Origin of the sequence: Pedobacter sp. Leaf170, assembly GCF_920984665.1 — a bacterium.
Classification (GTDB): domain Bacteria; phylum Bacteroidota; class Bacteroidia; order Sphingobacteriales; family Sphingobacteriaceae; genus Pedobacter.
The window spans coordinates 115,344-316,951 of sequence record NZ_CAKLBP010000003.1 but is presented as its reverse complement, the minus strand read 5'-3'; the positions used below and the strand labels follow the sequence as shown (position 1 = coordinate 316,951).

General features: G+C 34.5%; 179 protein-coding genes, 5 tRNA genes, 1 other RNA gene and 1 pseudogene (1 of these 186 only partly in view). 89 read left to right on the top strand and 97 right to left on the bottom strand.

What is annotated here, in order from left to right:
- Positions 1-780 precede the first annotated feature (780 nt).
- From LUA90_RS10140 to LUA90_RS10130, 3 genes are read left to right on the top strand one after another with little or no spacing between them, the layout of a single operon-like run.
- Positions 781-1,326: a hypothetical protein gene (locus LUA90_RS10140; protein ID WP_231490867.1), complete on the top strand. Its 546-nt coding sequence runs from the start codon at positions 781-783 to the stop codon at positions 1,324-1,326.
- Between the two features lie 2 nt (positions 1,327-1,328).
- Positions 1,329-1,448: a hypothetical protein gene (locus tag LUA90_RS10135; protein ID WP_231490866.1), complete on the top strand. Its 120-nt coding sequence runs from the start codon at positions 1,329-1,331 to the stop codon at positions 1,446-1,448.
- A gap of 4 nt (positions 1,449-1,452) precedes the next feature.
- Positions 1,453-2,550: a hypothetical protein gene (locus tag LUA90_RS10130; RefSeq protein ID WP_231490865.1), complete on the top strand. Its 1,098-nt coding sequence runs from the start codon at positions 1,453-1,455 to the stop codon at positions 2,548-2,550.
- Positions 2,551-3,299: 749 nt separating this feature from the next.
- Here LUA90_RS10130 and LUA90_RS10125 read toward each other — a convergent pair.
- From LUA90_RS10125 to LUA90_RS10115, 3 genes and pseudogenes are all read right to left on the bottom strand, one after another.
- Positions 3,300-3,782 (bottom strand): annotated as a pseudogene (locus tag LUA90_RS10125) (IS3 family transposase); the annotation flags it as partial.
- Positions 3,783-3,794: 12 nt separating this feature from the next.
- On the bottom strand, positions 3,795-4,130 hold the full coding sequence (locus LUA90_RS10120) for an IS3 family transposase (RefSeq protein ID WP_231490864.1): 336 nt from the start codon (positions 4,128-4,130) through the stop codon (positions 3,795-3,797).
- Positions 4,131-4,159: 29 nt separating this feature from the next.
- Positions 4,160-4,450 carry a transposase gene (locus tag LUA90_RS10115; RefSeq protein WP_231490863.1) on the bottom strand — a complete coding sequence of 97 codons (291 nt, stop codon included), beginning with the start codon at positions 4,448-4,450 and terminating at the stop codon, positions 4,160-4,162.
- Positions 4,451-4,666: 216 nt separating this feature from the next.
- On the opposite strand from LUA90_RS10115, the gene LUA90_RS10110 reads away from it, so the two are divergent.
- Positions 4,667-6,331: an alpha-L-fucosidase gene (locus tag LUA90_RS10110; protein ID WP_231490862.1), complete on the top strand. Its 1,665-nt coding sequence runs from the start codon at positions 4,667-4,669 to the stop codon at positions 6,329-6,331.
- Positions 6,332-6,420: 89 nt separating this feature from the next.
- Positions 6,421-7,527, top strand: a complete 1,107-nt coding sequence (locus LUA90_RS10105; RefSeq protein ID WP_231490861.1) for a Gfo/Idh/MocA family protein — start codon at positions 6,421-6,423, stop codon at positions 7,525-7,527.
- Positions 7,528-7,614: 87 nt separating this feature from the next.
- Here LUA90_RS10105 and LUA90_RS10100 read toward each other — a convergent pair whose 3' ends face one another.
- Positions 7,615-8,649 carry a basic secretory family protein gene (locus tag LUA90_RS10100; protein ID WP_231490860.1) on the bottom strand — a complete coding sequence of 345 codons (1,035 nt, stop codon included), beginning with the start codon at positions 8,647-8,649 and terminating at the stop codon, positions 7,615-7,617.
- Positions 8,650-8,738: 89 nt separating this feature from the next.
- On the bottom strand, positions 8,739-10,715 hold the full coding sequence (locus tag LUA90_RS10095) for a PAS domain-containing sensor histidine kinase (RefSeq protein WP_231490859.1): 1,977 nt from the start codon (positions 10,713-10,715) through the stop codon (positions 8,739-8,741).
- A gap of 192 nt (positions 10,716-10,907) precedes the next feature.
- Here LUA90_RS10095 and LUA90_RS10090 point away from each other — a divergent pair, with 192 nt between their 5' ends.
- Positions 10,908-11,108, top strand: coding sequence for a hypothetical protein (locus tag LUA90_RS10090; protein WP_231490858.1), 201 nt, complete (start codon positions 10,908-10,910; stop codon positions 11,106-11,108).
- 126 nt (positions 11,109-11,234) lie between these two features.
- Here the strand turns inward: LUA90_RS10090 and LUA90_RS10085 are convergent, their stop codons facing one another.
- Positions 11,235-11,438, bottom strand: coding sequence for a hypothetical protein (locus LUA90_RS10085; RefSeq protein WP_231459283.1), 204 nt, complete (start codon positions 11,436-11,438; stop codon positions 11,235-11,237).
- 249 nt (positions 11,439-11,687) lie between these two features.
- On the opposite strand from LUA90_RS10085, the gene LUA90_RS10080 reads away from it, so the two are divergent.
- Entirely contained in the window at positions 11,688-11,984 is a 297-nt protein-coding gene (locus LUA90_RS10080) for a hypothetical protein (protein WP_231490857.1), read from the top strand.
- A 61-nt stretch (positions 11,985-12,045) separates the two neighbouring features.
- On the opposite strand, the gene LUA90_RS10075 is transcribed toward LUA90_RS10080, so the two are convergent.
- Positions 12,046-12,246 carry a hypothetical protein gene (locus LUA90_RS10075; protein WP_231459285.1) on the bottom strand — a complete coding sequence of 67 codons (201 nt, stop codon included), beginning with the start codon at positions 12,244-12,246 and terminating at the stop codon, positions 12,046-12,048.
- 246 nt (positions 12,247-12,492) lie between these two features.
- Here LUA90_RS10075 and LUA90_RS10070 point away from each other — a divergent pair.
- Together LUA90_RS10070 and msrA are read left to right on the top strand one after the other, a co-directional pair.
- Positions 12,493-12,577 (top strand) — tRNA-Ser (locus LUA90_RS10070).
- Between the two features lie 167 nt (positions 12,578-12,744).
- Positions 12,745-13,236: a peptide-methionine (S)-S-oxide reductase MsrA gene (msrA, locus tag LUA90_RS10065; protein WP_231459286.1), complete on the top strand. Its 492-nt coding sequence runs from the start codon at positions 12,745-12,747 to the stop codon at positions 13,234-13,236.
- 209 nt (positions 13,237-13,445) lie between these two features.
- Here the strand turns inward: msrA and LUA90_RS10060 are convergent, their stop codons facing one another.
- Genes LUA90_RS10060 through LUA90_RS10045 form a run of 4 tightly spaced genes read right to left on the bottom strand, consistent with a single transcriptional unit; the run spans position 13,446 to position 15,965 of the window.
- Entirely contained in the window at positions 13,446-14,345 is a 900-nt protein-coding gene (locus LUA90_RS10060; protein ID WP_231490856.1) for an AraC family transcriptional regulator, read from the bottom strand.
- 2 nt (positions 14,346-14,347) lie between these two features.
- Positions 14,348-14,710, bottom strand: a complete 363-nt coding sequence (locus LUA90_RS10055) for a hypothetical protein (protein WP_231490855.1) — start codon at positions 14,708-14,710, stop codon at positions 14,348-14,350.
- 26 nt (positions 14,711-14,736) lie between these two features.
- A complete protein-coding gene (locus LUA90_RS10050; protein WP_231490854.1) occupies positions 14,737-15,174 on the bottom strand; it encodes a DUF2147 domain-containing protein in 438 nt (145 codons plus the stop codon).
- Positions 15,175-15,176: 2 nt separating this feature from the next.
- On the bottom strand, positions 15,177-15,965 hold the full coding sequence (locus LUA90_RS10045) for an SDR family oxidoreductase (protein WP_231490853.1): 789 nt from the start codon (positions 15,963-15,965) through the stop codon (positions 15,177-15,179).
- A gap of 128 nt (positions 15,966-16,093) precedes the next feature.
- On the opposite strand from LUA90_RS10045, the gene xth reads away from it, so the two are divergent.
- Complete coding sequence (gene xth, locus LUA90_RS10040) at positions 16,094-16,861, top strand: exodeoxyribonuclease III (protein ID WP_231490852.1); 768 nt, start codon at positions 16,094-16,096, stop codon at positions 16,859-16,861.
- A 123-nt stretch (positions 16,862-16,984) separates the two neighbouring features.
- Positions 16,985-17,260 carry a hypothetical protein gene (locus tag LUA90_RS10035; RefSeq protein WP_231459292.1) on the top strand — a complete coding sequence of 92 codons (276 nt, stop codon included), beginning with the start codon at positions 16,985-16,987 and terminating at the stop codon, positions 17,258-17,260.
- Positions 17,261-17,510: 250 nt separating this feature from the next.
- Here LUA90_RS10035 and LUA90_RS10030 read toward each other — a convergent pair whose 3' ends face one another.
- The gene (locus LUA90_RS10030) at positions 17,511-17,810 is read right to left on the bottom strand and encodes an RNA-binding protein (RefSeq protein ID WP_231490851.1); all 300 of its coding nucleotides are present in this window, start codon (positions 17,808-17,810) and stop codon (positions 17,511-17,513) included.
- 295 nt (positions 17,811-18,105) lie between these two features.
- Between LUA90_RS10030 and LUA90_RS10025 the strand changes: the two genes are divergently transcribed.
- From LUA90_RS10025 to LUA90_RS10005, 5 genes are all read left to right on the top strand, one after another.
- Positions 18,106-18,984: an OmpA family protein gene (locus tag LUA90_RS10025; protein WP_231490850.1), complete on the top strand. Its 879-nt coding sequence runs from the start codon at positions 18,106-18,108 to the stop codon at positions 18,982-18,984.
- A 466-nt stretch (positions 18,985-19,450) separates the two neighbouring features.
- A complete protein-coding gene (locus LUA90_RS10020) occupies positions 19,451-20,017 on the top strand; it encodes a UbiX family flavin prenyltransferase (protein ID WP_231490849.1) in 567 nt (188 codons plus the stop codon).
- Between the two features lie 92 nt (positions 20,018-20,109).
- Entirely contained in the window at positions 20,110-21,432 is a 1,323-nt protein-coding gene (gene mtaB / locus LUA90_RS10015) for a tRNA (N(6)-L-threonylcarbamoyladenosine(37)-C(2))-methylthiotransferase MtaB (protein WP_231490848.1), read from the top strand.
- A gap of 424 nt (positions 21,433-21,856) precedes the next feature.
- The gene (locus tag LUA90_RS10010) at positions 21,857-23,008 is read left to right on the top strand and encodes a prolipoprotein diacylglyceryl transferase (RefSeq protein WP_231490847.1); all 1,152 of its coding nucleotides are present in this window, start codon (positions 21,857-21,859) and stop codon (positions 23,006-23,008) included.
- Positions 23,009-23,062: 54 nt separating this feature from the next.
- Positions 23,063-23,854, top strand: a complete 792-nt coding sequence (locus LUA90_RS10005; protein WP_231490846.1) for an inositol monophosphatase family protein — start codon at positions 23,063-23,065, stop codon at positions 23,852-23,854.
- Positions 23,855-24,002: 148 nt separating this feature from the next.
- Here the strand turns inward: LUA90_RS10005 and LUA90_RS10000 are convergent, their stop codons facing one another.
- From LUA90_RS10000 to LUA90_RS09980, 5 genes are all read right to left on the bottom strand, one after another.
- Positions 24,003-24,554 carry a NifU family protein gene (locus LUA90_RS10000; protein ID WP_231490845.1) on the bottom strand — a complete coding sequence of 184 codons (552 nt, stop codon included), beginning with the start codon at positions 24,552-24,554 and terminating at the stop codon, positions 24,003-24,005.
- 83 nt (positions 24,555-24,637) lie between these two features.
- Positions 24,638-25,984, bottom strand: coding sequence for an adenylosuccinate lyase (gene purB / locus LUA90_RS09995; RefSeq protein WP_231490844.1), 1,347 nt, complete (start codon positions 25,982-25,984; stop codon positions 24,638-24,640).
- Positions 25,985-26,118: 134 nt separating this feature from the next.
- Positions 26,119-26,334 carry a hypothetical protein gene (locus LUA90_RS09990; protein ID WP_231459300.1) on the bottom strand — a complete coding sequence of 72 codons (216 nt, stop codon included), beginning with the start codon at positions 26,332-26,334 and terminating at the stop codon, positions 26,119-26,121.
- A gap of 112 nt (positions 26,335-26,446) precedes the next feature.
- Entirely contained in the window at positions 26,447-26,644 is a 198-nt protein-coding gene (locus tag LUA90_RS09985; RefSeq protein WP_231490843.1) for a hypothetical protein, read from the bottom strand.
- A gap of 97 nt (positions 26,645-26,741) precedes the next feature.
- Positions 26,742-26,957, bottom strand: a complete 216-nt coding sequence (locus LUA90_RS09980; RefSeq protein WP_231459300.1) for a hypothetical protein — start codon at positions 26,955-26,957, stop codon at positions 26,742-26,744.
- 203 nt (positions 26,958-27,160) lie between these two features.
- Here LUA90_RS09980 and LUA90_RS09975 point away from each other — a divergent pair, with 203 nt between their 5' ends.
- The 4 genes from LUA90_RS09975 to LUA90_RS09960 all read left to right on the top strand — a co-directional run bounded on the left by LUA90_RS09975 (position 27,161) and on the right by LUA90_RS09960 (position 30,010).
- On the top strand, positions 27,161-27,727 hold the full coding sequence (locus LUA90_RS09975; protein WP_231459302.1) for an RNA polymerase sigma factor: 567 nt from the start codon (positions 27,161-27,163) through the stop codon (positions 27,725-27,727).
- A gap of 8 nt (positions 27,728-27,735) precedes the next feature.
- Entirely contained in the window at positions 27,736-28,833 is a 1,098-nt protein-coding gene (locus tag LUA90_RS09970) for a trypsin-like peptidase domain-containing protein (RefSeq protein WP_231490842.1), read from the top strand.
- Positions 28,834-28,988: 155 nt separating this feature from the next.
- On the top strand, positions 28,989-29,624 hold the full coding sequence (locus LUA90_RS09965) for a peroxiredoxin (RefSeq protein ID WP_231490841.1): 636 nt from the start codon (positions 28,989-28,991) through the stop codon (positions 29,622-29,624).
- A gap of 188 nt (positions 29,625-29,812) precedes the next feature.
- Positions 29,813-30,010 (top strand): cold-shock protein, encoded by a 198-nt coding sequence (locus tag LUA90_RS09960; RefSeq protein ID WP_231459305.1) that lies wholly within the window; start codon positions 29,813-29,815, stop codon positions 30,008-30,010.
- 62 nt (positions 30,011-30,072) lie between these two features.
- On the opposite strand, the gene LUA90_RS09955 is transcribed toward LUA90_RS09960, so the two are convergent.
- Genes LUA90_RS09955 through LUA90_RS09940 form a run of 4 tightly spaced genes read right to left on the bottom strand, consistent with a single transcriptional unit; the run spans position 30,073 to position 33,704 of the window.
- The gene (locus LUA90_RS09955; RefSeq protein ID WP_231490840.1) at positions 30,073-31,257 is read right to left on the bottom strand and encodes a class I SAM-dependent methyltransferase; all 1,185 of its coding nucleotides are present in this window, start codon (positions 31,255-31,257) and stop codon (positions 30,073-30,075) included.
- 3 nt (positions 31,258-31,260) lie between these two features.
- Entirely contained in the window at positions 31,261-32,529 is a 1,269-nt protein-coding gene (locus tag LUA90_RS09950; RefSeq protein ID WP_231490839.1) for an aspartate kinase, read from the bottom strand.
- A gap of 3 nt (positions 32,530-32,532) precedes the next feature.
- Positions 32,533-33,000 (bottom strand): GNAT family N-acetyltransferase, encoded by a 468-nt coding sequence (locus tag LUA90_RS09945; RefSeq protein WP_231459308.1) that lies wholly within the window; start codon positions 32,998-33,000, stop codon positions 32,533-32,535.
- Between the two features lie 2 nt (positions 33,001-33,002).
- Positions 33,003-33,704 carry a YggS family pyridoxal phosphate-dependent enzyme gene (locus tag LUA90_RS09940; protein ID WP_231490838.1) on the bottom strand — a complete coding sequence of 234 codons (702 nt, stop codon included), beginning with the start codon at positions 33,702-33,704 and terminating at the stop codon, positions 33,003-33,005.
- Between the two features lie 69 nt (positions 33,705-33,773).
- Here LUA90_RS09940 and LUA90_RS09935 point away from each other — a divergent pair, with 69 nt between their 5' ends.
- The 4 genes from LUA90_RS09935 to LUA90_RS09920 all read left to right on the top strand — a co-directional run bounded on the left by LUA90_RS09935 (position 33,774) and on the right by LUA90_RS09920 (position 38,251).
- Entirely contained in the window at positions 33,774-34,154 is a 381-nt protein-coding gene (locus LUA90_RS09935) for a DUF4296 domain-containing protein (RefSeq protein ID WP_231490837.1), read from the top strand.
- 2 nt (positions 34,155-34,156) lie between these two features.
- Positions 34,157-36,535: an endonuclease MutS2 gene (locus LUA90_RS09930; protein ID WP_231490836.1), complete on the top strand. Its 2,379-nt coding sequence runs from the start codon at positions 34,157-34,159 to the stop codon at positions 36,533-36,535.
- Positions 36,536-36,836: 301 nt separating this feature from the next.
- Complete coding sequence (locus LUA90_RS09925) at positions 36,837-37,535, top strand: CoA transferase subunit A (protein ID WP_231490835.1); 699 nt, start codon at positions 36,837-36,839, stop codon at positions 37,533-37,535.
- A gap of 53 nt (positions 37,536-37,588) precedes the next feature.
- Positions 37,589-38,251 (top strand): CoA transferase subunit B, encoded by a 663-nt coding sequence (locus LUA90_RS09920; protein WP_231490834.1) that lies wholly within the window; start codon positions 37,589-37,591, stop codon positions 38,249-38,251.
- Positions 38,252-38,405: 154 nt separating this feature from the next.
- Here LUA90_RS09920 and LUA90_RS09915 read toward each other — a convergent pair whose 3' ends face one another.
- Positions 38,406-39,047: a uridine kinase gene (locus LUA90_RS09915; RefSeq protein ID WP_231459942.1), complete on the bottom strand. Its 642-nt coding sequence runs from the start codon at positions 39,045-39,047 to the stop codon at positions 38,406-38,408.
- On the bottom strand, positions 39,040-40,584 hold the full coding sequence (locus tag LUA90_RS09910) for a LysM peptidoglycan-binding domain-containing protein (RefSeq protein WP_231490833.1): 1,545 nt from the start codon (positions 40,582-40,584) through the stop codon (positions 39,040-39,042). Before LUA90_RS09910 ends, LUA90_RS09915 begins: the two co-directional genes overlap by 8 nt.
- Positions 40,585-40,853: 269 nt before the next feature.
- On the opposite strand from LUA90_RS09910, the gene LUA90_RS09905 reads away from it, so the two are divergent.
- The 3 genes from LUA90_RS09905 (at position 40,854) to LUA90_RS09895 (ending at position 45,716) form a co-directional block, all read left to right on the top strand.
- A complete protein-coding gene (locus LUA90_RS09905) occupies positions 40,854-41,333 on the top strand; it encodes a Dps family protein (RefSeq protein ID WP_231459315.1) in 480 nt (159 codons plus the stop codon).
- A 90-nt stretch (positions 41,334-41,423) separates the two neighbouring features.
- Positions 41,424-43,256, top strand: coding sequence for a UbiD family decarboxylase (locus LUA90_RS09900; protein WP_231459316.1), 1,833 nt, complete (start codon positions 41,424-41,426; stop codon positions 43,254-43,256).
- A 51-nt stretch (positions 43,257-43,307) separates the two neighbouring features.
- Positions 43,308-45,716 carry a hypothetical protein gene (locus LUA90_RS09895; RefSeq protein ID WP_231490832.1) on the top strand — a complete coding sequence of 803 codons (2,409 nt, stop codon included), beginning with the start codon at positions 43,308-43,310 and terminating at the stop codon, positions 45,714-45,716.
- Positions 45,717-45,761: 45 nt separating this feature from the next.
- Here LUA90_RS09895 and LUA90_RS09890 read toward each other — a convergent pair whose 3' ends face one another.
- Positions 45,762-47,279 (bottom strand): OmpP1/FadL family transporter, encoded by a 1,518-nt coding sequence (locus LUA90_RS09890; protein ID WP_231490831.1) that lies wholly within the window; start codon positions 47,277-47,279, stop codon positions 45,762-45,764.
- A gap of 27 nt (positions 47,280-47,306) precedes the next feature.
- The gene (locus LUA90_RS09885; RefSeq protein WP_231490830.1) at positions 47,307-48,335 is read right to left on the bottom strand and encodes a hypothetical protein; all 1,029 of its coding nucleotides are present in this window, start codon (positions 48,333-48,335) and stop codon (positions 47,307-47,309) included.
- A gap of 184 nt (positions 48,336-48,519) precedes the next feature.
- Between LUA90_RS09885 and proS the strand changes: the two genes are divergently transcribed.
- The 5 genes from proS to LUA90_RS09860 all read left to right on the top strand — a co-directional run bounded on the left by proS (position 48,520) and on the right by LUA90_RS09860 (position 53,771).
- Entirely contained in the window at positions 48,520-49,992 is a 1,473-nt protein-coding gene (gene proS, locus LUA90_RS09880) for a proline--tRNA ligase (protein WP_231490829.1), read from the top strand.
- Between the two features lie 85 nt (positions 49,993-50,077).
- On the top strand, positions 50,078-51,217 hold the full coding sequence (locus tag LUA90_RS09875) for a cystathionine gamma-synthase (protein ID WP_231490828.1): 1,140 nt from the start codon (positions 50,078-50,080) through the stop codon (positions 51,215-51,217).
- A gap of 72 nt (positions 51,218-51,289) precedes the next feature.
- On the top strand, positions 51,290-52,141 hold the full coding sequence (locus tag LUA90_RS09870) for a TIGR02757 family protein (protein ID WP_231490827.1): 852 nt from the start codon (positions 51,290-51,292) through the stop codon (positions 52,139-52,141).
- A gap of 114 nt (positions 52,142-52,255) precedes the next feature.
- Entirely contained in the window at positions 52,256-52,870 is a 615-nt protein-coding gene (locus LUA90_RS09865) for a Crp/Fnr family transcriptional regulator (RefSeq protein ID WP_231490826.1), read from the top strand.
- 253 nt (positions 52,871-53,123) lie between these two features.
- Positions 53,124-53,771 carry a response regulator transcription factor gene (locus tag LUA90_RS09860; protein WP_231459324.1) on the top strand — a complete coding sequence of 216 codons (648 nt, stop codon included), beginning with the start codon at positions 53,124-53,126 and terminating at the stop codon, positions 53,769-53,771.
- Between the two features lie 50 nt (positions 53,772-53,821).
- On the opposite strand, the gene LUA90_RS09855 is transcribed toward LUA90_RS09860, so the two are convergent.
- Positions 53,822-53,998 carry a hypothetical protein gene (locus LUA90_RS09855; RefSeq protein ID WP_231459325.1) on the bottom strand — a complete coding sequence of 59 codons (177 nt, stop codon included), beginning with the start codon at positions 53,996-53,998 and terminating at the stop codon, positions 53,822-53,824.
- Between the two features lie 161 nt (positions 53,999-54,159).
- Here LUA90_RS09855 and dinB point away from each other — a divergent pair, with 161 nt between their 5' ends.
- From dinB to LUA90_RS09840, 3 genes are all read left to right on the top strand, one after another.
- Positions 54,160-55,452, top strand: coding sequence for a DNA polymerase IV (gene dinB, locus LUA90_RS09850; RefSeq protein ID WP_370635321.1), 1,293 nt, complete (start codon positions 54,160-54,162; stop codon positions 55,450-55,452).
- Between the two features lies 1 nt (position 55,453).
- The gene (gene dnaE / locus LUA90_RS09845; RefSeq protein ID WP_231490825.1) at positions 55,454-58,465 is read left to right on the top strand and encodes a DNA polymerase III subunit alpha; all 3,012 of its coding nucleotides are present in this window, start codon (positions 55,454-55,456) and stop codon (positions 58,463-58,465) included.
- Between the two features lie 85 nt (positions 58,466-58,550).
- Positions 58,551-59,060, top strand: a complete 510-nt coding sequence (locus LUA90_RS09840) for a YdeI/OmpD-associated family protein (protein ID WP_231490824.1) — start codon at positions 58,551-58,553, stop codon at positions 59,058-59,060.
- Here the strand turns inward: LUA90_RS09840 and LUA90_RS09835 are convergent, their stop codons facing one another.
- The 8 genes from LUA90_RS09835 to LUA90_RS09800 form a co-directional block, all read right to left on the bottom strand.
- On the bottom strand, positions 59,061-59,789 hold the full coding sequence (locus LUA90_RS09835) for a polyprenol monophosphomannose synthase (protein WP_231459328.1): 729 nt from the start codon (positions 59,787-59,789) through the stop codon (positions 59,061-59,063). It lies immediately after the preceding gene.
- 127 nt (positions 59,790-59,916) lie between these two features.
- Complete coding sequence (locus LUA90_RS09830; RefSeq protein ID WP_231459329.1) at positions 59,917-61,419, bottom strand: peptide MFS transporter; 1,503 nt, start codon at positions 61,417-61,419, stop codon at positions 59,917-59,919.
- A 1-nt stretch (position 61,420) separates the two neighbouring features.
- Positions 61,421-62,980, bottom strand: coding sequence for a peptide MFS transporter (locus LUA90_RS09825; RefSeq protein ID WP_231459330.1), 1,560 nt, complete (start codon positions 62,978-62,980; stop codon positions 61,421-61,423).
- A gap of 147 nt (positions 62,981-63,127) precedes the next feature.
- The gene (locus LUA90_RS09820; RefSeq protein ID WP_231490823.1) at positions 63,128-64,021 is read right to left on the bottom strand and encodes a hypothetical protein; all 894 of its coding nucleotides are present in this window, start codon (positions 64,019-64,021) and stop codon (positions 63,128-63,130) included.
- Between the two features lie 9 nt (positions 64,022-64,030).
- Positions 64,031-65,206 carry an acetyl-CoA C-acyltransferase gene (locus LUA90_RS09815; protein WP_231490822.1) on the bottom strand — a complete coding sequence of 392 codons (1,176 nt, stop codon included), beginning with the start codon at positions 65,204-65,206 and terminating at the stop codon, positions 64,031-64,033.
- 179 nt (positions 65,207-65,385) lie between these two features.
- Positions 65,386-65,553 carry an Arc family DNA binding domain-containing protein gene (locus LUA90_RS09810; RefSeq protein WP_231490821.1) on the bottom strand — a complete coding sequence of 56 codons (168 nt, stop codon included), beginning with the start codon at positions 65,551-65,553 and terminating at the stop codon, positions 65,386-65,388.
- A 4-nt stretch (positions 65,554-65,557) separates the two neighbouring features.
- Entirely contained in the window at positions 65,558-66,079 is a 522-nt protein-coding gene (locus LUA90_RS09805; RefSeq protein ID WP_231490820.1) for a hypothetical protein, read from the bottom strand.
- A gap of 6 nt (positions 66,080-66,085) precedes the next feature.
- The gene (locus LUA90_RS09800) at positions 66,086-66,943 is read right to left on the bottom strand and encodes an SPFH domain-containing protein (protein WP_231490819.1); all 858 of its coding nucleotides are present in this window, start codon (positions 66,941-66,943) and stop codon (positions 66,086-66,088) included.
- Between the two features lie 118 nt (positions 66,944-67,061).
- Here LUA90_RS09800 and LUA90_RS09795 point away from each other — a divergent pair, with 118 nt between their 5' ends.
- The 17 genes from LUA90_RS09795 to LUA90_RS09715 all read left to right on the top strand — a co-directional run bounded on the left by LUA90_RS09795 (position 67,062) and on the right by LUA90_RS09715 (position 84,765).
- Positions 67,062-69,140, top strand: coding sequence for an HD family phosphohydrolase (locus tag LUA90_RS09795; protein WP_370635319.1), 2,079 nt, complete (start codon positions 67,062-67,064; stop codon positions 69,138-69,140).
- Positions 69,141-69,219: 79 nt separating this feature from the next.
- A tRNA-Ser gene (locus tag LUA90_RS09790) sits at positions 69,220-69,306 on the top strand.
- Between the two features lie 87 nt (positions 69,307-69,393).
- Positions 69,394-69,467: transfer RNA gene (locus LUA90_RS09785), tRNA-Pro, on the top strand.
- Between the two features lie 56 nt (positions 69,468-69,523).
- A tRNA-Pro gene (locus LUA90_RS09780) sits at positions 69,524-69,597 on the top strand.
- Positions 69,598-70,196: 599 nt separating this feature from the next.
- A complete protein-coding gene (locus LUA90_RS09775) occupies positions 70,197-70,592 on the top strand; it encodes a PleD family two-component system response regulator (RefSeq protein ID WP_231490818.1) in 396 nt (131 codons plus the stop codon).
- 20 nt (positions 70,593-70,612) lie between these two features.
- A complete protein-coding gene (locus LUA90_RS09770; RefSeq protein ID WP_231490817.1) occupies positions 70,613-71,689 on the top strand; it encodes a sugar transferase in 1,077 nt (358 codons plus the stop codon).
- 74 nt (positions 71,690-71,763) lie between these two features.
- Positions 71,764-72,444: a TolC family protein gene (locus tag LUA90_RS09765; protein ID WP_231490816.1), complete on the top strand. Its 681-nt coding sequence runs from the start codon at positions 71,764-71,766 to the stop codon at positions 72,442-72,444.
- A gap of 15 nt (positions 72,445-72,459) precedes the next feature.
- A complete protein-coding gene (locus LUA90_RS09760; protein ID WP_231490815.1) occupies positions 72,460-74,595 on the top strand; it encodes a lipopolysaccharide biosynthesis protein in 2,136 nt (711 codons plus the stop codon).
- Positions 74,596-74,619: 24 nt separating this feature from the next.
- Positions 74,620-75,885, top strand: coding sequence for an O-antigen ligase family protein (locus LUA90_RS09755; RefSeq protein ID WP_231490814.1), 1,266 nt, complete (start codon positions 74,620-74,622; stop codon positions 75,883-75,885).
- A 112-nt stretch (positions 75,886-75,997) separates the two neighbouring features.
- Positions 75,998-76,612, top strand: coding sequence for a DapH/DapD/GlmU-related protein (locus LUA90_RS09750; protein WP_231490813.1), 615 nt, complete (start codon positions 75,998-76,000; stop codon positions 76,610-76,612).
- Between the two features lie 23 nt (positions 76,613-76,635).
- A complete protein-coding gene (locus tag LUA90_RS09745; protein WP_231490812.1) occupies positions 76,636-77,865 on the top strand; it encodes a glycosyltransferase in 1,230 nt (409 codons plus the stop codon).
- A gap of 2 nt (positions 77,866-77,867) precedes the next feature.
- Positions 77,868-79,052 (top strand): glycosyltransferase, encoded by a 1,185-nt coding sequence (locus LUA90_RS09740; RefSeq protein WP_231490811.1) that lies wholly within the window; start codon positions 77,868-77,870, stop codon positions 79,050-79,052.
- 6 nt (positions 79,053-79,058) lie between these two features.
- Positions 79,059-80,195: a glycosyltransferase family 1 protein gene (locus LUA90_RS09735; RefSeq protein WP_231490810.1), complete on the top strand. Its 1,137-nt coding sequence runs from the start codon at positions 79,059-79,061 to the stop codon at positions 80,193-80,195.
- 2 nt (positions 80,196-80,197) lie between these two features.
- Entirely contained in the window at positions 80,198-80,995 is a 798-nt protein-coding gene (locus LUA90_RS09730) for a glycosyltransferase family 2 protein (RefSeq protein ID WP_231490809.1), read from the top strand.
- A gap of 127 nt (positions 80,996-81,122) precedes the next feature.
- On the top strand, positions 81,123-81,698 hold the full coding sequence (locus tag LUA90_RS09725; protein ID WP_231490808.1) for a gluconate 2-dehydrogenase subunit 3 family protein: 576 nt from the start codon (positions 81,123-81,125) through the stop codon (positions 81,696-81,698).
- 2 nt (positions 81,699-81,700) lie between these two features.
- On the top strand, positions 81,701-83,383 hold the full coding sequence (locus tag LUA90_RS09720; protein ID WP_231490807.1) for a GMC oxidoreductase: 1,683 nt from the start codon (positions 81,701-81,703) through the stop codon (positions 83,381-83,383).
- Positions 83,384-83,412: 29 nt separating this feature from the next.
- Complete coding sequence (locus tag LUA90_RS09715; RefSeq protein WP_231490806.1) at positions 83,413-84,765, top strand: lipopolysaccharide biosynthesis protein; 1,353 nt, start codon at positions 83,413-83,415, stop codon at positions 84,763-84,765.
- Between the two features lie 508 nt (positions 84,766-85,273).
- Here the strand turns inward: LUA90_RS09715 and LUA90_RS09710 are convergent.
- The gene (locus LUA90_RS09710) at positions 85,274-86,584 is read right to left on the bottom strand and encodes a hypothetical protein (RefSeq protein WP_231490805.1); all 1,311 of its coding nucleotides are present in this window, start codon (positions 86,582-86,584) and stop codon (positions 85,274-85,276) included.
- Positions 86,585-87,181: 597 nt separating this feature from the next.
- Between LUA90_RS09710 and LUA90_RS09705 the strand changes: the two genes are divergently transcribed.
- The gene (locus LUA90_RS09705; RefSeq protein WP_231490804.1) at positions 87,182-88,150 is read left to right on the top strand and encodes a hypothetical protein; all 969 of its coding nucleotides are present in this window, start codon (positions 87,182-87,184) and stop codon (positions 88,148-88,150) included.
- Between the two features lie 8 nt (positions 88,151-88,158).
- On the opposite strand, the gene LUA90_RS09700 is transcribed toward LUA90_RS09705, so the two are convergent.
- The 4 genes from LUA90_RS09700 to LUA90_RS09685 are packed head-to-tail and all read right to left on the bottom strand — an operon-like array spanning position 88,159 to position 91,730.
- Complete coding sequence (locus LUA90_RS09700) at positions 88,159-88,575, bottom strand: hypothetical protein (protein WP_231490803.1); 417 nt, start codon at positions 88,573-88,575, stop codon at positions 88,159-88,161.
- 1 nt (position 88,576) lies between these two features.
- Positions 88,577-90,013 carry a GMC oxidoreductase gene (locus LUA90_RS09695; RefSeq protein ID WP_231490802.1) on the bottom strand — a complete coding sequence of 479 codons (1,437 nt, stop codon included), beginning with the start codon at positions 90,011-90,013 and terminating at the stop codon, positions 88,577-88,579.
- Positions 90,014-90,018: 5 nt separating this feature from the next.
- Positions 90,019-91,074, bottom strand: coding sequence for a UbiA prenyltransferase family protein (locus LUA90_RS09690; protein ID WP_231490801.1), 1,056 nt, complete (start codon positions 91,072-91,074; stop codon positions 90,019-90,021).
- 2 nt (positions 91,075-91,076) lie between these two features.
- Entirely contained in the window at positions 91,077-91,730 is a 654-nt protein-coding gene (locus tag LUA90_RS09685) for an HAD family hydrolase (protein ID WP_231459356.1), read from the bottom strand.
- A 95-nt stretch (positions 91,731-91,825) separates the two neighbouring features.
- On the opposite strand from LUA90_RS09685, the gene LUA90_RS09680 reads away from it, so the two are divergent.
- On the top strand, positions 91,826-93,451 hold the full coding sequence (locus tag LUA90_RS09680; protein ID WP_231490800.1) for a glycosyltransferase family 39 protein: 1,626 nt from the start codon (positions 91,826-91,828) through the stop codon (positions 93,449-93,451).
- 24 nt (positions 93,452-93,475) lie between these two features.
- The gene (locus tag LUA90_RS09675; RefSeq protein WP_231490799.1) at positions 93,476-94,324 is read left to right on the top strand and encodes a beta-1,6-N-acetylglucosaminyltransferase; all 849 of its coding nucleotides are present in this window, start codon (positions 93,476-93,478) and stop codon (positions 94,322-94,324) included.
- 51 nt (positions 94,325-94,375) lie between these two features.
- Here the strand turns inward: LUA90_RS09675 and LUA90_RS09670 are convergent, their stop codons facing one another.
- From LUA90_RS09670 to LUA90_RS09630, 9 genes are read right to left on the bottom strand one after another with little or no spacing between them, the layout of a single operon-like run.
- Positions 94,376-95,368: a glycosyltransferase family 2 protein gene (locus tag LUA90_RS09670; RefSeq protein ID WP_231490798.1), complete on the bottom strand. Its 993-nt coding sequence runs from the start codon at positions 95,366-95,368 to the stop codon at positions 94,376-94,378.
- A 49-nt stretch (positions 95,369-95,417) separates the two neighbouring features.
- Entirely contained in the window at positions 95,418-96,428 is a 1,011-nt protein-coding gene (locus LUA90_RS09665; RefSeq protein WP_231459360.1) for a UbiA family prenyltransferase, read from the bottom strand.
- Positions 96,428-97,621: a glycosyltransferase gene (locus LUA90_RS09660; protein WP_231490797.1), complete on the bottom strand. Its 1,194-nt coding sequence runs from the start codon at positions 97,619-97,621 to the stop codon at positions 96,428-96,430. The genes LUA90_RS09665 and LUA90_RS09660 overlap by 1 nt, the downstream gene beginning before the upstream one ends.
- 14 nt (positions 97,622-97,635) lie before the next feature.
- Positions 97,636-98,541 (bottom strand): class I SAM-dependent methyltransferase, encoded by a 906-nt coding sequence (locus tag LUA90_RS09655; RefSeq protein ID WP_231490796.1) that lies wholly within the window; start codon positions 98,539-98,541, stop codon positions 97,636-97,638.
- Positions 98,542-98,551: 10 nt separating this feature from the next.
- Positions 98,552-100,366: an ABC transporter ATP-binding protein gene (locus tag LUA90_RS09650; protein ID WP_231459363.1), complete on the bottom strand. Its 1,815-nt coding sequence runs from the start codon at positions 100,364-100,366 to the stop codon at positions 98,552-98,554.
- A gap of 45 nt (positions 100,367-100,411) precedes the next feature.
- Positions 100,412-101,230: a methyltransferase, TIGR04325 family gene (locus LUA90_RS09645; protein ID WP_231459364.1), complete on the bottom strand. Its 819-nt coding sequence runs from the start codon at positions 101,228-101,230 to the stop codon at positions 100,412-100,414.
- A gap of 9 nt (positions 101,231-101,239) precedes the next feature.
- The gene (locus LUA90_RS09640; protein ID WP_231490795.1) at positions 101,240-102,337 is read right to left on the bottom strand and encodes a DegT/DnrJ/EryC1/StrS aminotransferase family protein; all 1,098 of its coding nucleotides are present in this window, start codon (positions 102,335-102,337) and stop codon (positions 101,240-101,242) included.
- On the bottom strand, positions 102,312-102,686 hold the full coding sequence (locus LUA90_RS09635) for an FdtA/QdtA family cupin domain-containing protein (RefSeq protein WP_231459366.1): 375 nt from the start codon (positions 102,684-102,686) through the stop codon (positions 102,312-102,314). The genes LUA90_RS09640 and LUA90_RS09635 overlap by 26 nt, the downstream gene beginning before the upstream one ends.
- Complete coding sequence (locus tag LUA90_RS09630) at positions 102,674-103,546, bottom strand: beta-1,6-N-acetylglucosaminyltransferase (RefSeq protein ID WP_255717644.1); 873 nt, start codon at positions 103,544-103,546, stop codon at positions 102,674-102,676. The genes LUA90_RS09635 and LUA90_RS09630 overlap by 13 nt, the downstream gene beginning before the upstream one ends.
- Positions 103,547-103,807: 261 nt before the next feature.
- Between LUA90_RS09630 and LUA90_RS09625 the strand changes: the two genes are divergently transcribed.
- Together LUA90_RS09625 and LUA90_RS09620 are read left to right on the top strand one after the other, a co-directional pair.
- Positions 103,808-104,722 carry a glycosyltransferase family 2 protein gene (locus LUA90_RS09625; RefSeq protein WP_231490793.1) on the top strand — a complete coding sequence of 305 codons (915 nt, stop codon included), beginning with the start codon at positions 103,808-103,810 and terminating at the stop codon, positions 104,720-104,722.
- A gap of 8 nt (positions 104,723-104,730) precedes the next feature.
- Positions 104,731-105,897: a glycosyltransferase family 2 protein gene (locus LUA90_RS09620; RefSeq protein ID WP_231490792.1), complete on the top strand. Its 1,167-nt coding sequence runs from the start codon at positions 104,731-104,733 to the stop codon at positions 105,895-105,897.
- Here the strand turns inward: LUA90_RS09620 and LUA90_RS09615 are convergent, their stop codons facing one another.
- The 5 genes from LUA90_RS09615 to LUA90_RS09595 form a co-directional block, all read right to left on the bottom strand.
- On the bottom strand, positions 105,898-106,584 hold the full coding sequence (locus tag LUA90_RS09615) for a 4'-phosphopantetheinyl transferase superfamily protein (protein ID WP_231490791.1): 687 nt from the start codon (positions 106,582-106,584) through the stop codon (positions 105,898-105,900).
- A gap of 7 nt (positions 106,585-106,591) precedes the next feature.
- Positions 106,592-111,802: a non-ribosomal peptide synthetase gene (locus LUA90_RS09610; RefSeq protein WP_231490790.1), complete on the bottom strand. Its 5,211-nt coding sequence runs from the start codon at positions 111,800-111,802 to the stop codon at positions 106,592-106,594.
- A gap of 17 nt (positions 111,803-111,819) precedes the next feature.
- Positions 111,820-118,419: a polyketide synthase gene (locus LUA90_RS09605; RefSeq protein WP_231490789.1), complete on the bottom strand. Its 6,600-nt coding sequence runs from the start codon at positions 118,417-118,419 to the stop codon at positions 111,820-111,822.
- Positions 118,420-119,075: 656 nt separating this feature from the next.
- Positions 119,076-119,912, bottom strand: a complete 837-nt coding sequence (locus tag LUA90_RS09600; RefSeq protein ID WP_231490788.1) for an MBL fold metallo-hydrolase — start codon at positions 119,910-119,912, stop codon at positions 119,076-119,078.
- Positions 119,913-119,972: 60 nt separating this feature from the next.
- Positions 119,973-120,995, bottom strand: coding sequence for a LacI family DNA-binding transcriptional regulator (locus tag LUA90_RS09595; protein ID WP_231490787.1), 1,023 nt, complete (start codon positions 120,993-120,995; stop codon positions 119,973-119,975).
- Positions 120,996-121,359: 364 nt separating this feature from the next.
- Between LUA90_RS09595 and LUA90_RS09590 the strand changes: the two genes are divergently transcribed.
- From LUA90_RS09590 to LUA90_RS09575, 4 genes are all read left to right on the top strand, one after another.
- Entirely contained in the window at positions 121,360-123,189 is a 1,830-nt protein-coding gene (locus LUA90_RS09590) for a glycoside hydrolase family 2 protein (protein ID WP_231490786.1), read from the top strand.
- 32 nt (positions 123,190-123,221) lie between these two features.
- Positions 123,222-124,043, top strand: coding sequence for an SDR family oxidoreductase (locus LUA90_RS09585; RefSeq protein WP_231490785.1), 822 nt, complete (start codon positions 123,222-123,224; stop codon positions 124,041-124,043).
- A 3-nt stretch (positions 124,044-124,046) separates the two neighbouring features.
- Complete coding sequence (gene uxuA, locus LUA90_RS09580) at positions 124,047-125,222, top strand: mannonate dehydratase (RefSeq protein ID WP_231490784.1); 1,176 nt, start codon at positions 124,047-124,049, stop codon at positions 125,220-125,222.
- A gap of 128 nt (positions 125,223-125,350) precedes the next feature.
- Positions 125,351-125,584, top strand: coding sequence for a hypothetical protein (locus LUA90_RS09575; protein WP_231490783.1), 234 nt, complete (start codon positions 125,351-125,353; stop codon positions 125,582-125,584).
- On the opposite strand, the gene LUA90_RS09570 is transcribed toward LUA90_RS09575, so the two are convergent.
- A complete protein-coding gene (locus tag LUA90_RS09570; protein ID WP_231490782.1) occupies positions 125,581-126,243 on the bottom strand; it encodes a response regulator transcription factor in 663 nt (220 codons plus the stop codon). The genes LUA90_RS09575 and LUA90_RS09570 overlap by 4 nt on opposite strands.
- 120 nt (positions 126,244-126,363) lie before the next feature.
- Between LUA90_RS09570 and LUA90_RS09565 the strand changes: the two genes are divergently transcribed.
- Positions 126,364-127,140 carry a sensor histidine kinase gene (locus tag LUA90_RS09565; protein WP_231490781.1) on the top strand — a complete coding sequence of 259 codons (777 nt, stop codon included), beginning with the start codon at positions 126,364-126,366 and terminating at the stop codon, positions 127,138-127,140.
- 37 nt (positions 127,141-127,177) lie between these two features.
- Here the strand turns inward: LUA90_RS09565 and LUA90_RS09560 are convergent.
- Positions 127,178-127,251 (bottom strand) — tRNA-Arg (locus LUA90_RS09560).
- Between the two features lie 265 nt (positions 127,252-127,516).
- Here LUA90_RS09560 and LUA90_RS09555 point away from each other — a divergent pair.
- The 3 genes from LUA90_RS09555 to LUA90_RS09545 all read left to right on the top strand — a co-directional run bounded on the left by LUA90_RS09555 (position 127,517) and on the right by LUA90_RS09545 (position 130,907).
- Positions 127,517-129,976: a TonB-dependent receptor domain-containing protein gene (locus LUA90_RS09555; RefSeq protein WP_231490780.1), complete on the top strand. Its 2,460-nt coding sequence runs from the start codon at positions 127,517-127,519 to the stop codon at positions 129,974-129,976.
- 147 nt (positions 129,977-130,123) lie between these two features.
- Positions 130,124-130,564, top strand: a complete 441-nt coding sequence (locus LUA90_RS09550) for a PaaI family thioesterase (protein ID WP_231490779.1) — start codon at positions 130,124-130,126, stop codon at positions 130,562-130,564.
- A gap of 163 nt (positions 130,565-130,727) precedes the next feature.
- Positions 130,728-130,907: a hypothetical protein gene (locus tag LUA90_RS09545; RefSeq protein WP_231459385.1), complete on the top strand. Its 180-nt coding sequence runs from the start codon at positions 130,728-130,730 to the stop codon at positions 130,905-130,907.
- Between the two features lie 71 nt (positions 130,908-130,978).
- Here LUA90_RS09545 and LUA90_RS09540 read toward each other — a convergent pair whose 3' ends face one another.
- The 12 genes from LUA90_RS09540 to trpS all read right to left on the bottom strand — a co-directional run bounded on the left by LUA90_RS09540 (position 130,979) and on the right by trpS (position 144,833).
- On the bottom strand, positions 130,979-132,250 hold the full coding sequence (locus LUA90_RS09540) for a nucleoside recognition domain-containing protein (RefSeq protein WP_231490778.1): 1,272 nt from the start codon (positions 132,248-132,250) through the stop codon (positions 130,979-130,981).
- 234 nt (positions 132,251-132,484) lie between these two features.
- A complete protein-coding gene (locus LUA90_RS09535) occupies positions 132,485-135,343 on the bottom strand; it encodes a prolyl oligopeptidase family serine peptidase (RefSeq protein WP_231490777.1) in 2,859 nt (952 codons plus the stop codon).
- A gap of 165 nt (positions 135,344-135,508) precedes the next feature.
- A complete protein-coding gene (gene yidC / locus LUA90_RS09530; protein WP_231490776.1) occupies positions 135,509-137,314 on the bottom strand; it encodes a membrane protein insertase YidC in 1,806 nt (601 codons plus the stop codon).
- Positions 137,315-137,334: 20 nt separating this feature from the next.
- Positions 137,335-138,951: a CTP synthase gene (locus LUA90_RS09525; RefSeq protein ID WP_255717640.1), complete on the bottom strand. Its 1,617-nt coding sequence runs from the start codon at positions 138,949-138,951 to the stop codon at positions 137,335-137,337.
- 163 nt (positions 138,952-139,114) lie between these two features.
- A complete protein-coding gene (locus LUA90_RS09520) occupies positions 139,115-139,663 on the bottom strand; it encodes a hypothetical protein (RefSeq protein WP_231490775.1) in 549 nt (182 codons plus the stop codon).
- A 153-nt stretch (positions 139,664-139,816) separates the two neighbouring features.
- Positions 139,817-140,257, bottom strand: a complete 441-nt coding sequence (locus LUA90_RS09515) for a hypothetical protein (RefSeq protein WP_231490774.1) — start codon at positions 140,255-140,257, stop codon at positions 139,817-139,819.
- 166 nt (positions 140,258-140,423) lie between these two features.
- Positions 140,424-140,873: a hypothetical protein gene (locus LUA90_RS09510; RefSeq protein ID WP_231490773.1), complete on the bottom strand. Its 450-nt coding sequence runs from the start codon at positions 140,871-140,873 to the stop codon at positions 140,424-140,426.
- Between the two features lie 148 nt (positions 140,874-141,021).
- Positions 141,022-141,486 carry a hypothetical protein gene (locus tag LUA90_RS09505; RefSeq protein WP_231490772.1) on the bottom strand — a complete coding sequence of 155 codons (465 nt, stop codon included), beginning with the start codon at positions 141,484-141,486 and terminating at the stop codon, positions 141,022-141,024.
- Between the two features lie 10 nt (positions 141,487-141,496).
- Positions 141,497-142,030: a hypothetical protein gene (locus tag LUA90_RS09500; protein ID WP_231490771.1), complete on the bottom strand. Its 534-nt coding sequence runs from the start codon at positions 142,028-142,030 to the stop codon at positions 141,497-141,499.
- Between the two features lie 196 nt (positions 142,031-142,226).
- Positions 142,227-143,006, bottom strand: coding sequence for a 3-deoxy-manno-octulosonate cytidylyltransferase (kdsB, locus tag LUA90_RS09495; RefSeq protein WP_231490770.1), 780 nt, complete (start codon positions 143,004-143,006; stop codon positions 142,227-142,229).
- Between the two features lie 144 nt (positions 143,007-143,150).
- Complete coding sequence (locus tag LUA90_RS09490) at positions 143,151-143,765, bottom strand: deoxynucleoside kinase (RefSeq protein ID WP_025144984.1); 615 nt, start codon at positions 143,763-143,765, stop codon at positions 143,151-143,153.
- A 69-nt stretch (positions 143,766-143,834) separates the two neighbouring features.
- The gene (gene trpS / locus LUA90_RS09485) at positions 143,835-144,833 is read right to left on the bottom strand and encodes a tryptophan--tRNA ligase (protein ID WP_231459397.1); all 999 of its coding nucleotides are present in this window, start codon (positions 144,831-144,833) and stop codon (positions 143,835-143,837) included.
- A gap of 441 nt (positions 144,834-145,274) precedes the next feature.
- Here trpS and LUA90_RS09480 point away from each other — a divergent pair, with 441 nt between their 5' ends.
- From LUA90_RS09480 to LUA90_RS09455, 6 genes are all read left to right on the top strand, one after another.
- Positions 145,275-145,865 carry a lysophospholipid acyltransferase family protein gene (locus tag LUA90_RS09480; protein WP_370635315.1) on the top strand — a complete coding sequence of 197 codons (591 nt, stop codon included), beginning with the start codon at positions 145,275-145,277 and terminating at the stop codon, positions 145,863-145,865.
- Position 145,866: 1 nt separating this feature from the next.
- Entirely contained in the window at positions 145,867-146,157 is a 291-nt protein-coding gene (gatC, locus tag LUA90_RS09475) for an Asp-tRNA(Asn)/Glu-tRNA(Gln) amidotransferase subunit GatC (protein ID WP_231490768.1), read from the top strand.
- A 65-nt stretch (positions 146,158-146,222) separates the two neighbouring features.
- Entirely contained in the window at positions 146,223-146,981 is a 759-nt protein-coding gene (locus LUA90_RS09470) for an ABC transporter ATP-binding protein (protein ID WP_231490767.1), read from the top strand.
- An 81-nt stretch (positions 146,982-147,062) separates the two neighbouring features.
- Positions 147,063-147,611 (top strand): cob(I)yrinic acid a,c-diamide adenosyltransferase, encoded by a 549-nt coding sequence (locus tag LUA90_RS09465; protein WP_231490766.1) that lies wholly within the window; start codon positions 147,063-147,065, stop codon positions 147,609-147,611.
- 84 nt (positions 147,612-147,695) lie between these two features.
- A complete protein-coding gene (locus LUA90_RS09460) occupies positions 147,696-147,917 on the top strand; it encodes a DUF2795 domain-containing protein (protein ID WP_010603503.1) in 222 nt (73 codons plus the stop codon).
- Positions 147,918-148,061: 144 nt separating this feature from the next.
- Positions 148,062-148,220: a lmo0937 family membrane protein gene (locus LUA90_RS09455; protein ID WP_231459404.1), complete on the top strand. Its 159-nt coding sequence runs from the start codon at positions 148,062-148,064 to the stop codon at positions 148,218-148,220.
- 27 nt (positions 148,221-148,247) lie between these two features.
- Here the strand turns inward: LUA90_RS09455 and LUA90_RS09450 are convergent, their stop codons facing one another.
- Together LUA90_RS09450 and queA are read right to left on the bottom strand one after the other, a co-directional pair.
- Positions 148,248-148,922 (bottom strand): 2-C-methyl-D-erythritol 4-phosphate cytidylyltransferase, encoded by a 675-nt coding sequence (locus LUA90_RS09450; protein ID WP_231490765.1) that lies wholly within the window; start codon positions 148,920-148,922, stop codon positions 148,248-148,250.
- 76 nt (positions 148,923-148,998) lie between these two features.
- Positions 148,999-150,048, bottom strand: coding sequence for a tRNA preQ1(34) S-adenosylmethionine ribosyltransferase-isomerase QueA (gene queA / locus LUA90_RS09445; RefSeq protein WP_231459406.1), 1,050 nt, complete (start codon positions 150,046-150,048; stop codon positions 148,999-149,001).
- A gap of 210 nt (positions 150,049-150,258) precedes the next feature.
- On the opposite strand from queA, the gene LUA90_RS09440 reads away from it, so the two are divergent.
- Positions 150,259-151,503 carry an ABC transporter permease gene (locus LUA90_RS09440; protein WP_231459407.1) on the top strand — a complete coding sequence of 415 codons (1,245 nt, stop codon included), beginning with the start codon at positions 150,259-150,261 and terminating at the stop codon, positions 151,501-151,503.
- A 64-nt stretch (positions 151,504-151,567) separates the two neighbouring features.
- On the opposite strand, the gene LUA90_RS09435 is transcribed toward LUA90_RS09440, so the two are convergent.
- Positions 151,568-152,764 (bottom strand): pyridoxal phosphate-dependent aminotransferase, encoded by a 1,197-nt coding sequence (locus tag LUA90_RS09435; RefSeq protein WP_231459408.1) that lies wholly within the window; start codon positions 152,762-152,764, stop codon positions 151,568-151,570.
- A gap of 112 nt (positions 152,765-152,876) precedes the next feature.
- Between LUA90_RS09435 and LUA90_RS09430 the strand changes: the two genes are divergently transcribed.
- Both LUA90_RS09430 and LUA90_RS09425 read left to right on the top strand, forming a co-directional pair.
- Positions 152,877-153,863, top strand: coding sequence for a cation diffusion facilitator family transporter (locus tag LUA90_RS09430; protein WP_231459409.1), 987 nt, complete (start codon positions 152,877-152,879; stop codon positions 153,861-153,863).
- Positions 153,850-154,296 carry an NUDIX domain-containing protein gene (locus LUA90_RS09425; protein ID WP_231459410.1) on the top strand — a complete coding sequence of 149 codons (447 nt, stop codon included), beginning with the start codon at positions 153,850-153,852 and terminating at the stop codon, positions 154,294-154,296. Before LUA90_RS09430 ends, LUA90_RS09425 begins: the two co-directional genes overlap by 14 nt.
- Before the next feature lie 41 nt (positions 154,297-154,337).
- Here LUA90_RS09425 and LUA90_RS09420 read toward each other — a convergent pair whose 3' ends face one another.
- From LUA90_RS09420 to LUA90_RS09400, 5 genes are all read right to left on the bottom strand, one after another.
- Entirely contained in the window at positions 154,338-154,772 is a 435-nt protein-coding gene (locus LUA90_RS09420) for an SRPBCC domain-containing protein (protein WP_231459411.1), read from the bottom strand.
- 70 nt (positions 154,773-154,842) lie between these two features.
- A complete protein-coding gene (locus LUA90_RS09415; protein WP_231459412.1) occupies positions 154,843-155,259 on the bottom strand; it encodes a VOC family protein in 417 nt (138 codons plus the stop codon).
- A gap of 97 nt (positions 155,260-155,356) precedes the next feature.
- The gene (locus tag LUA90_RS09410; protein WP_231459413.1) at positions 155,357-156,730 is read right to left on the bottom strand and encodes an exonuclease domain-containing protein; all 1,374 of its coding nucleotides are present in this window, start codon (positions 156,728-156,730) and stop codon (positions 155,357-155,359) included.
- Between the two features lie 146 nt (positions 156,731-156,876).
- Positions 156,877-157,506 carry a hypothetical protein gene (locus LUA90_RS09405; RefSeq protein ID WP_231459414.1) on the bottom strand — a complete coding sequence of 210 codons (630 nt, stop codon included), beginning with the start codon at positions 157,504-157,506 and terminating at the stop codon, positions 156,877-156,879.
- 5 nt (positions 157,507-157,511) lie between these two features.
- Positions 157,512-157,874, bottom strand: coding sequence for a two-component system response regulator (locus LUA90_RS09400; RefSeq protein WP_231459415.1), 363 nt, complete (start codon positions 157,872-157,874; stop codon positions 157,512-157,514).
- Between the two features lie 132 nt (positions 157,875-158,006).
- On the opposite strand from LUA90_RS09400, the gene LUA90_RS09395 reads away from it, so the two are divergent.
- The 3 genes from LUA90_RS09395 (at position 158,007) to LUA90_RS09385 (ending at position 160,700) form a co-directional block, all read left to right on the top strand.
- Positions 158,007-158,693 carry a DUF421 domain-containing protein gene (locus LUA90_RS09395; RefSeq protein WP_231459416.1) on the top strand — a complete coding sequence of 229 codons (687 nt, stop codon included), beginning with the start codon at positions 158,007-158,009 and terminating at the stop codon, positions 158,691-158,693.
- A gap of 107 nt (positions 158,694-158,800) precedes the next feature.
- Positions 158,801-160,018, top strand: coding sequence for a sterol desaturase family protein (locus tag LUA90_RS09390; RefSeq protein ID WP_231459417.1), 1,218 nt, complete (start codon positions 158,801-158,803; stop codon positions 160,016-160,018).
- Positions 160,008-160,700: a lysoplasmalogenase gene (locus LUA90_RS09385; protein WP_231459418.1), complete on the top strand. Its 693-nt coding sequence runs from the start codon at positions 160,008-160,010 to the stop codon at positions 160,698-160,700. The genes LUA90_RS09390 and LUA90_RS09385 overlap by 11 nt, the downstream gene beginning before the upstream one ends.
- A gap of 296 nt (positions 160,701-160,996) precedes the next feature.
- Here LUA90_RS09385 and pbpC read toward each other — a convergent pair whose 3' ends face one another.
- Positions 160,997-163,375, bottom strand: coding sequence for a penicillin-binding protein 1C (gene pbpC, locus LUA90_RS09380; protein WP_231459419.1), 2,379 nt, complete (start codon positions 163,373-163,375; stop codon positions 160,997-160,999).
- A gap of 225 nt (positions 163,376-163,600) precedes the next feature.
- Entirely contained in the window at positions 163,601-169,192 is a 5,592-nt protein-coding gene (locus LUA90_RS09375) for an alpha-2-macroglobulin (protein ID WP_231490764.1), read from the bottom strand.
- A gap of 269 nt (positions 169,193-169,461) precedes the next feature.
- Here LUA90_RS09375 and LUA90_RS09370 point away from each other — a divergent pair, with 269 nt between their 5' ends.
- On the top strand, positions 169,462-169,881 hold the full coding sequence (locus tag LUA90_RS09370) for a nuclear transport factor 2 family protein (protein ID WP_231459421.1): 420 nt from the start codon (positions 169,462-169,464) through the stop codon (positions 169,879-169,881).
- Positions 169,882-170,018: 137 nt separating this feature from the next.
- Here LUA90_RS09370 and LUA90_RS09365 read toward each other — a convergent pair whose 3' ends face one another.
- Both LUA90_RS09365 and topA read right to left on the bottom strand, forming a co-directional pair.
- A complete protein-coding gene (locus LUA90_RS09365) occupies positions 170,019-170,423 on the bottom strand; it encodes a hypothetical protein (RefSeq protein WP_231459422.1) in 405 nt (134 codons plus the stop codon).
- Between the two features lie 198 nt (positions 170,424-170,621).
- The gene (gene topA / locus LUA90_RS09360) at positions 170,622-173,186 is read right to left on the bottom strand and encodes a type I DNA topoisomerase (protein WP_231459423.1); all 2,565 of its coding nucleotides are present in this window, start codon (positions 173,184-173,186) and stop codon (positions 170,622-170,624) included.
- A gap of 251 nt (positions 173,187-173,437) precedes the next feature.
- Between topA and LUA90_RS09355 the strand changes: the two genes are divergently transcribed.
- Positions 173,438-174,160: an RluA family pseudouridine synthase gene (locus LUA90_RS09355; protein ID WP_231459424.1), complete on the top strand. Its 723-nt coding sequence runs from the start codon at positions 173,438-173,440 to the stop codon at positions 174,158-174,160.
- 77 nt (positions 174,161-174,237) lie between these two features.
- On the top strand, positions 174,238-176,028 hold the full coding sequence (locus LUA90_RS09350; RefSeq protein WP_231459425.1) for a chloride channel protein: 1,791 nt from the start codon (positions 174,238-174,240) through the stop codon (positions 176,026-176,028).
- Positions 176,029-176,170: 142 nt separating this feature from the next.
- Here the strand turns inward: LUA90_RS09350 and LUA90_RS09345 are convergent, their stop codons facing one another.
- The 12 genes from LUA90_RS09345 to LUA90_RS09290 form a co-directional block, all read right to left on the bottom strand.
- Entirely contained in the window at positions 176,171-177,577 is a 1,407-nt protein-coding gene (locus tag LUA90_RS09345) for a sigma-54 dependent transcriptional regulator (protein WP_231490763.1), read from the bottom strand.
- A 701-nt stretch (positions 177,578-178,278) separates the two neighbouring features.
- Positions 178,279-178,655: RNase P RNA component class A (gene rnpB / locus LUA90_RS09340), an RNA gene on the bottom strand.
- A gap of 59 nt (positions 178,656-178,714) precedes the next feature.
- Positions 178,715-179,137 (bottom strand): cytochrome c, encoded by a 423-nt coding sequence (locus LUA90_RS09335; RefSeq protein WP_231459427.1) that lies wholly within the window; start codon positions 179,135-179,137, stop codon positions 178,715-178,717.
- Positions 179,138-179,241: 104 nt separating this feature from the next.
- A complete protein-coding gene (locus tag LUA90_RS09330; RefSeq protein ID WP_231490762.1) occupies positions 179,242-179,892 on the bottom strand; it encodes an SCO family protein in 651 nt (216 codons plus the stop codon).
- Between the two features lie 443 nt (positions 179,893-180,335).
- Positions 180,336-180,791, bottom strand: coding sequence for a hypothetical protein (locus tag LUA90_RS09325; protein WP_231459429.1), 456 nt, complete (start codon positions 180,789-180,791; stop codon positions 180,336-180,338).
- Between the two features lie 4 nt (positions 180,792-180,795).
- Entirely contained in the window at positions 180,796-181,773 is a 978-nt protein-coding gene (locus LUA90_RS09320) for a transporter (protein ID WP_231459430.1), read from the bottom strand.
- Positions 181,736-182,773 carry a cytochrome-c peroxidase gene (locus LUA90_RS09315; protein ID WP_231490761.1) on the bottom strand — a complete coding sequence of 346 codons (1,038 nt, stop codon included), beginning with the start codon at positions 182,771-182,773 and terminating at the stop codon, positions 181,736-181,738. Before LUA90_RS09315 ends, LUA90_RS09320 begins: the two co-directional genes overlap by 38 nt.
- 1 nt (position 182,774) lies before the next feature.
- On the bottom strand, positions 182,775-183,545 hold the full coding sequence (locus LUA90_RS09310) for an MbnP family protein (protein WP_231459432.1): 771 nt from the start codon (positions 183,543-183,545) through the stop codon (positions 182,775-182,777).
- Between the two features lie 346 nt (positions 183,546-183,891).
- The gene (locus tag LUA90_RS09305; protein ID WP_231490760.1) at positions 183,892-184,206 is read right to left on the bottom strand and encodes a hypothetical protein; all 315 of its coding nucleotides are present in this window, start codon (positions 184,204-184,206) and stop codon (positions 183,892-183,894) included.
- A 290-nt stretch (positions 184,207-184,496) separates the two neighbouring features.
- Positions 184,497-184,865 (bottom strand): type II toxin-antitoxin system VapC family toxin, encoded by a 369-nt coding sequence (locus LUA90_RS09300; protein ID WP_231459434.1) that lies wholly within the window; start codon positions 184,863-184,865, stop codon positions 184,497-184,499.
- Positions 184,862-185,074 (bottom strand): hypothetical protein, encoded by a 213-nt coding sequence (locus LUA90_RS09295; protein ID WP_231459435.1) that lies wholly within the window; start codon positions 185,072-185,074, stop codon positions 184,862-184,864. Before LUA90_RS09295 ends, LUA90_RS09300 begins: the two co-directional genes overlap by 4 nt.
- A 123-nt stretch (positions 185,075-185,197) precedes the next feature.
- Positions 185,198-186,934 carry a phospho-sugar mutase gene (locus tag LUA90_RS09290; RefSeq protein WP_231459436.1) on the bottom strand — a complete coding sequence of 579 codons (1,737 nt, stop codon included), beginning with the start codon at positions 186,932-186,934 and terminating at the stop codon, positions 185,198-185,200.
- Positions 186,935-187,193: 259 nt separating this feature from the next.
- Here LUA90_RS09290 and LUA90_RS09285 point away from each other — a divergent pair, with 259 nt between their 5' ends.
- Complete coding sequence (locus tag LUA90_RS09285) at positions 187,194-188,507, top strand: aspartate kinase (protein WP_231459437.1); 1,314 nt, start codon at positions 187,194-187,196, stop codon at positions 188,505-188,507.
- Positions 188,508-188,825: 318 nt separating this feature from the next.
- Positions 188,826-189,998 carry a diaminopimelate decarboxylase gene (gene lysA, locus LUA90_RS09280; RefSeq protein WP_231459438.1) on the top strand — a complete coding sequence of 391 codons (1,173 nt, stop codon included), beginning with the start codon at positions 188,826-188,828 and terminating at the stop codon, positions 189,996-189,998.
- A 67-nt stretch (positions 189,999-190,065) separates the two neighbouring features.
- On the opposite strand, the gene LUA90_RS09275 is transcribed toward lysA, so the two are convergent.
- The 3 genes from LUA90_RS09275 to LUA90_RS09265 are packed head-to-tail and all read right to left on the bottom strand — an operon-like array spanning position 190,066 to position 191,944.
- A complete protein-coding gene (locus LUA90_RS09275) occupies positions 190,066-190,278 on the bottom strand; it encodes a hypothetical protein (RefSeq protein ID WP_231459439.1) in 213 nt (70 codons plus the stop codon).
- A gap of 49 nt (positions 190,279-190,327) precedes the next feature.
- Positions 190,328-190,708: an SRPBCC domain-containing protein gene (locus LUA90_RS09270; protein ID WP_231459440.1), complete on the bottom strand. Its 381-nt coding sequence runs from the start codon at positions 190,706-190,708 to the stop codon at positions 190,328-190,330.
- Positions 190,709-190,753: 45 nt separating this feature from the next.
- Complete coding sequence (locus tag LUA90_RS09265; RefSeq protein WP_231459441.1) at positions 190,754-191,944, bottom strand: acyl-CoA dehydrogenase family protein; 1,191 nt, start codon at positions 191,942-191,944, stop codon at positions 190,754-190,756.
- A gap of 111 nt (positions 191,945-192,055) precedes the next feature.
- On the opposite strand from LUA90_RS09265, the gene folB reads away from it, so the two are divergent.
- Together folB and LUA90_RS09255 are read left to right on the top strand one after the other, a co-directional pair.
- Positions 192,056-192,424 (top strand): dihydroneopterin aldolase, encoded by a 369-nt coding sequence (gene folB / locus LUA90_RS09260; protein ID WP_231459442.1) that lies wholly within the window; start codon positions 192,056-192,058, stop codon positions 192,422-192,424.
- 2 nt (positions 192,425-192,426) lie between these two features.
- The gene (locus tag LUA90_RS09255; protein ID WP_231459443.1) at positions 192,427-193,836 is read left to right on the top strand and encodes an FAD-binding oxidoreductase; all 1,410 of its coding nucleotides are present in this window, start codon (positions 192,427-192,429) and stop codon (positions 193,834-193,836) included.
- 332 nt (positions 193,837-194,168) lie between these two features.
- On the opposite strand, the gene LUA90_RS09250 is transcribed toward LUA90_RS09255, so the two are convergent.
- The gene (locus tag LUA90_RS09250) at positions 194,169-194,654 is read right to left on the bottom strand and encodes a thioesterase family protein (RefSeq protein WP_231459444.1); all 486 of its coding nucleotides are present in this window, start codon (positions 194,652-194,654) and stop codon (positions 194,169-194,171) included.
- Between the two features lie 67 nt (positions 194,655-194,721).
- On the opposite strand from LUA90_RS09250, the gene LUA90_RS09245 reads away from it, so the two are divergent.
- Together LUA90_RS09245 and LUA90_RS09240 are read left to right on the top strand one after the other, a co-directional pair.
- Positions 194,722-195,156, top strand: a complete 435-nt coding sequence (locus LUA90_RS09245) for an Hsp20/alpha crystallin family protein (protein ID WP_231490759.1) — start codon at positions 194,722-194,724, stop codon at positions 195,154-195,156.
- 196 nt (positions 195,157-195,352) lie between these two features.
- On the top strand, positions 195,353-196,669 hold the full coding sequence (locus LUA90_RS09240) for a nicotinamide mononucleotide adenylyltransferase (protein ID WP_231490758.1): 1,317 nt from the start codon (positions 195,353-195,355) through the stop codon (positions 196,667-196,669).
- 58 nt (positions 196,670-196,727) lie between these two features.
- On the opposite strand, the gene LUA90_RS09235 is transcribed toward LUA90_RS09240, so the two are convergent.
- Positions 196,728-197,753 carry an LD-carboxypeptidase gene (locus LUA90_RS09235; RefSeq protein WP_231490757.1) on the bottom strand — a complete coding sequence of 342 codons (1,026 nt, stop codon included), beginning with the start codon at positions 197,751-197,753 and terminating at the stop codon, positions 196,728-196,730.
- Between the two features lie 739 nt (positions 197,754-198,492).
- Between LUA90_RS09235 and LUA90_RS09230 the strand changes: the two genes are divergently transcribed.
- Entirely contained in the window at positions 198,493-199,794 is a 1,302-nt protein-coding gene (locus tag LUA90_RS09230) for a DEAD/DEAH box helicase (protein ID WP_231490756.1), read from the top strand.
- Between the two features lie 62 nt (positions 199,795-199,856).
- The gene (locus tag LUA90_RS09225) at positions 199,857-200,204 is read left to right on the top strand and encodes a Dabb family protein (protein WP_231459449.1); all 348 of its coding nucleotides are present in this window, start codon (positions 199,857-199,859) and stop codon (positions 200,202-200,204) included.
- A 24-nt stretch (positions 200,205-200,228) separates the two neighbouring features.
- Here LUA90_RS09225 and LUA90_RS09220 read toward each other — a convergent pair whose 3' ends face one another.
- Complete coding sequence (locus LUA90_RS09220; protein ID WP_231459450.1) at positions 200,229-201,239, bottom strand: LacI family DNA-binding transcriptional regulator; 1,011 nt, start codon at positions 201,237-201,239, stop codon at positions 200,229-200,231.
- 262 nt (positions 201,240-201,501) lie between these two features.
- Between LUA90_RS09220 and LUA90_RS09215 the strand changes: the two genes are divergently transcribed.
- Positions 201,502-201,608, top strand: partial view of an MBL fold metallo-hydrolase gene (locus LUA90_RS09215; protein ID WP_231490755.1) — the 5' end (the start) only. The gene runs 976 nt beyond the window's last position; 107 of the gene's 1,083 nt are visible here — the first part of the coding sequence; it begins with the start codon at positions 201,502-201,504; the stop codon falls past the right edge of the window.

Below are 201,608 nucleotides of genomic sequence, written 5' to 3'. Positions count from 1 at the left end.
ATTAATTGAACTATCGAAATTTTAATGGCGATGATATGAGGCCTTCTCTACACAATCCCTTCGCAGGCTACATATCCTCTTGTTCACCTAAAATTGCATGTTACTGCGCAAATTTCAATGCTCAATTCTAAGAATATCTGCTATGCCGGATCGCAGGCTGCACAGCCCCTCGGTTTTATAAAATGAGCGGAGTGAATGGAGTGTGTGTGCTAATGTTTAATCAACTGTCATGCTGATTTCTATGGCAGTCGCTATCCCCCTTTGAAGGGGGTTGGGGGATGATTTACTATACCTAAATGGGCAATCTCTTTTTTAATGATTTAGTCAACTTTGAGAGGCAAACTCCATCCTTATTTTTAAGGAGGGGTGGTTGGGTAAGAGTATCTATTTTTTAATTTTTACTTTGCCTCATCGGCGGTGGCCTTTTCTTTTGTCTTGATACAAAAGAAACAAAACATCAAGGCTTGCATCTATTCGTTAATTGAACTATCGAAATTTTAATGGCGATGATATGAGGCCTTCTCTACACAATCCCTTCGCAGGCTACATATCCTCTTGTTCACCTAAAATTGCATGTTACTGCGCAAATTTCAATGCTCAATTCTACGAATATCTGCTATGCCGGAGAGCAGGGTGCAGAGCCCCTCGGTTTTCTAAAATGAGCGGAGTGATTGGAGTGTGCTAATGTTTAATCAACCTCACCCCCCGCCCTCTCCTTGAAGAGAGGGAGCTGCATAGTTGGTGAAAAAGGGTTTCCTCTTGCTCAATGGATAGAATTTAATGGCAAAATCAAAATTAAACGCTCAGGCCGAAGAGGCATTTTATTTTAACAAATTTAAGGAGGGGCATGAAAAGGGCCTGGAGTATTTTTACAGGTTCTGGTATCCGAAGCTGTATTACAAAGGTTTGAAATACATTAAAGATGATGTAAATGCGGATGGTATTGTGAATGAAGCCTTTTTGAGGCTCTGGCTACTGCGGCCTAGCATTACGGCTGTTGAGCAAATTGAGCAGTTTATCAAAAAGCTAACTTCAGATGCTTATAAGGCTTATTATAAAACAGCCGGTAACAAGTTTCAGCGTAATATGCTGAGTCTGGATGCGCTGGAGGATTACGGGCAATTTATTGGCGAAATACATACGGAAGATGAACAATTAGAAACAGCCTGTTGCCAGGCTGAAGCAGATGAGGTGACACAAACACAATGGGCGCAGGTAAGGGCTGTACTTCCAAACCTAAAAGTACCAAAAAGCTCAATGAGGTGGGATTGGTTAAACGCTACATCTTTGAAGGTGAGGTATGTGCAGAGCAGCAGCGCATTTTGAATATGCGTTACGAATTGAAATACAGTTTTGAGGAAATTTCAAATGCGCTGGGCTTAAGTCAGCCTTATGTACAACGCACATTTGTACAGGCCATTAAGCAGGTAAAGAAAGTTAAAATTTAAGTTTATGGAAAGCCAGACGGTAATTGTTACCCGTAAAATTCAGTTATTGATTGATTCTGAAGACAAAGCCTTTGTTAAAGCGACAAAGGATAAGCTGTACCATTGGCAGCGCATTTGCTTCAGGGCCGCGAATATGATTATGAGCCACCATTTTATACAGCAACAGGTAAGGGATTTTTTTTACTTTACAGAAAATGTTAAACTCAAAATAGCCGACCATAAAAAGGAGGAGAACGGTATGCTCCAATCTTCCAGACAAAATACAACATACCGTTTGCTCTCCAATCATTTTAAGGGGCAGATACCAACCAATATCCTCAATTACCTGAACAATAATTTGCTTGCTACATTTAATAAGGAAAAAGAGGATTACTGGAATGGAGTGAAATCGCTACGGAACTATAAACAAAATATACCAATGCCTTTTGGTGCGGAGGTGCTGTTTAGTTTAGGCCATACGCCTGATGGCCGGAATTTCAGTTTCAAATTGTTTCAGATTCCTTTCAGGACGTATTTAGGTAAAGATAAATCGGATAAGAAAAACATTCTGGAGCGAATAAGGAATGGAAGTCTGAAACTTCGGGCAAGTCAGTTACAATTGGAAAACGGTAAAGTATTTCTGCTGGCGGCCATTGCAATCGATAAGGAGGAACATGTATTGGAACCAGCTGTTATCGCTGAAGCATCTTTGTCAATAGAACATCCGGTTGTGGTTAAAATAGGAAACCAGGAATGTGTAATTGGCACGAAAGAAGAATTTCTGCACCGCAGGCTGGCGATAAAATCGGCTATACATCGGGTGAAGCAATCGGTTGATTTTAATAGTGGTGGTCATGGAAAAAAGAAAAAGCAGAAAAGCATGGAAGATTATCAGCTGATGGAAAAACGCTATGTTGATTATAAATTGCATGTGTATAGCAGAATGCTGATAAACTTTTGTATAAAACACCAGGCAGCAACTTTGTTACTGGTTAATCAACAGGAGAAAGAGGAGATTGCAAAAGCAGATCCATTTTTATTACAAAACTGGAGTTATTATAACTTAAAAGAAAAGATAAGTTACAAAGCTATAAAGGCGGGGATACAAGTGATTGTAGAATAAAATTATTTGAGGCGATTTGCAAAGCCATAGGGTGGGCACAGTGTTGGCTCATTGAGTCGCGATTGAGGTGACATGCAAAGCTGGTTTATGTCTTGAAGTAGATTTTGTGTTGAAGGGATGGCGTTTGGGGATGATGGAAGTCCTTCGACAGGCTCAGGATGACGGGGGGGGGTGGGGTTTAAGGTGTAGGGTTTAAGGTTGAGGGTTTAAGGTTTGGCGTGTGGCGTTTAGGATGCACATGCACCGCTTTAGGATTCACAATTATCTTTTATAGGTCCTTCGACAAGCTCAGGATGACAGGGGGGAAGGTTTAAGGGTTTAGGGTTTGGCGTTTGGGATGATGGAAGCTCTTCGACAGGCTCAGGATGACAAGGGGGGTAAGGTTTGGGGTTGAGGGTTTGGCGTTTGGGGATGATGGAAGTCCTTCGACAAGCTCAGGATGACAAGGGGAGGTGAAGGGTTTAGGGTTGAGGGTGTAGGGTTTGGCGTTGAGGGTTTAATATGGAAGCCCTTCGACAGGCTCAGGATGACAAGGGGGGGTGAGGGTGTAGGGTTGAAGGTTTAGGGTTTGGGGTTTGGCGTTGAGGGTTTGGCGTTTAGGGTTTAAGATGGAAGTCCTTCGACAGGCTCAGGATGACAGGGTTTAGTACTTAGGTTGAGGGTTTGGAATTGCAATATTATACTAGAGATTTTTTTTCGTCAGATATTTTTTTTGAGAAGCATTCATTTAGATTCCTTTTGGATGCAAATTATGCGGCTCTTTTTCTGTTCATTATCGTTTTTTCAACCTCTAAGGGGGTCAAATAACCTAATGAGGAATGGATTCTTTTCCTGTTGTACCAAACCTCTATGTATTCAAATATTGCCAGGTATGCCTGTTGCTTAGTTTTGAAAGTTTTTTGATAAACCATCTCAGTTTTCATTGTTTTAAAGAAACTCTCCGCAACTGCATTATCCCAACAGTTTCCTTTCCTACTCATACTCTGAATTATTGGTAATCCCATCAACTGCTGTCTAAACTCCCAGCAAGCATACTGAACTCCCTGATCAGAGTGGAATATTAGTTTATCCCCAATTCCCCGGTTTGCTTTTGCCATCCGGAATGCGCTAACCGTTGTGTTTTTGGCTTCCATATTATCACTTAGTGACCAGCCAATTACTTTTCTATCCGCAAGGTCGATAACCGTTGTCAGGTAAACCCATCCAGCGCCTGTGCGTATATAAGTAAGGTCCGAAACCCATTTTTATCCTGGTCTTATAGCAGAAAAATCTCTGTTGAGAACGTTTTCGGCCACAGGATGCGCATGATCTGAGTCCGTTGTTTTAACCCATTTCTTGCGTATAATACTTTGAATCCCTGCTTTGCGCATAATTCTGGCTACTCTTGGTCTGGATGCTCGGATTCCTTTTTTGGCAAGCTTGGCAGCAATCCTCGGGCTTCCGTAAACCTTTTTGCTCTCACTATATATATCACTGATTTCTTTTAATAACGAGATACTTTCAACATGACGTTTTCCCTTGGGATGGTTCAACCAATAATAAAAACCGCTGTTACTTACCCGAAACACTCTACACATCATTTCAACAGAAAATATTCTTCGGTGCTCTCTTATAAATCCGAATATCTCCCGTCTCCCTTGGAAAAGATGCCGACCGCCTTTTTTAGGATATCTCGTTCCATTTGAGCATCTTTTAGCTCTTTTTGCAGCTTTTTAATTAGCTTCTGATCCTCGGTCAATTCAGTCATTCCCTGACCGGACTCTAGTCCACGTTGTCTCCATTTACTTAAAAGAGTCTGGCTGATGCCTAACTCATCAGCTACTTCTTTTACAGATCCTCTGGAGTAAGAAAGCTCTATAGCCATCTTTCTGAAGGATTCATCAAACACTCGTCTGCTCATATATTCAAATTTAAAAGTTTCTTTCTAAATCTGACGACTAAATACCTCTAGTCAAATGTAGCAACTCCAGTTGAAGGTTTCGGGTTTAGGGTTTGGTACTTGGTCCTTTCGGCATGAAGCCATACGTAACATTCCCATTAAAAGCCTTTAACTTAGATAGATTTTAGCGTAGATAATATACATTTGCGAAGACCATAATTATCCTGAACCAATTATATGAACCGCAGAAAATTATTGAAGAGCTTGGCAATAGGCTTACCTACCTTATTGTTTACAGATCGTTTATCAGCACTTACTTTACAAAATAAACATGCTGAAGATTTTGTAGCAAAAGTTTTTGAAGGTCCATTTTCTCCCACATGGGAATCTTTGGCTAATTATAAAACACCTGAGTGGTTTAGGGATGCGAAGTTTGGTATGTGGGCACATTGGGGGCCTCAATGCCAGCCCGAAGCAGGCGATTGGTATGCCCGGGAAATGTATATGGAGGGCAATAGAAAATACAAATACCACGTCGAAAAGTATGGTCACCCTTCACAATTTGGTTTTAAAGATGTAATTAATACCTGGAAAGCGGAACAATGGAATCCTGAGGCGCTGGTTTCATTATATAAAAAAGTTGGTGCCAAATATTTTATGGCGCTGGCCAATCATCATGATAATTTAGATTTGTATGATAGCAAATATCAAAAAAACTGGAATTCGCTTAAGGTAGGGCCTAAAAAAGATATTATAAAAGGTTGGGCTGAGGCAGCGAAGAAAAATAATTTACCATTTGCGGTGAGTGTGCATGCAGCACATACCTGGAGTTGGATGGAAACGGCTCAACGCTCCGATAAACAAGGTGCTTTTGCAGGCATCCCATACGATGGTAAGTTAACCAGGCAAGATGGAAAAGGTAAATGGTGGGATGGGTTAGACCCTCAGGAGCTTTATGAGCAAAACCATGCACTAAGTAATAATAGTGAGAACAACGGAGCAATTCATAGCCAGTGGAATTGGGGAAATGGTGTAACGCCCCCTACGCAGGCATATATCGAAAAGTTTTTTAACCGGACAATCGATTTGATTGACAAGTATAAACCGGATATGATTTACTTTGATGATTCACAGTTTCCTTTATGGCCGGTAAGTGATGCCGGATTAAAGATAGCTTCACATTTTTATAATAAAAGTATTAAGGATAATGGTAAACTGAAAGCCGTTATTACCGGTAAAATATTGAATGAGCAAGAACGCAAAGCGATGGTTTGGGATATTGAAAGGGGGCAGAGTAATGATATTGAACCACTTCCGTGGCAAACCGATACCTGCATTGGCGATTGGCATTACGACCGAAGTATTTACGAGCGAAAAGGCTACAAAACGCCTAAAATGATAATCCATACACTGGTGGATGTAGTGAGCAAAAACGGAAACCTGATGCTCAATATTCCGCTAAGAGGAGATGGCTCTATGGATGAATTGGAGCGTGAAATTGTGGAGCAAATTGGCGTTTGGATAAATGCAAATGGCGAGAGTGTTTTTGGTACAAGGCCATGGAAGATTTTTGGCGAAGGTCCGGCGCAACAACAGGCTGCAGCCCTAACCGCTCAGGGTTTTAATGAGGGTAAGGGTAAAGCTTTCACCAGCGAAGATGTACGTTTTTGTACTAAGGGTGATGTACTGTTTGCAACTGTAATGGCGTGGCCGGCAAATGGTTCGAGCCTGATAAAAAGTTTGGGAACCAATAGCGAACATTACCAAAAGAAAGTGCGTAGTGTTAAGCTGGTGGCTACCGGAGCTGAGCTAAAGTTTGAACAAAAGGCTGATGGTTTAGAAGTTTTCTTTCCGGCGCAAGCGCCTGAAGCTTCTTATGCCAACGCCTTAAAGATAGTTTAGCATATTGTGATTATTATAATGCTTAGCTACAGATTCGCCTTAAAATTAATTTTCTACCTTGATGTTTTTCAAAATATAAATCATTTAAAATGAGCCATAAATTTACGCTGAAAATAGCATGTGTGCTGCTGTTTTCCTTCATCAGCATTTCTACCTTACAAGCACAGCAGCCAAAGTTAAATGTTGCTGTTGCCGGACTGAATCATGATCACATTTATTTGATTATGAACAGTTTTCAAAAGGGTGAAGTGAACATTATCGGCATTGCAGAAAATAATCCGGATTTAATACAAAGGTTTAAAAAGCGCTACCAATTAGCAGATAGTTTGTTCTTTAGCGATTTACCTGCCTTATTAAAAAAACGCAAACCTGATGCAGTATTAGCTTATAATGCAATAAGTGATCATTTAGCCGTTGTAGAAGCAGCAGCGCCTCTGGGTATCTCTGTAATGGTAGAGAAACCCCTGGCTACAACAGTTAAGGATGCCGAAAAAATGGCTCAGCTGGCGCTGAAGTATAATATTCATTTGTTAACCAATTACGAAACCACCTGGTATCCGAGTAACCAGGAAGCTTACCTGAATATCAAACAACAAAAAATGATAGGAGCGGTGCGTAAGATGATTGTTCATGATGGGCATGAAGGACCAAAAGAAATTGGCGTAAGTAAGGAGTTTTTGAGCTGGTTAACCGACCCTAAAAAAAATGGTGCCGGTGCATTAAATGATTTTGGTTGTTATGGTGCAAACCTTATGACCTGGTTAATGGATGGTAAGCCTCCGATTTCGGTATCGGCAATTACACATCAAATCAAACCAGATGTTTACCCAAATGTAGATGATGATGCGACTATCCTTTTGGAGTATCCTGATGCAACAGGCATTATCGAAGCGTCATGGAATTGGCCTTTCAGCATTAAGGATATGGAGGTATTTGGTAAAACTGGTTATATACAGGCGGTAAACGAGCATCAACTTCGTTTAAAAGAAAATGGCAAAGCCGATTATAAAGTGTATAAAGCCAAAGCTTTAGCACCCGCTTACGCAAACAGTTTAGCTTACCTTGCTGCGGTTTTGAGAAATGAAATCCAACCTGAGCATGATTTATCTTCTTTAGAAAATAACCTGATTGTAGTTAAGATTTTAGAAGCGGCTAAAACTTCTGCTAAAACCGGTAAAAAGGTGCTAATCAAATAATTTCAAGGTAACCAGGATATACAAGAATATAAATAACAAAGGCCGATTTTGTTAATTACCGGCCTTTGTTTATAATACAATTTTTTGCTAAGCCCTTTCTTTACCGCTATATTTTAAGGTTAATTCAGGGTTTTTAGCATATTCTGCCCAAAGCTCATCTATCGTTTTTCCTGTAAGTTTTACCCATGTATTTTGCGTATAGGTTTTGTTTCGCAGTTCTTTATCTATATCGATAATTACACCGGGCTTAATTTTTTGGTCTATCCATTCAAAAAAACGAGCGGTAATTCTGTAGCTGTTTTCATATTTTTTCTCGTTATGTTTTTCTGTTAAATCCGGCAATTTCCATTTCGAACCGATATTATCTACACCGTATCTGTAACGGATAAAATCTGCGATACCTTCGGTTAGCCAAACTGGACCAGAGCCATAACCATAACCCTGAACAAGGTGCATACCTTCATGCGTTACTATGTCGATATCGGTAGGGTGGGCATTCATGTAATTTGTGCTAAACAGAATACGATTTCCGCTGGCTTCTGCAACACCTTTGTAAGCGGTATCGGTTACAAAAATTACCTGGTGCGTGGTTTTATCATTAAAAGTGCTCACTAAGGTAGGGAACACTTTAAAATAGGTTTCAATTAATTCTTTCTGTATTACCGGATTAAAAGCAGAATTTTTGTTGATGAAAACCAACTGATAATCGTCCTTTTTTATGGTATCTACCGATGACCAGTTTTTGTGAAGTGCCTCCTGTAAACTTGCTTGAAAATTATCAAAATTCTTTTTCTTTTTAATCCATTTGCTGTTCACTATAATCTCGCCGGGTACTGCTTTTAAAGTAAATTTGCCGGCCGTATCTATAACCCGCATGTTTACCTCACGTTTGGTTCGGTAGCCATCTGCGATTGCAAAAGCAGGGTAAGCTGCCCTAAAGGCTGCATTTACTTTTGCAGTATCCAGACTAACTTTAGTCTTATTATCAATGGTAATGGCATAAGGTCGCGGTGCGTTGCGGCGTTGTGGTTGCTGAGCTGCAGCAGGCGTAGGTGAGATTTGCGCTATTGCTGCTGTGGAAAATAAGGCAAACAGTGCAATGCTGGATATTTTATTAATCATAGGATATTTTTTTGCTAAAAATAAGCCATGTGAAAAAGATATCCTGTAAAAATGAGGCTACATATTATCGTTATAAATAACCTGGCGGATTATTTTACTAAAGATAGCTGGAAATAAAATGTTGTTCCATTGTTCCATTCGCTGTTTAGCCAAATGTTGCCGCCGTGTCTTTCTATAATCTCTTTGCATAAGTACAAGCCAATTCCAAAACCTGCAATAGAGCCCATTTGCTGGTTTTTTACGCGATAATATCTTTCGAAAATGTGCTCCTGATCTTCTTCGGCAATGCCCATTCCCTTATCCTCAACAGAGAAAACCACCTTATCATCTTTTACTGCATAGCCAATTGTAATGGTCGAACTCATAGGCGAGTATTTTACGGCATTGCCTACTAAATTTTGAACCACCTGGGCGATTTTATCTCTATCTGCATTAAGGTATACATCATCAGCCGTTATAAATTCAAGATGGTGTGTATGAATAGTGGCCGAAAGTTCGGATTCTAATTCATCAAAAAGTCCCTTTACATCAAATGTTGTAGCATCAATAGACATTTTACCAGATTCTAATCTCGAAACGTTCAGAAAACCATTAATCATAGAAGTCATGCTTCTTATTTGCTTCAATGCTTTCTGTAAAACACCTTCCAGGTCTTTATCTTTCTGCTTAATTGCTGTTCGTTGCAAAAGCTGAATATATGCATTCAGGGATGTTAAAGGTGTTTTTAGTTCGTGGCTAACCATGCTAATAAAATCATCCTTACGCTGTTCATCTTTCTTTTGTTCGGTAATGTCTCGTACGGTTCCATTTAAACTTAAAGCCTTGCCATTCGTATCAAAAGTTGTTCTGCCAATGGCCTGAACGGTTCTGAATTCAGCATCGGGATTAGCCCTGATTCGGTAATCAATCGCATAGCGGCCACCAGATTCCTGCATCAATGCTTCGCTGATGGATTTGCTCACCAATTCTCTGTCTTCTTCGTGGATGGCGGAAAGTGCAATGCCTAAATCCAGTTTGTCATCTGATGAGAGTCCGAACCAGCTTTTTAATAAATCATTGCCAGAGAAGAGATTATTTTCGGGTTCATAAAAAAAGGTTCCAAGTTCACCGGCATCAATAGCCATTGCAAGCATTAGCTGGTTTTTTTCATGCGCTCTGGATGCAAGTATTTGATTGGTAATTTCTTCCAGTATCACTAATATGCCGGTTATCTGGCCAGAAGATGATTTTATTGGTTGATAGATAGAATTTACAAATGCCTCTCTCAAACCATTTTCCTGATAAAGCATCACCCTGAAAACGTTATTAACCTTTGCTATTCCGGTTTCATAAACGTCTCTAAGCCATTTGTTAACAGGCTGGCCCTTTAGTTCCGGACGAGCAAGTTCATGTGGTTTTCCAATAACCTCACTTTCTTTTCTTCCCCAGATGTTTAAGATGACTTTGTTGGCAATGTCGATAACCAAATCATCACCTTCTAAAACACAAATACCAACAGGAGCCTGTTCTATAATTGTTCTGATGTGCTCCCTGCTATCGGCGAGCAACACCATCGATTTATTTAACTCCTCGTTCGTAGATAATAATTCTTCAACCGTAGCAGCCATTTCTTCATTGATTGCCTGCTCTTCTTCCTCCTTTTCGCCTATTAAAATTAATGATGCTCTTCTTTGAGATACATCCCGGCTGGTGTGGATAATACAGTAAGTTTTCTGATTTTCATCCAGCATTGCCCGGTATTCAAAATCGAAATAGAAGGTTTGTCGTTCGCCGTTTACAATAAGCTCTGCAGCAGTATCTGATGCATAATAACTTACCCCGGTTCTCCAAACGTTTTTTAGGATATTTATAAAAGGCTGACCAACAATTTCTGGTAAAGCATCTTCTAGATTTTTACCTACAATAGTTCGTTCTTTACCCCATATATTGAGCATTGCATTGTTTGCAAAGCGGATAAAGAGGTTTTCATTTGTATATATTGCTGTAGCTTCCTGAGTGTTTTGAAGAACTTCGAGAAGCGTTTCATCGCTAAATGTCGTAGTAGAACTATTTGTAAAGTCTGTCATAAACTAATACAAATATAACGAATGAATATATAATTGCTACTATACAGCCAGATTTAGGCGATGCTTATTTATACTCAATCCAGGCTAATCTTTTGTTAATCAATACTTGTATTTCTTGCAGGAGTGGAGATTTAATATTAAATTAATCTATTACTTTAATATTAAATGTACATTTGCGTATAGTTAAACCCGATGAAAGCTACAGCCATAGAAATAGAATCAAAGATTACTCCAGGTTTTAAAGCTAAACTTTCAAACAGTGTGTTCTTTACCGATGCAAAAATGGATAACAGCACTCAGATAAAAAACGATTTGGGCAGTGTAGATTATCTTTTGAAATGCAAAAACAACTTAAAAAATGCGCTGTCGCTCGCATCAGCATTGGTAGTTTAATCTTTTAAGCAACAAAATTTATTTCTTTAAATGCTAGTTGCCTAAATCATGTTTATTGTTGTATCGAATATTCGTTGTAAAAATGAATTACAATAACATTTTTCCATTTGTTTTTAGCTGTTGATTTTAAGAATTATGTGCATCTCCAATTTGGGTTTCAATATCATCAATAAATTTTCTTTTACCCGAATGCCAGGTTCTTGGTGAAGAAAAAGCATCCACTATTTTATTTAGCTTAATCTCCGAAACGTTTGCAAATTTTTTATACTCTTGCGCCAGTGCATAAGAATTCATATCGCCATAGCCCTGAAGCAGTTGTATTTTCTTCAAAAACGATTTTAATTTATTAATTTTTATCAGCGACTCCATATACACAAAGGTAGCATAATGTAGTTTTAATTCTAACGTAATAATACCCGATTATCGATTATTTAGATTTATAATTTTGTTACCATCAGGATTTATAAATTTTATTCATTTAGGTGATGATAAAAGTCAAAAGCTATTTGTCCATTTCTCTTCGCTAAATCTGTTTTACTATCTGGTGATGTTATATTTGCTGATAATCCTGTTAAAGCCATGCTCAGATTGATAGAAAGACATAATACCCATGCATTTATCGATAAAATAAAATTGGAATGGCCGGGTTTTATTGATGTAGTTCGCTTTATGAATAACAGTTTGGTTTTTATCCAATTGCTACAGAATGTTGATGAGCATGCTTTTACGTCTAGCCTAATGCCTAAACTTGGTGCGCTGGTAGATTTTTCCCATCCGCTGGAATTATTTATTTTGAATCATGACGGTGAATTTTTAGATCAATTGCAATTTAATTGTGCAGAGCGGAGCACAGCGCTTTCAGTTAGCGCCATGTAATTGATGATTACTCCATTTGCAATTGGCAATCATCATTTCTAAAATTCAGGAAGTTTTACCGCTATGCCTTTTTTCTTGATTTTTTATTTTCGGCCGCTTCCCCTACGAGTAAGGTAGCAATAAGCTCAAATTTATCGGGTTGTGCGTTATATTCATCAGCCATGCTTTCCCATTTTTTTAATTCTAACTGCGCATTTTCTACTTCAATTTTTAATAACTCTATTTTGTTCTGCAATAATTTGCTGATGTTTTGATTTGCCATAGTGCAAAATTAAAGGCTTTTAGCTTTTTATTTATTGCTGATTTGTTAAGAAATTGTAACTGCTTAAGCTACAGCGTAAAAAAATATTGGTGTGTTTAGTTTCTTATTTTCATAGAAGTAAATTCTGATGACAGAGGGAGTTTGAAAATCAAAATATTTTGCTTGATAATCATAGTCTTATAAAAATTCTATGGTTAATCTGTTTTTTTATTGTGCAGATATCAATTAGATGATTACTTTTGCAGCGGAAAGCTGGCAGAGTGGTCGAATGCGGCAGTCTTGAAAACTGTTGACTGTCATAGGTCCGGGGGTTCGAATCCCTCGCTTTCCGCATCAGCAAAAAAGGAGATTTTTTAATCTCCTTTTTTGTTTTGTTCCAATCTTGAAATCTCTTTCAAATCGCGTATTTCATCTCAAAATTGTCTTTATCATGTAAATAGGCTATATCTATTTGTTTAAAGTTTTGGCACTGCGTACCTTCATCATAAATATAATATTATGGATACTGAGAAAGCAATATTAGCCGGTGGCTGTTTTTGGGGCGTTGAAGAACTTATCAGGCATTTGCCTGGTGTAAAATCTACAGTGGTTGGTTACACTGGTGGTGATGTGCCAAACGCAACTTACAGAAATCACGGAACGCATGCAGAAGCGATTGAGATTGAATTTGATCCATCCATATTATCTTACAGAAAACTTCTGGAGTATTTTTTTCAGATACATGACCCGAGTACCAAGAATAGGCAAGGTAATGATGTTGGAACTTCTTACCGTTCGGCTATTTTCTATTTATCACCAGAACAAGAAAGCATTGCAAAAGAATTAATTTCGGAAATGGATGCTTCGGGTATTTGGCCAGGCAAAGTGGTAACAGAAGTTGTGCCCGCTACTGATTTTTGGATTGCGGAAGAAGATCATCAGGATTATCTGCAAAAAATTCCTTACGGTTATACCTGCCATTTTGAAAGGCCAGATTGGAAACTCGCTTAGCAGATCTTCAAAAGATTTTACTGCTTCAATAGCTGGCATAATCATTTATGGTTATGCTATTTTGTAAGCTGTATTATCGTAATTATCAATAAAATACAAGTAATTGCTTTTAATAATAATAGGGGTTTAATTTTCATTATAATTGTTTTTGAATAAAACGTTCGAATTTGAAATTACGCTACAGCTGATTACTTGTTTTGGTGTATTATTTAGTTAAAGCTATCGCGAAATTGCAAGGGGCTGTTATTGGTTTTGCTTTTAAATAATTTGCTGAAACTTTGAGAATGTTCAAATCCTAGTTGGTAGGCAATTTCGCTAACAGATAAATTGGTTGTCGATAGTTTTTCTTTTGCTTTTTCAATCAATTTATCGTGTATATGTTGCTGTGTTGTCTGGCCAGTTAGCTGTTTTAATAAGCTGCTTAAATATTTGCCCGACATGTTTAAATTTTCGGCTATATATTGTACGCTTGGTAAACCTTTCAAAATTAAGTTCTCATCTTTCAAATGCTTGTCTAACAAGGCTTCCAGCCGGTCTAATACCTGATGATTGGTTATTTTTCGGGTGATAAATTGCCTTTGATAGAATCTTTCGGCATAATTTAACAAAGTTTCCAAATGAGAAACAATAATATCCTGACTAAATTTATCGATGTTAGATTCGTACTCATTTCTAATATTTTCCAAAACACCACTAATTATAAGCTCTTCTTTAGGCGATAGAAATAAAGCTTCATTTACTGAATATTCAAAATATTCGTATTTTTTTATCGTTTTAGCGAGTTGCGTGTTCCTTAAGAAATCGGGGTGAATAAAAAGCATCCAACCTTCTAAATTTGGCGGTAGTCCACCTTCTTCTCCACGTAAAACTTGTCCGGGCGACATAAAAGCCATTAAGCCATTATCAGAATCATACTTCTGTTGTCCATACAATAAATTGTTACAGCCACGTTTTACAGATATTGCATACACATCAAAAACTACAGCATTAACCTCGCTCTCGTTGCTGAATTTTGATACATCAACAATGCTAATTAATGGATGGTTAGGTTTTGCTAAGCCTGCTAGCTGATGGATTTGGGTTATAGATTTTATGCGAACTGGTATCATGCTTAAATCGAATTTTTTAGAAATGGATATTTTAACCAAATCATTATCAATGGCAATATTAAGAATGGAATTTCCATCAGTACCATTTTAAAATTTCCTGCTTTTACAGCCAGCGCCATTATTATTACAATTGATATTGCGTTTAGCAGGTTACCCAAAAAAAACGTCTTTGGAATCAGCAAAAGTATGCCGATTAGAATGGTTAATACACCAAATATGGGAATCATTCCTTCAGAAATTCCCAGTTCATTCATCATTTTTAATGATTCGGGATGTTTTTTGTAATTCAGCGTGTCCCATCCGTGTTTGAATGAAAGCCCTGCCGAAACCAATAGTAGCAGCAGAGAAATTATACTTTTAATCATTTGTTGGTTTTAATTTGTATATCAATTTACAGAATTCTTTTAAACTTCAACGTTTTGCCTAAAATAGAAATGCCTAAATAACCGCGGAAATGAAGTTCTTTGTCATTTTTCAACTTTGCATTCAGGCTGTAAGTATTGCCATCACCAGGATTGTAAAGTTTGCCGCCACTGTATTCGCCATTTTCAAATTTTAGATTAGTAATATTTACAATGCCTTTTCTCGAACGGTTTATTAGAGATTTATCGGGGTTATTATCATCTTTCTTAGGCGTTTTTCCATCAGCTTCATACATGTTTGATGCCCACAGAAGTTTTCCGGAATACTTACCATTTTCTTTAAAAATATCGAATTTCAATTTTACATCACCATCTATACTTTCCCATTGTCCGATAATTTTATCAGCTGGCTGCTGCGCAAAACCAGTTAAAGTGCCAAGCATTATTAAGCCTGCAAAAAGCATCATTTTCATATCTGTTTTTCAATTTTGATTTTCTTAATCTCTTTAAATTCCCGATGTCCAAATTTTAATAAAGCATTGGGCATTAGTCTGTTTGCAAATTTAATAATGCGAATCATGAAGGGTTTCAGTTCTTTTTTATCTTTAATAAGTCCATCAATAGCTACTTCAACCATTTTTTCTGCAGTCATCATCATGCTTTGATTCGGTTGTTTCTCCCAATCGTTTTGTAAGTTGGTTTTTACTCCCGGCGGAATCATTTCAAAAACCTTAACATTGGTGTCTTCGAGTTGCAAACGTAATGCCTGTGTATAGGCCCTAACACCAGCTTTTGCAGCACTGTAAATCGGCGCAGCCGAATAACTCAATAAAGCTATGCCTGAAGAAACATTTACGATTGCCGAAGATTGCTGTTTTAGTAAATGTGGCAGAAACTGATGGACCATTTGGATGGTGCCGGTTAGATTGGTAGAAATTTCCTGGTTAATGTTTTCTAAATCTATAGATGTGTCTTGCAAATCAATTAAGCGCATTAATCCTGCGTTATTGATGATGATGTTTAAGTTTGGAAAAAGCGTGGTAACCATCTCAAACAAATCTTTTATGTCATTTGGCTTACTCACATCGCTTTGAAATGTATGTACGTTAGGGAATTGCGCTTTTGTTTCGTTTAGGGCATCAAGCTTGCGGCCTGTTAGCAAAATTGTTGCACCTAGTTCAGTCAATTGTTTTACTAACTCCAAACCAATACCGCTTGTTCCGCCGGTAATTAACACTGTACTATTTCTTAAATCCATATTTCGAATATTTTGATACTCAAAGTTCGGTTTTAAGCAATTGCGGGTTGTAGCCAAAAGTCGTTTTGTTGTAGCTAAAATTTATTGATTTAAATCCCAGATAAGATTATAATCTATAAATTAGTGAAATGAAAATTGCTACCTATAATGTTAATGGTATAAATGGCCGTTTGCCGGTTTTGTTGCGCTGGCTGGCAGAAACCCAGCCAGATGTTGCCTGCCTGCAGGAGCTTAAAGCGCCCGATGAGAAATTTCCTTTAGAGGCTATCAATAATGCGGGTTATCATGCCATCTGGCACGGACAAAAAAGCTGGAATGGTGTTGCGATTCTTGCTAAAAACGAAATTAAAGAACTGCGTAAAGGTTTACCTGGTGATGAAGAGGATTTGCAAAGCAGATATATCGAAGCAATGGTTGATGATGTGGTTATTGGCTGTTTGTACCTCCCAAACGGAAACCCGGCTCCGGGTGCTAAGTTAGATTATAAAATGGCATGGATGGAGCGATTATCCAAGCATACTCAAAAACTTTTAAGCTTTGATTTGCCAACAGTAATTTGTGGCGACTTTAACGTTATCCCAACAGATTTTGATGTTTACAAACCAGAAAGATGGGTTGATGATGCGTTGTTTCGCACAGAAGTTAAAGATGCGTTTCATAATTTAATTGCGCAAGGCTGGACAGATGCTTTAAGAAAGCTGTATCCGGAAGATAAAATTTATACTTTTTGGGATTATTTTAGAAATGCTTACGGGAGAGATGCCGGTTTAAGAATTGACCATTTCTTATTAAATGATCAACTTTTGGAAAGGTTAAAATCTGGCGGTGTAGACAGGCAGGTTAGAGGTTGGGAGAAAACCAGCGACCATGGTCCGGTTTGGATAGAGCTTTCATAATTATCTGCTAGTGATGAATTTATGTGACGATTTTTTTACTCTGTAATTTTTATAACGAGCATCGCTTTAAAATATTTTTTAGGTTAAATATTGATTAATTTAAGGTTGTTAAAACCTTAAGCTATGGATGTGCTAAAAAATCAAAAGAAAATTTCGGCTTTCTTAAATAAAATAAAAGCTGAATGGCCGGGTCTTGTAGAACGTTTTGAATTTAAAACGGCCACGGTAATTTACGTACACCTTAAAGAAGGAATTTCGAGTATGGATTTTTTGGGGAAGCTTTCGAAAAAAATTGAACGTTTGGTTGATTTTTCTGAACCTATCATATTATATCACATAGAAAGTGATGGAATGAATCTTCGCTCGCATCCAATCAATTGGTATTCATCAATTAAATAAAATAGCTTAAAGCCATTTTAATAAACCAACTGTCCTTTTAATTTAATTGAGAAAAAAAATATTTTCAAAAAAAAATGGAGGACATTAATATCCTCCATTTAACAAACAATTAATCAGTGCTTATCAAAACAATAATTAATGATATGTAAGGATAAGTATTTTTTCTAATACATGCAAAGTATTTTTAATTCTATTTTAGAGTAAAAAATAAAAACGCCCTCGGCGGCCATATTTGTTAAGAGAATTGTAACTATTTAATCGGCCTTCTGGCGATAAATTTCTTTACAACCTTAGGTGATTTTGCTGGTTCATCTTCAGAAATCTTTATATTTAAAATGTTTCCTTTGTACGATTCGCCATTTAAGATGGAGATAACTTTTTGTGCATCATCAATTTTTAACATCTCTACAAATGCATAACCTTTACATTTATTTGTAGCTCTATCCCTAACAACTTTTATGGTTTCTATATTTCCATAAAGACCAATAAGCATGGCCAAATCCATTTCACTAATATCAGGTCGTAACCCGCCTACAAAGAGCTTTGTCATAGATAATCAGTCTTGTTTTCTTTTTATGGATGCAAGATAATTTTTTTAGGTTGAACAATCAAACAATAATCATCATCTAAATCAATTGAACCACATATTTAACATAAATAACATATTTTATGCGAATATGTTAGAAGTTTTAATTCAGAATAATAATAAATGACAAAAAGCACAACAATTGGTAAGGGAATAAAGGCCTGATTAAAAGTTAATAATGCTTAAAATTCAAGAGAAAACTTTAAAAGGGAACGGTTGTTGTAATTGATTATAAAATTTATAATTTAAAACAAGAGTTATGAAACTTTACAAATCAATCCCATTATTGGCGCTTTCCATTATCCTCGTTTCCGGATGTGTTAGTAATAAGAAATACGCCGAATTGCAAACCACTTTCGATAAATTAAGAGAAAGAAATCAGGAGCTAAGTAATAAATATCAGGATAGTCAGCGAGAGCTTACGGGCGCTACAAGCCGGGTTAAAAGTTTAGAAGAACAAATTGCTTCAGAAAAAAAGAACACGGCAGCTTTACAAGATGCATTAACGAAATGTTTAAATTCGAGCAACCAGGGAAATGTTAACATTTCGAAATTAGTAGATGAAATTAACAGTTCGAACAAGTACATCAAACAATTAATAAACGCAAAAAACAAAAGCGATTCGCTTAATATGGTGCTTACAAACAATTTAACACGTTCATTAAGCAGAGAAGAGTTGGGCGATGTTGATGTTCAGGTTTTGAAAGGAGTAGTTTATATTTCACTAGCGGATAATATGTTGTATAAATCTGGTAGTTACGAAATTTCAGATAAGGCTGCTGAAACCCTTAGTAAGATTGCTAAAATCATAAAAGATTATGATAGCTATGATGTATTAATTGAAGGTAATACTGATAATGTGCCAATTGCACAAACCAACATTAGAAACAACTGGGATTTAAGTGCTTTAAGGGCATCATCAGTTGTGCAAACATTACAGACTAAATTCGGTGTTGATCCTAAACGCTTAACCGCAGGCGGTAGAGGTGAATATAATCCTATTGCAGATAACAACACGCCTGCAGGTAAAATGAAAAACAGAAGAACTCAGATTATCATCACACCAAAATTAGATCAGTTTATGGAACTGATAGGCAAAGCGCCCGAGCAACCAGCTGCAACAGCGCCTAAGCAATAATTATTAAATAAAAAAACCTCCTGAGCCATCAGGAGGTTTTTTTGTTTATTGCCTAAAATGAATTTTATTAAATTCATTTTTTCATATAAAAAGACTAACAACCATTGCTTCAAAATCAAACATTAATTTCTAAATGTCTCGTACTACGTATTATTTGTTAGTGTTTGCGTAATAATACGGTGTACAATTTTGACTTACTTAGTGTAGAATGCACACTTTTTTTAGTGAATTGTTTTTATTATTATCAAAAATAATTAACTGAAAATCAGTAACTTGAATTGTTGTTTGAGAAATAATTGTGTTTTTTATTCATTTTAACGCCTTGCCATTATCTTTTTTTAAAATAATATATATATTTGTTCTTACCCTTTCGAGGGTATGTTTTTCATAGGTAGATGTAGGGTCAGAACTTTGTTCTGGCCCTTTTTTGTTAGGTCTGTTTAATAAATCTTATTTTTGCGTGGAGATGAATAAAAAGAAAGTAATAGTAGCCGTAACCGGAGCAAGTGGTTCTGTATATACAAAAGTGCTATTTGATAAATTGGTAGAACTCCAAAGTCAGATTGAAGCTGTAGGTGTAGTGATGAGTGACAATGCAAAAGAAGTTTGGCAGTTTGAACTTGGAAATAAGGATTACGAAAATTATGATTTCAATTTCTATCACAAAAATGATTTTAATGCCCCATTTGCATCTGGCTCGGCTAAATATGATACTATGTTAATCGTACCTTGTTCGATGGGAACACTTGGCAGGATTGCGCATGGAATCTCTAACGATTTAATTTCCAGAGCTGCCGATGTTGTTTTAAAAGAACGCCGCAAATTAATTGCTGTAGTAAGAGATACACCTTTTAGTTTGATACACATCAACAATATGAAAACCGTAACCGAGGCTGGAGGAATCATTTGCCCGGCAAACCCTTCTTATTACAGTTTACCAAAAACCATTGAAGAAGTTGCCGGAACAGTTGTGAGCAGGGTTTTGGACTTAGCCGGATTTGAGCAAAAAAGCTACAGATGGAATGAGGACTAAGTTACTTGTCGATATTATTTTACCCTAAGCTTACGCAAAGCTAAAATCGCGGCTTACCTTTCTTAAATCAAAATTGTATCTTTGCAGGCTAAATGAAAAAGGTCGCATTTTATACATTAGGTTGTAAACTAAATTTCTCTGAAACTTCTACAATTGGTCGTTTATTTACCGATGCAGGTTATGCTGTTGTCGAATTTCAGGATGCGGCTGATGTTTATGTAATTAATACCTGTTCGGTTACCGAAAATGCCGACAAAAAATGCCGTAAAGTAGTTAAGGAAGCTTTAAAGCATTCTCCAAATGCTTACGTAACTATTGTTGGTTGTTACGCACAATTAAAACCTCAGGAAATTGCCGAAATTGAAGGCGTTGACATGGTTTTAGGTGCTGCCGAAAAATTTAGAATTGTAGAATTTATTTCTGATTTAACCAAACAGCCGAAGGCTGTTGTTCATCAGCAAAGTATAGAAAAAGTTAACCATAATTTTATCGCTTCGTATTCTATAGGCGATAGAACCCGGACATTTTTAAAAGTTCAGGATGGTTGCGATTACCCTTGTACTTACTGTACCATTCCCTTGGCTCGTGGCGCCAGTCGTAGCGATACCATTGAAAATGTGGTAAACCGAGCTAAAATAATTGCAGAAAGTGGTGTTAAAGAAATTGTACTTACAGGTGTTAATCTGGGCGATTTTGGCATTCGCAATGGCGAGCGAGAAGATAAGTTTTTTGATTTGGTAAAAGCCCTGGATGAAGTTGAGGGGATTGAACGGATACGTATTTCTTCAATTGAACCTAATCTTTTAAGCAATGAAATTATCGAATTTGTAGCCACTTCAAAAAGATTTGTTCCGCATTTTCATATTCCTTTGCAATCAGGTTCTGATAAAATTCTGGGCTTAATGCGTCGTCGTTACCGTAGAGATTTGTATGTAGAACGTGTAGCTAAAATAAAAGAAGTTATGCCAGATTGCTGCATCGGTGTTGATGTTATTGTTGGTTTTCCTGGCGAAACGAAGGCAGACTTTTTAGATACTTATCAGTTTTTAAATGAGCTTGATGTGTCTTACCTTCACGTTTTTACATACTCTGAACGCGAATTAACCGTTGCCGCAGAAATGAAGGGCGTTGTTTCGGGCAGCGAACGTAACGAGCGTAGCAAAATGCTTCATATTTTATCAGATAAAAAACGCCGTGCTTTTTACCAATCGCAAATTGGTACAGCAGGAGAGGTGCTATTTGAGGCCGACCAGAAAATGGGTTACATGCATGGTTTTACCAAAAACTATGTAAAGGTTAGGGCTAAATACGATCCGGTTATGGTTAATGAGCTTAAGGCGGTTAAGCTTTTGGAAATTACCGCCGATGGCGATGTTGATGTTGCAGAGCTGGATACGGTTTACGCACATCATTAAAATCTAAATATTTAATAGAAAATCAATTTACAAGTATTTTTAAGGTTAGCCGGGCTATTCGCTTAATCTTTTTGGCTTGAAAAAGCTACAAAGATTAACGGAACGCTGGGTTTTAAACTTCCTAAGTTTGGTTGTAGCCAAAATGGATATCGCTGCTATCCCGTTTATTTAACGCTGGTTTATGCCAATCACTTCGGCCTGCTCCATGCAATTTGCCATAGAAAACTGCAGAAGTAAATTAAACCTGATCGAAGCAGAAATCCTTTTTTATTTTTCATAAAAAAGATTGGAGCGTAGCGCAGGACTATCGTAACCCATGATAACAGAAACCTGCTTTTCAAATTAAAATTTTAGCATTTACAGCTTTAATGTTTCAGCTTTAGTCTTTCATCTTTCTTTCCTATCTTCGCAACAAATTATTTGTATGTTTCCTACCGTTTCACACTTTTTAGAATATCTTTTAGGCATAAATCTGCCGTTACCGTTTAATACTTTTGGTGTTTTTGTGGCGCTGGCTTTTGTTGCAGGTTATTGGGCTTTTACGCAGGAATTAAAGCGCAAAGAAGCGTTAGGGATTTTACATCCGATAAGAAAAACGATTATAATTGGTGAGCCGGCAACAACCACAGATTTAATAATGAATGGCTTGTTCGGTTTCATTATTGGCTATAAATTATTGTACGCTTTACTTAATTACAGCCTGTTTGTAAGCGATGCGCAATCTATCTTAATGTCGATCAAAGGAAATATTTTCGGAGGCTTGTTTTTAGGCGTTTTGTTTGCCTATTGGGATTATAAAGAAAAAGAAAAGCATAAACTTGCTAATCCGAAAGAAACGGTTGTAACGATTCGTCCGTATCAGTTAATGAGCAATTTAATTGTTTGGGCTGCTGTTTGGGGATTTTTAGGTGCAAAGTTCTTTGATAATTTAGAATATTGGGATGATTTTGTGAAAAATCCAATCGAAAGGTTATTATCCTTTAGCGGTTTAACTTTTTACGGTGGATTAATTTGCGGTGGCGCTGCAGTTTTGTACATCGCCAAAAAGAATGGTATAAAACCTTTGCACATGCTTGATGTTGGCGGACCGGGTATGATGTTGGCTTATGCTGTAGGCAGGATTGGTTGTCATTTATCTGGCGATGGGGATTGGGGTATTGTTAATCCAGATCCAAAGCCATTTTCATGGTTGCCAGATTGGTTATGGTCCTATAAATATCCTAACAATGTTGTAGGCGAAGGTATACCGATACCTGGCTGTGGACCGGGTAAATTTTGTAATGAGCTTGCTCAGGGTGTTTACCCAACACCAATTTACGAGGTTATTATATGTTTAATTTTGTTTGCTTTTTTATGGAGCATTAGGGATAAAATAAAAGCGCCGGGTTTAATGTTTGGTATTTACATGATTTTAAACGGTGTTGAGCGTTTTATGATAGAGTTAATCCGCGTTAACTCTAAATATAATGTATTTGGTTTGCGCTTTACACAAGCCGAAATGATTTCTACTTTCTTAGTTGTTGGCGGAATCGCTTTATGTATTTATTCATTAAGAAATAAAAACAAGCTTGCCTAAAATGCTTTATTTCATTTAAAACCAACAACATTTAAAATTGCTTGTTAAATCATTATGAATTACGAATTACTATGCAATAAAGTGATATCAATTGCTAGGCTTACGGGAAATTTTATCCGTAAAGAAGCCATGCAATTTGATTCGCAAATGATTGAATATAAGGGTTTAAACGACATGGTTTCTTATGTTGATAAAGCCGCTGAACAGAAGCTTGTTCAAAATCTGGAAAAACTTATACCAGATGCGGGCTTTTTAACAGAAGAAAAAACCATTAATAGGGAAGGAAAAACTTATAAATGGATTATCGATCCGCTTGATGGTACAACAAACTTTATTCATGGTTTGCCAACTTATGCGGTTAGTGTTGCTTTGTATGAGGATGATAAGGCCGTTTTAGGTGTTGTATATGAATTGAACCGTGGTGAAATGTTTTACTCCTATAAAAATGCAGCCGCATTTATGAATAAGAAGGAGATAAAAGTGTCATCAAATCCCGATTTAAAATCCAGCTTATTGGCAACCGGTTTTCCTTATTATCAGTTTGATAAGCAGCCGCAATATTTAAAGTTATTAGAAGAGATGATGCAGAAAACGCATGGCTTAAGGCGTATGGGTTCTGCCGCTACAGATTTAATTTACGTAGCCTGTGGTCGCTTTGATGCTTTTTTTGAATATAATTTACAACCCTGGGATTTTGCTGCAGGCTGCTTTATTGTTCAGCAGGCCGGTGGTGAGGTTTTTGATTTTGCCGGCGGCGATGATTTTTTCGGTAAAAGAGAAATTTTGGCTACAAATGGAAAAATAACAAATGAGATGTTAGTGGCGATTAAAAAATATTTCGGGTAGATTTTAATACTTAATAATAATTTATTTTTAAAAGATTGCTTCGTGCCTCGCAATGACGAATCTATATTTATTAAGCCCCAAAAAATGAGCACAAACAAAAAAAGCTTATCGGTTGATAAGCTTTTTTTTGTGGATATGATAGAAATCTCTATAGTGCTTCTGAAACTACATCAGTAACTTCCGGAACCATTCTTTGTAGTAAATTCTGGATACCAGATTTTAATGTAATTGTTGAAGAAGGGCAACCACTGCAAGAACCGCGAAGTTCTACCGTTACAACACCTTCATCAAAAGATTTATAAGTAATTGCGCCACCATCTTGTTCTACCGCAGGGCGAACGTAATCGTGCAAAATCTGTTGAATTTTAATTTCAGTTTCAGAACCTTCAAAATTAGGTGCTTCATCAGCCGTAGCTTCTTTTATTTTTAATTCAGATTCTACTGCACCTTTTACAAACTCTTTTAAAATAGCTTCAATATCTGCCCATTCAGCATCGTCAGCCTTTGTTATGGTAACGAAATTACTTGCGAAAAATACACCTGATACAAAGTTGAATTTGAATAACTCTTTTGCAAAAGGAGAATTTTCTGCACTTTCTTTTGTCGCAAAATCTTCACTTCCGTTAATTAACAGCTTATTCACCATGAATTTCATGGTTGCCGGGTTAGGAGTTTGTTCTGTATATACGTTAATGGTCATGTCTAATCAATTTGATACACAAAATTAGCAATAAAGATTAATAAAGCTTTTTTCTGCTGTCTGTTTAGCGTCAATTTAATCGCCTAAAAAACGCCTGTATAATTAAATGGTGTAATGGTTCTTAAAGTTGCTTTAACATCATCAGAAACTGATAATCCTTCAATAAACTGTGCAATGCTTTCTGCATTTATTTTTGAATTTGTTCTGGTTAATTCTTTTAAAGCTTCGTATGGATTTGGATAGTTTTCCCTTCTTAAAACCGTTTGAATGGCTTCGGCAACAACCGCCCAGTTATCTTCCAGGTCGGCGTTTAAGGCAGCTTCATTTAGTAATATCTTATTTAACCCTCTAAGCGTAGCGTTTATAGCAATTAAAGTGTGCCCAAACGGAACGCCTACATTTCTTAGAACGGTAGAGTCTGTTAAATCTCTTTGTAAGCGAGAGATTGGAAGTTTAGCTGCAAAGAATTCAAATAAAGCGTTTGCAATTCCAGCATTTCCTTCTGCATTTTCAAAATCAATCGGGTTAACTTTATGCGGCATAGCCGATGAACCAATTTCACCTGCTTTAATCCTTTGCTTAAAGTAGTTTTTGGAGATGTAAGTCCAGATGTCTCTATCTAAATCGATGATGATGTTGTTTATTCTTTTTAAAGCATCACATTGTGCGGCAAATTGGTCGTAATGCTCAATTTGGGTTGTGTGTTGTGCTCTAGTTAAACCCAAAGTATCGTTAACAAATTTATTCGAAAAATCTACCCATTTTACCTGTGGATAAGCAATATGGTGTGCATTGAAATTTCCGGTTGCACCACCAAATTTTGCGCTATTTGGAATTGCTTTTAGTGCTCCAAGCTGGATGTTTAATCGCTCTGCAAAAACTAAAAATTCTTTACCCAGTTTAGTTGGAGATGCGGGCTGTCCGTGTGTATGTGCAAGCATCGGGATGTCTTTCCATTCAGAAGAAAGTTCTTCTATTTTTTGAATCAGGGATTTTATAGCCGGATAATAGCTATCGTTTAAGGCTAACTTGATGGAGAATGGGATTGCTGTGTTGTTTATATCCTGAGAGGTTAAGCCAAAATGTATAAACTCTTTGTAGTCTTGTAATGATAAATTGTCGAATTTACTTTTGATAAAATACTCAACAGCTTTAACATCATGATTGGTAACTTTTTCTGTTTCTTTAATTTCTAAAGCATCAGCCTCTGAAAAATTTTCGTGGATTTTTCTAAGTTGGGGATAAAGGGACTTTTCAAATTTTTCTAAACCGGGAAGGTTTATTTCGCATAATGCAATGAAATATTCAATTTCTACGAAAACACGGTATTTAATGAGCGCTTCTTCTGAAAAATAAGCGGCTAAATTTTCTGTAGTTTTTCTATAACGACCATCAACTGGTGAGATTGCTTGTAGCGAGGTTAAATTCATTATGCGGAATATATTTAAGCCGCAAATTTACTACAATTGATGGATTTTGAGGAGTTTTGTTTACTAAGAATATTGCTATAAAAACAAAAAAGGCCTTGAAATTAATCAAAGCCTTTAAATATTGTAAATATTGACTAGTGAGCTTTAGCAGCAGAGTCAACTTTAGCAGCAGCAGAATCAACTTTAGCAGCAGCAGAATCGATAGTTGCAGCAGCAGAATCAGCAGTTGCAGAAACTGAAGTATCAGCAGCAGTTGAATCAGCACCTTCAGCTTTTTTCTCTGAGTTACAAGCTACAACTGATAAAGATAAAGCTAAAGCTAAAAAGCCTAATTTGAATGCATTTTTCATTTTTGGATTTGTTTTAAGGTTTATATAAACGTTTTAATTACCAGTTAATACCTGAATATTTAAAAGGTAACCCAAAAAATTTATTTTTTTTTAAAATATTTTTCTTCTGGCGCTACAATGGCTTTTTGGTAGAGTCTATAGCAACAGTATCAACAGTATTTGTATCAACTGATGTTGTTACAGGTGGCGCAATTGTAGAAGAATCAACCAATGTTGTATCAATTTCATCAGATTTCTTTTCTGAGCCACAAGCAACAACCGTTAAAGAAATAACTAAAGCTAAAAAGCCAAATTTATATGTGTTTTTCATTTTAGGATAAAATTTTGGTTAAAATAAAAAGGGGTTGAATGAAAAAAGGCTTTCGAGAAAACTCAAAAGCCTTTTATTCTTGTCTTTTAAATATTGACTAGTGAGCTTTAGCAGCAGAATCAACTTTAGCAGCAGCTGAATCAACTTTAGCAGCAGCAGAATCGATAGTTGCAGCAGCAGAATCAGCAGTTGCAGAAACTGAAGTATCAGCAGCAGTTGAATCAGCACCTTCAGCTTTTTTCTCTGAGTTACAAGCTACAACTGATAAAGATAAAGCTAAAGCTAAAAAGCCTAATTTGAATGCATTTTTCATTTTGAAATTTTTTTAAGTATTAATTAATTTACTGTTAATGCCGCAAAGGTAAAAAGGTAACCCGATTATTTTAAAAAAAGTGAAATTATTTTTTTTGGTGTGGGTTACCGTTCAATTGTGGATAGTATTAATAACTATAGGTAGCGATAGATATTTTTTTTATCTAATATTGGGTTACTATTTATAGAAAAAAGTATTAACTAGTGAATAACGGTTTAAAGAGTTCAGTTCCAACAGATAGAGAGGTTATTTTAGGTATTCTAAATAACTCAGAAGATGCCCTTAACAAGTTATATAAAGCATATTATGCAATGGTTTTGCAGTTTATACTTAATAACAATGGGGATGAAGATGATGCGAAAGATGTTTATCAGGAAGCCATAATTGTTTTATACAATAAGATAAAACAAGGAGATTTTGAGCTAAGCAGTAAACTTAAAACATATATTTATTCGGTATGCCGGCGTATTTGGCTTAAGAAATTAGCGCAAAATAGCAAGAAGGCAGGTAATATAACCGATTATGAGGATGTGTTTGCGGTAGAGGAGGATGTAGAGCAACATGAAGAGAAGGATGCTGCTTTTGTTAAAATGCAATCTGCTTTGGGCCATTTAGGCGAACCTTGTAAAACCATTATTCAGGATTTTTACATCCACAATTTATCCATGCAGGATATTTGCGAAAAGTTTGGTTATACCAATACAGACAATGCAAAAACACAGAAATATAAGTGCTTGCAAAGGTTAAAGAAAATATTTTTTCAACATTAGTAACAGAGATGAGAAACGATTTAGAGTTAGATGCAATTATTGAAGATTATCTATTAGGTAAACTTAGTGCACAGGAGGTTGAAGCTTTTGAGCAACTGCGCCGCAATGATGCAAGTGTTGATCATAAAGTGGTTTCGCATAAAGTATTCTTACATACTATGGAAGAATATGCGCAACAATTGTTGTTAAAAGAGCAGTTAGATAAAATTCATGCAGAAATTGATGTGGAAACTCTTGCCGCATCAGTTAGGCCTCATCCATCTCGCGTAATTCAATTGTGGCGTAAACACAGATCTGCAATTGCTGTTGCGGCTTCTTTCCTAGTATTATCATTTGTTTCGATATATTCTATTCAACATAATAGCCAACAGGCTGATAAATATGTTCAGTTAAGCAAACAAGTTACTAACGCGGTAAAAACGCAAAATAACTTAATCCGCAAAATTAGCAGCACTGCTGTTACGGCTAGTAAATTGCCTGCTAATCCTGGAAACTTCGGCGGAACAGGTTTTGCGGTTTCTACCAATGGTTATATCGCTACTAATTTGCATGTGATTACAGGTGCTGATTCGGTTTACATTCAAAATAACCAGGGAGAATCTTTTAAAGTGAAGGTTATCCTTAAAGACCCAGAATATGATATCGCAATTTTGAAAATCGATGATAAGAATTTCAAAAACTTATCTGCTTTGCCTTATACTATTAAAAGAAACAGCACGGGTGTTGGAGAAAATGTTTATACCTGGGGTTATCCAAAAGACGATGCCGTGCTTGGCGAAGGTTACGTAAGTTCTAAAAGCGGTTTTGTTGGCGATACAACTCAATATCAGGTGGCTATTCCTTTAAACCCGGGCAACAGTGGTGGTCCTTTGCTTGATAATAATGGTAACCTTGTTGGTATTATCAGTGGTAAAGAAACTTCGGCTGAAGGTGCATCATTTGCAATTAAATCAAAATATATTTTAGATGCCATGCGGGCGATTCCTCAAGATTCTTTAGGTAAGAAAATTTCTGCTAACCGTAAAAATGCATTATCAGGATTAAAACGTGCCAAGCAGATAGAAAAACTGCAAGATTATGTTTTCATGATTAAAGTTTATAATTAATTTACCCAAACAAATTAATATGCTTAAAACCTTGTCGGCTAAAACCTTCAAGGTTTTTTTGTTTAACCGCATATTGCTTTTTAATTATATAAAATCTATGTATTTACTATTCTATTGATTAGATTTGTTTATCAACTTTAAAAAAACAGATAATTATGAGCATAAGATTAGGCGATGTCGCACCAAATTTTCAGGCAGAAACATCGATAGGTAAAATAGATTTTTACGAGTATTTAGGTGATGGGTGGGGTGTATTATTTTCGCATCCGGCAGATTATACACCGGTTTGTACTACAGAACTTGGACGTACGGCAGCTTTAAAAGGTGAATTTGAAAAACGTAATGTAAAGGTTTTAGCCATAAGCGTTGATACTACAGAATCACATAAAGGGTGGATTAGCGACATAAATGAAACACAAAATACTTCAGTTGACTTTCCTATTATTGCCGATCCGGATAAAGTTGTAGCGAATTTATACGATATGATTCACCCTAATGCCTCCGAAACATTAACCGTTCGCTCTTTATTCGTGATTGGGTCTGATAAAAAGGTAAAACTTATCATCACTTATCCGGCTTCGACAGGTAGAAACTTCAATGAGGTTTTAAGAGTGATAGATTCTTTGCAGTTAACAGCCAATTACAGTGTGGCAACACCGGCAGACTGGCAAGATGGTGACGATGTTATTGTTGTAAATAGTATCAAAACTGAGGATATACCAGAAAAATTCCCGAAAGGACATAAAATTATCAAACCTTATTTAAGAACTACACCTCAGCCGAACAAATAAGCTATCATTTTTAGGTGTTTAGTAATAATTAATTGCCTTTTTGCGGCTGATTAATTATATTTGATAGTTTTATTTCGGTATTAGCGCATATTCTGATTGTTTTAAGTGATTTTCTTTTCAATTGGTGGTGTAAAAATTAGAAACAAAGCAATAAGGGTTTAATTTCTATATTATTTTTTATTTTTTTTATGGCAACCGGAAAAGTTAAATGGTTTAATACGCAGAAAGGTTTTGGTTTTATTGTTCAAGAAGACAATAAAGATTTATTTGTACATTTTAAGGATGTTTTGGGTGGAATTGAGAGTTTGCAAGAAAACGATCAGGTTGAATTTGAAGTAGCAGAAGGTAGAAAAGGTTTGCAAGCAGTAAACGTTAAAAAGGTTTAACAACATATACTTTTAACATCCCTGTAAAAGTCTTTCATAACAGTGGAAGACTTTTTTTATGGTTAATAATATTGAATTATCTGTGCTGATATTACGATTAATTCATTTCGAACGTTCCTGGTGAAAATTAAAAATCCATTTTTTTCACTCTTTATTTTAAATTTCTTAACCAAGTCTTCTGCTTTCGCAGGATAATTTCTAACGATGACATTACCGCATAAATTTTTAATTTTCTTCAATTCATTACCTTTTATTATTGAAATGATTTTAAAAATTCTACCCGGAAAGGTTGATTCAATCTTTGAAGAAACATATAGTTGAGTTTGTTGGTGCAGTTTTTTTAAACCGTATGTTGAGCCAATAAGGTTAAATGCACCAGATTTTAAAAGCGCTACATCGGGCTCATACAAGTATTCGCCACCATTTATGTGCTCAGCATAAAGTGCCTCAACATTCATTTCTGCTAAAGAAAAATTGAATTTCTTTTCAGTATCGTTTAAGGTAACTGCAATAATTTTTGCTGCTCCTGAAACAGCTTTATCTATAACCCACACCAATTCTTTGCATTCATTTTTTACGCTTACAATATGGATTTCAGACACGTATCTTAATTCAGCTAAGCCAGCAGCTATATCTAATAAGGGAGCAGTTTTTATTAATAGTGTATTTGTTTTGGTTAAGATTTTATCAAGGTTACTAACTACATCAGGCGTACAATCTTTTAATAAAAATACCTTTCCTTTTTCTGCTCTTCTCGCCGGATCGATGTAAGCAGTATCGAATATATTTTTTGAATTCTCGAGGTATTCCAGTCCGTCTACAGCTTTGAAAATGATATTCTTTGTTTTTAGCTGCACTGCATTATGTTTTGCAATAGAAGATAAATCTTCGTTGATTTCGCAATGTGTTATCTCAGAAACATATTTTGAGAAATAATAAGCATCTACACCAAAACCGGCGGTAAGGTCGATAAGTCTTTTGCCTTTAGCCAACCTAGATTTGTATTTTGCAGTAATTTCTGATGAAGTTTGCTCGATAGATAGGGAAGAAGGGTAATAAATTTTTTCGGTGTGGTACCAGGAAGGTAATTTCCTCTCTGCTTTTTTTTTGGCTACAATCTGATTGGCAAGTTCTGCAGCAGAAATGTTTTTAAAAGGAGATTTAGATAATGCAATTTTATTTACATCATTGTTTAAGTTTAAATTGATATACTCTTGTACAGCATTATCTAAAATCTCAATATTCATTCTTTACAAAGCCTTATTTTTCATCACCATTTGGCAAGTATGTCTGCTTTTTACCTCTAACAAAATATCTTTATTTATGGTTACTCTTTCAATGGTTTGCTGGTTATAGTATCTAATGGTTACCAGTTCTAGCTCTTTGTTGTATTTTACATTAAATTGCGTTGATAACTCTTTAATCAGCTTAGTGATTTTCTCTTCATTATCATCTACACTAACCGAAAAACTAATTGCAGAATTTAGCATGGTGTTAATCTTCACTCTGTGTTTATGAAATAAATCGAATATATTACTAAGGTTTTCTTCGATGATAAATGAATAGTCTTTCGGGAAGATAGAAATCAGTGCCTGATTTACTTTAAATATAAATGAAGGAACAGGTAATGGATTATTATCTTTTGTGATTGCCGTTCCATTGCCTTCTGGTGTAATAAACGAGCGTACAAAAAGCGGAATTCCCTTATTTTGTAGTGGTTTTATGGTTTTAGGATGAATTACTGTTGCTCCGTAATACGTAAGTTCAATCGCATCGTGGTAAGATAGCTGGTCGATTTTTTCCGTTTCATCAAACCATTTTGGGTCTGCATTTAAAACTCCTGGCACATCTTTCCAAATGGTAAGTGCCGCGGCATTTAGGCAAGAAGCAAAAATTGCAGCCGAATAATCAGAACCTTCTCTACCCAGCGTTGTGGTGTAATTTTCACTTGTACCACCAATAAAACCTTGTGTTACAATGATATTATTGGCAATTAGAGGCTTTAAATCTTTATCGATTATTGAATTTGTTTTAGCCCAATCTACCCTTCCTTCTCGGTATGTGTTATCGGTTTTAATGTAATTTCTGGCGTCAGTCCAAAGTGCCTTATTTCCGGTTTCGTTTAACCAGGCTGCAACAATTTTTGTTGAAACCACCTCGCCGATTGATACGATTTGATCGTAAATATAATCCGGATCGTTATCGGGTTCATCTTCTAATAACCAATCAATTTCTACAAAAGTATTTGCTACATCATCATAAACCGGATTGTGTTTTCCTTCGAATAAAGCTTCAATAATCTCAAAATGGAAATGTTTAACCTCATCAAAAATTGAATGAGCGTTTTCACTCTGATTCAAATATGCTGTATTAAGTTCTTCTAATTTGTTAGTGATTTTGCCCATTGCAGAAACTACAATCAATAATTCACCCTTTTTATAATCGCGAACAATACCTGCTAAATTCTTAACACCTTCTGCATCTTTTACAGATGCACCACCGAATTTAAAAATATCCATGGATTATAAATTTTTAAGCTGGTCTTCAGATAGGGCTACGTTTAACCAGCCAGCTTCGTAATTTGCAGCGTACTTATTGTAAAAATTAATGGCGGGTTCGTTCCAATCTAATACTTGCCAAACCATACCGCTATAATTACCATTTTTAGCCTGGTTAATAACGGCCTCAAAGAGGATTTTTCCAATTCCTTTACCTCTAAAGCTTTCTGTTACAATAAAATCTTCTAAATATAATCTGCAACCTTTCCAGGTAGAATAACGGGTGTAATACAGCGCAAAACCTACAATAATGCCATCAACTTCGGCAACAAAGGCTTTCCAAACCGGGTTTTTACCAAAACCTGCATCTATAAAATGATCCAATTTTACGGTTACCTCTTCAGGCGCCTTTTCATAAACAGCAAGCTCGTTTATTAACTCAAGGAGCCTAATACAATCATCTGCAACTGCAACTCTAATGTTTACTTCCATATTTAATTTTCTGATGGATTGGCTTTAAAATGTTTTATAATTCTTTTGCCAAAAATGCCGCTTCCTATTCTTACCATGGTACTGCCTTCTTCGATGGCTATTTTATAATCGGCACTCATTCCTGTCGATATTTCTTTAAAGTAAGCATCATCTTTAAAAAAGCTGTGTTTAATGCCATCAAAAAGCACTTTTAGCTCATTAAATTCGATGGTAATTTGTTTTTCGTTCTTTGTATTGGTTGCTATAGCCATTAATCCGGTAATGCGTACGTTTTCTAATTTAGAAAATTCCTCCGAACGAAGAATTTCAATAATTTCATCGTAAGCTAAACCAAATTTGGTGTCTTCATCTGCTATGTAAACCTGCAATAAACAATCGATTACCCTTTTGTTTTTCTTTGCTTGTTTATCAATTTCCTGAAGTAATTTTAAACTGTCTACTCCGTGTATGAGTGAAATAAATGGTGCAATATATTTAACCTTATTACTTTGCAAATGCCCAATCATGTGCCATTCGATGTCTTTTGGTAATTCTGCTTCCTTATCTTCAAGCTCCTGAACGTGGTTTTCGCCAAAAATTCTTTGGCCGGCATTATAAGCTTCTAAAATAGCTTCATTAGATTGTGTTTTTGAAACGGCAATCAGCTTCACGTTATCTGTTTCTACCTCTGTTTTATATTTTTTAAGATTATCAGCTATGCTCATTTATACCTATTTTTGTGTAAAATTAACAACCTTGTCGCAATTTTGGCAAAAAATAACAATTAATTAAGCGTGAGAAATTTAATCTACTTTGTATTGGCATCAGCATTTTTATTGGCCTGCAAAGAAAAGAGACCAGAAAATATAACTCCTCCAGAAAAACTGCAGCGTATTTTGTATGATATTCATGTTGTAGATGGCTACATTTCAACAATAGCGAATTCGGATTCATCAAAGAAAGTTGCTTCAGCTTATTACAAGGGTATTTTTAAAAGGTACGGAACTGATTCTGCAAAACATGCTCAGAGTATGGCTTATTATTATGCACACCCAACAGAGTTGGCTGAGGTTTATAAAGTAATCTCCAATAAATTGGAGCGACAAAAGAAAGTAATGGAAAAGGCCGATTCTACCAAAAAAGCAAAATTGGGTATAGGATTGGAAGTGAAATAAGTATGTTATATCCCGAAAATTGTTTAGAGCGCTTAGGCTTTTTAGAAGTTAAGCAATTAATTAGCAGGCATTGCTTGAGTATCATGGGGCAAACTATGGTATCGAAAATGCAGGTTATGAATCGTTTTGACCAGATTGATAAATTTTTGCGTCAAACGAATGAGTTTAAAAGTATTATCCAAAACCAGGAGCCACTTCAAATTAATACCTTTTTTGATATCAAATCTTTAATTGAAAAAATTAGAGTTGAAGGTACTTATCTTTTAGAAGAGGAGTGGTTTCAGATTTATACCTCGTTGCAAACTGTTTTTTCTGTTTTAAGGTTTTTTGAAGAAAGAGCAGAAGTTTATCCAACACTCGAAGCCTTGTTTGAACACCTGCCAATTGAGAAAAATATACTTCGTAAAATTGAGCAGGTGATTGATGCGAAAGGAAAAATCAAGCCAAATGCTTCAAAAGAATTGCAGGATATTACTGCATCCATCGCCAAAGCAGAGCAAGATGTAAGAAAAAGAATGGATTCCATTTACAAGCAGGCAATTGCAAACAATTGGGTTGCAGATGGAAGTTTAACCATTAGAGATGGGCGGATGTGTATCCCTGTTCTTGCAGAAAATAAGCGCAAGCTGAAAGGTTTTGTGCACGATGAATCGGCCACCGGGCAAACCGTTTACATAGAGCCTGAAGAAGTTTTTGCTTTAAATAATAAGTTAAGAGATTTAGAATTTGATAAGCGTAGAGAAATAATCAAAATTTTAGTTGCCTTAACGGATGAATTGCGTCCGTATTCTCCTTTGCTATTATCGTATCACGGGTTTTTAACGAAGTTAGACTTTGTTAGAGCAAAAGCATTATTCGCCATAGAAATTGAGGCAGAAATGCCGGGTTTATTAAAAGAGCCAAAGGCGAAGCTTATCAATGCCAGACATCCTTTATTGCTTTTATCCTTTGCAGTTGATAAAAAAACGGTAACACCATTAAATATTCATATTGATACTGAAACCCGAATTGTGTTGGTTTCAGGACCGAATGCTGGTGGTAAATCTGTGTGTATGAAAACGGTGGGTTTGCTGCAGATTATGTTGCAAAGCGGTTTGTTAATCCCAGTGGATGCAAATAGCGAGGTTGGTATTTTCGATAATATTTTTGCAGATATTGGTGATGATCAATCTATTGAAAGTGACTTAAGTACATACAGCGCCCATTTAACCAAGATGCGTTATTTTGTAGAACACGCATCGCCAAAAACGATGGTTTTAATTGATGAGTTTGGAACCGGAACCGACCCGCAATTTGGCGGGCCGATGGCAGAAGCCGTTTTAGAAGTTTTAAATAACAAAAAAGTTAGAGGTGTTATTACCACGCACTACTCAAATTTGAAGCTATTTGCAGGCAATACAAATGGTTTAGAAAATGCTTCAATGCTTTTCGATAACTCAAAAATGAAGCCTTTGTATATTCTTGAAATGGGTAAACCGGGAAGTTCTTATGCTTTTGAGATTGCTCAAAATATTGGCTTACCGAAAGATGTAATCCAACTGGCGAGAGAAAAAACAGGCTCTAACCAAAACCGGATTGATACGATGCTGGTTGATTTGGAACGTGAAAAGAAAACCATTTACGATGCAAAAGTTAGTCTGGCTAATCAACAAAATAAAGCCAAAAATCTTGTCGCAGAAAACGAAAAGCTAAAGGCTTTTTTAGATGAAAACCGAAGAGTTTTGATTAAAGAAGCCAAGCAAGAGGCGCAAAACATCATCAAAAATGCAAATAAACTTGTTGAAAATACCATTGCTGAAATAAAAGAAAAGCAGGCAGATAAAGTTGCAACCAAAGAATTAAGGCAGAATTTGCAAAAGGAATTGGTAAAAAATGAAGTTAAAGTTGAAAAACCTAAACCTCAGCCTGTGGTGCTAGGCGGCGAGATCGAAATAGGAGATTACGTAAAATTTAATGATAGCGAAACCACCGGCCTTGTTTTAGAGATTAACAGAAACGATTTGGTTTTGGCTATAGGCGATTTACGATCCAATGTTAAAAAGAGCAGGGTTCAGAAAATTAGCAACCGCGAAGCTAAAAAAGCAGTTCAAAGTTCAGGTAATTCTTTTGCCGGCAGAATGAACGATGCCGTTTCTGGTTTTAGAGCAGAATTAGATTTAAGAGGTAAGCGAACTGAAGATGCCCTATTTGAAGTTGAAAAATATTTAGATAAAGCATTAATGCTTGGTTTCCCATCTATTAAACTTATTCATGGAAAAGGTGATGGGATTTTAAGGAAAATGATTCGTGAATATTTACGTAAATATAGCCAGGTTGATAGGATGGAAGATGAACACGCAGATAGAGGTGGAGATGGAATAACCTATGTGTATTTAAATTAAGAATATTAAAGCTTTATTTTTTCTTGTTGCCTGGGCACTTTTTACAGCGTTTGCCTTTCTTAAATTTTTCGCAGCACTTTTTATGGTCTGCCATGCAGCTAAAAATAAAGCCAATGCCCTTTTGAATTTCAGGATCTGTTGGAATAAATGTGATGTCTTCTCGCTCGTAAATCATTGCGCTACAAAAATAGTTCTTATTTAGATTAATTCCAATTGATTATTCCATTAGGGTGTCTTTATGTCAAAATGTAGATTTAAATTTATGTTTTGTAATTTAGCGACCTAACCAAAAATTCATAAAATGATAAACAAAGTTGTATCAGGCGCTGAAGAAGCAATCCGGGATATATCTGACGGTTCTACAATAATGCTTGGCGGATTTGGCCTTTGTGGTATTCCGGAGAATTGTATTAATGCATTAGTTAGCAAAAAAGTTAGTGATTTAACCTGTATTTCTAATAACGCTGGGGTAGATGATTTCGGAATTGGCTTGATGTTAAAGCAGCGTCAGGTAAAAAAAATGATTTCTTCATACGTTGGTGAAAATGCTGAATTTGAAAGACAACTTTTAAGCGGTGAACTTGAAGTAGAACTCATCCCTCAAGGAACGCTTGCAACACGTTGTTTAGCGGCTGGTTATGGTATGCCTGCCATTTTTACACCTGCAGGTGTGGGTACTGAAGTAGCTGAAGGTAAGGAAATCAGAAATTTTAATGGAAAAGATTATTTAATGGAATTTGCTTTTGATGCAGATTTCGCAATTGTAAAAGCCTGGAAAGGAGACACCGCAGGAAATTTAATTTTCCGTTCTACAAGTAGAAATTTTAATCCGGTTATGGCAATGGCAGGTAAAATTACCATTGCCGAAGTAGAGGAATTGGTTGAAGCCGGAACTTTAGACCCAGATTATATTCATACACCGGGCATTTACGTTCACAGAATTTTTCAGGGAAAAAATTATGAAAAGAGAATTGAACAGAGAACAGTGAGGAAGAGGTAATTTGAATCTTCATTGAATCATACTTTAATTCAAAATTCAATTATTCGAAAATTATGTCATTATCAAAAGAACAAATTGCACAGCGCATAGCTAAAGAAATAAAAGACGGATATTATGTTAATCTTGGTATTGGCATACCTACGTTGGTGGCAAACTACATTCCCGATAACATAAATATTGTACTTCAATCTGAAAATGGATTGTTAGGTATGGGTCCGTTTCCGTTTGAAGGCGAAGAAGATGCTGATTTAATTAATGCAGGTAAACAAACCATAACCACATTGCCTGGTTCATCAATATTTGATTCGGCTATGAGTTTTGGAATGATTAGAGCACAAAAAGTTGATTTAACCATTTTAGGTGCGATGGAAGTTTCTGAAAACGGCGATATCGCCAATTGGAAAATCCCTGGCAAAATGGTTAAAGGTATGGGCGGTGCTATGGATTTGGTTGCCTCGGCAAAAAATATAATTGTGGCCATGCAGCATATCAATAAAGCGGGTGAAAGTAAATTGTTACCAGCTTGTACATTACCTTTAACAGGTGTTAAGTGTATAAAAAAGGTTGTTACCGAATTAGCCGTTTTAGATATTTTACCAGAAGGTGGTTTTAAACTTTTAGAGATTGCTCCTGGTGTGAGTGTAGATTTCATCAGGCAATCTACCTTGGGCAAACTTATTGTAGAAGGGGAAATTCCTGAAATGAAATTAGATTAGGTATTAAGCAAAAGGCTTTAAACTAAATTGTTATCCTACCATTTCCTTGTCAGGCTGAGCTTCCCGAAGTGTCGGAAAAAGTCGTTGAAACGCCGTAAATAAAATTACGGTAAGTCCTTCGACAAGCTCAGGATGACAGGTCTTGATATCTCCCTTAATTATCAATTAATATTCTATTCCTTAAATCGACAGATATTTCTTCTGTAATCGAAATAATTTCATCGGGTTCATCGCTATTGTTAAATACGATTTTATTACAGTTATCCTTATAAGGCAACAAATATTCTTTGTAGGCTGGTAGAACATGGTTGTGCCATTTATACAGAACGTCATCTTCAGGGTATCCTCTTTCCAAACCATCGCGTTTAATGCGTCTATCTAAAGCAACTTGTTCATCAGCATCAATAAAAATCATGTGGTCTAATAATGCTGCAATTTCTTTAAAATGTAAGATGAATAATCCCTCAACGATAATAATAGGGGCAGATTTTATTTCAAGTATTTTAACAACCGCTAATGGATTATTAAAATTATATTCCTTTTTATAAACAACTTCACCATTCATCAATTGTTTAATGTCTCGTAAAAATTGTTCACTATCAATGGTAGAAGGTAAATCAAAATTGTAAAGCTTGTTTTCTTCCTGGGTCATTTCTCCTGCCGGGATGTAATAATCATCCTGAGAAACCAATGTTACTTCATCTTGTTTAAAATGATGGAGAAAACAGTTTAAAAAGAAAGTTTTTCCGGAACCGCTTCCTCCGGCAATACCAATTATAAAGGGTTTTTTATTCAAGCTCATGCACACCGTACGTTAAATTGCAGTAAAATCTTTTATCTAATGCGCCTAAAGAATCTGCTACTGCTTTAGTCATTACAATGATAACATCTTTTGTCGATTCGTTCTCGGTAAATTTACCAACAACCTTGGCTAAGGCTGTACGGTTTGTCATAGGGTTAGTTAATTTTATTATCGTGCCAATTGGCGCTGTACGATGTAGAACCAACATTTTACTTGCGTCTAAATCCGGGTCAGAAATTGAAACAGCAGCTCCTTTTTCATCAATTTGGCTTAAGCCATATTTACTTGGTGCTCCGCGAAGTTTTGGGTCTTTAAATGAAGTGCTATCCGGGTTACTATCCTGATCTTCTTTTGCTAACTCTGCAACTGATTTAGGCTCTGGTGCTTTTGGAATTAGTAATTTTTGGCCAACAGTAACCGTATTATCATTCAACTTGTTTGCAGTTCTGATTTGATAAGCCGTAAGGTTGAATTTTTTTGCAATAGAAAAAATCGTTTCGCCAGCACTTACGTTGTAAATAAAGCTTTCTTCTTTTGGTGTTTCTTTAACGATTGGCGGTGCAGTTGTTTCTTTAACAGGAGGAATATCTGTAACAATATCAGATGGAATTTTTAAAACCTGACCTGTTGACAAATTATTATCCTCGAGATTATTATTTCTCCTGATTTGATAAGCTGTTAAGCCATATTGTTTTGCAATGCTGAAAATATTTTCGCCTTGTTTAACGGTGTGTGTGCCAACCGCATCTTTAATAACTGGTGTAGCTTTAGTTATTGGCGTTTCAACTTTAGCTACAGGAACTTCTGCTGTTGTAACTACCTTATTTTCGTCGATATTTTTGGTGGCAGGTATTTTTAACTTCTGGCCAATGCGTAAATTTATGCTACTTAAATTATTTACTCTTTTTATTTCATCAACGGTGGTGCCATATTTTTCCGCAATTTTGCCTAAAAATTCTTTCGGTTTAACCTCGTGCTCAATTAATGTTTCGCTGTTATTGTTTAAAGGTTCTACAGCAGCAGTTGCGGTTTCTTTTTTAACAGCAGGAACATCTGTTTTTTGAGCTGGCGTTGCTCCGTTTTTAACCGGAATTTTTAAAACCTGTCCAATTCTTAAATTTGTACTGGAAAGGTTATTCAGTGATTTTAATTCATTTATAGTTGTACCGTATTTTTCGGCCAGCATATTTAAATTATCCTTTGCCACTACAATATGTTCGCCATTATTGTTTGGCGTTGTTTGTGCATGGGTTGAAGGGTTAGTGTTTGTAAAAGGAACATTGGTTGGCACCTTAATAATTACACCTATCTGAAGATATTTATTATCGTTAAAGGCCATTATCTCTTTTGGAGCAACATTATAACGCCTGCCTATTGAGTAATATGTATCTTTTGCTGCAGCTTGATGAACAATTAACTTTTTTCCGTTGTTATTTTCTACGCCTATTGAATCGATAACGATATGATTTGCCTTTGCTTTAGATGCATTTAGAGCAAGAAAAAGCAGTGCTGATAAACCTATTTTATACATTTATTTTTATCTAAATTTTTATAAAGGGTAGCAATTATACGAATAATATTAAAACCAACTGAACTTAGAATAGGTTTTTTGCGGTTTGAAATACGATTAAGTAATGCTTTTCCCAGATTTTTTATGAATTATATTTATGTAACAATGTGCTGTTTTTAGCAGCCATGATTATTAAACGAACATATAATTACGGTATTGTTTAAATTAAACTTTACGCGAAACTTTTAGTTTATTTGTTTGTTAGAGAGACATTAAATATAAATATAAAAATGGACGCTAAAGAGATAAGTTTAAATGAAAAAGAAGTAAAACCTGTGGTTGATCTTCTGAATGATTATTTGGCAAATTATCATATCCACTACCAAAAATTAAGAGGTTGCCACTGGAATGTTAAAGGTCAGAATTTTTTTACCTTACATGTAAAGTTTGAGGAGTTGTATACAAATGCGCAATTAACTATCGATGAAATTGCAGAACGTGTTTTAACCTTAGGCAAGCCACCTCATAGTCGTTTTGCCGATTACATCAAAGAATCGCAAATTAAAGAGGTAAACACCATTGGCATGAAAGACATGGATATGGTTGATGAAATTTTACAAGATATGGCAACTTTAATAGATATTGAGCGCCAATTATTGGATGAAACTGATAAAGCAGGGGATGATGGTTCAAACGATATGGTAAACCGCTTTATGCAATTTAAAGAAAAAAATACCTGGATGCTTCGCTCGTTTGCAGGTAAAAAATAAGATAATAGTATTTCATGCCACAGATTTGTAGATTTCGTTTTAAATCTGCTAATCTGTGGCTTTTTTGTTCTTCAGCATTTATCTTTGTGCATGGCGTATAAAAGTTTAGCAGAATGCATTACCGATTTAGAAAAGCATGGTCATTTACTTAGGATAAAAGAGGAAGTCGACCCATATTTAGAAATGGCTGCAATCCATTTACGCATTTATGAAAATAATGGTCCGGCTATATTCTTCGAAAAAGTTAAGGGAAGTCCTTTCCCGGCAGTTTCTAATTTATTCGGCACTTTAGAACGCTCCAAATTTATCTTTCGAGATACTTTACCGAAAGTTCAACAGTTGGTTGGGTTGCGTTCAGATCCAATGAAAGCGCTTAAAAAGCCTTTCAAATACGCTGGTTCGGCCCTTACAGCACTATCTGCTTTGCCAATGAAAACGCCTTCGGCAAAACGTAATTTCCTGAAAACAGATATCAGCAAATTACCTCAAATTGTAAATTGGCCAATGGATGGTGGTCCGTTTGTTACTATGCCTCAAGTTTACACCGAAGATGTTGATAAACCTGGTGTTTTAAATGCTAATCTTGGCATGTATCGCATTCAACTTGGTGGAAACGATTACATTCAAGACAAAGAAATAGGCTTGCATTATCAAATTCATCGTGGTATCGGTGTTCATCAATCTAAAGCTAACGCATTAGGGATTCCACTTAAAGTAAGCATTTTTGTAGGTGGGCCACCTTCGCATCCGCTTGCGGCTGTTATGCCATTGCCAGAGGGTTTATCTGAAATGACATTTGCAGGTGCACTGGGTGGAAGAAGATTCAGATACTTTTATGATGATGAAGGTTTTTGTATTTCAGCTGATGCAGACTTCATCATCACCGGAACAGTTTATCCAAATGAGAATAAGCCCGAAGGGCCTTTTGGCGACCATTTAGGTTATTATAGCTTAACGCATCCTTTTCCTTTAATGAAAGTACATAACGTTTACCATAAAAAGGATGCGATTTGGTCGTTTACCGTAGTTGGTAGACCGCCTCAGGAAGATACAAGTTTCGGTGCCTTAATTCATGAAATTACTGGTTCTGCCATTCCTCAGGAAATTCATGGATTGAAAGAAGTTCATGCGGTAGATGCCGCAGGTGTACATCCATTACTTTTTGCTATCGGTAGCGAAAGGTATACTCCATATCTGAAGGAGCGAAAACCTCAAGAAATTTTAACGATTGCGAATCATATTTTAGGTAAAAACCAGTTAAGCTTAGCTAAATATCTCTTTATTGCGGCGAAGGAAGATAATGAGGCGTTAAGCACACATCATATTGAAGAATTTATTCAGCATGTTTTAGAACGAATAGATTTAAAAACAGATTTGCACTTTTATACCAATACTACGATAGATACTTTAGATTATAGCGGCGCCGGATTAAATAGTGGTTCAAAAGTTGTTATCGCGGCAGCCGGGAATAAAAAACGAGCACTTTGGAATGAACTTCCTGACTTAGTTCTCGCTGAAGGATTTTCTAAGCCTAAAATTGCAATGCCTGGTGTTTTAGTTTTACAGGCTGATAAATATCAAAACGCTGAAAAAACTGCAGCAGAGATTGCCAAATTAAATATCTCTTTAATTGATAAAGATTTATCAGGCTTGCCGTTAATTGTAATTGCCGATGATTCTGAATTTACAGCTGCAACAACAAATAATTTGGTTTGGGTAGCATTTACAAGAAGTAATCCGGCAGCAGATATTTATGGTATTAATGATTTTACAATCGATAAGCACTGGGGTTGTAAGGGTTCGATGATTATTGATGCCCGCAAAAAACCACACCATGCGCCAGAATTGATTAAAGATGCAACTGTAGAAGCTAAAATTAATCGCATGGCAGAGCAGGGCGGCATTTTACAAGGACTTATTTAGTTTCCATTTATAAAATAATATGAGCATTTTTAAGCAACATCCAATTATTATATGCTTAAGAAATTACCTGTTTTTTTTATCATTTTACTATTTTCAGCAAAAATAAATGCTCAGGTAAATAAGGCCGATAGTATTGCAAATGTTTTAGATAGGTATTCCTCAAAAAACATTTCATCAACTCTTTTTGTCCACTTTGATAAAAATGTATACACCAATAATGATCAGGTTTGGTTTACGGGTTATCTGCTAAAAACTGCGACCGATTTAAGCAACTACCACACTTTATATTTATCGCTGCTTAGCGATGCAGATAGTTCGATAGTGTTACAAAAGAAGTTTTTAATTGAAAAGGGCTTCGTTTTGGGTAATTTGAGGTTGCCAGATTCTATCCTCAACGGAAATTTTAAGTTTATTGCACACACTAATATAAAACTTAATGGCAAGCCAGATGTAGAGTTTGTACAATCCATTGCTGTAAAATCTAATAAAGTAAATCCCTTAACCGCTAACTTGTCTGTTTTTAAAACTAAAGACGAAAAAACCGGCAATGGATCTGTTTTGCTGAAGATACTAAGCGGTGATAATCGTTTTATTCCAAATGCAGAGGTAAGTTATGTAATTGGAAAGCAGCATAAGATTTTGCTTAGCGGAAAATCGAAAACCAGCATAATTGGTGAGGTTATGATTGATTTTCCCGCTGATAAAATTACTGCTGAAAATAATATCATCTCAGTTACTGTTAAAAAGGACAAACACATCCGGTATGCAAAAATTGAACTTCCATTTAATCAGTCGGTTCAATACAAGGTAAACTTTTATCCGGAAGGTGGATACATGGTTACCGGAATTCCAGGCAAGGTAGGGTGGGAGATAACTGATATTGAAGGTTCTGCCATCAGCGCAAAAGGTGTTTTGTTTGCCAATGATAAAGTTCTGGATACGATTGTAACTAAATCATCAGGTATGGGTTGGTTTTATTTATCGCCCGAAAAAAATGTAAAGTATATTGTTAAACTTATAAAAGATAAAACTCTGATTGGGAATTTTGAACTACCGCAAAGCTTAAATTCTGGTGCGATTGTGAAATTTCCTGCCGCAGTTGGAAATGATGAGCTTAAGTTTTTTATCGAAAGTAATGTAAAAACCGAAGCGCATGTAGTTATCCATAATTATGAGCATCTATATTCGTTAGCCAATATAAATTTAAGCCCTACAAAGCCATCTAAAATTACTATAAAACTCGATTCTGTTCCTAAAGGCATTAATGTACTCACCTTATTAGATAGCCTGTATCGTCCAATTGCTGAACGGATTTTCTTTGCTCATTATGATAAAATAGAAAAGCTGGATATCGATGGGGCTAAAGAACAGTATTTAACAAGGGATAGTGTTAAGCTTAATTTGAAACTAAATCCAACGGATAAAAGTCGTAATAAAGGATTAGTTTCTATTGCTATTGTACAATCAAACAGGGTTAATCTCGCAAACAAGAAAAATATTGTTGATTATAATTATTTAGAAAATAATTTGGGTTTATTGCCTGAAAATGTTTCAGGCATAAAGCTTAATGACTTAAATTATCTGGAAGATGTTTTATTAATTAAAGGCTGGCGTAAATATAAATGGCCTAATGAAAAAGATATCGAAATAATGGCAAAAAACGATGTTTCTTCGTTAGATTATTCGGGAATTATTTCTAAAGGCAAAAATTTCATAAAATCTCCTTTGCAACTTACCACAATTGCCGGAAGTAATATAAATCAAGTTTTTACCGATAGTTTAGGCTATTTTAAACTGCCTTACAATAGCTTGATTACTGAATCTGCACAGAAAATTTGGTTAAGCTACGGAGGTAAAAATCCCGCTTTGTACAATGTTAAAATCAGCGAACCTTTTGATGAGATTAAAACCTTTTTAAAGCAATTTAAATTTGAAAATAGCTTCAATAAGATGGATGTTTTAGCATCGGCAGAAAATATATCTTCTTTTGATGGAATTAAATTAAATGAAGTAACCATTAAAAAATCTAACGATAATTCGATTGGTTTTCAAAATATAACAGGTGTAAATGAATGTGGCGATTATGTATGCCAATACGGAATTTTAAATTGCAATAATCATTCTTTTGGTACATTACCCATAAAAGGAAAAACTTATCCATCTAATGGCAGAACGGTTATTTATGCCGGGTGTTTGCAGAAAGAAACAAGTTCAAATTTTTTAGTGTTAAATGGCATAGAATTACCGAAAGAATTTTATGTTTCGGATATCACCAATAAAAATGAACCCATAAATTTTGCCACAATTTACTGGAGCTATCAAACTGTAATAGATAATAAAGCCGAAACACCATTAATTTTCACCACTGGTGATTTAACAGGCGATTTTAAAATCATTATTCAGGGTGTAACAGAAAATGGACCAGTATATAGCGAAAAGCTAATTTCTGTTAAAAAATAAAAGTCCTGATTTTCACCAGGACTTTTAAACTCAAATTTTATTCTTTTAAAATCTTACGCCGAAAGTTAAGAAAACATTATCTGCAGTGTTTTTCAAGTTTGCGGTCGGTCCGGCTCCTGTAAAACTATAATCAGGATAATCTGCTGAAATCGTGTATGGAGAATTTGTAGAATCCCATTTAGTATGTCTGTAAGTTACATCTAAATAATAGTTATCGAAACGATATCCTAAACCACCGCTATAGGCTTGCGTTGTAAAATCTAAATTTTTGTATGGGCTACCTGAATAAGAATATCCACCTCTAATCATAAACTGATTAACCAATTTAAATTCTAAACCTGCTCTGTAGTTAAAATTGCCTTTATATAGAGCTTGAATATCACGATTTGTATTTATCGTTTCATTACTAAAATTAGAAGAAAAATAAATACTGCTGTAATCAACATATTCAGCATCTGCTGTAATTAAACCACTATTACCCAATATATAGGCTATACCACCATTAACACGGTAAGGTGTTCTAAGCGTGTATTCAGAATTATAGTTAGATAATGGATTTGTGTATTCAGGTACATTGGTTCCATCAGCTCTCTTGAACCTGGTATTTAAGTTTTCTGAAAAATTATCAGTTAAGCTATACCACGTTGGTGTAATCAAACTTAAACCTAATCTTAATTCGTTTACTGGTTTGTAAATCACACCAAGTTTCGCGTTTATACCATTACCTCTGGTTTGTTGGATAGAATTATAATTTAAACTGTAAGTTCCATTTACAAAAACAGGATCTTGACCGGCAAATGTTAAATTATTACCATTTTCAGAGAAAGCAATATCAGAATTGTAATTAACGTTTGTTAAACCTAATGATAAACCCAGATAAAGTTTATTGCCATAATTACCAGCCATACCAATATTTACTTCAGATTGAGAACCTGAGCGGGTAATGATATTTTGTTGATTATTATTTAAAGCAGTTGTTGGGAAATAGCCGGCAGGGTCATATTCAATTAAGAAATTATCATAAGCCATTTTTTCTAATGAGCCAGATGCTAAACTTGCCTCTGGTGTAGTGCCTGCAATGTTTGCGAAGTAATCAGCCATTGAGCTTTTTGTATTCCTACCACCATAGGTGATGTTTTGATTGAAATTATTGGTTTTGTTATAAGCAACACCAAAATTTACGCTAACCCATCCATCGTTCAAATTAGAACCTTTTGATTTATTTTTTGGAGAATAAAATACTAAACCAACCTGGTTAATTCCAGCTTTGCTTTTCTTATCAGATAAATTATTGCCTAAATATTCAGAACCGGTTTTAAAATTGTTAAATTCTGGAGTAAAGGTAAATTCAGATTTAGTGAAAAAACCTAAACCTGCAGGATTTCCTGATAATGAACTAACATCGCCACCAAGAGCAGTTTGTGCACCACCTAAGCCTTTAAATCTTGAAGTTGTACCAAGTTCTGGTTGCGAAAAGCGTAGCACATCACTTGTGTATTGGGCATATAAAGAATTGCTGGCAAGAACTATTCCTGCCACAATAAAAATTGATCTAAGTTTCATCTTATAAATTGTGTGAATGTGTTAATATTATCTGCCGCCACCTCTTGTTGGTCTGCCGCCGCCACCGCCGCCGCCGCCACTAGAACTACCGCCGCCACTGCTTCCTGATGATGATGGTGGAGGACTGTAACTTCCACGGTCTGGTCTGCTTTGTGGTTGTGGTTGAGATTGTTGAATTTGCGGTCTGCTGAAACCTTCATCACGAGATGGTCTTGAACTTGTACGTCCGCTTTGACCATTATTTATAGTATTGCCATTGTTTCCGTTAGACCATCTTTCCGGGCGACCTGAGTTATTTGTGGAAACTGCTGGTCTGCCGTAATTGCCACCACTGATAGGCGTTCTTGAACCTGTACTTCCGTAAGAGCCACGGTTATCACCATCTCTATTTGGTCTTGGTCTGCCATTGCTAGAGTAACTTCCGCCACCGTAATAGCCGCCTCCAACACCAAACCAACCGGCACCACCGTACCAGCCACCGCCGCCCCAACCGAAGCGATCATAATAAGAGTTCATACCCCAGCCCCAACCAGAATTCCATCCCCAGTAAGGGTTGTAACCAAAGTTGCCGAAGTTATAAGGATTGTTCCAGATGCTGCCATAGCCCCATCCGTTTCCATACCAACCACCGCCCCAGCCAAGGCCATAACCGTTATTCCAACCCATGTTACCATAACCTAAATAATTGGTTATTCCATAACTACTGCCATACCCGAAGTTGTTTCCGTAAGCAAAGTTATCATAGTAAGGGTCATAGTATCCTCTAAAAGTAGAGCCATTATAAAAGCGATTTATTCTTGAAGAATAATCCATATCATAATAAGGATTACTTGTTCCATAATATTCATCGTAATCCTGATCGCCTTGAGCATACTGCTGTTGTTGCTGCTGCTGCGGTGGTGCAGGTGCACGGTATTCAACTTCCCGAGCTTTCGCTACGGTGTTGTAAACATCATCATCAGCTGAAGAATTTTGAGCCAATTTTGGTGTAGAGCATGATGCAACCAACCCAGCGGCTGCAATCATTACAATGGGTAAAAATTTAATTGGTTTCATTGTGTTTATATTTAGTTGTGTGTGTGCTATAATTAATAAACGATATTTTCGATAAAAGGTTAGTCACTTAATTAACATTATAATTAATGCTTCATCTCAACAATCGTTTTGTAGGCATAAATTTATAAATTTGTAGCTTAATTTCACATTATTTAACACACAATTTACGTTCCAAATACATAACATGAGCAAAGAAATTACAAGCAGAGAAGCAGATTACTCACAATGGTACAATGATATCGTTATAAAGGCAGATTTGGCAGAGCATTCTGCTGTACGCGGTTGTATGGTAATCAAGCCAAATGGCTACGCAATCTGGGAGAAAATGCAGGCCGTTTTAGATAAAATGTTTAAAGATACGGGTCATCAGAATGCCTATTTCCCTTTGTTCATTCCAAAGTCATTTTTTTCCAAGGAAGCCTCTCACGTTGAGGGCTTTGCAACAGAATGTGCTGTAGTAACACACTATCGTTTAAAAAATGATGGTAATGGAAATATTGTTGTTGATGAGAGTGCCAAACTCGAGGAAGAATTAATCGTTCGCCCAACTTCCGAAACCATTATTTGGAACACCTATAAAGGCTGGATTCAATCTTACAGAGATTTACCCATTTTAATAAATCAATGGGCAAATGTGGTGCGTTGGGAAATGCGTACTAGATTGTTTTTACGTACAGCAGAATTTCTATGGCAAGAGGGGCATACGGCGCATGCAACATCAGAAGAAGCTATCGAAGAAACGGAACGTATGCTTCATATTTATGCTGATTTTGTTGAAAACTGGTTGGCGGTACCTGTTGTTAGAGGAAGAAAATCGCCGAACGAAAGATTTGCCGGTGCCTTAGACACCTATTGTATTGAAGCTTTAATGCAAGATGGCAAAGCTTTGCAAGCAGGAACTTCACACTTTTTGGGTCAGAATTTTGCTAAAGCTTTTGATGTTAAATTTACGGGTAAAGATGGTAAACTGGATCATGTTTGGGCTACTTCATGGGGCGTATCAACACGCCTGATGGGTGCATTAATTATGGCACATAGTGATGATTCTGGATTAGTAATTCCTCCTAAATTGGCGCCAATTCAAGTGGTAATCGTTCCCATTTATAAAAACGATGAAGACTTAGCTAAAATAACAGCTTATGTTAATGAGCTAAGTATGCGTTTGAAAGGCTTTGGTATTTCTGTTAAATATGATGATAGAGATACGCAGCGTCCAGGTTTTAAATTTGCAGATTACGAAATGAAAGGTGTGCCGGTTCGTATTGCAATTGGTGGTAGAGATATTGAAAACAAAACGGTAGAAATTGCCCGCCGCGATACAAAGACCAAACAAACTGTTCCGCAGGAAGGTTTAGATATCTATATTGCTAAATTATTGGAAGAAATTCAACAGGCAATGTTTGATAAGGCTTTAGCTTACCGCGATGCGCATATTACTGAAGCAAATAGTTACGATGAATTTAAAACGCTTCTTGATGATAAAGCCGGTTTTATCTCGGCACATTGGGATGGAACTCCAGAAACAGAACAAAAAATAAAAGAAGAAACTAAGGCTACAATTCGTTGTATTCCTTTAGATAATAAGTTAGAAGATGGAATCTGCATTTATTCTGGTAAGCCATCTACGCAACGCGTATTATTTGCAAGAGCCTATTAACAGATTTTAGACTATAGATTTACGATTGTTTGATTAAAACGTTAGTCTTAATACTTTATAATTATATCTTGATACTACTACAATAATGAAATTCGGAACAAAAGCTATACATGCAGGTCAAGAGCCTGACCCAACCACAGGTGCCGTAATGACACCAATTTACCAAACCTCTACTTATTGGCAAAAATCGCCTGGAGACAATAAAGGTTATGAGTATTCGAGAGGTACAAATCCAACACGTAAAGCCTTAGAAGATTGTCTTGCTGCATTAGAAAATGCGAAATACGGTTTAGCCTTTTCAAGTGGAATGGGTGCAACAGACGCGGTTTTAAAATTATTGCAACCTGGCGATGAAGTGATTACGGGTAATGACCTATATGGTGGTTCTTATCGGATTTTCACTAAAATTTTTACTAAATATGGTATAAAATTTCATTTCCTGGATTTATCTAAGCCAGAAAATATGCTGCCATACATCAATGATAAAACCAGGTTGGTTTGGATTGAAACACCTACAAACCCAACTATGCAAATTATCGATATTGAGGGTGTAGCGAAGATTACTAAAGAGAAAAATCTTATTCTAACGGTAGATAATACTTTTGCATCTCCATACTTACAAAATCCTATCGATTTAGGTGCAGATATTGTAATGCATTCGGTTACAAAATATATTGGCGGCCACTCTGATGTGGTTATGGGTGCTTTGGTAACCAACGATGAGCAATTGTACAAAGACCTTTGGTTTATTTATAATGCTTGTGGCGCAACTCCAGGTCCACAAGATTCGTTTTTGGTTTTAAGAGGTATAAAAACACTTCACCTTCGTATGAAAGCACATTGCGAAAACGGTGAAAAAATTGCATATTATCTAAAAAATCATCCAAAAGTGGATAAAATTTACTGGCCTGGTTTTGAAGATCATCCAAATCATGATGTTGCTAAAAAACAAATGCGTGGTTTTGGAGGCATGATTTCCATCACTTTAAAAGACGCAGATTTGCAGGAAACTTTCAGAATTTCTTCCAATTTTCAGGTGTTTACTTTGGCCGAATCTTTAGGTGGCGTAGAATCTTTAATTAACCATCCGGCTACGATGACACATGGTTCTATTCCTAAAGAAGAGCGTGAAAAAGTTGGTGTAACCGATAATTTATTACGTTTGAGCGTTGGTGTGGAAGATATTGATGATTTACTGGAAGATTTAGAAAATGCACTAAAATAACCAGCATATAATTTTAAGAATCCGGTGATTGAGGCTAAGCCTTGGCCACCGGATTTTTTTTAATCAAAAGAAATGGATTTTTTAGATCTCAAAAATTTTCTTGATGCAAAAGTTGAACAGTACAATCGACCAGATTTTATAGAATTTGATCCAATTTGTATCCCTCACTTATTTGCTAAAAAGCAAGATATAGAGATTGCAGGTTTTTTTGCTGCAATTTTAGCATGGGGACAAAGAAAAACTATAATAAATAAATGTAAAGAGCTTTTAGTTAGAATGGACTATGCACCACATGATTTTGTTTTAAATCATAAGGATAGCGATTTGAAGCGCCTGTTAAACTTTAAGCACAGAACATTTAACGATACCGATTTACTATATTTTATAGCATTTTTTAAATCTCATTACCAAAACTATGCAAGCCTCGAAATGGCTTTCGTACCTAAGCAAAATGAATTTCTTAACGAGTTTTCATTAATAAATACCTCGTTAAATAGCATCGCTCCAGATTCTGAAAATTGCTTGTTGCCAAATTTGAATTTCACCATCGAACAAGGGTTAAATCACTTTAGAAACTATTTTTTTTCGCTTGAGGATTTTCCGCATCGGACTAAGAAACATATTTCTTCACCTCAGCAAAAATCTACCTGCAAAAGATTAAACATGTTTTTAAGATGGATGGTTCGGAAAGATAACAATGGCGTTGATTTTGGCATTTGGGAGATTTTAAAAGCCGAAGATTTAATTTGCCCCTGCGATGTACATGTAGATAGGGTAGGAAGGCATTTGAATTTAATTCAACGCAAACAAACAGATTGGCTTACCGCTTTGGAGCTGACCAAAAATTTGAAATTATTTGACACAGCAGATCCGGTTAAATATGACTTTGCGCTATTTGGTTTAGGTGTTGAGAAAATCTTATAATTAGATTTATTCTGCTAAATTTTATATTTAAACTTCTTTTTTAAATTCAAACTTATTATACTTACAGTATAATCTTCCTACAAACTAAATTTTAATTATCCTCTATTTTAATTTATGATTTTTGCTGATTTATCTGAAAAAGATAGATGGAGAAAATATAATGATGTTTCTCCGGTTATTAATGTTTTTAAAAATTTCAATTCTTTAAATAACGATATTGAAGAGCAGATTAATCAGCATACATTTCCGGTGCATTTTAAAAAAGGTAAATTTTTAATTTCTCCTTTAGATAGAAATGAATACCTTTTTTTAATTATAAAAGGTGTGGTTAGAGGCTTTATTAAAGATGGTAAGGCCGAAATAACTACTTGGATTGCAAAAGAAAATGAGGTTGTGGGCACCATCAGGAACCTTTGGGTAGATGGAGATTCGGAAGAATATTTGCAAGCGCTGGAAGATGTAGAATTGATAGCTATACCACATTCACTTTCAGAATATTTGTATGAAAATCATATCGAGGCTAATATTATTGGAAGAAAAATGATGGAATTGTATTATCGGGCTGCCGAAGAAAGGGCATACTTATGTCGTATATCATCAGCAGAGAAAAGATATAAGAGGTTTCTTGTTTCATTCCCCGATTTAATAAATAGGGTTTCGTTAAAATATATAGCTTCGTTTCTTGCTATTAGGTTAGAAACTTTGAGTAGAATCAGAACGAAAATTTGAAAATCATACTTAACAGCAACATGTTTTTTTGAATATGTGATAAACTTTGCTTGTGACAACTAACTTTCTTGATATAAGTCAATTCTATTTGTCTAATACTTTAGCTGATTTGTGTAATATTTTTTTTCATAATTAATTAAATACGTACATTTACATATACAAATAGAATAAATTAAAAAGTCTGTTTTTAAAATTAAATTCTATATTCCTATTGCGAAAAAAAAGTAAGTATATCATCCCAACATACCAAGCAATGAAAACTAAAAATACTGTAAGTACCCTTTCGGTACTTATTGCTGATGATCACGAAATTATTCGTCGTGGTTTGAAGAACCTTATCGTAGATTATTGGACGGGAGTTCAAATTCTGAATGCTTCCACTTTGGAGCAAGCCCTTGTAGAGATTGAAAAATCTCCAAGTTTGATTATTATTGATGTGAATTTACCAGGCGGAAATAACCTGAAGGTAATTGACCAAATCAAAACAATACAGCCCAACGCTAAAATTCTAGTATTTTCTTCATTAAATGAAAATATTTATGCTGTTCCATATTTAAAAGCTGGTGCATCTGGGTATTTAACAAAGAATGCAGAAGAATCTGAAATTATTACCGCCATAACTACCATTTTAGCAGGAAGCCGTTACTCGAGCAGAAATGTTAAAGAGAATATGTTTAACAGTATTTTGGGTAATGATGCTGATAACCCTTTTACAAAACTATCCGGAAGAGAACTGGAAGTTGCCGAATTACTAACTAAAGGTGTGGGTGTTTTAGAGATCTCTAATCAGCTAAGTTTGCAAATGGGTACGGTTAGTACATATAAATTAAGGTTATTTCAAAAGTTAAAAATTAAAAGTATTATAGAATTAGCCGAAAAGATGAGTATTTACGAAAAATAATACATCTTCATCAATACTATTTAAAGGAGCTGCCTGTGGTAGCTCCTTTTTTATTTGTGCTTGTGTTTATCTGTAGTACCAAGACCACCTTCTTCAGCTTCGTTTGGTGTAGAGCCTGCTTGTCCGTATTTTTCTGAAGCCCCTTTTCCATTCTGATCAAAGCTTGCTTTTTCTTTCGATGTTCCAGATGTTTTCTCTTTATCGGATGTTTTTTTATCGTCTTTCATAGCTTAATTATTTAAGGTTACATCTATTCAACATTAATAAATACTAAAGGTTTTAGAATTATAAAAACTAATAATGTTAGTAAAATGTTAGTAATAATCCATCTTGTAAAGTTAAAATGCTAATAATTTTAGTTTAAATTTGTTTTGTAAGTGATAAGATTATGGAAGGAAAAAGTATTATTCACATGGATCAGGATGCATTTTTTGTTTCGGTAGAGATACGTAAAAATCCTGAATTGCTTGGAAAACCTGTTATTGTTGGCGGTGGTTCTGATAGGGGAGTGGTTACTTCTTGCAGCTACGAAGCCCGAAAATTTGGAGTTCATGCGGCAATGCCTGGCAGATCGGCCAGATTATTATGTCCGCAAGCCATTTTTGTAAGAGGCAACATGGATGATTATTCAAAGGCATCTCATGAAATTACAGAAATTATAGCGCAACGTGTTCCGCTCTTTGAAAAGGCAAGCATTGATGAGCATTATATTGATATGACCGGGATGGATAAATTTTTTGGCTGCATGAAATTTGCTTCAGAGCTGCGTCAAACTATTATTAAGGAAATGCGTTTGCCAATTTCTTTCGGCTTATCGGTTAATAAAACAGTTGCTAAAGTAGTTACAAACGAATGTAAACCCAACGGAGAACTCGAAATTCCTTTTCCTAAAGTTCGTCCGTTTTTAAATCCCTTATCTGTACATAAAATACCTGGTATTGGCCAGGCAACCTATAAAAAGCTTAGTGAAATGGGTGTGAGAAAGATAGAAACGCTTGCTCAAATCCCTCAGGAATTAATGTATAAAATATTGGGAGAACATGGTACCAGCTTGTGGCAAAAGGCCAATGGAATTGATTTATCGCCTGTAGTTCCTTACCGTGAGCGGAAATCAATTGGTACACAAACCACCTTCGAAAATGACAGTATGGATATTCATAAAATGAAATCAATACTTACCGGAATGGTAACCAATTTAACTTTCGAATTGCGTAGCCAACAGAAATTAACAGCTTGTATCACCGTAACTATTCGTTATTCTAATTTTGAAACCGTAACACAACAAGCCCGTATACCATACACTGCTTTAGATTCTTTCCTTATTGCAAAGGCACATGATTTATTTAAGAAACTTTACAGTAAACGAATGATGCTGCGTTTAATCGGCGTAAAGTTATCTCATTTAGTTAGTGGTTTTGAACAAATTGGTCTTTATCATACATCAGAAGAAGAATATGATTTATATCAGGCAATGGATAAAGTTAGGCAAAGCTATGGTGTAGAATCGGTTGTAAAAGCATGTATTGTAAAACAGCCCGAAAAAGATGCAAATGGCAAGGTTGTAAAGTATAACCCCCGGTTAAAGAAAACTTCAGATAAAGAAGAGGAAAAGAAAAAATCACGAATCAGGACTTTTATTAATTCTGATGTTTCACAGACCAATAAATTAAGCGATAACTAAAATGTTTCTGAATGTTCACTCTTCATATAGCTTAAAATATGGTGTAATGGATATTGATGCCATAGTTGCCCAGGCCAGAATTTTAAATATCCACCAATTGGTATTAACTGATATTAATAATTCTACAGGTGCAATTGAATTTATCAGAACCTGCATAAATCAGCGTTTTTATAAAAAAGCCGATGATGTGCAAAAGGGTAACATCCCTTACGAGTTAAAGCCAATTACAGGTATTGAATTTAGGAAGGATAACAGCTTACTTTATTTTGGAATTGGCAGAAACAAGGAAGGCATGAGGGAATTAAATGAATTTTTAAGTTATTATAACATCAATAATGTTCCACTGCCAAACAAGGCTCCGAAATTTAAAAATGTATTTATTATTTATCCATTTGAAAGGGAATTTACACATGCTTTGGCAGAAAATGAATTTGTTGGTATTCGTTATACACAGTTAAATTACCTCTACAAGCATCCTTTGTTAAAGCAAAAAAATAAACTGGTGGTTTGGCATCCGGTAACGGTTGCAGATAAAATTTCGCACCGTTTGCATGAATACATGCGGGCAATAGATTTAAATACGCTATTAACTAAAGTGCCAGAAGAATTAAAGTGTTTAAAAGATGAAACTTTAATTTCAGAAGAGAAGTTAAAAACATACTTTGAAAACTATCCCTTCATCATTCAAAATACCCAAAAATTACTAGATAATTGCGATTTATCTGAATATTACGAAGCAAAGGCAAAGTCTAAAAACAAGTTCTACTATACCAAAGGTGGAGAGGAAATGGATATTAGGTTATTGCGGCGGATAGCATTAAAAGGGTTGGAATACCGATATGGAAAAGATAATCCTGTTGCTTTAGAAAGGCTGGAGAAGGAGTTAAGGATCATTGCTTTTAAAAAGTATTCGGCTTATTTTCTTATTACTTTCGATATTGTGCGTTACGCGATGGGTAAATGTAAGTTCTATCACGTTGGGCGTGGTTCTGGTGCGAATAGTATTGTAGCTTATTGTTTAAGGATTACAGATGTTGACCCGATTGAATTAGATTTGTATTTTGAACGTTTTTTGCATGAAAAAAGAACCAGTCCGCCTGATTTTGATATCGATTTTTCTTGGGATGAAAGGGAAACGATTCAGAAATACATCTTTAATAAATACCCCAAAGGGCACGTAGCTTTTTTAGGTACCATGAGTACTTTTAAAGATAGAGCGGTTATTCGGGAAATAGGGAAGGTATTAGGTTTGGCGAAAGAAGAAATAGATAGTTTTAGCGACCAGACCAAAGAATGGCTGAATTCAAAAAATCCTAGCTATCAAAAAATAAGACTTGTTTATCAGCTGATGCAGAAAATGCCTAATCAGCGCTCTATTCATGCAGGTGGTATTTTAATATCTGAAGAACCAATTACCTATTACACCGCACTAGATATGCCGCCTAAAGGTTTTCCAACCGTACAATGGGATATGTATGAGGCTGAACTTATCGGTTACGAAAAATTCGATATTTTAAGTCAGCGGGGCATTGGCCACATCCGAGAGGCCGTTCGTCTTATTGAAAAAAACAAAGGCGACTTTGTGGATATACACGATTTCAAAAATTTTAAGGATGATAAAAAACTTAATCAGATATTAAAAGAAGGGCAGCCAATTGGCTGTTTTTATATCGAATCGCCGGCAATGCGACAATTGCTGAAAAAGCTTAAATGCGAAAATTACCTAACCTTGGTTGCAGCCAGTTCTATTATACGGCCCGGTGTTGCCAGTTCAGGAATGATGAAAGCTTTTATCGAGCGTTACCATGCACCCGAGAAAGTTGAATATTTGTGTGAAGAAATGAAAGAGCAACTCAAAGAAACTTATGGTGTAATGGTTTACCAGGAAGATGTAATTAAAGTATGCCATTATTTTGCCGGTCTTAATTTAGCCGATTCGGATGTGTTGCGCAAGGCGATGAGTGGTAAATACCGTTCAAAACTTGCCTTTGATGAATTGGTAAATAAGTTTTTTGTTTCTGCCAGGGCACAAGGACATGCTGAAGAATTGATTAAAGAAGTTTGGCGGCAAATTTCATCTTTTGCCGGATATAGCTTCTCAAAAGCACATTCGGCCTCTTTTGCTGTAGAAAGTTACCAAAGCCTATATCTAAAAACCTATTATCCTAAAGAATTTATGGTGGCCGTACTCAACAATTATGGCGGCTTTTACACACGTTGGGTTTATGTTCACGAGCTTCAAAAAACGGGTGCGAAAGTGCATTTACCTTGTGTAAACCACAGCGATGCTATTGTAAATATAAGGGGTAACGATGCTTACTTAGGCTTTGTTGGGGTGCAAGGGTTAGAGCATAAGTTTATCGAACTTATTCCAGAAGAGCGGCAAAAGAATGGACTCTACCTTAACCTGGAGCAATTTGTAAAAAGAACACAGATAACTTTAGAACAGGCGATTTTGTTAATACGCTTAGGGGCATTGAGGTTTACCGGAAAGGATAAAAAAACGCTGCTTTGGGATATTTACACCTACCTCGGGCACAATCAGAAAAAGTTAAACCACGCCGAATTATTCAGTATTCAGCAGAAAGCATACCATTTACCATCTTTAGAAAATTCGAAAATTGAAGATGCTTATGTAGAACTCGAATTGCTCGGTTATCCTTTAAATTTTAATATGTTCGATTTTTTAAAAACGAGTTATCGTGGAGATATTATGGCTGCTGATTTGCACAAGCATGTAGGCCAAACGATAAAAATGGTTGGTAACTATGTTTGCGAAAAAACCGTTCACACGGTTAAAAAGACGAAAATGTGGTTTGGTACTTTTTTAGATAATAACGGAGATTTTTTTGATACCATACATTTTCCTAATTCAACACCAATGTATCCATTTAAAGGAAAGGGATGCTATTTGATTTTAGGTAAAGTAGTAGAAGATTTTGGCTTTCAAAGTATTGAGGTTTTAAATTTTGCCAAGCTGGATATACACATGAATCCGGTGGCGGTTGATTAATATGATAAATGAAAATTTTATTTCTTAACCCATAAATATATTGTTTGTTAATTGAACATTTTGCCTGTTTATTTTATATTTAATTATGATTTACTTTAAAGCTGAAATAGAACGTTTTGAAAAAATGGGTGACAAAACCGGATGGAGTTATGTTTTTATTTCAAACGCTATCGCTGATAAAATAAAGCCAGGTTGTAAAGTTTCTTTTAGAGTGAAAGGGAGAATTGATGAAGTTTTAATCAATGGAATGGCTACAACACCAATGGGTGGAGGCGATTTTATAATTGCCCTTAAAAGTGAACTCCGTAAACAATTAAAAAAGGAAGCTGGTTCTGCGGTTGAACTTTATCTTGAGGAAGACAAAGATTTTAAAATTGATATGCCCGAAGATTTAGAAATTTGCTTATCAGAAGAGGAGCACCTCATTAGTAATTTTTTGAAACTGGCAAAATCACACCAAAATTATTTTATTAAATGGATAAATGAAGCTAAAACAGAAACAACAAGAACAAAACGTTTAGTAATGACGGTTAGTGCAATGGATAATCAGCAGGATTTTGGAACAATGATTAGGGCAGAAAAATCGAACAGATAATTATCGCTTGTAATTTCTGAACCAACTCCAAACTTTCATTTGTATCACCCCAATAAAAGCCTCCCTAAATATTCTGGTGCTCATTTTAGAAGTTCCTTCTGTTCTATCTGTAAATATAATCGGAACTTCTACAACATTAAATCCATATTTAATGGCCGTAAACTTCATCTCAATTTGAAAGGCATAACCAACAAATTTTATTTTATCTAACGGAATAGTTTCAAGAACAATTCTGCGGTAACATTTAAAACCCGCAGTAGCATCTTGGATATTAATTCTAGTTATTAACCTAACATACATTGAGGCAAAGTAAGACATCAATACCCTGCCCATTGGCCAATTTACCACATTTACACCCTTAACATATCTTGAACCAACCGCAACATCGGCATCATTAACACAGGCTTCTCTTAAGCGTATTAAATCATCCGGGTTGTGAGAAAAGTCTGCATCCATCTCAAAAATATAGCTGTAATCTTTTTGTAAAGCCCAATTAAAGCCATATATATAGGCGGTACCCAGGCCTAATTTGCCCGAGCGTTCTTCTATATGCAAACGCCCTTGAAACTCATTTTGTAAAGATTTTACAATAGCAGCAGTGCCATCCGGAGAACCGTCATCAACAATTAGTATATGAAAAGGATGAGTTAATGAAAAAACCTTCCGGATAATTTTTTCAATATTTTCCTTTTCGTTATAAGTTGGTATGATAACTAAACTGTCTGACACGTATATTTTATTTATGGTAAACCTCGAAGTTTGCACTTAAACTTTCAAGCAGCGAAAGTAAATATTTTAATGATAAAAACCCGTATCAAGCTTGTTGATACGGGTTAAAATAAGTTAAAAATGCATTTTATCTAACTTCCTGCATTAATTTTTTTATCAGTTGTGAAAATGCGATTAAGAATATTCCGGCAATTAAAGAATATAACGCCAGGGATTTATAACCTTCGGTATAAGAGGTTAGTTTAGTCATTAATGAAGCATTTTCTATGCTCGACATTTCTGCACCCAATTTACCTGCGGCTAATTGTCCGAATGCGCTAAACAAAAACCACATCCCCATCATCATTCCAAACATCCTTTTAGGTGATAATTTGGTTATGATTGACATCCCGATAGGACCAATACAAAGCTCACCCAGCGTTAATAATAAATAACCGAGTGTAAAAATATTCAAAGAACTTATGCCTTGCTCATTCGCAAAGAATCTTGTTGCATAAAAAACATAAAAACTCAACGCTAAGAAAATAAAGCCTAAGCCAAATTTAATAACTGTATTTGGCTCGATTTTGCGCTTGTGCATACCAATCCATAGTAAACCAACCAAAGGACTAAAAACGATAACAAAAAATGAGTTTACGCTGTTATTTACAACATTAGGATCTATTGAGAAAAACAGAAAATTATGGTTAAGATTATCTTTAGCAAATAAGGAAAGAGAACCGCCGCTTTGCTCAGAAATCGCCATAAAAATGAAATAGCAAAGTATAAATATAAATGCTGCTAAAAGCTTGTACCTGGATTTAATTTCCTTTATGGCAAACATTTCGTAAAAGAAATAAATTAAGGCAACAATGCCAATCGTGTACATGAAGTAATCCGTGTATGCCGTGTTTCTAACCATTATAAAAATTAATGGAATGCATAACAAAGAGCCGGCATAAGTGGCTATTTCATACGTTTTTTGCTTGGTTTTTTCGAGGTGTAAAAGTGGTGAATTGCCAATTGGGCCTAAATATTTTTTTGTAAAAATAAATGTACCTAAGCCTATCATCATTACCAATGCTGCAGAAAGAAAACACAAATGCCACGATACATACTTGCCTAAATAGATACACATTGCGCCACCCAATAAGCCACCAACATTTATGCCGGCGTAAAACAACCCATATCCGGCATCTCTTCTATTATCTTTTTCATGGTAAAGTTCGCCAACCATAGATGAAATATTTGGCTTGAAAAATCCAGTGCCGATAATTGATAGGGTTATTCCAACGTAAAATAAATCTTGTGGAGAGAAAGCTAACACCAGGTTTCCAATAATCATTAAAGAACCACCCCAAAAAAGAGATTTCCGAAAGCCCAAAATTTTATCGGCAAAAATGCCGCCAATAAAAGTGAAGGCATAAACAAAAGCTTGTATTGCTCCGTATTGTAAATTAGATTTCTGATCAGTTAAGCCTAATTGGTCAACCATAAAGAAAGCTAAAACACCACGCATACCATAAAAACAGAAGCGTTCCCACATTTCTACTAATGATAAATGCCAAAGTTGTTTTGGATATTTACCGTCAAAATTTTGTATTGCTTCTAATGTTTCTATAGAAGGCGTTTTTTCTGTAGCTATTTCCATTTTATTTTACGCCATGCATTAATTTTTTAACAACAGGATGTAGGGCTGCAATTAGTATTCCTGCAGAAATTGGGACAATGGTAAAGATTAAAAAGAACGTTGTTAAGCTATATTTTTGGGTAATTTCTTCAATCATACTTCCTGATACACCTGCCAATTTATTACCCATTGCTAAAAACAGATAGTAAACGCCAAACATAAAACCAATCCATTTTGCAGGTACAAGCTTGCTTACATAAGATAAACCTACCGGAGAAATACAAAGCTCGCCAAGCGTGTGGAATAAATAGGCAAATACAAGCCATGCCATGCTTACTTTAATTTCTGGAGAGGTGATTGCTGTTGAGCCATAAGCCAAAAAGCCAAAACCAATACCAAGTAAAGTTAAGCCTAAGCCAAACTTTAATGAGCCTGGAAGGTTGTATTTACTTTCCCACCATTTAGAGAAAACGGGCGCAAAGCAAATAATAAATAATGAGTTAAGTATGTTAAACCATGAAGCTGCTATTTCTGTAGTTTGTGCAGAAAATTCGCGTTCTACTTTCCATAATACTATAGCCCAAATAATGATGAAACTTGATGCTAAAATTAAATTACCAAGTTTGTATTTAGATATGGTTTGAGAGAATAGTTTTACCAACACGTATGATATAATTCCCAGTGGTACAATCGTTAAAAGGGCATCAACTATTTTAAAAGTTAAGCCCGCACTTCCTGTTAAAATACGGGTTGTATTTTCTTTTGCAAAGATGGTCATACTACCACCGGCTTGTTCAAATGCTGCCCAAAAGAAAACCGTAAAAATTGAGAAAATAAATACAACTATTAGTCTATCTCTTGTAATGTTTGCTGGAACTTTTTCTTCTACGATTTCGGATTTAGCATCACTTTGTGCTTGTTGTAATCTCTTTTCTTCTTTTGGTAATAAACCAATGCTACCGAAAATATTTTTGGTGAAATAAAATTGTAACATTCCCAAAAACATAAATATTCCGGCTAAACCAAAACCCCAGCTCCACGAAATTTTTTCACCAATATAGCCGCAAATCATAATGCCTAAAAAGGCTCCGGCATTAACACCCATATAAAATATCGAGTAAGCGCCATCTTTCTTTTCTGGATGATCTTTATAAATTTTAGAAACTATTGAAGTCATATTTGGTTTAAATAAACCATTTCCAATCATTAAACAGCCTAAACCAATATATAAAAAGATTGGTGTTTCTATGGCCATACTGGCGTGGCCGATAGTCATAATTAAAGCGCCTAAAATTACTGCCCAACGATAACCTAATAATCTATCGGCAATTAAACCACCTAAAACAGGCGTAAGATAAACGCCCATTGTGTAAGTGCCATATAAAGAGAGGGCATCTGCTTTTGACCATTCCCAACCACCTGCAGCGATGGTTGATGTTAGAAATAAAACAAGTAGGGCACGCATACCGTAGTACGAAAATCTTTCCCACATTTCCGTAAAAAAAAGCACAAAAAGTCCGGCCGGATGACCTAATACCTTATTGCTAAAGAAATCGTCTTTGGTTTCAATGGATGTTTGCATAAAACATTTGTTCGTTTTAGTTTATGAATTCAGAATTTGTGTGTTCTAAAGTTAGTTTTACAAAGCGCAATATAGCGAGCAGAGGTGATTCTAACAAATTTTTAACTTATGTGTAAAGTAATGAATACGTTAGGGAAAGATAATGCATTAAAATTTTCTGATGGGCTTTATATTTTTAGCCGGATCGGCATATAATGCATCATTTGCATTGGCGTCATTATTAATAACAACATTTTCTTGAAGCTTAAGTCGGCCACCAATAACCTTAAATGCATCGGTATTACCATCAGAACCATAAAATTGAAATTTGCCAACCATTTCAGGATCGAAAGGAGCGAGGTGATCGAAAACAATTAAGCCGGCTTTTTTATCTGTTTTTAAAACCATTGCATTCTGCTTATTATATTCAAAAATAACACGGTTTTTACCTTTTAACTCTTTGCCGTCAAAAACAGGCATTCCAAAATTCACATTGTCTCTATCAAATGATAATATTTCGATTACTTTTTTAGTTGATTCAGCAGTATTTCCTTTCCAACCTAATAAAACATAATATGGTTGTTTACCAGAGGATATTATTGGAATAACTTCATAATAACGGGCACCATACCATTTTTGGTTATTGGTAATCATATTTGCATCGCTAATATTCTCTGTTTGGTCTATCAAAGGATATAATTTTAAACCGCCTCTATTATTCATTTGTATAGTTCCGAAATATCTGTAGGTTCCATTTTCGAAAGGAAGATACCAGGAAATAATTCTAAATACCTGATCACTTGATTTTACTACAGAAACATTTTTTAATGAATCGAAATTATAATTATAAGAATTAGTTTGCTTTAAAGCTTCGACTAAAGTTTTTATAAATTTTCCATTTGAAGCAGTTTTAACCTCATCATTCGGCGTGCTGTAAATTGCCTTTGTAATATTGATAAGGCTATCTTGAAAAACATCAAGTTTATCGAAATTTTGCTGAGCAGCTACAACAAAGGTTTGCAGGCAAAGTAAAATGATTAAATAATGCTTGATGTTTTTCATTTACTCAATTTATAATTTCTCTAAAACTAATGCACTTGCCCCGCCGCCACCATTGCAAATACCAGCTACGCCGATTTTGCCATTCGTTTGTGCCAATACAGATAATAATGTAACCACAATACGTGCACCCGATGCGCCTAGTGGGTGACCTAAAGAAACTGCACCACCGTTAATATTCACTTTATGTTCATCGAGATTTAAAATCTGATTATTTGCAATCGAAACAACAGAGAAAGCTTCATTGATTTCAAAAACATCTACATCCTTAACCTCAAGATTTGCTTTTTTCAATGCCAAAGGGATTGCTTTTGATGGTGCGGTAGTAAACCATTCTGATGCCTGTTGCGCATCGGCATAACTAATTATTTTTGCCAATGGCTTAATATTTAATTCTTTTGCTTTATCAGCACTCATTAATATTAGGGCAGCTGCGCCATCATTTAATGTAGATGCATTTGCAGCAGTAACTGTTCCGTCTTTTTTGAAAACTGGTTTTAAAGCTGGGATTTTATCAAATTTTACAGCTGTGGGTTCATCATCAGTATCAACAAATGTTACTTCACCTTTTCTATCTTTTACTTCAATGCTTACAATCTCTCCTTTAAACTTGCCGGCAGTTTGTGCTGCTTGCGCTCTATTGTATGATTCTATTGCAAAATTATCCTGATCTTGTCTGCTGATGTTACAATCTGTGGCACATAATTCGGCTGCAGAGCCCATGTGATAGTCGTTGTAAACATCCCAAAGCCCATCTTTAACCAAGCCGTCAGTAATTTGTCCGTGCCCCAATCTGTAGCCATTTCTAGCCTTATCTAAATAGTACGGAACATTGCTCATGCTTTCCATACCGCCGGCAACAATAATATCGTTATCGCCATTGGCAATGCTTTGGGCTGCTAACATTATAGCTTTTGTACCGGATGCACAAACCTTATTTATAGTTGTAGCAGGTAAATCTGGTAAACCGGCTAATTTTGCCGCCTGGGTTGCTGGTGCCTGTCCAAGATTTGCAGAAAGCACGTTTCCCATGTAAACCTCCTGGATTTGCGACAACTCTAATCCGGCTCTTTCGATGGCTGCTTTAATTGCAAAACCGCCAAGTTGCGGTGCCGAAAATTGAGCTAATGTGCCACCGAAACTTCCAATCGGGGTTCTTACTGCCGAAACAATTACAACTTCTCTCATGTAAACTATTTTTTATGAATTTTTGGTTAGGCCGCTAAGTTATATATTTTTTAATATTAGATAAACGATATATTGTATTTTCAATTGCGTTAGAATAGACCCGTGAATTTTAACCCTGTATTTTTTGAAGGAATTAATGGTATACGATGATGAATCAAATACTAAACATAATCACATAATTACTCCTCTTTACTTTTTCCTTTTTTTCTTGATTTTAAGGCTTGCGTTAGTAAAAATTCTATTTGGCCATTTGTGCTTCTAAACTCTTCACTTGCCCATGCTTCAATATCTTTCAACAAAGCCGGGTTAATTCTCAAAACAAAAGCTTTTTTATCTTTTTCTATCATTTCGCTATCTTATTGCTTTAATATTATGCCTTGTTTTAAGGTTAATTAGAAATAACTCTAATTCATCAACTTTGTTGGAGCTAAACAATAATTTCCTGCCATTTTTTAAAACGAATTGTAGCCCTCTTGATTTATCGTTCATTAAATATGCCTTATCCTTAAATTTAAACCAAAGCCTCATTTTTACACCATACCCGCCATATTCAGAAAATGCATCATATTTTCTTATATATGCTTCCTCTATATCATCCCATAAATGAGTAACAAGTTTTTGCTGGAAAGGGAAATACCGATAGGAAAAGCCTTTGCTATTAATTGTTAAGGTAAGTTGGTTTTTCTGGATGATGAAGATAATAAGAAAGGGAAGTAGAAGCAGGGCAACAGGAACAAAATACATCGCTTTCAATTCCTGATTGCTTGATCCACCCTCATAAAAAAATAGTATAGCAGCTGTTGGAAATATGGTTAAGCCTGTAATCAAGTACAGCCACCAAATTTTCAATTCCTGCTTTTCAATAAATTCCATTGTAGTTTAGTTATAAAGCGTGCCGGTGTTTACAACAGGCTGTACATTTCTATCTCCACAAAGTACAACGAGTAAATTGCTAACCATTGCAGCTTTACGTTCTTCATCTAAGTTTACAATGTCTTTTTCTGATAATTTCTCTAGAGCCATTTCTACCATGCCTACAGCGCCTTCTACAATTAATTTTCTAGCAGAAATAACTGCTGTAGCTTGCTGACGTTGTAACATTGCACTTGCAATTTCTGGTGCATAAGCTAAGTGAGAAATACGAGCTTCTAAAACTTCTATGCCTGCTCTTGATAAGCGCTCATTAAGCTCATTCTCTAAAAGTTCACTTACTTTTTCAGCGCCATCTTTTAAAGTAATGCTATCTTCCTCACCCTCAGCATGGTCATAAGGAAAAATATTGGCCAGATGCCTTACTGCGGCTTCACTTTGTATGGTAACATATTGCATGTAATTTTCAACTGAAAAAATTGCCTTTGCCGTTTCGTTTACTTTCCAAACTACAACAGCGGCAATCTCAATTGGGTTACCTAATTTATCGTTTACTTTTAGTTGTTGCCCATTTAGGTTGTTTGCTCTTAAAGAAACTTTACGCTTGCTTGTAAGTGGATTAACCCAAAAGAAACCATCAGTTTTAACGGTTCCAACATATTTTCCAAAAAGTGTTAATACTTTCGATTCATTGGGGTTGTTAATTATTAACCCAGGTAAAACCAGAAAAAAATTGAAAGACAAAACGCTGCCTCCCCAAATAAAATGTTTGGTTACAAAACAGAAGACAGCGGCACCTAAAAGTGCTAAAAATAATGCGAATGTTAAATAACCCGATGGTGGATTAATGATTTTTTCTTGATACATAATTGATATTAATTTGATATCATAAATTAAAATATAAATATTGGTAATTGCAAACAAAATCAGTAAAATGTATATTAGATAAAAATGTTATTTTTGAAAACATCATAAAGGGAGCGTTTTGGCTAAAATCAAGAAAAATTCACATAAAATTCTGTACCGTAAGTATTCATCGAGCTTTAAATATTTAATGATGATGGTTACGGTTTTCATTATAACCTTATTTTTACCTAAGCAACCACGCTTTCGTTATGAGTTTGAAAAGGGAAAAGTTTGGATGAATAAGGATTTGATATCTCCTTTTCCTTTCGCAATTCTTAAAACCAATCCGCAAATTAATTCAGATAAAAAGGATGCTTTAAGAGATATTCTGCCAGTTTATCAGTTTGATAACGACATTAAAAAGGATGCTTTAGAAGCCTATTTAAATGAGTTCGATATAAAATGGCGTTCAACCGGGCTAGATGATAAAGAGAAATTGACTTACAGAACTAATTCTTATAAGTTATTAGATTTTCTTTACACCAAGGGGATAATCGGTTTAAATGTAAAACACCAAACTGCCGGAAAGAATTATGATTTTTCTCTTTTGGAGAATAATATTTCAAAACTTCAAAACACACAAGATGTTTATACAGCAGAAAGCGCTTTGCTTTATTTTAAGCAGAATTTTAAGGTTACGAATCAAGTTATAAAAGATTTAATAGATAACCTGGCGGAAGATCACATTACGCCAAATTTAATATTTAATGAAAGGTTAACTGAAATTATAAGAAACAATACTGTTAAAAATGTTTCTACCACTAAAGGAATGGTGCAAAAGGGCGAACTTATTGTAGCCAAAAGCGATATCATCGACGAAGAAATTTATCAAAAACTTGAGTCGTACAAAGCTACATACGATGCTCAGACCAAAACGATTGGCAGCCGAACGCTTGTATATTTAGGTCAGGTTGTTTTAGTTAGTTTTGTGCTAGCAATATTAATGTCGTTCCTCTTTTTATTTAGGAAGGATATTTTTTCTGATAACAGACAGCTATCCCTTATTTTAATTGTTACAACGGGTATGTTGCTCTCCCTTACCTGGGCGTTAAAAATGAATATCGCCAGTTTGTATTACATACCGTTCTGCGTTGTACCCATAATTATCCGGATTTTATTTGATACCAGGCTAGCGCTTTATTTACATATGCTCGTTATTTTAATTGCAGGCTTTTTTGTTGCAAATAGTTTCGAATTTGTTTTTTATCAGGTTACAGCTGGTATGGTTGCAATATTTAGCATAAAAAACTTTGTAAAAAGGGAGCGGTTTTTGGTTTCAGCTTTATTTATTCTTTCTGCCTACTTTGTTGCATTTGTAGGTATAGCGCTATTACGGGAGGGTACATTTAATGAGATTGAATGGATTAATTTTGTTCCATTTATATTCAGTGTATTACTTTCTTTATTGGCTTATCCATTAATTTACATTTTTGAGCGTGTTTTTGGTATCACTTCGGATGTAGCTTTGATAGAATTAACCAATACCAATAATAAATTACTTCGAGAGCTTGCTTTTAAAGCACCAGGAACTTTTCAGCACTCGCTTCAGGTGGCTAATCTTGCCGAAGCTGCTATATTTAAAATTGGTGGTAATTCTGTTTTGGTAAGGGCAGGGGCTTTATATCACGATATTGGCAAAGTAGATAACCCGCAATATTTTATAGAAAATCAAAATACTGCAATTAGTCCTCATGATAAACTACCCTATGAACAAAGCGCTCAGATTATTATTCAGCATGTGCATAAGGGGATAGAGATTTTAAGGAGAAATCAAATGCCAGAAGCTATCATCGATTTTATCAGAACGCATCATGGCAATACCAGAGTTGATTATTTTTATCAATCATTTCTGAAAAATTCTCCTGAAAAATTTGTTGATGAGAATATCTTCCGTTACCCAGGACCAATTCCTTTTAGTAAAGAAACTGGTGTATTAATGTTAGCCGATTCGGTAGAAGCAGCCTCAAGATCGCTTAAAATTCCGGATGCTCAGAACATAAATGACCTGGTTGAACGGATAATTAACTACAAATTGGAGCAAAATCAATTAGATAATTGCGATTTAACATTAAAAGATATAGAAACTATCAAATTGATTTTCAAGACGATGCTGATGAGTATCTATCATGTGCGTATAGATTATCAACAAGTTTTATAATTTTTTTTTGTGGAATAACTTGTTTTACTATATTTGCAGACCTCAAAACAAGGTCGGTATGACAAGTTGAAAGGAAAAAGGAGAGGTGCCTGAGAGGCCGAAAGGAACAGTTTGCTAAACTGTCGTACTGGTAACGGTACCGCGGGTTCGAATCCCGCCCTCTCCGCAAAATTAAATTGGCAAATAAATGGAATTATCATTTTAAAACCGTTACTTTGCCACCCCTTGTAAAAAGGGAAACAGATACCAAGTTCGGGGTGTAGCGTAGCCCGGTATCGCGCCTGCTTTGGGAGCAGGAGGTCGTAGGTTCGAATCCTGCCACCCCGACAAAAATTTGCAGATGCACTTGCGAATGTTTTACAAAAAAAGATCGATGCCATTTTCGGGGTGTAGCGTAGCCCGGTATCGCGCCTGCTTTGGGAGCAGGAGGTCGTAGGTTCGAATCCTGCCACCCCGACATAACATTATTGATGTTTAAAAGAACCCTTTAAATAATAAATTTAAAGGGTTTTCTTTTGCTTTTAATTCTTTATATCTACATCTCATTTGTGTCTGCCTTAAAATTTGATTTCTACTTTGTAAATCAATGATGATTTTTTAAAAAGAGAATACTTTTAAATAATAATTTTCAGTTCTATTTCAGAAATTCTAATGAATCATATTCAGAATTTATTAAAATATATCAAAAACATTTTTTACTGCGTAATGCATGTTGCTTTATTAAGATTATACCTTCACTACATTATATGTGTAGAATTAATCAATAATCATTAGGTATGTAGTTTTAAGATTACTAAGTTATCTGTCTTATAATACCATTACATAATGGTTATTTATCTAGTATTTAGTAGTTTAAATAATAATTAAACGTTTAATTATAGCCCTATCGGGCTATTGATTGCGCTTACGGTAAACTTCAATTTTATATTATGAGTTATGTAAGCGTGAATTGGAAAAAAACAAGACATTTTTATTTGTATTTAGCATCCTAAAAAGCAGTCATTTTTAAGTTATTCTCCTTATTAGCTCTTATCACGCCTTTTTTATTTGAAGAACATGGAGAGAAAAAATACTATTGCTAAACGAATTAGGAAAAAAATTTTAATCGTTGATAATGAGATAAATATATTAAAACTTTTAGGATATATTCTAGCGCCAGATTATGATTTAGCTATTAAAACAAATGCAATTGCGGCATTCCACTGGCTTGCAGATGGTAATGATCCAGATTTAATTATCTCTAGTTTGCGCATGCCATATTTAGATGGCTCTTGTTTTATTAAGAATCTAAAAATTAGTGGTTATTACAGAAATACACCTGTTATAATTATTTCTGGTGATGAAAACCTGGAAAGTATTGTCAAATCCTTTTCTTTTAAGGTTGAGTCCTATATGGGAAAACCATTTAATCCGATTACCCTTAAATACAATATTGAACATTTGACAGCTTAGTAGGCCATAAATTCTGCTCTATGGTAATTTCTACAATTAATCCCTCGCAAATAAACACAAAGGTTGTTTATTTTGGACATCTATTAAAAAGTTTAATTAAAGATGAACTCAATCAATATCTAAACAATATCATCTATGTTGAAAATTTTAAACATTACTTTGATAATGAGCCATTACTCAGCTTACCAGATGTAATCATTATTGAAGCTGATGAAAATGATGATTGTTTTGATCAAATTGATTATATCCGTAATCACCCATTTCTACGTGGTTTAATTATAATACTGCTTGGCATTAGAGATGATAAGGCAATGAGAAAAGCAGCTATGGAACTTCATGTTGATGACTATTACTATTATCCTTTTCAAACTGCTCATTTAATAGAGCGAATTAATTTTTTGGTTAAATTTAAATTGATTAGACCTACGCTTGTAGATTTAACTGACAGATTTGACCAAAGATATAAAATACCCATTCAAAAAAGGATTTTTGATGTAGTGGTTTCTGGCTTATCTCTTTTTGTGCTCTCACCATTATTTTTGCTTATCGGCTTAATAATAAAATTAGAATCAAAAGGCACTGTTCTTTACAAAAGCCAGCGCGTAGGCGCTGGTTACAAAATATTTGATTTTTATAAATTTAGGTCAATGTGTAATGATGCCGATAAATTGATAGATACCATATCTGACTTAAATCAATATCAAACAACCCCAGGTTGTAAACAATTTAAAAGTACTTTTGTTAAGTTCAAGAACGACCCACGTATAACAAAGTTTGGATCGTTTTTGAGAAAGACCAGTATTGATGAGTTGCCGCAATTATTTAATATTCTTATCGGAGATATGTCTTTAGTAGGAAATAGACCACTGCCACTCTATGAAGCAGAAAATTTAACCACGAATGAATGGTCTACAAGGTTTTTAGGGCCGGCCGGATTAACAGGTTTATGGCAAATTAGTAGACGTGGAAAGGAAGAAATGTCTGAATTGGAGCGTAAAGAATTAGATAATTTTTACTCAAAAAACTACAGTATTTTTCTTGATATTGAAATAATTGTGAAAACTTTCACTGCACTAATTCAAAAGGAAGAAGTTTAATTGTATATTTATGCGTTTTTTGTTTCATTCCAAATTTATCAAAATAAAAAAAAATTAAAACAACCCTATTATTGATGAAAACTCTAAAAAAAATTACGCTTGGTCTCTTGGTATTTTTCAGTGTGAACGCTGCAGCACAAGAAACAATCATTCCGGAAATTAAATATTCTGATTTAGAAAAATATATTGAATTGGCTAAGCAAAACTTTCCAAGGAAAAAAATCTATGACGAGCAAAGAGAATCTGCTAAAACTGCCGTACCTGTTGCAGCCCTATCTTTTTTAGACCCATTTAGTGGATCTTATTTTTATAGACCACAAGGTAGAGCTGTTTTAGATCCGCTTAATCCTTATAACGTAAATGGCTTTCAATTTGGTGTTAATGTTAATGTGGGTACATTTTTACAAAAACCTTTTATCTTAAAAAAGGCAAAGGCTGATGCTAAAATTGCTGATTTACAAGCGCAAGAATATAATTTAGCCATCGGGGTTGAGGTTAAAAAGCGTTATTACGATTACATTCAAGCAATGACACTTGTAAAACTTACTACGCAAATGGCACAAGAAAATAAGGGTGTTGCAGAAAGTTTGAGAAATAGATTTGAAAAAAGTGAGATTACCATTGATGCATATAATCAATCACGCATTAATCAGTTTAATTCTGCACAAGGAAAAATCCAGGCCGAATCTACTTTTTTAAAGGCAAAAGATTCATTGGAAGAAATAATTGGAGTTAAACTTACTGACGTAAAATAGACTATTACAAATTAAATGGATATCAAATCTTTCCTAAGAGTAGTTAAAAAATACAAATGGCTGCTAATTTTAGTTCCAATAACTGTTGTAGTTATCACCTATTTTTTAGTACAAAATTTACCAAAAGAATACAGTTCAAGAGTTCAAATCTCAACAGGGCTGCTTGATCCTTCAAAAAAGGTGATTACTAATGAAAACACTGACTTATTTCAGGTAAGTCAACAATTTAACAATATCATCGAAAAATTTAAAATGAAAAGAAACATTAATTTGCTTTCTTATAATTTGATTTTACATGATCTTCAAAATTCAAATAAAAGTTTTCGAAAGTATAGTGATAAAATTGACTCTTTGAATGCAAGTCAAAGAACTGAAGTAATCAAACTTTTTCAGGAAAAATTAGCAACTAAATCTATATTAACTTTAGCTGATAATAAGGGTAAGTATAAACTACATGATTTAGTTGAATCGATGGGTTATGGCGAAGAAGCTCTGAGGAAAAATATTGATATCTCACATCTAGAGAATAGTGATTATATTAATATAGAATATGTTTCAGAAAATCCAGAATTATCTGCTTATGTTGTAAATAATTTTGCGGCTGATTTTATAACGAATTACAGTGGTGAAGTTTCTGTAAATCAAAATAATTCTATGGGTTTATTGGATTCCGTTTTAAAACAGAAGGAATCTATCATGAACACAAAGAATAATTCACTGGCATCTTTTAAAAGAAACAAAGGTGTTTTGAATCTTGATGAGCAATCGGCAACTGTATATGCTCAAATAAATACCTATGAAGCTCAACGGACCGAATTGCTCCGTTCTATACAATCTACTCAAAGTGCTTTATCAGTAATTAATAGTAAACTTAGGGGTAATGATCCATTAACGGCTGGAAGTTCGAGAGCAGATAACAGGGAAATTGTGAGGTTAAAAAAGGAGCGTGAAAATGCGACAAGTGTATGGGTCAGTAACGGTTTTAAGTCAAGCGACCAATCAAAGGTAGATTCGTTAACACGCATTATTCAAGATAAGAGTAATAGTAATTATGATGAAAACGTTTATGACCCAAGAGCATCTAAACAGGCTTTAGGTACTCAAAAAACAGCACTAGAGCTTCAGTTAGCACAAGCTCAAGCAGGTGTAAGTACTATAGATAGACAGTTATCAGTTTTAAGAGCTAGATATAATAGTATGGTTCCCTATGATGCGGATATTCAAAATTACCAGCGAGAGGCAGATTTGGCTACTAAAGAATACATGACTGCTTTGGATCAGTATCATCAAAATGAAGCAGGAAAAATATCAGGTTTGCAACTTAAAATTGAACAATTAGGTTTACCAGGTAACGCTGAGCCATCAAAAAAGATAATTTATTTAGCAGGTTCTGGATTTGGTAGTTTTTTTCTATGCCTTGCTTTTGTAGGATTGGTATTTTTTCTGGATAATAAGATTGTATCATCAAGACAACTTGCAAGTGCTACCAATTCGAAATCACTTGGTGTACTTAATAGGATAGAGGGTAATGAAAGAAGCATCCGCGAAATCTGGAATGATAAATCTGATAATCTAAATTACGACCTTTATAGAGATATGCTTCGGTCACTTCGATTCGAAGTGGACCGCTTAATGTCGGCCGATGATAGTAAAATTTTAGGTATCACAAGTTTAGTATCTGGAGAAGGAAAAACTTTTGTAGCCTATAGTTTAGCCTACGGCTTTGCTATGACTGGTAAAAAGATTTTACTAATTGCAGATGATGCCCCGGTTGTTAAATCTGATAGCAAAGCATTAGCTGTAAGTCAGAATTTTCAAACGTTTTTAATTAAGAAAGAGATTCAAACGGAAGATTTAATCACCATAATGAATAAAAATACATCTGGTAATTCTTTGTTAGAAATGCAGAGTATTAAAAATCTGCATGCAGGTTTCGACGTACTGCGTAACCAGTTTGACATGATAATTATTGATGTAAATAGTTTAAGAGATATTAATATTGCTAAAGAGTGGTTACTATTTACCGAAAAAAACATAGCTGTTTTTGAATATGGTAAAGAATTAAGTGATAATGATAAAGAACTTGTAGATTATATTAAAAAAACACCTGGATTTTTAGGATGGGTTTTAAATAAGATGCAGGTAATTTAGTTTTCTTACTTCGATTAAGCTAATATGCGTACTGCACTTTTATATATATTAATTGCTTTTTGTTTTACTTTTGGAATCTTATCGCGTGAAATAGGAGGGTTGCCTTACGGCATATTTATTGAGATTTTGCTTTTGCTTACCTGGATTGTTGTAATGGCTACAACACCCAAGCAAGATTGGCAAGGGGCTAATAAAGATGTTGTTTATTTGTTGATGTTTTGGTTTATATATAGCATCATACAGGTCATCAACCCGGGCGCATCGCCACGAGGATGGTTACAAGAAATAAGATCAACAGCATTATATCCATTCTTAATAGTTCCATTAGGGTTTTTAATATTTAAAGAAAATAAACATCTTGATACTTTTTTAATTTTAATAATAGTATTTTCTACATTAGCCTCAATAAATGGTGTTAAGCAATTATATATTGGACCATCCAGAGGTGAACAATATTTTTTAGATTCAGGAGGTAATGTAACGCATGTTCTTTGGGGTAGATTAAGAGTATTTTCTTTTTATAGTGATGCTGGTCAGTTTGGTGCCTCTCAGGCTCACATCGGGTTATTGACCTTAGTACTGGCATTAATGGACATCAAACTTTGGAAGAAACTTTTACTTTTCGGATGTTCTGGGTTGATGATTTATGGTATGCTTATTTCTGGTACTAGAGGTGCTCTTTTTGCAATAATTGTTGGAGGTTTTGTCGCTGTTTTATTAAGTAAAAAATTTAAGGTTTTGGTATTTGGCGGTATTATTGCACTGAGTTTTTTATTTGTATTAAAATTTACCTACATCGGAAATGGAAATTATCAAATATACCGCTTAAGGTCCGCACTCGACCCTAATGATCCATCATTGAGCGTAAGACTAATGAATCAAAGAAATTTGAGAGCGTATATGAGTTCGCATCCTTTTGGTGGTGGTTTAGGTGTAATTGGTGCTAATGGTACCAAATACAATCAAGATAGGTATTTATCAACCGTACAGCCCGATAGTTATTTTGTTAAAGTTTGGGCGATGTATGGTATTATAGGTTTAACCATTTGGTTAGGCATTATGATGTTTATAATGGGTAAATCTATGGGTATAATATGGAAGCTTGAAGACGGTAACTTGAAGATAAAAATGATTGCCCTGGCTTCAGGTTATGCAGGTGTTTTGTTTTGTAGCTATGGTAATGAAGTAATTAATACCATGCCATCATCAATAGTGGTTTATTTATCTTGGGTATTCATATTCAATAGCTATAAATTACAATCGTTACCTAAAAGCAATTTGTTAAATTAAACTAGAATATATGCCTTTTGAAATTTTAGCGCTTCCAGTACTTATATGCTTTATTCTTGGTTTTGTAAAGGGATTGAAGATTATAAGTCCAAATCAGAAATAATTTTTCCAAATGTCTATAATTGATAAAATAAAATCTAACCCAAAATTGAAGACTTTAGCATTAAAAATGCTAATTCCCAGCAACGACAATCGTCCTCGCCTATGGGTTAGATTATTGTTAAATCCTTTTAAGCATAAAAAAGGTAAAAACTCAATTGTTAGATTTAGTTCTCGGTTAGATGTATTTCCCTTTAATAAATTTAGTTTAGGAATTAGTTCTGTTATTGAGGATTTTGCAACTATAAATAATGGTGTTGGAGATGTTCTTATTGGTGATAGAACAATAATTGGTATGGGATGTGTGATCATTGGCCCGGTTATTATAGGAAATGACATTATGCTTGCTCAAAACATAGTAATTTCTGGTTTAAATCATGGCTATGAGGATATTAATATTTCACCATCAGTGCAAAAAGTTTCTTGTAAAGAGATAAATATTGCTGATGATGTTTGGATAGGAGCAAATAGTGTAATTACTGCTGGTGTATCTTTAGGGAAACACTGTATAATTGGTGCTGGCAGCGTAGTAACAAAAGATGTGCCTGCGTTTTCTATAGCTGTGGGTAACCCAGCAAAAGTAATAAAGAGGTATAATGGAACCTCAATGATTTGGGAAAAAGTTTAAGCTGTAACTTCAAGTAGCGATAGATGGATAGTAAATTTGGTGATATTAAAGAGCTTAAAAATAGAGATATAATCATTGTAGGGCAACAGCCATGGGATACGGAAATTGGTAGTAATTGTAAAAATATTGCCTTAGAATTTAGTAAGAATAATAGGGTATTATATGTTAATTCTCCTTTAGATAGGATTACGCTCTACAGAAGCAAGAATAATGAAAAAATAAAAAAAAGGCTAAACATTATTCAAGGTAAAGAAAGCGGTTTAATAAAAATTCAAGATAATCTTTGGAATCTATATCCTGATTGCATGGTCGAATCTATAAATTGGATAGGCAGTACGAAAGTGTTTAGTATTTTAAATAAAATAAATAACCGAAAGCTGGCTAAATCAATACAAAAAACATTAAAGGTTATAAGATTTAAAGATTTCATACTCTTTAATGATAATGAGATTTTTAAAGGATTTTATTTAAACGATTTTTTAAAACCAAGTTTGAGTATTTATTATTCAAGAGATTATATGGTAGCGGTAGATTATTGGAAAAAACATGGTGAGAAGTTAGAACCGCAATTAATTGCTAAAAATGATTTATGTGTAGCTAATTCATCTTTCTTAGCAGATTATTGCAGAAAATATAATCCCAATTCATTCTACGTAGGTCAGGGCTGCGATTTGGATATTTTTTATCAGCAAGAAGATAAGAAAGATATGCCTGAAATTTTAAATGTTAAAAAACCAATTATAGGTTATGTTGGAGCATTGCAAAGTATAAGGTTAGACATTGAGCTATTAGTTTACTTAGCGAAAGCAAGGCCAAAGTGGAGTGTAGTTTTGGTTGGACCAGAAGATGAAGAATTTAAAAATAGCGAATTGCATTTATTGGAAAATGTATTTTTTACCGGAATAAAACCCATAGATAGTCTACCCGATTTTATAAACATATTTGACGTATGCATAAATCCACAACTAATTAATTTGGTTACCATTGGAAATTACCCTAGAAAAATTGATGAGTATCTTGCCATAGGAAAGCCAGTTGTAGCAACAGCAACAAAAGCCATGGAAACTTTTAAAGATTTTGTTTATCTCGCGAAAAATAAAGAAGATTATGTTCTACTTATCGAAAAGGCGTTAAATGAAGATCCCCAAAGTTTAAAAGTGGAAAGAAGAGCCTTTGCTCTTAAGCATACTTGGGAGAATAGTGTTCTCGAAATCTACAGCGCAATTAATGAGGTAAGTAATAAATCAAAATAATTATGCAAATACTCATTATACTTTTCTTCATTATACAGACAATTATTGCAAGCTTTTTAGTTGTACCGTTTTTGATGTTCATTGTAGATATATTTAATGGTCGAGAAAATTTAACATCTAGTTCAAATAGCGACAAGGATTACGCAATAATTGTAACTGCATATCAGCAAACAACACTATTAAATAACGTTGTTAACTCCATATTAAATCTGAATTATAGCAATTATATTGTCTACGTAGTTGCAGATAATTGCGATATATCCAATTTACACTTTAATAGTGATAAAGTTATTTTACTAAGACCGGAGGAAACATTAGCTGGAAATACAAAATCACACTTTTATGCTATAAATAAATTTGTAAGACCGCATGAAATTTTGACCATAATTGATAGTGACAATTTAGTTGATGGAGAATATTTAAATGAACTCAATGTCTATTTCAATAAGGGATTTCAAGCAGTTCAGGGTGTAAGGGCTGCAAAAAATCTTAACACAGCTTATGCATGTTTAGATGCAGCAAGCGATATTTTCTATAGATTTATTGACCGTAAATTACTATATTCTGTCGGCTCGTCTGCAGCTTTATCTGGTTCTGGAATGGCTTTTACTACAACTTTATATAGGGAGTGTTTAGAACATTTGGTTATAGACGGAGCTGGTTTTGATAAAGTACTTCAACTAGAGATTCAAAACCGGGATTTGAGGGTTGCCTTCGCCGAAAAAGCTATTGTATATGATGAAAAGACATCTAAATCAGATCAATTAGTAAAACAACGCTCCAGATGGATGTTCACTTGGTTTAAATATGCTAGTGGTGGTTTAAGCCTAATATCAATGGGTATAAAAAATCTGAGCTGGAATCAATTTATTTATGGAGTATTTTTTGTTAGGCCTCCTCTTTTTTTACTAGGTATACTATCAATATTATTTTTTATCACTGATATTATTTTATTCCCATTAACTTCTTGGTTTTGGATTGGAAGCTTTGTTATTTTTATATTTACATTTTTATTGTCGCTTGTATATTTTAAAGCGCCTAAAGAAATATATAAATCTTTAATAAGCATACCTTTATTCATCTTCTTCCAAATTATATCCCTTTTCAAATCAAAGAATGCTAACAAGATATCTGTAGCAACCGAACATTATCAAATTATTGACAACCAAAGCGTTAAAAAATCTTAGAGTATTATGAAAAAACCTTTAAGGATTGGTATAGAAGTACAGCGTTTATTCAGAGTTAAAAAACATGGAATGGAGGTTGTTGCATTAGAAATACTTCGAGAACTTCAACAGCTGGATACTATAAATCATTATTTTATTTTTGTTAAAGACGACAAGGATTCGGAATGTTTACAAGAAACCGAAAACTTTAAAATAGTAAAATTACACGGTAAAACATATTTTGATTGGGAACAGGTTTCATTACCAAAGGCTGTCAAATCATACAAACTTGATTTTCTACATTCAACCTGTAATACATCTGCCTTAAATATTTCAGTACCACTTATTTTAACACTTCACGATATTATTTATTTAGAGAAGCTTGATTTTAAAGGAACTGCCTACCAAAATTTTGGAAACATTTATCGTAAATTGGTTGTTCCTAAGGTTGTGAAAAAAGCCAGATTAGTTATAACAGTTTCAAAATTTGAAGCTGGGGTTATATCTAAACGGTTACCTATTGCTACCAATAAGTTAGAAGTAGTTTATAATGGAGTAAGTAAAAAATTTAACTCAAATTTTACTTCAGAGCAAATAAGTAATTTTAAAAGCCATTATGGTCTTCCTGATGATTTTATTCTTTTTTTAGGTAACACTGCGCCAAAAAAAAATACACCTAATTTAGTTAAAGCTTACGCTATATATTGTGAAACGGCAAAGGTTGTAACACCACTTGTTATTTTAGATTACAGTCGAGAGCTTGTTTTAGATATTTTACGAAAAATTAATAAAGTTTCTGCAATTGAAAACATAAAATTTCCAGGCTTTGTTCCTTCCGGCGAAATGCCCAAAATGTACAATGCAGCAATGTTATTTATATATCCATCATTGAGAGAAAGTTTCGGCTTGCCAATACTTGAAGCGATGAGTTGTAATACACCGGTTATAACTTCTAATACTTCTTGCATGCCAGAAATCGCATCAAATGCTGCAATTTTGATAAACCCAGCAGAGCCTGCAGATATTGCAGAAAAAATATTATCTGTAATAAGCAATGCTGATTTAAGGCAAACTTTATCTAAATTGGGCTTAAAGAGAGTTGAGCAATTCTCATGGAAAAAGGCAGCAGAAGAGTCGTTGGCTATTTATTCAAACATTTTATAGATATGCGACCTTTATTAGTTCCTAAGTATATTCTGGCTCATCAAAAATCGGCGAAATTGATCTTAGAAAACATTAGCGATGTCCGGCAAAAGATACAGGCGTTAAAAAAGGATAAAATCGATGTTTCTGTAATTATACCTGCATTTAATGAAGAGGAAAGTATCCTTAGCACCATATCCTCAATATCAAATACAATAAGCAATTTTAGTGTAGAAATAATTGTAGTCGATAATAATTCTTCTGATTTAACAAAAGATTACATAATTAAATCTGGTGCAACTTACGTTCACGAAAAAAAGCCAGGCGTAGATAATGCACGAACAGCTGGCTTAAGCCATGCAAGTGGTATATATATAATAAGCGCCGATGCTGATACGATATATTCGCCAAAATGGATAGACGAACTAATTTTACCACTTCAAAAAAATGATAAAGTTGCAATTTCCTACGGTAAATTTGCATTTACTCCACAGCACTACAGCCGATTAACCCTTTATATTTACGAACTTATTAGCGATCTTTATAAGAGATTAAATGTAATAAATAAAGATAAAGCGATGTACGTTTATGGTTGTTCATCGGCCTACCGCAGAGAACATGTTATTGCAGTAAACGGATATGAACACCCAATTGGCTTAAATGAAGATGGTTATTTGGCGGTTAAATTGAGAGACAAGTTTGGCTTAATGCACAAAGTAAGCAGAAAAAAATCCTATGCATGGACATCTAGCAGGAAATTTTTAGAAGACGGCTCATTAATACAAAGATTGATGAAAAAATTGAAAAGTTTTTTCAGCTAAACTTGTCTACTATTTCGATAAATTGAAATAAATTAGAGTATTTTTGAGTAAAAATATCAATTCTAAATTCTGATTTCATAGCATCATCGTCAATAAATCGTATTTTTAGAAATACCTTACAAATAAAATGAATAGAAGAGTCTCAATTAAGTATGCTTTGGGTTTAGGCTTGATGGGGATCTTTTCGTTTTCCACTTTTGAATGGCGTAGGCTACATAAGACTATCGATTTAAAATCTCTGCAAAAAAGCAAAACATTGATTAGTGAGCTGGCAGAAACTATAATTCCAGAAACCGATACGCCCGGAGCTGCCAGAGCAGGAGTTTCTACATACATTATCAATATTTTGTCGAACTGTTCTAGTGTTGTAGAACAAAATCGATTCTTAAATGGCTTGCAAGAAGTTGAAAGTTATGCCCTCACGGCTTATGATAATTCATTTATTGATTGTTCTGCTAATGAAAGAATTGAGATATTAAATTTTTTCAAGTCGAAAGATGAGTATATCATTCCATTTATGAATCGTGTACATAAGAAAGTATTTGGCCCACCGTTTTTTACTAGCCTAAAAAGAATGACAGTTGAGGGTTACTGTATGTCAGAATTGGGTGCTACACAAGGTTTGGCCTTTAATTTTGTACCAGGAAGGTACAATGGATGTACAGTATTACAACGAAACCAAAAAGCTTGGGCAACAAAATAATTATGCAAAATTCTGAAAACACTTCAAATTTCTATGATGCTATTGTTATAGGATCTGGCATCAGTGGCGGCTGGGCTGCTATGGAGTTATGTAAGAAAGGTTTAAAAACCTTATTATTGGAGAGAGGGAGAGATGTTAAACATATTATTGATTATCCAACAGCAAACCTTAAACCTTGGGAATTTAAAAATGGTTTAAATAATACACTTCAAGATCAACTAGAAGATCCGGTTCAGAGTATAGCCTACAATCCGGCAATAAAGCATTTTTATGCAAGTGATAAGGCTCAACCTTACATTCAGGAGAAACCCTTCAATTGGTTTAGGGGATATCAGGTTGGCGGTAAGTCTTTAACATGGGGTAGGCAATGTTATCGCTTAAGTGACTTAGATTTTGAAGCAAATAAAAATGATGGTTATGGTGTAGATTGGCCAATACGATATAGGGATTTAGAATTTTGGTATGATTATGTTGAATCATTTGTTGGTGTAAGCGGAGAAAGAAAAAATCTTTCGCACTTGCCAGATGGTAATTTTCTTCCAGCAATGGAATTAAATTGTGTTGAAAAGCACTTAGGAAGTTCAATAAAAAAGGAAGGAAAGACACTTACTATTGCAAGAGTAGCAAATTTAACCAAGGGATGGGATAATCGGGGTCCGTGTTTATACAGGAATTTGTGTAACAGAGGTTGTCCATACGGAGGTTATTTTAGCAGCAACAGTTCTACCATACCGGTTGCAGAGGCAACAGGGAATTTAACATTACGACCTTTTTCTGTAGTGGCCGAGATATTGTATAATGATAAAACAGAAAAAGCTTCGGGGGTTAGGGTTATTGACGCCCAAACCAATGAAAATTTTATATTCGAATCAAAAATTATATTCGTTAACGCATCCACGATTTCTACTACTTCAATTTTGCTGAATTCGAAATCAAAAAGATTTCCCAATGGTTTGGGCAACGATTGTGGCGAGTTGGGTCATAATCTTATGGATCACCATTCATCAGCCGGTGCGTTTGGAACCTTTAATGGTTTTAAAGACAAATATTACGAAGGTAGAAGACCATGTGGTTTTTTAATTCCAAGATATAGAAATTTAAAAGCTCAAAGTGAATTCGATTTTATTCGTGGATATAATATTCAGGGCGACGGCGAACGTCAAGAGTGGGAAGATAAAAAAAATAACGAAGGTTTTGGAGTTGATTTTAAATCGAACCTTGTAACACCCGGGCCTTGGACAGTCTGGATGGCAGGTTGGGGGGAATGCCTTCCTTATCATGATAATAAAATATCACTGGATGAGCATGCAAAAGATCAATGGGGATTACCACAAGTAAGGATAGACTTTTCATTTAGAGAAAACGAAGAGAGAATGATGAAAGATATTCAAGATACTTGTAAAGAAATGCTAATAAATGCTGGTTTCGAGGAGGTAAATTCTTTCAACTATCAAAAGCCAGGAGGATCAACAATACATGAAATGGGTACGGCACGTATGGGGAATGATCCTAATACATCAATTTTAAATAAACATAACCAAATTCATTCAGTTAAAAACGTATTTGTAACTGATGGCAGCTGCATGAGTTCGTCTGCATGTCAAAACCCATCTTTAACTTATATGGCCCTAACAGCAAGAGCATGTGATTTCGCTGTTCAGCAATTAAAAGACGGAAACTTATAGTATATTATATAATTTAACAACCAATTTTGATGGTTAAATCTTTAAAGAAGTTATTTTCTATTTTTTCAAATATCCATTTACAATCTCTAATTGCAAATGGATTAATGTCGGTTTTTGGTGTAGTTACATTATCAATTTTATATCGTACCTTATCAGCAATCGATTTAGGAATTTACATCTTTTTCTTAAGTATTATTGGGTTAATAGATAATTTACGGGCGGGTTTCTTAACCATAACTATCGTAAAATTTTTTTCAGGTACAACAGTTGAAAGAGGAAAAGAAATAACGGGGTCTGCATGGCTATTATCTGTGATTATAGCAGTTCTATTTTTAGTGATTAATATTCCCACTTATTTTATCGCTGATTATGTATCTGATCAGGGCATGGTTTTAATTTTAAGATTTTTCTCCGTCATTTCAATTGCCACTTTACCATGTTTTATGGCTGATTGTATTGTGCAAGCAGAGAAACGTTTTGATAGAATGTTGTGGCTAAGGATTTTAAATCAGGGTTCTTTCACTTTGATGGTCTTTGTATTAGCTTTTTTAGAACAATTAACGCTGAAATCGCTAATGTATTCATACGTAGCATCGAACCTTTTTGCGAGTGTAATGGTATTGGTTTTAAGATGGACAATGATATCTACTATTTACAATGCTAAAAAAGAAACTGTTATTGAGCTTTTTCACTTCGGTAAATACAGCATGGGGACTAATATTAGTTCAAATTTATTTAGTGTTACGAATACTTTTATAATTAATTTTCTAATGGGTCCTGCAGCGTTGGCCATGTATAATTTAGGTGGTAAACTTATTCAAATTGTTCAAGTCCCTTTGATAAGTGTGGTAACTAGTGGTATGCCAATAATATCAGCAAATTATAATAAAGGGGAAAAGGCCGAAATGATTTACACGCTTAAAAAATTTATAGGAATGCTTACCCTAGGTTTAATACCCTTGGTTATCCTGGCCTTGATTTTTGCAAATCCTATAATTCACTTATTAGGTGGTAAAAATTATGTTGCTAATGAAGCTCCAAATTTATTTAGAATATTTATGATTATTGCCTTGCTGTACCCAGCTGATAGTTTTTTTGCAATTGGAGTGGATGTAATTCATCAACCTAAAATTAATTTTTACAAGATTATAATCATGTCCATTATGAATTTATTGGCTGTTTTTTTAGGAGTGTGGATTTATAAGTCAATATATTCTATAGCTATTGCATCAGTAGTGCCGGTTATTGTAGCAATTCTGATTACCTACAAACCCTTAAATAAATTCTATAAGTTTAATTTTTTCGACATTTATAAAGTTGGCTTTAAAGAGTTAATGTTATTATATCATACTCAAAAGAAGAAAATCTTTAAAATTGGTTAGTTAGGCATAATAACTTTACACATTACAAATAATGCAAAAACTAATAATAGCATCATGATTTTTTTTAGAAATTAATCTTGTTTGGAATTTCAGTTTAGATGGATAATCATTTTGTTAGAATAGAAAATAAAATAAGTTTGTTGTAATAAATGGGATAGCAAATTACTAATGATGTACTAACAGTTCTTAAAATCAATTGGAATAATCTAACATCAGGATTGTAGAAGTTTATTATTTGAAAGGAGCATAGTTAAGTTGAGGATAATTTGTAAACCCCATCCAAAAACATTTTTCTGTGTAAGTGAAACGTTTCGATAAAGGCATTAGTTTAATAACTACGTTAGTATTTGGTAGATTATTGCACGGCATTCTTTTTTAAGTAAAATGAATCAATTTTGAGAATTGTGCTGGGATATTAATGCTTTTAGATAAGTTACTTAATGCACTTTAAGATAAATCGGATGTAAAAATAAAGGCCCTTAAAATTTTAAAGGCCTTTATTTTACTATTACAATGAAGCGCCTAAGCCGGCGAATAAGGTGTTAAAATTTACCAAGTCAGTTATAACCCCAGAATAGTTTGCAGAATATTTATTGTTTTCTTCTTTCACTATTTTAACATCGCTCATGTTATTTATCATCCTGGTAATAGGTCCATTGTCGTTAACTAAATCAAAACCAATGTTGCTGTAAAATTCCAGCGTACCACCATAATTATATAAATCTAAGATTTGACCTTGCCAATCTCTGTTGGTATTCATTTTTCCAACGGTGTTATTATATACCTTAGCATTTACGTAAGTAGTTTTACCTGAAACGATCTGTCTAGAAAACTCTTGTATCTCAAATGCGCCATATTTACGCGTATTGTAGCAGATATTATTATAAATCTCAACAGTGGCAGGAGTTGATCCCCGAGAGTAAACCCACATTCTGATTGCATTTCCTTGATAATTAGTTAGCTTATTATCGTGAAATTTACCATTTCCTTGCATATAAAAAATTCCGTTGTGGTTGTTATTACTAGTATTAACATTATCAACTATGTTATGGTGTACATTGTAATCTTGTACATTACTGAAATTGATAGCGCTACCTATGTCAGGGGAATTTTTAAATGTATTATAAGCAATTTCAACATCCTTGAAAAAACCTGTATCCTCACCAGCACCATTTAAAGAACCACCAAAAACTATAGAACCAGTATTTTCAAAGATGCAGTTTAAAATTTTGAAGTTTTCGGTTCTTGTAGATGAAGTTCCGTTATAGGCAAGTGATCTTCCATTATCGCTTTCGCCTGCTATACAATAATCGCCAATATTTGTAAAACGCAGGCTTTGTAGAGTAACACCCGACATTTTTCCATACATTTTTATTGCTCTGAATGGATTATTTTTAAATGCAATTCCATACTTAGGACTTTCATTATAATCTCCAACTAGTGAGACGTTTGTGATATTATTGGTTATCAAACCATTGGTAATTGTTACCTGTCCATCGTTTACGATGTAAATTGGCTGAGATGCAGTACCGTTAATATTTTGAATGTTTACCGATAGATAATTTCCACCTTTAATTTTGATTAATTTAATAGTTGATAAATCAAGAGTTTTACCATCAATTGTTAAATCACCACTTCCGGTACCTACTTGGTATGATGGAGTAACTGATACAGGAGTTGTTGGTGTGGGTGCTACTGTAGGTGGGATTATTGGTGTTTCAGCTACAGGTTCAGTAACTAAACCATTCTTTTTACAAGCAGTTGCAAAAACGAGAAAAACCAGCGCAAATAAAATTTGCATTTTTTTAAACTTTTTCATTTCCTTAATGTTTAAAGATAAACTAATAATTGTTTGTTGACCTTAAAACGGGATAACGCTGGATTATTGTGCAATTAAATTCTTGCTTTGTTTTAGTTTTTGGCAAGCTTTTATTCATTTTAGTTGTTAGTTTATGGTTGAACACAGTATTTTGTTTATAATGATTGCTATGTTTTTGTTTTAGTACGTTGCTTTTATGACACTAATATTACAAAGCAAAAAGCATTTTGTAAATGCTTTCTAATTGCATTTCAACCCTATTTTTATGTTTTGTAGTTGTATCTTAAATGTCTACGTATTAAAAATAATACACGAAAGCTAATATTGGTATGTTTTTAGTGGTTTGCTTAGTATATTGCAATATATGTTATTTTATGTGATTAATCATGTAATAATCATTAAGTTTTTATAATCTTATTAAAGATTTCATCTTTTGCATAAATAGCAACCAATTACATAGTTACTATTTCTCGTTTTCCTTGGCACGAAAGTGTAGGTGTTTGGCAGATTATCATTTTTTTACCGAAAAATTGATATAATCTGAAATAGTTTTTATTATTTTATTGAAAATTTATCCCTCTATATATAATTGAATTCATGAATAAAAACCTGGTGCTGTTGTCTTACGGCGGCGAAACCGAATATAAAAGAGCCCTATTTTGTATTCATAGCTTTTTTGCATGGAATTTTGACTCTGAGAATATAAGAATTATCGTTTATACAGATTCACCATCTTTCTTTGTTGAGTATATTGATAATCCCGCTGTAGAATATATATTGTTAACTCCCGAACTTTCTATAGAACTACAAAGAAATACAGACTATATACATTTAAAAAAGGTTGGAGTTATTGAAATGACTTTTCAGAAATATCCAAATGATGATCTATGTTTTATTGACACCGATACTTTCTTTATCCAAAATCCTGCTCATATTTTTAATAATTTTGATAGTAGAAAATCTTTTTTGCATAAAAAAGAATATCAATTATGTGATGCGGTAGAGCAATTTTCTTCTTTTGGACAGGGTCATTTCCCTCAATCTTTTATGAATTTTATATCATGCAAAAAATTTATTGTTGGGGGTGAAGAAGTTATTTTTGATGGTACTTATTTTAGCTGGAATACGGGCGTTTTGGCCTTGAATAAAGATTTTGCAAATTTGATGGATGATGTTACAGATTTGACCATCCAATTTCACGAAAACTCCAGATGGTTTGTTAGTGAACAGTTGGCATTCTCTTTAGTTCTGCAAAAAGTTACAGAAATCCGTTCGGCTGAAAATATTGTTTGCCATTATTGGGGCAAGAGGCAAAAAGTAATGATGGATATATTTTTAACTAAATTATTTCGTGATAAATCTGAGCTCGCACAATATTTTATAAATTTTACCGAGAATAGTAAAAAACTTTTGATACGTATCGAAAATGATTTATCACTAGAACAGATAAAAATTGCTAAAGTCCAAAATAATTATTTTTATGCATTTAAGCAGATTTTAAAGCTCTTTTTGAGAAGGCCTTTTCAGAAAGATATCTATAAGCAAATCTATCAGGAAATTGTTTAAAGGCTAAATTAGCTATTCTGCAAAAATAAATAGGAGTATGGATTTGCTACAGGACTTTTGTAAGGGTCAAACAATCCTATATATTTTACAGGTTTGGTAGTGTCCATTCTATTTAAAAAGAAATCTGTTGAAAGTAAATAATATTTTAAAAGATCATTAATATTATTAGAATCAAACGAATTATATCTACCGAAGTATAGCGCTTTCCACTTTAAATTTGCAACAACATTATTTGCAGAACTTCCAAAGTAATCATTAATATAATTGTTTATTCCTTTTTTATCCAGTTTCATATATCCCAACTCTTTTTCAATAAGCTTTTCAGCATATTTTTTAATATTTGGTGATACAAAATATAAAGAAGGAGGTATAGCTACCATACCAACAGCGACACCTGTTATCAATAAAAATTTTCTTCTTTGCATATCAAAACATTTTATCAGCAGCGTGTAGAGAAAGGGCAGATAATGTTAAACTTGGATTGGATGCGCTGTATGTTGTAAATGCACCAGCACCCAATACAAAAACGTTTCTATATTTATGATGAACTAAATGTTTATCAACTACACCAGATTCGGCATCTTTTGACATTCTGGTTCCACCAATTATATGACCCTCATTTGGAAAAGGATCTAAATATTTGAATTTTTCAACTGGTAAGCATGATAATAAGTCTGGTAATTTTTCTTTTGCATTTGCTAATGCCTTTTCAACGTATTCAGATCTACCTTTAAAATGAACCTGCGGTTTTAATTTGTTATCAGATGTGGTAATGTAATTATTATCAGCAGGAATATCCTCAAAAATAAGTCTGAAACTCGCGATATTCAACCACTTCTTATCTTCAAATCTTAAAAATGGAGCATTATTAACTTCAATTAAGCATGCAGCGTGGTCTTTTCTATGCGGTCCATCGTAAAGCATGTATCCATTTGCATTAACCCAAGTACTACCGCCAGCGTTACTTAAATCATCTAAATAAATTAAAACCTGTACACCTAGTTGTTCGCCAAAACCCTTACCTGTTAAGGGGTTTTTGTCACCCGAATTAAGTAAAATATTTGAGTTAAAAAATGGATTTGCACCTAAGGCTATAACCTCTCCCTCTATTTTATATTCTTTATTTGATTTAACATAACATACATTTCTTGCTACGTTATTAACGATTTCTAATTTATAAACCTCAGCGCCGTAAACTATTTCCACCCTTGAATCCTGATAGATAGTCATACCAGAATTTTCTATACTAAATTTAGCATCTACCGGGCATGTGCCACAAGTACTTGATGCCATACACGCATTACGATATTTTGTTGCCATGCTCGCTCTTGCTGTGGGTTGGCTTATGTATTGATTACCGTATTTTTTATGCAATATATCATCAACCTTACTAAATTTATGCGCTGGCAGTGGATACTTACCATTTTTTGGAAATGGGGTTTCATCAGGTCCTGAAATTTGCATAATCTGCTCAGCCTCCTCATAATATGATTCTATATCATTATAAGAAATTGGCCAATCCTGAGCAACACCATATAGCGATTTCATTTTAAAATCAGAAGGCATAAAACGCGGTGTGCAGCCCCACCAACAGTTAGAACTCCCACCAAAACCAGTTGTGAAATGCCAATCTTTTTTAGGATTAAAGTTTTCTACCAGGTCATCCCATTTTGGTTCGTATTTTGAATTGGGTAAAGTTTCGCCTCGCCTAACTTTTAACTTCTCTGCATGACTATATAAATAACCTCGTTCCAACACGAGAATTTTTTTTGTTGAATCATTTTTGGATAGATATTTTTGCAGAAAAAATGATGAGGCGAATCCTGTTCCAACTATAATCAAATCATATTTATCGTATTTCATCTAATCTATCTACTGTATTTATAATTATTTGCGTTACTTAAAAGCCAGTGTAGCCAAGGTATATCGATAAACATTAATACACACAATAAAATGGTAAATAATACCAGGTACAACATAAACCATTTTCTTGTGTACAATTTCTCCGAACCTTGCACCGGCGAATCATCGAGTAAACCAATTTTAAGGTACCATGCAAAAAGTAATGCAAAAAATGGAAAACTTATTAATAATTCAATCCTATCTTTTATCAGGAAAATCCCCATAAAAAACGCACAGGTTATAGCATAGAAAAACATTGAAACCAGCAAACTGTTTTCACTGTAGAATTTAAATGATTTTCTATACAAACTAGCAACTTTAGGATCGCCAATTAAGCGGTATTCTGCAAATCTTTTTGTGGCCATTAAAAATGCACCGCCCATCCAATAGGCAATAATTATACTTGCAGGCGGAAATGTGTTGATCCAATCTAAATCCCATTTACTGCTTGGAATGCCTAATGCCGGACTAAAAATGAACCATCCGGCAGCAAAGCGAATAGGATTGTTTACCGATTCGGTCAATACGTCCAGAAATACTCTATCCTTGCTTCTAAATGGTTTAACGTTATAAATAATCCCCATTATTAAGAGGAATATCGCGACTGACATAAATTTGATAGAAACGAAAAAAGAAATGGTAATGCCTATTAATGCTAATAATGCATATTCGGTGTATACAATGGAAGGTTTAACAATTGTAACTACAGACGATCGCTTATTTTTTAGTGGATGGTACTTATCAAAGCTAGCATCTAAATATTCATTAATTACATAATTTGCCGATGCAATAAGACAAATACTCGTTAAACCGAAAAAAATCTTTAAAAAAATAGAGCCATTTAAAGTGGTGTTAAATATAGATAGGGCAAAAAGCATTCCGGGTATCATAAATAGGTTCTTCACCCAATTGTCTGGTCTGGCTATTGCTATATATTCTTTTAAGCCTGCTGGACGAAGTTCGGTTTCCTCGAAATTAATATCAGATGTGGAGTTTCCGGGGATGGTAATTTTATCGATCATGTTTAGGGATTGAGCAATTTCTTAGCAAGGTGCTTATATAATGAGGTAGATGCAGCTTCTTTTTCAACAAGAAAGAATGGCACATTCGCATTTTCGGCGCATTTTCCATCCAATTCTTTTCTATCCCCAAAAAACAAGCACCTGCTAGTGTCATTTATATTAAATTTCGATTTGATAAAATTTAAACCAGCAGAATTTGGTTTCATGGCATTGATATTTGAGTCAGTTGAGCTTACTAATAAATCTGCTTTCAAGTCCATTGCTTTAAGTTTGTTCAATGAATCGTAATCAGAATAAATTGCAATTTGAATGTTTTTTTGAGCTAAGGTTTCGAAAAATAAATTAATACCAGGATAGCTACACTCTTTTAAAAAACGATTGGGAAAGTTAAATATCCATTTATCTACAACTCTTTTAATGTGATCAATCGGTTTATTAACCTTTTCCTTACACCACAGATATTGCTGCTCGGCTAGCTCTGGTGCGCTTAAGCCCTGCTTCTTTTCTCGTTCTTTTCTAAAATGATAGAGTATTTGAAGCTCATTAATCTTCCATGGGTGAAGCAAAAAATATGAAACTAAAGCAAAAAGCATTTTTTTTCTGAGTTGGCTTTGGTTATATAAAGTGCCATCAACATCAAAAATTACTAATTCCAAATTATTAAGGGATACATTTTTCACCTAGGGGGAGATTAATTAGTGTAAAATTATTAAAAATTCCGATATTGCAGAATTCCCGATGGCTTATTCTCATGTTGCTCTTAAAAAAAGAATTAAATAACTATAAATTAGTCGATTGGCTAATTGTTTTGGTCGTTTTTCTAGGCACTTCCTTAAGACTTTTTCATTATATAGCTGATAGATCACTATGGTTAGATGAAGATTACCTCGTTTCTAGCTTATTGCGGTTTGATTATAAGCAACTTATTGGTAAACCTTTAGATTATCAGCAGAAAGCACCTATTGGATTTCTTTTAGTTGTTAAATTTTTTTTAAAGTTGCTAGGAAACAGTCAGTATAGCTTGAGGATTTTACCTCTATTAACAGGTATTCTATCAATTTTTGTATTTATTCCGGTTGCAAAATTTTTCCTTAAAAAATGGGGACTGTTTATTTCCATTGCCATTATATGTCTATCTCCAGCATTTATTTACCATTCAGTAGAAATAAAACAATACTCAACAGAATTACTATGCTCAATTTTGGCTTTTTATGTTATTCTACGATTTAAAAATTTAGAAAATATATCTGATTCTATCATATTAAGTTTTTCCGGGGCCATTTTATTATGGTTTTCTTACTCATCAGTATTTATTTTAGGTGGAATTGGTATTGGTTTATCGCTTTATTACATGATAACTAAACAATGGCGGCTTTTATTTAAAAGCTTTATTCCCTTTTTTACCTGGTTAATTAGCTTCATTACTTTATTTTTTTTATTTATAAATAAAACTCCTGATGCGGAGTGGGTTGTTACATGGTTTAGGTTTTACGATAATTTCATGCCTCTGCCACCAAAATCATTATCTGAATTAAAATGGTTTTTTACAAGTTTTTATCGCATGCTTGACTATCCGCTTGGGTTATTATGGAATTTTGCAAGCGATGGTGGCGATGGACATTTATTAAATATTATCGTTAAAATGCCATGGATACCACTTACACTAATCTTAGGTGGAATTTATTGTTGTTTTAAATCATCTAAAGAATATTTTTTTTTATTAATTACGCCTTTGCTACTGGTATTTTTAGCCTCTGGTTTAGAATATTATCCATTAACAGAACGCTTCTGGTTATTTATAGCGCCAATATTTATAATTTTTGTGGGTATTTGCATTGATAACATTAATTCTGGTAAAAAAACTAAACTTTTAAAGATAACATTGGTTGTACTATTATTAATTTCCCCTTGCATACAATCATTTAAATCAGTTGAAGATGAGAGTACCTTTTACGTTCATAAAAAATCATATCAAAAGGAAATATTTAATATGGTAAATTCTGAATATAAGGATGGTGATGCTGTTTATGTATATTGGAATGAACTTTCAGGATACAACGTATTTGAAAAACTGAATAAATATAAATTTTACGCAATAAAGGGGAGGGATTTTCGGGGAATTTCTAAAAATCTTGCTGATTATAATGTAAATTTAACCCAGGATTTTAATAAATTTAAGAAGAAAAAAAGAGTATGGGTTATATTTAATAATCGATATCTTTCAAACGTTGGCGATCCCATTAATATACCGAAATGGTATTATAACAATAAAAGCGTTCCAGCAGAAAATCTTCGAAGTCAATTATCAAAAACCGGAAAAATTATTAAGTCAGTGGAAACACTGGATATTAGCGTTTATTTATTTAAGATAGAATAGACGCCAATTTTAAATTGTCCCTAAATGCGTATTGCACATATTTTAATGGTTCATAAGAATCCACGGCAAGTTTTGCGACTAGTAGAACGCTTGAACCATCCATTTTTTGATATTTATATACACGTAGATAATAAGGTGGATATATTAGAATATGAATTCTTACTAAAGATACCAAGAGTTAAGTTTATAAAATCCAGAATTACCTGCAACTGGGGTGGCTGGAGTTTTACCAATGCAATAATTCAATCTTTAAAGGAGGTTGTAGATTACAATCAAAACTATGATTTTGTTAACCTAATAAGTGGACAAGATTATCCGATTCATTCTTCTGAATATATTTATGAGTATTTTTCAAAAAGATTGGGCAAAAATTTCCTACACATAGAAGAAAAAGATTCGGTTTGGTTTAGTGAAGCTTTAGACAGATACGAAAAGTTTCATTTTACAGATGCCAAATTTAAAGGCAAATATTTTCTGCAAAACATACTTAATCTGGTTAGTAAAAAGCGTAAGTTTCCTGATGGCATGGAGTTTCACGGAGGGAGTAAATCGTCTTGGTGGACGATTAGTTACGATTGTGCAGTATATTTAACATCGAAATTACATAACAATAAAGAGCTCAAAAAATTTTTTAAATATAGCTGGGGCTCTGATGAGTTTGTAATTGCTAGTATAATCATGAATTCTGAACACGGCAAGAATACAACAAATGATAATTTGCGATATATTGAATGGCCGGAAGATAGTGCTCATCCAAGAATACTAAGTATAGGCGATTTAAATGCAATAACTAATTCAGAGATGATTTTCGCAAGAAAGTTTGATATTGCGGTAGATGCTGAAATTTTAGATAAACTTGACAAAATGCCTTAAGATTAGCCTCCTTTTATAATATAAAGACCTTCTTAGATTAAAGTTGAAATTTTATAAAATCTTTTTTTGAGCTTTATCTTTTTTCATTTTACGATTAATTTCTCGCTCAATTGCCTCAATATAAATTTTTGGAATCGTTTTTAATGTGTAGGGAACGCTTACACTAAAAGATTTTTTTAGGAGTTTTATTGAATTCGAGATGTTGTGATTTCGCAAGAGATGATGTTTAGATAGCTCTACCAAACTTTCCATATACCTTTTTTGCATTATCAACAGTTCTTTTTTTGTTAAAAGATGATTGAATTTATCCATCTTTAAACTTAAGTCGGCAATGTATAGATGTTCTAAAACCTCATGCCAATGTCTGCCATCAAAAATATTAATATCATCAATACGTTTTCGCCATAACCTTTCTAAAGAATATGCAGCCTTTGGCTGTTTATTTAAAATCATCTCTAAATATAAATACCAATCATCTCCAATATTTATATTTTCTGCCCAGCCAGAAACTATTGAAGATTTTCTTAATACAACAGATGATGATGGAGAAGGACAAGCTTGAATGTAAAGTTCTCTCAGATCTGCATAGTCTAAATTTACCCAATCACCTTTTCTGTTATCTTTATATTTTTTTAAATAAGGGTCGTTAACTAAAAAATCCCAGCTATCTCCAACCTTTTTATCCTGGTCCCAATTAGCAAAAACGAAATCTAAGTTATCTGTAGTTAGCTTATCTATACACTTTTGAAGGAATTCAGGATACCAAATATCATCAGAATCAAGGGACGCAATCATTTCGCCATTCGATTTACTTAAGCCCAAATTTCTGGCAGAAGCCTGGCCACCATTCTCTTTGTAAAAGTATTCTACCGTTGGGTATTTATTTTTGACTAATTCTGCAGTATTGTCTTTAGAACCATCATCTATTACAATAATTTGTTTATTTGGATAGGTTTGATTTATAGCACTTTCGATAGCGTCACCAATTTTGGATTCTCTGTTGTAAGTAGGTATTATGATGGTAACAAGAGTAGGGATGTTCATTTTGGTATGCTTTTCAAGGTATTCAAAAGTAAGTATAATATGTGTGCTTCTATGCTTTAAGTTTATTATTAATAATCTGTTTTGTTATTAGTTTAAAGTCTTTAATAACTATCCAAATATTTTTCGGAAACAATATGATATGTAAGATTAACATTAACCAACCGAATTTGTTATGTAGAGATAAACTTAATAATACGGCAAGTGGCATAAAAACTAAATACAAATCATTTAATAATAATTGAGACGGCTTATTTGTAGGGATAATTATTAAACCAGTTTGGTATTTTAATATAGAATATCTGCCAAGGGTTAACAATATATACGCAAAAACTGCTAGCGCTATGTATAGATTTAAAATATTATATAATATTAAAATTGTACCAATCATCTCAATTCCTAAAATAAAATATTCTGTTTTACGGAAGTTGAGCGGATTTACCGAGGTTGCATAGGTTGTTGTTTTACTAATCAGGTCGTTTTCTCTATCATGAAATTGATGCACCAAAATTCCTCTAATGCCATAAAATAATGCCCATAAAGCAATAGAAATCATCCAAAATATATTTTGTTTATGTCCAATTGCAAAGGGGATGTGAGCACTCATTAATAAAGATGGAAATAGGTGAGCGCCGCTTGCATCACATAAAACACCGATAAAACCAGATTTTTTAAATCTAAATGGAGGAAGAGAATAGGCCGAAAATACCACATAGGATAGCGTGAAGAATATCAATGAAAGCGTATCTGGCCAGATATTGTAACCGAAGAATATACCAATTATCAAACTCAATAAAACTACAAGGGTTCTACCTAATTTTGACATGGTTGCCATTCTGTTTTTTTTGCCAGCAATTTGATCTTCTTTTATATCAGCCAAATCATTAATTATACTAACATAAACTGCCCCAAAAATTACAGCCAGTAAAACTTTCAGAATAAATAGTATTGTCTCTTCAACTTCCAAATTATAGAATAATGTTGTACTGTAGCCTACACTTAATATTGGAATTAATTTATATTCCCACCATTCGTTGTATCTGGTAAATTTTAGCAGTTTCATTAATCCGTTTTCAAACTCTTTAACACTAGGTCTGCAAAAATCTTTTCTGGGTTTGGAGGCAAAACCTGTTTAATATATTCTGCAGCTTTTCTACCAATATCTTCCCATTCAGATGATCGTTGCCATGCCTTTTCCATTGCTAAATCAAATGAATATTCATCACCCTCTCCAATAAATCCAGTTATACCATCTTGAATAATTTCAGCATTTCCACCAGCATTTGATGCTATTGTTGGTCTGCCGAAAGACATCGCTTCGATGATGGTTAATGGAAGCCCCTCACTTCGGGAAGGTAAAATCAAGGCATGATGTTCCTTCCAAATTTCCCGAATGTCATCTGTATAACCCTTAAAATAAATATTGCGTAAACCGAATAATTCGGCCATGTCTTTAAGCCCCTGTTCATCCGGACCTTTTCCTAAAAACGTTATGGATAAATTCCTTTCCCGCCATTTAGGCGAGTTTAAAATCCTCAATAAAATATCCTGACCCTTATCAATTACAAAAAGCCTACCAACGCAGGCTAACTTTATAATTTCATTATTTGTTGGATAAGGTAGCGGGTTAACTTCTGTTTTTACCGGATTTAAAATAATTTCGCTATTGGGTAATCTAACCCCAAATTGCTCTTCGGTTATTTTTAAATTATGTTTTGAAACGAATAAACATTTTTTTGCCTTTAGCAATGTTTGCTTCATATAATTTCTGTCACCTTGGCTAGGCCAATAAAACTCAACTGCCTTGTGCGCAACAATAATATATGGTATGTTTTGCTTTAAACATTCGTAGGCAAAGCTCAAACCATCAAAATTTATACCTTGAGAAATAATGGCAAAATCGGGACTGTCTTTTGCTAAAAAATTAGATATATTCTTCGCAGATTTATTCCAGCTAAATTCCGCAATACCCAATTTATCAGCAATTCTACCAATTACATGACCTACCTTCGCAGTTATTGATTTGAGCCTTTTTAATTTCCCATCAAACTCCCTAATTTGTAAACCTTCTTTAATGAGATTTTTAAATTGTGGATGCTGTTTGTTAACACGGTTTTTATAAAGAATAACATTATCAACTCCATTAGATTTAAAATGAGGAATACTTTTTGCCCAGAGCTCTTCACTTCCTCCCCAATCATCAAGACAGGCCGTGATAATTACTAATTTTTTAATTCTATTGTTGCTGTTAACCACTCTTATTAGGTTGATTAGTATTTATATTTAATTCTGTTTTTTAATCCTCGAAGAAAAATTCCTGATTTTATTCTATACAAGAATTCTTTAAGCAAATTTTTGTTTGTAATTCCGGCTAACGGACTCACAAATTGCATATTTGGGTCTACTACTGCAGGTTCTGGTATTTCTTGCCATACAACTTTTCCAAGATTTGTAAAATCTGCAATCTTTCTTTTTGATTTTGCAAGTATCGCTTTTCTTGATACCCAACCTTGCATATAAGGAGGATACCTTATGATTTCTATCTCATCATAATATGGTTGAAACAACTTGATAAAATGTTCGATATGCGGCGATACTAAATGTTCGTGAAATATTCCTGTACCAGCCTCTAACCATGACCATGTTACACTAGTTAAATCTAATTTTCCGCCAAATACATCGATTTGCATTTCATAAGGAATCGTAACATTTGGCCTAACATCCTCCAAATCAACAATTGGTAAAAATACATTTCCACCTTCACTATTCCATGATATTATATTGCTTACAACACTTTCTACTTCCTTAACACAATTTACGTAGCAATAAGCGCCCCACATACAACTTATTAACGACCATTTATTATGCCATTCTGGTACATCAACTCTAAAATCACCTTCTTTAAAAAATTCAGCATCAGGATTTGCGACCTTAGCAATCTCAAGCATTTTCGGTGAAATATCTAATCCAGCTCTTTTTATTTGTGGAAATAAACTTAAAAAATAACCAGTTCCACAACCTAAATCTAGCCAAGCGGTTTGTTTATTAATAAGTTTTTTAAAAACATTAACCTCCGTATCCGAACTAACTTTCGAGAAAGGATTTAGTAAGTATCTTTCATTGTAATCGCTAGCATAACCATTATCGTATATCTGCCAAAGGTCTTCTTTTTTCATTTCTCGTTAGTTAGTTTTTCTTTTGATTTTTAGTATCAATATCTTTTTTAAACAATAGGGCATAATCTCCTTCTTCATTTATCAATTTATTGTGAGAACCTTCTTGTTTTATCTCGCCTTCAGAAATAACATATATGTAATCTGCATGTTCTACTGCAGAAACCCTGTGGCTAATTATTAAAGCTGCCCGGTCACCTATTCTAGTTCGTAAAGACTGGAAAAATTCTCGTTCTGAAAAAGCATCTAAAGCACTTGTTGCCTCGTCTAATATTAAAAGGCGAGCAGGGCTGTACAAAGCACGGGCAATTGCTAATTTCTGCCATTGGCCAATACTCACTTCATGTCCATCATCAAATAATCTTCCCATCATAGTTTGATAACCATCAGGAAAATTATTTATGTATAAATCTGCTCCGGAGTTTTTTGCAGCTTCAATAATTTTAATTTTATCATGTTCTGCATCTATGTTCCCAAACTTAATGTTATCCTCGGCAGAAAAATTATACCTTCCAAAATCCTGGTAAACAACGCTTACCTCTTTGTGATAATCATTTAAGCTAAAGTTTTTGATATTGATATTATTTATATCGATTGAACCTTGAGTTGGGTCATAAAGTCGTGATAAAAGTTTTATAAGAGTTGTTTTTCCTGCACCATTCAGGCCAACAATAGCAATTATTTTGCCACTTGGAATATTGATGTTAATATTCTTTAAAACTGGCTTTTTTCCATGAGGGTAGGTAAAAGAAACATTGTTAACCAAAATATTTGTTGCCTCTTTTGGAATAGCTATTGTATTAGCCTTATCAGTTATAACGGGCTTTAAATCAAATAAATCAAAGATGCTGGTAACAAATATATTATTTTGATATAGTTTTGATATACAGGCTGCTAAAGCTTGCAAGTGATTAAAAGATTGAGGAAAAACTACTAGAAATAATGTAATATCACCGACACTTGTTTTGCCTGTTATAACTCCGTTAGCAATATAACCTACACATGCAAAAAAACCTGTTGTGGCTAAAATCGTGGTTACAATTTCATTTAACATACTCTTTTTGCTTATTGTCAGTTTTTCTGATAACAGCATTAATCGAATGTTTAAATATAGTTTTCTAAGGTAATCTCCAATACGTAAGCTTCGAACATCTTTGGCCGAAGTATCTGAGGTTATTAAGCCACTCAAATAAACAGATTTCCGCTCCAAAGATGTTTGCTTCATTCTCCAACTATGTAATTTTTCTGCAAATTTGATTCGAACTAACATTGTAGGGAGCACAAAAAGAACAAGTAAGGGGAATAGAAACCAATCGATAGATAATATCACAGAACCTAATGCCAAAAGCATCATTAAATTTTTTAGGGTTTCTATTAAATTGGTTACTACAGCATTTGGGCGTTCTGGGCCGGCTTCTTTAGCTCTTTTAAGAATATCAAAATACGCCGGACTTTCATAAAATGATAGATCTAATTTGATTGCACTTTCATGAATTTTATCATCGATAAATTCTGATACTTTAGCTGCTTGAATTTCTGTGGTATATGCTGAAATTGACTTGGAAACAGCATAAAGAACAGCAGAAATGGCGGCTAATAAAACATAAATGAAAATATCTTTACCATTTTGAACATCTACTTTAGCAAGCTTATCAATTAAAATTTTTAAAAAGTAAAGGGAGCAGAAAAATAAAGCACTCTCAACAATAACCATAGAAATAGATATTACTGTCGATTTTGGTGCTACTGACCAAACAAGTCCTAATGTGCGCTTAATATTAAGATTGGTTTTTAGCTTTTTAAACTTTTGGGCAAAAGAATCTATCATTAATTATTGGATGTTTTAGGATGATTTGGATTTATTTGGAATGATTTAGGATGATTTTAATTTCCATAATGAACCTTCATATCTGAAAGGTTTAAGATTGATATAATATTTTTGAGGCTCAGAAATAAATTCAAATTCCTTACTATAATTTGTATTTAATTGCGCTTCTAACTTATGCTTACTAAAAAATGTACAAGGGTATGAAGCTTCAATGCCATAAAAAACCGGAGGTACATTCTGAATTGTTATTCTATCCACTTCATCAGGATTGTAGCCAACCAAATCTAACATCAAATATGGTACATTAAATGATTGAATATGTTGTAAAAGATTATATGGATTTTTGATGTACTGTAATGAACTTGATAGTAATAATAGATCAGGATTAGAATTTGATGCAAGACATTCTTCCAGTGTATAATAGAATTTTACATGCTCGTTTTCGAATTGCTCTTTCCCAATTTTAACATAATTTTCTTGCTCTATAATACACCAATTTAGTTCTGTTAAATGATTTAAATAGTTTATATTTTGATAATAGGATGTTCCAAGGGAACCGCCAAAATCAATCAAAGTAAGTTTGTTGTTATTTCTTGATGCAATTAGCAAAAGTGTGCTTAAAAGATGGTGATTAACAGAAATTTCATCATAAATTAAACCATCTCTTTCATAAACAGCTTCATTATCTCTAACCTTTTGAGTTGTTTCAATTATTCTGTTTAGAATATGATTTTCATCATAACCTTTACATTTCTTCTGCGCCTCATCAAATGAGCTATAATTGCCTTTCCATCCGTATTTAAAGCTATACCAGCGTAAAGTATTTATGATGGGCGGGGCAAACTCTTTAAGAAGATAATGCATAGTAAATTTTTAATTAAATTCGTTTAAAATTTCAATTACTTTCAAAATGTCTTCTTCAGTATGGGCAAAAGAGCAAGGTAAGCTTAATGTTGTTGCATGTATTTTTTCAGAAATCGGGTAAGATAAACTGTTAAAATTTATTAACGCTTTCTGTTTATTCGGAGCAACCGGATAATGGATTTCAGTATCAACATCGTGCTCAAATAGATATTTCTTTAATCTGTCTCGCTCTGGATGCCTAATGTTATAAATGTGATAAACGTTATGAAAATTTTTGTCAATTATTGGTTTAACGAATTTTTGTGTTAAATTGTTTTGATATAATTCTGCAAGTTTTCTTTTATGATTATTGATGCCATCTAAGTGAGGAAGTTTAACTCTTAAAAATGATGCCTGAACTTCATCTAATCTAGAGTTATAACCGATTATTCCGTTATGATATTTTTTCTCTGAACCGTAATTTCTTAACTGTTTGAGTTTAATGTAATCATCTTCTGATTTGCAAATGATAGCACCTGCATCACCCAGTGCACCCAAGTTTTTGGTTGGATAAAAGCTGAAACAACCAAATTGACCAAAGGTACCAGCCAATTGATTTTGATATTTGGCGCCATGTGCCTGAGCACAATCTTCAATAATTTTTAAATTATGATTATCAGCAATTTGTTGTATTGGTAACATCTCACAGCATTGCCCGTATAGGTGAACCACCATAATAGCAATGGTTTTACTGGTTATAGCTTCTTTAATTTTTTCTGGGTCAATGTTATAAGTATCAATTCTTGGCTCAACAAATACGGGAATTAAATCGCATTGTAAAATGGAAAGAATACTAGCGATATAGGTATTCGATGGAACAATTACTTCATCACCTTTTTTAAAATTGCAACATTTTAAGGATAGAATAAGGGCATCTAATCCGTTGGCAACACCAACAACATATTTTTCATTGTGGTAGTTTGCAAATTCTTTTTCAAATTCTGCAACCTCATTACCTAAAATATACCATCCACTATTAAGAAAATCGTTAAACTTGTCTTTAAAAGCACTTTCAAATGGCTTATTAAGCAGTTTTAGGTTTTCATAGGGTATTCTGATATGGCTCATATATGTAGTCTTTAGGATCAAAGGCTGTAGAAGCCAACACTAATAAAATTGCATCAGGAGAAAAATCATGCATCACATGCCAGTCTCTAGGTTCTAAAATCAAACATTTTTCAGGTGAGTTTAAATCAAAAACTTCTCTTTTTTCGCCGTCATTATTAGAAATTTTGCAGGAACCCTGAATGCAAATGGCCGCCTGATAAGTATTATGATGTCTATGTCCGCCACGGGCAGAATCATCTACTGCATATATGTAAAAAAGCCGCTTGATTTCGAAATCAACTACCTTATCTAAAACAGTTAAAATTCCGCGGGTATCTTTAAAAGTTGTGAGGTTAATTATATGGCCCATGTAAAAAATGTGAGAAGTGTTAATAATTTTGCGTCGATCATATCTAATAATTTACCGCTTACATTTTGATTAACTTTACGGATAAAAAGCATTTCTGATTTCATGATTTTTTCAAAATCAGATTCATCTAAAGTTTTAGGATTTGCGCCACCTAATGACCAATCTATGTAACGATAATTATTATTTATAATTTTATCCTTGTAAGCTGAGTTAAGCAATATTGTTTGAAAAACAAACTCATCGCTTGCCCAGCACAGTGAGAAAAAGTTTATAAGTTTTTTATCTTGTTCAACTTTGTTTACAACGTACATTGCAACCTCAGGGCTCAGCATCCAAAACATCGATTTACCGTAAGGATGAAGATTATATGGTATTTTCCTTTTTGGCATTATGTAATTTACGATATTTTCAAGCGTACTTTTTCCTTTAAAGGTGTGATTTGAAAAAAAATATTTTTCCATCCTTATTAAGCCTTCTTTCCAATCATTTTTAATATCCCGGTAGCTTAAAAATTCTTTCCCAATATTCTCTTTGAAAAATGACATCATCTCCTCGGCTGGTTTCAAAGGATAATCTTGTCCACTTAGAAAATTGATAAATTCATATTTAATTCCTGTATCCACAATTTCTTTAATACACTCAAAAGTAGCCTTAACTGTATTATAGCCAGCCCATCTTACATCAACTCTGTTATTAATAAAATATACGTTAGGTATACTTTTTAAAAATAGATGAGGGTTAATGTCGAATTTTTTATCCACGTGAATGTAAAAATCGAAGTCTTTGTGCTCCATATTTTTAATCATTCTTTCAGTTTGTTTCGGATCTGTGTACGTTAAAATTAGATGAGCTACCCGCATAAAGTTTTTTCGGTATGATATTGTAATTAAATTTAGAGCACTCTTAAATTTAATTTAGGTGAAGATTTGATGAGAAACTTTAACCCCCTCAAATGTATAAATTTTAAGCGTAAAAAGCCCGAATATTATACGATAAATTGATTCTTAGTGTAGTTTTTAAGATACTCAGGTTACAATATTCACTAATATAAGATTGAGTTTAGAAATAATAAAACTGTATATCTTATGATATGAAATATCTAATATTTACTTTTACAATAAATGAAGTATGTCTCTATTATTACCGTTAACTTTAATCAGCACCAGGTTAACTTAGAATTTTTAAAATCTTTAATAGAATATCCCTCCAAAAAATGTAAAGTTGAGTTAATTTTTGTTGATAATGGAAGCTCCCTGCAGCACCAAACTGAATACAAAGATGTTTATCCTGAGCTGGTGTATATCCGTTCAGATAAAAATTTGGGTTTTGCCGGAGGTAACAATTTAGGTATTGATGCTGCTAACGGAGATTACCTTTTACTTCTTAACAATGACACCGAGATCACAGATGGCTTTATTGATGCTATGGTAAATGAAATGGAACAAAAGCCAGAAATTGGTCTTCTCTCTCCATTAATTTTATACCATGATGCACCAAGTATTATTCAATACGCTGGTTTTACAGATATGAATTATTTAACCTGTAGAAATAGTGGTATAGGTAGTATGGAGGTCGATAACGGTCAATTCGATAATGATAGCCGCTCAACCGGATTTTGCCATGGTGCCGCCATGATGTGCCGTAAAGCGGATCTGCAACTTGTAGGATTAATGGCAGATGAATTTTTTCTTTATTATGAAGAGTTAGATTGGTGTGAAAAATTCAAAAAGTCGGGTAAAAAAATCTGGTTTACTGGGAAAGCTAAAATTTACCACAAAGAATCTATGAGTGTTGGTAAAGAGAGCGCTATTAAAACTTATTTTATGACAAGGAACAGGATGCTGTTTATCCGTAGAAATACCGGTTTTTTGAATACTTTATTATTTACTATTTATTATATTTTTATAGCCTGTAGCAAGCAAATTATAACTTACTTATTAAAAGGTAGAAAAGACCTCATAAAATGGGTTTTAAAGGGTGTTCTTTGGAATTTTACTAATCGTATTGATAGTAAAAAGCTTGGTATTAATATTTAACTTCCTGTATGATTTTAGTTTTTTGGATTTCTTTATTTATTGTTGTTTACACATTTGTTGGTTATGGATTTTTACTTTTTCTGTTAATTAAGTTAAAGAGGCTTTTTGTAAAAAAAATCGTTTTTAATAGAGAGTATGAACTGCCAACCGTTACCATTTTAGTGGCAGCCTACAACGAAGCAGATATTATACAAGATAAAATTAAAAATACGCTTGAGTTAGATTATCCAAAGGATAAAATACAAATCATTTTTATTACAGATGGTTCCTCTGATGCTACTCCGGATAAAATTAAGCCTTTTACTGAAATTACTTTAATGCATGAAAATGCTCGCACCGGTAAAATGGCTGCTATTAAAAGAGCTATGCCTATGGTAAAAAATGATATTATCGTTTTTACGGATGCCAATACATTTTTGAACAAGGCTGCAATTAAGGAATTGGTAAAGCATTACCAGAATGATAAGGTTGGCGCTGTCGCTGGCGAAAAACGTATTATGGTTGAAGAATTAGCCGATGCAAGTTCGGCAGGAGAGGGCTTTTACTGGAAATACGAATCATATTTGAAAAAATGGGATTACGAATTATATTCGAACGTTGGCGCCGCCGGAGAGCTTTTTAGCATACGGGCTAAATTATATCAGCCGGTTGAATCTGATTCAATTATTGATGACCACATGATTGCAATGCGTATTGCAGAAAAGGGTTATATTATTGCCTATGAAGCTGAAGCTTATGCAATGGAAACTGCATCAGCCAATACGAAGGAAGAACTGAAACGTAAAATTAGAATTGCAGCAGGTGGTTTACAATCTACATTGAGACTGAAAAAGGCTGCAAATCCATTTTATTATCCGGTATTAACGTTTCAATACATTTCTCACCGCGTATTACGCTGGACTGTTACACCATTCTTACTTATAATTGCTTTTCTTTTAAATATTTTTATTGTGGCTGAAACCGGGTTGTTTTTGTACAAGATTCTACTAATAGCTCAAATTTTATTTTACACTTTAAGCTTAGCAGGTTGGTTTTTTGAAAGTAAGAATATTAAGATTAAAGTGTTTTTTATTCCATATTATTTTTGTGTAATGAATTACGCAGTAATTGCAGGTATCTTTAGATATTTAGGTAAAAACCAAAGTGCAGCCTGGGAAAAATCTAAAAGAAAATAATCAAATAATCCAGAATTTTATAGCGTTGTGCACCGAAGACTTGAAAGCCAAGCTTGCAACATAATCATTGTCAATTAAAAAGCTTTTAAGCTCAAAATATTCCGTATTACGCTCTATTCGATTTTGAAAAGTATTTATGGATTCTAAATTATCAACTAACCCTTCGCCTGTTGCTTTCAAAACGGCTTCTTTTCTGGTCCAAAATGTATAAAAGTTTTGTCTGTCTGCCTTAATTAAATATTTTTTTTCATCTGGATGAAAACACGTTTCTATTATCGATTCGAAATCAAATGGCTTAGTTAATGATTCTACATCAATGCCTATTGGCTTAGGGCTAATGGCAATTAAAATTTTATCTCCGCTGTGCGAAACATTAAATTCAATACCGCTTAATTTTGGTTTATTATTGTAGTGCTGACTAAACTGTAGTTCGGAAGGCGTAGTATATAAAATTTTTGATAAGATTAACCTGAGAAAATATTTACTGGTTATGAATCGTTTCCTATCCCTTACCTGAAGATATTTTTCTGATTTTAAAATCTCGTTATCAGATAAAACATCTTCATACTTAGAATAGATATCTTTAAATTTTTCGGCAATATTTATTTTAAAAATATGTGTATGGCTGTTGTCTAAATTCCAGTCTGTAATTTCCCAGTTAATATTATCAATAAATAAATTTTTCATTTAATTATTAAATAGAATTAAGCTTTTTCTGAAGTATTTCTGCAAACTCCTTGTCGTTTGGCGGAAATAAAAATGTTTTGTGGTCGCCAGGTATTTCGTGCACTTCTACACCTTGCTTAGCAAATTTACCCCAACCTAAATGAATTAAATCATCCAGATAATACAGTCTTTTTGCTACTCTAAATAAGGTAACTTTCAAATCTGCTGGTGCTAAATAATAATTATTATGTGCAATATTATAATTTTTATAAATCTCAGTTTCATATTCTGTTAGTACATCTTTAGTTGCAACACTATTCGTTCTAATTTTTTCTATCCTATTTTTAGTAACTGTAAGTTGATAATCTATCGTTTCTTTTGGATTACTTATAAAAGATTTTGTGAAGAATGGAACCTTGTGAAACTGACGTTTAAATTTCTTAAATAAATGATTTGCCTTATCATCCACTACCTCATTATTTCCGGCGTAAGTATCCATAATGCCCAAGAGCTTAATCTCTTTTCCTAATAACTTTAATTCTTTTGCAATTTCAAATGCTATAAATCCGCCGAGAGAATAACCCGCCAATGCATAAGGGCCATTCGGATTAACCTCTAAAATCTCTTTAATGTATCTTTTTGCAATTTCATTTATTGTTGTTGGTACATCCGTAGGATGATTTAAGCCTAACGCTTGCAAGCCATAAACTGGTTGGTCTTTATCGAAATAAGTGCTAATTGATTTAAAAAGTAAAATATTTAAGCCACCTCCATGAATTAAAAATAGCGGCGTTTTACCTCCATCTGTTTTAATCGGCACTAAGGCATCCCACTTAGATTCTGTTTTCCCGTCTGAAAGTTGTCTGGCTAATTTTTCAATCGTAGAATTATTAAATAGCGTTGCAAGTGGAAGGCGTTTACCTGTCGATTTTTCGATGGTTACCATAACCTTTACCGCCAACAGCGAATGACCTCCTAATTCAAAGAAATCGTCAGTTGGTTTTAAATTATCTAAACCTAAAATGTCTTTCCAGATTTCTACAACTAATTTCTCGTTCTCTGAAAATGGTCTGCTTTGTTTTTCAGAAGTGTTTACTGCCTTTTTAGAACTTGGTTTTGGTAATGCTTTTCTATCAATTTTGGCGTTTGGTGTTAAGGGAAAAGTCTTAAGCGCTATAAATTCTTCAGGAATCATGTAAGCTGGTAAATGCTCACTCAGATTTTGCTTCCAATGTTGAACAATTTCTTTTTCAAGATGGATTTCATTTTGAGAAATCGGTGTTCTAGCAAAGTCATATATGTTCTTTTTAAGTTCATCAGGAAATGCAAATTCTGGAATAACCAATTCATCAGTTATAGGAATGAAAACTACATCAAATAGTCCATCTGTTCCATCGCTTGTCCACCTAACATGTGCATTGTAGCCGATTTTTTCACCTAAAGCCCAAAATAAATCAGGACTCAATCCTTCATCAATAGAATTAATTTTAGCTTTTACATCCCTAATGCGTGTGTCAACACTAACTTTTTCCAAAAATTTTATCAAATGATAATCTTTTGCTGTTCTTGAATTGAAAATATTTCTTATTTCAATAACATTATTATCTGGATTTTCATTTAATAAAAGCTCCAGTTGTTCAACTTCTTTAACATCGCTCCAATATTTAAGAATTTGCGATTTCACTTTACTTACAGGCTTATTTACATACAGCCAGATATCGTAATGGTATTTTGTAGTTTCGTTTAAAGACGAACCTTTTCTTAACTGAACATCTACACCCTTTATTTGTGGAAAGAGCTTTGGTAAAGCGTAGAAAAATGCAGGGTCTGCAACAAATTCTTCTTCAATTCTTACTCGATTATCAACAGTATTATTAAAAATCTCTACAGTGTTTGAGTCTGAATCTCTTGGTAAATGGTCCATCGCATGGCACATTCTTAACGAATTTTTGCCTTGCATATCCCCAATAAAAATACAACCTCCATCTGTAATCGATTTAAGGGATTGTTTTATAACATTTAAAAGATAATCAGCATCTGCGAAATATTGAGCCACACTATGGATCAAAACCAAATCAACCGGAGTGTTTCCAATTGCAGAGAAGTCATCAGCCGATGCTGCTAATGCCTTAACATTGCTCCATTTTTCAGGTTCTGAATTTAAATGGAGGTTAATATTATCTATAGCTGCTTGAGCATAATCGGTAGCAATGTAATACTCTGTTTCCGGAGCTAACTCATATAAAATTTGTCCGGCACCACTTCCAATTTCATAAATTCGTTTTGATTTTTGCTCTTTTATCCTTTCAACAGAAGTTTCTATCCATTCTGCTGCTTGTTTTTTTAAATCTTCACTATTTGCGAGGTGTTCAAGAAGCGTTCCATCTATATTTTGGTCAGAAACATCAAGAGATGACTTATTTTCAGCTCCAATTTCATATAAGGTATCCCAATGTGCTTTCCAGGCTGAGTCATTTACATCGTCATTTTTATTTTCAAGCGTTAAATATGCTATTAAACGTTTATCATTCGGAATATCTTCACGAGCTAAAACAACAGCTTGCTTAACACCATTTTGCTTCGATATAATCGATTCAATTTCACCTAATTCAATTCTATGACCGCGAATTTTAACCTGATGATCTATTCTGCCTAAGCATTGGATTTCTCCATTATCAAGAATTTTACCTAAATCTCCGGTTCTGTACAATTTTTTGCCGGTTTTCTTGCTAAAATTATCGGGAACAAATTTTTCGTTTGTAAGTTCAGGTCTGTTTAAATAACCTGCCGCAACGCCTTCTCCGCCAATGTAAATTTCTCCAACTTCATTATTTGCCAATCTGTTTCCATTTTCATCAACAATATATACTTGTGTATTGTTAATTGGCCAACCTATCGATACTATCTTGTCTTCTGCTTCAATCTCTTTTACGGTAGACCAGATTGTGGTTTCGGTTGGGCCGTACATATTCCATAGCTCAGTCGATAGATTAAGTAGTTTTATCGCTAGATCTTTTGGCAAAGCCTCTCCGCCAGAAAGTATTTTTAAATCGAATTTACTATCCCAACCAGAATCTAAAATCATCTGCAAAGTTGATGGAGTAGCCTGAAGCATCGTGATTTTTTCTTCTTCTAAAACTTTTAAAAGGATACGGCCATCTTTGGTAGACTCTGTATTAGCTAAAACAAGCTCAGCACCAGAAATTAAAGGCAAATAGAGTTCTAAACCTGCAATGTCAAAAGAGATGGTTGTAATTGCCAATAATCTATCCGAGCCTTTTATACCAGGACTTGTTTTCATGCTAATTAAAAAATTAGCCAGATTCCTATGGGTAATTTTTACACCTTTTGGTTTGCCGGTTGAGCCTGACGTGTATAAGATATAGGCTAAATCACTTCCCTTTATTTCCTTTTCTTCAAATGTTTTTGAGTAAGATTGAAGTTGTGGCCAAATTTCATTTATAACAACTTCTTCAACATTACTTTGGTATTTGGTATAATAATCATCAGAAAGCAATAAGAGCTTCGCATTAGAATCTTCGAGCATAAACTCAATTCTATCTACAGGATATTCAGGATCAAGGGGTAAATAAACTGCGCCGGTTTTTAATATGCTTAACAAAGAAACCAGCATTTCGGTAGATCGGTCTACAGAAATCGCAACAATATCTCCCTTTCCAATGCCTTTCTCTACTAAATAAGATGCAAGTTGATTTACTTTATTATCCAATTGTTGATAACTCAGCTTTATACCTTCAAAGCTAAATGCAGTTTTATCAGGATAACTTATTACGGATTGAGCTATTAATGTATTTACTGATTCATGCTCAGCTATAAAAACTTCATCGGCCGCTTCAAAAAATACATCTTCTTTATCGGTAAGTTGGGCTATACTACTTTCCGGATTTAATATAATTTTCTCTAAAAGAGTTTTTAAGGTGCTATTAAATGATTCAATTGTTTCTTCTTTAAATAATCCGGTATTGTAAGACCACTCAAGCACTAATCCATCTTTTGAACTGGTAGCGTTTAAGAATATTTCAAAGTTTTCATACGCCCTCGGATTACTGATAAGCTTATAGTTTAAACCATCAAATTTTACTGAATTATCCATGCCCATGTCGATGTTGAAAACGACAGGTACCAATGTAATTCTAGAAGGATCTCTGGGGATGTATAATTTTTTTATAAGTTCACCGAAGGTTAATCTTTGATTATCATAGGCATCTAATACTTCTCCTTTACGTTTTTTTAAATAATCGATAAAGTCCTTTTCGGTATTTATAGTAGTTTTTAAAGGCAACAGATTAACACAATGACCAACCAAATCACACATTTCGGTTGCCGATTGACCAGAAGAGGGTAGGCCTACAACAAGTTCTTTTTGATTGGTTTTTTGATATAGGAAAACTTCAAATGCTGATAACAATGTGGTAACCAGACTACAACCGGCTTTTGCACCAACACTTTTAACTTTATTTATAAAATCTTTATCGTATGGATAATCGATTCGATTTCCTTTATAAGTTCTCGGAGATTGACGTGGATAGTCTGTCTGTAAATCTAAAACCGGTACATTATTTTTAAAAATATCCAGCCAAAAGTTCTCAGTTTTTCTAAAATCATCAGATTTTTTAAACTTGGCTTGTGCTATCGCATAATCACTTATTTGTGCAGGGCGGTCCAAATTTAAGTTTTCACCGTTGCTGTAAGCATTATACATTTTACTTAAATCTTCTAATATCACACCAGTAGACCAGCCATCGCCTATGGCATGATGCTTCACGATGGTTAGAAAATGTTCGGCAGTATGTAATTTATGTAAATAAACCTTAAATAATGGTCCTTCATATAGATCCAGTGGAGTGTCGAGAACCCTTCTGATGAAAGATTTTAAAAGTGATTTTTGCGCTATTGAATCTAAATCACTTATATCTACAAGTTCAAAATCAACCGGTAAATTTTTATATATAATTAAAGATTCTCCGTTGGGGCTAATGGTAGATCTCAAAGCCTCATGACGTAAAACTAAATCATTTACAGCTTTATTTAGGGCATTAAAGTTTAATTCGCCAGTTATTTCTAGCGATACAGATTCATTGTAAGATAGATTTGCATCCTCACCACCAATAATACAAGACAGCCAAATTTCTCTTTGGGGCTCGTTAGTGGGGGTGATTTTTTCAATTATCTTTACCTCTCCAAAAGGATCAAAATCAACTGGAGTAAAGTTGAGCATAACTTCTATTTTATAATTTAATTTACCTGAAGGTATTTACCTGGATTTGCTTCGTCTTTTACAAACCACGCAGGATTTCCATCTTTATCTTTCCCTAATCTTGCATTTGGAGCTGGTGGCTGATTTAAATCATCTAAAAAGTTATTCTCGTCGGGATGTTTGTATTCAGGTATAAATCCTACCTCCTTTAACTCAATTAGAGATTCTTCAAAACATTTAACAATTTGATTAATGTCGCTATTTGTATGAGCTGTTGTTAAAAAACATGCAAAACCTTCCAAAACGTGAATGCCTTTTAATCGCATTAATGTGAAAAATAATTCAGTGTAAGGATATTCCTCAATAAATTTAATTCTCCATAGCGACCCAAATTGAGCCACATACATTGGCACACTCAGTCTTCTGCAAAGTGCATTAACTGTATTGGCAATATATAAACCGTTGGCATTTAGGTTTTCTTGCAACTGAGGTCCCATTTCTTTCAGATAATTCAAAGATGCTTTTGCTGTAGCTAAAGCTAATGGATGCCGAACAAAGGTACCCGCAAAATAGGTTACTCCAACCTCTGGAATAGAATCATCGCCAAATTGCCAGAAACCGCCATCAAGAGCATCCATATATTTCTTCTTACCTGCAATTATTCCAATTGAAATACCGCCACCTGCAACTTTACCATAAGTTCCTAGGTCGGCCTGAATGCCAAATAAGCCTTGTACACCTGCAGGATGAAATCTGAAGCCTGAAATTACTTCATCAAAGATGAGAACAGTTTCTGATTCTTCCGTTATTTTTCGTAGCTTTTTTAAGAAATCAATAGGTTGAAAGTCTGCCCTTCTGCTTTGTACAGGTTCTACCAAAACAGCTGCAATATCGTTGGCACGCTCTTCAATAATTTTAAGAGATTCTTCTGTTCCATAATCCAGGATAAGCATATTTTGTACTGCTTCAGGCATAATTCCTGGTGCTGCAGGGAAGGTTTTCAATTTTTTACTTCCTCTAACAATTACTTCATCAGTAATGCCATGATAAGAACCTGTAAATGCAACAATGGTAGAACGCCCGGTTACTGTTCTGGCTATACGCATAGCACCCAGCACGGCTTCAGAACCTGTATTACATAAACCCGCTCTATCAAAATTTGTAAACTCGCAGATTAACTTTGAAACTTCTCCAGCCAATTCATGTTGAGGCCCGATTTCGTAACCTTTTTCAATTTGCTCGATTAAAGCATTTTTGATGAAATCAGGTTGATAGCCTAGCATATTAGAACCAAAGCCATTTAAGGCATCAATGTATTCATTACCATCAATATCCCAAACACGGCTTCCTTTAGATTTATTAATTACGATTGAATAAACAAGCTCTTTAGTTGCCGGCTTGAAGCCAGATACAACTCTTGGATCGGCCATGTGTGGGCGATGCTGCTGAGTATAAGCTTTACTTCCTTTAGTTTTTTCGTTGTATCTTTTAGTTAAATCAGTGAGGTATTTTGCTTGTGCATCACTTAATGCAGCAGACTGTTTGTCAATTCTGGCTGCAGCACCAAAAGGTTTTTTTATTTCTATTTCTTCCTCAGGTGTTAAATCTGATGATGCTTTAGGAACAGCTGATGCAACTAGATTTGACAACTGAGGTGTAATACTTGGTTGATTATTATTTTGAATAATTTGATTCTGTGTACCACCTTGCAGTAATGATATTTGCATGCCCAAAAGTTGCAATTGCTGACCAATTAAATCTAAAGCAGAACCATTTATAGCTGTATTAGTCGAAATGGGCTGACCTGAATTTGACGGGCTGAAATTTGAAATATTTTGGCTTTGTTGTGAAACAGGCGCCACTGAAATCGCGTCAGCAGGTAAGTTAGCATCCAGATAGTCGGTTAGCAAATCTAAAGTTCCAAATTCTTCATTTAACTGCCTGAAAGTGATAGGTAGAGAGAATTTTTTCTTTAAAATTAGCGCAACCTGTGTAAGTAACAATGAGTCTAATCCAATTTCAATAAAAGTCATTTCCGGTGTAGCATCGTTCATTTCAATACCTGATGCATCTTCCAATATTTCTTTGAGCTGCTTAATTAATGCTTGCTTTCTCATTACTGGTTGAGGTTTGTTTTGTTCGAGAATTATATTTGGTGTAAATGGGCTAATTGCATTTACGGGTTGATATGTATTTTGCATTGGTTCGACCCAATACCGTGTTTTGTTAAATGAATAGGTAGGTATATCGTATACTTTAATTCGTTGTTGGTTTTGATAAAATAGTTCCCATTTAAAATCAAAACCACTCAGCCATAAATTACCAACAGCTTTTAATATAGAATGATAAGCTGTTTGGTCCGTTTTGGGAAAATCCAGAGAAGTGATAATTGTACAGTTTTTTCCAAGATTTTGCTGACGGATAAATGTACTTGTAGCATTTCCCGGGCCAATCTCTACAAAAGCTTTTTCACTATTTTCTTGAAGAAGTTGTGCCGCGGCCTTGTCAAAATTAACCGTTGCTCTTAAATGATTAGACCAATAACATATATCTAAAGCATTTTCATCTGTTAAAATAGTTCCAGTTACGGTAGAATATATTGGTATGGATGGCTTATTAAGGTTTATTTCTTTTAAAGAAAGTTTAAAAGGCTCAACCACAGCATCCATCATGTAAGAATGAAATGCATGGCTGGTTTGTAATTGTTTGTTCGGGATTTCTAATTGATTTAATTTTTCTGAAAATAGCTCAATACTACAATTATCTCCAGCTAAAACTAATAAATCAGCAGAATTTATAGCTGCAATAGATACTCTTTCAGGTAATATCTTTTCTATTTCATCAATTTTTGCCCTAACAGAAAGCATTGTTCCGCCTGGTAACTCGCTCATAAGCTTGCCTCTGGTCGAAATAATTTTCAGTGCATCCTGAAGATTTAATATTCCGGAAAAGTAAGCGGCAACAAATTCACCAATACTATGGCCAATAAAAGCAGTAGGAAAAACGCCCCAGCTCATCCATAATTTAGCTATCGAATAACTAACCATAAATAATGCCGGCTGACTATATCTGGTGTTTTTTATTTTACTCTCGGATAATTCGTTAATTTCCTCCGGATAAATAATTGCTAATAAATCTTCCCCAATTTGATGTTTTAGTAGAGCATTACATTCATCCATTGAGTTTTTAAAAACAGGCTCATGTTCATACAATGCTCTTCCCATGTTTAAAAATTGAGAGCCTTGTCCTGGAAACATAAAAACAACTTCTCTTATGTTTTTTAAACTTTTTTTGGATGGGCTTACTAAACCCGATAAATTATCAATTTGCTTAATAACGTCTTCAGCATTACCGGCGATTGCAAATGTTTTATGATTAAAGTTATGTCTAGAACCATTTAATGTGTAAGCAATATCTGCAAATGATACATCTTTTGCTTGTTTTAAATATTTACTTAAGCTGTATGAATAGCCATTTAAACTATTTTCATTTTTTGCAGACCAGGTTATAAGTTGTAGTGGCTTTGCTGCAGTACTGGTTTGCACAACATTTTCAAATTCCTCTAAAACAATATGAACATTTGTGCCGCCAACACCGAAAGAACTTACCCCAGCAATTCTTCTTTTGTCTGATTCCCAGTTATTTAACTCAGCGTTTACAATAAAGGGGCTGTTTTCAAAATCTATGTTTGGGTTAGGCGTTTTGTAATTAATGGATGCAGGAATTTGCTTATGATGTAAAGCTAAGCTAGCTTTAATTAATCCTGTTACGCCAGCGGCACAAGTTAAGTGGCCAAAATTACTTTTAACCGAGCCAATTGCGCAATACTGTTTTTTATCTTGAGGACCGAAAGCAAGATTTAGCCCCTCAATTTCAATTGGGTCTCCAAGAGGTGTTGCTGTACCATGAGTTTCGATATAGCTAATATCAGCAGGATTTATGTTTCCATCTTCAATGGCCATAGAAATAGCTGCAGCTTGTCCTTCTGCACTTGGAGCGGTAAAACTCGCTTTATTCCCTCCATCGTTATTTATGCCAATACCTTTAATAACTCCAAAGATAAAATCACCGTCTTTAATAGCTTCTTCTTTATCTTTTAAAAGAACCACGCCAGCTCCGTCGCTAAAAACCGTTCCTTCAGCACCCGAATCGAAAGGTCTGCAATGCCCATCATTACTTAGCATAGCACCTTCTTCGTATAAATGCCCAACATTAACAGGTGAATTGATAGTTGCACCACCAGCTAATGCCATTTCACATTGGCCACTGCGTATGCTTTGTACCGCTTGCGCAACGGCTAATAGAGATGTAGAGCAAGCTGATTGAACATTTACCGCCGGACCGGTAAGATTTAATGTGTAAGCCGTTCTTGTTGCAACATAATCCTTATCATTAACTGTTACAACTTGAAATTTACCAGCGTTTTGTATTAATTCTGTGTTCGAAATAACATTATTAGCATAGTATGTATTTACTCTAACACCGGCAAATACACCTATTCTGCCAGCATATTTATCTGGAATATAACCTGTTTTTTCTAATGCTTCCCATGCAATTTCAAGAAACACCCGTTGCTGTGGGTCCATTAATTCTGCAAGTTTTGGATTTATACCGAAGAAAGTTGCATCAAAATCAGCAATATTATCAATTATTCCTCTTGCTTTAATATAATCCGGATCGTTTTTTAAACTTTCTGGAACACTGGCATCCAATTCATCATCTTTAAAAAACCGGGTAGTTTCCCTCCCTTCCTTAAGGTTTTTCCAAAGTTCGTCTATACTGTCAGCACCAGGAAATCTACCAGACATGCCAATAATGGCAACATCGGTATTTTCTCTTTTGATGATTTTTCTTTTAAGTTTTCGAGATAAATCTCGACCATCTAAAAATGCGGCTAAATCAACAATCTTTGGAAACTGGTATATTTTAGTTACGCCTAATGTTAATCCAAAGCGTTCTTTTAATATTGCCACACACTTTTGAGCAAGCAAGGAATTGCCGCCTAGCTCAAAAAAGTTATCATCAACACCAACTCGTTCTACTACTAAAAGTTCTTTCCAAACATTTGCAATGTTAGTTTCTGTTTCATAGTTAGGTGCATGGTATGGGTTGGTTAGAAGGGTTGAAGCATCAGGATCTGGGAGAGCTTTTTTATCAATTTTACCATTAAGTGTTAATGGAATTTCCTGAAGCTGAACCAATAACTGAGGAACCATAAAGGTTGGCAGGCTACGCTCCAAGAAACTAATTATTTCTTTCTTGTCGTATTTACCGTCTACCACAACATATCCAATAAGTCGCTTATCGCCTAATTGTGTATCCCTTGCTAACACTACCCCTTGCTTAACACCTGGTGCTTTTTGAAGTGTGCTCTCAATTTCGCCTAATTCAATTCTATAACCCCTAATCTTTATCTGATCGTCTGTACGACCTAGATACTCAATATTGCCATCAGCTAATCGCTTAACTATATCACCGGTTTTGTAAAGTCTTTCATTGCCATCATAGCTAAACAAATCTGCAATAAACCGCTCTTGCGTTAGGTCAGGTCGGTTTAAGTAACCCCTGGCAAGGCCGGAACCCCCAATGTGCAGTTCGCCTTGCATACCTTCTTTAACCAAAGCTCCGTTTTCATCCAGAATGTGCAATCTGGCATCGGTGAAAGCTTTACCTATCGGCACTATATGGCCATATTCTGTTTCTCTTTTAACTATATGAATTAATTTCCCTATCGTGGTTTCTGTAGGGCCATAGTGGTTTACTATCTGATATGTTCTATCAGCATCTATAATAATGTCCTTGATTAGTGCTGTGTAAAGAGCTTCTCCTCCAAACATTAATATTTTTTTGGGGAGCAATTCAAACCTTTTTAGACTAAGAGATTTCCAGTGAGATGGAACGATTTTTAAAAAATCGATTTCATTGTTTTTAAAATATTGATGAATATAATCAACATCATTAAATTTTTCTTTGGTAAACAGATGTAGTGTTTTACCATACAATAAAGAACCAAATAATACGGTATTTCCTAAATCAGTAGCTAATGTAGCGCCAATAGCGAAGGAGTTGCAAGCAGACAAGGATAGACTATTTTCTAAACCCTCAAAATAATCTAGTAAATTTCTGTGCTCAATGAGTACACCTTTGGGTTTGCCCGTTGAGCCAGACGTATAAATAACGTAAGCAAGATTATCAGCTTGAGCATTTAAAGCAGGTAAACTATTAGAGAACATTAATGATTCAGTCCAATTATCAGATGGATTTATAATTACCTTTCCTTTTGCAGCTGAAAAAAAATGATCTGAATGGTTATCTGAGATTACAACATCCGCACCAGAATCTTCAAGCATAAACTCGACTCTTTCAATTGGAAATTCCGGGTCAATTGGAATATACGCAGCACCTGATTTTAGAACTGCAAGTATTGCAATCGCCATATCCACAGATTTATTTAGGCAAATCGGTACCAACGACTTTTCTGTAACACCAATAGATATTAAATGATTTGCAATCTGGTTTGTTAGTAGATCCAAATCTTTATAATTGATTTGAATGTCTTCAAAAACTATAGCAATTCTATCAGGATATATTTCAGTCTGTTCAGTAAATAAATCAATTATTGTATTCTTATTACTCATATAGAGTGATAATTTGTGGAATATTAAATGCAACTATTTATAAATTATTCTGTATAACTTAATATAGCAGCAGGGAACTATTAAATAATTATTTGCTATTAAAACTGTATAGATTACAGTTGTAGCTTATCTGTGTTTCCTTTTGAATGGTATATCCCGGTGTGTTTTTATTGTCATGGCTTGAGAGTTTTAGATGTGAAAAATTTAAGCTATAATCTTAGTTTTTTTAGGGTAGATATAATTTTTTGTGCGTATAAATACATTCCAAATATAATAAAAAAAGATATTTAAAACCTGTACGAATTGTGTTACTATTAACCATAATCAACAATTTTTTTATTGTATGCTTATAATAGTAGCAAGTTAATCAACAAATGCTTTAAATTTTGATTGTAGTTATATGTATTTCATCTCTAGGAAAGAACTTTATAATGATTTGGAAATGAGAAAGGGGCTTAAATCCATAAGCCCCAATAAACCAAACAAACTATTTATGAAGTGAATATATAACCCACAACAAAATAATTTGTTTTAAAAAAAAGAGATTAAAATTAATTAATCTCTTTAAGCGTAATTTAAATCGTCCCGTTGATTTATATAACTACACAAACCTGACAATTTGCGGTCGATTAAACAATACTAAATATTCAGTATTTTTAAAATAAGTTTAATTTTGCGGGCTGATGAAGTAGAGGATTGAAGCTATACTTTTCTTCAGTAAAAAGCTCATTGCTGGTGTAGTAAATTTCACTTTCCTGATTTCGGGAAGCAACTTTAACAAAGGTTTTATCGGCTGCAGCCTTAAAAATATTTTCAACTAATAACGGGCAATTATTATCTTTTGATAAATGACTTAATAAAAGATGACTCATATAATCAGCCTTATGTTTTACAAATAAGTTTAAGGCTTCGGTATTTGATAAGTGGCCCTTGCCGCTAGTTATTCTTCTCTTTAAATAATAGGGATAACTTCCATTATTTAGCATTTCAGTATCATAATTGGCTTCTAAAAATGCTGCATGGCAATTTTTAAAATGTTTAATTAATCTATCGCAAACGCTTCCGATATCTGTAAATACGCCCACCCGAGTGTTTTTATGCTCTATAGTAAAGCTGTATGGGTCTGCCGCATCATGATGCTTTGCAAAAGCAGTAATACTTAAATTGCCAATTTTAACTGGCTGCAAATCATTAAAAGGGTAGGTGTTATTCGAATCTAAAACTAATCGGCTGTTGTATAAGGTATTTGGTGTGATGTAAACTGGCAGATTATATTTTTTGGAAAAAACAGCAAGCCCTTTTATATGGTCGCTATGTTCATGAGAAATAAAAACAGCTTTAACTTTTCTAATATCTAGGCCCAAACGATACATTCGTTTTTCTACTTCTTTACAAGAAATGCCAACATCAATTAATACGGCTTCTATTTCATTACCGATGTAATAACAATTGCCATTGCTGCCAGAATTTATCGAAGAAAAGTATAATGCCATTGCGTTTGCAAGTTACGGCAAATAAAAAATGCAGACAAAGAATTTTATCAACCAAAATATTTAAGATGCCTTATGTACAATAAGTTTAGATTCTATCATGATTTTTTGATAATCTTCCATTTCAATTTCTCTGTTTATTAGTTTTAAAAGTAGATGGATGGCGTTTTCACCAACAGATTCAGGGTTTTCCTCAACCGATGCAATTGGGGGTAAATCTAAATAATTTATAAAAGAGCTATTTCCAAAACCTATGCATTCAATCTCATTTACGCCTGGATGATTGATACTCCTTAAATATTTTATCGCATCAAATAAAATTGGTTCTTTAAAAGCAACTAAAGCAGTGGGTATATTTTCACTGTTTCCGAATAGTTTTTTTATCGCCGATATGGTATTTTCTTTATCAAAATCGGTGTAGGCAACTAATTCTGCATCGAAAGAAACATTACTATCCTTTAAGGCATTTATGTAGCCATTAAAGCGGTCGTGGGTAAAATTAATCATCTTAGGCCCACCCAGGTAGGCAATTTTTGTATGCCCTCTATCTATCAAAAACTTCGTTGCCTCGTAACAACCCTGAAAAGTATTTCCTAAAACTTTATGGCATTTGATATTGAAACTCGGATTGCGGGTATAGTAAACCACAGGAGTACCAATGCCTTCAAATTGTTCAAAATGAGCAAAATCTTGGGTATTTTTAGAAATGGCAACAATCAAGCCATCAACTCTGCTCTTTAGTAACATATTAGCAAGTTGAATTTCTTTGTCGAAATCATCATGAGATTGAGCAATTATTACATTATAGCCATTTGCCATAGCAAATTGTTCAACACCGTAAATGCTTCTGGTAAAAAAATGGTCGAGCAGATTAGTTAAGATAATTCCGATTATTCTCGATTTCCGTTCCTTTAAATTAATAGCAGATTTGTTTGGTGTGAAATGAAGTTCCTTCGCCATTTCTTGTACACGCTTTTTTGTGTACTCGTTAATTGTAGGGTAGTTATTTAAAGCTTTTGATACAGTAGAAACAGACATTTTTAACCTTTCGGCCAAAAATTTTAAAGTAATCGGGCTATTGTTCATCTTCATTTCCTTCAAATGTGCATAGTTAAGAAAAATGCTTAATTATTTCAAACGTTTGAAATACTTGTACAATCCGTATTAAAGGTTTTTTAACGCAAGTCGTAAATTTTATTACCAGTCATTTTTTACATTCGTTTGTAGTTAAATCATTTTAGATATTCAACTGAAATGGATTTTTTTAAAATAATTAATAAGCTACAAAACATATTAACCAGCAATGTAAATCTAGCCATTAGGAATAAATCAATATATTTGAAATCGTTCATCCTCAATAATAAGAATGAACTTTTTGAACCTTTATTTATTGTTTTATCCCTTGAAACATCATTATTTGGAAATGATGTTTCTAAAAATTTAAATTGATATGCCAAATTTTAAAGTTAGAGCCTTTATAATATTCTTCTCGCTTGTTTACTCGGTAACACATGCCCAGGTTAGCTCTATTCAAAACATTCAGGCTCGTAAAATTCAAAGTTTAAATGGTAAATGGAATTATATTATAGATCCTTACGAAAATGGATTTTATGACTATCGGCATCAACCATACGATCAGTCAAAAACGGCGACCGGGGGTTTCTTTGACGATAAAGAACAAAAAGATAAAACGGAACTAATTGAATATAATTTTGATGGTTCGCCGCAAATGAATGTTCCAGGCGATTGGAATTCTCAATCGGAAAAACTGGAGCTCTACGAAGGAACTGTTTGGTTGCGCAAGAAATTTAATGCACAACCAGAAAAAGCAAAGCGCTATCTTATTTACTTTGGTGCAGTAAACTATGAGGCCCACGTTTATCTCAACGGTAAAAAATTAGGCGTTCATAAAGGAGGTTTTACACCCTTTCAGTTTGACGTTACAGGTAAGCTAAAAGCTGGTAATAACACATTGGTTGTTAAGGCAGATAACGTACGCAAGCAAGATGAAATCCCTACGGTAAATACAGATTGGTGGAATTATGGTGGGATTACCCGTGATGTGTATTTGGCAGAATTGCCAGAGCATTTTATCACAGATTACAAACTTCAACTAGAGAAAGGGAGTAACAATTTATTAAATTTTAATTTAAAGCTAAATGATTCATTTTCAGGTCAGGAGGTTTCTGTATCTATACCAGAACTTAATTTAGAAAAGAAATATAAAACCGATAATGAAGGAAGAATTAGTGACCAGTTTGTTTGGAATAATCTTAATCTTTGGTCGCCCGAAAACCCTAAACTATATACGGTTAATATAAAATCTGGTAATGAAAGCATAGATGACAAAATAGGTTTTAGAACGATTGAGGTTTTAGGAGATAGCATCATGCTAAATGGTAAATCTGTTTTTCTTCGCGGAATTTCCCTGCATGATGAAAATCCACTTTTAGCAGGTCGATTAAGAAGTGAGGGTGATATGCGAATGATGCTTCAATGGGCTAAAGATTTAAACTGTAATTATGTTCGGCTGGCGCATTATCCGCATAACGAAGAAATGCTTCGCTTAGCCGATGAAATGGGTTTGTTGGTTTGGGCAGAAGTGCCGGTTTACTGGACCATTAGTTGGGAAAATCCAGTTACTTATGCCAATGCAAAACAGCAATTAACAGATTTAATTCAGCGAGATAAAAACCGGGCAAGTGTAATTGTTTGGTCTATTGGAAATGAAACCCCATTAAGCGCTCCACGGTTAAGTTTTATGAGCAATTTAGCAGAAACGGCAAGAAGTTTAGATGATACAAGATTAATTGCTGCGGCTTTAGAAGTGCACAGAGAAGGTAATACCATGATTTTAAATGATCCATTAGGTGAAAAAATTGATTTGGTAAGTTTTAATGAATATGCTGGCTGGTATTTCGGCGGCACACCTAGCGAAATCACAAAATATGATTTCAATATCAAATACAAAAAACCTGTTGTAGTAACAGAGTTTGGCGGCGATGCCTTAGCCGGTTTTCATGCTGATGAAAATACCAGATGGAGCGAAGAATATCAGGAAGCATTGTATAAAAATCAAATTACCATGCTAAGTAAAATATCTGCCTTACGCGGGATGACACCCTGGATTTTAGCCGATTTTCGTTCGCCAAGAAGGCAACATCCTGTTTATCAGAATTTTTGGAACAGGAAAGGATTAATTAGTGAAACCGGAAAACGAAAAAAGGCATTTTATGTGCTTAAATCATTTTACGATCAGATGCAGACGAAATATAAATAACCGCATTATTTTTATCAATTTAAAATTTATTAATGACTGAAGAATTGAATATCTTTTCCTTAAAAAACAAAGTAATTGTTGTAACCGGTGCTACTGGCGTACTAGGAGAGGCATTTGTAAACGGACTCGCAGCTGCTGATGCAACAGTTGTTATTATTGGTAGAAATGAAGAAGTTGCCCAAGCACGAGTTAATGAAGTTATTAAAAGCGGTGGGAAAGCAATTTATATAATTGCTGATGTACTTAACGAGGAAGATTTGCTAAAAGCAAATGCGAAAATAACAAACGAATTTGGAAAAATTGATGGTTTAGTAAATGCAGCGGGAGGAAATGTTGCAGAAGCCGTAGTTCAACCTGGTAAAGATATTTTTGATTTAAACATTGACGCTTTAAAGCAGGCATTTGATTTAAATTTGTTTGGTACCATTTTGCCAACTCAAATATTCGGCAAAGAACTTGCAAAGCAAGGCGGTAGCATCGTAAATATTTCATCAGTTTCAGCATCGCAGGCGGTTACTAGGGTTTTAGGCTATTCTTTGGCAAAATCTGCTATAGATAGTTACACAAAGTGGATGGCTGTTGAATTGGCTAACCGTTATGGCGAAAAATTACGCATGAATGCCATTGTGCCTGGCTTTTTTATTACAAACCAAAACCGACAATTGCTAACCAACCAAGACGGAACCTTAACAGCAAGGGGAGAGGCGATTATTTATAAAACACCCTTTAAAAGGTTTGGAAACCCCGATGAATTAATTGGGGCTTTGGTTTATCTGTTAAGCGATGCATCGAAATTTGTTAATGGAGAAACCTTAACTGTTGATGGTGGATTTGGAGCATATTCTGGAGTATAATTTATGGAAAAAAAATATAAAAAATTAGAACAAACCTGGCGTTGGTATGGTCCGAACGACCCGGTTTCATTACAAGATGTAAAACAGGCTGGCGCAACCGGAATTGTTACCGCTTTACATCATATTCCTCACGGAGAAATTTGGCCATTAGAAGATATTCTGGAACGCAAAGCGATAATTGAATCATCTGGTTTAACATGGTCTGTTGTAGAAAGTGTTCCTGTGCATGAGGCTATTAAAACCCGAAGAGCTGATGCAGATAAATACATAGAAAATTATAAGGTTTCTTTAAAAAATCTAGCTCAATGTGGGATTAAAATCGTTTGCTATAATTTTATGCCGGTGTTAGATTGGACAAGAACACAGTTGGATTTAGAAATGGCCGACGGCTCTAAAGCTTTGTATTTTAATTGGATTGATTTGGCTGTTTTTGATATTTATATATTGAAAAGACCACGAGCTGACACCGATTATCCAAAATCTGTTCTTGAACGTGCAGCGGCAAAATTTTCAACATTAAATCAGCAGCAATTAGATGATTTGAGGATTAATGTTTTAATGGGAATTCCAAATGAAAAAGAAATTGAATTGGAAACTTTAAGGAATAGCATCAGCGAATACGAAAAAATCGGCTTCAATGGTTTAAGAGAAAATCTGGTTTATTTTCTATCTGCTATTGCTGATGTTTGCGAGCATGAAGGCATAAAAATGACCATCCATCCTGATGATCCTCCATATCCGATTTTAGGTTTACCACGTATTGCCAGTACAATTGATGATTTTAATTACATCTTGCAAAATGTAGACAAACCTTTTAATGGTGTGTGTTTTTGTACAGGTTCTTTAGGCGCAGGCGTTGATAATAATGCTTTGCAGATTTTTAATGTGGTAAAAGAAAGAGTCTATTTTGCGCATTTACGAAACGTAACGAAAGATGAAGATGGCAGTTTTTATGAAGCAGATCATTTAGGTGGCGATGTAAATATGTATGAAATTATGAAGGCTTTAAGTGAAGAGAATGCCCTCCGTGATAAATCAATTCCATTCAGACCAGACCATGGCCATCAAATGCTCGATGATTTGGCGAAACAATCCAATCCCGGCTATTCAGCTATCGGTCGTTTGAGAGGTTTAGCCGAATTGAGAGGCTTAGAAGTTGGAGTAACTGGTAATTATTAACAAAAGGTTCTGTTTATTTTCAAACAGAACCTTTTTTGTTAGCATATAAAACATCCATAGTGTACCTTTGTTATCAATCATCACTTAAACGTTCTACTTTAATTAAGTAAAAATTTTAAATCGTAATTATGGAAGAACAGTCGAATACTGGAAAAAGAATATTAAAACCTTCGGTTATCCATGATGATTTACCTGAAGTTAAAAAACCGGAGCATTTAAGAAAACATTCTACATCTGATGAGGATATGCTACCTGAGAATCCGGAGAGAAATTATCACCATGAAGAAATTCATTCTTTAACGGATAGCCATGATGAGATTAAGCATGCAGATGACGATATTTGGAATGGTGAAGATGCCTAATTAGCAAGGTTAATATTGCTCTCCAAAAGAAAACCATTAAAATTATACTGGGCAAATTTATTCAGTGCTTCAATCTTATTTTGAACGTGCAAGCGTTTGTAAATGTTTTTGCAATGATTTTTGACAGTATTTTGGCTAATATTCAACTTCTCCGAAATTTCTTTATACAAAAGTCCTTCGCTTAATGATGACAGAACTTCCAATTCCCGATGACTTAATCCAAATTTATTTTCATCAGTTTTCTGTTGGAGCATGCCAATAACTTTTCTTGCAATGTAAGGGCTCATAGGTGCGCCACCGTTATATAATTCTACAATTGCGTTCTGGATTTCTAAATAGCTTGCACCTTTTACAATGTACCCTGAAGCGCCAGCTTTAAGTGCGCTAAAAACATGCTCATCGTTTTGATATCCAGTACAAATAAGAAACTGTGTATCAGGTAGTAAGGCCTTTATTTGGTTAATTAGGTCAATACCACTGAGCATCTTAAGTTTTATATCTATAATTACGATATTTGGTGTATGTATCATCAAACCCTCAATCGCTTCCTCGGCGTTAACATAAATTCCCGAAATGCTAAATAGGTCGTTCTGTTCAATTGCCGAAACCAAAGCTTTACGGTATTTATCGTGATCTTCTACAATAGAAATTGAAATCATAACTGCAAATTTAACTTGTACTAAGATATACATTAATTAAACAATATACTATAATAATGCATTTTTAATACTACATTTGCATAAGTATTATATTTATTAAATATGTAATTATTATACTAAGTGAAAGCATACCTAATCTTAGAATCACCACATAGTTATTGGTCAATATTCGTAATTTTTATTTGTTTATTATGGATAATCCATTACTACTCTTTACGTAGAATTTTTAATCAGAGAAAAAAAAATAACCTTATTGATTCTGTAAATGAAAATGCAATTTATACAGAACGTAAGCGTATAAGTTTAGAAATGCATGATGAAATAGGCCCGAATTTGTCTGCCTTAAAATTATATTGTGAACTGGCGCTCAAAAATGGAAACAGTGCTGATGAGATAAAACAAATCTCTCTAATGGTAAATGAGCTGAGCGAAAAAATTGTTGAGGTAACTTGGAATTTAAATCTTGAAGGTGATACACTGGAAAATTTAATAGACTTTATTTACGAACAATCTCGAAAGCTTTTCGCCTATTCGGATATATCTTTAAAAGTTACATTTCCTAAAGTAATTCCAACAGTTCAAATAAATAATCAATCTAAAAGAGACATTTATTTATTAATTAAAGAATTAATACATAATTCGCTTAAGCACTCTAAGGCAAAACAAGTGCTGCTGGCAATTTCTATTTATAAAGGTGCTATTGTTTTTTTAATTAAGGATAATGGGGTAGGTTTTAATCCAAATATTATCAAATCAAACTCTACCGGTTTAAACAATGCAAAAGAGCGTGTAAAACAACTAAAGGCTAGCATTATGCTGGATAATAGTAACGGAACTATGATTACGGTAAAGATTCCTCTGATAAGCCTTTCGAATGAAGAAAATATTATAAATTAAAAAAGGCTTCCAGTTTGCACTGAAAGCCTTTAAAAAGTACCCCGGAAGGGATTCGAACCCCTGACCCACGGTTTAGAAAACCGTTGCTCTATCCAACTGAGCTACCGAGGCCCATTTTTTTGTGTGTGCAAATATAGAAGTTCTTACGAATAAGCAGAAATAATTTTGAATAATTTCTTAACTATCATTTAACCCTTTAATTATTAGTTATTTAATTTTTGCTTTTATTCTGTTTTTTATTCAAGCTTAAGAATTTTATCTTATGGAAGCCATATCCTTAATCTAATCATCATACTTCAATAATCTAAATAAAAATAATTTGATTTATTTAAATTAAAATTTAGATTTGTCTAAAAAAATATTTAGATAAATTGATATGTCTTTTAAATCCCTATTTATTGCATTACTAATTTCTTTTATTCCGAATATAGTCTTAGGGCAAAAATTAACTTTACAAGGTTCAATTCTTTCCAAAAATTTACCCGTTGAGGGCATTACGGTCAAGCTATATCCCGGAACGATAACATCAAAAACAAATTCATCAGGCATATTTAAAATTGGCGAACTCATTGCAGGAAGCTATCAATTAATCTGTTCAGGTATTGGTTATCAGTCCTTAAAATACAAGGTTGACTTAAAATCTGATTCGACAGTGAAAATCGAACTAACTGAAAATACATCAAACTTAAATGATGTGGTGATAACAGGCATGAGCAGGGCAACTGAATTAAGGAAGAGCCCTGTACCGATTGCAGTGCTTTCTAAAAGAAATATGGATCAAAATGTAAATACAAATCTTATTGATGCTATTGTTAAAGGTATTCCCGGCGTTTCGGCAGTTACAACAGGTCCGAATGTTTCAAAGCCTTTTATACGAGGTTTAGGCTATAATCGCGTACTAACATTGTATGATGGTTTGCGCCAAGAAGGTCAACAATGGGGTGATGAGCATGGAATTGAAGTTGATGAATACGGGATATCAAGAGCAGAAGTAGTTAAAGGTCCGGCAAGTTTAACTTATGGTTCTGATGCACTGGCGGGCGTAATAAATATGATTCCAGGCAGTATTGATATTTCAGATAATACTTTAAAAGGCGATGTAACAATAAATTATCAAAGCAATAATGGGATGGTTGGCACATCATTAGGTTTGCTTTATGCAAAAAATGATTGGAAATATGCTTTTAGGGCTACAGGAAAAGCTGCCCATAATTATTATAATAAGGTTGATGGATATGTTTTCGGTACTGCTTTTCAGGAATTTAATCTATCTGCTTCAGCAAGGATTGATAAAAAATGGGGTTATTCAAAAACTGCGGTTACTTATTACGACAACTTAATGGAAATTCCGGATGGTAGCAGAGATTCTTTAACTAGACAGTTTACAAAGCAAATATTCGATTTTGGAGATGATATAAAAAACCGACCGATTGTTGCTGATAATCAATTAAAAAGCTACGTTATAAATCCGCTCCATCAACATATTCAACATTTTAGATTTTACAATACGAGCCAGATAAAATTTGCAAACAGCGATTTAAACTTTTTAATTGGTGGGCAGCAAAGCGTTCGCAGAGAATATAACCATCCAACCTTCCCAAGTCAGGCGGGCTTAAATGTGGTTTTAAATACCTTAAACTATGATATTAAATATAATTTGCCTGACATTAAAGACATGGAAAGTACAATTGGTATTAATGGTATGTTGCAAGGAAACAGGAGTAAAAATGCAACAGATTTCCCTATACCTGATTATGATTTATTTGATATTGGTGCATTTTATTTTGCCAAGAAAAGTTTTGGAAAGGTAGATGTATCTGGAGGCGTAAGATTGGATAGGAGGAACATTAGCTGGAATAATTTTTATGTAGGTACAAATTCTCAAACAGGTTTTGGTGAAAAAGTTGATTCTAATGCGCCAAATGCAACGCTGCAATTTCCTCACTTTAAAAGAAATTATTATGGCCTATCGGGAAGTTTGGGCTTAACTTACAATATTTCAGAAAAATTTTTAATCAAGGCGAACCTTGCAAGGGGTTATCGGGCGCCAAATATTACAGAAATTGGATCTAATGGCTTAGATCCGGGAGCACACATCGTTTATTTAGGTAACCGAACTTTTAAACCAGAATTTAACCTTCAGCAAGATTTAGGCATTATCAGCTATTTTAAAGATGCAGATTTGAATCTTGAAGTTTTTAATAATGATATACAAAATTACATTTATCAATCCAGGTTAACTGATGAAAATGGAAATCCAGTTGTGGTAGTCCCTGGAAATTTAACGTATCAGTATCAACAATCTAAAGCCAGACTTTATGGTGCAGAGTTTAGTGCAAATATTCATCCTTCAAATTTAAAATGGCTAAGTTTTAATAATAGCATTGCTTACGTAGTTGGTTTGAATAAAAATGAAGCTCTTTTAAATCAATATGGCAATGAAGCTAAGTATTTGCCATTTATTCCGCCATTGCAAATTCGATCGGAGATTAAGCTGACTTCAACAACACAGCACATTTTATTTAGCAAACCTTATTTTAAGATAGATGCCGTTATTGCTGCGAATCAGAATAAATTTTATGCTTTAGATGATACCGAAAGTTTTACTGCGGGCTATACCTTAATTAACGCCGGAATTGGCACAGGGATAAAATCAAAGTCTAATAAAACAGTTCTTGATGTTTTCATTCAATGCGATAATATTTTTAACACAGCTTACCAGGCTCATTTAAATCGCTTAAAATATTTTGAATATTACACGGATTCTCCAAATGATAAAAACGGTATTTTTAACATGGGCAGAAATTTTAGTTTTAAAGCCATTATACCTTTTTAATGTAAAGTGGATGATGGATGAGCTGTAACCGAGTTGAGCTGGTTGATGTTTTGCTGGTATTGGGAGATTAAATAGCTAATTACACCTAATTCACTTCTCATTATCCTTCTTACATCATCCCTTATCCATTTTCATTATCTTTACTTTATGGAAGAATCTTTAAGCGAACAGCGACTTAATTTTTTAAGGTCATCAATAGGTGCAGTGATTTCGAATTCGCCATCTAATTATATGAATTGGCTGGCGCCGGTTTTGGTAAAGGCAGAATACGGCATTCTTGTTTGTAAATACACGGTTAGAAAGGAAATGACAAATCCTTTTCAAATTTTGCACGGCGGTGTTACTGCTGGCATAATTGATGATTTAATAGGAGCCACAGTATTTACAATGGGTTTAAATGATCGTTTTACAACCGTAAACAATTACATCGACTATTTTGCACCGGTAAACGAAGGTGAAGAAATTATTGCAGAAACGGCTATCGTAAAAAAGGGAAAAACCATTTTAAATCTTCAATGTGAAGTTTTTTTGCCCTCAAAAAATCGCTTAATTGCTAAAGGTTATTCTAACATGTTAAATATAGGTTAAGCTATTCTTATTGGTTTTGAGAAAATTTATCAATTCCTTTAAATTAACAAAACATTCTCCTTATCTCAATGTTATAAATTAACCAAAAATATAATGAGCCATGTTAGAAAATTATTCAACTCTGCAATTTATTGTTCGAGGCAAGATTTTTAAAGGTTTTTGCATGCGAATACACGACGACTTTCATGAAACTTATGCTGTTGTTTTAGATGGTTACCATTCTTTTTGTGTCTGGCTAGATAATAAAAATGAAAAATGGTGCGCTTCTAAAAATGTAGCTATCGAGGCTGATGCACTCGATGAAATCATTAGTAGAATTTCAATAACACCTCAGGTTTCTTAAAAATCTGATTTTAAAAAAAAAGCTTGAGCGTTATAGAAAACATTCAAGCTTTTTTTTTTGGATTATTATTTCTATCCGAAAAATAGATAAGCCAAAGCTATTGCTGTACATACGCCAACTAAATCTGCCAAAAGCATTGCTCCAATTGCATATCTGGTGTTTTTTATGCTTATTGAGCCAAAATATACCGCAATTACATAAAAGGTTGTATCAGATGCACCTTGAAATATCCCAGATAAACGACTGGCAAAGGAATCTGCTCCATAAGTTTCCATTGTGCTCACCATCATTCCCCGAGCAGCACCGCCACTTAAAGGTCTTATTAAAGCGGTTGGTAAGCCTTCTACAAAACGCGTATCTGCACCTAAATAGGCAAAGAACGTTTTTATTCCTGAAATTACTACCTCAAACGTTCCGCTGGTTCGCAGCATGCTTATTGCAACCAACATCCCAACTAAATAGGGGATGATTTTAATTGCAGTATCAAAACCATTTTTAGCACCATCGATAAAAGCATCAAATACATCAATTTTTTTATACAAAGCACCAAGAATGATTAACAAAAACACTAATAAAATTAATCCATTGCTTAATATGCCAGAGAATGATTTTATACCATTTGCATCTAATGATGTTATATAAAGCACCAGTGCTGCAATTATCGTTGATAAACCCAAAATCCACCCGATTACAACAGGTTGTAGTAAGTTTATTTTTTGTTTGAATGAAACAATTAACATAGCCGCAATGGTGCCAACAAAAGTTACAATTAAGCATGGAATGAATATATCGGTTGGATTTGATGCATTTTGAGATGCACGAATGGCAATTACGCTTACCGGTATTAAACTTAAACCTGCTGCATGCAAACACAAAAACATTATTTGCGAGTTTGATGCTGTATCCTTACTTGGATTCAACTCCTGTAAACTTTCCATTGCTTTTAACCCAAACGGCGTTGCTGCATTATCTAAGCCTAATAAATTAGCTGAAAAATTCATTATCATGTGTCCCATAGAAGGATGACCTTTAGGGATTTCGGGAAATAATTTCGAAAAAAAAGGACCAACTATTCTGGATAACAAGCGAATACCTCCAGCTCTTTCGGCGATGCTCATAAAGCCCATAAATAAGGCTAAAATTCCAACCAGTTTGAAACACAGCTCAACTGAAACCCAGCAAGTTTCTATGATTCCATCCAATTTAAGTGGGTTTGCCTCATCGCTTGCTTTTCCAACTACCATCCAATTGAAAATATCACTTTGCCCAAAGAAGAAGCATTTGACAGCCGCCACAACAATCGCAACAATTATAAATGCCGACCAAATTCTACTTAATGCCATTTGTGTTGTTTAGTTTTTTTTGATAGGTGTAAAATAGATTTTTTTTCTTTAGAAACATAATAAGTCAAAAAGCAATATTGCAAGAAACTTACATCGAGATATTTAAAAATAATGAACAAAAAATCCGTAGTAATAGCAATGCTACCAACTACGGATTTATCTTTATTCTTAGTTTTTAAACTTTACACTTTTAACTTTAAACTCTATACTTTCAACTCTATACTTTTAACTCTATTAAGGCTTATCATCAGTTAATTCAAAGCCCCATGTTTTACCTTTTTCAGTTGCTGGTACTCCGCTAGTCATCCAGGCTGGAGCTTTGGCACCTTTTAAATAGTGATCAAAAAACTGCTGCTCACGAATTTGAATATCTTTACGATTTTGGCGTTGAACCAAATTATGTGCTTCGCCATTATAATTTAACATCCAAACCGGCTTTCCTAAACGACGTAAACCTGTAAACATTTCAATACCCTGATACCAAGGCACAGCTCCATCAGCATCATTTGCCATTACCACAACCGGAGTATTTACTTTAGGAAACATAAATAATGGAGAGTTTTCTGTGTAAAGCTCTGGTTTTTCCCAAAGTGTTGCACCAATACGGCTTTGTGTTTTTTCATACTGGAACTGGCGGTTCATGCCACTTTCCCAACGAATACCACCATAAGCCGAGGTCATATTTACTACAGGTGCGCCTGCCCAAGCTGCTGCATACATATCATTCTGAGTGATTAGATAGGCAACCTGGTAACCGCCCCAGCTTTGTCCCTGAATACCGATTTTATTTCCATCAACCCAAGTATTTTTCTTTAAACTTTCTACTCCAGAATTTATAAATTCTACCGCCGATTGGCCAGGATGACCAGTTGTGTAAGTAATATCCGGAGCAAAAACTAAATATCCATTACTTACGAAGAAAGAAATATTTAATCTGGAAGGTGTAGGGGCCGGAGCCTGGTAACTATACAATCCATCTGATAATTTCTCGTAGAAGTAAACAATCATCGGGTATTTTTTACTCGGGTCGAAGTTTTCTGGCTTGTATAAAATCCCTTCAGACTCAAATCCTTTCGGAGTAGTCCATTTTACCAATTCTGCAGTTCCCCAGTTGTAATTTTGCTGTTGAGGATTTGTATTAGTTAATTTAGTTTCTGTTTTAAAATCGGTTGTAACATATACATTTGGCGATTCAACGTAGTTTCCTTTGTCAAAAATATATACATCAGCATCCTTTGCTTTTAATAAGTTTGAGTATTTGTTTTTACTCATCACAACCAAATCAGGATTTTTTACAGCGCCAACATTTTTGCGATAAAAACCATTTTCTTTAGTAGCATTATTAAAGCCATCTAACCAAACTAATTCATTTGATTTTACAAATTTGGTATCTGCACCACGCTCAAATCTATTATCTTGTTGTGTTTTGTGGTAACGAAGTGTGATTTTATTTTGACGACCAAAGTTATTCGTGATATTTTTAGCCGGAGATTTTCCATCTGGTGAAAATGACCAGATATCGTACTTATCATAAATTAATACAGCTTTATCATCTTCGGTCCAGGTTGCAACGCCATAAGCCCTTGCATTATCGGGTACATCATTATCTTCATCGGCAAATTTAACAGTCATACCAGTATTTAACTGTACAACTTTAGCAGATGCAATATTATACGTAAACCAGTTTGAGGTGTTTTCATCAAAATAGATTACATAATTGCCACCAGGCGAAGCCATAGCATTACCATTTAATTTCTCGATAATTTTTTTGCGTTCGCCGGTTTTTGTATTTACCAGATAGTAATCTTTTGTTGTTGAACCACTCCATTGCGATTCTATTCTTCTACCAAAATCAGTTGAAGCTAAAACGAAATCTGCGTCGCCTTCTTTAACTAAATTTGCATCAGGCAATTTCAAATCTGTTAATGGGATAACCTTCGGATCGCTACTAAAAACATCAATTACAGATAAGAAACTTCTTTTGCCATCTCTATCTGCATTTTTTAACTGCATAGGTTGCAAATAATCGTCTTTATAATTCCATATATCTACTTTTGCAACCTCAAAATCTACAATAGTTGTATCCTTTGCTTTTTTAACTGGTGCAATGCCGAAGAATAATTTTTTGCCATCCTTGCTGAATGAAACACGTCCATCGCCACTAACAGACCATTTGGTTGGCAAGCCTGGCATGTCAAAATCAACAATCGTTTGTGCGGTATCTAAAGATAGGGAGTTATAATAAACGTTGTAATCTTTAATTTCCTGTTTCTCCGGGCTTTGTTCTCCGAGGAATGCTAAATGTTCACTCTCCTCATCGAACGTAAAGCCTTTAAAAGTACCTTTACCTTTTATTAGCGTTTTTAATGTTCCTTTTTCCGTATTTAAAAGAAATACGCCTTGTGGTGCAGTTTTGTCTTTTTTAGAACCCACGCTGGCAAAAGCTAATTGCTTCCCATCTTTACTAAATGTATATTCTGTTACAAATTTGTAAGTCTGCTCTGTTCCGGTTAATAGATTTCTAACGATTAAATCAGTTCCTTCATCTTTTTTTGCTCCGCCTGCAGGTTCATCATCAGCAAAATCAAAAGCTGAATCTTTTTTGGGTACTGTAGCCGAAGCTTTTTTAGTGGTATCTAGTTTATCTAATTGATAGGCTAAAAAACCGCTTCCATTTTCAGGGAATTTGTATGATTTTACCCGGGCAACTTTAGTTACTGCGTTTGTTGTAAGGTTGGCTATCCCTAAGGTGTCTTTAGGCATTGCGTCGGGTTTGGTTTTTTTAATTTTCGCTTGGCGTAAGGCTTTATAAGCTGGTTTAATTAAAAAAGCAGCAAATTTAGAATCGTTACTAAACTGACCTAATGATGCCCTCGGAATGGTTAATTTCGAGTTGCTTTTTAGATTGGTAATGTATAAAGTAGCATCACCTTCTTGCTGTGCAACGCTATACAAAGCTAATTGTCCGTTATTTGATAATTGCTTGGTACCAATAGCCTCCCAGGTATCGTACACTTTATGATCCAGCGGTTTCTTTTGAGCAAAGGTATAGCTGGCAACGAAAAGAAAAAATATCGTTAGTTTTTTTTGCATTTTATGAATGATTAATTTGTTGGTTGAGATTTCAATTCTTAAAAATTGCAAAATTTTGGCTCATTAAGAAAGATGTACGCCAAATATTACAAAAACTATGTCTTTTATAACAAAAAACCCGATTGCAAATCACGCAATCGGGTTTTTTATCAATATTAGGAATACTTATTTTTTTCCTTTTGCCTGAGTTTGTTGCTGCTGACGCATGTAATCATCTAAACGTTGTTGGAATTTAGATTTTTTCTTTTTCTCGTCAGCTGGTCTTGCTTTATTTTGTTGAATTAAAGCGTGAATTTTATCATCATCAACCATTTTACGAATTAAAAACTGCTGACCGAAAGTCATTAAGTTGGCCAAGAAATAATAGTAATTTAATCCCGCTGGGTAACTATTTAAAACACCTAAGAAAATGATTGGCATAATGTAACCAATGTATTTCATCTGGCCGGTAGCACCAGAAACTTGGTTGTTAAAATAAGTCATGATTAGTGTAGAGATGGTCATCAATACACACATTAAACTCAAGTGGTCGCCAATAAACGGTAATTTAACACCGAATCGGATAAATTCATCGTAAGTAGATAAATCTTTCATCCATAGGAAGCTTTCTTGCCTTAACTCAAAAAGGTTAGGGAAGAAAAAGAAGAAAGCCATTACCAGTGGCAATTGTAAAACCATTGGCAAACACCCACCAAGCGGATTTACACCTGCTTTTTTGTAAAGTTTTAAATACTCCTGTTGAACTAGAGTTGGATTGTCTTCGCCAACTTTTTCCTTGATTTCATCCATTTCAGGCTTTAAAACCCTCATTTTAGCCATTGATAAATATGACTTGTATGTTAATGGCGATAAAGCAACTTTTAATAATATGGTTAAAACAAGAATGATTAAACCATAATTCCAGCCAAAGCTGTTTAAGAAATTAAACACCGGTAATACGATAAAACGGTTAATGTATTTCAATGGCCAGTAACCCATATCAACTTGTTGCTCTAAATCGTAACCTTGAGCTTTAAGTTCGGAGAATTTATTGGTGCCGAAATAGAATTCCATTTCGTAAACCTGGTTTGCCTGATGCGCATAAGGCAATTGCATATTAGCACTGTAGTTTTTAACCAAACCAGGTGTTGTTGGAACTTTAACTTCTAATGTACCTTTATCAAAAGCTTGTTTTGAAATTAAAGATGCCGAGAAAAAGTGTTGTTTAAACGAAATCCACTGAATTTTACCTTTGGTAAGTTCTTCTTTTTCATCTTTTGAAACGCTTAAATGATCTACATCACCATCCAAATATTTGTAATAAGGTGCAGAATAACGGTGCTCGCTTTCTAATGATTTTTCTTGCTGTAAAAGCGTTGCATCCCAGTTAAGGTTAATGGTATTGTTAGCAATTACTTGTTGTAAACCAACTAAATTAATATTAAAATTAACTTTATTGCTTGCAGGTTTTAAATCGTAAACAAACTCAACGTAAGCATTTGCACCATAATCAGCATGCATGGTAACTTTATTCCCTGCCTTTGTAGGTGTAAAATATAAATCGTTTGTATTGATGGTTTTACCTGCAGCATTCAAGATTAAGCCAAATTTATTGGCCTCGCCTTGAAATAAAATAGAAGGCTTGCCATCAAAAGTTTTTTGGCCCTTAATTTCTACCGAAGATATTTTACCACCTTTATTACTTAATGTAATTAATAGTTTTTCATTATCTAATACTGTATTTGCTTTTTTGCCATTCAAAGCTGTTCCGAATGGACCTTTTAAAGCTAAAGAATCAACCGCCGGGGTAGATGCTATAGTATTTTTAACAGTATCTTTTGGTGCTACAACAGCTCCGGCTTTTTTAAGAGAATCTTGTTGTTCGGTTTCTTTGGCTTTTTTAAGTTCCGCTTCACTTGGTTTGAAGAAGTAGAATGATCCTGCCAAAATGATCATAATCAGGAATAATCCTGTAAAGGTATTTCTATCCATTATTTGTATTTATGCTGCTGTTAATTTGTTTTTTTCTTAGCATACTCCATTGCAGCGGCCACAAATTTAACAAAAAGTGGGTGAGGATTTGCTACTGTTGATTTTAATTCCGGGTGAAATTGTCCGCCAACAAAGAAAGGGTGATTTTTAAGCTCAACAATCTCTACTAAGTTTGTTTGAGGATTTATTCCAGAAGCAATCATTCCAGCTTCTTCGTATTGTTTTAAATAATCGTTGTTAAACTCAAAACGATGGCGATGGCGCTCGTTAATATGTTGTTTACCGTAAATAGCGTAAGCTTTAGTGCCTTTTTTAATATCGCAAGGGTAAGAGCCTAAGCGCATAGTGCCGCCCATGTTTACAATATTTTTCTGCTCCTCCATCATGTTGATAACCGGATTTACAGCCTCAGCATCAATCTCTGTAGTGTGTGCACCTTTCAAGCCCAAAACGTTGCGGCCGTATTCGATAACTGCACACTGCATGCCAAGGCAAATCCCGAAAAATGGAATATTATGCTCACGAACATATTTTATGGCATCGATTTTTCCTTCAATACCACGACTTCCAAAACCTGGAGCGACTAAAACACCTTGTAAATGCCCTAATTTCTCTTTCACATTATCAGGAAAAATGCTTTCGGAGTGAATATATTCTACCTTTACTTTACATTCATTTTTTGAACCAGCATGTACAAATGATTCAATAATTGATTTATATGCATCAGGTAATTCTACGTATTTACCAATTAAACCTATTTTAACTTCAGCGGTTGGGTTTTTTAAGCGACCGAGGAAATCTTTCCAGCTTTCCATATCCGGATCGTTTTTAGTTGGTAATTTCAGCTTTGCTAAAACAGTTTTATCTAATTGCTCTTTCAACATCAACAAGGGCACATCATAAATTGTAGATGCATCCATCGATTCGACTACTGCATTGATGTTAACGTTACAAAATAAAGCGATTTTTTTTCTTAAATCGGCGCCTAGGTGATGCTCGGTTCTACAAACCAAAATATCTGGTTGAATACCATATTCCAATAAGGCTTTAACAGAGTGTTGTGTAGGTTTTGTTTTTAACTCTCCGGCGGCAGCCAAATAAGGCACTAGAGTTAAGTGAATAACAATCGCATTTGAACTGCCTTCTTCCCATTTAAACTGACGAACAGCTTCTATAAATGGTAAAGATTCTATATCGCCAACAGTACCACCTAATTCTGTTATAACAATATCGTATTCACCGCTGTCGCCAAGAATACGCATGTTACGCTTAATTTCATCAGTAATATGCGGAACAACCTGAACAGTTTTACCTAAATATTCGCCTTTGCGCTCTTTACTAATTACGTTTTGATAAATACGACCAGTTGTGATGTTATTTGCTTGTGAAGTTGGAACGTTAAGAAAACGTTCATAGTGACCAAGATCTAAATCTGTTTCAGCACCATCTTCAGTAACAAAACATTCGCCATGCTCATAAGGATTTAAAGTTCCTGGATCGATATTAATATAAGGATCGAATTTTTGAATGGTTACACGATAACCTCGTGCTTGTAAAAGTTTAGCTAAAGAAGCGGAGATGATGCCCTTACCTAAAGAGGAAGTAACACCGCCCGTAACAAAAATATACTTAGTCATGATTGTGAATTTATGCAACAAAGGCAAAAAATGTTGCTTTTTGTACGGGATACAAAGGTAAGAAAATTACTTGTTTCTGTTTCTTAAAAATGAAGAATATTTAAAAATGATAAAGTAATGTGAAAGAATAAGTTAGAAGAGAAGCATAATGTAGAAGAAAGAATTATATAAATCTTTGCATTGAAAATTTACGGATATAGAGAAATCCAAGTGCGCCAGCGACTAAAAAAAGTAGCGATATGTAATCATCTATTGGGCAGTTGAAAAATTGAATGTTAGATATAACAACTCCACAGGCTGTAAATGGTAAGCCCATAGCATTATTTACTACTGCTGCGCAAGTTCTGGTTGTTGCAGGAACTATGCCAGGAATAAAACATTGAGTTTCGTCTACAGCATTATTAATTTTAAATGAAGTTGGATTAATATAATAAGGTATCGTACCTGAAAATCCAAGACCACAACTAGATGCTGGGTAGTTACCAATACCAATTGTTTGAAAAATGTATTCAGTTCTTACAGTGGTATTATTGTTCAATATTACACACCCGCTGTATGTTCCGGTTGGAGGAGCTGAAAATGACTTATTGATAGAGATAATTCCAAATACGATGATTAAGAGGGCAACATATTTTTCATTAAAAAATTTTTTAGCGAAATATTTTAAATCATTTAAAAAAATGACTGGTTTAAAAATGATGTATGCTTTCATAGCAAGGCGCTTTAATGAAACATAATAATTCGATTACCTAATCTAATTTACTGATAATCAAACACATTTGTGTTATTATATCGCGATTCTATGAATAATTCGTACTCTTTTTTGGAATGCAAATTCTGATTTACTAAGATAATAGTGGTTAATTTATAAAGTGGATTTCGATAGTATTAATCTTTGCCTGAAATACTTTCGAATTATAAAATAACCAGCGGGCCCAATTATTGATAAGATAAAAGGTATGTAGCCATCAATAGGGCAATCAACAATTTGAACATTCATAATTATACCACAGCTACTACCCACATGACAATTTCTGTAGGTATATGGTGGGCTTATTGGTACGATTAAACATCTACTAGAAAATGACACCGGTGTATTGTAAGTGGCGATGGCTGCACTACCAATATTACCAGGATTACATGTACCGCCTGATGCACCCGGAACAGTAGCACCAGTTGGATTGGTATAAATTGTTGTACCGAAAACTCCGGTATTTACAACGATAACACAGGCATTATTATACGTTTGTGCATTTAATTTCAATGCAAAAATTAAAAACAATGCTAAAATATTGTATGATTTCATAGTTGGGATGTTTATGAAATACAATTAATTATTATGTCTACTGAGAACCAGCTATATGAAATGGAGGAACAATCTGCTTTTTAGGAAAACGAAGCGATACTGAAACTGCTTCTTACTCCTAAACGGAATAAAATTGAAGAAATTATAGTTATGTAAATATTTATTATTAGTTGAATGACTTTCTTTTGCTATTGTATCCAGTTAAACCAACTACTGAGAGAATCAGAAATGGAACGTATGTATCTAAGGGGCAAAAAATTGCATTTGAAATAAGTACCCCGCAAAGTTTAGCACCTGAGGATGGTGAAATTACTGTACAATTTCTAGTACCAGTATTTAAAGCAGGAGAATAACAATTATATGTTGTTACACCAAAATTTGTTGGTGTATTATACATAGGTGCATTTCCTGAGACACCAGGTACACCACAATCATTTAACGTTGCTTCTGAACCCGTTGGATTTTGAAAAATATAGCCTACACCAAGTACAGAGTTATTCGTATTTAAAACTACGCACCCGCTGTAAGGTTGGCCCGGAATAGGTTGAGCTAAAGCTTTTGAAGCTGAAAATAAAAATGTAGAAAATAATAACGCGTAAGTAAAAAACCACTTCATAAATAATTATAAAATGGGATTGCGTACTACATCAATAGGGAAAATCTAAAATTTTAGATTGGAGATTATGTCGCGAAAGTACGATAAAAAAATTTAAATTCAATTCAGATACCAAGCTTGAAGCCTTGTTTAATTTGAGGTATTTGCATTATTTCTGAAAAAAGGCAATTAATTTATCTATTCGTCTTTTATTTTCTTGCTGAAGTAGAGATGGATATAAATTCATCAAAATATTAATGATGGTCATTACTAAAGCAAGTAAGTGTTTGCCCTTAAAAAATGTTACAACAGCAAAGATAATTACTGCAAAAAAAGCAATTAAGTGACTCACTTCGGCAATCGTCATTTCTTTGCGAAGGTTATCCAACTCAGAAAGTTTGGGTTGGTTTTTAATACTAAGCTTAGGATTAAAATATTTGAAGAAAGTGTTTTTAACAACCCACTTAATCAATGTAACACCAATCGCTTTATTTATAAATCTACTTTTAATAAAGTTCAAGTTGGATAGGTTGGTTCTATAAAGCTCAGTTTTAACTAAGAAAGCATTAATTATCATCCCAATTATCCAGGATATAAATGTTATAGAAATGCTGTAAGTAAAATATTTAATCACTTTAATTGTATTAACAGCACTTATAATAAACCTTTACTTTTTTTTCTTTATCATCCCAGGCTATGTATAGATTAGTTTCTTTTCCTAATCTGTATTTAAAACCATTTAAGCCCGATTTTTTTAAATCTTCGTAAAGTTCTTTGTCTGGAGCATTGTTATCTGCTTTATCTTCAGGCATTACGGCTGGCTCAAGGAAATTATCTTCTGCAAAAAAATCATTAGCAATTGTTTTCAGATAAATGAGCTGGTCTTTCTCTTTAGATAAATCTATGTTTGGGTCGGTATTATTAACTAAATCTTTGCCCTTTAAATTTTCAGCAAATATTTCTTTGCCGGCAGCACTAACAATAGTAAAATGCAAAACAATGTCAGCAGCTTTTCTGCCGGTTAATTCAATTTTAAAAGTATCCAGCGTATTCAGATTTGAAAATGATTTTGTCAAAACCTGGTTAACGTTTTTAAATTCTAATGAATCTTTCTTCTCTGTTTGACAAGAAGCCAATAAAATAATGCAACATGCAAGTCCGTAAAATAATTTTTTCATAAGCTTAATTAGATACCTGTAAAGTAATAAAATTTTAAAGGATTGTTACGTACAGATTGATTTATACCGTCATTGCGAGGTACGAAGCAATCTTATTAAATGAAAAAGATTGCTTCGTGCCTCGCAATGACGACGATTTCCAAACTTATGCTTATCAAGACTAATTTGACATTAAATGTCTGTAGCCTGAATGATTTTACTCCAACTTTAAAGCCTTTAATAGTTTATTTAACTTTTTAAGGTCTTCTGGCGTATCAATGGCAACAGTTTCCAAATCAGTTACTTTTGTTTGAATATAATAACCGTTTTCTATCCAGCGAAGCTGCTCTAAACTTTCTGCAATTTCTAAAGAAGAAGGCGGAAGTTTGGTAATTTCTTTAAGTGATGCTGTACGGTAGCCGTAAATGCCTATATGTTTGTAAAACTGGTGTTTTTCGGCCCAAACACCGGGTTCGCCATTTCTTATAAACGGAATCGGGCTTCTGCTAAAATACATTGCTCTGCCATTTACATCTATAACTACCTTCGGACTGTTGGGGTTATAGATACTTTCTTGGCTTTCTATGGATTTTATGAGTGTAGCTAATTGTACCTTTTCTTCGGCAAAGCAACTGGCCAGCAAATCAATTTGAGCAGGCTCTATGAAAGGTTCATCTCCTTGAATATTAATTACGATATCAAAATTTGGGAGATGCTCAATTACTTCCGCACATCTATCTGTACCGCTTTGATGGTTTGATGAAGTGAGCACATATTCGCCGCCAAATCTTTTAACTTCTTCAACAATTCTATCATCATCTGTAGCAATAACCACCTTAGATAAGCTTTTTGCTTTTGCAGCCTGCTCATAAACACGCTGAATCATAGTTTTTCCGGCAATTTCAACTAATGGCTTACCAGGAAAACGAGTTGAAGCATATCTTGCGGGTATAATGCCTATTAATTTTGCTGAAGATTCAGGGTTTTTATTGCTCATGTTATGATTTACAGATAGATGTTTTTAGAAATATTTTAATCTTTCGTCATTGCGAGGCACGAAGCAATCTTTAAAAAAAAATGTGCAAATGAAATTGCTTCGTGCCTCACAACAACGTGAAATGAACAAACAGCTTTCTAGATTTTAAAACAATCCATTAATTTCAGCTTCAATAGATTGAATCACAGTGCCTAAATCTTCCGGATTATTGGTGAAATCTAACTTATCCTTGTCTAAAATTAATAATTTACCTAAGTTGTAACCTTTAATCCAGGCTTCGTATTTTTCATTTAGTTTAGAAAGATAATCTATACGAATACCGGCTTCATATTCTCTCCCTCTACGTTGAATATTATTTACCAAAGTTGGCACAGAAGCACGCAAATACACCAACAAATCTGGTGGTTTTATAAACGAAGTAATATTATCAAAAATTGCACGATAGTTATCATGATCGCGAGTGGTCATTAAAGCCATATCGTGTAAATTCTCTGCAAAAATATGTGCATCCTCGTAAATCGTTCTATCCTGAATTACATTACGTTTGTTTACCTCAATATCTGTAATTTGTTGAAAACGACTGTTTAAAAAATATATCTGTAGGTTAAAGCTCCATCTTTTCATGTCGCTGTAAAAATCTTCCAAATACGGATTATTATCTACGGCTTCGTAAAGCGCTTCCCATCCATAATTTTTAGCTAATAAACCCGTCAAAGTAGTTTTTCCGGCACCAATGTTTCCTACAATTGCTATATGCATCTTTTTTCTTTTATAGATTAAGGTTTAGGCTAAGGTTAGTTTTTGCATCTAAACCTTAAAGCTAATTAATTAAAAACTTTTAAATCCGATTAAGTTGCGTACTTCCTTAATGGTTTTTTGAGCACTTTCTCTTGCTTTTAAAGCGCCGTGTTTTGCAACCTGTCTTAAATACAAATCATCTTTAGAAAGTTCTTCAATCCTCTCTCTAATTGGCGAATTAAAAACAATCATATCTTCTGCCAATTGTTTCTTCATATCGCCATAGCGAATTTGCATTTTATTATATAAACCATCAAAATGCTCAATTGTATCAGGTGTCGAAACAATTTTCATCAAATCGAAAAGGTTTTGAATCGCTTCTGGTTTCTCCTGATTCTCTTCGGTTGGTCCGCTATCACTAACAGCTCTGGCTACTTTTTTACGGATAATTTCCGGACTATCAGATAAATAGATGCAGTTGCCATCGCCATCAGATTTACTCATTTTACCTTTACCTTCCAAACCGGGTACTTTAACCAGATTTTCAGCATAATTAAAAGCGAAAGATTCCGGGAAAAAATCGGCGTTATACATTCTGTTAAAACGATTACTGAAGTTTCTGGTCATTTCCAAATGCTGCTCCTGGTCTTTTCCAACAGGCACTTTTGTTGCACGGTGAATTAAAATATCTGCAGCCATTAAAGTAGGGTAGGTTAATAAACCTGCATTAACATTATCTGGATTGGCTCTAATTTTTTCTTTGAATGATGCGCTTCTTTCAAGCTCACCCAAATAGGCATTCATATTCAGATACAAATAAAGTTCAGATACTTCGGGTACATCCGATTGAATATATATCGTTGTTTCTTCCGGATTAATTCCGCAAGCTAAATATTCTACTAATACATGGCGAACATATCCGTTTAAATCGGCAGGGGTTGGGTGAGTGGTTAACGAGTGCAAATCGGCAATAAAAAAATAGCAGTTGTAATCGTACTGCATCTTAACAAAATTGGTTACCGCACCAAAATAATTTCCTAAATGTAGCTTTCCTGTCGGCCTGATGCCGCTCACCACTGTTTCTTTCATAATGGCACGAAATTAAAAATAAAATGCCATCAATCTATAGTCTCAATTCAATTTAAATTTTAAGTTATATTTTTTTTTGAAAAGCAATTGGCCTAACCTTTATTAAAGTTAGCCCCGCAAACCGCTTTACTTCTCCCGATACAAATCGGGATTCGTGCTCGCTTATATTGCCTGCCTGCCTGATGCAAGGGTTTAAAAACTTTGGTTTGTCTATATATCAGTATACAAAAGGCCAAAAGCGAAAAGGTTTAACAAAAAAGATTTATTGTTATGTAATACGCTGTTAATTTATATTTTTGATAATCTATGATAAAATTCTTGAGGCAAATACACCGGGTTTGGTACCTGTTTTGGATTCTTTTTTTCTTTGCCTTATTTTATCCAATCTACTACCTAACATCTAAAAACCCAAAATATTACGGAATATTAAATTTTTGCCGAATGGCAAATAGTTTCCTTTGCAGTATGTTTGCAGGTGTTTTTTTCTCTTATAAATTCGAGCAGCCGCTAACTGATAAACAAACTTATGTTTATTGCGCTAACCATACCTCCAACTTGGATATAATGATTTTTTGCATTTTAGCTAAAGGCCGTTATCATTTTATGGGGAAAGATGAATTGTTAAATAACCCGGTCTTAGGTATATTTTTTAAAACGATTGATATCTCTGTAAATCGCGACAGTAAAATTTCAGCTTTCAGGGCATTTAAAAAAGCTGGCGAAAATTTAGAGATGGGGATGAGCTTAATTATTTTTCCGGAAGGTAAAATTGATGATGAATATCCTCCAAAACTTGGAGAATTTAAGAATGGGCCTTTCCGTTTAGCCATAGAAAAAAATATTCCATTAGTACCCGTAAGCATAACAAATGTTTGGAAAATTAACTGGGATGATGGCGCTAGGTATGGAAGTAAGCCCGGAATTTGCGATATTTACGTCCACAAACCTATAGAAACGCAAACACTAACTGATTTGGATAGCGATGCTTTGAAAGAAAAGGTTTTTAAACTGATAGAAAGTAAATTAGTATAAAATGAATTTAGACGAAAAAACGATACATAAAATTGCCGACCTCGCCCGGATTCATGTAAATGATAAAGAAGTTGAAACCTTAATTCCTGAAATGAACAAAATTTTATCATTTATGGAGAAATTAAACGAGCTTGATACTTCTTCGGTAAAGCCTTTAGTTTACATGAATGAGGCGTCTAATGTTTGGCGTGAAGATGTAATTAAGCAAGAAATTTCGACTGCTGATGGTTTGAAAAACGCAGCAAAACACAGCGATCAATTTTTTATGGTTCCAAAAATTATTGAAAAGTAGATTTTTGGAAATTTTTAATCTCTTGTAACATCTTAACCATTACGCTTGTCTAAAAAATAAAAACTATGTCGCAACCACTCATCACCATTAAAGAAATTGGCCGTAAATACGTTATCGGTTCAGAGGTTATCCACGCTTTAAAATCCGTTAGTTTAGATATTGACAAGGGCGAATTCGTGGCTTTAATGGGGCCTTCTGGTTCAGGTAAATCTACTTTGATGAATATTTTAGGTTGTTTAGATACACCATCAAGCGGAAGCTATATATTAAATGGTACAGATGTAAGCCACATGACGGATGATGCCTTGGCAGAAGTTCGTAACCAGGAAATTGGTTTCGTTTTCCAAACGTTTAACCTTTTGCCACGCTCAACATCATTAGATAACGTGGCTTTGCCATTAATTTACGCTGGCAATAGTAAAAAAGACCGCGATGCAAGAGCTGCCAAGGCTTTAGAAAACGTTGGTCTAGGTAATCGTATGGACCATAAGCCTAATGAACTATCTGGTGGTCAACGCCAACGTGTTGCTGTAGCTAGAGCATTAATAAATGATCCATCAATAATCCTTGCCGATGAGCCAACAGGTAACCTCGATACTAAAACTTCAATCGAAATTATGGGTTTATTGGAAGAAATTCATAGTAAAGGAAATACTATTATTTTAGTAACACATGAGGAAGATATTGCCCAACATGCACACAGAATTGTACGTATGCGTGATGGATTAATTGAAAATGATTACGTAAATACTGATATTAAAAATGTTTCTCCACGTTTACAGGCGCTAAAAGATAGTGGTAGCGATTGGGAGAAAATAAACTAATGAAGTTTTAAGTTGTAGGTTATAAGTTATACGGTTTGGATATACTTAAAACGTATAACTTACAACTTAATACTTTTCAAAATGAAAATCTACACTAAAACAGGAGATAAGGGGCAAACCTCTTTAATTGGCGGTACTCGAGTGCCAAAATATCACCTTCGCATTGATACTTACGGAACTGTTGATGAATTAAACTCGTACATAGGTTTAATAATGTGCCAGGATATTGATGTTAATCATAAACGGCTACTAAAAGAAATTCAGGACAGATTATTTACCATCGGTGCATCTTTAGCAGCAGATCCTGAAAAATCTAAAATGAAAATACCTGATTTGCTTGATAGTGATATTGTATTGCTGGAAAAAGAAATGGATGCGATGAACGAAGTTTTGCCAGAATTAAAGCATTTCGTTTTACCGGGAGGAAATACAGTGGTTTCTTACTGCCATATTGCCCGCTGCGTTTGTAGAAGGGCAGAACGTTTGGCAGTTGAATTAGCAGAGCAGAGCTTTGTAAATGAGCATGTAACCGTTTACTTAAACCGTTTAAGTGATTATTTATTTGTTTTGGCACGAAAACTGAATATGGATTTTGAGGCAGAAGAAAACATTTGGATACCGCGTGTTTAATAGTGGAAAAATAAGTTTGTTTTGCTCGAAAATTTTAATATACTTTGCGCATAATTACGAAACGAGAATTAACTGAATAAAGATATGTATTGGACACTAGAATTAGCTTCCCACTTGGAAGATGCACCATGGCCAGCAACTAAAGATGAATTAATCGACTACGGTATCCGTTCGGGTGCTCCTGTTGAGGTTATTGAAAACTTACAGGCTTTAGAAGACGATGGCGAGCCTTATGAAACGATTGAAGAAATTTGGCCAGATTACCCAACTAAAGAAGATTTCTTCTTTAATGAAGATGAATACTAAATTATAAATCTCCTAAATAACCTTTAGGAGATTTTTTTTGAGCTAATTTATAGCCTTTTAGAATAAATATTTACAATTTCTAAACAAAAGTAAATCTACCGTTGTTACTACTTCAACATTTACGAACTTAAAAAAATTAACACGATGGGAAATTTATTGTATTTAGTCGCAGTGGTATTAGTAATACTATGGGTTATAGGATTTTTATTTCATGGCTTCGGCGATGTAGGTAACATTATCCATGTTTTATTAGTAATAGCAGTTATTGCAATTTTACTTAAAGTTATAGGTAGAGCATCCTAAAAAAGAAATAAAAATGCCCTTTAAATTTTAGAGGGCATTTTTGTTTAAAAACCATTCTGCAATATCTAAATCTATAGGATAGGTTATTTTTATATTATTTCGTTCGCCTTCTACTAAATTAATCTTAGTACCATTTGTTTCAACAACACTTGCATCATCGGTGAAATTATTGCTGAACGGCAAATCATAAGCTTTCTTTAGTATTACAGAATTAAAAACTTGAGGCGTTTGAACCAGAAAAAAATCTTCGCGATTTACCGCTTCAGTTTCTTCTCCATTTTTCTTTCTAATACTATCAATAGGTTTTATCGCTGCAATTGCATTTCCATTCTTTAGGGCATAACGGAAAGTTGTATCAATTAAATTTTTACTGATTACAGGTCGCACGGCATCGTGTATTGAAATTATTGATTCCTCAGAAATGGTATCAATTGCATTTTTTACAGAGTGGAATCTTTCTGCTCCACCAGTAATAACTTCATGCGGTATGTTGAAATTAAATTCTAAGCATAGTCTATTCCAATAAGAATGTTGTTGTTGATTTAATACAACTAGAATTTTGGGCTGTAATTCGCTTAAAGCAAAAGCTTTTACGGTATGCATTAAAACCGGGAGGTTATTAAGCAATAAAAATTGTTTAGGCGTTTCGGTTTGCATCCGGTTCCCGGAACCTCCTGCTACAATTATAGCGTAATATTTCATCTTCAAAAATATCAAGTATTTAGTATAAAGTAAAAGAGCTTGTCTAGGTACTTCATACTAAATACTTGAATCTATTCTAGATAATTAGCATGGCATCGCCGTAGCTATAGAATTTATATTTTTCTTTTACTGCAACTTCGTAGGCATTCATCACATTTTCATAGCCTCCAAAAGCACTAATCATCATTAATAATGTCGATTCTGGAGTATGGAAATTAGTTATCATTGAGTTTGCAATACTGAATTCGTATGGCGGGAAAATAAATTTACTTGTCCAGTCGTTAGCAGCTTTTAGTGTTCTGTTTGCAGAAACAGCAGATTCTATTGCCCGCATTGATGTTGTGCCAACAGCACAGATTTTTCTCTTTTCTTCAAGCGCTTTATTTACCAGGTTAGCATCTTTTTGCTCGATGATAAACTGTTCAGAATCCATTTTATGTTTAGTTAAATCTTCAACTTCAACAGTTCTGAAAGTTCCTAAACCTACGTGTAAAGTTACCTCAGCAAACTCAACGCCTTTAAGCTCAAGGCGTTTCATTAATTCGCGGCTAAAATGTAAACCTGCCGTTGGAGCTGCAACCGCACCTTCATGCTTAGCAAAAATGGTTTGGTAACGTTCCTTATCTTCAGCAGTTGCTTTACGCTTAATGTATTTTGGAAGTGGCGTTTCCCCTAAAATTTCAACATTTCTTCTAAACTCTTCATCAGTTCCTTCAAATAAGAAGCGAATGGTACGACCGCGAGAAGTAGTATTGTCTACAACTTCAGCAACCAATAAATCATCGTCTCCGAAGTATAATTTATTACCAACACGGATTTTACGGGCAGGATCTACTAAAACATCCCATAAACGTAATTCTTTGTTTAATTCTCTTAATAAGAAAACCTCGATAGTAGCACCTGTTTTCTCTTTATTACCATATAAACGAGCAGGAAACACTTTCGTGTTGTTCAAAATCATAACGTCCTTGTCATCGAAATAACCTAAAACGTCTTTAAATATTTTATGTTCAATTTTACCGCTGTCTTTGTGCAATACCATTAAACGTGCTTCATCACGTTCTTCGGATGGATTATGTGCAATTAGCGACTCTGGTAGGTTAAATTTGAATTGTGATAATTTCATTCTTGATGAATTTTTTGAGGTGCAAAAATACGAATTTAATTTTTCTTTTTAGTATTTTAAGCAACCTCATTTGCTTAATTTATGTTTTAATTAATATTTTATTGTATATAGGCATTGATTAACTTAGTTTTTATGAAAATTTTGAATAAAGTATTTATAAGTTTTAAATAGCTGTAACCTTTTATACATCTTTGTGTCTAACCTTTAATTATGATAATCTTCAGGCTAATTGGTGAGAGTTTTCGTTTTGCTTTAGATGCTCTGCGACAAAATAAATTACGTACAATGTTATCGCTGCTGGCAATAACCATTGGTATTTTTGTAATCATTTTTGTGTTTTCAGGGGTTGATACCTTTAGAGCAAAATTGCAGTCTAGCGTAGATAAATTGGGTTCAAATACAATTTATGTACAAAAATGGCCATGGAGTTTTGGCGATAATTATCCTTGGTGGAAGTATGTAAACCGTCCACAACCATCTATTCGTGATTTTCAATCGCTAAAAGAGCGTATGGAAAATGCTGATGGTATTACTTTTGAAATGTCTACAACAAACCGTACCATAAAATATAGAAGCGGCTCAGTAGAAGGGATTTCTGTATCTGCAGTTTCACATGATTTTAATAAAACCTGGAACTTTGAATTACAATCTGGAAGATACTTTACCGATAATGAAAGTAATAATGGTTCACCCGTTTGTTTAATCGGGTCTGAAATTGCCGAAGGTTTATTTGGAAGCGACAATCCGATTGGTAAACAAGTTCAGATTTTAGGTAGAAGAGTAACTGTTATTGGTGTATTTTTAAAAGAAGGTGAAGATATGCTTGGAACCTCATTAGATAAAAATGTAAACATTCCAATAAATTTTGCAAAAGGTATTCTGGATATTCAAAACGATAGGTACGACCCACAAATCACAGTAAGAGGTTCAGAAAATGTATCATTAGAAGAAGTGGAGAGCGAATTGAGAGGGGTGATGCGCTCCATCCACAGAATAAGACCGAATCAGGAAGATGATTTTGCGTTGAATAAAACAACAATTTTATCTAACCAACTTGATAAAATGTTTGATGTTGTAAAGTTAGCGGGTTGGGTTATCGGTGGTTTTTCTATTCTCGTAGGTGGTTTCAGTATCGCTAACATTATGTTTGTTTCGGTAAAGGAAAGAACAAATATTATTGGCATTCAAAAATCTTTAGGCGCAAAGCGATATTTCATTCTCTTACAGTTTATTTTCGAAGCAATTTTACTTTGTATTTTAGGCGGATTGTTAGGTTTGTTGCTGGTTTATTTACTTGCCCTGGCCATTGGTGCAATCACTGATTTTCACATCATATTAGGTTTAAATAATATTGTTCTTGGTATTGGCATATCAGTAATCATAGGAACAATATCAGGTTTTTGGCCAGCCTTTTCAGCATCCAGGTTAGATCCTGTAGAAGCCATAAGAAGTTAAGAATTTTAGGACATAAAAAAAACTCTGCTAATTTTTAGCAGAGTTTTTTTGTTTGAAGGCATTCCTAGTTTAATTTTCCTAAAGCTTCCTTGATTCTTCTAAGCGCTTCAACCAAACTTTCATCTGATGCCGCGTATGATAAACGGATGTAGTTATTGTTTCCGAAAGAGTCACCTCCAACAGTTGCAACATGGCCCACGTTTAATAAGTATAAGGCTAAATCTGATGAATCTTTAATCACATTCCCATCAGCATCCTTTTTGCCGAAAAATGAACTAATTTCCGGAAAGAAATAAAATGCTCCATCTGGCAGGTTTGTTTTAACACCAGGTATTTCATTTAATAAATTATATACAAGCTCACGACGGCGAAGAAATGCTTCTTTCATTTTTAAAACACTTTCTAAACCTTGCTCATAAGCTACTATACCAGCTCTTTGCGCTATAGAACAAGTTCCTGAAGTTGTTTGACCTTGTAGTTTATCGTTTGCTGCTGCAATTTCTTTATTTGCTGCGATGTAACCCAATCTCCAACCCGTCATTGCAAATGCCTTGGAGAAACCATTAACAATAATTACACGGTCTTTAATGCTATCAAATTGCGCAATAGATTCGTGTCTATCCACAAAATTAATATGTTCGTAAATTTCATCCGATAGGATAAAAATATTAGGATGCTTTTCGAAAACCTTTGCCAATGCCTCGAGCTCTGCCTTATTGTAAACCGAACCAGTAGGATTACATGGCGAAGAAAACATAAAAAGCTTAGTTTTTGGTGTAATTGCTGCTTCTAATTGTTCGGGTGTAATTTTGAAATTACTTTCCAGGTCTGTATCAATAAAAACCGATTCACCTTCTGCTAACGTTACCATTTCAGAATACGACACCCAATATGGTGTGGGAATAATTACCTGATCGCCTGGGTTTATTAAGGTAAGAATAACGTTTGATAAAGACTGCTTTGCACCTGTAGATACTACAATTTGAGCAACATCGTAATCTAAATTATTCTCAGTTTTAAGTTTGTTCACAATCGCCTGACGTAAATCTGGATAGCCCGGTACAGGAGAATATCTCGTGTAATTTTCGTCTAAAGCTGTTTTTGCAGCATTTTTAACGTGGTCTGGAGTATTAAAATCTGGTTCGCCAACACTTAAGCTGATAATGTTAATACCTTTAGATGCAAGTTCGCGTCCAAGCTTAGTCATTTTAAGCGTTGCAGATTCTGATAAACTATTGATTCTATTTGATAAGATGCTCATGGATAATTACTTTGAACGCAAATATATAAACCAAATATTATTCTGCACTAAAAAACAGTTTTTTTTATCAACTAAATTGTACCATTAAGCGTAAATTTGAAAAAAAATCCTTGTGACGGTAAAGAAGAAAGCTATAATTTTATCTCTTGTAGTAAGTGTTGTTTTAATGCTTGCCAAGTTTACGGCATATTTTATAACAAACTCTAATGCTATATTAACAGATGCCGCCGAAAGTATTGTAAACGTTATTGCAGGCAGTTTTGCCTTTTATAGCATCTATTTAAGCACTCAGCCTCGCGATGAAAACCATCCTTACGGGCATGGTAAGGTTGAATTTTTTTCTGCCTTTGTAGAAGGTATTTTGATACTTATTGCCGGTGTGATAATTATTTTTAAATCTTCTTACAATTTAATTTATCCGCACCCAATTGAGCAGTTATTACAGGGTACAATAATTATCGGTGTTACCGGATTTATCAATATGGTTGTTGGTTTGTACCTGATTAAGGTAGGTAAAAATGAACACTCTATAACGCTCGAAGCTGACGGAAAGCATTTACTAACAGATACTTACACAAGTATTGCGCTTGTGGTTGGTTTAATATTAATTCAACTGACAAATATAATTTGGTTAGATAGTTTACTTTCTGTTTTGGCTGGTTTATACATTGTTTATTCTGGTTATAAATTAACCCGTGGCTCGGTTGGTGGTTTAATGGATGAAAGTGATTTTACTTTGGTTGAAGAAGTTGTTGATGTTTTACAAAAAAACAGACATAATCCATGGATAGATGTTCATAATCTGAGAACGCAGCAATACGGTCATGAATTTCATATCGATTGTCATGTAACGTTGCCTTACTATTTCGATTTAAACCAGGTGCATAGGGAAATATCGCAAATAGACGAACTCATTAATAAAAGTGGCGTAAGAAAGGCAGAGCTTTTTATACACGCAGACCCATGTTTACCCGAGTGTTGCAATTATTGCCACATGAGCGAGTGCCCGGTTAGAAAGGAAGCTTTTAATAAAGAAATTGTTTGGACACCAGAAATTGTGATAAAAAATAAAAAGCATTTCGAGAATGAGTTACTTTAACGTTAGAGTTTACGGCTTATTGATTAATCAAAATAACGAGGTTTTGGTTAGCGATGAGGAGGAGTATGGCTTTAGATTTAGCAAGTTTCCAGGAGGTGGTTTAGAGTTTGGCGAAGGATTAATTGATGGCTTGAAAAGAGAATTTATGGAGGAATGCAATGCAGAAATCGATGTTATCTCTCATTTTTATACCACCGATTTTTTTGAAAAATCATCATTTAATGATAGTCAGGTGATTAGCGTATATTATTTAGTAAAAGAAAAGGCACCATTAGAACTGGCATTTAAAACTAAAATATACGATTTTGATTCAGAAGGGGAGGTTTTACAAGCTTTTAGATGGGTGAAAATTGAAAACTTAAATATTGAAGAAATAACCTTTAAAACGGATAAAACTGTAGCTGAACTTTTAAAAAAATATAATTTAGCATAATCTAAAAAGCAGCATCAAATTATCGTTGACACTGCCTTTTTTTATGCTGTTGGTTCTAAATATGCCTGTAATGCATCGTTTAAAAAATAAGACCAACCACTTTTAAAGTTTTCTTTTACAAAATCTTTTCCGTTTTCTTTAAAGGTTTCTAAACCCACATGCGTTAATTTTAACTGGGTAGTATCGCCATTATCAAATAATTGCCAGGTGATTTCTGAATTACCAGGATAATTATCATACCTCCAGGTGTAGGCAATTAATTTTTTTTCCTCAACCTTTGTGATTTCGCAAAGATGCAAATATTGCGGACCATCATCCGGACCGCCAACAAAATCAAATTTAAAACCAACTTTAGCTTTAAAATCATCTATCTGAAAGTACCACTTTTTAATTTTTTCGATGTTAGTTAATGCATCCCAAACTTTTACAGCTGGTACATTGTACACTTTTTCTACAATTAAAGGTTCTTTATTCATGATGATAAATTTTACTTAATTATTTAATTAAGTATTAATAAAGTGTTATTTTTCAATTTGTTATGTAAGATTACCCTAATGGCATCTTACTAATGTCCATGTATAAAATATTCCAGCGTTGTCCATCTAAATCAACAAAACCGCACCCATACATCCAGCCATCTTTATAACCTGGTTTAGCATACAATGTGCCACCGGCATTTAAAACTTTTTGAGCTAATTCGTCAACTTCCTCAGGGCTTTCGGCATCAAACGAGAACAATACCTCATTTCCAGAAATGTTATCTGCCACATCGCTATCTGCAAAACTTTCATATAATGATTTTTCAAAAAGCATTAATACAAGATTACTTTCGCCCATAAAAAAAGAGGCTGAATCTTCCCTTACACCATATTGCAAATTTTGGCTGAAGCCAAGTTTTGTAAAAAAATCTTTCGATTTACTAACATCTTTAACAGGAAGATTTATCCAGATTGATTTTATCATGATTTTATATTTGATTAAAATTAAATGCTAAATAGCTTGTTCAAAATAGATAAAAACGAAGTAAAAAGCGCATTTATGCAGGTTTTATTTTGCCTTTTTAAAGTTTATATAACTTTTGAGGATGCTGCTCTGCGTGATTTAGTATTAAATTAAGAATATAACTATTTGATTGGTAAACTGATAAATCATTCTTTAATGGGGCTAAACCATCTTCCAGATAATTTTTTTCTGTAAAATAGCCCATGCCATAAAATTTACCTTTTTCAACAACCAGGCAACTTAATTCATTGTCCATTCTTCCCTCATCCACCAAGGCGAAAGTGGGTTGTAAATTTTGGATTTCTTCTAACGCTTTGTTTAACCTCTTGTTATAAATTGCTACGGTTTCTATACCGCTGCATGCACCAAAACATTGTCCGTTTTCATGAGCAGCACATTTAGTGGCTGTTTTTTGCAGATAACATAATTTAGCACAAAGCTGGTATTTATCAACCAAAGCATTTAAAAAATTATAACCTTCCAGCAGGTTATTAAAACTTTGTAGTGGATTATTATTTTTCTTGTGCTTATCAATTGCCAAACGCAAATAGCCATTCTGATCTTCGAAAATATATAGGTCGTATTTATGTTCATAGCGCTTCATTGCCCGATTATTTTCTGGCCATAAGCGTTTAATTTCATTAGCTTCCAGAATTAGCGCCATCAATTCTGTTCCACAGGTTACATAATCAACATCGTAAATGCTCTTCAAAAAATCTTGCCGCTGCTTATTTGGTCTATTGCCGGTAAAATGACTCGTTACACGTTTTTTTAAATCCTTGGCTTTGCCAACATATATTATTTTGCCTTTGCTATCTTTAAAATAATATACACCAGGTTTATTTGGTAATTTTATTATTGCAGCTTTATCAAGATTTGGAGGTAAAACCTGCTCTTTTGAAGTCTTTTTAAGCATTTCTGCAATGTAACCCTCTTCATCGGCAAGCAAAAGCATGTTAAATAAAATACTGGTTGCATTTGCATCACCTGCAGCACGGTGGCGGTTTTCTATAGGTATTTGCAAGCTGCTACATAATTTACCTAAACTATAGGAGGCTTTGCCGGGAATCAGTTTCCTACTTAACCTAACTGTACAAAGCTTTTTACACTGCAAATCATAACCAGCGTAGCCCAAATGATATTTTAAGAAAGAATAATCGAAATTTACATTGTGTGCCACAAAAACTTTATCATTAAGTAGCTGATAAATTTGAAAGGCAACATCTTCAAAATAAGGCGAATTGGCCAGCATATTATTATCAATGCCGGTTAATGCTGTAATGTAATCGGGTATATGTTGTTTCGGATTGATGAGCGTTGAAAAAGACTCGACAATCTCATTGCCATCATGGATGTTTATGGCAACTTCAGTTATTCCATTAGCTGATGCATGACCTCCGGTAGTTTCTATATCTACAATTGCGTATAACATTGAATTGATTTGAACACAAATTTATACTAAAATATTTAGTAATAAAAATGCTTTTCAAGATAAATTTTTTAGCTTTTAAAATTTGGATAGAAAAAAAGCGACTAACGTATTAACGTAGTCGCTCTACACTTTTGTATGCTTAAAACTTATAGTTTATTTAATAATTTGCTCAAATTTGGTTTTATACCAATTGCAATAGGAACAGTATTAAAAGTTCTGTTTTGTATTTTACTTGTGCCGTACATGTAACTCGTTTCAACAAAGAAAGCTGCACCACCCAAATTGTACTCAATACCTCCACCAGCTTCAATAATTCCGGTTGTGTTTGATTTATTACTCATTGTTACTTGTAAGTTTTGAGCATTTACCGCGGCTTGTGGAGTGAGAATAAAGCCGCCACCGCCACCGGCGAAACCATAAAAAGCCCATTTATCTACTATTTTTCGATAACCTAAGGCAACATTTAAAAGATATGTAGTTGAACGACCTTTTTGAAGGGTGTAATTAAATCCTGCATCAGGAGTAATTTGGTTAAATTCAAAAGCATGTAAACTAACTTTTGGATATAAAAACAGTCCGCCATTTCCTAAACCTAGATTTAAACCCAGCGAAGTCGAAAATTTAGGTTTTAAATAATCGGCAGTTTCTCCAACAGGAAAAGCAAAGCCGATACCACTCATAGAATAAAGCTTGTCTGGTCTGCCAGTTTGTGCTTTAATGTTGATTGAAACAGCCATTAAACATATTGCTAAAAGGCTAGGGATTTTAAAATTCATATTTGTTAGTTTTGGGTTAATGCACTTACTTTTTTAAGCATTGTATAAACGTTAAAGGGTTTCTCTAAATAATCATCTGGATGATATTCCTGAGATGCAATATAGCTTTCATCATATCTGGCAGAGGCCATAATTACAGGTATATTTTCTGTTTCTGGATTTAATTTCAATTGTTTAAATACCGCTCGTCCATCCATTCCATTTAACATAATATCTAAAATAATCAAATCAGGATTAAAATCTTTTACAGTTTTAAAAATGTAACGAGGTGATAATAGTGGATAAACGCTATAATGTTCGGCCTCTAAGGCCAGCTGAAAAACTTCTAAAATGTCAGGATCATCATCAACAACCAGTACTCTTTTCAAAGGGAATAATTTTTATTGTAAATACTCTCCTAATACAATGTTTTAGTGATAATGTTTTAACCAAACAGTATTTTGATAAGATTTAAACATTAGCAAAGAAAAAAGGGTTTATTATAAAAAGCAAAGCTATTTATGCCCGATTTCGAAAAAATGTTATTTGGAGATGAAAACTGGAATTTCATCCCGGAAATTATGATTAGAACATTCTTGATGTACCTTATCATTTTAATCAGCTTACGTTTACTCGGCAAACGAGGTGTAAAACAACTTTCTGTTTTCGAGCTTGTTGTAATCATCAGTTTAGGTTCTGCTGCCGGCGACCCCATGTTTTATAAAGAAGTAGGCTTAGGCTCGGCACTCTTTGTGTTTGCAGTTGTGGTTAGCGCATACAAAATTACGGCGTATCTGGTTGGTAAAAGCAAGAAGATTGAAGAAATTGTAGAAGGAAAATCAATTTATTTAATAAGAGATGGGAGATTTTCGATAGAAAATTTTAAAAAAGAACAAATGGCGCAGGATGAATTCTTCGCAGAACTTAGGCAACAGCATATTACACATTTGGGGCAAGTAGAATTAACCATCATCGAAACATCGGGGGAATTGAGCATCTTCTTTTATAAAGACGAGGATGTGAAATACGGCTTGCCAATATTACCGGATAATTTTGACGAAAGAGCAGATGTGATTTCTGAGTATGGTTATTATTCGTGCAGTTTCTGTGGGTTTACAGAAGAATTAAAACCCAGCCCTAAGCACATTTGTAAAACATGTGAAAAAACTAAGTGGGTAAAATCTATAAAAGAAACGCGGGTAACCTAATTTTAATAAATGATGATTTACAAAATCGATTAAAAAATGAGGCAAATATTCCATTTTATGATTAATTTGTAGCTTAATATTTCTAACCAAATATATTTTTCTTCTTTATGAAAGTGGATTACATTGCGTTATCTGTACCTATATTTTTTATATTGATAGGTGTTGAACTCGCTTATAATTTTTACAAAAAGCTTAATTACTATCGTCTAAATGATAGTATTTCAAATCTAAGTCAGGGGATAGGGCAACAGCTTACCGGAATTTTTATGAAAACCGCATTATTTTTTGGTTATAAATACATTTTCGAACATTGGCGACTTTTAGAAATGCCCAAAACCATTTGGGCTTGGATAATTCTATTTATTGGTGTTGATTTCTTTTACTATTGGTTTCATCGCATGAGTCATCAGGTTAATGCGCTATGGGCTGCCCATATTGTTCACCACCAATCTGAAGAGTATAATTTAACTGTTGCTTTACGTCAAAGTTGGTTTCAGGGATGGTTTAGCTGGGTGTTTTATTTGCCCTTAGCTTTTGCAGGTTTCGACCCGATTATGTTTTTAACTTTAAGTTCTTTTAACACACTTTATCAATTCTGGATTCATACCCGAGCCATTAAATCGATGGGTTTTTTAGAATACATTTTAAACACACCTTCTCATCACAGGGTTCATCATGGTTCTAACCCAAAATACATCGATAAAAATCACGCCGGAACATTAATTATTTGGGATAGACTATTTGGTACTTTTCAAAAAGAAGAAGAAGAGGTATATTTTGGAATTACGAAACCTCTAGCCAGTTGGAATCCGGTATGGGCTAACTTACATTATTGGGATGATTTAATAAATACAGCTCGGCAATCTCCAAAGCTTAGCGACAAAATCAATGTATTTTTAAAACCTCCGGGCTGGTTTCCGGAACATTTAGGAGGCTTTAAGCATGCGCCAGAAATTGATACGACCCGTTATCAAAAGTATAATCCAGCATATCATTCTAAATTAACTGGATATGTTTTGGTGCAATTTATAATCGCCCTGGCAGCAGGTTCTGCAATATTATTTTCCTACCACAAAATGGATAACTTATTGCTAATTTCCGGGGCATTTTTTACCATTTGCACCCTTATCACCTGTGGTGCGTTATTAGAGCAGAAAAATTGGTTGGTAAAATTTGAATACATCAGATTGGTTTTTGGCTTCGTAATGGTTTTGATTTTAAAATTTCCAACCGAATATCAGCTTATATTTGCAGGCATACAGTTAATATCCGTAATTTGGTTCTTCAATTTGCAAAAAGCAAACCGTAACGCTGATGAAGACTAAGCTGTTTTCCTTTATTTTTGCCATTATATTTATCATTCAGTTATATGCTGAAATTTCTGGTAATATCCCAGTTCGCAATTTTTCTAAGCCATTAATTGTTTTAACACTTTTGGTTTGGCTTTTTACTGCCACAAATCTTAAAGGTAAATTTCATAAACGCATTTTTACAGGTTTAATTTTTGCCATGGCTGGCGATGTTTTTTTAATGTATCAGGCAAATAATTCTGGCTATTTTATTTACGGTTTGGTTGCATTTTTACTTTGCCATATTTTCTACATCAGGGCTTTTACGCTCGATCATAAATCAAACCCTAATCTTAAAAATCCCTTTTTTTTATGGGCAGTAGGTGCGCTGATAATTTTTTGCGTTGGCTTGTTTTTTTACCTGCAACCACACCTTGGAGCCATGCAATTTGCCGTATTGTTTTATGCCATCATTATCACATTTATGGCAATTATGGCTGTAAATAGGTATGCAAAGGTTAATTTTCTTAGCTACAAAGTTATTTTGTACGGTGCATTATTTTTTCTTCTATCAGATAGTGTATTAGCTGTAAATAAATTTGCATTTCCGATACCTCAAAGTGGCATATTAATTATGGCAAGCTACATGATGGCGCAGTATTTAATTGTTTACGGTACGGTTGAGCGCAAGCTGGTGGTGACGAAAACAGAGATTTAAGTTTTTTTTGGAAAGCAATGTTCAATGCTAATCGGTTGTAGCAGTCCTGCTATCGTTACTCCCGATGAAGAATCGGGATTCACTTTATCAGGTTTATTTAACTTAGGATATTGCAATAAATTTAATACTATTTGGGTAACCGTTGACTGAATTCAACGGCAATAAATTGCATTTTGTGTTAAGCAATTCGCCGTAATTATTGCGGATTACGTATTATCCATTTCATTGCCGTCGGTTTCAACCGACGGTATCCAGGCATTTAACTAGAATTGCAATGAAAACTAATATCTGCCCCGCTAATCCTTCTTTTTATCTTTATCCAAAACTGTAAAAGTCTGTACTAACCTTTCTCCGTTTTCATCAACAAGAGTTAAAGTATGCTTGCCCGCGGCCGGACTAACTGCCAGTTGATGATAGTTTGTAGTGGTGGAAATAAATTCGTTGTCAATATGCCAGTAAATTTTACTGCTTTGATTTCGATGTGCTGCATTTAAAACAATTTTGCCTCTGTTACCATCTAATTCTAAAGGAATATAAACCGATGCGCCATTTTTTGGATATATAAGCTCCATAACATTATTGCCACCATCAACATCGCAACCTGTTTTAAAGGGCGGCAAGGTTTTGTAATCGCTATTTTTTATTTTATAGTAATATTCCATCGCCGGCGGTAAAATAAACCAATTTAGATGTTGCATATTCGTAACACTTTCGCATTGGTCGGTAACGCGGTAAGTTCCGGTTCTATCTAAGTGTATTAATTTATGAAACGGACAAACCGTTGTTTTTTCTCCTGCGGTTGGAATCCACTCATCCACAACATTTGTACAATACTCACCAGCTTTGTATCCACTTTGTTTACAAACTTTAATCTTTTTTAACTTTGTAGTTGGTGTTTCAAACCATTTTCCTTTGGGTAAAAGTTTAAAAATATCAAACAGAACGGGTGCAGCAGCTTCAATACCAACTAAACCCGGTCGGCCCTCACCATCGGCATTTCCAACCCAAACACAAACCACATAATCAGGCGTTAAACCTATTGCCCAGGCATCGCGAAAGCCAAAACTAGTTCCGGTTTTCCAGGCAACACGCTGGGATGATGAAAATTGTTCCCATAAACCTTCATCTCCAGGCCGCATCACTTCTTCCATTGCATTAAACGTTGCCCAAATAGAACCATGCTCTAAAAAAGAATTGCGTTCATAATCTTTATGCTCTGGTTTATCATTTGTAAAATAAGTAGCTTGCTTGTAATCGTTAGGATTGTATAAACCTTTGTAGGTATTAAAATGATTTAGTGTTCTTACCATTCCCATGTATGTATTTGCCAAATCCCACATAGTTACTTCGCTTCCTCCTAAAATTAAGGATAACCCATAATGGTCGGCAGGTTGGTTTAAAGTTCCAATGCCAAGTTTTTTGAGTTTATCATAGAAACGTTCGTATTTATATTGTTGCAGCATTTTAACTGCGGGTATGTTTAATGAGCGACTTAATGCTTTATCTGCAGCAATTGCACCATCATAACCCAAATCATAATTTTGAGGCGAATAGCCAGCTATTTGTGTTGGTACATCAGGAATTAAAGTATGTGGTAAAATAAAACCATCATTCAACATGCTTGCATAAAGTAAAGGTTTAAGTGTGCTGCCCGGGCTTCTGGGTGCTTTAATCATATCAACATGACTTTGCAAATCTGCATTTTCGGGCTGATAGATATTCCCGACATAACTTACAACTTGTTTGGTTTTAGCATCCAAAACCAATGCAGATATGTTATTTATATCATTGGCTCTATATCTGTTATTATATCTTTTTAAAATGGAATTTATTTTCAGCTGAATATCTTCATTAACTGTTGATTTAATTCTTGTCGATTTAACTTCAAGATTCGCCCTTTCTGCTTTAAAGCGATTGAGTAAGTGTGGTGCATTTTGGGGAAGTGGCAAAGGCTTACCCGGAATGGGCTCTAGTTTGGAAAGATTTGCTGTTGCCTGGTCGATGTATTTTAGTTTTGCAAGTTTATCAAGTAAATCATTTCGCTTTTTTATAAGTCGGGTAGAGTTTTTACCAGGATGAACCAAGGATGGGCTATTTGGTAAAACAGCTAATGTTGCCATTTCACCCCACGAAAGCGTTTTTGCATCCCGACCATAATAGCGCCAGCTCGCAGCTTCCAAACCAACAACATTACTTCCAAACGGTGCATTTGCAGCATATAAGCCTAAAATTTCTTCCTTTGAATATTTTAATTCAAGTCTAAATGCTAAAACAATTTCATAAATCTTTTGCCAGATAGTTCTGTCTTGTTTTCGAGATAAACGAATGACCTGCATCGATAAGGTACTACCACCACTCACCACACTTTTTGCTTTGAAGTTTTGCCTCATTGCCCGGCTCATTGCCAGGAAATCAACTCCAAAGTGATTGTAGAATCTTCTATCTTCAAAAGCAATAATACAATCTTTAAATTTTACAGGTACCGAATCGGCTACTGGAAATCGCCATTGGCCATCACTGGCAATAGCTGCGCTAAGTAAGTTTCCATTGTTAGCTTCGATTACAAAAGATGTAGGCGATTTAAAAAGCTTCGCTGGAAGCAAAAATAAAAATACCAAAAGCAAAACAATGCAAGAAATATCTGAAGTAAGGAATGCTTTTGGTGTTCTATTCATTGATTTTGTTCTTCAATCTTATATTTTCTTTAGGCTATCGCAACTAAAAATTTAGATTGTTTGCTTAAGATTGCTTCGTGCCTCGCAATGACGTACATGGTGGTCATCAATGCGAGGAATGAAGCAATGTATGCTCATTTCAGGCTTGAATATTGTTTTGATGCCGAGATAAACTTACAAAGTCTGTACAGCCTTTTGCCATTAAACTTCGTAAGTTAAACGCATTTACTTCACCACCTGAACCCATTTACCATCTTGCGTAGCAGAAATTTCGTTGTTATACATCGCTTCGCACTGTATTGCCGATAAATAATATTTACCGGTGTAAGATGCATTAAGCAATACCTTGTAAACCAAACTTTCGTTTTCACGAATATTGAAATAAGTGAAAACTCTATCATCTCTTATATCCTGATAAGTAAATGGCGAAGATGCTAACATACTTTGATTATCATTAACTCGGGTATTTATAATTTCCCAACCAGATGGGAAGATTTGAGTTAAGGCCATTTGCTCGTAATAACCCATTCTACCCGGATTTTTAACGGTAACCTCGGCATAAAAATCAGTTCCTTGTTTCAATGTAGTTGGGTCTAGCGGCGTTCCGTTTAAACGTTTGTAAACTACATTCATGTCTAACACATCTGGGCGGTTTAGCAAGAAATTATTCTGTCCAGCAACTGGCTGACCTTCTAAAACCAATCTTACAAATAAAACATTATTCCCTTTATTGGTGATGGATGCCGTATTTCCCTTAAAGTTTACGGCTGTGCTGCTAATGTACTGACCAGAATTTACCGGAGCTGTTTTTCCATCTAAAAGGTATTGGTATTGCAGTTTATTTGAGGATTGGTTTGAGCCACAGAATTTTGCAATTGCCAGCAAGCTGTACGCAGTTGTTTGCGTGCTGTACCAAGTGTTTTCGCCTAATTTAGCCGCTAAAGGTTGTAATAAACTCGCTGCCTTCGCTTTCTGTCCGAGCAATGTTAAGGTTTCTAAAATCATCGCTTCATCACGTACGTCAGAGCCATAAGTTCCGCCCATCTGTTTATAAGGTTGAATCGAAGCATCTAAACCTTTAATCATCTGTTGTGCAACATTTGCTTGTCCGGCTAGTTTATAAGCTGCAGCTAAACGCCATTTTGCAGCTACAGATAAATACTCAAACGCCTTAAGCCTGTTCATAGCTGCCATTTCTGGTTTTTTAGCTAATGCGAGCATGTATAATCTGTATGCCTGAGATAAATCTCCGCCATAGAAGTTATTACTGTTTGGTGCCCAGTTCGCCGCTTTAGTTTTTTGGTAACGCAATAATTCATCCAGTAAACCAACTGGTAAAGTATAACCCGCATTTTGCGCTTCTACTAAGAAATGACCGGCATAATTGCTTCCCCATTCGTCAGCGCTTCCTTCTCCTGGCCAGTATGATAGACCTCCATCTGTTGTTTGAAAGCCTTTTAATCTTGTAATTCCAGCTTTTATGTTTTTCTCTGTCATGGCTTTTTGCTGCTCATTTAGCGGACTTAATCTATCTAAATACAACTGAGGGAAAATGCCTGATGTAGTTTGCTCAATACATCCATGCGGATATTGAATTAAATAACTCAAGCGTTTTTTAAGGTTTATGGCAGGAATAGAGGATACCTCTAGCGTTCCGGAATTTGTTCCGGCCATCCCGATAGGTAAATAATTTACCGCCCATTTTTGGCCTGGCTGTACTGTTGCCGATACCACATTAGTAACATAAGGATTTGGATTTCTGATGTCCATTTCAACATCGTAATCTGTTTTTTCGCCACCGCTTTGAGCTGTAACTTTTACTTTAGCGATTCCCACCGTATTCGGCGCCTTAACCTCAAAGTAAGCCATTTGCTCGCCAGTTTTGGCGTAATAAAGCTGTTGTTTATTGGTGCCTTGAACAATTAAATTATTTGTATTGATGTGTACAGATACATTTTTCAAATTGTTTTCTGTAGCGAAAACAGTTACAGGTAAGGTAAATGTTTCACCCGGACCGATAACACGCGGCAACGTTGCTAAAACCATCAAAGGTTTTTTAACCTGAACCGATTTTTCTGCAAAACCATAAGCCGCATCCTGTCCGGCAACAACCATTGCCCTAACGGCACCAATATACTGTGGAAGTTTAAATTTATGCGTTTTGCTTTCACCTTTTCCAATAGTAAACGGACCCATAAATTTAACTACGGCTTTAAAACGGTTTGCCTTGGCAGGATTAAGGTTTTTATTGATGCTTCCATCGCCACCAATGCTTAAAATACGTTCTAAATTTCCACCCCATGCACCTAAAACGTAATCGAATAAATCCCAAGTTTTAACGCCTAATCCTTCGCGGGCATAAAATGCACCGTGTGGGTCAGGTGTTTTAAATCGTGTTAAGTCTAATAATCCTTCATCAACCAATGCAATGGTATAGCTCATTGCTTTGCCGTTTTGTTCACCAACCGTAATCGTATTTTCTGTTTCTGGCTTAATTTTATCCAACATTTTAATTATTGGTTTTAAAATGGTTTGTGGGTCTTCAACAGAAAGTGGAATTGCCCCATACATTCTAATTGGCAAATCGTTAATGGTTTGCGCATGAGGCTGTAATAAGGTAATGTTTGCAAAAACATTTGGCGCCATTTCTTTTTCAGCTTTAAATGAATATTGTGTTTGTCCTGCTTTGGTATCAACCCAAAAGGTTTTTAAAACACGACTACCATTTTCGATTGAAATTAATGCTCTGCCATTTTTTGCAGTTGGAATGGTTAAAGTAATGTCTTCACCAACCGTAAATTTTTCTTTGTTTGCGGTAAAAGATAACATCGAAGCTTCAGTAGGATTGGTGCCTTGCTCACGTTGTGCCCAACCTGGCCAATCTACATAAACAGATTTGCCGGTAATATGGCCACCGTTTAAATCGCGAACTAAAATTAAATAACGGCCCCATTCCGGCTCATCAATTCTTAATTTATAACTTCCTTTACCATTTGTTAAAGTTACCTGATGCGTTTCTACAAGTTTATTGTATTGGTTTTGAGTAAAATTGGCGTAAGTGTATTGATTATCCTGTTCCCACCACCAGCGCCATTGGGTTTTGTAAACCTCAACTTGTACAGTTTTACTTCCTGAAAGTAATTTTCCATCGGTATTTACATTTACAATCTCAATTTTATGGTCTTTTCCGGTAACCAACATGCCGCTTAATTTATCTCCTTTTTCTGGGCGGATACCTAAATAATTACTATAAACATGATAAGGAATACTGAAGTTATCAATGCTGAAATTTCCTCCGGGTTCAAATACCTTTGTAGTGAAATTGGCTCTTAAAACACCAGGAGCAGTATTATTTTCATTTAAGTTTGTATTAATCTGGGCTGTTCCTGCAGCATTTAATGTGCCTTCAAAAATGGTTTTTACCTGCGATTCAAAATTAACTGTTGGATTATCAAAGCTAAACCCATCATAGCCTTTAAACTTAGTTTCTGTAGTATTCAAATTTACATCAACCTTAGCTTTTAAATTTTGAGCCGGAGTGCCAAATAACCATTTTGCAGATAGGGTAGAAGCAGATGTACCTGCGGTTAAATATGTTCTGTTTCCAACGTTGAAATCAATTTTTAAACGGTTTGGCATTACCGTTTCTATCTTTAAAGTTTTAGTAAAAGTTGCGCCACCAGCCTTAACCTTTGCCATCCAGTTTCCGGTAGGCGAAGTATTTTCTGTTACCGTTTTAAAAGTGTAAAATCCATTTACAGGTTTGCCATTAATTAAACGTTTGTAGAGTTGCCCTTTTGGATTATAAAACTCCATCGTAACCGGATAATTAGCTGGAAGTTTCTTCAGTTTATCTTCCAAAACAAAAGAAACAAACAAACTATCACCTGGTCGCCAAACGCCACGCTCACCATATATAAAACCTTTTAATCCACTTTGAACAACATCGCCACCAACATCAAACCTGCTTAAAGGCAAAGAGCTTCCATCATCTAATTTCAAATATCCACGTTCCGAACCATTTTTTGCTGTCAGTAAAAATGGTTGACGTTTTAAATCAAATTTCGCAAAACCATCTCCATCGGTTTTAGTGGTAAATATGGTTTGCCGTTGATAATCCATTAATTCTAAACTTACTCCGCTTAAAGCTTTAGCGGTTAATAAATCAGTTGCAACAATAAGCATACTGTTGTCGTTTCCTCGTTTAGCAACTAAACCAATATTAGAGGCAATTAAATTACGACTTGCCCAACGCTGGTTTGTGTAGAACGAAGGTGTACATGGATTATCCTTATCATTCCAACGATAGTTTGATGGATAATAGTTATTGTAACGCTGCCAGAATTCATCGTCTTCATCAATTTTTTCTCCATAATAACCACCTTCTTCATCATAATATTCTCCACTATTTTCATCAGTGGAGCCAGCATTTTCCTTGCAATTATAGGCGTTATATTCTTGCCTGAAAGCAATCGTAACCCGATACATTGCCCCAGGTTCAGTGCGAATCATTTTATCTAAATCAAGCGTAAAACGATTCTTTTTATGGAGGTTTAGCCCTTTATCTTCATCCAAACGCACCGTTTTCTGCAAAATAGGTTTGGCAACTCTACGCAATTCATTCCCATCTTTATAACTATTTGTTTGGAAAAACTGCGGGATATTGTTTTCATAAATTTTGATGACCGTAACATCAACAGCTTTTAGGTTTATCGCTTCAAATGGCAGAACTAACTTGCCGGAATTTGGCAATATGGTTCCCGCACCAGCGATGGTTACACTGGGTAATTTATCCTCGAAAGTTAAACTGGCAGTTTTACCGCCTGATAAAACTTTACCATTAATGTTTTCTATTCCATTATTTACATTTAGCGTGTAATTACCTTTTAGCTCTTCGGATGCATAAACTTTGACCTGACTTGCATCTATTGTAAAACGTAAATCGCCTAAATTGCCAAGGGTAATCATTCCCGTTAAATCCTGGCCCACACCAATAGGTTCAGAAAACTGAACTAAAGCGTAGTCTTCTTCGCCTTGTATGGCTTTCATATCCAGAATTTCAAATTTGTTTAACGCAGGAATTCTAATTTCTTCAGCACCTTTTTGGTCTGCATCAATTGCATCACCATCCCAGTTAATTTTTAAAGTTTGGTCACTACTTTTTTTCTTAATACTATCGATAGTAAATTTTGAAGTATTTTTAGCGGGATCATGTTGCCACTTTATTTTTAGTTTCTGGTCAAAATCTAACTCGATTATTTTCTCGATTTTGGAAGTTTCTTCGGCATCTGCAGTGGCTACTTCACCGGTTAGTTTCATAAAATCTAATGAGGTATTATTTTGAGAGATTAACCCATTTTGAGATAACATCACCCCAGGTGTAATTACCTTAAACTCGAAGTCGAAATCCTCTAATCCTTTTTCGGTAGCAGAAACTTCTGATAATTTAAAAGTCGCTTCATATTCTTTACCCGGTTTCAGATTTTCATCTGGCCTAAATTCTACTGTTTGCGGGTCAATCCAGTACGTTTTACCAGAGATTGATGGAGAGAAATCGAATAAATCCCGAAAATCGGCTTTGCCTAAATCTTGCATTCCCGTAGCAGCATTGGCTAAATGAACACGAATAAAACTCTTTTTTGAGATGGTTCCTGAAGTATATGCTTCTATGTATTTGGCGTATGCCTGATTATCCTCACTTGTTTTCTTTTTCCTGTTGAAGTAGAAGATAAAAATTGAGGCGATTGAAATGGCTAAAAGACCGATAAAAATAAATTTCTTTTTGGATGATGACTGGTAGGTAGATGGTTGTTCCATTTTTGAAATCGTTATTAGATATACCAAAATAAACTAAAATTCTCGTTAAAATTAATTATGTTGAAAAACTAAGATTTGTGAGGATTTAGTTAATATTCAAAACTATAGTATTTGGCCGATATGTTTTTTGTCTACTGTATATCTGTATGAAATTTCTTGTTTTTTGTGCAGAATCAATTATTATTTGCCTTTTAAAAAACTACATTCCATTTGTTCCTTTGCTATTCTTTGGATAAGTTTACCACATCAACCCAATTAAATTATATACGATGAAAAAAATATTGATGTGTTTGAGCTTAGTTTTCGCGGTAAACTTAGCCATGGCTCAAAATGTTAAAATTGAAGCAGCTGTGGAAAAGCTTAAAAACTTAATGATTCAACCAGATAGTAGTGCTTTAGATAAGCTGATTTTAAGTAATTTAAGCTACGGCCATTCTAGTGGAAAAGTGGAAACCAAGCAGCAATTTATGCATTCTCTGTTATCAGGGAATTCTGATTTTGTTGAAATAAATTTAACCGATCAAACTATCGTTATTCAAAATAAAACTGCTTTGGTGCGCCATACATTGAATGCTAAAACGAATGATAAAAATATTCCGGGAAGTGTGAAACTTAATATTTTGCTTATCTGGAGCAAAGAGAAAACAGAATGGAAGTTACTAGGCAGACAGGCTGTTAAGGTGCTTTAACGTTATACGTTTTACGTTGTAAGTTTTACGTTATACGTTGTAAGTTATACGTTTTAAGTTTTACGTTGTTCGTTCTAAAGCGTTTTGTATAAGGTTTACTTTCTCATGGCTACAACGTAAAACTCATACTGTACAACTTATCTTATCATCACCCCAGGCCTGTTTACCAAAGGGATTTTAATTAAATTTGTATCGATAATGCTTTCGGGTAGGAAGATGAATTTCTTATCGTAAATGGTAGAACCGATGTAATAACTCAACCAATATTCATTTGTTAAACCAAAAACTTCGGGGTCGATGGCTTCAACGCCTTTAAAATCGTTAGCGTTCATGTCGCCAATGAAATGTCTTAAAACAGATGTTTTCACTTGTTTACCATCTTTTTCACCATAACCTTTTGAACTGATTAAAACATTGGTAATCGGCTCATTTTTTAAGTTAACAATGTAAACAGTCCAGTTTTTTACCTCAGGCGTTTCGCTCATCAACACAACCGCCATCGCGATATCTTCAACTGTATTTTCTGGTAAATCGGCTTTCATATTTTAATCAAGTTGTCATGTTCAGACTGTCGAAACACAAATATTAGAGACTTTGAACAAACTAATATTGACACTTTCATATTCGTTCTTTGATATTATTTTAATAAATAGATTGCTTCGTGCCTCGCAATGACGACCGACTTAAATCATTAAATTCCAAGCTTATCTCCATTATTATGGGAATCCTAAAATCCTGGTCTATTTTTTCTTCGCCACAGCTTTTTTAGCTGCTGGAGCTTTCTTTTTCGCCGGTGCTTTTTTCTTGGTTTCAAAAGCATTTGGAACTTGCTCCACAATCATTTTCTTAATCACTTCCAAATCAACATCGGCTAATTCTTCAGGAGTATATTTTTGCTTAGTAGCTTCGTTATTTCGCAATTTCAACATTAATTTACCGAAGCGGATGAATGGTCCCCAACGACCATTTTCAATTGAAATCTTCTCCGCATCCCAAACTTTTATGAAACGATTAGCTTCTTTTTCTACTTTTTTACTAATCAATGCATCAATATCGTCTTGCGTTAAATTATCAAAATCATAACCTTTAGCAGGGATATTAATAAATAAATCGTTCCACTTGATAAATGGCCCAAAACGACCTTTACCTTTGGTAACGCCTAAACCTTCGTAATAAGCAATTGGCGCATCAGCATCCATTTTCTCCTGGATAATCTGAACAGCTCTTTCGTAGTTAACAGAAAGCGGCTCTTCATTTTTAGGAAGTGAAATAAAAGCTTCTCCCCATTTAACATAGGGTCCAAATCTTCCAACGCCAACTAAAACCTCTTTTCCTTCAAAATCTGGTAATGAAAAAGGAAGTTTAAACAGTTCAAGTGCATCATCTAAAGTAATTGTTGCAACAGATTGATTGCGCATTAAACTTGCATAACGTGGTTTTTCCTCCTCATCTAGCTCACCAATTTGAACCAACGGACCAAATTTGCCAACCTTTGTATAAACGTTTTTGCCGCTGGCAGGGTCTATACCTAACAATCGCTCACCAGTAGCACGTTCAGCTGTTTCTAAAGTGGTTTCAACTTCTGTGTGGAACGGGTTATAAAAGGAGTGCAACATTTTGGTCCACTCTTGTAAACCTTGTGCAATTTCATCAAATTCTTTCTCAACTTTTGCGGTGAAATTAAAGTCTACAATTCCCTTGAAGTGTTCAACCAGGAAATCATTTACCACCTCGCCAATATCAGTAGGGAAGAGTTTTGATTTCTCTGCACCCGTAATCTCTGATTTTGTATTTTTTGTTACTTTACCATCAGCCAAAACAATTGCAGTAAAGTTTCTTTGCTTGCCATCTCTATCTTCTTTAACCACATAACCACGATTTTGTACCGTAGAAATTGTTGGTGCGTAAGTAGATGGACGACCGATGCCTAATTCTTCCAGTTTTTTAACTAAACTGGCCTCTGTATATCTAGCCGGCGGACGAGAGTAACGCTCTGTTGCCTGCATTTCATTTAAAAATAATTCTTGTCCTTTGGCTAGTGGTGGTAAAATTGAACCACCTTCTTTTTCTTCAGCTTCTTCATCATCTGTTGATTCCAAATAAACTTTTAAGAAGCCATCAAATTTTAATACTTCACCTTCGGCAACTAAATGTTCTTTTCTGGTTGATGCTGTAATTTGAGCGGTAGTTTTTTCAAATAAAGCTTCACTCATTTGCGATGCAATTGAACGTTTCCAGATCAATTCGTATAAACGTTTTTCAGAGATATCACCATCAACCGTATGTCGGTCAAAATACGTCGGGCGGATGGCTTCGTGAGCTTCCTGTGCACCTGCCGATTTTGTTTTGTAAACTCTTGGTTGATGATATTTATCGCCATAAGCTGATTTGATCTCAGCAGCGGCAGCGTTAACAGCAGTTTCAGATAAGTTTACCGAATCCGTTCTCATGTAGGTTATCTTACCCGCCTCATACAGGCGTTGCGCTACCTGCATGGTCCTTGCTACTGAGAATCCTAATTTTCGTGAGGCTTCCTGTTGCAAAGTAGATGTTGTAAATGGAGCAGCTGGATTACGTTTTGCTGGTTTAGTTTCTAAACTTGTAATGTCAAATTTCGCCGAAGCACAATCTTGCAAATATTGCTCAGCATCAGCTTCGCTTTCAAAACGTTGCGGCAATTCTGCTTTAACCAGCTCTTTTCCTTTCCCTGTAGAAAACTGTGCCGTTATTTTAAAGGCGGCTGCCGCATTAAAGTTTTGAACTTCTCTTTCTCTATCAACAATTAAACGTACAGCAACAGATTGTACACGGCCTGCAGATAAGGATGGCTTAACCTTTTTCCATAAAACAGGAGAAAGTTCGAAGCCTACTAATCTATCTAAAACGCGGCGTGCTTGCTGTGCATTAACTAAGTTGTAATCAATACTTCTCGGACTATCAATTGCTTTTAAAATTGCCGGTTTAGTAATTTCATGAAAAACAATACGTTTAGTTTTCTCTTCTTTTAAACCTAATGTTTCAAATAAATGCCATGAAATTGCTTCTCCTTCGCGGTCCTCATCGGATGCTAGCCATACCATTTCGGCATCCTTAGCAAGTTTTTTTAGTTCGGCAACCAAAGCTTTTTTATCGGCCGGAACTTCATATTTCTGGGCAAAATCATTTTCGATATCAATAGCCATATCGCCTTTGGCTAAATCACGAATGTGGCCATAGCTAGATTTTACTAGAAAATCTTTACCTAAATAGCCTTCAATGGTTTTAGCTTTAGCGGGTGACTCAACGATTAATAAATTTTTGGCCATGAAATACGTTTTTGTGCAAATAAAGCTATAATAAACCTATAAAACCAAACATGTGCTTAATTTTATACAACTTTTTTATGAATTTAGGAATATAAAATCCAGCTTTTGTGTGAAATAATTAAATTTTGCATGTTATAATACAGCCTAATCTTTTGACATTTCAATAGCTACATGAGCTATAATTGAAGCACTTTAATCAATGCTTTGAAAATAAAATCTGTATTTTTGCAATCCATTAATAATAGCATAGCTTGAAGTATCCAAATTTTAAAGACCTTATTCTTTTCGAAGACAACGATTTTATCGTAATTAACAAACCGCCTTTTTTAGCTTCGCTAGATGAGCGAGGTGGCTCTGGTGAAACTAATGTATTGCGTTTAGCGAAACAATATAGCGATGATGCACAGGTTTGTCACCGTTTGGATAAGGAAACTTCTGGTGCTTTAATTATTGCTAAAAATCCTGAAGGTTATCGTCATGCTTCCATGCAGTTTGAGCGTAGAAAAGTAAATAAAACTTATCATGCTGTAGTAGATGGTCATGTTATTTTTGATGATTTAACCGTTGATTTGCCAATTTTAAATGATGGCAATAAAAACGTAACTATTGATAGGGCGGAAGGAAAAAGAGCAGAAACTATTTTTAACTCTTTAAAATACTATAAACATTATACTTTGGTTGAATGTAAACCAATTACAGGTAGAATGCACCAGATTCGTATCCATTTGGCAACTCAACGTGCTGCAATTGTTGGCGATGATATGTACAAAGGTAAACCTGTCTTTTTATCATCAATTAAGCGTGGCTATAAACTAACCAAAGGCGAAGAAGAACAGCCTATTATGAAACGTTTTGCGCTACATGCAAAACATTTGGTTTTTAAAGGATTGGATGATAAAGATATTGTTATAGATGCGCCATATCCGAAAGATTTTGCTACTTTAATTAAGCTTTTGGATAAGTTTGATGCTTAATGGCTGGGTTTAGAATTGCCTAACCCTTCAGTTTTTCTTACATTTGGAAGGTTCGCTCTCTGTTAAACCTCAATAGAATGTATATCCGATTTGTAAATTACGTAGATAAGATTAACCAATACCGAAAATCAAAGATATCAAACCGTAATTTCCTCGTTATTCTTGCTGTTATTGTTGGCATTTTGGCCGGGCTAGCTGCTGCTGCTTTAAAAAGTTTAACGCATCATATAGAAGAGTTTCTTCAATCAGATTGGCATTGGAAATATAAATATTATCTGTACTTCATTTTTCCGATGTTTGGTATATTCTTTACCGTTTTGTACATCAAATATTTTATTCGTAAAAGTAAGTTTGAAACTGGTTTAACGCCATTGCTTTATGCAATTTCAAAAAAATCAAGCAGGGTAGAACCCCACAATATCTATTCACAAATTATAACCGCGGCAATTACCGTTGGTTTTGGAGGTTCTACAGGTTTGGAAGCGCCAATTGTAACCAGTGGCTCCGCTATTGGTTCAAACCTAGGGCGGTTTTTAGGTTTATCTTATCGTGAAATCACTATGCTTGTGGCTTGCGGTGCAGCCGCAGGTATTGCAGGAGCTTTTAATAGTCCGGTTGCCGGTATTGTATTTGCCATAGAAATTTTATTGCCAGAATTTACCATACCTGCATTTATTCCACTTTTACTATCAGCCGCTACAGCAGCAGTAGTTGCCCGGATTTTTTATACACAACAATTATTTTTTCTGGTAACAGAAGGCTGGCAAATCAATGCTTTAGGTTATTACATATTACTTGCTGGTTGTATCGGTTTATTTTCCATCTATTTTACAAAAGCAAATTACGCAGTAAAAGGGTTGTTTTATAAAATTAAGCATCCCTATGCAAAGGTAGTTGTTGGTGGTTTAATGCTTGGTTTTTTAGTGTTTCTCTTTCCAACGCTTTATGGTGAAGGTTACATTACCATGAAAAATTTGCTAAGAGGCGATTATCTGGCCGTAATCAATAACAGTATTTTTGAAGACTATAACAGCATTCCGGCAATGGTTGTGCTGTTTACGGTGGTCACAATTTTTATGAAATCGCTGGCTACGCTGATTACTTTAGGTGCTGGAGGTAATGGAGGAACTTTTGCACCAAGTTTAATTATGGGTGGCTTAATCGGGTTTATTTTTGCTTACACCGTTAACCTTTTGGGTTTAGCTCAATTAAATGTTCCAAATTTTATTGTTGCAGGCATGGCAGCTGCTTTGGGTTCGATAATGCATGCACCGCTAACTGGTATTTTTTTAATTGCAGAGATAACAGGTGGATATATTTTGATGGTTCCTTTAATGATAACTACGGCAATATCTTATGCAATTAATCGTAGTTCGCAGAAGCATTCTATTTATACAAAGGTACTTGCCGATAAAGGTGAGTTATTATCTCATGAAGACAAAGACTCAACAGTATTAAATCAAATGAAGCTGAAATATTTGATTGAGAAAACCTATCCTCAATTGTACATGGAAGATTTAATTGCTCTAAAAATGACTGAGATAGTTAATTCACGTAAGAATATTTGCTCCGTTACCGATGAAATAGGAGATTTTAAAGGCATTATTTATATTGAAGAATTGTTCGGCGAAATGGTTAGTAATCCTGATAAGGAAAATTTAAAAGCTACAAATCTGGTTCATGCTGCACCAAATACCATTATGGAGCATGATGATTTAAAAGATGTTTTGAGAAAGATGGAAGCAGACAATGTTTGGATTTTACCGGTAGTTGATGAAAACAATATTTATAAAGGGTTTGTATCTAAAACCGCGATATTTAATAAGTATAGGGCATTGTTAATGAGGCAGAATGATTATATGGGTTAAACCTTTTGAATAACGTCATTCTGAGCATGTCGAAGAACTTTTAGAGATTGCGTTTCAACGAGTTCAAGGTAACAAGTTTGCATAAAAAGAAAAAGGTATATCGAGTTAACTCAATATACCTTTTTTCTATATTAAAAAAAGATTACTCTGTTCTCTTCAAGCCAAATTTTTCTATTTTACTGTATAAATGACTTCTTTGAATATCAATTTCATCAGCGGTTTTTGAAACATTCCAGTTGTTTTTTTCCAGCTTAAATTTGATAAATTCTTTCTCTGCGTGGTCTTTATAGTCTTGAAAATTATTAAAACTATCAAATGACGAAGACATACCTGAAGCACCTGAAGGATTTGCAATCTGTGCACTGGTTGCAGCTCCAATATTGGTTCCACCACCCGGATTTGCGAAAGCACGAACATCATTCTCAGTAATAACCTTATCACTCAAAATAATCAAACGCTCTATCATGTTGTGAAGCTCACGAACGTTACCAGTCCAAGGCAGGGCTTGCAAAGCAGCCATTCCACCTTCATTAATTCTCTTAACCGGCATGCCGTAATCGCTACAAATGTTTTCTAAAAAGTTTTGTGCAATTACCGGAATATCATCTATTCTTTCTGTTAAATGTGGTACGTGAATATTAATTACATTCAATCGGTGGTACAAATCCATACGGAAATTACCATCTTCAATCTCTTTTAATAAATCTTTATTGGTTGCGGCTAAAACACGAACATTTACATCAATTTCCTTTTCGCCACCAACTCGAGATATTTTGTGTTCTTGTAAAGCTCTTAAAACTTTTGCTTGCGCAGAAAGGCTCATGTCGCCAATTTCATCTAAAAACAGCGTTCCGCCGTTTGCCAACTCAAATTTACCAATGCGCTGTTTGACGGCCGAAGTAAATGAGCCTTTTTCGTGTCCGAATAATTCGCTTTCAATTAATTCTGATGGAATTGCCGCACAATTTACTTCAACAAGAGGGCTATCGGCACGGTTCGATTTTTCGTGTAACCAACGGGCAACTAGTTCTTTACCGCTACCATTTGCGCCAGTAATTAAAACTCGGGCTTCGGTAGGTGCAACACGTTCTATGGTTTCTTTAATTTTAGAGATGCTTTCAGATTCACCTAAAATTTCACGTGTTTTACTTACTTTACGTTTTAAAACTTTTGTTTCGGTAACTAAAGTACCGCGGTCTAAACCATTACGTACAGTAATTAATAAACGATTTAAATCTGGTGGTTTTGAAATAAAATCGAAAGCTCCTTTTTTACTTGCCTCAATAGCGGTTTCTACCGTACCGTGACCAGAAATCATAATAAAAGGCAAATCTGGTTTGATAAGTTGCGCTTGCTCAAGCACTTCCATACCGTCCATTTTATTCATTTTGATATCGCAAAGTACAAGGTCGAAATTCCCTTTTTTTATCATTTCGAGTCCGTCGATACCATTATCAATGTCTTCAACATCGTAATTTTCGTACTCTAAGATTTCGCGTAAGGTACTCCTTATCGCCCGCTCATCATCAATAATTAATAGTTTGGCCATTCAGTTTTGTTTATTCTAATTCAGCTACGAATATATTATTTTTTAGTTAATGTATAGTTTTTTATACATAGTTATGGCTATAAACGAGAAATTGATAAAAAGGTTTTATTTTTTATTTGGAAAATAAAGTACAGAAAATCCATCATGTAGTTTATTCTCTCTTGATAAAACGTTTGTAATTTATTTGGAAAACAATGGATATAATTCCATCGGATTATTCAGTCCTGCTGTACATTTTATCCCGAGAAATTCGGGATGCCATTTCCATCAGGTTTATTTAACGAAATTTTGTGCAAGAAACTTAATTTGAATTGCCTAATTCTACATTAAACCGTCATTTCGAACGAAGCTAGAAATCTTTGAATACGTATTTCTTGGTCCAAAGATTTCTCTATTCCGCTGCGCTCCAATTGAAATGACGGAGGACCAATAATTTCCGTGGCAAACGGAAAATGGAATTTCCAGTTAACTAGAGCACTGGGTAGGTTTTAAATTCGACGTTACAGGTTTTTGTTTAATAAGCCTGATTGAAATGAAAATACTTTTTGTTGCTTAAATTAAGAAGATTGCCACGTTGTTTTTCCTAGCCTGCCTAACGCAGGCAATGACGACCAGATCGCATTAAAAAGAATGCAAAAAGATTGTAATGAAAAGCAGGGCTGAGGTGACCCACGAAGTACTGTTTTGCCTTTCCAAAAAATAAAAAATGCAGGTCTGTAAGCCGGGTTCTGTTTTCTAATTGCTTAGAACTTCTATCATTAATCCACTGTAAATGTTGCCATTTACCTCTAACGACCTACCCACTAACATCGGACGGGCAGCCCTACGTGCGTTAGCCTATTTGGTCTTTCAACTCTCGGGGTTTACAAACACTGCAGTCGCCTGCAATGCTCGTGCGCTCTTACCGCACGTTTTCACCCTTTCCCAATTTGCATTGGGTGGTATATTTTCTGTTGCACTAATCCGTAATCCAGGTTTTCATTCCTGAATCCCTTTCCGTTAGAAAGCGAGATGCCCTATGTTGCCCGGACTTTCCTCTCTCCCGATAAATCGGGACAGCGATAGAACAACCTGCATTTTGCGCAAAGATGGATTATTTTAACCATAAAGACAGCAAAACATCAGAAGTTTTTATGCTTATTTACAGTTTTGTAACTGTGTAGAAACCTTTGAATAAGGAACAAAACCTTGATTATTACCAAATGAATTGGTAACATAAACCATAACCTGAGCTACATCAATATCTGCTAATTCAGGGAAACCTGGCATTTTTTCATTGTATTCTTTTCCATGAATGACAATTTTTTCGCTTATTCCATTCTTAATCATGCAAGCTAAATTGTCTTTATTGTTTTTCAAAAAAACAGAATCGGTTAGTGGAGGTGCAAGCTGACCTAAACCTTCGCCGTTTTCGCCATGGCAGTTTTGACATTTGGCTTTGTAAATATCTTTTCCGTTCGACATATAATTTTGCAAATCAATAGTTTCTTGATTTTGGCAAGAAACGATGATGGCGACAATTGAGCAGAAAAAAATAGAATTGATGATGTATTTGCGCATTTATGTTTTATTAATATTGCCACGGAACCACTGAAAGCACAGAAAATAAAATTCCGTATTAATCTCTCCCTACCGTAGGCTAGAGTGTTTCCGTGGCTTAGAATCTATTTTTTATATTCTGCCAATAAAACCGGAATATCTTTTTTAAGTTGAGCAACCTGGTCTTCTTTTGTGCCATCATAAGCACCACGAATTCTTCGGTCTTTATCAACCAAAACTAAATAGCCCTGATGAATGTAACCATCTTTAGCAGCGCTATCTTCGCCAACAGCTACCAAATAGTTTTTTTCTGCAAGGGTGTACACGCTATCTTTACTTCCATACAGAAATTGCCATTTATTAACATCAACTCCAAGTTTTTGGGCATATTTTTTCAATACTGATGGTTTGTCGTATTTAAAATCTATGGTATGAGATACAAACATCACATCCGGATTGCTTTTAAATTCATTATAAACCGTCATTAAATTGCGGTGCATGGTTGGGCAGATGGTTGTACAAGAGGTGAAAAAGAAATCTGTAACGTAGATTTTTCCATCCGTTAACTTATTTGTTGTTAAAACGCTGTCTTGGTTTAAAAATGCCCAATTTGGGATGGTTTGATAGACGGTGTCTATCTTTTCTATACCAGCTGCATCTCTAACGGTTTCGGTATGGCGCTCGCCATAAATTGGCAATTTTTTTTCTTGCTGACAAGATGAAAGTATAGCTGTTGATAGCATGAAAATGGCTATCGAAAAAATAATTTTATTCATGATTTTATTTTAAAATGTAAATATACGCCTCTAGTTTGGGAAAGCCTTCACCCTGTGAACGTTTGTGGTAATTTTAGTTTTTCTGCAAGTCCCTCTCCAGAAGAGAGGGAAATACAGAACAGTAGTTTTATACATTGTATTTAAAATATTGCCCGTTACCCTCTACTGGGCTTGGCAGCATTCTGTTTTCTTTAAGTCTCCCTAAAAGAGTGCGGGAAATAAAAAACAGCGGTTTTACACATAGCATTTAAAATATTGCCCGTTAAAACACTCTAAACTGGATTTGGCAGAATTATGTTTTTTTTTAAGTCTCCCCCAAAAAGTGAGGGGAACGTAGAACGGTTTTTATTGCTAGGGTTTAAAATACTGCCTGTTAAAACCCTCTCTTCTGGAGAGGGCGGACTAACATTAGCCAAACTTCAAACATTCATAGGGAGAGGCTTTTAATGCTTATGTTGTTTCATTTGCATCTTAGTAGCTGGCAATATATTATAAATTTTAAGCACCGAATCTGATTCTTTCGTAACCTTAATGTAGCTATCTTCAACACCACGAATCTTAATCATTTGCGATTGGTAATATGCTAAATCTTCCTGCTCGTTTTTTCCTTTAAAATCATCTTTAAAGAAATGCATCCAATCCATCATGTTTTCATCGGCTTTATTCAGCTTTGTAATTAGGTTACTCATTTTAATTGTATCTGCTGATGATTTAGCCTCTAATTTAACTAATAGTGTATCCAATTTCATTCTGTTTTTGATAACTTTTTCGCCGTCAACCATCAACTTATCATGGATATTTAAAACTTCTTTACGTATTGCTTTTGAATCTGCCTCTGTTTTACAGGCACTAAAAATTAATATCAGCGTTGAAAAAATTAATGTTATTTTATTTTTCATTTTATTAAAAATTATAAGTTAAACCAATATAAATTTTGCCGGCACTCATTGGGTGGTCGGTTTCTGCTTCCCAAATATTTTTCTGGATGCCAGCATTAAGTGCTATATTTTTGTAGAATATATCTGCACCAACACCACCCATTAAATTATTCATAACATGTTCTCCGGTTTTACCACCGTTGTACTTCTCTCCGCCAGAATATTCATAAAAAAACTGAGCAGAAGGCATCAACTGCACATCTTTGCCAATTCGTTGAGTGTAAAAAATATTTAAAAAACTTGTTGTACTGTTTGCAATTCCTTCATCGCGTTTATTGGTTCCGTTTGCTTTGTATGATGTATTTAAACTTGCGCCGAATTTACCTAAACCAACCATATAGTTAAGGTAAACAAAGCCATCAGTGCTTCCTGTTCCAGCTTGTTGTAATGAAGAATAGCGAATACCAGCAGTATTTTTGAAATCATTTTTCCCTGTCGGGAGTTTAATTCCTGCACCTGCCACAAGCTGTTGTCTAAAATTATCATCTAATTTTTGCACAATGTGATATCCTGCATACAAATTTACATCGCCAACACCACCAACGGTAGAGGTATTGCTGTTGTAACGTTCGCTGTTAGAAACATAAGGCAGAATTACATTTATTTCAATTTTGCTGTTAATGAAATATTTACCTCTGATTTCAAGCGAACGATACAATTCATAGTCTTCTGCATTACCCGCATGACCTGTTATTGGGTGGGGTTGACTATTTGATGGAATAAAGAAATTTCCTCCATTTGGGAATAAGGAGTGTGATTGACCGTTGTAGCCGTTAAAAGAACGGTAACGGTAAAGTAGGCTTATGCTATTTCGATTAAAATATGGTGTTATGCCCATAAAACACCCGCAAATATCACAGGCAAAAACATTGCTGCTTAATAATATAAAAGTGATAACTAATAATTTACGATTCGCTATATAATTTATTTTTGATAAACTCATTGTCGGTTAATGTTTTTAAAAATGCTTTGATTTGTGTTCTTTCTGAACTGCTTAATGATATGCCATTTCTTAGAGAAGAGTCTAAATTCTCTGATGCTTTAACGCCTGAATTATAGTGTTCTAAAACTTCATCCAGATTATAGAATCGCCCATCGTGCATGTACGGACCAGTGTACTCAATGTTTCGTAGGCTTGGTACTCTAAATTTTCCAAAATCGCTTTGTACACCCGATATGTGCGATCGCCCTTCATCTGTACTTACCAAATCCAAACCATTACTTCGGTAAGAAAAATCTGAAAAAAAAGGTTCAGCATGACATGAAGCACATTTCTCTTTAAATAAATTGTAGCCAAGCTGTTCATCTGAAGTAAAAGAAATTCCACTTTCTTTTCGCATTACTTTATCGTATTTAGAATTTCCTGAAACAAGAACACCCATAAATTGAGTAATTGATTTTAATACTGTTTGAGAATTTATTTCTGACGAACCAAAAGCCCGTTTAAACATTTCAGGATATGGCGCTGTATTTTTTAAGAACTTTACAACGGTTTCTATATCTGTTTTCATTTCGCAAACGTCCGTAAGCGCATTTAATGGTGATGTTTCCAGGTTTTTTACGCCGCCATCCCAAAAAAAGGCCTGCTGCCAAGCTAAATTAAAAAGGGGAGGAGCATTGCGTTTTCCCTGGCAATTATCTACACCATGACTAACGCTATGATCGAGGTTTGCAAAGGCAGCAAATTGCTGATGGCAGCTACCGCACGAAACACTTTTATCAGCCGATAAACGAGCTTCGTAGAAAAGCTTTTTACCCAATGCAAAACCAGCATTTGTTAGTTTATTGTTTTCGAAGCTGTATGCCGGTTTTGGAAAATTTGATGGAATTGCAAAAGTGACATTTTCTTCATCTGGTGTAATCTCATCCTCGTTTTTGCTACAAGCATACATCAACGCAATGCTTAAGAAAAGCATTGCGAAGACGATTAGTTTTCTCCACATATTAATTGTGGATATGATCTAAACGGAATAGTCCTTTTGCATAATTATTGGCTACGAGCACCGAATTAGCACCGCCCATCGTAAAATTTAAATTAGTAAAACTTACATCGGTTGTACCTGTAAATAAAGATGCTGCATTTACAATAAAATGCATATTTGGTTTAGCATCAGTTCTTATTCTCAGCGGATTTGCAGCATTAATTTCGGCTGAAAATGTTCGGATGGTATTGTTCGGATCCAAAACGCCTCCAATATGAAAAGTTAGGGCATTATTGGTGGCTGTAGATTGTGGCGAAGTTCCTTCGAGTTTTACGAAGATGTAGCCACTATTCCATGTCCAGAACATACCATTTATTGGGTCGAGAGCGCCCGTTTGAGCACCTGCAAAGTTTCGGGCGTAATCTACACCAATTGTATATTCAATTTTGGTATAATCGCCGATTGGTACATCGTTAATCGTTAGTAATTTTGACGCGGATTTAGATTCATCAACCAGAAAGTAACTCTCTGGGATTAAATAGGAAGTTCCATCAGCTTTGCTTAATTTAATATTGCTTACGTAATATTTGAACACGTTGATTTTGTAATCTTCGCCTTTGGCATTTTTATATGTTGATGTGTTTAGCGCTAATGAAGCACCATTAACCTGGTGTTCGAATTCCAATGTAAAACTAGATTTTGTATCTGCTGAGATTATATCTCCATCTTTTTTGCATGATGTTAAAAGTATAATAGGGCATAACAATGCCAATAAGTATTGTGATAATTTCATTTTTTTGAAAATTGGATAAGTGAATTTTTAGTCTTCTGTTATTCTGAATGCAATGAAGAATCTCTAGCCTTTTAGGGGAAATTAACATTACAGCGGAAAACAGAATAGTGGTTTTTAGCAATGATGTTTACTTTGTAACTGCTTCGCTGTAATACCGTTGACGTTTTTTACCTCTTGTCGTCATTGCGAGGCACGAAGCAATCTATTTGTTATGAGATTACTTCGTACCTCGCAATGACGACCGTCTTAGAAATGTTATCTATTTCGATTTTTATGAAATAAAATAACCTTCAGCATAACAAATAGCCAAAACAATCAATAGCAAAGCCATTAATAAAAAAAATACTTAAACCGTTTTCGGTGGATGAAAAATTGAAATAGAAAGGTCTTTGATAGGTTTTTCTAAATAACCACTTTCTGATTTTATAATGAAGTATGGGATTTGATGGTTAACGCTTAGCTGTTTGAATTTAGCCTCAGATTCAATTACTCTTTTTAAGTTATCTTGAGTTTGTTTGTTTTTACCATCTAAATCTTTCAATTTTTTGGCTAAGAAACATTGTCCGTCGCAATGTAATTCTGGGTGCGCATTATTAATACAAAATACTGAAGTGATGTATTCCTTATTCATTTTGTAACCTGAATACACAATTAATTGCATGTAACAATTAGAAATTGTACAGATTACTAAAAGAAATATTAGGGCTCGCTTTAACATTTGTATTTCGCTGCAAATGTACAAACGAAATCGAGGATGGCAAACTTAAAAGAGAAATTTGAATTCTTTTGTTAACCGTTGATTAAAGTCAACGACAATGAATACAAAACATGATTTAAAAAGAAAATATTTAGAAAGCATCTGCTATGTGCTCTTTAATTCAATGCTGTAAGTTTCAATAGAGATTAATTTGTAATCTAATTTTGGAAAGTAGATTTTATTAGAAATTTTATTTAGTACAATTCAATATCTTTTAAAAATTTAAAATCTTTTAGATTTAATGTATAAAGCTTAATATTATGTATTATAGCTGTTGATGCAATTAATGCATCTGGTAAATTTAGGTTGTGAGATAAAGAAAATTCTTCGACTAAATTGACTGCATAAGTAGAAATTGTCGACGAAATTGGCAATACAACCAATTTATCAAGATCTGTCCTAATTAATTTCAGTTCATTTTTGTTTCTGGCTCCATACAATAATTCTGCACATGAAACATCAGAAATGGCTACATTACTCTGGCCTATATTTTTAAAAGTATTGATAACATCTAAATTACCTTTGTAAACTTCTATAAAGATATTTGTATCGCAGAGAATCATGATTTCTTCCAGGCTTTAGTCCTGAGTTCATTTGGTGAAATGGAGTAATCACTCCAAATTCCTTCTGACAAAGAAAAATCTGATGGTTGTTTTTTTACATTAGCCTTTGTTGTTCTTAATTCAGCCTTTATATTTCGTGACTTTAAAAAATGTAACAATGCATCAATTTTATCCTGCTCTATATCGTCATTTAAAATTATCTCCATCATAGTTTAATTTTCTTAGTGTAAAGATAAGAAATCTTATCTTTCAAATTATATCTAGTAATTTTTAAAAAAAAATCCCTGACAAAAATAATTATCAGGGATTTTCATCATTAATTGTGAAGTGAATTACGCTTGCAGATCGGCCATTACAGCATTAATTTTATCGCCTAACGCTGCATTTACTTTTGAAAAATCTGCTCTATCTGCCAATGGCGCATTTACACTGCAATAAAATTTAATTTTCGGTTCTGTACCACTCGGGCGGGCAGAAACAATACTTCCATCTTCTGTAATAAATTGCAATACGTCAGAAGCCGGATAATCTAATTTGGTAACTTTTCCGGTTGCTAAATCTGTCTCCTGGCTTAACTCGTAATCTTTCAATATAGCAACTTTAGAACCGCCTAATGATGCTGGCGGATTATTTCTAAATTTCTCCATCATTGCCTTAATTTCTTCAGCTCCGGTTTTGCCTTTTTTGGTTAGAGAAACTAAGTCTTCTTTGTATAAGCCATAATCAACATACATGTCTAAAAGCGCATTATACAAACTCGCACCTTTATCCTTGTAGTAGGCAGTCATTTCAGAAATAAAAGCAGCTGAAACAACCGCATCTTTATCGCGAACTAGTTCGCCAACCAAATAACCATAACTTTCCTCGCCACCAGCTATAAAAGTTTTTTCACCTTGTAGCTGAGTTATAATTTGACCAATCCATTTAAAACCGGTTAAGGTGTTAAAATATTCAACGTTTTTAGCATCACAGATGGCTTTGATTAAACTCGTGGTTACAATTGTAGAAACCACATATTCTTTTCCGGTAAGTTTTCCTTTTTCTTCCCAAGCTGAAACAATGTAGTTAATTAGTAAACTTCCGGTTTGGTTACCATTTAACAATACCCATTCGCCATTATTATCTTTAACGGCAATACCAACACGGTCGGCATCTGGGTCAGTTGCTAAAACCAAATCAGCATCAATTTCTTTAGCCTTATTCATAGCCAGAGTTAAAGCATCTTTTTCTTCTGGATTTGGATAAACAACAGTTGGGAAATTACCATCAGGTTTGCTTTGCTCTTCAACAACAGTAACATTAGTAAAACCAAACTGCTCAAGCGCTTTTGGTACCAAAGTTATGCCTGTTCCATGAATTGGTGAATAAACAATTTTTAAATCGTGCTGTCTTTTAATCGCATCAGGAGAAATTGAAAGTTCAGTAATTCCATCTAAATACAATTTATCAACTGCCTCGCCGATTAATTCAACGTTTGCATCAACTCTGTTAAACTTAACTTCATCAATACTTTGAATTTTGTTTACTTCATCAATCACTAATTTATCATCTGGTGATGTAAACTGACCACCATCGGCTCCATAGGCTTTATAACCATTATATTCTTTTGGATTATGCGATGCCGTTAACATTACTCCACTTTTGCAGCCAAAATGACGGACAGCAAAAGACAACTCAGGGGTTGGTCTTAATGCTTCGAAAAAGTACACATGAATACCGTTTGCCGAGAAAACATCAGCGGTAATTTTTGCGAAATAATCAGAATTGTTTCTGCTATCGTGAGCTATGGCAACACTGATTTTTTCACCTGGATATTTATTATTCAGATAATTTGCTAAACCTTGAGTTGCCGTTCCAATTGTATATTTGTTAATACGGTTAGAACCGGCGCCCATTATACCGCGTAAACCGCCAGTACCAAACTCTAAACTTTTATAAAATGAATCTACAAGTTCTGTAGTTGCTTCTTTATCTACAAGCGCTTGGATTTCAGACTTAGTTTTTTCGTCGTAATTTCCACTTAACCACTGATTAATTGTGGCCTGTGTTGATTGGTCAATTGATTGCATTGAGCTGTATTTTTAATTTAATATCTGGTGTTGAACAAAATTTAATTCATGAAGTTTGGTATTGTTGAAATATTTTCAACCGTTCCAAATTTTATTTTGTTGAGGTTGTTGCTTTTAAGTAGCTTTTGCTTAATTTCACGCCCCGATACAATAATAAAGAAAATCCAGTATTAAAAATGATTGAATTGCATTTTTATATTCTGGTAGGCACAATAGAAATTGTGTTCTTCTTATTACAGCTAAAATAATTATTAACTAGATGAAAATATTAAAATTTGGGGGTACTTCTGTAGGTAGTCCTGAGCGCATGACGAAGTTATTGGATATTATTAATCCAAATGAAGAACAGATTGTAGTATTATCAGCCGTGTCTGGTACAACAAATAGTTTAGTAGAAATTGCAAATTATTTTTTAGCTGGTGATAAGAAGAAGGGTAGCGAGTGTATAGAAAACTTATATCAAAAATATAAAACCTTTGTAGTAGAATTATTGCCGTCTGCAGAATTTCAAGATCAGGGAAACGAAGTGATTGATTATCATTTCGGTTTCTTAGCCGGCCTGGCAAATGATATTTTTACGCCAATTGAAGAAAAAGTTGTATTGGCACAAGGTGAGTTATTATCTACAACTTTATATCACATTTATTTAAAATCTATTGGTGTAGATTCAGTTTTGCTACCTGCGTTAGATTTTATGAAAACTGATGAAGACAGTGAACCAGACATTGCTTTTACAACGAAACATTTAATGCCTTTGTTGGAGGAACATAAAAACAATAAACTCTTCATTACACAAGGATATATTTGTCGTAATAGTTTTGGTGAAGTTGATAATTTACGCCGCGGAGGAAGTGATTATACAGCATCTTTATTGGGTGCTGCAATTCTTGCTGAGGAAGTTCAAATCTGGACGGATATAGACGGTATGCATAATAACGACCCTCGTATTGTTAAAGGAACCAAGCCGATTGCTCAATTATCTTTTGATGAGGCTGCCGAGTTGGCGTATTTTGGAGCAAAAATTTTGCATCCACAATCAGTTTTTCCTGCGCAGAAATACAAAATTCCTGTTCGCTTGCTAAATACTATGGAACCAAGTGCTTCTGGAACTTTAATTACACACGATAGCGAGAAAGGAAAAATTAAATCAATTGCGGCTAAGGATGGCATCACGGCTATTCGCATTCAATCGAGCCGAATGTTATTAGCTTATGGTTTCTTACGTCGTGTTTTCGAAGTTTTTGAGCGTTATAAAACACCAATTGATATGATTACCACTTCAGAAGTTGCTGTTTCATTAACTATTGATGAAACCGGAAATCTTTCAAAAATTATTGAAGAATTAGAAAGCTTCGGAACTGTAGAAGTTGATACAGATCACAGTATCGTATGTGTTGTTGGAGATTTTGGCTCAGAAAAACATGGTTTTGCAAGTAGAGTTTTAGAGGGATTGAAACACATTCCAATCCGTATGATTTCATACGGCGGAAGCAATTACAATGTTTCTTTATTAATTTTAAGTGAATATAAAACGGAAGCTTTAAGAAGTTTGCACAACAGGTTATTCGAATAGGAGATACAAACATCCAATAATTATCAGCAAACCCAAAATCATGTGAAAAGCTAAAAAGTTTGCTGGTAATAATTCATTTTTGTATTTCCTGTAAGAATTAAATAATCCTAAAGAAATAATAAGAGCTATAAATATGGCTGCAACTATCTTCATTTTCTGATAAAAAAGAGGAATAATACGATAAGAAGTAAAACGATGAAAAATCGAATCTTACCGTTGTATTGTTTTTGGTTAATTCTTCCATGCTTTAAGTCGAGATAGTTACCCCAATAAATAAGCCCAAAGAATAAAATTAAAATTATAATAAGGAATTTGAACATGTTCGCCGATAAAGATATATCAAAGTTTAACAATATTGAAACGCCATTCTATTATTACGATACAGAATTACTGCAAAGAACTTTAAGCACTTGTGCTGAAGCTGCAGCTCCATATCAGTTTCACATACATTATGCACTAAAAGCAAACTTCAATTCAGTTTTGCTGGAGCAAATTAAAAACATAGGCTTTGGTGCCGATTGTGTAAGTGCCGGAGAGGTAAGAAGAGCTGTAGAAGTTGGTTTCGATAATAAGAAAATTGTTTTTGCCGGAGTAGGTAAATCCGATAAAGAAATAAATGAAGCACTGGATTTAGATATTTTCTGCTTTAATGTAGAGTCTATTCAGGAGTTAGAAGTTTTAAATGAATTGGCTTCGGCTAAAGGTAAAACTGCGCAAGTTGCTATACGTATAAATCCAAATGTTGATGCACACACGCACCACAACATTACAACAGGTTTAGATGAAAATAAATTCGGCATCAATTCATGGGATTTACCAGAATGTGCCGAAACTTTAAAGGCATCCAAAAGCCTTAAATTTATTGGCATACATTTTCACATTGGTTCTCAAATTACAAATTTAGATGTTTACAAAAATCTTTGCGTTCGTGTTAATGAATTTTGTACATGGTTTGAGGAAAAAGGATTCGTTGTTGAAATTTTAAATGTTGGTGGTGGCTTAGGTATCGATTATTACAATCCAGACAATCAAATACCCGACTTTAAATCTTACTTTAAAATATTTAAAGATTTTTTAGAGATTAAACCAAACCAAGAGGTTCATTTTGAATTAGGAAGAGCCTTGGTTGGACAATCTGCATCATTAATTACCAGAGCTTTATACATTAAAAAAGGCAAGAAGAAAAATTTTGTAGTATTGGATGCAGGCATGACAGAATTGATGCGTCCGGCATTATATCAGGCTTACCATAAAATTGAAAATTTAAGTAAGAAGTCAGAAAACGGAAGTCAGACTACTGAAGTTATTAAATATGATATTGTTGGACCGATTTGCGAAAGTACAGATTGCTTTGGCAAAGAAGTAGAACAACCTGAATCTTTTAGAGGAGATGTTTTTGCAATTCGTAGCGCAGGTGCTTACGGAGAAGTTATGGCATCAAAATACAATTTGAGAGACGCAATAAGAACGGTTTACAGTAACGAGATTTAGAACTTTGTCACATCGAGCTTGCCGAAGTACTTTATTGTTCTTCGACAAGCTCAGAATGACAAATTTTCTATTTTCTTTTAGATGCTACAAAAACAACCACGCCAGCAACTAAAACAATGCCACCAACATAAGGCGGCCAGTTTACTGATTTTTCTTTATCAGCCGATATTTGTATCGGACCAGCATCAACAACTTTTTCCTTTTTAGTGTAAGTAAAGCCTGTCCAAACCAGCATTACAATTCCAACAATTATTAGTACGAGTCCAACGGTTTTATTCATAATTTTAAATTTTGATTTGAATTTAAACAGCCGTAAGCATAATTATGTTTTATTCTTCAAAGAAATCCACTAATCCTCCTATAAAATATTCTTCTATTCCTTCGGTAAAGTCTTTATAATCCTCGTCAGGTATATTGGTTTGTTTAAACTCTAACGAAGTTCCTTTTTTATCCTCATGAAGTTTAATCGTAACAATTGAAGGTTCACCTTCTTCACCAAAATACCATTGCTGAACAATTTTTTTATTGGTTTCAAACGCTAAGTTTTTTCCAACAATATCACCATCCCAATAAGAAAATTCTGTTTCTGGTTTTTCTTCAAACTCCACTTCAGCACCAGTCCAAAGTTTAATGCTAATATCTTTTGTAAGCGCTAAATAAACTTCTTCTGGTGTTGCGGGTATGTATGTGTATTTTTTATAGTCTCTCATCAACTATTAATCTTAAAATCCTTAAATCTATTAAATTCCTGCTCCTTACTTAAATGCATTCAATCCCGTCACATCCATGCCTGTAATAAGCAAATGTATGTCATGCGTGCCTTCGTAGGTAACTACCGATTCAAGGTTCATCATGTGGCGCATTATCGAATATTCGCCGGTAATGCCCATTCCGCCTAACATTTGGCGGGCATTTCTGGCAATATCCAATGCAATTTCTACACTGTTTCTTTTTGCCATTGATATTTGCTCAGCAGTTGCACGGTTTTCGCTTTTTAAAACACCCAAGCGCCAAACCAGGAGCTGACCTTTAGTAATTTCGGTAACCATTTCTGCTAATTTTTTTTGTTGCAATTGAAAACCGCCAATTGGTTTGCCAAATTGAATTCGCTCTTTTGAATAACGAAGTGCAGTATCATAACAATCCATTGCAGCACCTAATGCACCCCAGGCAATACCATAACGAGCTTGGTTTAAGCAGCCTAAAGGTCCTTTTAATCCACTAATTTCTGGAAAAACGTTTTCTTTCGGGATTTGAACATTATCAAAAACCAATTCTCCAGTTGCTGATGCCCTTAAGCTCCATTTATTATGCGTTTCTGGAGTAGAAAAACCTTGCATGCCGCGTTCTACTACCATACCACGTATTTTACCGGCTTCATCTTTGGCCCATACTACGGCGATATCTGCAAATGGCGCATTACTAATCCACATTTTAGCACCATTTAAGATGTAATGTGAGCCTGCATCTTTTATATTAGTCACCATTCCACCTGGATTAGAACCATGATCTGGCTCAGTTAAGCCAAAACAGCCCATCATTTCTCCGCTCGCTAATTTTGGTAAATATTTTTTACGCTGTTCCTCGCTACCGTATGCATAAATTGGATACATAACTAAGGAACCTTGTACTGATGCTGTTGAACGAATTCCTGAATCGCCTCTTTCTATTTCCTGCATTAAAATGCCATAAGCAGTATAATCTAAACCAGCACCACCATATTCTACCGGAATTGTCGGGCCAAATGCTCCAATATCTGCCAATCCTTTAATTAAATGTTTAGGAAATTCTGCTTTTTGCGCATAATCTTCAATAATTGGAGTAACTTCCTTTTTAACCCATTCCCTTGCTGTAGCACGAATTAATTTATGCTCATCTGTTAGCAATTCATCTAACAAATAATAGTCTGGGGCCTCGTATAAGTCTTTTTTCACTGATTTGCTCATTGCTTATTCTAATTTGGTTATGGTTTAAGCGTTCATTTCAAAGGTAACAATTTACGGCAATGGGCATTATATTCGCGAATAAAAATTATTTTTGAGCCATACAAAACTTCAATGAATCACTTTAAACAAACTGTAGCCTTAAAAGATGTAAAATGTTTTGCACTTCATGGTTTTTATCCTGAAGAGCAACTTATTGGCAATCACTTTGTTGTCGATTTGGAAACTGAATTTTTACCGTTGGGCTTTGATGATGAGTTAAATCAAACCGTAAATTACGAAGATTTAAATGCCATCATTCTCGAGGAAATGAAGAAAACTCAAAAACTTTTAGAAACCGTTTTAAACAACATTATTTCAAAAGTAATTAAGCTTTACCCCTTTGTTGAAACTGTTAATGTGAGCATTAAAAAGTTAAATCCACCAATGCCAGGGCAAATCGGGCATTCATTTGTTAAATTATCTTATACCTCAGTCAAATAAAAATGAATTTTACAAAAATTAATTCCGAAATTTTAGAAGAAATTAAGGCCGCTATCGGCACTGAAAAGGTTTTTACGGATGTGGAAAGTTTAGATAATTACAGTCACGATGAAACAGAAGATTTGCGTTACCAGCCAGAGGTTGTTGTAAAACCAACATCTGCAGAAGATATTTCGAAATTACTTAAGATTTGTAACCAACACCATATTCCGGTAACGCCACGCGGTGGTGGTACAGGTTTAAGCGGTGCTGCCTTACCAATTTATGGTGGTGTTTCTTTATCAATGGAAAAATTTAAAGCCATTTTAGATATTGATACCGAAAATTTGCAGGCAACGGTTGAGCCAGGTGTAATTACCGAAGAATTTATAAACGCTGTTGCAGAAAAAGGTTTGCTCTATCCGGTAGATCCGAGTAGTAAAGGTTCTTGTTTTATTGGGGGCAACGTTGCACATGGTTCTGGTGGCCCGAGAGTGGTAAAGTATGGTACAATCCGCGAATATATTTTGAACCTAGAAGTGGTTTTGCCTAATGGCGATATCATTTGGACCGGTGCAAACACGCTAAAATATGCATCAGGCTATAATTTAACGCAGTTAATGATAGGTTCTGAAGGGACATTAGGTGTAGTAACAAAAATCGTGACCAAACTTTTGCCCAAACCATCACAATCTGTGTTGATGATGGGTTCTTTCGCTACAAACGAAGATGCATGTGCTGCGGTTTCCGCAATTTTTAGAGCAGGTGTTACACCATCAGCGCTGGAGTTTATGGAGCGAAAAGGAGTGGAGTGGGTTATTAAATTTGATGATATAAAATTCGATTTAAAAGATAATGTTGCTGCCTTGCTGATGATTGAATTTGATGGTGATGATTTGGACGATATATTTAAAAATTGTGAAAAAACGAATATAGTTTTAGAAGAACATAATTGTACTGATGTTTTGTTTGCCGATACAGCTACGCAAAAAGAAGAGCTTTGGAGAATGCGCCGCACAATGGCCGAATCGGTAAAATCTAACTCTGTTTACAAAGAAGAAGATACCGTTGTGCCTCGTGCAGCTTTGCCAAAATTGGTAAATGGTATCAAAGAAATTGGCGCTAAATATGGTTTTGAAAGTGTTTGTTACGGGCATGCTGGTGATGGAAATTTGCACGTAAACATTATTAAAGCCGGAATGAGCGATGAAGACTGGAAGAACAAACTTAAATTTGGTATTGCCGAAATTTTTGAGCTTACCACCGCTTTGGGCGGAACTTTATCGGGTGAGCATGGAATTGGCCTGGTTCAGAAAGAGTTTATGCCAATTAAATACTCAGAAATTCATTTAAACCTGATGCGTGGTATTAAACAGGTATTCGACCCGAATGGAATTCTAAATCCTGGTAAAATTATGCCTGATAAATTATAGGGAATAAAAAATAATTAAAAGGTTTTGGAAATGAAAATTCAGTGCTTTGTGGCAATTTTAGTCCCGCCATTCGCTTTATCCCGATGAACTATCGGGATGCCCGCTTTTGTCGGGTTTAAAATTAATGGACTATGTAAAACGCCTTGCAACTGCAAATAGTTATATTTTCCCAGCCGTCTAAACGGGATTGAAGCGATATCCTTTTAAAATTGTAGCAACTTTGTTCATGCCGTTATGATGTATTTTAAAAGATTTAGCGCAAAGCCCGACTAACGATAATAATTGTAGAAATTTCCTTTTCTAAATCTTCAATTTTTTTAAAAAGATAAAATTTATTGCAATTGCTCAAAACCCAACATTCGTTGTTTTTCTGCTTCTGGTATTTCTGTTGGTCTTTTTGATGCATAATCAATGGCTATACAAACCGTTTTTCCTTTGCTGCAAATTACCTCTTCGCCGCCTTTAATTTTTACGATTTGATAATCCAGGTCAAAACTTGTGCTTCCAATTCTTGATGTTTTAACATAAACTGCAATTTTATCCTGCATAACAATCGGTAAAATGTAATCAATCTCTGCATGTGCAATTACGATTCCGGTCTTTTGCCAATCCCATTTTATGGTTTCTTCCCAATATTTCGTTCTTGCAATTTCTAAATATGTGAAGTAGACAGAATTGTTTACATGACCCATCATATCAAAATCAATAAAACGTGTGTGAATGTTGGTTTTATAGTTGAATTCGTCTGAAAAAACTCTAGATTCTGTCAATTTGTCTTTAGATTTTGATAAATTTTGCCATAATGTCTTAAAAATCATAATTTTTTGGTTTGGTATGTAAGTTGAATAATGCTTTTTATCAATTAAAAAATAAAAAATTAGAGATATGACACTTGTAAATTTTAACAACAGAACCCGCAACACAGCTCCTTACTTTAACAATGTTTTCGATTCATTGTTTAGCGATGCCGTAACTAAAAACAAAATGGTTGATAAATCGCCAAACGTAAATATTTACGAAAATGAAAACGCTTATGTTATTGAATTAGCAGCTCCGGGATTAAAGAAAGAAGATTTTCAAATTAACTTAAAAAAAGATACACTGTCTGTTTGGGCAGAAGTAAAAAAAGATGAAACTCAAATAGCAAAAGATTTTACTCGTAAAGAGTTTGATTACAGCTCATTTGCAAGGTCTTTTAATTTACCAGAAACTGCTGATGCTGATAAAATTTCAGCTGAATATAAAGACGGCATTCTAAATATCACCATCGGCAAAAAAGACGATACAAAATCTCAACATAAAGAAATCGTAGTATCGTAATAAAGAGTTTCTCGAAAGAGGATTTTCATAATAGTTTAAGTTTAGGTTTTATAAGGTTAGCATTGGATAGTGCTAACCTTATTTTGTTTTTAGGATATTGGTTAATTTGCCTTCGTTAATGGTGTTAGAAAATTAACAAATTCCAATTGAACTAATTTCCAATTGAACTAATAAACCATTTTTGTACTTTTGCGGCATGGTAAGAGAAATACTGGATACTAAACGTAAAGCATTAAAAATAAATTTAGACCCTAGAATTTACGGTACTTTTGCCGAAATAGGAGCTGGACAAGAAGTTTCTAGAAATTTTTTTAATGCAGGTGCAGCTTCTGGAACGGTTGCTAAAACAATGTCGGCCTATGATATGACTTTTAGTGATGCTATTTACGGAGCAGAATCAAACGGCAGGTATGTTTCTCAAAACCGCCTTATCCAAATGCTCGACCATGAATTTGGCTTGCTAAATGAAAGGTTATCTGGTGAGAAGTATGAAAGCAGAACATTTTTCGCCTTCGCCGATACTGTTACCACCTTAAATTACAAACGTACAAATGAGCCTCATGGTTGGATTGGGATTCGATTCCAGGATGAACCAGGAAGTTTACCAAATGAAATATTTTTCCATGTTAGGTTGCTTGATACGGATGTAAACATGCAACAGCGTGTTTTGGGTATTATTGGTGTAAATCTGGTTTACGCGGCTTTTTACCATTGCCATGAACCTAAAATTATGGTCGAATCATTGGCCGATAATTTAACAATAGGTTCAGTTGAAATTGACCTGATTTCTGTTAAAGGACCAGTGTTTCCAGAAGTTGATAACATTCTTTTAAATCTTTATATGATTATGAAAGATTTTTCTGCCGCTGCAATTTTCGATGCAGATGCTCATCCACGCCAGGCAAAAGATTTGTTATACAAAAAAGACATTATGATTTTAAGAACCAAATATGGTCAGAAATCATTACCAAACTTTAATTTGTTTAACAAAGCTACAGATCAGTTTAAAAGAACAAATCAGGTTGAAGAAGGAAATCTGGCCGTTATGATAGAAGTTTTATTAACCAACGTTTTAACCGACGACCAGGAAACGCCAGATGATATTGATTTAGAAACTGTTGCAAAACGTGCCCAGGAAATGTGCGATACCGGAAATATTGTAGTGGTATCAAACTTTACCCGTCACAATCGCCTGGCTAAATATTTGGCAAGGTGTAAGCCAAAAAGTGTAGGTTTAGCTACCAACATTAATAACCTGAAATTCGTGTTTAATTCTACCAACTTTAAAGGCGAAAACTATTCAGGGCAGCTGCTAAGCTATGTTAACGATATGTTTAATACAAATGTGAGATTATTTGCCTATCCGTTTTTAGATAAAAAAACCAATCAGGTTATCACAACTGCTAACATGCCGGTTACTGCAGAGGCCAAGCCTTTATTCGATTTTCTATTAATAAACGGTTACATTACCGATATTGAAGATTACGAAGATGACGAAGTGAAAACGGTTTAATGTTTTACATTTACTAATCGGGTAAATCTTCTCTAAAACATACTTACACTTACACAAACTAACTCATGCTTTTTAGGGTGCTCCCGGTTTGTAATACTTCTAAAATATGATGAGCACCACACTTTAAGGCGAAATTATTTCGCTGATGGCCGACAGGAAAGTCAAAGGCGATAGGGTAGTTGTATTCCCTAACTTTTTCCAGCACAATTTCGTAAATGGTTTTGCCGAACTCTTCGCCAATATCATCAGGTTTAACTTTAAAGCCACCAATAATTAACCCCTTTAAATTTTTTAACTTACCGCTACGCTTTAAATTCCACAACATTCTGTCGATACTGTAAAGATATTCTCCTGTATCTTCTATAAAAAGAATTTTGCCTTTAGTATCTAAATCTGAATCGCTTCCTGCCAGGGTTTCTATAATGCTTAAATTTCCGCCAACTAAAATACCTTCAGCTCTTCCTAATTTGTTGTTAAGGTTTGCTAAAGCACTGTAATTTAATTGTTGTCCAACTAAGGCATTTTTGACTGATAAAATGGTTTCTACTTGAATAGGTTCAGCTTTTGACCAATCATCAGGAAAGCTATTACACATTTTTGAATGAATGGAAGCGATTCCATAATTTTTAGCTAAGTGACAATGAAGAACTGTAATGTCACTAAAACCAATAATCCACTTAGGATTTTTTCTAAATGCTGCAAAGTCAAGCTTGTCGATAATTCTCACAAAACCATAGCCACCTCTGGCACACATGATAGCATTAACTTTCGGATCATCCAACATTTGTTGAAAATCTTTAAGTCTTTCATCATCTGTTCCGCCGTAAGTAAAATCACGCTTACCAATGGTATCGCCAATTTTAATGTTAAAACCCCAATTTTGTATTTGTAAAACAGATGGTTGAATTTGCTCTAAGGTGATGTAGCCAGCCGGACTTGTTATTCCGATTATATCGCCAGGCTTTAAATATGGAGGTATTTTAAATGATGAACCTTCATTTTCTGTTGATTTTGCCAAACTTTTTAATGCAGGAAGCAATGTTGTGCTTGCAATAATTGAAGAAAGGAAGTGTTTTCTGTTCATTTAAAAAAGATTGGTTTGTTTTTAGCGAATATATGATTTAAAAATAGCGCATAAAAGAAAAGGGATTTATATCCATAAATCCCTTTTTAAACCAAACAAATTAATCTGTAAAAGATTAGTATAATGTGAATTGTATAGATAACCAAGAATGAATAAAAATGTTTTGAGATTTTTAAATAAATGTACATAAGCTTAAATATATTTAGCTATTTTGATGGTTTGGAATAATATTCAAAAATTAAAGGCTACCCATCGCGGGTAGCCTTTGCTAACAACAAAACAAATATAAGATAACCAAATCTTACCCGATTGAACAGAATCAGGTTATTGCATTTATAAAAAACTTAATTGCCATTAATGGAATCGAACCATTAGGCAAATTTTGTCAAATTCTGAACTTACTTTTAGTCAGCTGGCCAAGTTTATAAATCATTAACTGCAAGCAAATATATTAAATTGTATATAATTTCTATAGATATAGTAGATAATATTTGTATTTATTTTTTAAGAGGCTTTATTTCAGTTATTTAATTACTTCGGATGCTCTGTTATTTTTATTTAAGCACAGTATTTTGTTCAATAAACCTGATAGAAATGGTTTCGATTTTTCATCGAAAATAATGGATAGCAGGGCTGAAGTATCTAAGAATAAGCGGCGCTCGTTTCCAAACCTTTTAATCAAGTTCTTAAAAGCTAATTATTTTAAGGATATTTGCAATTCAATACAAAAACGATAAGCGTGTCATTAGATAAATTAAAACTTAGTAAACCATTAGTTGCAGCCATGACGGATGCAGGATTTTTAACACCAAAAGAAATCCAGTTAAAAACCATGTCGCGGATTTTGGGTGGACAAGATGTTATAGCAGTAGGACCAGAAGGCGCCGGAAAAACAACTACTTATGTTTTAGCAACTTTAATGAAATTGAAATATGCTTTTGAAGAAGCACCAAGAGCATTAATTTTGGTGCCTGATGCAGAGCATGTAGACCACGTTTTGGAGCAATTTAAATTATTAAATAGAAATAATACATTCAGAATTTTAGGTATAGATAGCCGTGGTGTTGTAGAAACGCAGATGAATGAGATTACCGATGGTTGCGATATTATTGTTGCTGTGCCTGATAGAGCTCGGGCTTTGTACTTAAAACTTGCATTAAACACCAATAAAATTCAGCTTTTTATAGTGGATAATGCTGAGCTTATTGTTAAAAAAGGTTTACAATTGCCAGTTGTAGAACTTGCAAATAGCGCATATAAATCTCAACATGTTGTATTTACAGAAGTTTTACATGAGAAATTAAACCACATGATTTCTCCATTTATGAAAGATTCTACCACAACCATTGAGGTAGATGAAATAGGAGAGAAACAGGCAGAAGTTTATCCGCAGATGCTTTACCAGGTTCCAAATTTTAGAACTAAACTAAATCTTTTAACTTTATTGTTAAACGATGCTGAGTTTTTTGATAAAGTTATTGTTTTCGTAAATACTAGGCTAACTGCCCAAACGGTTTATAAAAATTTGAACAATCCGAAACCGGGAGAAATTAGCATTTATCGCTCATTGTTTTTTGATGATGAAGGATTTGATGATATTGATGATTTTAAAGCCAATCCGGATGCCCGAGTTTTGATTGTGGCGAATGAAAACTTAGGCGATTTAGACATACAGGGAATACCTTTTATTTTACATTTTGAATTACCCGAGCAAAAAGAAACGTTAATAAAGCGTATTGTGAAGCAAGGCGATGATGAAGTGGTAGCCATAACTTTTTCTACTGATATTGAGTTAATTGAGGTTAAGAAGATTGAACAAGCTATTGGTGAACGAATGGAAGTTATTGAATTACCTGAAGATTTGAAAATTGTGGATGCATCTACCGCAAAGCCGAAGAAAAAGAAAAAGGATGAAGAGGAAGATAATCTGGAAAGAGGCGCTGCTTTCCACGATAAGAAAGCGAGTAACGTTAAAAATTACAATTACAGCGCAGGTACAAAAGCTAAAATGACCTATAAAAACAAAAAAGGTTTATCTTAATACGCATTGTTAATATTCACAGTATTTAACCGTTATATTTAAATATCTAATTATTAAAAATTATGACTGAAAATAGTTACGCTACCAAAGGACAGATTCAGCATTTTGTGATGTTTTGGTTAAAGCCACAATTAACAAAAGCGGAAATATTAGATTTTACAAATTTTTTCGAGAGTTTAAAACCTATAAAATATATTAAGACATTAAATTACGGTTTGGCTGCAAATACACCAATAAGACCTGTTACGGATAACTCTTTTACTTATTCCTTAACCATAACTTTTGATAACATCGAAGATCATAACGCTTATCAGGAAGATAAAACCCATTTAGATGCTGTAGAAAAGTTTTCTAAAAACTGGTATAGAGTGGTGGTGCATGATACAATTGTATCTGCAAATTACGGATAAGCTAAAATTTAAATGCTTTAGCCATTACTTCTCATTAACAACTAATTCTGATTCGACAAGGGTATTGTAAAATGCCTGGTTTTCAGTATTTGGATTGTTAATCAAATCGAGTAAGATATTTGCTGCCTTTTGCCCTTGCAAGTATGGGTATTGTTCTACAGAAGCAATTGGCGAATAATCTAAATAATCCATTAAGGGTAAGTTGGCATAACTCACAATATCGATTTTATCAGCCAGGTTTTGCTTTTTCAGGTATTTTATAACAAATAGCGCCACATAATCGTTAAAGGCAACAATTGCAGATGGTTTTCTTTTGTGATTAATAAGTTGATTTGTGGCTTCTATTGTACCTTCTTCTGTAAGGTCGCAATTGGTAACTAAGGTTGGATCGAATTTAAGTCGGTTAAAATTAATGGCCTGCATATAACCATCTTTACGTTCGCCACTAGCAAATAAAGTAGATGGACCATTAATCATTCCAATAGTTCTGTGTCCTTTTTTTAGTAAGTAATTTACAGCCTTAATTGTTGCATTTTCTAAAGTACAGGCAACATAATGTACATTTTTTACCGGAGGAATGCGATCGAAAAATACAACAGGAATATTGAAGCTTTTTAGCTTTTCGAAATGCTCAAATGTTGAGGTATCTTTTGTAATGGAAACCAGCAAACCATCAACCCGTTGATTTTTCATTTTATCAACCAACTTTACTTCTTTCTCAAAATCATCATGAGATTGAGCGAAAATAACCGTGTAATTTCTTTTTAAGGCTTCATCTTCAATAGCCGAAATTGCAGTAGAAAAAAAATGCTCAGCCAGTTCTGGTAAAATTACGCCTATTGTGTAGGTTTTGCCCTTTTGAAAAAGAATTGCCGCATTATTTGGTTCGTAATTTAATGATTTTGCAAGTTCTTTAATTTTTTCTCTGGTAACGGCTCCAATACTGGGGTGATCATGCAAGCCCCTAGACACACTTGAGGGCGAAATATTTAAAATTTTTGCGATTTCCTTTATGGTAGTTGGTTTCGATTGCATCTAGTTTATAAGCTATATGAAATATCTTTACGATGTAATATTACAAAATAAATACTCGTAATAGCGGTTTTGTATTGCAATTCTTTACACAATATTAAAATTAATTTAATGTCAGAACAACGCTTATTTGACGTAGAATGAACCTTTTTGTTGAGAAATTTATATTTAAATCAATTTAATACAAATCTCTCACCGATTCCAGGATTTATCGTCAAGTTTTTTTGCACCTAAAATAATATACTTTTGCCTTTTATTTATTTTTATGATAATCGCTTCGGTATTTGTTTTTATAATAATCTTTTTAGTTGTAATTAACCTCCCTGTATTCGGCCGTTTGCCAAAAGGCGAAAGACTTGAAAAAATTCATCA

Excerpts from the sequence above, each read along its gene's own strand:
- LUA90_RS10140 (WP_231490867.1), top strand. The coding sequence starts at position 781 with ATGGCAAAATCAAAATTAAACGCTCAGGCCGAAGAGGCATTTTATTTT.
- LUA90_RS10135 (WP_231490866.1), top strand. The coding sequence starts at position 1,329 with ATGCGTTACGAATTGAAATACAGTTTTGAGGAAATTTCAAATGCGCTG.
- LUA90_RS10130 (WP_231490865.1), top strand. The coding sequence starts at position 1,453 with ATGGAAAGCCAGACGGTAATTGTTACCCGTAAAATTCAGTTATTGATT.
- LUA90_RS10120 (WP_231490864.1), bottom strand. The coding sequence starts at position 4,130 with ATGATGTGTAGAGTGTTTCGGGTAAGTAACAGCGGTTTTTATTATTGG.
- LUA90_RS10115 (WP_231490863.1), bottom strand. The coding sequence starts at position 4,450 with ATGAGCAGACGAGTGTTTGATGAATCCTTCAGAAAGATGGCTATAGAG.
- LUA90_RS10110 (WP_231490862.1), top strand. The coding sequence starts at position 4,667 with ATGAACCGCAGAAAATTATTGAAGAGCTTGGCAATAGGCTTACCTACC.
- LUA90_RS10105 (WP_231490861.1), top strand. The coding sequence starts at position 6,421 with ATGAGCCATAAATTTACGCTGAAAATAGCATGTGTGCTGCTGTTTTCC.
- LUA90_RS10100 (WP_231490860.1), bottom strand. The coding sequence starts at position 8,649 with ATGATTAATAAAATATCCAGCATTGCACTGTTTGCCTTATTTTCCACA.
- LUA90_RS10095 (WP_231490859.1), bottom strand. The coding sequence starts at position 10,715 with ATGACAGACTTTACAAATAGTTCTACTACGACATTTAGCGATGAAACG.
- LUA90_RS10090 (WP_231490858.1), top strand. The coding sequence starts at position 10,908 with ATGAAAGCTACAGCCATAGAAATAGAATCAAAGATTACTCCAGGTTTT.
- LUA90_RS10080 (WP_231490857.1), top strand. The coding sequence starts at position 11,688 with ATGCTCAGATTGATAGAAAGACATAATACCCATGCATTTATCGATAAA.
- LUA90_RS10075 (WP_231459285.1), bottom strand. The coding sequence starts at position 12,246 with ATGGCAAATCAAAACATCAGCAAATTATTGCAGAACAAAATAGAGTTA.
- msrA (WP_231459286.1), top strand. The coding sequence starts at position 12,745 with ATGGATACTGAGAAAGCAATATTAGCCGGTGGCTGTTTTTGGGGCGTT.
- LUA90_RS10060 (WP_231490856.1), bottom strand. The coding sequence starts at position 14,345 with ATGATACCAGTTCGCATAAAATCTATAACCCAAATCCATCAGCTAGCA.
- LUA90_RS10055 (WP_231490855.1), bottom strand. The coding sequence starts at position 14,710 with ATGATTAAAAGTATAATTTCTCTGCTGCTACTATTGGTTTCGGCAGGG.
- LUA90_RS10050 (WP_231490854.1), bottom strand. The coding sequence starts at position 15,174 with ATGATGCTTTTTGCAGGCTTAATAATGCTTGGCACTTTAACTGGTTTT.
- LUA90_RS10045 (WP_231490853.1), bottom strand. The coding sequence starts at position 15,965 with ATGGATTTAAGAAATAGTACAGTGTTAATTACCGGCGGAACAAGCGGT.
- xth (WP_231490852.1), top strand. The coding sequence starts at position 16,094 with ATGAAAATTGCTACCTATAATGTTAATGGTATAAATGGCCGTTTGCCG.
- LUA90_RS10035 (WP_231459292.1), top strand. The coding sequence starts at position 16,985 with ATGGATGTGCTAAAAAATCAAAAGAAAATTTCGGCTTTCTTAAATAAA.
- LUA90_RS10030 (WP_231490851.1), bottom strand. The coding sequence starts at position 17,810 with ATGACAAAGCTCTTTGTAGGCGGGTTACGACCTGATATTAGTGAAATG.
- LUA90_RS10025 (WP_231490850.1), top strand. The coding sequence starts at position 18,106 with ATGAAACTTTACAAATCAATCCCATTATTGGCGCTTTCCATTATCCTC.
- LUA90_RS10020 (WP_231490849.1), top strand. The coding sequence starts at position 19,451 with ATGAATAAAAAGAAAGTAATAGTAGCCGTAACCGGAGCAAGTGGTTCT.
- mtaB (WP_231490848.1), top strand. The coding sequence starts at position 20,110 with ATGAAAAAGGTCGCATTTTATACATTAGGTTGTAAACTAAATTTCTCT.
- LUA90_RS10010 (WP_231490847.1), top strand. The coding sequence starts at position 21,857 with ATGTTTCCTACCGTTTCACACTTTTTAGAATATCTTTTAGGCATAAAT.
- LUA90_RS10005 (WP_231490846.1), top strand. The coding sequence starts at position 23,063 with ATGAATTACGAATTACTATGCAATAAAGTGATATCAATTGCTAGGCTT.
- LUA90_RS10000 (WP_231490845.1), bottom strand. The coding sequence starts at position 24,554 with ATGACCATTAACGTATATACAGAACAAACTCCTAACCCGGCAACCATG.
- purB (WP_231490844.1), bottom strand. The coding sequence starts at position 25,984 with ATGAATTTAACCTCGCTACAAGCAATCTCACCAGTTGATGGTCGTTAT.
- LUA90_RS09990 (WP_231459300.1), bottom strand. The coding sequence starts at position 26,334 with ATGAAAAATGCATTCAAATTAGGCTTTTTAGCTTTAGCTTTATCTTTA.
- LUA90_RS09985 (WP_231490843.1), bottom strand. The coding sequence starts at position 26,644 with ATGAAAAACACATATAAATTTGGCTTTTTAGCTTTAGTTATTTCTTTA.
- LUA90_RS09980 (WP_231459300.1), bottom strand. The coding sequence starts at position 26,957 with ATGAAAAATGCATTCAAATTAGGCTTTTTAGCTTTAGCTTTATCTTTA.
- LUA90_RS09970 (WP_231490842.1), top strand. The coding sequence starts at position 27,736 with ATGAGAAACGATTTAGAGTTAGATGCAATTATTGAAGATTATCTATTA.
- LUA90_RS09965 (WP_231490841.1), top strand. The coding sequence starts at position 28,989 with ATGAGCATAAGATTAGGCGATGTCGCACCAAATTTTCAGGCAGAAACA.
- LUA90_RS09960 (WP_231459305.1), top strand. The coding sequence starts at position 29,813 with ATGGCAACCGGAAAAGTTAAATGGTTTAATACGCAGAAAGGTTTTGGT.
- LUA90_RS09955 (WP_231490840.1), bottom strand. The coding sequence starts at position 31,257 with ATGAATATTGAGATTTTAGATAATGCTGTACAAGAGTATATCAATTTA.
- LUA90_RS09950 (WP_231490839.1), bottom strand. The coding sequence starts at position 32,529 with ATGGATATTTTTAAATTCGGTGGTGCATCTGTAAAAGATGCAGAAGGT.
- LUA90_RS09945 (WP_231459308.1), bottom strand. The coding sequence starts at position 33,000 with ATGGAAGTAAACATTAGAGTTGCAGTTGCAGATGATTGTATTAGGCTC.
- LUA90_RS09940 (WP_231490838.1), bottom strand. The coding sequence starts at position 33,704 with ATGAGCATAGCTGATAATCTTAAAAAATATAAAACAGAGGTAGAAACA.
- LUA90_RS09930 (WP_231490836.1), top strand. The coding sequence starts at position 34,157 with ATGTTATATCCCGAAAATTGTTTAGAGCGCTTAGGCTTTTTAGAAGTT.
- LUA90_RS09925 (WP_231490835.1), top strand. The coding sequence starts at position 36,837 with ATGATAAACAAAGTTGTATCAGGCGCTGAAGAAGCAATCCGGGATATA.
- LUA90_RS09920 (WP_231490834.1), top strand. The coding sequence starts at position 37,589 with ATGTCATTATCAAAAGAACAAATTGCACAGCGCATAGCTAAAGAAATA.
- LUA90_RS09910 (WP_231490833.1), bottom strand. The coding sequence starts at position 40,584 with ATGTATAAAATAGGTTTATCAGCACTGCTTTTTCTTGCTCTAAATGCA.
- LUA90_RS09905 (WP_231459315.1), top strand. The coding sequence starts at position 40,854 with ATGGACGCTAAAGAGATAAGTTTAAATGAAAAAGAAGTAAAACCTGTG.
- LUA90_RS09900 (WP_231459316.1), top strand. The coding sequence starts at position 41,424 with ATGGCGTATAAAAGTTTAGCAGAATGCATTACCGATTTAGAAAAGCAT.
- LUA90_RS09895 (WP_231490832.1), top strand. The coding sequence starts at position 43,308 with ATGCTTAAGAAATTACCTGTTTTTTTTATCATTTTACTATTTTCAGCA.
- LUA90_RS09890 (WP_231490831.1), bottom strand. The coding sequence starts at position 47,279 with ATGAAACTTAGATCAATTTTTATTGTGGCAGGAATAGTTCTTGCCAGC.
- LUA90_RS09885 (WP_231490830.1), bottom strand. The coding sequence starts at position 48,335 with ATGAAACCAATTAAATTTTTACCCATTGTAATGATTGCAGCCGCTGGG.
- proS (WP_231490829.1), top strand. The coding sequence starts at position 48,520 with ATGAGCAAAGAAATTACAAGCAGAGAAGCAGATTACTCACAATGGTAC.
- LUA90_RS09875 (WP_231490828.1), top strand. The coding sequence starts at position 50,078 with ATGAAATTCGGAACAAAAGCTATACATGCAGGTCAAGAGCCTGACCCA.
- LUA90_RS09870 (WP_231490827.1), top strand. The coding sequence starts at position 51,290 with ATGGATTTTTTAGATCTCAAAAATTTTCTTGATGCAAAAGTTGAACAG.
- LUA90_RS09865 (WP_231490826.1), top strand. The coding sequence starts at position 52,256 with ATGATTTTTGCTGATTTATCTGAAAAAGATAGATGGAGAAAATATAAT.
- LUA90_RS09860 (WP_231459324.1), top strand. The coding sequence starts at position 53,124 with ATGAAAACTAAAAATACTGTAAGTACCCTTTCGGTACTTATTGCTGAT.
- LUA90_RS09855 (WP_231459325.1), bottom strand. The coding sequence starts at position 53,998 with ATGAAAGACGATAAAAAAACATCCGATAAAGAGAAAACATCTGGAACA.
- dinB (WP_370635321.1), top strand. The coding sequence starts at position 54,160 with ATGGAAGGAAAAAGTATTATTCACATGGATCAGGATGCATTTTTTGTT.
- dnaE (WP_231490825.1), top strand. The coding sequence starts at position 55,454 with ATGTTTCTGAATGTTCACTCTTCATATAGCTTAAAATATGGTGTAATG.
- LUA90_RS09840 (WP_231490824.1), top strand. The coding sequence starts at position 58,551 with ATGATTTACTTTAAAGCTGAAATAGAACGTTTTGAAAAAATGGGTGAC.
- LUA90_RS09830 (WP_231459329.1), bottom strand. The coding sequence starts at position 61,419 with ATGGAAATAGCTACAGAAAAAACGCCTTCTATAGAAACATTAGAAGCA.
- LUA90_RS09825 (WP_231459330.1), bottom strand. The coding sequence starts at position 62,980 with ATGCAAACATCCATTGAAACCAAAGACGATTTCTTTAGCAATAAGGTA.
- LUA90_RS09820 (WP_231490823.1), bottom strand. The coding sequence starts at position 64,021 with ATGAAAAACATCAAGCATTATTTAATCATTTTACTTTGCCTGCAAACC.
- LUA90_RS09815 (WP_231490822.1), bottom strand. The coding sequence starts at position 65,206 with ATGAGAGAAGTTGTAATTGTTTCGGCAGTAAGAACCCCGATTGGAAGT.
- LUA90_RS09810 (WP_231490821.1), bottom strand. The coding sequence starts at position 65,553 with ATGATAGAAAAAGATAAAAAAGCTTTTGTTTTGAGAATTAACCCGGCT.
- LUA90_RS09805 (WP_231490820.1), bottom strand. The coding sequence starts at position 66,079 with ATGGAATTTATTGAAAAGCAGGAATTGAAAATTTGGTGGCTGTACTTG.
- LUA90_RS09800 (WP_231490819.1), bottom strand. The coding sequence starts at position 66,943 with ATGTATCAAGAAAAAATCATTAATCCACCATCGGGTTATTTAACATTC.
- LUA90_RS09775 (WP_231490818.1), top strand. The coding sequence starts at position 70,197 with ATGGAGAGAAAAAATACTATTGCTAAACGAATTAGGAAAAAAATTTTA.
- LUA90_RS09770 (WP_231490817.1), top strand. The coding sequence starts at position 70,613 with ATGGTAATTTCTACAATTAATCCCTCGCAAATAAACACAAAGGTTGTT.
- LUA90_RS09765 (WP_231490816.1), top strand. The coding sequence starts at position 71,764 with ATGAAAACTCTAAAAAAAATTACGCTTGGTCTCTTGGTATTTTTCAGT.
- LUA90_RS09760 (WP_231490815.1), top strand. The coding sequence starts at position 72,460 with ATGGATATCAAATCTTTCCTAAGAGTAGTTAAAAAATACAAATGGCTG.
- LUA90_RS09755 (WP_231490814.1), top strand. The coding sequence starts at position 74,620 with ATGCGTACTGCACTTTTATATATATTAATTGCTTTTTGTTTTACTTTT.
- LUA90_RS09750 (WP_231490813.1), top strand. The coding sequence starts at position 75,998 with ATGTCTATAATTGATAAAATAAAATCTAACCCAAAATTGAAGACTTTA.
- LUA90_RS09745 (WP_231490812.1), top strand. The coding sequence starts at position 76,636 with ATGGATAGTAAATTTGGTGATATTAAAGAGCTTAAAAATAGAGATATA.
- LUA90_RS09740 (WP_231490811.1), top strand. The coding sequence starts at position 77,868 with ATGCAAATACTCATTATACTTTTCTTCATTATACAGACAATTATTGCA.
- LUA90_RS09735 (WP_231490810.1), top strand. The coding sequence starts at position 79,059 with ATGAAAAAACCTTTAAGGATTGGTATAGAAGTACAGCGTTTATTCAGA.
- LUA90_RS09730 (WP_231490809.1), top strand. The coding sequence starts at position 80,198 with ATGCGACCTTTATTAGTTCCTAAGTATATTCTGGCTCATCAAAAATCG.
- LUA90_RS09725 (WP_231490808.1), top strand. The coding sequence starts at position 81,123 with ATGAATAGAAGAGTCTCAATTAAGTATGCTTTGGGTTTAGGCTTGATG.
- LUA90_RS09720 (WP_231490807.1), top strand. The coding sequence starts at position 81,701 with ATGCAAAATTCTGAAAACACTTCAAATTTCTATGATGCTATTGTTATA.
- LUA90_RS09715 (WP_231490806.1), top strand. The coding sequence starts at position 83,413 with ATGGTTAAATCTTTAAAGAAGTTATTTTCTATTTTTTCAAATATCCAT.
- LUA90_RS09710 (WP_231490805.1), bottom strand. The coding sequence starts at position 86,584 with ATGAAAAAGTTTAAAAAAATGCAAATTTTATTTGCGCTGGTTTTTCTC.
- LUA90_RS09705 (WP_231490804.1), top strand. The coding sequence starts at position 87,182 with ATGAATAAAAACCTGGTGCTGTTGTCTTACGGCGGCGAAACCGAATAT.
- LUA90_RS09700 (WP_231490803.1), bottom strand. The coding sequence starts at position 88,575 with ATGCAAAGAAGAAAATTTTTATTGATAACAGGTGTCGCTGTTGGTATG.
- LUA90_RS09695 (WP_231490802.1), bottom strand. The coding sequence starts at position 90,013 with ATGAAATACGATAAATATGATTTGATTATAGTTGGAACAGGATTCGCC.
- LUA90_RS09690 (WP_231490801.1), bottom strand. The coding sequence starts at position 91,074 with ATGATCGATAAAATTACCATCCCCGGAAACTCCACATCTGATATTAAT.
- LUA90_RS09680 (WP_231490800.1), top strand. The coding sequence starts at position 91,826 with ATGTTGCTCTTAAAAAAAGAATTAAATAACTATAAATTAGTCGATTGG.
- LUA90_RS09675 (WP_231490799.1), top strand. The coding sequence starts at position 93,476 with ATGCGTATTGCACATATTTTAATGGTTCATAAGAATCCACGGCAAGTT.
- LUA90_RS09670 (WP_231490798.1), bottom strand. The coding sequence starts at position 95,368 with ATGAACATCCCTACTCTTGTTACCATCATAATACCTACTTACAACAGA.
- LUA90_RS09665 (WP_231459360.1), bottom strand. The coding sequence starts at position 96,428 with ATGAAACTGCTAAAATTTACCAGATACAACGAATGGTGGGAATATAAA.
- LUA90_RS09655 (WP_231490796.1), bottom strand. The coding sequence starts at position 98,541 with ATGAAAAAAGAAGACCTTTGGCAGATATACGATAATGGTTATGCTAGC.
- LUA90_RS09650 (WP_231459363.1), bottom strand. The coding sequence starts at position 100,366 with ATGATAGATTCTTTTGCCCAAAAGTTTAAAAAGCTAAAAACCAATCTT.
- LUA90_RS09645 (WP_231459364.1), bottom strand. The coding sequence starts at position 101,230 with ATGCATTATCTTCTTAAAGAGTTTGCCCCGCCCATCATAAATACTTTA.
- LUA90_RS09640 (WP_231490795.1), bottom strand. The coding sequence starts at position 102,337 with ATGAGCCATATCAGAATACCCTATGAAAACCTAAAACTGCTTAATAAG.
- LUA90_RS09635 (WP_231459366.1), bottom strand. The coding sequence starts at position 102,686 with ATGGGCCATATAATTAACCTCACAACTTTTAAAGATACCCGCGGAATT.
- LUA90_RS09630 (WP_255717644.1), bottom strand. The coding sequence starts at position 103,546 with ATGCGGGTAGCTCATCTAATTTTAACGTACACAGATCCGAAACAAACT.
- LUA90_RS09625 (WP_231490793.1), top strand. The coding sequence starts at position 103,808 with ATGAAGTATGTCTCTATTATTACCGTTAACTTTAATCAGCACCAGGTT.
- LUA90_RS09620 (WP_231490792.1), top strand. The coding sequence starts at position 104,731 with ATGATTTTAGTTTTTTGGATTTCTTTATTTATTGTTGTTTACACATTT.
- LUA90_RS09615 (WP_231490791.1), bottom strand. The coding sequence starts at position 106,584 with ATGAAAAATTTATTTATTGATAATATTAACTGGGAAATTACAGACTGG.
- LUA90_RS09610 (WP_231490790.1), bottom strand. The coding sequence starts at position 111,802 with ATGCTCAACTTTACTCCAGTTGATTTTGATCCTTTTGGAGAGGTAAAG.
- LUA90_RS09605 (WP_231490789.1), bottom strand. The coding sequence starts at position 118,419 with ATGAGTAATAAGAATACAATAATTGATTTATTTACTGAACAGACTGAA.
- LUA90_RS09600 (WP_231490788.1), bottom strand. The coding sequence starts at position 119,912 with ATGGCATTATACTTTTCTTCGATAAATTCTGGCAGCAATGGCAATTGT.
- LUA90_RS09595 (WP_231490787.1), bottom strand. The coding sequence starts at position 120,995 with ATGAACAATAGCCCGATTACTTTAAAATTTTTGGCCGAAAGGTTAAAA.
- LUA90_RS09590 (WP_231490786.1), top strand. The coding sequence starts at position 121,360 with ATGCCAAATTTTAAAGTTAGAGCCTTTATAATATTCTTCTCGCTTGTT.
- LUA90_RS09585 (WP_231490785.1), top strand. The coding sequence starts at position 123,222 with ATGACTGAAGAATTGAATATCTTTTCCTTAAAAAACAAAGTAATTGTT.
- uxuA (WP_231490784.1), top strand. The coding sequence starts at position 124,047 with ATGGAAAAAAAATATAAAAAATTAGAACAAACCTGGCGTTGGTATGGT.
- LUA90_RS09575 (WP_231490783.1), top strand. The coding sequence starts at position 125,351 with ATGGAAGAACAGTCGAATACTGGAAAAAGAATATTAAAACCTTCGGTT.
- LUA90_RS09570 (WP_231490782.1), bottom strand. The coding sequence starts at position 126,243 with ATGATTTCAATTTCTATTGTAGAAGATCACGATAAATACCGTAAAGCT.
- LUA90_RS09555 (WP_231490780.1), top strand. The coding sequence starts at position 127,517 with ATGTCTTTTAAATCCCTATTTATTGCATTACTAATTTCTTTTATTCCG.
- LUA90_RS09550 (WP_231490779.1), top strand. The coding sequence starts at position 130,124 with ATGGAAGAATCTTTAAGCGAACAGCGACTTAATTTTTTAAGGTCATCA.
- LUA90_RS09545 (WP_231459385.1), top strand. The coding sequence starts at position 130,728 with ATGCGAATACACGACGACTTTCATGAAACTTATGCTGTTGTTTTAGAT.
- LUA90_RS09540 (WP_231490778.1), bottom strand. The coding sequence starts at position 132,250 with ATGGCATTAAGTAGAATTTGGTCGGCATTTATAATTGTTGCGATTGTT.
- LUA90_RS09535 (WP_231490777.1), bottom strand. The coding sequence starts at position 135,343 with ATGCAAAAAAAACTAACGATATTTTTTCTTTTCGTTGCCAGCTATACC.
- yidC (WP_231490776.1), bottom strand. The coding sequence starts at position 137,314 with ATGGATAGAAATACCTTTACAGGATTATTCCTGATTATGATCATTTTG.
- LUA90_RS09525 (WP_255717640.1), bottom strand. The coding sequence starts at position 138,951 with ATGACTAAGTATATTTTTGTTACGGGCGGTGTTACTTCCTCTTTAGGT.
- LUA90_RS09520 (WP_231490775.1), bottom strand. The coding sequence starts at position 139,663 with ATGAAAGCATACATCATTTTTAAACCAGTCATTTTTTTAAATGATTTA.
- LUA90_RS09515 (WP_231490774.1), bottom strand. The coding sequence starts at position 140,257 with ATGAAATCATACAATATTTTAGCATTGTTTTTAATTTTTGCATTGAAA.
- LUA90_RS09510 (WP_231490773.1), bottom strand. The coding sequence starts at position 140,873 with ATGAAGTGGTTTTTTACTTACGCGTTATTATTTTCTACATTTTTATTT.
- LUA90_RS09500 (WP_231490771.1), bottom strand. The coding sequence starts at position 142,030 with ATGAAAAAATTATTTTACGGACTTGCATGTTGCATTATTTTATTGGCT.
- kdsB (WP_231490770.1), bottom strand. The coding sequence starts at position 143,006 with ATGAGCAATAAAAACCCTGAATCTTCAGCAAAATTAATAGGCATTATA.
- LUA90_RS09490 (WP_025144984.1), bottom strand. The coding sequence starts at position 143,765 with ATGCATATAGCAATTGTAGGAAACATTGGTGCCGGAAAAACTACTTTG.
- trpS (WP_231459397.1), bottom strand. The coding sequence starts at position 144,833 with ATGAAAGAAACAGTGGTGAGCGGCATCAGGCCGACAGGAAAGCTACAT.
- LUA90_RS09480 (WP_370635315.1), top strand. The coding sequence starts at position 145,275 with ATGGCAAATAGTTTCCTTTGCAGTATGTTTGCAGGTGTTTTTTTCTCT.
- gatC (WP_231490768.1), top strand. The coding sequence starts at position 145,867 with ATGAATTTAGACGAAAAAACGATACATAAAATTGCCGACCTCGCCCGG.
- LUA90_RS09470 (WP_231490767.1), top strand. The coding sequence starts at position 146,223 with ATGTCGCAACCACTCATCACCATTAAAGAAATTGGCCGTAAATACGTT.
- LUA90_RS09465 (WP_231490766.1), top strand. The coding sequence starts at position 147,063 with ATGAAAATCTACACTAAAACAGGAGATAAGGGGCAAACCTCTTTAATT.
- LUA90_RS09460 (WP_010603503.1), top strand. The coding sequence starts at position 147,696 with ATGTATTGGACACTAGAATTAGCTTCCCACTTGGAAGATGCACCATGG.
- LUA90_RS09455 (WP_231459404.1), top strand. The coding sequence starts at position 148,062 with ATGGGAAATTTATTGTATTTAGTCGCAGTGGTATTAGTAATACTATGG.
- LUA90_RS09450 (WP_231490765.1), bottom strand. The coding sequence starts at position 148,922 with ATGAAATATTACGCTATAATTGTAGCAGGAGGTTCCGGGAACCGGATG.
- queA (WP_231459406.1), bottom strand. The coding sequence starts at position 150,048 with ATGAAATTATCACAATTCAAATTTAACCTACCAGAGTCGCTAATTGCA.
- LUA90_RS09440 (WP_231459407.1), top strand. The coding sequence starts at position 150,259 with ATGATAATCTTCAGGCTAATTGGTGAGAGTTTTCGTTTTGCTTTAGAT.
- LUA90_RS09435 (WP_231459408.1), bottom strand. The coding sequence starts at position 152,764 with ATGAGCATCTTATCAAATAGAATCAATAGTTTATCAGAATCTGCAACG.
- LUA90_RS09425 (WP_231459410.1), top strand. The coding sequence starts at position 153,850 with ATGAGTTACTTTAACGTTAGAGTTTACGGCTTATTGATTAATCAAAAT.
- LUA90_RS09420 (WP_231459411.1), bottom strand. The coding sequence starts at position 154,772 with ATGAATAAAGAACCTTTAATTGTAGAAAAAGTGTACAATGTACCAGCT.
- LUA90_RS09415 (WP_231459412.1), bottom strand. The coding sequence starts at position 155,259 with ATGATAAAATCAATCTGGATAAATCTTCCTGTTAAAGATGTTAGTAAA.
- LUA90_RS09410 (WP_231459413.1), bottom strand. The coding sequence starts at position 156,730 with ATGTTATACGCAATTGTAGATATAGAAACTACCGGAGGTCATGCATCA.
- LUA90_RS09405 (WP_231459414.1), bottom strand. The coding sequence starts at position 157,506 with ATGAATTTTAAAATCCCTAGCCTTTTAGCAATATGTTTAATGGCTGTT.
- LUA90_RS09395 (WP_231459416.1), top strand. The coding sequence starts at position 158,007 with ATGCCCGATTTCGAAAAAATGTTATTTGGAGATGAAAACTGGAATTTC.
- LUA90_RS09390 (WP_231459417.1), top strand. The coding sequence starts at position 158,801 with ATGAAAGTGGATTACATTGCGTTATCTGTACCTATATTTTTTATATTG.
- LUA90_RS09385 (WP_231459418.1), top strand. The coding sequence starts at position 160,008 with ATGAAGACTAAGCTGTTTTCCTTTATTTTTGCCATTATATTTATCATT.
- pbpC (WP_231459419.1), bottom strand. The coding sequence starts at position 163,375 with ATGAATAGAACACCAAAAGCATTCCTTACTTCAGATATTTCTTGCATT.
- LUA90_RS09375 (WP_231490764.1), bottom strand. The coding sequence starts at position 169,192 with ATGGAACAACCATCTACCTACCAGTCATCATCCAAAAAGAAATTTATT.
- LUA90_RS09370 (WP_231459421.1), top strand. The coding sequence starts at position 169,462 with ATGAAAAAAATATTGATGTGTTTGAGCTTAGTTTTCGCGGTAAACTTA.
- LUA90_RS09365 (WP_231459422.1), bottom strand. The coding sequence starts at position 170,423 with ATGAAAGCCGATTTACCAGAAAATACAGTTGAAGATATCGCGATGGCG.
- topA (WP_231459423.1), bottom strand. The coding sequence starts at position 173,186 with ATGGCCAAAAATTTATTAATCGTTGAGTCACCCGCTAAAGCTAAAACC.
- LUA90_RS09350 (WP_231459425.1), top strand. The coding sequence starts at position 174,238 with ATGTATATCCGATTTGTAAATTACGTAGATAAGATTAACCAATACCGA.
- LUA90_RS09345 (WP_231490763.1), bottom strand. The coding sequence starts at position 177,577 with ATGGCCAAACTATTAATTATTGATGATGAGCGGGCGATAAGGAGTACC.
- LUA90_RS09335 (WP_231459427.1), bottom strand. The coding sequence starts at position 179,137 with ATGCGCAAATACATCATCAATTCTATTTTTTTCTGCTCAATTGTCGCC.
- LUA90_RS09330 (WP_231490762.1), bottom strand. The coding sequence starts at position 179,892 with ATGAATAAAATTATTTTTTCGATAGCCATTTTCATGCTATCAACAGCT.
- LUA90_RS09325 (WP_231459429.1), bottom strand. The coding sequence starts at position 180,791 with ATGAAAAATAAAATAACATTAATTTTTTCAACGCTGATATTAATTTTT.
- LUA90_RS09320 (WP_231459430.1), bottom strand. The coding sequence starts at position 181,773 with ATGAGTTTATCAAAAATAAATTATATAGCGAATCGTAAATTATTAGTT.
- LUA90_RS09315 (WP_231490761.1), bottom strand. The coding sequence starts at position 182,773 with ATGTGGAGAAAACTAATCGTCTTCGCAATGCTTTTCTTAAGCATTGCG.
- LUA90_RS09310 (WP_231459432.1), bottom strand. The coding sequence starts at position 183,545 with ATGAAATTATCACAATACTTATTGGCATTGTTATGCCCTATTATACTT.
- LUA90_RS09305 (WP_231490760.1), bottom strand. The coding sequence starts at position 184,206 with ATGCAATTAATTGTGTATTCAGGTTACAAAATGAATAAGGAATACATC.
- LUA90_RS09300 (WP_231459434.1), bottom strand. The coding sequence starts at position 184,865 with ATGATTCTCTGCGATACAAATATCTTTATAGAAGTTTACAAAGGTAAT.
- LUA90_RS09295 (WP_231459435.1), bottom strand. The coding sequence starts at position 185,074 with ATGATGGAGATAATTTTAAATGACGATATAGAGCAGGATAAAATTGAT.
- LUA90_RS09290 (WP_231459436.1), bottom strand. The coding sequence starts at position 186,934 with ATGCAATCAATTGACCAATCAACACAGGCCACAATTAATCAGTGGTTA.
- LUA90_RS09285 (WP_231459437.1), top strand. The coding sequence starts at position 187,194 with ATGAAAATATTAAAATTTGGGGGTACTTCTGTAGGTAGTCCTGAGCGC.
- lysA (WP_231459438.1), top strand. The coding sequence starts at position 188,826 with ATGTTCGCCGATAAAGATATATCAAAGTTTAACAATATTGAAACGCCA.
- LUA90_RS09275 (WP_231459439.1), bottom strand. The coding sequence starts at position 190,278 with ATGAATAAAACCGTTGGACTCGTACTAATAATTGTTGGAATTGTAATG.
- LUA90_RS09270 (WP_231459440.1), bottom strand. The coding sequence starts at position 190,708 with ATGAGAGACTATAAAAAATACACATACATACCCGCAACACCAGAAGAA.
- LUA90_RS09265 (WP_231459441.1), bottom strand. The coding sequence starts at position 191,944 with ATGAGCAAATCAGTGAAAAAAGACTTATACGAGGCCCCAGACTATTAT.
- folB (WP_231459442.1), top strand. The coding sequence starts at position 192,056 with ATGAATCACTTTAAACAAACTGTAGCCTTAAAAGATGTAAAATGTTTT.
- LUA90_RS09255 (WP_231459443.1), top strand. The coding sequence starts at position 192,427 with ATGAATTTTACAAAAATTAATTCCGAAATTTTAGAAGAAATTAAGGCC.
- LUA90_RS09250 (WP_231459444.1), bottom strand. The coding sequence starts at position 194,654 with ATGATTTTTAAGACATTATGGCAAAATTTATCAAAATCTAAAGACAAA.
- LUA90_RS09245 (WP_231490759.1), top strand. The coding sequence starts at position 194,722 with ATGACACTTGTAAATTTTAACAACAGAACCCGCAACACAGCTCCTTAC.
- LUA90_RS09240 (WP_231490758.1), top strand. The coding sequence starts at position 195,353 with ATGGTAAGAGAAATACTGGATACTAAACGTAAAGCATTAAAAATAAAT.
- LUA90_RS09235 (WP_231490757.1), bottom strand. The coding sequence starts at position 197,753 with ATGAACAGAAAACACTTCCTTTCTTCAATTATTGCAAGCACAACATTG.
- LUA90_RS09225 (WP_231459449.1), top strand. The coding sequence starts at position 199,857 with ATGACTGAAAATAGTTACGCTACCAAAGGACAGATTCAGCATTTTGTG.
- LUA90_RS09220 (WP_231459450.1), bottom strand. The coding sequence starts at position 201,239 with ATGCAATCGAAACCAACTACCATAAAGGAAATCGCAAAAATTTTAAAT.